Origin of the sequence: Eubacterium sp. MSJ-33 (assembly GCF_022174665.1) — a bacterium.
Lineage (GTDB): Bacteria > Bacillota > Clostridia > Lachnospirales > Lachnospiraceae > Coprococcus_C.
In genome coordinates, this window is sequence record NZ_CP076562.1 from 2,605,416 (window position 1) to 2,836,101 (window position 230,686).

200 protein-coding genes, 3 pseudogenes, 1 riboswitch and 2 other annotated features (2 of these 206 only partly in view) are annotated in these 230,686 nt (G+C 44.0%); of the genes and pseudogenes, 174 read left to right on the forward strand and 29 right to left on the reverse strand.

The window, feature by feature from the left end:
- Positions 1–1,815, forward strand: the 3' portion of a protein-coding gene (locus KP625_RS12160) for a hypothetical protein (protein WP_238298098.1). The gene continues 207 nt to the left of window position 1, outside the view; the window shows 1,815 of its 2,022 coding nt (coding positions 208–2,022); the start codon falls outside the window, past its left edge; it ends in the stop codon at positions 1,813–1,815.
- Between the two features lie 21 nt (positions 1,816–1,836).
- A complete protein-coding gene (locus KP625_RS12165) occupies positions 1,837–2,139 on the forward strand; it encodes a hypothetical protein (RefSeq protein ID WP_177971006.1) in 303 nt (100 codons plus the stop codon).
- A 59-nt stretch (positions 2,140–2,198) separates the two neighbouring features.
- Here the strand turns inward: KP625_RS12165 and KP625_RS12170 are convergent, their stop codons facing one another.
- Both KP625_RS12170 and KP625_RS12175 read right to left on the reverse strand, forming a co-directional pair.
- Positions 2,199–3,092, reverse strand: a complete 894-nt coding sequence (locus tag KP625_RS12170; protein ID WP_238298099.1) for an aldose 1-epimerase family protein — start codon at positions 3,090–3,092, stop codon at positions 2,199–2,201.
- 118 nt (positions 3,093–3,210) lie between these two features.
- Positions 3,211–4,182, reverse strand: coding sequence for a DUF3137 domain-containing protein (locus KP625_RS12175; protein WP_238298100.1), 972 nt, complete (start codon positions 4,180–4,182; stop codon positions 3,211–3,213).
- 156 nt (positions 4,183–4,338) lie between these two features.
- A riboswitch (purine riboswitch) is annotated at positions 4,339–4,436 on the forward strand.
- A gap of 28 nt (positions 4,437–4,464) precedes the next feature.
- On the opposite strand from KP625_RS12175, the gene KP625_RS12180 reads away from it, so the two are divergent.
- From KP625_RS12180 to KP625_RS12240, 13 genes and pseudogenes are all read left to right on the forward strand, one after another.
- Complete coding sequence (locus tag KP625_RS12180; protein ID WP_238298101.1) at positions 4,465–5,838, forward strand: NAD(P)/FAD-dependent oxidoreductase; 1,374 nt, start codon at positions 4,465–4,467, stop codon at positions 5,836–5,838.
- Between the two features lie 85 nt (positions 5,839–5,923).
- Positions 5,924–8,308: a ferrous iron transport protein B gene (gene feoB, locus KP625_RS12185; protein ID WP_238298102.1), complete on the forward strand. Its 2,385-nt coding sequence runs from the start codon at positions 5,924–5,926 to the stop codon at positions 8,306–8,308.
- A 148-nt stretch (positions 8,309–8,456) separates the two neighbouring features.
- Positions 8,457–8,755: a binding site (T-box leader), on the forward strand.
- Positions 8,756–8,868: 113 nt separating this feature from the next.
- Positions 8,869–10,557 (forward strand): carbon starvation CstA family protein, encoded by a 1,689-nt coding sequence (locus tag KP625_RS12190; protein ID WP_238298103.1) that lies wholly within the window; start codon positions 8,869–8,871, stop codon positions 10,555–10,557.
- Positions 10,558–11,052: 495 nt separating this feature from the next.
- Entirely contained in the window at positions 11,053–12,027 is a 975-nt protein-coding gene (gene bsh, locus KP625_RS12195) for a choloylglycine hydrolase (RefSeq protein WP_238298105.1), read from the forward strand.
- 246 nt (positions 12,028–12,273) lie between these two features.
- On the forward strand, positions 12,274–12,888 hold the full coding sequence (locus tag KP625_RS12200; RefSeq protein WP_178018339.1) for a TetR/AcrR family transcriptional regulator: 615 nt from the start codon (positions 12,274–12,276) through the stop codon (positions 12,886–12,888).
- A 319-nt stretch (positions 12,889–13,207) separates the two neighbouring features.
- Entirely contained in the window at positions 13,208–13,909 is a 702-nt protein-coding gene (locus KP625_RS12205; protein WP_238298107.1) for an ABC transporter ATP-binding protein, read from the forward strand.
- A 1-nt stretch (position 13,910) separates the two neighbouring features.
- Complete coding sequence (locus tag KP625_RS12210) at positions 13,911–16,640, forward strand: FtsX-like permease family protein (protein WP_238298109.1); 2,730 nt, start codon at positions 13,911–13,913, stop codon at positions 16,638–16,640.
- 94 nt (positions 16,641–16,734) lie between these two features.
- Positions 16,735–17,535 carry an SDR family NAD(P)-dependent oxidoreductase gene (locus KP625_RS12215; protein WP_238298111.1) on the forward strand — a complete coding sequence of 267 codons (801 nt, stop codon included), beginning with the start codon at positions 16,735–16,737 and terminating at the stop codon, positions 17,533–17,535.
- A 92-nt stretch (positions 17,536–17,627) separates the two neighbouring features.
- Positions 17,628–17,879 carry a hypothetical protein gene (locus KP625_RS12220; RefSeq protein WP_238298113.1) on the forward strand — a complete coding sequence of 84 codons (252 nt, stop codon included), beginning with the start codon at positions 17,628–17,630 and terminating at the stop codon, positions 17,877–17,879.
- Positions 17,812–18,186, forward strand: a complete 375-nt coding sequence (locus KP625_RS12225) for a sodium ion-translocating decarboxylase subunit beta (RefSeq protein ID WP_238298115.1) — start codon at positions 17,812–17,814, stop codon at positions 18,184–18,186. The genes KP625_RS12220 and KP625_RS12225 overlap by 68 nt, the downstream gene beginning before the upstream one ends.
- A gap of 167 nt (positions 18,187–18,353) precedes the next feature.
- On the forward strand, positions 18,354–18,683 hold the full coding sequence (locus tag KP625_RS12230) for a hypothetical protein (protein WP_238298116.1): 330 nt from the start codon (positions 18,354–18,356) through the stop codon (positions 18,681–18,683).
- 112 nt (positions 18,684–18,795) lie between these two features.
- A pseudogene (gene rhuM / locus KP625_RS12235) lies at positions 18,796–19,640 on the forward strand (RhuM family protein).
- Between the two features lie 40 nt (positions 19,641–19,680).
- Complete coding sequence (locus KP625_RS12240) at positions 19,681–20,085, forward strand: LptM family lipoprotein (protein WP_117781533.1); 405 nt, start codon at positions 19,681–19,683, stop codon at positions 20,083–20,085.
- Here KP625_RS12240 and KP625_RS12245 read toward each other — a convergent pair.
- Positions 20,082–20,468, reverse strand: a complete 387-nt coding sequence (locus KP625_RS12245) for an adenylate cyclase (protein WP_238298117.1) — start codon at positions 20,466–20,468, stop codon at positions 20,082–20,084. The genes KP625_RS12240 and KP625_RS12245 overlap by 4 nt on opposite strands.
- 272 nt (positions 20,469–20,740) lie before the next feature.
- On the opposite strand from KP625_RS12245, the gene KP625_RS12250 reads away from it, so the two are divergent.
- The 3 genes from KP625_RS12250 (at position 20,741) to KP625_RS12260 (ending at position 22,951) form a co-directional block, all read left to right on the forward strand.
- On the forward strand, positions 20,741–20,953 hold the full coding sequence (locus KP625_RS12250; protein ID WP_238298118.1) for a hypothetical protein: 213 nt from the start codon (positions 20,741–20,743) through the stop codon (positions 20,951–20,953).
- Entirely contained in the window at positions 20,940–21,101 is a 162-nt protein-coding gene (locus KP625_RS12255) for a hypothetical protein (protein WP_238298119.1), read from the forward strand. The genes KP625_RS12250 and KP625_RS12255 overlap by 14 nt, the downstream gene beginning before the upstream one ends.
- Before the next feature lie 164 nt (positions 21,102–21,265).
- Positions 21,266–22,951: an ABC transporter ATP-binding protein gene (locus tag KP625_RS12260; protein ID WP_238298120.1), complete on the forward strand. Its 1,686-nt coding sequence runs from the start codon at positions 21,266–21,268 to the stop codon at positions 22,949–22,951.
- Positions 22,952–23,040: 89 nt separating this feature from the next.
- Here KP625_RS12260 and KP625_RS12265 read toward each other — a convergent pair whose 3' ends face one another.
- Positions 23,041–23,562: a CYTH domain-containing protein gene (locus tag KP625_RS12265; protein WP_238298121.1), complete on the reverse strand. Its 522-nt coding sequence runs from the start codon at positions 23,560–23,562 to the stop codon at positions 23,041–23,043.
- A gap of 247 nt (positions 23,563–23,809) precedes the next feature.
- Between KP625_RS12265 and KP625_RS12270 the strand changes: the two genes are divergently transcribed.
- The 12 genes from KP625_RS12270 to rfbA all read left to right on the forward strand — a co-directional run bounded on the left by KP625_RS12270 (position 23,810) and on the right by rfbA (position 39,027).
- A complete protein-coding gene (locus KP625_RS12270; protein ID WP_021985345.1) occupies positions 23,810–24,355 on the forward strand; it encodes a DJ-1 family glyoxalase III in 546 nt (181 codons plus the stop codon).
- 19 nt (positions 24,356–24,374) lie between these two features.
- A complete protein-coding gene (locus tag KP625_RS12275) occupies positions 24,375–25,739 on the forward strand; it encodes a UDP-N-acetylmuramoyl-tripeptide--D-alanyl-D-alanine ligase (RefSeq protein WP_238298122.1) in 1,365 nt (454 codons plus the stop codon).
- 446 nt (positions 25,740–26,185) lie between these two features.
- Positions 26,186–26,776 carry an NADH peroxidase gene (locus KP625_RS12280; protein WP_117781549.1) on the forward strand — a complete coding sequence of 197 codons (591 nt, stop codon included), beginning with the start codon at positions 26,186–26,188 and terminating at the stop codon, positions 26,774–26,776.
- A 586-nt stretch (positions 26,777–27,362) separates the two neighbouring features.
- On the forward strand, positions 27,363–29,141 hold the full coding sequence (locus KP625_RS12285; protein ID WP_238298123.1) for a diguanylate cyclase domain-containing protein: 1,779 nt from the start codon (positions 27,363–27,365) through the stop codon (positions 29,139–29,141).
- 50 nt (positions 29,142–29,191) lie between these two features.
- Positions 29,192–29,674 (forward strand): Cys-tRNA(Pro) deacylase, encoded by a 483-nt coding sequence (gene ybaK, locus KP625_RS12290; protein ID WP_238298124.1) that lies wholly within the window; start codon positions 29,192–29,194, stop codon positions 29,672–29,674.
- A 378-nt stretch (positions 29,675–30,052) separates the two neighbouring features.
- Positions 30,053–31,801 (forward strand): aspartate--tRNA ligase, encoded by a 1,749-nt coding sequence (gene aspS, locus KP625_RS12295; protein WP_177986012.1) that lies wholly within the window; start codon positions 30,053–30,055, stop codon positions 31,799–31,801.
- 318 nt (positions 31,802–32,119) lie between these two features.
- Entirely contained in the window at positions 32,120–32,407 is a 288-nt protein-coding gene (gene gatC, locus KP625_RS12300) for an Asp-tRNA(Asn)/Glu-tRNA(Gln) amidotransferase subunit GatC (protein ID WP_177970218.1), read from the forward strand.
- 13 nt (positions 32,408–32,420) lie between these two features.
- On the forward strand, positions 32,421–33,914 hold the full coding sequence (gene gatA / locus KP625_RS12305) for an Asp-tRNA(Asn)/Glu-tRNA(Gln) amidotransferase subunit GatA (protein ID WP_238298126.1): 1,494 nt from the start codon (positions 32,421–32,423) through the stop codon (positions 33,912–33,914).
- Entirely contained in the window at positions 33,914–35,350 is a 1,437-nt protein-coding gene (gatB, locus tag KP625_RS12310) for an Asp-tRNA(Asn)/Glu-tRNA(Gln) amidotransferase subunit GatB (RefSeq protein ID WP_238298128.1), read from the forward strand. Before gatA ends, gatB begins: the two co-directional genes overlap by 1 nt.
- A 387-nt stretch (positions 35,351–35,737) precedes the next feature.
- The gene (locus tag KP625_RS12315) at positions 35,738–36,919 is read left to right on the forward strand and encodes a MerR family transcriptional regulator (protein ID WP_238298130.1); all 1,182 of its coding nucleotides are present in this window, start codon (positions 35,738–35,740) and stop codon (positions 36,917–36,919) included.
- A gap of 92 nt (positions 36,920–37,011) precedes the next feature.
- Positions 37,012–38,097 carry a dTDP-glucose 4,6-dehydratase gene (rfbB, locus tag KP625_RS12320; protein ID WP_238298131.1) on the forward strand — a complete coding sequence of 362 codons (1,086 nt, stop codon included), beginning with the start codon at positions 37,012–37,014 and terminating at the stop codon, positions 38,095–38,097.
- Positions 38,098–38,157: 60 nt separating this feature from the next.
- On the forward strand, positions 38,158–39,027 hold the full coding sequence (rfbA, locus tag KP625_RS12325) for a glucose-1-phosphate thymidylyltransferase RfbA (protein ID WP_238298133.1): 870 nt from the start codon (positions 38,158–38,160) through the stop codon (positions 39,025–39,027).
- A 99-nt stretch (positions 39,028–39,126) separates the two neighbouring features.
- Here rfbA and KP625_RS12330 read toward each other — a convergent pair whose 3' ends face one another.
- The gene (locus tag KP625_RS12330) at positions 39,127–40,353 is read right to left on the reverse strand and encodes a UTP--glucose-1-phosphate uridylyltransferase (RefSeq protein WP_238298135.1); all 1,227 of its coding nucleotides are present in this window, start codon (positions 40,351–40,353) and stop codon (positions 39,127–39,129) included.
- A 210-nt stretch (positions 40,354–40,563) separates the two neighbouring features.
- Between KP625_RS12330 and KP625_RS12335 the strand changes: the two genes are divergently transcribed.
- The 3 genes from KP625_RS12335 (at position 40,564) to KP625_RS12345 (ending at position 48,076) form a co-directional block, all read left to right on the forward strand.
- Entirely contained in the window at positions 40,564–41,667 is a 1,104-nt protein-coding gene (locus KP625_RS12335) for an LCP family protein (protein WP_238298137.1), read from the forward strand.
- Positions 41,668–41,936: 269 nt separating this feature from the next.
- Positions 41,937–46,493 carry a glutamate synthase large subunit gene (gene gltB, locus KP625_RS12340; protein WP_238298139.1) on the forward strand — a complete coding sequence of 1,519 codons (4,557 nt, stop codon included), beginning with the start codon at positions 41,937–41,939 and terminating at the stop codon, positions 46,491–46,493.
- A gap of 20 nt (positions 46,494–46,513) precedes the next feature.
- Positions 46,514–48,076: a glutamate synthase subunit beta gene (locus tag KP625_RS12345; protein WP_238298141.1), complete on the forward strand. Its 1,563-nt coding sequence runs from the start codon at positions 46,514–46,516 to the stop codon at positions 48,074–48,076.
- 298 nt (positions 48,077–48,374) lie between these two features.
- Here KP625_RS12345 and KP625_RS12350 read toward each other — a convergent pair whose 3' ends face one another.
- The gene (locus KP625_RS12350; RefSeq protein WP_238298143.1) at positions 48,375–49,604 is read right to left on the reverse strand and encodes a 6-phosphofructokinase; all 1,230 of its coding nucleotides are present in this window, start codon (positions 49,602–49,604) and stop codon (positions 48,375–48,377) included.
- 207 nt (positions 49,605–49,811) lie between these two features.
- Between KP625_RS12350 and KP625_RS12355 the strand changes: the two genes are divergently transcribed.
- The 4 genes from KP625_RS12355 (at position 49,812) to KP625_RS12370 (ending at position 54,397) form a co-directional block, all read left to right on the forward strand.
- The gene (locus KP625_RS12355) at positions 49,812–50,027 is read left to right on the forward strand and encodes a hypothetical protein (protein ID WP_238298145.1); all 216 of its coding nucleotides are present in this window, start codon (positions 49,812–49,814) and stop codon (positions 50,025–50,027) included.
- A gap of 411 nt (positions 50,028–50,438) precedes the next feature.
- Positions 50,439–51,461: a UDP-glucose 4-epimerase GalE gene (gene galE, locus KP625_RS12360; protein ID WP_177982198.1), complete on the forward strand. Its 1,023-nt coding sequence runs from the start codon at positions 50,439–50,441 to the stop codon at positions 51,459–51,461.
- Between the two features lie 158 nt (positions 51,462–51,619).
- Positions 51,620–52,252, forward strand: a complete 633-nt coding sequence (locus KP625_RS12365) for a type II secretion system protein (protein ID WP_238298147.1) — start codon at positions 51,620–51,622, stop codon at positions 52,250–52,252.
- Between the two features lie 381 nt (positions 52,253–52,633).
- Positions 52,634–54,397, forward strand: a complete 1,764-nt coding sequence (locus KP625_RS12370) for an ammonium transporter (RefSeq protein WP_238298149.1) — start codon at positions 52,634–52,636, stop codon at positions 54,395–54,397.
- Between the two features lie 92 nt (positions 54,398–54,489).
- On the opposite strand, the gene KP625_RS12375 is transcribed toward KP625_RS12370, so the two are convergent.
- Positions 54,490–55,512, reverse strand: a complete 1,023-nt coding sequence (locus tag KP625_RS12375; RefSeq protein WP_238298150.1) for an acyltransferase family protein — start codon at positions 55,510–55,512, stop codon at positions 54,490–54,492.
- A gap of 269 nt (positions 55,513–55,781) precedes the next feature.
- Between KP625_RS12375 and KP625_RS12380 the strand changes: the two genes are divergently transcribed.
- A complete protein-coding gene (locus KP625_RS12380) occupies positions 55,782–56,201 on the forward strand; it encodes a DUF6465 family protein (protein ID WP_238298152.1) in 420 nt (139 codons plus the stop codon).
- Between the two features lie 89 nt (positions 56,202–56,290).
- Here KP625_RS12380 and proC read toward each other — a convergent pair whose 3' ends face one another.
- Genes proC through clpX form a run of 4 tightly spaced genes read right to left on the reverse strand, consistent with a single transcriptional unit; the run spans position 56,291 to position 59,558 of the window.
- A complete protein-coding gene (gene proC, locus KP625_RS12385; protein ID WP_238298154.1) occupies positions 56,291–57,088 on the reverse strand; it encodes a pyrroline-5-carboxylate reductase in 798 nt (265 codons plus the stop codon).
- A gap of 29 nt (positions 57,089–57,117) precedes the next feature.
- A complete protein-coding gene (locus tag KP625_RS12390; protein WP_238298156.1) occupies positions 57,118–57,825 on the reverse strand; it encodes a glycerophosphodiester phosphodiesterase in 708 nt (235 codons plus the stop codon).
- Entirely contained in the window at positions 57,822–58,160 is a 339-nt protein-coding gene (locus tag KP625_RS12395; protein ID WP_238298157.1) for a P-II family nitrogen regulator, read from the reverse strand. Before KP625_RS12395 ends, KP625_RS12390 begins: the two co-directional genes overlap by 4 nt.
- A gap of 24 nt (positions 58,161–58,184) precedes the next feature.
- The gene (gene clpX, locus KP625_RS12400; RefSeq protein ID WP_238298159.1) at positions 58,185–59,558 is read right to left on the reverse strand and encodes an ATP-dependent Clp protease ATP-binding subunit ClpX; all 1,374 of its coding nucleotides are present in this window, start codon (positions 59,556–59,558) and stop codon (positions 58,185–58,187) included.
- 191 nt (positions 59,559–59,749) lie between these two features.
- Here clpX and KP625_RS12405 point away from each other — a divergent pair, with 191 nt between their 5' ends.
- A complete protein-coding gene (locus KP625_RS12405) occupies positions 59,750–60,115 on the forward strand; it encodes a hypothetical protein (RefSeq protein WP_238298160.1) in 366 nt (121 codons plus the stop codon).
- A 61-nt stretch (positions 60,116–60,176) separates the two neighbouring features.
- Here the strand turns inward: KP625_RS12405 and KP625_RS12410 are convergent, their stop codons facing one another.
- Both KP625_RS12410 and KP625_RS12415 read right to left on the reverse strand, forming a co-directional pair.
- Positions 60,177–60,509, reverse strand: a complete 333-nt coding sequence (locus tag KP625_RS12410; RefSeq protein WP_238298162.1) for a hypothetical protein — start codon at positions 60,507–60,509, stop codon at positions 60,177–60,179.
- 94 nt (positions 60,510–60,603) lie between these two features.
- Positions 60,604–61,506 (reverse strand): hypothetical protein, encoded by a 903-nt coding sequence (locus tag KP625_RS12415; protein ID WP_238298164.1) that lies wholly within the window; start codon positions 61,504–61,506, stop codon positions 60,604–60,606.
- 101 nt (positions 61,507–61,607) lie between these two features.
- Between KP625_RS12415 and KP625_RS12420 the strand changes: the two genes are divergently transcribed.
- The 32 genes from KP625_RS12420 (at position 61,608) to KP625_RS12575 (ending at position 105,841) form a co-directional block, all read left to right on the forward strand.
- Complete coding sequence (locus KP625_RS12420; protein ID WP_238298166.1) at positions 61,608–62,396, forward strand: hypothetical protein; 789 nt, start codon at positions 61,608–61,610, stop codon at positions 62,394–62,396.
- A gap of 150 nt (positions 62,397–62,546) precedes the next feature.
- Positions 62,547–63,623 carry a polysaccharide deacetylase family protein gene (locus KP625_RS12425; protein WP_238298168.1) on the forward strand — a complete coding sequence of 359 codons (1,077 nt, stop codon included), beginning with the start codon at positions 62,547–62,549 and terminating at the stop codon, positions 63,621–63,623.
- A complete protein-coding gene (locus tag KP625_RS12430) occupies positions 63,624–64,955 on the forward strand; it encodes a bifunctional folylpolyglutamate synthase/dihydrofolate synthase (RefSeq protein WP_238298170.1) in 1,332 nt (443 codons plus the stop codon).
- Positions 64,939–65,418, forward strand: a complete 480-nt coding sequence (locus KP625_RS12435; protein ID WP_238298172.1) for an HD domain-containing protein — start codon at positions 64,939–64,941, stop codon at positions 65,416–65,418. Before KP625_RS12430 ends, KP625_RS12435 begins: the two co-directional genes overlap by 17 nt.
- A gap of 390 nt (positions 65,419–65,808) precedes the next feature.
- Positions 65,809–66,672 carry a transporter substrate-binding domain-containing protein gene (locus KP625_RS12440; RefSeq protein WP_238298174.1) on the forward strand — a complete coding sequence of 288 codons (864 nt, stop codon included), beginning with the start codon at positions 65,809–65,811 and terminating at the stop codon, positions 66,670–66,672.
- A 136-nt stretch (positions 66,673–66,808) separates the two neighbouring features.
- Positions 66,809–67,579 (forward strand): amino acid ABC transporter permease, encoded by a 771-nt coding sequence (locus KP625_RS12445; protein ID WP_238298176.1) that lies wholly within the window; start codon positions 66,809–66,811, stop codon positions 67,577–67,579.
- 12 nt (positions 67,580–67,591) lie between these two features.
- Positions 67,592–68,338 carry an amino acid ABC transporter ATP-binding protein gene (locus KP625_RS12450; RefSeq protein WP_305000014.1) on the forward strand — a complete coding sequence of 249 codons (747 nt, stop codon included), beginning with the start codon at positions 67,592–67,594 and terminating at the stop codon, positions 68,336–68,338.
- Positions 68,339–68,359: 21 nt separating this feature from the next.
- The gene (locus tag KP625_RS12455; protein ID WP_238298178.1) at positions 68,360–68,992 is read left to right on the forward strand and encodes a cytidylate kinase-like family protein; all 633 of its coding nucleotides are present in this window, start codon (positions 68,360–68,362) and stop codon (positions 68,990–68,992) included.
- A 34-nt stretch (positions 68,993–69,026) separates the two neighbouring features.
- Positions 69,027–70,244 carry an aspartate aminotransferase family protein gene (locus KP625_RS12460; RefSeq protein ID WP_238298180.1) on the forward strand — a complete coding sequence of 406 codons (1,218 nt, stop codon included), beginning with the start codon at positions 69,027–69,029 and terminating at the stop codon, positions 70,242–70,244.
- Positions 70,245–70,345: 101 nt separating this feature from the next.
- Positions 70,346–71,473, forward strand: coding sequence for an iron-containing alcohol dehydrogenase (locus tag KP625_RS12465; protein WP_370641373.1), 1,128 nt, complete (start codon positions 70,346–70,348; stop codon positions 71,471–71,473).
- A gap of 260 nt (positions 71,474–71,733) precedes the next feature.
- On the forward strand, positions 71,734–72,540 hold the full coding sequence (gene folP, locus KP625_RS12470) for a dihydropteroate synthase (protein ID WP_238299946.1): 807 nt from the start codon (positions 71,734–71,736) through the stop codon (positions 72,538–72,540).
- A gap of 82 nt (positions 72,541–72,622) precedes the next feature.
- A complete protein-coding gene (gene folK, locus KP625_RS12475; protein ID WP_238298184.1) occupies positions 72,623–73,447 on the forward strand; it encodes a 2-amino-4-hydroxy-6-hydroxymethyldihydropteridine diphosphokinase in 825 nt (274 codons plus the stop codon).
- A 334-nt stretch (positions 73,448–73,781) separates the two neighbouring features.
- Positions 73,782–75,317: a Ppx/GppA phosphatase family protein gene (locus KP625_RS12480; protein ID WP_177971053.1), complete on the forward strand. Its 1,536-nt coding sequence runs from the start codon at positions 73,782–73,784 to the stop codon at positions 75,315–75,317.
- 3 nt (positions 75,318–75,320) lie between these two features.
- Positions 75,321–77,444 (forward strand): RNA degradosome polyphosphate kinase, encoded by a 2,124-nt coding sequence (locus KP625_RS12485; RefSeq protein WP_238298186.1) that lies wholly within the window; start codon positions 75,321–75,323, stop codon positions 77,442–77,444.
- A gap of 28 nt (positions 77,445–77,472) precedes the next feature.
- Positions 77,473–78,951, forward strand: coding sequence for an NCS2 family permease (locus KP625_RS12490; protein WP_177971049.1), 1,479 nt, complete (start codon positions 77,473–77,475; stop codon positions 78,949–78,951).
- A gap of 369 nt (positions 78,952–79,320) precedes the next feature.
- Positions 79,321–81,900, forward strand: a complete 2,580-nt coding sequence (gene clpB, locus KP625_RS12495; protein ID WP_177971047.1) for an ATP-dependent chaperone ClpB — start codon at positions 79,321–79,323, stop codon at positions 81,898–81,900.
- A 634-nt stretch (positions 81,901–82,534) separates the two neighbouring features.
- A complete protein-coding gene (locus KP625_RS12500) occupies positions 82,535–83,845 on the forward strand; it encodes an alpha-amylase family glycosyl hydrolase (RefSeq protein WP_238298188.1) in 1,311 nt (436 codons plus the stop codon).
- A gap of 132 nt (positions 83,846–83,977) precedes the next feature.
- Positions 83,978–84,931 carry an N-acetylmuramoyl-L-alanine amidase gene (locus KP625_RS12505; protein WP_238298189.1) on the forward strand — a complete coding sequence of 318 codons (954 nt, stop codon included), beginning with the start codon at positions 83,978–83,980 and terminating at the stop codon, positions 84,929–84,931.
- A gap of 171 nt (positions 84,932–85,102) precedes the next feature.
- Positions 85,103–85,233, forward strand: a sequence feature (ribosomal protein L10 leader region).
- A 34-nt stretch (positions 85,234–85,267) separates the two neighbouring features.
- Entirely contained in the window at positions 85,268–85,756 is a 489-nt protein-coding gene (gene rplJ, locus KP625_RS12510; protein WP_238298191.1) for a 50S ribosomal protein L10, read from the forward strand.
- A gap of 60 nt (positions 85,757–85,816) precedes the next feature.
- Positions 85,817–86,185 carry a 50S ribosomal protein L7/L12 gene (rplL, locus tag KP625_RS12515; RefSeq protein WP_177982249.1) on the forward strand — a complete coding sequence of 123 codons (369 nt, stop codon included), beginning with the start codon at positions 85,817–85,819 and terminating at the stop codon, positions 86,183–86,185.
- Between the two features lie 228 nt (positions 86,186–86,413).
- On the forward strand, positions 86,414–90,238 hold the full coding sequence (gene rpoB / locus KP625_RS12520) for a DNA-directed RNA polymerase subunit beta (protein ID WP_238298193.1): 3,825 nt from the start codon (positions 86,414–86,416) through the stop codon (positions 90,236–90,238).
- Positions 90,239–90,266: 28 nt separating this feature from the next.
- The gene (rpoC, locus tag KP625_RS12525) at positions 90,267–94,124 is read left to right on the forward strand and encodes a DNA-directed RNA polymerase subunit beta' (protein ID WP_370641446.1); all 3,858 of its coding nucleotides are present in this window, start codon (positions 90,267–90,269) and stop codon (positions 94,122–94,124) included.
- Positions 94,125–94,343: 219 nt separating this feature from the next.
- Positions 94,344–94,763 carry a 30S ribosomal protein S12 gene (gene rpsL / locus KP625_RS12530; RefSeq protein WP_177982255.1) on the forward strand — a complete coding sequence of 140 codons (420 nt, stop codon included), beginning with the start codon at positions 94,344–94,346 and terminating at the stop codon, positions 94,761–94,763.
- 231 nt (positions 94,764–94,994) lie between these two features.
- Positions 94,995–95,465 (forward strand): 30S ribosomal protein S7, encoded by a 471-nt coding sequence (rpsG, locus tag KP625_RS12535; protein WP_021985292.1) that lies wholly within the window; start codon positions 94,995–94,997, stop codon positions 95,463–95,465.
- 40 nt (positions 95,466–95,505) lie between these two features.
- The gene (gene fusA / locus KP625_RS12540; protein ID WP_177982257.1) at positions 95,506–97,623 is read left to right on the forward strand and encodes an elongation factor G; all 2,118 of its coding nucleotides are present in this window, start codon (positions 95,506–95,508) and stop codon (positions 97,621–97,623) included.
- Positions 97,624–97,768: 145 nt separating this feature from the next.
- Entirely contained in the window at positions 97,769–98,956 is a 1,188-nt protein-coding gene (tuf, locus tag KP625_RS12545; RefSeq protein ID WP_238298197.1) for an elongation factor Tu, read from the forward strand.
- A gap of 289 nt (positions 98,957–99,245) precedes the next feature.
- A complete protein-coding gene (locus KP625_RS12550; protein WP_238298199.1) occupies positions 99,246–99,812 on the forward strand; it encodes a TetR/AcrR family transcriptional regulator in 567 nt (188 codons plus the stop codon).
- Between the two features lie 172 nt (positions 99,813–99,984).
- Positions 99,985–101,778, forward strand: a complete 1,794-nt coding sequence (locus KP625_RS12555; RefSeq protein ID WP_238298200.1) for an oleate hydratase — start codon at positions 99,985–99,987, stop codon at positions 101,776–101,778.
- Positions 101,779–101,988: 210 nt separating this feature from the next.
- Complete coding sequence (locus tag KP625_RS12560) at positions 101,989–103,002, forward strand: DUF6892 domain-containing protein (protein WP_238298202.1); 1,014 nt, start codon at positions 101,989–101,991, stop codon at positions 103,000–103,002.
- 272 nt (positions 103,003–103,274) lie between these two features.
- Positions 103,275–104,291, forward strand: coding sequence for a hypothetical protein (locus KP625_RS12565; protein WP_238298204.1), 1,017 nt, complete (start codon positions 103,275–103,277; stop codon positions 104,289–104,291).
- A 63-nt stretch (positions 104,292–104,354) separates the two neighbouring features.
- Positions 104,355–105,227 (forward strand): DUF6033 family protein, encoded by an 873-nt coding sequence (locus KP625_RS12570; protein ID WP_238298206.1) that lies wholly within the window; start codon positions 104,355–104,357, stop codon positions 105,225–105,227.
- 11 nt (positions 105,228–105,238) lie between these two features.
- Positions 105,239–105,841 (forward strand): hypothetical protein, encoded by a 603-nt coding sequence (locus KP625_RS12575; protein ID WP_238298208.1) that lies wholly within the window; start codon positions 105,239–105,241, stop codon positions 105,839–105,841.
- A gap of 9 nt (positions 105,842–105,850) precedes the next feature.
- On the opposite strand, the gene KP625_RS12580 is transcribed toward KP625_RS12575, so the two are convergent.
- On the reverse strand, positions 105,851–106,639 hold the full coding sequence (locus tag KP625_RS12580; RefSeq protein WP_238298209.1) for a helix-turn-helix domain-containing protein: 789 nt from the start codon (positions 106,637–106,639) through the stop codon (positions 105,851–105,853).
- 145 nt (positions 106,640–106,784) lie between these two features.
- Here KP625_RS12580 and KP625_RS12585 point away from each other — a divergent pair, with 145 nt between their 5' ends.
- The 3 genes from KP625_RS12585 (at position 106,785) to KP625_RS12595 (ending at position 112,795) form a co-directional block, all read left to right on the forward strand.
- Positions 106,785–108,143 carry an MATE family efflux transporter gene (locus KP625_RS12585; protein ID WP_238298211.1) on the forward strand — a complete coding sequence of 453 codons (1,359 nt, stop codon included), beginning with the start codon at positions 106,785–106,787 and terminating at the stop codon, positions 108,141–108,143.
- A 155-nt stretch (positions 108,144–108,298) separates the two neighbouring features.
- A complete protein-coding gene (locus KP625_RS12590) occupies positions 108,299–108,745 on the forward strand; it encodes an SF0329 family protein (protein ID WP_238298213.1) in 447 nt (148 codons plus the stop codon).
- 102 nt (positions 108,746–108,847) lie between these two features.
- Entirely contained in the window at positions 108,848–112,795 is a 3,948-nt protein-coding gene (locus KP625_RS12595; RefSeq protein WP_238298215.1) for a carbohydrate binding domain-containing protein, read from the forward strand.
- Between the two features lie 50 nt (positions 112,796–112,845).
- On the opposite strand, the gene KP625_RS12600 is transcribed toward KP625_RS12595, so the two are convergent.
- Positions 112,846–113,598 (reverse strand): helix-turn-helix domain-containing protein, encoded by a 753-nt coding sequence (locus KP625_RS12600; protein ID WP_238298216.1) that lies wholly within the window; start codon positions 113,596–113,598, stop codon positions 112,846–112,848.
- Between the two features lie 121 nt (positions 113,599–113,719).
- On the opposite strand from KP625_RS12600, the gene KP625_RS12605 reads away from it, so the two are divergent.
- The 6 genes from KP625_RS12605 (at position 113,720) to KP625_RS12630 (ending at position 119,047) form a co-directional block, all read left to right on the forward strand.
- A complete protein-coding gene (locus KP625_RS12605) occupies positions 113,720–114,262 on the forward strand; it encodes a GNAT family N-acetyltransferase (protein WP_238298217.1) in 543 nt (180 codons plus the stop codon).
- 124 nt (positions 114,263–114,386) lie between these two features.
- Positions 114,387–114,599: a helix-turn-helix domain-containing protein gene (locus tag KP625_RS12610; protein ID WP_238298218.1), complete on the forward strand. Its 213-nt coding sequence runs from the start codon at positions 114,387–114,389 to the stop codon at positions 114,597–114,599.
- On the forward strand, positions 114,596–115,492 hold the full coding sequence (locus KP625_RS12615) for a HipA domain-containing protein (protein WP_238298219.1): 897 nt from the start codon (positions 114,596–114,598) through the stop codon (positions 115,490–115,492). Before KP625_RS12610 ends, KP625_RS12615 begins: the two co-directional genes overlap by 4 nt.
- Before the next feature lie 105 nt (positions 115,493–115,597).
- Positions 115,598–116,035: a hypothetical protein gene (locus KP625_RS12620; RefSeq protein ID WP_238298220.1), complete on the forward strand. Its 438-nt coding sequence runs from the start codon at positions 115,598–115,600 to the stop codon at positions 116,033–116,035.
- Positions 116,025–116,192, forward strand: coding sequence for a hypothetical protein (locus tag KP625_RS12625; RefSeq protein WP_238298221.1), 168 nt, complete (start codon positions 116,025–116,027; stop codon positions 116,190–116,192). The genes KP625_RS12620 and KP625_RS12625 overlap by 11 nt, the downstream gene beginning before the upstream one ends.
- A 209-nt stretch (positions 116,193–116,401) precedes the next feature.
- Positions 116,402–119,047, forward strand: a complete 2,646-nt coding sequence (locus tag KP625_RS12630; RefSeq protein WP_238298222.1) for a hypothetical protein — start codon at positions 116,402–116,404, stop codon at positions 119,045–119,047.
- 17 nt (positions 119,048–119,064) lie between these two features.
- Here the strand turns inward: KP625_RS12630 and KP625_RS12635 are convergent, their stop codons facing one another.
- Complete coding sequence (locus tag KP625_RS12635; RefSeq protein WP_238298223.1) at positions 119,065–119,775, reverse strand: glycosyltransferase family 2 protein; 711 nt, start codon at positions 119,773–119,775, stop codon at positions 119,065–119,067.
- A gap of 225 nt (positions 119,776–120,000) precedes the next feature.
- Between KP625_RS12635 and KP625_RS12640 the strand changes: the two genes are divergently transcribed.
- From KP625_RS12640 to KP625_RS12675, 8 genes are read left to right on the forward strand one after another with little or no spacing between them, the layout of a single operon-like run.
- Positions 120,001–120,921 carry a FecR family protein gene (locus tag KP625_RS12640; protein ID WP_238298224.1) on the forward strand — a complete coding sequence of 307 codons (921 nt, stop codon included), beginning with the start codon at positions 120,001–120,003 and terminating at the stop codon, positions 120,919–120,921.
- A gap of 15 nt (positions 120,922–120,936) precedes the next feature.
- Positions 120,937–122,115, forward strand: coding sequence for a SpoIIE family protein phosphatase (locus tag KP625_RS12645; RefSeq protein ID WP_238298227.1), 1,179 nt, complete (start codon positions 120,937–120,939; stop codon positions 122,113–122,115).
- 21 nt (positions 122,116–122,136) lie between these two features.
- A complete protein-coding gene (locus KP625_RS12650; protein ID WP_238298228.1) occupies positions 122,137–123,933 on the forward strand; it encodes a CHASE2 domain-containing protein in 1,797 nt (598 codons plus the stop codon).
- Positions 123,930–124,709, forward strand: a complete 780-nt coding sequence (locus KP625_RS12655) for a sugar phosphate isomerase/epimerase family protein (protein WP_238298231.1) — start codon at positions 123,930–123,932, stop codon at positions 124,707–124,709. Before KP625_RS12650 ends, KP625_RS12655 begins: the two co-directional genes overlap by 4 nt.
- A 15-nt stretch (positions 124,710–124,724) precedes the next feature.
- Complete coding sequence (locus KP625_RS12660; RefSeq protein ID WP_238298233.1) at positions 124,725–125,153, forward strand: ATP-binding protein; 429 nt, start codon at positions 124,725–124,727, stop codon at positions 125,151–125,153.
- Positions 125,154–125,176: 23 nt separating this feature from the next.
- Positions 125,177–125,479, forward strand: coding sequence for an STAS domain-containing protein (locus tag KP625_RS12665; RefSeq protein WP_177970456.1), 303 nt, complete (start codon positions 125,177–125,179; stop codon positions 125,477–125,479).
- A gap of 42 nt (positions 125,480–125,521) precedes the next feature.
- Positions 125,522–126,820 carry a GGDEF domain-containing protein gene (locus tag KP625_RS12670; protein WP_238298235.1) on the forward strand — a complete coding sequence of 433 codons (1,299 nt, stop codon included), beginning with the start codon at positions 125,522–125,524 and terminating at the stop codon, positions 126,818–126,820.
- A gap of 36 nt (positions 126,821–126,856) precedes the next feature.
- Positions 126,857–127,909, forward strand: a complete 1,053-nt coding sequence (locus KP625_RS12675; protein ID WP_370641375.1) for a type IV pilus twitching motility protein PilT — start codon at positions 126,857–126,859, stop codon at positions 127,907–127,909.
- A gap of 40 nt (positions 127,910–127,949) precedes the next feature.
- Here the strand turns inward: KP625_RS12675 and KP625_RS12680 are convergent, their stop codons facing one another.
- Both KP625_RS12680 and KP625_RS12685 read right to left on the reverse strand, forming a co-directional pair.
- Complete coding sequence (locus tag KP625_RS12680) at positions 127,950–129,158, reverse strand: hypothetical protein (protein ID WP_238298237.1); 1,209 nt, start codon at positions 129,156–129,158, stop codon at positions 127,950–127,952.
- 218 nt (positions 129,159–129,376) lie between these two features.
- Positions 129,377–130,114, reverse strand: coding sequence for a LytTR family transcriptional regulator DNA-binding domain-containing protein (locus tag KP625_RS12685; RefSeq protein ID WP_238298238.1), 738 nt, complete (start codon positions 130,112–130,114; stop codon positions 129,377–129,379).
- A gap of 172 nt (positions 130,115–130,286) precedes the next feature.
- Between KP625_RS12685 and KP625_RS12690 the strand changes: the two genes are divergently transcribed.
- The 14 genes from KP625_RS12690 (at position 130,287) to KP625_RS12755 (ending at position 148,199) form a co-directional block, all read left to right on the forward strand.
- Positions 130,287–132,212, forward strand: coding sequence for an RNA polymerase sigma factor (locus KP625_RS12690; protein WP_238298239.1), 1,926 nt, complete (start codon positions 130,287–130,289; stop codon positions 132,210–132,212).
- A gap of 274 nt (positions 132,213–132,486) precedes the next feature.
- On the forward strand, positions 132,487–133,815 hold the full coding sequence (locus KP625_RS12695) for an aspartate kinase (RefSeq protein WP_238298240.1): 1,329 nt from the start codon (positions 132,487–132,489) through the stop codon (positions 133,813–133,815).
- 77 nt (positions 133,816–133,892) lie between these two features.
- Positions 133,893–134,567 carry a DNA alkylation repair protein gene (locus KP625_RS12700; protein ID WP_238298241.1) on the forward strand — a complete coding sequence of 225 codons (675 nt, stop codon included), beginning with the start codon at positions 133,893–133,895 and terminating at the stop codon, positions 134,565–134,567.
- Positions 134,568–134,603: 36 nt separating this feature from the next.
- Positions 134,604–135,239, forward strand: coding sequence for a methylated-DNA--[protein]-cysteine S-methyltransferase (locus tag KP625_RS12705; RefSeq protein WP_238298242.1), 636 nt, complete (start codon positions 134,604–134,606; stop codon positions 135,237–135,239).
- Between the two features lie 94 nt (positions 135,240–135,333).
- A complete protein-coding gene (locus KP625_RS12710) occupies positions 135,334–136,311 on the forward strand; it encodes a TAXI family TRAP transporter solute-binding subunit (RefSeq protein WP_238298243.1) in 978 nt (325 codons plus the stop codon).
- Positions 136,312–136,332: 21 nt separating this feature from the next.
- The gene (gene gltS / locus KP625_RS12715) at positions 136,333–137,520 is read left to right on the forward strand and encodes a sodium/glutamate symporter (RefSeq protein WP_238298244.1); all 1,188 of its coding nucleotides are present in this window, start codon (positions 136,333–136,335) and stop codon (positions 137,518–137,520) included.
- 65 nt (positions 137,521–137,585) lie between these two features.
- The gene (locus KP625_RS12720) at positions 137,586–138,878 is read left to right on the forward strand and encodes a M20 metallopeptidase family protein (RefSeq protein ID WP_238298247.1); all 1,293 of its coding nucleotides are present in this window, start codon (positions 137,586–137,588) and stop codon (positions 138,876–138,878) included.
- 103 nt (positions 138,879–138,981) lie between these two features.
- A complete protein-coding gene (locus KP625_RS12725) occupies positions 138,982–139,473 on the forward strand; it encodes a GNAT family N-acetyltransferase (protein ID WP_238298249.1) in 492 nt (163 codons plus the stop codon).
- Between the two features lie 336 nt (positions 139,474–139,809).
- Complete coding sequence (gene mgtE / locus KP625_RS12730) at positions 139,810–141,027, forward strand: magnesium transporter (protein WP_238298251.1); 1,218 nt, start codon at positions 139,810–139,812, stop codon at positions 141,025–141,027.
- Between the two features lie 325 nt (positions 141,028–141,352).
- Entirely contained in the window at positions 141,353–141,823 is a 471-nt protein-coding gene (locus tag KP625_RS12735) for a MarR family winged helix-turn-helix transcriptional regulator (RefSeq protein WP_238298253.1), read from the forward strand.
- Positions 141,824–142,159: 336 nt separating this feature from the next.
- Positions 142,160–143,947, forward strand: coding sequence for an ABC transporter ATP-binding protein (locus KP625_RS12740; RefSeq protein WP_238298255.1), 1,788 nt, complete (start codon positions 142,160–142,162; stop codon positions 143,945–143,947).
- Complete coding sequence (locus KP625_RS12745) at positions 143,940–145,823, forward strand: ABC transporter ATP-binding protein (RefSeq protein WP_238298257.1); 1,884 nt, start codon at positions 143,940–143,942, stop codon at positions 145,821–145,823. The genes KP625_RS12740 and KP625_RS12745 overlap by 8 nt, the downstream gene beginning before the upstream one ends.
- A gap of 342 nt (positions 145,824–146,165) precedes the next feature.
- Positions 146,166–147,317, forward strand: a complete 1,152-nt coding sequence (locus tag KP625_RS12750) for a macro domain-containing protein (RefSeq protein WP_238298259.1) — start codon at positions 146,166–146,168, stop codon at positions 147,315–147,317.
- A 216-nt stretch (positions 147,318–147,533) separates the two neighbouring features.
- Complete coding sequence (locus KP625_RS12755; protein ID WP_238298260.1) at positions 147,534–148,199, forward strand: vWA domain-containing protein; 666 nt, start codon at positions 147,534–147,536, stop codon at positions 148,197–148,199.
- Between the two features lie 215 nt (positions 148,200–148,414).
- Here KP625_RS12755 and KP625_RS12760 read toward each other — a convergent pair whose 3' ends face one another.
- Positions 148,415–149,059: a hypothetical protein gene (locus KP625_RS12760; RefSeq protein WP_238298262.1), complete on the reverse strand. Its 645-nt coding sequence runs from the start codon at positions 149,057–149,059 to the stop codon at positions 148,415–148,417.
- 244 nt (positions 149,060–149,303) lie between these two features.
- On the reverse strand, positions 149,304–150,410 hold the full coding sequence (locus KP625_RS12765; RefSeq protein WP_238298264.1) for an SLC13 family permease: 1,107 nt from the start codon (positions 150,408–150,410) through the stop codon (positions 149,304–149,306).
- A gap of 328 nt (positions 150,411–150,738) precedes the next feature.
- On the opposite strand from KP625_RS12765, the gene KP625_RS12770 reads away from it, so the two are divergent.
- From KP625_RS12770 to KP625_RS12850, 17 genes are all read left to right on the forward strand, one after another.
- Positions 150,739–151,233: a DUF2798 domain-containing protein gene (locus tag KP625_RS12770; protein WP_238298265.1), complete on the forward strand. Its 495-nt coding sequence runs from the start codon at positions 150,739–150,741 to the stop codon at positions 151,231–151,233.
- Positions 151,234–151,395: 162 nt separating this feature from the next.
- Positions 151,396–152,793: a uracil-xanthine permease family protein gene (locus KP625_RS12775; protein ID WP_238298268.1), complete on the forward strand. Its 1,398-nt coding sequence runs from the start codon at positions 151,396–151,398 to the stop codon at positions 152,791–152,793.
- Positions 152,794–152,895: 102 nt separating this feature from the next.
- Positions 152,896–153,540, forward strand: coding sequence for a uracil phosphoribosyltransferase (upp, locus tag KP625_RS12780; RefSeq protein WP_177969278.1), 645 nt, complete (start codon positions 152,896–152,898; stop codon positions 153,538–153,540).
- A 221-nt stretch (positions 153,541–153,761) separates the two neighbouring features.
- A complete protein-coding gene (gene pdxS, locus KP625_RS12785; RefSeq protein ID WP_177969277.1) occupies positions 153,762–154,637 on the forward strand; it encodes a pyridoxal 5'-phosphate synthase lyase subunit PdxS in 876 nt (291 codons plus the stop codon).
- A gap of 1 nt (position 154,638) precedes the next feature.
- Positions 154,639–155,208: a pyridoxal 5'-phosphate synthase glutaminase subunit PdxT gene (pdxT, locus tag KP625_RS12790; RefSeq protein ID WP_238298269.1), complete on the forward strand. Its 570-nt coding sequence runs from the start codon at positions 154,639–154,641 to the stop codon at positions 155,206–155,208.
- A 384-nt stretch (positions 155,209–155,592) separates the two neighbouring features.
- Complete coding sequence (carB, locus tag KP625_RS12795) at positions 155,593–158,811, forward strand: carbamoyl-phosphate synthase large subunit (RefSeq protein WP_238298271.1); 3,219 nt, start codon at positions 155,593–155,595, stop codon at positions 158,809–158,811.
- A 376-nt stretch (positions 158,812–159,187) separates the two neighbouring features.
- The gene (gene nrdD / locus KP625_RS12800) at positions 159,188–161,374 is read left to right on the forward strand and encodes an anaerobic ribonucleoside-triphosphate reductase (protein ID WP_238298273.1); all 2,187 of its coding nucleotides are present in this window, start codon (positions 159,188–159,190) and stop codon (positions 161,372–161,374) included.
- A 229-nt stretch (positions 161,375–161,603) separates the two neighbouring features.
- The gene (locus KP625_RS12805; RefSeq protein WP_238298275.1) at positions 161,604–161,762 is read left to right on the forward strand and encodes a hypothetical protein; all 159 of its coding nucleotides are present in this window, start codon (positions 161,604–161,606) and stop codon (positions 161,760–161,762) included.
- A gap of 325 nt (positions 161,763–162,087) precedes the next feature.
- Complete coding sequence (locus KP625_RS12810; RefSeq protein WP_238298277.1) at positions 162,088–162,948, forward strand: phosphoribosylaminoimidazolesuccinocarboxamide synthase; 861 nt, start codon at positions 162,088–162,090, stop codon at positions 162,946–162,948.
- A gap of 158 nt (positions 162,949–163,106) precedes the next feature.
- The gene (locus tag KP625_RS12815) at positions 163,107–163,676 is read left to right on the forward strand and encodes an RNA polymerase sigma factor (RefSeq protein WP_238298278.1); all 570 of its coding nucleotides are present in this window, start codon (positions 163,107–163,109) and stop codon (positions 163,674–163,676) included.
- A complete protein-coding gene (locus KP625_RS12820) occupies positions 163,660–164,484 on the forward strand; it encodes a hypothetical protein (RefSeq protein ID WP_238298280.1) in 825 nt (274 codons plus the stop codon). The genes KP625_RS12815 and KP625_RS12820 overlap by 17 nt, the downstream gene beginning before the upstream one ends.
- 111 nt (positions 164,485–164,595) lie before the next feature.
- Entirely contained in the window at positions 164,596–166,035 is a 1,440-nt protein-coding gene (locus tag KP625_RS12825) for a hypothetical protein (RefSeq protein ID WP_238298282.1), read from the forward strand.
- Between the two features lie 23 nt (positions 166,036–166,058).
- Positions 166,059–166,538 (forward strand): RNA polymerase sigma factor, encoded by a 480-nt coding sequence (locus KP625_RS12830; RefSeq protein WP_177971122.1) that lies wholly within the window; start codon positions 166,059–166,061, stop codon positions 166,536–166,538.
- The gene (locus KP625_RS12835) at positions 166,531–167,172 is read left to right on the forward strand and encodes a hypothetical protein (protein WP_238298284.1); all 642 of its coding nucleotides are present in this window, start codon (positions 166,531–166,533) and stop codon (positions 167,170–167,172) included. Before KP625_RS12830 ends, KP625_RS12835 begins: the two co-directional genes overlap by 8 nt.
- Positions 167,173–167,261: 89 nt before the next feature.
- On the forward strand, positions 167,262–168,956 hold the full coding sequence (locus KP625_RS12840; protein ID WP_238298286.1) for a vWA domain-containing protein: 1,695 nt from the start codon (positions 167,262–167,264) through the stop codon (positions 168,954–168,956).
- Between the two features lie 307 nt (positions 168,957–169,263).
- Positions 169,264–170,718, forward strand: coding sequence for an alpha-amylase (locus tag KP625_RS12845; protein WP_238298287.1), 1,455 nt, complete (start codon positions 169,264–169,266; stop codon positions 170,716–170,718).
- A gap of 27 nt (positions 170,719–170,745) precedes the next feature.
- Positions 170,746–171,045 carry a YerC/YecD family TrpR-related protein gene (locus KP625_RS12850; protein WP_117780528.1) on the forward strand — a complete coding sequence of 100 codons (300 nt, stop codon included), beginning with the start codon at positions 170,746–170,748 and terminating at the stop codon, positions 171,043–171,045.
- 45 nt (positions 171,046–171,090) lie between these two features.
- Here the strand turns inward: KP625_RS12850 and KP625_RS12855 are convergent, their stop codons facing one another.
- The gene (locus tag KP625_RS12855) at positions 171,091–171,291 is read right to left on the reverse strand and encodes a DUF378 domain-containing protein (protein ID WP_238298289.1); all 201 of its coding nucleotides are present in this window, start codon (positions 171,289–171,291) and stop codon (positions 171,091–171,093) included.
- A gap of 198 nt (positions 171,292–171,489) precedes the next feature.
- Here KP625_RS12855 and KP625_RS12860 point away from each other — a divergent pair, with 198 nt between their 5' ends.
- From KP625_RS12860 to KP625_RS12950, 20 genes are all read left to right on the forward strand, one after another.
- Positions 171,490–172,896, forward strand: coding sequence for an amidophosphoribosyltransferase (locus KP625_RS12860; RefSeq protein WP_117780526.1), 1,407 nt, complete (start codon positions 171,490–171,492; stop codon positions 172,894–172,896).
- 4 nt (positions 172,897–172,900) lie between these two features.
- Entirely contained in the window at positions 172,901–173,179 is a 279-nt protein-coding gene (locus tag KP625_RS12865; protein ID WP_177970445.1) for a hypothetical protein, read from the forward strand.
- Positions 173,179–174,234 (forward strand): A/G-specific adenine glycosylase, encoded by a 1,056-nt coding sequence (gene mutY, locus KP625_RS12870; RefSeq protein ID WP_238298292.1) that lies wholly within the window; start codon positions 173,179–173,181, stop codon positions 174,232–174,234. Before KP625_RS12865 ends, mutY begins: the two co-directional genes overlap by 1 nt.
- 28 nt (positions 174,235–174,262) lie before the next feature.
- On the forward strand, positions 174,263–175,204 hold the full coding sequence (locus KP625_RS12875; RefSeq protein ID WP_238298293.1) for a YitT family protein: 942 nt from the start codon (positions 174,263–174,265) through the stop codon (positions 175,202–175,204).
- Between the two features lie 44 nt (positions 175,205–175,248).
- Positions 175,249–175,515, forward strand: a complete 267-nt coding sequence (locus KP625_RS12880; RefSeq protein WP_118544712.1) for an FYDLN acid domain-containing protein — start codon at positions 175,249–175,251, stop codon at positions 175,513–175,515.
- 81 nt (positions 175,516–175,596) lie between these two features.
- Complete coding sequence (locus tag KP625_RS12885) at positions 175,597–176,523, forward strand: prephenate dehydratase (protein ID WP_238298294.1); 927 nt, start codon at positions 175,597–175,599, stop codon at positions 176,521–176,523.
- Positions 176,524–176,544: 21 nt separating this feature from the next.
- Positions 176,545–176,673: a hypothetical protein gene (locus tag KP625_RS13595; RefSeq protein ID WP_255731602.1), complete on the forward strand. Its 129-nt coding sequence runs from the start codon at positions 176,545–176,547 to the stop codon at positions 176,671–176,673.
- A 147-nt stretch (positions 176,674–176,820) separates the two neighbouring features.
- Positions 176,821–178,203, forward strand: coding sequence for an MATE family efflux transporter (locus tag KP625_RS12890; RefSeq protein WP_177970448.1), 1,383 nt, complete (start codon positions 176,821–176,823; stop codon positions 178,201–178,203).
- Positions 178,200–178,634 (forward strand): Fur family transcriptional regulator, encoded by a 435-nt coding sequence (locus tag KP625_RS12895; RefSeq protein WP_021986379.1) that lies wholly within the window; start codon positions 178,200–178,202, stop codon positions 178,632–178,634. The genes KP625_RS12890 and KP625_RS12895 overlap by 4 nt, the downstream gene beginning before the upstream one ends.
- Positions 178,631–179,548 (forward strand): DMT family transporter, encoded by a 918-nt coding sequence (locus KP625_RS12900; RefSeq protein ID WP_238298295.1) that lies wholly within the window; start codon positions 178,631–178,633, stop codon positions 179,546–179,548. Before KP625_RS12895 ends, KP625_RS12900 begins: the two co-directional genes overlap by 4 nt.
- A gap of 123 nt (positions 179,549–179,671) precedes the next feature.
- On the forward strand, positions 179,672–180,580 hold the full coding sequence (gene pfkB / locus KP625_RS12905; protein ID WP_238298296.1) for a 1-phosphofructokinase: 909 nt from the start codon (positions 179,672–179,674) through the stop codon (positions 180,578–180,580).
- Between the two features lie 51 nt (positions 180,581–180,631).
- Positions 180,632–180,772, forward strand: coding sequence for a hypothetical protein (locus KP625_RS12910; RefSeq protein WP_238298297.1), 141 nt, complete (start codon positions 180,632–180,634; stop codon positions 180,770–180,772).
- 25 nt (positions 180,773–180,797) lie between these two features.
- Positions 180,798–181,829, forward strand: a complete 1,032-nt coding sequence (locus KP625_RS12915; RefSeq protein ID WP_238298298.1) for a GGDEF domain-containing protein — start codon at positions 180,798–180,800, stop codon at positions 181,827–181,829.
- 226 nt (positions 181,830–182,055) lie between these two features.
- On the forward strand, positions 182,056–182,805 hold the full coding sequence (locus KP625_RS12920) for a DeoR/GlpR family DNA-binding transcription regulator (RefSeq protein ID WP_238298299.1): 750 nt from the start codon (positions 182,056–182,058) through the stop codon (positions 182,803–182,805).
- Positions 182,802–183,728, forward strand: coding sequence for a 1-phosphofructokinase (pfkB, locus tag KP625_RS12925; RefSeq protein ID WP_238298301.1), 927 nt, complete (start codon positions 182,802–182,804; stop codon positions 183,726–183,728). Before KP625_RS12920 ends, pfkB (KP625_RS12925) begins: the two co-directional genes overlap by 4 nt.
- A 17-nt stretch (positions 183,729–183,745) precedes the next feature.
- Positions 183,746–185,683, forward strand: coding sequence for a PTS fructose transporter subunit IIABC (locus tag KP625_RS12930; protein ID WP_238298303.1), 1,938 nt, complete (start codon positions 183,746–183,748; stop codon positions 185,681–185,683).
- Between the two features lie 366 nt (positions 185,684–186,049).
- Positions 186,050–186,307 (forward strand): HPr family phosphocarrier protein, encoded by a 258-nt coding sequence (locus KP625_RS12935; protein ID WP_238298305.1) that lies wholly within the window; start codon positions 186,050–186,052, stop codon positions 186,305–186,307.
- A gap of 45 nt (positions 186,308–186,352) precedes the next feature.
- Positions 186,353–187,975: a phosphoenolpyruvate--protein phosphotransferase gene (gene ptsP / locus KP625_RS12940; protein WP_238298306.1), complete on the forward strand. Its 1,623-nt coding sequence runs from the start codon at positions 186,353–186,355 to the stop codon at positions 187,973–187,975.
- 242 nt (positions 187,976–188,217) lie between these two features.
- Positions 188,218–189,027 (forward strand): glutamate racemase, encoded by an 810-nt coding sequence (gene murI / locus KP625_RS12945; protein ID WP_177970614.1) that lies wholly within the window; start codon positions 188,218–188,220, stop codon positions 189,025–189,027.
- Between the two features lie 56 nt (positions 189,028–189,083).
- The gene (locus KP625_RS12950; RefSeq protein WP_238298308.1) at positions 189,084–190,922 is read left to right on the forward strand and encodes an ABC-F family ATP-binding cassette domain-containing protein; all 1,839 of its coding nucleotides are present in this window, start codon (positions 189,084–189,086) and stop codon (positions 190,920–190,922) included.
- Here the strand turns inward: KP625_RS12950 and KP625_RS12955 are convergent.
- Both KP625_RS12955 and KP625_RS12960 read right to left on the reverse strand, forming a co-directional pair.
- Positions 190,919–191,698, reverse strand: coding sequence for an AraC family transcriptional regulator (locus KP625_RS12955; protein ID WP_177970612.1), 780 nt, complete (start codon positions 191,696–191,698; stop codon positions 190,919–190,921). The genes KP625_RS12950 and KP625_RS12955 overlap by 4 nt on opposite strands.
- A gap of 358 nt (positions 191,699–192,056) precedes the next feature.
- A complete protein-coding gene (locus tag KP625_RS12960) occupies positions 192,057–192,590 on the reverse strand; it encodes a TetR/AcrR family transcriptional regulator (protein WP_238298310.1) in 534 nt (177 codons plus the stop codon).
- A 196-nt stretch (positions 192,591–192,786) separates the two neighbouring features.
- Between KP625_RS12960 and KP625_RS12965 the strand changes: the two genes are divergently transcribed.
- The 15 genes from KP625_RS12965 (at position 192,787) to KP625_RS13035 (ending at position 207,834) form a co-directional block, all read left to right on the forward strand.
- The gene (locus KP625_RS12965) at positions 192,787–193,425 is read left to right on the forward strand and encodes an endonuclease III domain-containing protein (RefSeq protein WP_238298312.1); all 639 of its coding nucleotides are present in this window, start codon (positions 192,787–192,789) and stop codon (positions 193,423–193,425) included.
- 14 nt (positions 193,426–193,439) lie between these two features.
- Positions 193,440–194,363, forward strand: coding sequence for an alpha/beta fold hydrolase (locus KP625_RS12970; protein WP_238298314.1), 924 nt, complete (start codon positions 193,440–193,442; stop codon positions 194,361–194,363).
- A 17-nt stretch (positions 194,364–194,380) separates the two neighbouring features.
- Positions 194,381–195,103: a hypothetical protein gene (locus tag KP625_RS12975; protein WP_238298316.1), complete on the forward strand. Its 723-nt coding sequence runs from the start codon at positions 194,381–194,383 to the stop codon at positions 195,101–195,103.
- A 37-nt stretch (positions 195,104–195,140) separates the two neighbouring features.
- Positions 195,141–196,652 (forward strand): glycerol kinase GlpK, encoded by a 1,512-nt coding sequence (gene glpK / locus KP625_RS12980; protein WP_238299948.1) that lies wholly within the window; start codon positions 195,141–195,143, stop codon positions 196,650–196,652.
- 6 nt (positions 196,653–196,658) lie between these two features.
- The gene (locus tag KP625_RS12985) at positions 196,659–196,883 is read left to right on the forward strand and encodes a hypothetical protein (RefSeq protein ID WP_238298318.1); all 225 of its coding nucleotides are present in this window, start codon (positions 196,659–196,661) and stop codon (positions 196,881–196,883) included.
- Between the two features lie 86 nt (positions 196,884–196,969).
- Positions 196,970–198,532 (forward strand): methyl-accepting chemotaxis protein, encoded by a 1,563-nt coding sequence (locus KP625_RS12990; RefSeq protein ID WP_238298320.1) that lies wholly within the window; start codon positions 196,970–196,972, stop codon positions 198,530–198,532.
- A 416-nt stretch (positions 198,533–198,948) separates the two neighbouring features.
- A complete protein-coding gene (gene trpE, locus KP625_RS12995; RefSeq protein WP_238298321.1) occupies positions 198,949–200,424 on the forward strand; it encodes an anthranilate synthase component I in 1,476 nt (491 codons plus the stop codon).
- 16 nt (positions 200,425–200,440) lie between these two features.
- Entirely contained in the window at positions 200,441–201,010 is a 570-nt protein-coding gene (locus tag KP625_RS13000) for an anthranilate synthase component II (RefSeq protein WP_238298322.1), read from the forward strand.
- A gap of 163 nt (positions 201,011–201,173) precedes the next feature.
- Positions 201,174–202,187 carry an anthranilate phosphoribosyltransferase gene (gene trpD / locus KP625_RS13005; RefSeq protein ID WP_238298323.1) on the forward strand — a complete coding sequence of 338 codons (1,014 nt, stop codon included), beginning with the start codon at positions 201,174–201,176 and terminating at the stop codon, positions 202,185–202,187.
- Between the two features lie 12 nt (positions 202,188–202,199).
- Positions 202,200–203,000, forward strand: coding sequence for an indole-3-glycerol phosphate synthase TrpC (trpC, locus tag KP625_RS13010; protein WP_238298324.1), 801 nt, complete (start codon positions 202,200–202,202; stop codon positions 202,998–203,000).
- 68 nt (positions 203,001–203,068) lie between these two features.
- A complete protein-coding gene (locus tag KP625_RS13015; protein WP_238298325.1) occupies positions 203,069–203,716 on the forward strand; it encodes a phosphoribosylanthranilate isomerase in 648 nt (215 codons plus the stop codon).
- 31 nt (positions 203,717–203,747) lie between these two features.
- Positions 203,748–204,932: a tryptophan synthase subunit beta gene (trpB, locus tag KP625_RS13020; protein ID WP_021986356.1), complete on the forward strand. Its 1,185-nt coding sequence runs from the start codon at positions 203,748–203,750 to the stop codon at positions 204,930–204,932.
- A complete protein-coding gene (gene trpA / locus KP625_RS13025; protein WP_238298326.1) occupies positions 204,925–205,701 on the forward strand; it encodes a tryptophan synthase subunit alpha in 777 nt (258 codons plus the stop codon). The genes trpB and trpA overlap by 8 nt, the downstream gene beginning before the upstream one ends.
- A gap of 665 nt (positions 205,702–206,366) precedes the next feature.
- Positions 206,367–207,266: an AraC family transcriptional regulator gene (locus KP625_RS13030; protein WP_118671563.1), complete on the forward strand. Its 900-nt coding sequence runs from the start codon at positions 206,367–206,369 to the stop codon at positions 207,264–207,266.
- A 31-nt stretch (positions 207,267–207,297) separates the two neighbouring features.
- Entirely contained in the window at positions 207,298–207,834 is a 537-nt protein-coding gene (locus tag KP625_RS13035; protein ID WP_021986351.1) for a TIGR00730 family Rossman fold protein, read from the forward strand.
- Positions 207,835–207,994: 160 nt separating this feature from the next.
- Here KP625_RS13035 and KP625_RS13040 read toward each other — a convergent pair whose 3' ends face one another.
- Positions 207,995–208,582 carry a helix-turn-helix domain-containing protein gene (locus KP625_RS13040; protein ID WP_238298327.1) on the reverse strand — a complete coding sequence of 196 codons (588 nt, stop codon included), beginning with the start codon at positions 208,580–208,582 and terminating at the stop codon, positions 207,995–207,997.
- Positions 208,583–208,748: 166 nt separating this feature from the next.
- Positions 208,749–209,600 (reverse strand): annotated as a pseudogene (locus tag KP625_RS13045) (HAD family hydrolase).
- 310 nt (positions 209,601–209,910) lie between these two features.
- Between KP625_RS13045 and fucO the strand changes: the two are divergent.
- On the forward strand, positions 209,911–211,056 hold the full coding sequence (fucO, locus tag KP625_RS13050; protein WP_117781615.1) for a lactaldehyde reductase: 1,146 nt from the start codon (positions 209,911–209,913) through the stop codon (positions 211,054–211,056).
- A gap of 222 nt (positions 211,057–211,278) precedes the next feature.
- Positions 211,279–211,875 carry an N-acetyltransferase gene (locus KP625_RS13055; RefSeq protein ID WP_238298328.1) on the forward strand — a complete coding sequence of 199 codons (597 nt, stop codon included), beginning with the start codon at positions 211,279–211,281 and terminating at the stop codon, positions 211,873–211,875.
- Position 211,876: 1 nt separating this feature from the next.
- Here the strand turns inward: KP625_RS13055 and KP625_RS13060 are convergent, their stop codons facing one another.
- Positions 211,877–212,761, reverse strand: coding sequence for an XRE family transcriptional regulator (locus KP625_RS13060; RefSeq protein WP_177970391.1), 885 nt, complete (start codon positions 212,759–212,761; stop codon positions 211,877–211,879).
- A gap of 116 nt (positions 212,762–212,877) precedes the next feature.
- Between KP625_RS13060 and KP625_RS13065 the strand changes: the two genes are divergently transcribed.
- The 9 genes and pseudogenes from KP625_RS13065 to KP625_RS13105 all read left to right on the forward strand — a co-directional run bounded on the left by KP625_RS13065 (position 212,878) and on the right by KP625_RS13105 (position 219,598).
- Positions 212,878–213,510 carry a TetR/AcrR family transcriptional regulator gene (locus tag KP625_RS13065; protein ID WP_238298329.1) on the forward strand — a complete coding sequence of 211 codons (633 nt, stop codon included), beginning with the start codon at positions 212,878–212,880 and terminating at the stop codon, positions 213,508–213,510.
- A 120-nt stretch (positions 213,511–213,630) separates the two neighbouring features.
- Positions 213,631–214,434: a class I SAM-dependent methyltransferase gene (locus KP625_RS13070; protein WP_238298330.1), complete on the forward strand. Its 804-nt coding sequence runs from the start codon at positions 213,631–213,633 to the stop codon at positions 214,432–214,434.
- An 85-nt stretch (positions 214,435–214,519) separates the two neighbouring features.
- The gene (locus KP625_RS13075; protein ID WP_238298331.1) at positions 214,520–215,107 is read left to right on the forward strand and encodes a TetR/AcrR family transcriptional regulator; all 588 of its coding nucleotides are present in this window, start codon (positions 214,520–214,522) and stop codon (positions 215,105–215,107) included.
- 16 nt (positions 215,108–215,123) lie between these two features.
- Complete coding sequence (locus tag KP625_RS13080; protein ID WP_238298332.1) at positions 215,124–215,747, forward strand: GNAT family N-acetyltransferase; 624 nt, start codon at positions 215,124–215,126, stop codon at positions 215,745–215,747.
- 116 nt (positions 215,748–215,863) lie between these two features.
- Positions 215,864–216,190 (forward strand): TfoX/Sxy family protein, encoded by a 327-nt coding sequence (locus tag KP625_RS13085; protein WP_238298333.1) that lies wholly within the window; start codon positions 215,864–215,866, stop codon positions 216,188–216,190.
- 146 nt (positions 216,191–216,336) lie between these two features.
- Complete coding sequence (locus tag KP625_RS13090; RefSeq protein WP_238298335.1) at positions 216,337–217,212, forward strand: LysR family transcriptional regulator; 876 nt, start codon at positions 216,337–216,339, stop codon at positions 217,210–217,212.
- A gap of 397 nt (positions 217,213–217,609) precedes the next feature.
- Complete coding sequence (locus KP625_RS13095) at positions 217,610–218,080, forward strand: flavodoxin (protein ID WP_238298337.1); 471 nt, start codon at positions 217,610–217,612, stop codon at positions 218,078–218,080.
- Positions 218,081–218,093: 13 nt separating this feature from the next.
- Positions 218,094–218,564, forward strand: a pseudogene (locus tag KP625_RS13100) (cupin domain-containing protein); the annotation flags it as partial.
- 29 nt (positions 218,565–218,593) lie between these two features.
- Positions 218,594–219,598, forward strand: coding sequence for an aldo/keto reductase (locus KP625_RS13105; protein ID WP_238298339.1), 1,005 nt, complete (start codon positions 218,594–218,596; stop codon positions 219,596–219,598).
- On the opposite strand, the gene fliB is transcribed toward KP625_RS13105, so the two are convergent.
- Positions 219,599–220,705 (reverse strand): flagellin lysine-N-methylase, encoded by a 1,107-nt coding sequence (gene fliB / locus KP625_RS13110; protein WP_238298341.1) that lies wholly within the window; start codon positions 220,703–220,705, stop codon positions 219,599–219,601. It lies immediately after the preceding gene.
- A gap of 253 nt (positions 220,706–220,958) precedes the next feature.
- On the opposite strand from fliB, the gene KP625_RS13115 reads away from it, so the two are divergent.
- The gene (locus KP625_RS13115; RefSeq protein WP_238298343.1) at positions 220,959–221,585 is read left to right on the forward strand and encodes a lactate utilization protein; all 627 of its coding nucleotides are present in this window, start codon (positions 220,959–220,961) and stop codon (positions 221,583–221,585) included.
- A gap of 62 nt (positions 221,586–221,647) precedes the next feature.
- Here the strand turns inward: KP625_RS13115 and KP625_RS13120 are convergent, their stop codons facing one another.
- The gene (locus KP625_RS13120; protein WP_238298345.1) at positions 221,648–222,928 is read right to left on the reverse strand and encodes an amidohydrolase family protein; all 1,281 of its coding nucleotides are present in this window, start codon (positions 222,926–222,928) and stop codon (positions 221,648–221,650) included.
- A gap of 190 nt (positions 222,929–223,118) precedes the next feature.
- Here KP625_RS13120 and KP625_RS13125 point away from each other — a divergent pair, with 190 nt between their 5' ends.
- From KP625_RS13125 to KP625_RS13160, 8 genes are all read left to right on the forward strand, one after another.
- Positions 223,119–223,502 carry a VOC family protein gene (locus KP625_RS13125; protein WP_238298347.1) on the forward strand — a complete coding sequence of 128 codons (384 nt, stop codon included), beginning with the start codon at positions 223,119–223,121 and terminating at the stop codon, positions 223,500–223,502.
- A gap of 95 nt (positions 223,503–223,597) precedes the next feature.
- Positions 223,598–224,269: a DUF5680 domain-containing protein gene (locus KP625_RS13130; RefSeq protein ID WP_238298349.1), complete on the forward strand. Its 672-nt coding sequence runs from the start codon at positions 223,598–223,600 to the stop codon at positions 224,267–224,269.
- A 279-nt stretch (positions 224,270–224,548) separates the two neighbouring features.
- Entirely contained in the window at positions 224,549–225,562 is a 1,014-nt protein-coding gene (locus tag KP625_RS13135; RefSeq protein WP_177981740.1) for a hypothetical protein, read from the forward strand.
- Positions 225,555–226,271, forward strand: a complete 717-nt coding sequence (locus KP625_RS13140) for a hypothetical protein (protein ID WP_177981739.1) — start codon at positions 225,555–225,557, stop codon at positions 226,269–226,271. The genes KP625_RS13135 and KP625_RS13140 overlap by 8 nt, the downstream gene beginning before the upstream one ends.
- Before the next feature lie 297 nt (positions 226,272–226,568).
- Complete coding sequence (locus KP625_RS13145; RefSeq protein ID WP_238298351.1) at positions 226,569–227,498, forward strand: calcium/sodium antiporter; 930 nt, start codon at positions 226,569–226,571, stop codon at positions 227,496–227,498.
- A 3-nt stretch (positions 227,499–227,501) separates the two neighbouring features.
- Positions 227,502–228,149: an MATE family efflux transporter gene (locus KP625_RS13150; protein WP_370641376.1), complete on the forward strand. Its 648-nt coding sequence runs from the start codon at positions 227,502–227,504 to the stop codon at positions 228,147–228,149.
- 114 nt (positions 228,150–228,263) lie between these two features.
- A complete protein-coding gene (locus tag KP625_RS13155; protein WP_238298353.1) occupies positions 228,264–228,785 on the forward strand; it encodes a phosphatase PAP2 family protein in 522 nt (173 codons plus the stop codon).
- A 19-nt stretch (positions 228,786–228,804) separates the two neighbouring features.
- Positions 228,805–229,671, forward strand: a complete 867-nt coding sequence (locus KP625_RS13160; protein ID WP_238298355.1) for an EamA family transporter — start codon at positions 228,805–228,807, stop codon at positions 229,669–229,671.
- Between the two features lie 203 nt (positions 229,672–229,874).
- Here the strand turns inward: KP625_RS13160 and KP625_RS13165 are convergent, their stop codons facing one another.
- On the reverse strand, positions 229,875–230,686 hold the 3' portion of the coding sequence (locus KP625_RS13165) for a helix-turn-helix domain-containing protein (RefSeq protein WP_238298357.1). It continues 388 nt past the right edge of the window; the window shows 812 of its 1,200 coding nt (coding positions 389–1,200); the start codon falls outside the window, past its right edge; it ends in the stop codon at positions 229,875–229,877.

The window sequence follows — 230,686 nt, forward strand, 5'->3', positions numbered from 1 at the left end:
GTTACAAAGCTTGTATTGTATCGACATTATACGACGTATCAGGGAGTTTTCTCGATATGGCCGAAAGAAGGCACGACGATGGAGGATTGTTTTTCCAAGGCAATTCTCTATGTGATGAAATGGTTCCGAAGCAGACTTGGAGACGGTGACTTCGAAGCATATGAGGAGTTAAAAGGATTACAGACGGATTACCCGGAACCAAAGGACAGCCGGAAGTTTGATGTTGCGAAGGTTGGAGAACTTCGGGCACAGGTGCTTTTGGATGTACATACACTTTATCGCGATGATTTGAAGGATTGGACGTTCCGATTGCTGGAGCCGGATAATAACAATGATCAAAGCGGGATGCTTGGACGAACCTTTGTTACGAATATATTTGTCAGACAGGAAGAAAAACAGGTTGTGCTTGGTGTGAAGGTTACATGCCGGGAACCGGCCAGCAACGGGGGTGAAGCTTCCGTTTATCGTCCGGGATTTATCAAGAATATGAATGAAGACGGACATCTGGAGATGGGAGAATATGGCATTCCGAGAAAGTATTCTTTCACAACAGGTGTATTCCGATTGAATGGAAAATCCAATCAGGATTGTACAGAGATGTTTGAATCGCTTATTGATAACAAAGAAAGACAGATGCCGATTGTATTCTGTCCGGTAGAGTATTATGAGCAAAATCAGGTACAGATGGAAGGTATCGCGAAAAGTCTTCTTGGATTTGCACATGTTGTTACCGTGGAAAACGGTGTGAACAAATTGTTTGGCACCAATATGAACAGACAGGAATACATTGACACGATTGCGCAGCATCAGGTAATCCTGCATAAGGAAAATCATGTGTTTGCAGAGCAAGTCGAACCGCTTTATTTTGATACGGAAGAAGAGACGATACAGGTACAATTGCAGGAGTTTGTAAAGCAGGAGCCAAAGCGAAAGCAGTTCTCATTTGGAACCTATCAGTTTTATACTGAGGCAAGAAAGGCATACCAGAAAGCAGAACTCGAACGCAGGGACAAGGATTCCATCTATGCCGCACGATATGAGGAAGAAAAAGAAAAACGCGAGAGGTTAGAGTCTGATTATCATGAAGTAAAACAGGATATTGCGGGGCTTGAAAACAAAAATCAGGCATTGCAGCGGGAAGTAAAGAAAAAAGATGAAGCCATCCGTGTTATAAGCAGTGAGAAAGACAAGCAGTGGAAGGATATGGATCAGCTTCGGATGGAACTCGAGCAACTGAAGGAGAAGCATGAAGCTGCAGTTACAGAAGTTCCGGACACAACAGCGATTGAAGAAAATTATAAAAAGATTATCAAGCCATTGATTGATTGTCCGCAATACAGTTCTTCCATTCGATCAGACGTGATTGCATGGATTAAAAAATATTATGATGATACACTGATCGTACATCCAAGGGCAGAAAAAGCGTTGGCAGATGATAACCGGAATCTGGACTGGAAGCGTCTTTGCCTGATTATTCATTATATAGCAGGATATACAGTCCATCTAAATGAGGGTGGAACAACCCGGGATGAAAATATCGCTAGGGAATATGATCCGATGGAATGCGCCATTTCCGTTGATAATACCTCTTCCGGGGATTCCGGAGCAACAGAGATATTTAAAGATAAATATACAATCAATATTTCGGCCTGGGATTCCGGAAAATCAGATGTCATATTAGACAAACATGTAAAATATGGCAAAGGACAGGACAGCAATATGATACGTGTATATTTCTATTATGATGCAGATATCAAGAAGAGTATCATCGGATATATGCCGGATCATCTGCCTACAAGGAAGGACTCACATTAGGAGAATATGGGAGGTAGCAGAATGATTACAGGAGATGTAATATTTGATCTGCCATTTTATAATGCAAAGGGAATATTAACCGGCGGGGATATCTATGGCCCCCGTTACCGGATTGCCAAGATTGCGGTGGAACAGGAGCCGGAGGAAGAAGGTGGCGAGCCATCTTCGCAGGATTTTTTCGAGGTATGTATCTGGAATGCAAGTACCTGCTATGAGAAGACACCGGAAGAAATGATTACCAGAAAGACATTTTCGTTTGACGCAGAGGGCAGAGAAGCCGTGCTTGCATGGTTGAATGAGATGATACCGGAGAAAAAGTTATAAAGGAAATGACATAAGAAAAGCTCAGCCGATGATCGGCTGAGCTTATTTTAGTTATAATGTTATTCGCCATGAAATTCAAGTGTGTAGGTGTGCACGGCTTTTGCATTCGCTTCCAGCTTCTGTTCGCCCGCTTTCTTGGACAAATCATCTTCAAATCCAAGATCATCTGTCCGTCCAATCCAAGGCTCCAGACAGACATACGGACCTTCCGGTTTTGACCAGATTCCGACATATGGGAAGTCTGTGCAGGTGAGCGTAACAAATGGCTTCTTGTCCGCATCGACGAGTCCGACACTCGAAAGCTGTCCGTCCTCGAAGACCAGAGCATCCTTGTCAAACATTGTATCTGTAACAGGAACATAGGCAGAACCATTGTTAAAAGGATAGGTTTTGCTTGTGTCTGCCAATCCGGAACCGTTCGGATCAAGCAGGAGATAGTGCCGCGGATTTGCATCCGGCAGGGCAATGGAGTATTCGCTCCGCGCATGTCCCGGTGCAATCTGGAATCCCGGATGACCACCGATGGAATATAGCATTTCATCGGAACCAAGATTTTTTACTGTCCATGAGACGTGCAGAAGACGTGGATTTTCAGGATCCAGTTTATGTGTGATCAGAAGTTCAAATTTAAATGGATAGATCCGTAACGTTTCATCCGAGTATACAAGCTTATGTGTGATGGAATCTGCGGTTTCTTCGGTACAGGTAAATTCTGCATCACGCGCAAAACCATGCTGTGTCTTCATGGTATAGGAGTTTCCGTTGTAGTGGTATGTATTGCTATTTACTTTTCCGACAAATGGGAATAGAACAGGTGCATGTCGGTTCCAGACTGCCGGATCCGCACACCAGATCCGTTCGAAATCCTGTGCCTTATCATAGACGCTTGTCAGTTCGGCACCATGGTCGGAAACCGTAACCCTCAGATAATTGTTTTCAATCGTATGTAACATGTGGTTATTCCTCCTGCAAAATGGATTGTAATATAATTGTTTACCAGTCGGTTGTCCCGGCTGAAACATTTATTTCGGATATAATGAAGCACGCTATCGCGTGGTGACAGCTGATAAATTAAAATAGATTTTCCTTTGTCAGAATCTCGTCGATGATACTCAGGATATTCTGGAATTCATCGCGGAACCTCAATCTGGTTTCGTCCAGACGGGATTTGCTCCAAAGTGTCTTTGTGAGTTCGAAAGAATTTTTCCCGTTATTCAGTGCCAGCGTGACTTTGCTGTTCTCAAATTCAATCTTTGTGTAGCCGTCGACCTTCTCGTCTGCAGCAACAATATGTTCCATGAATTGTGGCGTGAGAATATAGAAGGCAAGCTCGTCATTGGAAGTGATTACCTTGAACTGCTGGTTGAATGGATCGCTCTCCATCTCAACCTTGTTCTGGTTCATGCCGAGAAATTCTGCTGCACCGCTGACGATACCGGAGAGAAACCCATTTTCTTTGCGTGGATTCTTGCGCTCACAGATACGAACAAAACCATTGATATTGGTATTCGTGTCAAGCGTGATGACATGTCCGAGGAAGTTTGTGCGGTAACGCGTTCTTTTCCGTCCGTTTTTATCCCGGTAGGTATCCTTGTACTGCAGATGCAGATCGCAGAAAGTAAATGGAACACTACGATAAGTGCCGGACACATAATCGGAGCCGGTGATGCGGTCATATCCTGGCAGGAGCGGGCAATTTTTAACGAAATCGTTATTGATATGCTCGTTCGGTGAATATTGGTTGATCTGCACGTGTTCGGCGAGAATATCCCGGATGATGTATTCACCGAGATACTCCTTGAGCTTTTTCAGCAGCTTGTTCACCTGCTTTCCGGTCAGGATAAAGAGCGGAATGCATAAGAACCCAAGCACAACCAGGCAGATACCCTTTGCAGTCTGTTGTTCCCAGCACGTAAAGCCCCAGAAAATCAGTGCTGGAATAGCGATAAAAATAAGTGGATGGATAAAATTCAGGAAGCGGATGGTTCGCTGCTTCCCGGAAATCTTAGATACGATCTGGTGATCATTTGGATTTAAAGTCATGGTGTACCCCCTCTCATCGTGTGTAATGTTTATAATAAAATATTATACAGAGAGACATCCTGTAAATCAATACTGGCGGGTTGAGAATATGCGATTTATTTAATAAAAAAGTGTGACAAAATGATTGCGATTTCGTACTTATTATGATAGGATAAATTAGATTGTGAATTAAACACGAGTATATGTTCATAATATGGTTGAACGTTTCTACCAACTACCGTAAACAGTTGACTACGAAAGAAAGTTTCGTGGTCTTTTTTTATGTTTTTAGGGAGGTTTTATATGACATACAACATAATTATTATTGGTGCCGGTCCGGGCGGTATTTTCTCCGCATATGAGCTGGTGCAGAAGAATCCGGCCTTGAAGATCGCCGTGTTCGAAGCTGGACACGCCCTCGAGAAGCGGCATTGCCCGATCGACGGAGAGAAGATAAAAAGCTGTATCGGCTGCAAAAGCTGCTCGATTATGAGTGGGTTCGGCGGTGCCGGAGCATTTTCCGATGGGAAATATAATATAACAAATGATTTCGGTGGGACACTGTATGAGTATATCGGCAAGAAACAGTCATTGGAACTGATGGAATATGTCGATGAGATCAACATGCGTTACGGCGGCGATGGAACGAAGCTTTACTCGACGGCAGGCACCCGGTTCAAGACAGTGTGCATCCAGAACGATCTGCATCTGCTTGACGCATCGGTACGTCATCTGGGAACGGACATCAATTATGTCGTGCTTAGCAACCTGTACGCCTATCTGAAGGACAAGGTCCAATTCTTCTTCGATACGCCGGTGCAGTCCGTTGTCACAGAAAAGGCAGGCGGCTATACCGTTATCTGTAAGGATGAATCGTATACCTGTGAAAACTGTATCATATCTGTTGGTCGAAGCGGCAGCAAATGGATGGAGAAGATTTGCAGCGAGCTGGAAATTCCGACAAAGTCAAACCGCGTTGATATCGGTGTGCGTGTAGAGCTTCCGGCGGTTGTATTTGCACATTTGACGGATGAGCTTTATGAAAGCAAGATTGTGTACCGAACAGAAAAATATGGCGACCGCGTGCGGACCTTCTGTATGAATCCAAAGGGGGCGGTTGTCACAGAAAATACAAACGGAATCATTACAGTCAATGGTCACAGCTATGAGGATCCTGCGAAGCAGACAGAAAATACAAACTTTGCATTGCTTGTGGCAAAGCATTTCTCCGAACCATTTAAGGATTCAAATGGTTATGGTGAGAGCATTGCCCGGCTTAGCAATATGCTGGGCGGCGGTGTCATTGTACAGCGTTTTGGAGATCTGATCCGGGGACGCCGTTCGACGCAGAGCCGGATTGAGGAGGCATTTATCACGCCGACGTTAAATGCAACGCCGGGAGACTTAAGTCTGGTGCTTCCGAAGCGTATTCTGGACGGTGTCATCGAGATGATCTATGCGCTGGACAAGATTGCACCGGGAACAGCAAACGAAGATACCCTGCTTTATGGAGTGGAAGTCAAATTCTACAACATGGAGGTTGATGTGAACGAGAAACTGGAGACACGACACAAGGGACTTTACATCATTGGAGATGGTAGCGGAATCACCCATTCTCTGTCCCATGCATCTGCAAGTGGTGTTTATGTGGCGCGGAATATCGCAGAGAACCTGTAAAGGGAAAAGCTTAGAATATTGACGCAATGGCACAGGAATTGTATAATCAACGCGAAAAGACCATGTGGAGTGGAGATGATGATAGATGACCATGGATGAATTACAACCGGGACAGAGTGCTTATATTACGGCGGTCGGCGGAGAAGGTGCCTTGCGGCATCATCTTCTGGATATGGGATTGACGCCGGGAACGGAAGTCACTCTGCAGAAGATTGCACCGATGGGTGACCCGGTACAGATGAAGGTGCGCGGATATGAGCTTACGCTGCGATTGAGTGAGGCACAGAAAATAGATGTGGATCATGTGCATGAAAAGGAAGCGGAAGCCCCAAAACAGACTGTGCGTTATGAGTCGATTGAACACCCGGGAGTTGGAGAGTTAGGACAGGCGGATCCTACCCATATACATGATGAAAAGACGGCAGTTCCGAAGGGCAGTAAGCTGACATTTGCGCTAGCCGGCAATCAGAACTGTGGCAAGACGACATTGTTTAACCAGCTGACAGGAGCCAATCAGCATGTCGGGAATTTTCCCGGTGTGACGGTTGACCGGAAGGATGGTACGATTCGGAATCACCCAGAGGCAACGGTGACAGATCTGCCGGGTATTTATTCGCTTTCCCCGTATTCGAGCGAAGAGATTGTGACGCGGGAATTTTTGATCGAGGGCAAACCAAGCGGCATTATTAATATTGTGGATGCGTCGAACTTAGAACGTAACCTGTGTCTGACAATGCAGCTTATGGAACTTGGAATCCCGATGGTGCTTGCACTGAACATGATGGATGAGGTGCGGGCGAACGGCGGTACGATCCGTGTAAATGAGCTTGAGCAGATACTTGGAATTCCGGTGGTGCCAATCTCAGCTGCGAAAAATGAAGGTATCGATGAACTGGTAAGCCATGCCATGCATGTGGCAAGATACCATGAACCGCCTGGAAGAATTGATTTCTGCCCGGACAGTAAGGATGACAAAGATCCGGTTGGATCGGTGCATCGCTGTATCCATGCAGTTGCGCATATGATTGAAAATGATGCGAAGGAAGCCGATCTCCCTGTGCGTTTTGCCGCAACAAAGCTGATTGAGAAGGATACACCGATTGAAGAGGCACTGCAGCTTGCAGAAGATAAGAAGGAAGCATTTGAGCAGATTGTGTCAGTCATGGAGAAGGAAACCGGACTTGACCGGGAAGCTGCAATCGCCGATATGCGGTTTCAGTTTATCGGGAGATTGTGTGAGAAGACGGTTGTGCGTCCGCATGAGAGTAAAGAACACCGGAGAAGCGTAAAGATAGATAAACTTCTGACAGGAAAATATACAGCGATTCCGTGCTTTATCGGGATTATGGCGATTGTTTTTGCCATGACCTTCAGTCTGTTTGGTGCGTGGTTGTCCGATGTGATGGCACTTGGCGTTGATGCGGTCATTGGATGGATCGACAAGGGACTTGTCGCTGCGCAGATTAATCCGGTGGTACGTTCTCTTGTGGTGGATGGTATCTGTCAGGGTGTCGGAAGTGTCATCAGTTTTCTTCCTACGATCGTGATCCTGTTTTTCTTCCTGTCGATTCTGGAAGATACCGGATATATGGCGCGGGTTGCATTTGTCATGGATAAACCGCTTCGTAAGATTGGATTATCGGGCAGAAGCTTCGTGCCGATGCTGATTGGATTTGGATGCTCCGTGCCTGCAATCATGGCGACACGGACACTCTCGAGTGAACGTGACCGGAAGATGACGATCCTGCTGACACCGTTTATGAGCTGTAGTGCGAAGCTGCCGATCTACACACTTATGATCAGTGCATTTGTGCAGCGGCAGTATCGCGTGTTTGCGATGGTTGGACTCTATCTGATCGGGATTGTGTGTGCAGTGATCTATGCACTGATTCTGAAGGTAACGAAATTTAAGGGTGAGCCGGTTCCTTTCGTCATGGAATTGCCGAACTACCGGCTGCCGTCTGCAAAAAGCGTGCTGCATTTAATCTGGGAGAAGGCAAAGGGATTTATCCAGAAAGCATTTACGATTATCTTCCTTGCTTCAATCATCATCTGGTTTTTACAGACCTTCGATCTGCGGTTCAATGTAGCTGCATCGGCAGACCAGAGTATGCTTGCCTTAATTGGAAGCCTGATTGCTCCAATCTTCAAGCCGCTTGGATTCGGGGACTGGAGAGTATCCACGGCGCTGATCACGGGATTTACTGCAAAAGAGAGCGTGGTATCGACGCTTACGGTTCTGCTCGGTGGTGATGTGACGAGCGTAGCAACGTTATTCACTCCATTTACGGCAATGGTATTCCTGATCTTTACGCTGCTTTATACACCATGTGTGGCTGCGATTGCTACAGTGAAGCGGGAAATGGGCGGCACGAAAGCAGCAGTGATCACGGTTATTGTGCAGTGTCTTATCGCATGGGTTGTTGCATTCTTAGTCCATGCAGTTGGACTGGCATTTGGCATTGCGTAATTCGTCCGGGCATTTGTACATACAAAGCGGAAATGCTTCCATGTGGAAAGGCACTGTTAACCGGCTGGGGAAATCATAATTGATAAATAATATCAAAAAAACGCTTGACATTCATTTACGATAGGACTAGTATGTCGGTAAACAAAGAGCAAATGCTGAGAACAGAACAAGGTTTTCGAAAGGAAATACTTCAGAGAGCTGTCGGCTGGTGTGAGACAGTGTAGGATTTCGGAAATTATCCTCTGCGAGCAGTGCACTGAATTCCTTTTTAGGACATTAGGTGTCACCGGTTTTCTACCGTTACATAGAAGCTTATTTCACAGATGACATGTTGAGATGATGCAAAAGTTGCAAATATATCGATATGCGGTCTGTAAGATGAGAATGAGTGGTCGCATATGCGGCAAATAAAGTGGTAACGCGGAAGTTTAAACCTTCGTCTTTATGTAAGACGGAGGTTTTATTTTTTGTGAGCTGATGAGATTTTTCGTCTGGCTGCAGGATGTATTTACTCTTTGTAAATATTTAGAAGGGAGCCGCCGCGTGGCGGGTGAGGAAGTATGAATGGTTTAGTAATTGTTTTAATCGGAATTGTAGTGTTGTTCGCGGGCTATCTTTTCTATGGCAGATGGCTTGCAAAGAAATGGGGACTTGATCCGAAGGCTGAAACTCCGGCAGTGAAGTACGAGGATGGAGAAGACTATGTTCCGTCATCCAAATTCACGGTATTTTCACATCAGTTTTCATCCATCGCAGGTGCAGGCCCTGTAACCGGACCAATCCTTGCATCTGTATTCGGCTGGGTGCCGGTATTGCTCTGGCTGTTGATCGGTGGATTGTTCTTCGGAGCCGTACAGGATTTCGGTGCTTTGTATGCATCTGTAAAGAACGAAGGAAAATCAATGGGTATGATCATCGAGAAGTACATTGGTAAGGCGGGAAGAAAGCTCTTCATGCTGTTTTGCTGGTTGTTCACATTGCTTGTTATCGCAGCATTTACGGATATGGTAGCCGGAACCTTTGTGGGTAAGGGTGTTGCAGATATGGCGAAGGAGACAAGCTATGCAAATGCATCCGCCGCTTCTATCTCTATGTTGTTTATCGTAGCAGCAATCGTATTTGGTGTAATCCAGAAGCATGTAAAGAATATGAACGAAGGCGTCAGAGCGGTCATTGCAATCGCACTTTTGGTAGGTATGTTTGCACTTGGTATGCATCTTCCTTGGTATGCTACAAAGACTGCCTGGATCTACATTGTTATGGCATATCTGTTTCTTGCATCGGTTATGCCAATGTGGTTACTGATGCAGCCGCGTGATTACATGACGACCTTCATGCTGCTTGGCATGATCGTCGGTGCAGTTGTCGGTGTTGTCGTAGCACATCCGACGATGCAGCTTAATGCGTATAACGGATTTAATGTCGGTGGAAATTATCTGTTCCCAACATTGTTTGTCACGATTGCCTGTGGAGCCGTTTCCGGATTCCACAGTCTGGTATCTTCCGGTACATCATCAAAGACAATCCGGAACGAGAAGGATATGCCGATGGTTGGTTATGGCGCTATGGTTGTAGAATCATTGCTTGGTATCATCGCATTGGTTGTTGTTGGTGCTGTTGCAGTCAATGGTACAAAACCGGATGGAACACCATTTGCAATCTTCTCCAGCGGTGTTGCAGGTTTCCTTGAGAAGCTTGGTCTGCCGGTTCAGCTCGCAACTGTATTTATGACAATGTGTGTATCTGCACTTGCACTGACATCGCTTGATTCGGTTGCACGTATCGGACGTATGTCTTTCCAGGAGCTGTTCCTCGGCGATACAACCGATACATCAAAGATGCCTGTGTGGCAGAAAATTTTGACTAACAAATATTTCGCAACTGTGGTAACATTATTCTTTGGATATTTACTGACACTTGGTGGATATACTAATGTATGGCCTTTGTTTGGTTCTGCAAACCAGCTGCTTGCAGCACTTGTATTGATCGCACTTGCGGTATTTTTAAAGACAACCGGAAGAACCGGATGGACACTGTATGCACCAATGTTCATCATGCTTGCTGTAACATTTACTGCATTAGTACAGAAGACAATCGCACTTGTAAAGAACATCGCCGGCGGGAATGCAACGATGCTTGTTGATGGACTGCAGTTTATCGTCGCAATCCTGTTGATGGTACTTGGTGTGCTGGTTGCATTTAGTTGTCTGAAGAAGCTGTTCACGAAGAAAGCAAAGGCTGAAAATTAGGAGAATTGCGAATTAATATAATAAAAATCGTACGTATATTACATATCAGATTTGTATAATATAGGATGTATTGAAACTAAGAAGTACTAAAGATGTTCTGATATAAGTTTTGATAACGGACGCAACCGCCGCACGGGAATCGCCCACTCGCTTTGCTCGTCGGCAGGTTGTCGGGCGCATCCTAAATAGGAATCTGCGATTCCTATGCGCCCTCCGCTCGCCGTCCATGGGAGGGTATCGTCTGCTCGCTTATAGCGAACAGACAGGTCGATGTTTCTCATCCTAAATGCGAATCGGAGATTCGCATGAGAAACATCTCTCAGCGGCGGCTTGTTTGAACATCGTGTTCAAACATTGCTGGATATTTACAGAACATCAAGTACTCCTATGTTCCAAACATATCTATATTCCACAAATCTGATATGTTTATATACGTACGATATTTACAAATAGATTTCGTAATAACAAATTTTTGACTTTGGAAGGAGATACAGGATGTGTACAGCAGCGACGTATAAGACGAAGGATTTTTATTTTGGACGGACGCTTGATTATGAGTTTTCGTATGGTGATGAGGTGACGGTGACACCGCGGAATTTCTGTTTCCGGTTCCGGCACATGGGTGAAGTGAAGACGCACTACGCTATGATCGGTATGGCGTATGTGGCAGATGATTATCCGCTCTACTATGATGCCGTAAATGAGAAGGGACTTGGTATGGCAGGCTTGAATTTTGTTGGGAATGCGAAGTATCAGGACGTGCAGGCAGGCCGTGAGAATGTGGCACAGTTTGAGTTTATTCCATGGATCTTGAGTCAGTGTGCAACGGTGTTCGAGGCACGTAAGGCATTAGAGAAGATGAATCTCGTTGGAACGCCGTATAGTGAGAAGCTGCCATGTGCATCGCTGCATTGGATTATTGCAGATAAGGATGCCACGATCGTGGTAGAATGTGTGGAGGATGGCTTGCATGTCTATGACAATCCGGTCGGAGTGCTGACCAACAATCCGCCATTTCCGGTGCAGATGTTCATGCTGAACAATTATATGCATGTATCACCAAGCCAGCCGGAAAATCACTTTGCGAAGGAGCTTCCGCTTGCAGCGTATAGCCGTGGTATGGGTGGACTTGGACTTCCGGGCGACCTTTCATCGGCGTCACGGTTTGCGAAGGTCGCATTTACAAAGATGCATGCAATCTCCGGAGAGTCAGAAGCGGAGAGCGTGAGCCAGTTCTTCCATATCTTAGGTTCCGTAGAGCAGCAGCGAGGCTGTTGTGAGGTGGAGCCGGGAAAATATGAGATTACGATCTATACGTCCTGTGTCAATGCGGACAAGGGAATCTATTATTATACAACCTATGAGAATCATCAGATTCAGGCGGTGGATATGCACCGGGAAGATCTGGATGGAGATACACTTCACAGGTATCCGCTCATCAATGAGGAGCAGATTCATGTGGTGAATTAGTAGTCAATAGTCATGGTTACAGAAATGATCTAATTTTTGTGGAAGTTGGAGTTTTAGGCAGTCGATGAAAGTCGGCTGCCTTTTTCGGTGGTTTGAGTGGTAAATTGGGGGAAAAGTTGGAAAATCCCCCAAATTAAAAAATAAGGGTTGACAGCAGACAGATTATACGCTAACATAACGGTGTTATGTGAGGAGCCTTCTACAGGCGAAGCCTGTATCAGGATAGAGCGAAAAGGAGCAAGAAAAGTGGAAAAGGAAACAAGGGAGTTGCTGTTGGCGAGTGCCAAGCAGGAATTCTTGGAAAAAGGATATCAGGGAGCTTCGCTTCGATCAATCTGTAAGAATGCAGGGGTGACGACCGGCGCGTTGTATTTCTTCTTTCAGGATAAGGAAGATTTGTTTGCGGCAATAGTGGAGCCGGTTTTGGAGAAGCTAAAACATATGCTGCAACAGCATATGCGTCAGGAACTCATGGAACTGCAACAGCTTCCGGATGCAAGGGAAGATAACATGCAGGATGATATGTTTGCAAGTACGCAGATTATCCATCTTCTATATGCGAACTATGATATGTTTACCTTGATTTTGACGAAGAGCCAGGGCTCGCGGTTTGAAACATGTATCGATCAGTTTGTTGAGATACTGGAACAGGGATATCGCGTATTTGCGGATGAACAGGCAAAGCAGATGGGGGTAGATCCGCCGGATGCCTATACGATCCATTGGGTCTCTCATGTACAGATTAATGCATTTACCCATTTGCTGCTGCATGAGAGAGATGAGCAGAAAGCGCTACAGCACATGGAACACGTCCTGCCGTATCTGGTTGGCGGCTGGTACGCAATGTTCCAAACCAAATAAAGTGAATGAGCTATGCCATGCATAGCTTTTTATAAGCCTAGAACATAACAGCGTTATGCTAGGGCAAGATAATTCAAATACATACAAGGATTATCGAAATAGGCGAATCTGTCGTTGGAAGCGGATGATTATGTAGATGAAGCAGTTCCTATCAACCAATTCGTGCGCAGGCCGTTGGAACACGCCAGCACTTAACGAGCTGCACCGAAAGCATGTAGGTGCAGAGAGTTTAGTGCCTGTTGCGTGAGGAAGTGAGCGAGAGCGTGTCTGCGCAGAATTGAGTAGGAGGAACTGCTTCGAAAAAAGGAGGACAAAGAAGATGTATGTTGCGGTATCAGATGTAAAGAAAAGCTACGGAGAGGGTGGCAGCTATATGCAGGTGTTGAAGGGCGTGTCGGTAGGCATTGAAAAAGGAAAGATGTGTGTGATTCAGGGAACGAGTGGTTCCGGTAAATCGACACTTTTGAACTGTATCGGTGGACTGGATGTGGTAGATTCCGGTTCGATTCAGGTCGACGGACAGGAGATGGTAGGCCTTAAGATGGATGCGCTCTCCGATTATCGTAGAGATTATCTCGGATTCATCTTCCAGTTTTACAATCTGGTTCCGAACCTTACGGTGCGCGAGAACATTCAGGTGTGTGAGTATCTGACCAATCAGCCACTGGATATGGATGAACTTCTGGATGTGCTTGGACTCACCGAGCATCAGAACAAATTTCCATCCCAGTTGTCCGGCGGGCAACAGCAGCGTTGTGCAATAGCCCGTGCACTCATCAAGAATCCGAAGCTTCTGCTCTGCGATGAGCCAACCGGAGCGCTGGATTCGAGAACTTCCCGGGATATCCTCATTTTGTTAGAGAAGATCAATGCGCAGTATGGAACAACGATGATCATCGTCACACACAACAACGCAATCAAGGATATGGTTGATCAGGTGATCGTTCTGAAGGACGGGCAGATTAAGAAGAATTACTACAACGAGACGAAGGTGCCGGCAGCAGAATTGGAGGATTTGTAAGATGCAGAAAGTATTACGCAAACGAATTTTCAGAGATTTCAAAGAGAATTTGCCGCGCTATCTGGCACTCGCATTTTTGCTGATTCTCAGCATGTATATGGTTGTGAGTATTGTTGGAGCAGCAGAGACAGTTATGCGTGGCACAACAACCGAGGCGAAGAAGCAAAACGTCGAAGATGGTCAGTTTTCCCTCTTTGTTCCGATGAAGGAGAGTGAGTGGGACGCATTGACGGATAAGGGAATTACATTGGAGAAAATGTTTTTCTTAGATTATGATGTCGATGGGGATAAGACACTTCGTGTGTTCAAGAATCGTACCAAAATCGACACGATTGCGATTCATGCGGGCAAGCTCGCACAGGCAGACGATGAGCTTGTGCTTGAGCGGCAATATGCGGAGAAAAACGATATACACGTAGGAGATACAATTGTTCTTGGTGACCGTACATATAAAGTAAGCGGTATCGGCACGGTGCCGGATTACGACAGTCCATTGAAATCACTCGGCGACACAGTCTGTGACAGTCTGAACTTCGGTCTGGCATTTGTGACAGATGAGGCGTACACGATACTTCAGAAGGAAGGCAAGAGTGAGAAGTCCGAGGAATATTATTATGCATACAAGTTAAATGATGCGATGACCGATGACGAATTAAAGGCAGAGTTAAAGCAGCTGTCCTTCTCCTCCGACGATGTGGATGATGCGTATTTTCAGGAGTATTGGGACCGGACGCTCGGCAGGGAAGAGGAATTTCGTGATGGAATTAACGAGCTTGCCGATGGGGCAAAGGAGCTTGCGGATGGATTGTCAGAGCTGACAGACAATAATCACGATCTCAAAAAGGCATCCGACCAGATATTTGCAGCCTATCTCGAACAGGCAAACAGTAAGCTCTCTGCCTACGGAGTTGAGATTTTGACCGCAGATAATTTCGAGGAAGTATTAGATAAGCAGATTCGGTCCACAAACAATGCAATGCTGCAGCTTGGGCTTGTGAATGCGAAGAGCGAATTGCAGAAGCTGAAAGCATTTTCGGATGGTATCTATGAATATACAGATGGTACTGCGGACGCAGCTGACGGTGCAGCTGATGTACAAGATGGCGTGCAGGAATTAAAGGATGAGACAGAGAATATGCTCGATGAGATATTCAATGCTGATGCGAATAATCTGCTGTCCTTCGTAACTGCAGAGGACAATGTGCGTATCCATGCAGCCAGTGATGATGTGGAGATGAACAATACAATCGGTATGATTGCTGGCGTTTTGCTCCTGGTGCTGATTGCTTATGTGCTTTCTGTATTCGTGGTACATTCCATCGATCAGGAGAGCGCTGTGATCGGAGCCCTCTATGCACTCGGTGTAAAGCGAAAGGATCTGATGAGGCATTACATCCTGCTTCCGACCTTGATTTCCCTGATCGGAGGTGCAAGTGGAACAGCACTCGCTTACACAAAGATTGGCGTGCGGTACCAGATGCAGGATACATATTATTATTATTCCCTGCCGGATATAGCAGTACAGATACGGCCATATACAATCGTATATGGTGTTGCAATTCCGCCAATCATATGTCTGGTCGTGACAAGTCTTGTTATCCGCAAGCGCCTGTCCCGTCCAGTATTGACATTGCTTAAAAATGAGCAGAAGGCTGCAAAGGGCAAGGATGTGAAGCTTGGCAACATGAAGTTTATGAAACTGTTCCGTATCCGCCAGATCCTGCGTGAGAGACGGACTGCACTTACCGTTGTATTCGGTATGTTTGTCAGTATCCTGCTGCTCGTTATGTCAATGGAAATCTATGTATACTGTCGTGCTGTACAGGATGATTATGTCGCAGATACAAAATTTGAATATATGTATACCTATAAATATCCGGGCGAGGAAGTGCCGGATGGTGGCTATGAAGCTTATGCCAAGACGTTGAAGAAGGAAATCTATGGATATAACTTCGATGTAACGGTGCTTGGCATCAAGGAGAACAATCCGTTCTTTGATGTGACACTTTCCGATTCCGCAGATAAGGTAACAATCAGCTCATCCATTTCTTACAAATATGGATTGAAAAAAGGGGATGTGATCACCCTGAAGGATGAGGAAAATGGAAAAATCTACGCATTTGAGATCGAGGCAGTGACACAGTATGCGCCAAGCTTTATGGTGTTCCTTCCATATGACAAGGCACTTGACTTGTTCGGTGAGCAGGATGATTATTATAATGTCGTATTTGCCGATCATGATCTGGGTGTGGAAAGTGGACGTCTGTATTCGACGATGACACGTGACGATGTGAAGAAAGCAGCCGGAATCTTCTCTGACCAGATGCGTTCGATGATTATTACGATCGGCGCGGTATCTGCCCTGATCTTTGCGATTGTCCTGTATCTGATGATGAAGGTTATGATCGATCGTTCTTCATTCAGCATTGCGTTGATCAAGATCTTCGGTTACCGGAATAAGGAAGTCAAGAAGATGTATTTAGATGGAAACTTCTATATCGTTTTGATCGGTGCACTTGTTTCGGTTCCGCTTGCGAAGGTACTGCTTGATGCGGTGTATGAGCCGCAGTTCGTACCGAATATCGCGTGTGGTGTCGACAAGTCCTTTCCGGCATGGCTGTATCTGGCGATGTTCGTAGGTGTGCTTGTATTGTATTTCATTATCAATCATTTACTTGTGCGGAAAATCAAGCAGATGTTACCGGCTGAAGTGCTGAAGAATCGCGAGTAAAATGAGAAAAAAACGCATGTATCTCCATTGAGAAGCATGCGTTTTTTTGGTACAATATACATATCTGAATTAAGATACGAAAGGGGATTATGACATGGGATTTTTAGAAGGTAAAGTAGCAATTATCACAGGTGGCGGACGCGCGGTTTTAAGCGACGGAAGCTGCGGTTCAATCGGATATGGAATCGCAACTGCCTATGCGAAGGAAGGTGCAAACCTTGTCCTGACCGGACGGAACGTGCAGAAGCTTGACGATGCAAAAGAAGAAATCGAACGCAAATACGGCGTGAAGGTGCTGCCGGTACAGGCAGATGTAAGTGCCGGCTCTGACAATGAAGCAGTCGTTGCAAATGTTGTAAAGCAGGCGATCGATACATTTGGAAGAATTGATGTACTGATCAACAACGCGCAGGCTTCTGCTTCCGGTGTGACGATCGCCGATCATACAACCGCACAGTTTGACCTTGCGATTTATTCCGGATTGTATGCAGCATTTTATTATATGAAAGCATGTTATCCATATCTGAAGGAGACGAAGGGCTCTGTGATTAATTTCGCATCGGGCGCCGGTTTGTTCGGAAATTTCGGACAGTGCGCTTACGCTGCAGCGAAGGAAGGCATCCGTGGACTGACAAGAGTCGCAGCAACCGAGTGGGCTGCCGATGGCATCAATGCGAACGTCGTATGTCCGCTTGCATGGACCGCACAGCTTGAGAACTTCGAGAAAGCATATCCGGACGCATTCAAGGCGAATGTCCACACACCGCCGATGGGACATTTCGGAGATGTAGAAAAGGAAATCGGCCGTGTCTGCGTACAGCTTGCGTCACCGGACTTCAAGTATATGAGCGGTGAGACACTGACACTGGAGGGTGCGCTTGGTCAGAGACCATAATCGGTTCAAAAAAGGAAAATAGAAATTAACAGTTGCCACATAATTCGCTATGATTTGCCATTGAAGAAACGAGTTCCAACGAGGAGATAAGTATGAGACGATGTGCAGATCACAAGCGAATCATTGTGGCAATTTTAATTGCAGCCTTAAGTATTCTGTGCGCATTTCACGGAAATGACAGCATTTCCGAAGTGCATCATACAGAGCAGGCCTGCTTGCAGAAGTCCCAGACGGCAATCTCCGATACGACACTGCGGAAGATCTGCGTACATCAAGATGATCGGAGAAAATTTCCTGTATTTTGCAACGTTCTTCTTAGGATTGATGCTTGGAGTTCTGTGTGATGCAAGCACGCTTTTGGATGCAACGGTTGTGAAGCTTCTAATCCTTGGTATGCTGTCGTTATTGCTGTCCGGAATCGGCGGTATCATTGGCGGCTATGTTGTATATTTCTTCAAGAAAGGAAAGTTCAATCCGACGGTCGGTATCGCAGGTGTGTCGTGTGTGCCATCTACGGCGAAGGTTGCACAGAAGGCTGCTGCAAAGGCAAATCCGGCAGCATTTATTCTGTATTATGCTCTCGGCGCGGATATCTGCAGCGTTATCACAACGGCAATCCTGATCGGTATTTACATTACGTTACTTAGTTAAATCAAAATCCCCTTCTGTGCCGGAGGCAAGCGAAACATGCTCTGGTGCGGAGGGGATTATTTGGTTGAGACAGAGTTTTGTTTGACATAAAATATGATACATAATAGAATTGGTTTAAGAGATAAAAAGAGCATAACAACTTGGAGTTTACGAGACGGAGGGAGATTATGTCCAGAAATATGATAGGGTTTGTTATATGGGCGATTGTTGGTGTTATTATTATCGGTCTTGGCGTAAGAGCATATCTTTCAAAAAAGACGGTTGGCTTTTGGGCAAACATAAGACCAATATCTGTAAATGATGTAACGGGCTACAATCGTGCAGTTGGTAAGCTGTTTGTTATTTATGGAGTGATTTTCATTGCCTTGGGACTGCCGCTCGTTTCAGGACAGAATTCTCCGTTCATTTTACTGTCAGTATTGGGAGTAATGGTGGAAACGATAGTAATCATGGCGATTTATAGTTTGTGCATCGAAAGGAAGTATAAAGAGCAATAGGTGAATTTTAAGCTTGTTACATGGTTGGTCGGAGAAGAAATGGAATTTGTAGCAGTTGGTTAAAGACCTTGATAAAGAATGGTTTATAGATTGAATATGAAAGATGTTTTGTATGGAAAATAATTCGGAAATTATTATATATAACACAGAGGATGGTCTTACAAAGGTCGAGGTATCGTTCATAGATGATAATGTTTGGCTTACGCAAGATCAAATGGCAGCCCTTTTTCAAAAATCAAAATCTACAATTAATGAACACATTAAAAATATTTATGAAGACGGTGAATTACAACAGGTATCCACAATGAAAAAATTCGGAAATTCCGAATTTTCTAAGAAACCGACCAATTATTATAATTTAGATATGATAATTTCTGTTGGATATCGAGTAAGATCGCAGCGAGGAGTTCAGTTTAGAATATGGGCAAGTTCGATTCTTAAGGAATATATGAAAAAAGGCTTTGCAATGGATGATGAACGTCTCAAGAATCTATTTTGTTTTTTAAGAAAGTTCAAAATAAAATTCATTTTGCAATTTCAGGAGAAACGGCAGCAGAAGTAATTTATAACAGAGCAGATGCTGAAAAAGAGTTTATGGGATTGACTTCTTTTGGTGGTGACCAACCCACTCTTAGAGAAGCAAAAATTGCTAAGAATTATCTTGACGAAAAGGAACTACATGCTATGGGACAATTAGTGTCAGGATATCTTGATTTTGCAGAACGTCAAGCAGAGAAAGAAATTCCTATGACAATGGATGATTGGTCAAAGCATTTGGATAAGATTTTGATTGCAACAGGGGAAAATTTACTAGAAGGAAATGGCTCAATTTCTCATATAGAAGCGATGAAAAAGGCTGAAACTGAATATAGAAAATATAAAGCAAGGACAATTAGTCCCGTTGAGAAAGATTTTCTGGATAGTGTAAGTCAGTTGACTAAATTTACGAAGAAATAGTCACTTCAACAAATCGCAATTGATGGAGGTAGTGTGAATTATGAAAAAGATTGTATGTGCAATGCTATGTATTCTGCTTGTATTTAGTTTGAGTGCTTGTGGCGGAAATGTTAATGAAGTAAATACGCATAATGTAGAATCTGAAATATATTCTGAAGAGGACATTGCAACTGCTATTGACACCATAAAAAAAGAGTTTAAGAGCAACTGGAATGGATGTACTCTTACAGAAATTTATTATGCAGGGGATGACAGTTCTAAAGACCATCAAGATTGGGCAGATAGGAACAATGCAGATGAAGTCATTGTTTTGCTATCTTCGTTCGATGTTGATTCATCTGGAGGAGATGGTTCTCTGAATCCAAATAGTACATACAATGATTGGAAGTGGATTTTAGTTAGAACAAATGGCGGACAATGGCAACATGTTGACCATGGATATTAAAATGAATTCCGGATTACCACTTCGCCCATAACAAGCCAATCAAACAATCCTTCAAAGAGATCAAGCTCTAAGGTAAGCCCCTGATTAAGCGGAATCTTATAGCGCGTTTTCGCAATCACATTGCCGTCTGCCTTGGCACAGAGTGTCCGGTAAGCATCTTCATCAATCGGAAGTTCAAATTCCTGTCTGGCTAACATACCACTGCTTTTGACAGTCAGGACATATTGGCAATCGGAGACTGCAGATGCTGCGTCGTATAAGGTTTTCTTGCGTACCCGGATCACCGGATTGGTCGTCACATATGCCTGCTCAATGCCGTAATGTGGGTATGTGTCAAGCTGATCTGGCAGTTTATGAAATAAAAATTTACGTTCGATTTCCATATTTTGTTCCTCCGTGTCTGGAATATCTGTCAAGCGTTTTTGAAAAAGTCCTTGACGGCATAGTTTAAGTATGTTAGCCTACTTTCAAAGCATAAGTTTCATATAGTAGTTGCAAGACAGCTGCTTTCTACGAATAGTCAAATTATTTATTCTTGAACATTCATGCTTTTAAATTCAATTCATTTAATTTAAGATGCAGGGGTATTCAAGGAAGATAGTTTAAGTCTGTGTTTGCAGATGGATTTCTCCTGCGAAAGCCAAAGGAGGACGAAATGTGGCAAACAGAGAGTACAAAAGTGATGTGCACCGTGTATAATATCAATCCGGGGAATAATGAGGATTTGAAGAAGCGGAGCCAGACATTGCGGGAGTATATGATATTTGTTGGATATGTAAATGAGAATCTCGCAAAGGCAAAAAAGGGCGAGAAGGATTATGAGGTTGCAATCAGAGATGCGGTGAACCGCTGTATTGCAGAAGAATAAAACACTTGAACAGATTGCGGATGAACTCGAAGAACCTGTCAAAGATATCCAGCCAATTTACGATATCGTGAAGAAATATGCTCCAGAATATGATGTGGATGTAATTACCACAGAAGTACTGGAAACACGGGAAAATAAAAAAGCATAAAACTTTAAAAAGAGGTGAAGCGGATATGAAATTTATTCGAGGTATCTACTCAGTACAGTTGATGTAAACTGTTGGCAGATTGTGCTGAGGTGAAAATAAACTTGCTAGCAGTCGTTAACTGTACTGTCCAAATGATTGAAATATAATATTAAAGGAGTACAGTTATGCGCTATATAAAAGAAATTCTAAAGAATAACAAATTATGGGTATTGGCTTACATTGGACTAGGTATATTTAATGCATTTATGGCTAATTACAAAACGGACTATTTTCAGAAGGTTATTGACGGATTGGCGGCTGGAACACTTACATTTGCAGGAGTTATAACCTACGGTCTTATTTTGCTGGTAAATTATTGTATGAATTATCTGGATAATTATCCGGAAAAGAAATTGGAGTATGGTATTTATCTGGATTTTAAGCTTTTATCGCTTAGAAAAATAAGTACAATCGATTATACGGAATATCAGAAAATAGGTACTGGAAAACTTGTTCAAAGGATTGAGAATGGTTCATCCGCAGGCAGAAATGTAGTATTCAATTTCTGGTTGCGTTTGATTCGTGATTTACTTCCTACTATTGTTTTTAGTGTATATTTTATTTGGAAGATTGATAAAAAAATTACTTACATTTTGTTTGTAGGCTATATACTTATTTTTATAATAACCAATATTCTGCTAAAGTTTCTATACAAAATAAAAGAAAAGATTTTGAACAGTGAGGAGCTATTCAATCATTTTCTGGTCAGGGGCTTTATGGAAATGCTGGTGTTCCGTATGAGCAAACAGTTTCCGAGTGAAATAAAGAAAACCCATAGTGCAAAAGAGGATATTGTATCATCAAAAGTAAAAATGAATATGATTCATGAAACTTTTTTTACAATATTTGCGCTACTTGTGGCAATGTTAGATATTGGTATTTTATTTTACGCATGGAAAACAAAAAATCTTACAGTGGGATCTATAGTTGCACTCATTGCGCTGATTGAAAATGCTTACACGCCGATAGCTATTTTTAATGTACTTTATGTTCAATATAAATTGGATAAGGCGTCCTATAAGAGATTTGAAGAATTTTTAGATTTAAAAGAGGATAATCAATTAAGAAATGGTAACGCAATTCATACGGACATTGGTGAAATATCGATAAAAAACTTGTCGTTTCAATTTGAAGAACGGAAAATTATTGATGATTTGAGCCTGTTCATAAAACGGGGACAAAAAATAGCTTTTGTAGGTGAAAGTGGCTCTGGGAAATCCACGGTGATTAAGATATTACTGGGATTACTAAAATACAATCAGGGAGAAATCTACTTAGGTGATATGGAGTTAAGTGGAATTTGCCTTAATAATTTGTATGACAGAGTCAGCTACATATCGCAGGATGTTCCTGTTTTTGATGGAACAATAAAGGAAAATCTGGTATTTGAGAAGAATGTGTCAGAAGAACAAATGCTGGACGCATTGAAGGAAGTGCAATTATCTCATTTGGTTGAGAATCTTGCGGAAGGTTTAGATACTGAAATTGGAGAGAAAGGTACTTGCTTATCAGGAGGAGAAAAACAAAGACTTGCATTCGCACGCTTGTGGTTTGAAAACCCTGAACTTGTCGTTTTGGATGAAGCAACATCTGCAATGGATAATTTAACTGAAGAAAATGTAATGAAATCGGTTATGCTAAAAATGAAAGATAAAACGGTCATTGCGATTGCGCATAGATTGAATTCCATTGCCGGTTTTGACAGAATTATTCTCTTTAGAGAAGGGAAGATTGTTGGACAAGGGACTTTTGAAGAACTATTACATACGGATTCTTATTTTAAGGAATTGTATAATGCGAATGTGCAATAATTGAACTTTTTACAGAACAAATAACATCCCCGGAGACATGGTTAACCACCAAAAATCTCCGGGGATGTTTCGTTTGAAAACAACGCTAATTATGCAGAAAGTGACTGTATAAACTGTGCGATTTCTTCTTTGCGCATCACGCTCATCGTACTGTTGTGGAAATGCGTATCATACGTCACTTCTTTTTTCACTGCAAAAGAATCCGGTAAGGTGTAGTTCTTGGCTGTTTCTTCATCCGGGAATTCCACTTCGCCCATAACAAGCCCATCAAACAATCCTTCGAAGATATCAAGCTCTAAGGTAAGCCCCTGATTAAGCGGAATCTTATAGCGCGTTTTCGCAATCACATTGCCGTCTGCCTTGGCGCAGAGTGTCCGGTAAGCAGCTTCGTCAATCGGAAGCTCAAATTCCTGTCGGGCTAACATACCACTGCTTTTGACAGTCAGGACATATTGGTAATCAGAGACTGCAGATGCTGCGTCGTATAAGGTTTTCTTGCGTACCCGGATCACCGGATTGGTCGTCACATATGCCTGCTCGATGCCGTAATGTGGATATGTGTCTAGCTGATCTGGCAGTTTATGAAATAAAAATTTGCGTTCGATTTCCATATTTTGTTCCTCCGTGTCTGGAATATCTTGAAGATTTCCACAAACTATTATATACTACATGTAATTATGGGATGGAATTGTAACATTTGTTAGATACAAATTCGTAAAACCATAACCGGTCAATGATTCCTTGTAAATTATAATGTATTTTATAATAGAAGGAAAGTGGAATTTTAGAAGATGAATATACATGTTTGCGGGTCGGAAATCAACCGGTTTCATGATGCGCAGGGCAAGGAGGATGCATATGAGTAAAGTAAATGTATATCTTGCAGATGGTTTTGAAGAGGTCGAAGGGCTGACCGTCGTAGATCTGCTGCGGCGCGCAGGCATCGAGACAGATATGGTATCCATTATGGGACGGAAAGAAATTACCGGTGCACGGAAGATTCCCGTGCTGGCAGATAAGCTCTTTGAAGAGCAGGACGATCCGGATGTGATCGTGCTTCCGGGCGGTATGCCGGGAACCCTGCACTTAAAGGCGCATGAAGGTCTGGCAGATCTGATCCGGAAAGCAGACAAGGAAGGAAAATTGCTTGCAGCAATCTGTGCAGCACCAACCATCTATGGAGAGATGGGACTTCTCGAAGGAAAGAATGCAACCTGCTATCCGGGCATGGAGGACAAGCTGCTTGGTGCAAACTGGCAGGAGCAGCCGGTCGTTGTCGATGGAAACTTCGTGACAAGCCGGGGCGTTGGGACAGCGATTGCATTTGCACTCACATTGGTTACAATCCTGAAGGATGAAGAAACAGCGAAGTCTTTGGCGAATAGTATAGTTTATAAATGGTAATTCCAATCGGGAGGACGTTATGTACAGATTAACGATAAAGGATATATTGGAAGCAACAGGCGGCGTATTGCTGTGTGGCGATGAAAATACAGAGATCAAAGATGTCTGCATCAATTCCAAGGAGATCAAGCCGGGCGATTTGTTTGTCCCGATCATCGGGGAGCGGGTCGATGCGCATCGTTTTATCGAGAGCGCACTTCACACAGGTGCGGCAACCCTGACATCACAGCATACCGATATTGTTGTATCGGAGAAGCCGTTTGTCTACGTGAGTGATACAGAAAAGGCATTGCAGGATATCGGCGCTTATGTGCGCAGGAAGTTTAAGAAGCCGGTTATCGGTGTGACCGGAAGTGTTGGAAAGACGACAACGAGACAGATGATTGCAACCGTACTTTCGGGATGCTTAAATGTCTATCAGACCGAGGGCAATCTGAATTCCCAGATCGGTGTGCCGCTGACCCTTCGACGGATTGACGAGAACGCAGAGGCAGCCGTGCTTGAAATGGGTATCAGCGAACCGGGACAGATGGAGATTCTGTCTGACATGGTGAAGCCGGATATCTGTGTCGTGACGATGATCGGTGTTGCGCATATCGAATTTATGAAGACGCGTGAGAACATCCGCAAAGAGAAGTTGTCGATTATCAATCATATGAGCCCAGATGGTGTGCTGTTCCTAAATGGCGATGATGCACTGCTTGCAGAAGTGAAAGGTGATACCGGCGTCCGTACATTTACATACGGCACTGGTGCGGACTGCGATTACCGGGCGGAGAATCTGCATATGGAAGATTACCAGTATGTATATGATTTCGTGCATGGAGACACGCGTGTGCATGTGCGGCTCAACGCACTTGGCAAGCACAATGTCGGAAATTCACTGGTCGGTCTTGCGATCGCGGATTATATGGGATTGGATCTGGAGAAGGCAGCAGTCGGACTTTCCGAGTTCAAGGGGCTTCGCCAGAAGCTGATCCGTGTTCCGGGTAAATACACGATCATCGATGATACTTATAATGCAAGTCCGGATTCCATGAAGGCAAGTCTGGATGTGCTGGAGGATCTGGAGACAACGGGTAAGAAAATCGCGGTGCTTGGCGATATGTTCGAGCTTGGCGAAAATGCAGAGCAGTATCATTATGAAGTCGGAAAATACGTGGCGACGAAGAAGCTCGATGAGCTGGTCGTAGTCGGGGATCTGGCACAGCATATCATGCAGGGCGTGAAGGACAGTAATTCTGATATCAACTGTTACAGCTTCAAGGACAACGGCGAGGTTGCTTTGTATCTGCTTTCTGTGATGCAGCCGGAAGATATCGTGCTGATCAAAGGCTCGAATGGTATGCATCTGGATGAAGTTGTAAATAATATGCTTGGATAATAAGATACATGAATTGTGACAGTGGCATGGCGATGAAAAAATTTGTGTATCCGATGAGGTTCTATGGATGCATAGGACCTCATTTTTAATGTGGTAAGCAATGGAAATGCTTGTACATATGTTGATGTGTGAAATCATGGGACTATATATAGATAAGAGCGTGCGTATTGTGCGGCTACACTTGCACGAGCCAGTGGAATGCGAAAACACATATGAAATAATCTGGCGGCATGATAGGATGTAATTGTGAAAAATCCGTAAATTATGAAAATACAGGTTGACAGTCAGAATATGGTGTGCTATATTAACAATAACAAAAATGATAATCATTACTGATTTAGAAAATGTGGATCAATCAGTTCTCGTAAGTATCATTTTGTATAATTGCAGATATTATAGCAAAGTATATCATGTGTATAAACATGTGGAAGAATGAAAGGAGATTTATTATGAAATTTGTATGTACAGTTTGTGGATATGTTTATGAAGGTGACGCAGCTCCGGCAGAGTGCCCAATCTGCCATGCTGGTGCAGATAAGTTCAAGAAAGTAGAAGACGGAGCGATGACACTGGCTGCAGAGCATGAGTTTGGCGTATATGCTTCTACTGTTAAGAACAACCCGGAAATCAGCGACGAGGATAAGAAGTTTATCTTCGATCAGCTTAAAGCAAACTTCAATGGTGAGTGTTCTGAGGTTGGTATGTACCTTTGCATGGCAAGAATCGCGCATCGTGAAGGCTATCCGGAAATCGGTCTCTACTGGGAGAAGGCAGCTTACGAGGAAGCAGAGCATGCAGCAAAGTTTGCTGAGATGTTAGGTGAGGACTTAGAGCCAAACATGACAAGTTCTACAAAGAAGAACCTTGCTTGGAGAGTGGACTGCGAATATGGCGCAACAGCAGGAAAGGTAGATCTTGCAAAATGTGCAAAGAAGAATAATCTGGATGCAATCCATGACACGGTTCATGAGATGGCAAGAGACGAAGCAAGACATGGCAAAGCATTAGAAGGATTACTTAAGAGGTACTTTGGTTAAGCTACAAGCCATGCAATAAAAAGAGAGAAAACATCGATGGGAGCTTGCTCACAGAGAGAGGTTTTCTCTCTTTTTATTATACGGCGCGAGCCGTCCATGAAACAGCCCGAAGGGCTGTGAATGGGGCATGGTATGTAGTCATATATGCCATACTTAACCATATTGGGGGAAATTTTGCTGTTTTGAAAAACCTACCCAATTCCGATCAGAAAAATAAACTGCAATTGGGTAAAAAAGAAAAATAAGAAAAATCTCCCCAAGCATTCAGGCAAATATATGAAAAATGATTGGGTAAAATTTTCAAATAAGAGATTTTTCCCCAACGGCAACCGGAAACGACAAAACTGCTTGGGAAAAAATAATGGATTTGAAAAAATCTCCCAATAGCATAACGAAAAACTGCGTGACGGCAATCATCATGTATGTGATTGAAGAGAAAATAACAGAAGTATTAGAGAGAAATATCGGAAGTTGACGGAGTTGGAGAAAATCATCGGATTGTCAAATGGGAAAAAATGCGATAGAATATAGGACAATTTATTGAACCGAATGAGATCGGGTGCAGATTGAGGAGACAGACGAAACAATGCGATTCCTTCAGAAACAATATAATAAAAAATGGATGCTTCCGTTGCTGACTTTTGTAGTCGGATGTTTGATTTTGACAGCATTTATACATCATTCTTATGATACAAACCGAAAACAGGTGCGGATGATTACGGAGCTGAATGCAAGCACCTATGCGGAACGACTGCGCGACGATATGAACCGCGGAGTTGCTATTGCCGATGCACTGAAAGCGATCATAATCAGCGGGAATGGGACAATTGACAATTTTGAAAAGATATCTGAGAATCTGATGTCAGATTTTGTTCAAAGCATACAAATTGCACCGGATGGGGTTGTCACAGAGATTTACCCGGCGGAAGGAAATGAGGCAGGAAAGATAGACCTGCTTCATGATGAAAACCGTGGGGAAATCTGCCGCTATGGAAGAGATAACAATTGTGTAACGATGCAGGGACCGTTTGATTTAAAGCAGGGAGGCCGTGGAATTGCAGTTCGCTATCCTGTCTATCTTGAGGCGGCGGATGGGAATCCTGTATTCTGGGGATTTACCATAGTGATTATCCGGGTTCCGGAAATTTTTGAAGAGTCGGTGCAGGCTCTTACGGAGTTTGGGTATGATTACTGCCTGACCAAGACGGTTTCTCCGCTTTCGGAAGAACGTGAGAGATTATCCTTCTCGAAAGAAGATTTGACAAATCCGGTTACATATACGTTTGAATTCGGCGGCTGTACATTTAATCTGGCAGTCACGCCAAAAGATGGATGGAAGCAAGGGAGGAAGATACTTCCGAATCTGGTTCTTGGATTCTTCATTGTATTATTTTTGACGGGATTGATGATTGTCATTCTTGTAATCGAATTCCATCGGGAGGTATTAAAGAAGATAGCAATCACGGATCCACTAACCGGACTTTTGAACCGGGATGGGTTTGATGAACAAATCAAAAGTGCAATACAGGATACCCCGGATGCGCATTGCGTGGGAATTCAGACAGACATTGATGACTTCAAATTTATCAATGATATGTATGGACATGAAGCGGGTGATACCGCGCTTCGGATACTTGCGCAGAGTATGCGGAATGCTTTTGAAAAGGATGCGATTCTATGCAGAAATGGTGGCGATGAATTCTCGGCGGTTCTGATAGGAATGACGGGGGCAGAAGCGAAGGAAAAAATCGAGAAATTCACTATGCAGCCTAGATATATCACACAGAATGGAGAGAAACGTCCATTTTATATTTCGCTTGGGTATGCAGAATATCCGAAGGATTGTGATGATGTATCGGAATTAATCTGCTGTGCGGATATGGCACTTTATGCGGTGAAATTACACGGAAAGCATAGCTGCTGTGCGTATGAGGGTAACTACAAAGTGCAGAATAGAAGCCAGTTGGGATTTGCACTTCAGGATGTGTCAAGGAATCTGCCGGGGGCATTTCTGATATACATTGCAGATAAAACGAATGATCGCATTTTATTTGCGAATCAGGAGTTGATAGAATTTGCGGGATGTAAGGATTTTGATGAGTTCCTTGCATATACGGATCAGCGATTCCGGAACCTGATTCATCCGGAGGAGCAGGATGCGGTTGAGACGAGCATCTGGAAGCAGATTGATTCGGAAAAAAGTGGAAACAATGATTATGTCAAATTCCGTTTTGCGAAAAAAGACGGAACGTATCGGCCGGTATTCGATCATGGAAGAATCGTAAAGAACCGGTATTATGGAAATGTATTTTATGTGTTGATTATGGATTGTGCTCTGATTGATTCATATTATGACAAAATGTGATTGGCAGTGCCCATACATCTCAATAAGCAAAATAGAAAAGAGGCAACAACATGGGTAAAAAAGAAGAGAAAACAAATGTGATGCGTCTGCTCGATCAGGCGAAAATCGAATACAAGCATTACTGCTATGCAGGCACGGATGCGGTCGGCGGCATGGAGGTTGTCGAGGTACTGCACCAGGATCCGGATCAGGCATTTAAGACACTGGTCACAGTCGGCAAATCCGGCGAACACTATGTGTTTGTGATTCCGGTCAATCAGGAGCTTGATTTGAAGAAAGCGGCAGAGGCTGCCGGTGAGAAATCCATCGCGATGATCAAGTCAAAAGAATTGCTGCCGTTAACCGGCTATATTCATGGTGGATGTTCGCCACTTGGAATGAAGAAGCAGTTCCGTACGTTCTTCCATCAGACCGCCAATGATTTTGATACGATTATGTTCTCGGCAGGAAAGATCGGCTATCAGGTGGAGGTAAGTCCGGAAGCACTCCGGAAGATTCTGAAATACGAGACCCGTGATCTCGTAAAGGAATAAAAAAATCGCATAAATCCCTTTACATTTGCCGATAATTAGCTTATAATCGAAACGATTATAGGGAAAAAGCGTTGAAGGAGACTACCGACAACAGGACATGACAGGGAATATGGTCACCGACTGAGAGCCATAACATGACACCATGTCTGGTGGAACACTACCGGAGCTGATAAGCTGAAGCCTACGTGGATTTACATCTTAAGAGGTCTAGGTTTATCCGAAGCATTCACGTTACGAATGAAGAGAGGAAATTATCTTATTTATTTTACAGATGGTTTCAATGCGGGTGGTACCGCGGATGTAACTCATGTACATTCGTCCCGAGGTCAAAGCACATTTGACTTCGGGATTTTTTAATGCAGAAAAGGAGATAGGAAAATGCAGGCAAACATTTACAGAGACATGACAATGGCGCAAGTATCAGAAGACCTTGTCGGAAAAGAAATCAGACTCGCCGGATGGGTAGAGAACATCCGTGACCATGGTGGCGTATCCTTCGTGGATTTACGCGATATGTATGGCGTGATGCAGGTCGTTATGCGTGATACAACGCTGCTCGATGGAATCACAAAGGAGCAGTGTATCTCCGTAGCAGGACTGGTACAGCATCGTGACGAGGAGACATACAATCCGAAGATTCCAACCGGAACGATCGAGCTGGAAGCACATGAGGTAGATATCTTAGGAAAGGTGTACAAGCAGCTTCCGTTCGAGGTGACAACCTCCAAGGAAGTCCGTGAGGACGTTCGTCTGAAATATCGTTACTTAGACCTTCGTAACCGTAAGGTAAAGGAGAACATGATCTTCCGTTCCAATGTCATCTCATTCCTTCGTCAGAAGATGACAGAGATGGGATTCATGGAGATTCAGACACCAATCCTTTGCGCATCTTCTCCAGAGGGTGCACGTGATTATATCGTGCCATCCAGAAGATACAAGGGTAAGTTCTATGCACTCCCGCAGGCACCACAGCAGTACAAGCAGCTTTTGATGGTGTCCGGATTTGATAAATATTTCCAGATCGCACCTTGTTTTCGAGATGAGGATGCAAGAGCAGATCGTTCCCCAGGTGAGTTCTATCAGCTAGACTTTGAGATGAGCTTTGCAACACAGGAAGACGTATTCAAGGTTGGCGAGGAAGTGCTTACCGCAGCATTTAAGAAATTCGCTCCGAAGGGATACACCGTCACAGAAGCACCATACCCGATCATCAGTTACAAGGAAGCAATGCTGAAATATGGTACAGATAAGCCGGATCTTCGGAATCCACTTGAGATCATCGATGTGACAGAGTTCTTCCAGAGATGTACATTTGCACCATTCCACGGCAAGACCGTCCGTGCGATTGCAGTACAGAAGAAGCTTTCCAAGGGACAGCATGAGAAGATGCTGAAGTTCGCGCAGTCTATCGGTATGGGCGGACTCGGATATCTCGAAGTATTGGAAGATGGTTCTTACAAGGGACCAATCGACAAGTTTATTCCGGATGATATGAAGCAGGAACTCAAAGATCTTGCAGGTTTGAAGGAACTTGATACGATTTTCTTCATCGCAGATACAGAGAAGCAGGCAGCTCTCTTTGCAGGACAGATTCGTACCGAGCTTGGTAACCGTCTTGATCTGCTTGAGAAGAATGCATATCGTTTCTGCTACATTAACGACTTCCCGATGTTTGAGTACAATGTGGAAGAGAAGAAGATTGGATTTACACACAACCCATTCTCTATGCCACAGGGCGGCTTAGAGGCATTAAATGAAAAAGATCCACTGGACATTCTCGCATACCAGTACGATATCGTATGTAATGGCGTGGAGCTTTCATCCGGTGCCGTTCGTAATCATGACATGCAGATTATGGAGAAGGCATTTGAGATTGCCGGCTATGATAAGAGTGTTCTGGAGGAGAAGTTTGGAGCACTTTACAATGCATTCCAGTTTGGAGCACCACCACATGCAGGTATGGCTCCGGGTGTCGACCGTATGATCATGTTGCTTCGTAACGAGGAGAATATCCGAGAGGTTATTCCATTCCCTATGAGTGGAACCGCACAGGATCTCATGTGTGGCGCACCAAACGAAGTCACAGAGCAGCAGCTCCGTGAAGTTCATATCAAGGTAAGACAGTAGTATTTTTCAGCAAAGAGAAGGCAGTTGTGATTTCATATAAATTGCTTGCTTATTACGAATGATATGTTTGCGGAAATAATCAATAGAAGAGTAGTATATTGAGATGTTCGGATTTATTATTCTTAAGCAGACCGTTGAAGCACGTTGGTACTTAATAAGTGACAATTTATTGGCACGAATTTAGTACCACTACGTGCTGAACCGAGCGGGAGCGCGTCTGCGTAGAAAATAAATCCGAACATCTCAGAACCAGCAGATTTATTGATTATTTTCGCAAACTATAATATGTAGATTCGCAAGCATTATAGGAGGAAAAATATGACGATTACAGACGAAACAATTGATTATGTAGGTATTCTGGCGAAGCTCGAGCTTTCCGATGAAGAAAAGGAGCAGGCGAAGCAGGATATGTCAAATATGCTGGAATATGTCAGCAAATTAAATGAGCTCGACACCGATTCCGTGGAACCGATGAGCCATGCATTCCCGGTCAGTAACGTATTCCGCGAGGATGTTGTGACAAATGCGGATGACAGGGATAATCTTCTGGCAAATGCACCAGAGCAAAAAGATGGCTGCTATAAAGTGCCAAAGACATTTGACTAAGGAGGCGGTATAAATGAGTAAAGATTTATTGAAATTAACCGCCGTTGAACTCGGCAAGAAAATAAAAGACAAAGAAGTGACCGTCGTAGAGGCAACAAAGGCGTGTCTGGAGCGAATCAAAGCATTAGACGAGACATATAACTGTTTCGTCACTGTGGATGAGGCAGGTGCACTGGCACAGGCGGAAACAATTCAGGCAAAGATTGACAATGGAGAGCTTATTGGACCGCTGGCTGGTGTTCCGGTTGCCATCAAGGATAACATGTGTATCAATGGCATGCTTACAAGCTGTTCTTCAAAGATTCTGAGTAATTTCGTTCCGACTTATACAGCAACTGCCGTTGAGAAATTGCAGGAGGCAGGCGCGGTTATCATCGGAAAGACAAACATGGATGAGTTTGCTATGGGAAGTACAACTGAGACTTCTTTCTATGGCGTGACAAGAAATCCGTGGGATACAGACAAGGTACCGGGCGGTTCTTCCGGTGGTTCTGCGGCAGCTGTTGCAGCAGAGGAAGTTCCGTATGCACTTGGTTCTGATACAGGTGGAAGTATCCGTCAGCCGGCCGCATTCTGCGGTGTGACAGGTATCAAGCCGACATACGGAAGAGTGTCCCGTTATGGTTTGATTGCGTATGGTTCATCGCTTGATCAGATTGGACCACTCGCCAAGGATGTAACAGACTGTGCAACGATCCTCGAAGCCATCTGTAAGCATGATGACAAGGATTCCACTTCCTATGCACAGGCAGAGGATGATTTCACATCTGCATTAGTGGACGATGTAAAGGGCATGAAGATCGGTATTCCAAGAGATTATTTTGCAGAGGGTATCGACGAGGATGTCAAGACTGCCGTGCTTGCAGCTGCAAAGAAGCTTGAGGAAAAAGGTGCGATCGTAGAAGAGTTCGACCTTGGTATGGTAGAATATGCGATTCCTGCTTATTATATCATTGCATCCGCAGAGGCATCTTCGAACTTAGAGCGTTTCGATGGTGTCAAATATGGTTATCGTACCGCAGAGTACCGTGATCTTCACAATATGTATAAGAAGACTCGTTCCGAAGGCTTTGGTGCAGAGGTAAAACGTCGTATTATGCTTGGTTCTTTCGTCCTTAGCTCCGGTTATTATGATGCGTATTATGTAAAGGCTCTTAAAACAAAGGCACTGATCAAGAAAGCGTTCGATGAAGCATTTGCAAAATACGATGTAATCTTAGGACCGGTTGCACCGACGACAGCACTGAAGATGGGAGAATCTCTAAGTGATCCGATCAAGATGTACCTGGGAGATATTTATACAGTATCCGTAAATCTTGCCGGTCTGCCGGGTATTTCCCTTCCATGCGGACAGGATAAGGATGGTATGCCGGTCGGCATGCAGCTGCTCGGACAGACATTTGATGAGAAATCAATCATCCGTGCAGCATACGCATTTGAATGTACAAAGACTTATAAGCGTCCGGATGCTCTTGGCACCGTGGAAGCGGAAAGGGGGCTTGCATAATGAGTAAAACATATGAGACAGTCATTGGTCTGGAGGTTCACGTAGAGCTTGCCACGAAGACAAAGATTTTCTGTGGATGTTCGACTGCATTTGGCGGTGCACCGAATACACATACCTGTCCGGTTTGTACCGGCATGCCGGGATCCCTTCCGGTGCTCAATAAGGCGGTTGTTGAGAAGGCAGTCGCTGTTGGTCTTGCAACGAATTGTACGATCACACAGAACTGCAAGTTTGACCGTAAGAATTACTTCTATCCGGATAACCCGCAGAACTACCAGATTTCGCAGCTTTATTATCCAATCTGCAGAAATGGTAAGGTAGAAATCGAGGTTGATGGAAATAAGAAATATGTCCGCATTCATGAGATTCATATGGAGGAGGATGCAGGTAAGCTGGTGCATGATCCGTATACGGACAGCTCACTGGTTGATTACAACCGTTCGGGTGTGCCTCTGATCGAGATCGTATCCGAGCCGGATATGCGTTCCGCAGAGGAAGTCATTGCTTACCTTGAGAAATTGAGACTGATCATCCAGTATCTTGGAGCTTCGGATTGTAAGCTGAACGAAGGTTCCATGCGTGCCGATGTCAACCTGTCTGTCCGCGAAGTGGGTGCAGAAGAGTTCGGTACTAGAACCGAGATGAAGAACCTGAATTCCTTCAAGGCGATTGCAAGAGCAATCGAGAACGAGAAGGAACGTCAGATTGATCTGATCGAGTCCGGTGAGAAGGTTATTCAGGAGACGAGAAGATGGGATGATACAAAGGAGTATTCCTATGCGATGCGTTCAAAAGAGGATGCACAGGATTATCGTTACTTCCCGGATCCGGATCTGGTGCCGGTTATGATCAGCGATGAATGGATGGAAGAGATCCGCAGTCGTCAGCCGGAGTTACGTGATGAGAAGCGTATCCGTTATAAGGAAGAGTATGATATTCCGGATTATGATATTGACATTCTCACCAATTCCAAGAAACTGGCAGATATCTTTGAGGAGGCGATTGCACTTGGCGCAGCACCAAAGAAGGTATCGAACTGGCTGATGGTTGAGACGATGCGTCTGATGAAGGAAGCATCCATCGATGCCGACGACTTAAAATTCTCAGCGAAGAATCTTGCAGCTATCATCAAGATGGTCGATGACAAAGTTATCAATGGTACGGTCGCAAAGGAAGTGTTCGAGAAGGTATTTGCAGAGGATGTCGATCCGGAAGCTTATGTCGAGGAACACGGCTTGAAGACCGTCAACGATGAGGGCGCACTTCGTACCGTCATCTTAGATGTCATCGAGAAGAATCCGAAGTCTGTCGCAGACTTCAAGGGCGGTAAAGAGAAAGCCATCGGTGCACTTGTCGGACAGACGATGAAGGCGATGCAGGGTAAGGCGGATCCATCTGAGGTTAACCGTATTCTGCGCGAAGAATTAAGTAAATAATTTTGGCTTGCGAGTGGCTTTACGGACGAACTCCAGGCTGTAAAAAAGTCCACCTCAAAAAATTCACGTTACAATTTTTGTGAGGTGGACTTTTTGCATCCTGGAGTTCTGGTAAAGGAAAAACGGAAAGTAAAATTATTTATGAAAATATTCTTCACTTAAAACGGTTCGCCTTGTGCAATGTGAGAAATTATAATAAAATCAGAGTATAAAGGTAAGCACTACGGAGAAGTAATATCTATATTTGAATAGATACTATTTTCTTTATTGAGTCAGTATGTGAGGAACACGGCGGGATGAAAAATCAAATTCATAAAAATTGTAACGTGAATTTTTTGAATTTGATTTTTCACCCGTCAGTGTTCCGCGATTTGAAGGAAAAACACTATGAAAAAAGAAGGATATTACTCGACAGGCGAGTTTATGAAACAAGCGAATATTACGAAGAAAACCATACGGTATTATGACGAGAAGGATATCCTGAAACCTTCCTTTGTCAGTGATTCCGGCGCCCGTTACTACACGGAGAAGGATCTCGCAAAGCTCCAGCAGATTCTACTGCTCAAATATCTTGGATTCTCGCTGAGCGATATCAGGGAGATGCAGGTAGATGATGCGGATAAGCATTTTATCGTGAATTCTTTGAATATCCAGCAGAAGCTGGTCGAAGATCGTATTGAGCAATTACAACTGGTGTCTAATACAATCCGTGAGGCAACAGAAGATCTGCAGGCTGACCGGGAAGTGGATTGGACAAAGCTTTTTGAATTGATTCAGGTGACAGATCTGGAGGGGATTTTGAAGAAGCAATATAAGGACGCATCGAATATTATGGCGCGGATTAATCTGCACAAACAGTATTCGGTCAATCCGCAAGGCTGGTTTCCATGGATTTATGAGCAGATGGAAGTGAAAGCCGGGCAGAAGATTCTAGAGCTTGGTTGTGGGGCGGGCGATATCTGGGTCGAAAATACAGACAGACTGCCTCCGGATGTAACCATTACGGTTACAGATATTTCGGAGGGGATGCTGCGTGATGCGAGACGTGAAATCGGCAGGGAAGATGCTGCTTTTTCTTATGAGTTATGTGAATGTGAACAGATCCCGTTTGCGGGTGATACGTTTGATCTGGTTATTGCAAATCACGTATTGTTTTATTGTGAAGATATAGAAAAAGCATGCAGGGAAATCAGACGTGTTTTAAAACCGGGAGGTATGCTTGTTGCAGGAACCTATGGCTCTGACCATATGAAAGAAATCAGTCAGCTTGTATTGGAGTTTGATACGAGAATCATACTTGCGGCGGAGAATCTGTATGACCGTTTTGGAAAAGAAAATGGAGTGGAGATGCTTGAACGCGTATTTAAACATGTAGAATGGAGACAGTATGAAGATGCAATCGAGATTGATGATGCAGAACCTTTGATCTCTTATGTTCTATCATGTCATGGAAATCAGAGTCAGTACATCGCGCATAAATACAAGGAATTTCGTGCATTTATGAAGAAGAAAACTGCTGGTGGATTTCATATTACCAAGGATGCGGGAATATTTATTGCAAAAAAATGAAAAAAACCCTTGACTATGCCCTAAGGGCACCTTGTATAATGGAGAAAATGATATTTGTATAAGTTTTTGTTTTGGATTTAAGGAGGAAAAAGATGAGAACGTATTTGGTAACAGGTGGTGCCGGCTTTATCGGTTCCAATTATATTCACTACATGTTTAAGAAGTATGACAACGAGATTCGCATTATCAATGTTGATGTGTTGACATATGCAGGCAATCTGGAGAATCTGAAAGATATTGAGAACCGCGAGAATTATACCTTTGTGAAAGCAGATATCTGCGACAAGGAAGCAATCGCGAAGATTTTTGCAGAGAATGATATCGACCGTGTCGTACATTTTGCAGCGGAGTCTCATGTAGACAGAAGTATCAAGCATCCGGAAGTGTTTGTACAGACAAATGTACTTGGTACAGCCGTTATGCTGAACTGTGCAAAGGCCGCATGGGAGCTGCCGGATGGTACATTTAAGGAAGGAAAGAAGTTCCTGCACGTATCAACGGACGAGGTGTATGGTTCTCTTCCGGACGATGAGAACGCATTCTTCTATGAGACATCACCATATGAGCCGCACAGCCCATATTCCGCAAGTAAGGCAAGCTCAGATATGCTCGTAAAGGCATATATGGATACGTATAAGTTCCCTGCCAATATTACGAACTGCAGTAATAACTATGGACCTTATCAGTTCCCGGAGAAGCTGATTCCGCTGATTATAAACAATGCATTGCAGGGAAAGAAGCTTCCAGTTTACGGCGATGGCAAGAATGTGCGTGACTGGCTGTTTGTAGAGGATCATGCAAAGGCAATCGATATGGTTCAGGAGCAGGGACGTCTGTTCGAGACATACAATGTTGGCGGACACAACGAGAAGCAGAATATTGAGATTATCAATATTATTATTGACACATTGCAGGAGATGCTTCCGGCGGATGATCCGAGACGTGCACTTGTATCGAAGGATTTGATCACTTATGTGGAAGACCGTAAGGGTCACGACAGAAGATATGCAATTGCACCGGATAAGATTAAAGCAGAAATCGGCTGGTATCCGGAGACAGATTTTGCAACAGGAATCAAGAAGACAATCGCATGGTTCTTCGAGCATGAGGATTGGATGAAGAATGTGACAAGCGGCGATTATCAGAAGTATTACGAGGACATGTACGCAAATAGATAAGATGTGCGAATTATGCGCGCATGTCTTATATAAGAATATAGTCCATGAAAGGAGATTTTTATGAAGGGAATTATTTTAGCGGGTGGTTCAGGAACAAGATTATATCCACTTACCAAAGCAGTATCCAAGCAGATCATGCCGGTGTATGATAAACCGATGATTTATTATCCGTTATCGACATTGATGCTTGCGGGTATTCGGGAAGTGCTGATCATCTCGACACCGCGTGATCTTCCGGTGTTTGAGGAATTATTTGGTACAGGTGAGCAGCTTGGAATGCAGTTTACTTATGCCGTACAGGAACAGCCGAGAGGACTTGCGGATGCATTTATTATCGGTGCAGACTTTATTGGATCGGACAGTGTGGCATTGGTACTTGGCGATAATATCTTCTATGGACAGAGCTTTTCGAAGGTATTAAAGCATGCGGCTGAACGCAAAAAAGGAGCAACTATTTTCGGTTACTACGTAAAAGATCCAAGGGAGTATGGTGTGGTAGAATTCGATGAGAATGGAAAGGCACTTTCCATTGAAGAAAAACCAGAACATCCAAAGTCAAATTATGCTGTGCCGGGACTTTATTTCTATGATAACCGAGTGGTAGACATTGCAAAGAATGTGAAACCGTCAGCGCGAGGCGAAATCGAGATTACTTCCATTAATAATGAATATCTGCGTATGGGAGATTTGATGGTTGAGACGCTGGGACGCGGGTTTGCATGGCTGGATACCGGCAATCATGATATGCTGCTCGATGCGGCAGATTTTGTAGCTGCGTTCCAGAAGCGGCAGGGTATGTATATTTCATGTATCGAGGAGATTGCATACAGACGTGGATTTATTTCACGGGAACAGCTGTTGAAGCTGGCAGAACCATTGATGAAGACTGCATATGGCCAGTATCTGGTAGATGTTGCAAACGGCTTATAAGATACAACAGGATAAATGTTTATAATAATATAAGAGAGTCCATATCAATAATAAGGACTCTCTTGTGTTTTCTATGTCTGTAATTATAGAAAGAAAAAATTATAGCACATATCCGTTTTTCTTCAGAAGTTCTCTTGCGGTGTCGACAGAATCAATGCCTTCTTTATTCTTGATTGGCGCAAATTCCTTTTCACGATCGACTTCGAAGATTAGGCAATCGTCCATTTCATGGATTAAATCCAGAGCCAGTGTTTCAAATTTATATGCGTTTGGTTTGTCTGGCATGACTGAATTTCCCTTTTCATCTATAAAAGGAACCTTCTTTTTCACTACATGCAAAGGCATGGATTGATCGAGCGTTTCTTTCAAACGCTGAATAGGGAACAGATAGTTCAGGATAGCTCCAAATCCATATGCCAGATTGCCATCCGGGAGCCTCTTATTCAGCATCTCGTCTGTCATTTCATAGTATTCGATAATGTGTGGTTTACCATTTTCTTTGCACATAACTCCGACTTTTTCTTCCGGATATGCTTTTTTTACAACCTTTGCACCACTCATCTTACCACTTTGAATGGTTGCCCCAAGGAAGACCGGATCTGCGATGCGCTGTAATACATTGTCAACAGCAAATACATTGATCCATTCCAGATTTGAGTTAAAGATACCTTCAAGTAAACCTGCCTTGTGCATAGAAGAGAACCAGCCGCCGTTTCCGTTTGGAGATAAAGCCAGTTCATATCTGGATTTTAACAAGATGTGTCCGTTAAAATCAGTAGCAGGATTTAACTCCTGTATAAAGAAGTGGATAAACGAAGGGTTATATCCAAAATAGTTATGAGCTTCAAAAAAGTTTACTGTATCCTGATAATTGATATCACTAGTCATGATATAAAGTGGAATCCATGCATCGGCAGCATGTACAACTTCTAATGTGTGCTCAATCAACAATTGGAAAATATATAATTCTTTTGTGAGTCCAACGTTGAAACATCCCTTTGGTTTATCGAATCCCAACCGGGTCCCTTGGCCGCCGGCAAGAAGAAGCAGACATAATTTACCGTCTCGGATTGCCTGCAATCCGGTTGCACGATACTTTTCTGACTCTGGAAGAATCTGATGCAGATGAAGTGCATCAATCTCTTCAATTTTGCACGTACTGGATGTTGCATCTTTATTGCTGAATGCCTGCTCAAATCCCCAGTCAATTGCGTCAATCTGTGATGTTAAAATCAGTTTTTCATCGTCATTTAAGTCGTTATAAAAGCGAAGGAGCTGTAACTGATCTTTCCCCGCAAGCAGATTCTTTCGTTCCTCAAAATTCATAAAATAAAACCTTCCATATATAATAGTTAAAATTATATTCAGTATAGCATAGGCAGATATTGTTTACAAGAATCTAAAAGAAACGAAATATGAAAACTTTTTGAATTTTTTATAAAAGAAAAAAAGAATATTGTAATTTCATGGAGAATCATGTATAGTAAGTAATAGTTTTGATTTTTGAAGTAAAATAAAATGGAAGGATAAAAAAATATGAGCAGAAAAAAGGCAGGGATGAGTGCAAATGCCAAATGGGGAATTGCATTTTTGATCGAGATTGTTGTTATGTTTTTTATGGTAGTTGGCTATATTTTCTTCTATGCAAATCGAAAATTAGACAACATCAACCGTCCGGAAAATTGGGATGATAGTAAAGAAAATCTGGATATAAATGAGGATGCGAATGAAGCCCAGAAAGGCTTCCGTACGATTGCATTATTTGGTATTGATTCCAGAAGCACTAGTTCAATGGCAGAAGGAAATCGAAGCGATTCTATTATCATTGCAAGTATCAACAATGATACAAAGGAAGTAAAGCTTGCTTCTGTATATCGTGATTCTCTGCTTCAAGTTGATTATGAAGGCGGAATTACAACGAAAATCACACATGCCTATGCATATGGCGGACCGGAGATGGCAGTACGAGCATTGAATGCAAATCTGGATCTGGAGGTAACAGATTTTGTAACGGTCAACTTCTCAGCATTGGCACAGGCAATTGATGATCTGGGAGGGATTACTATTGATGTACGGGATGCAGAGCTTGAGATGTTGAATGCATGTATCGGAGAACAAATTAGCATATCGGGCAAATATTCGGATGGTGTATTCTCTTCCGGGTCACAGCTGCTAAACGGTACTCAGGCAACTGCATGGGCACGTATTCGTAGCACGGATCAGGGAGATATCACCCGAACAGAGAGACAGAGAACTGTGATTGCAAAGATGATTCAGAAGGCAAAAAGCTCCAATCTGTCAACGGTTAATGATATCATTGACGATGTGTTCCCGAACATTTATACAAGTTTAACAAAGAAAGAACTGATGAGTCTGGCAAAGGACATGTTTGATTATAACCTCGGAGATACGATAGGATTCCCGATGGCGTATACGCCGGTTACAACAGAAGCAAAGGGAGCAGTGCTTGTTCCGGCAGATTTGACAACGAATGTATCTGCGCTGCATGAGTTCCTGTTTGGAACGACCGATTATGAGCCGTCATCGAATGTACAGAGTATTAGTTCTGCTTTGCAGAGTGAGACAGGCGTTGGGGCGCAGGAGATTGATATGAATATTTTCAATCCGCCATCAGAATAAAATTCCCATATTTAGAATATATTATATATAGAAGAAACGCATTTTTTACAGACTGCTGTAAAGAATGCGTTTTTTTTATGGTCCAAAAAGATATAAATAGTGCGTCAAAATCTGTCTTTGCTTGTTATTTTCCATAAAAATATAAAAAATGGTTTACAATACGAAGAAAGTGTTGTATTATAGGCACGTGAGTTACGAAAACAAAGTAAAAATTAAGAATTGCTTGATTTTCGTTAGCGAAAGAAAAGAACGAGAAAGGAAAGATAAGCATGACGCAGATAAGAAATGAGAGAGCACATATCGCAGAGCAAGGCATGTATGATAGTAGCTTTGAACATGATAACTGCGGTATTGGTGCGGTAGTAAACATTAAGGGAATTAAAACGCATAAAACTGTGAGCGATGCTCTTCGAATCGTGGAAAATCTGGAACATCGTGCAGGAAAGGATGCGGAAGGAAAGACTGGCGATGGCGTCGGTATTCTCTTGCAGATTTCGCATAAGTTTTTTAAGAAGGCAGCAAAGGAGCTTGGTGTAGAGATTGGAGAGGAACGTGATTATAGTATTGGTATGTTCTTCTTTCCACAGAATGAACTTCAGCGTAAACAGGCGATGAAGATGTTCGAGATTATCGTGGAGAAGGAAGGTTTGGAGTTCCTGTGTTGGAGAAAGGTTCCGACGAATCCGGGTATCCTCGGACATAAAGCTGTCGCTGTTATGCCATATATTATGCAGGCATTTGTAAAACGCCCAAAGAATGTGGAACGAGGACTTGATTTTGACCGAAAACTGTTCGTTGTAAGACGTGTATTTGAGCAGTCAAACGAAGACACATATGTGCCATCTCTTTCAAGTCGTACGATCGTATACAAAGGAATGTTTCTGGTAGGAGAACTTCGGTTATTCTATCAGGATCTGCAGGATGAGGATTATGAGTCAGCCATCGGTTTGGTGCATTCCAGATTCTCAACGAACACAACACCAAGCTGGCTGCGGGCACATCCATATCGTTTCTTAGTTCACAATGGTGAGATCAACACAATCCGTGGTAACGAAGACCGAATGATCGCCCGAGAAGAGACGATGGATTCCGAGTATTTCAAGGGAGAGTTTCATAAGATTACACCGGTGCTTGATCCGGATGGTTCTGATTCTGCAAGACTTGACAATGCGTTAGAGTTTTTTGTTATGAACGGTATGCCACTTCCGCTGGCAGTTATGATTCTGATTCCGGAGCCATGGGATTCCAATAAATATATGCCGAAGGCAAAACGTGATTTCTATCAGTATTATGCAACGATGATGGAGCCTTGGGATGGACCGGCATCTATGCTTTTTACGGATGGTGATTACATGGGCGCGGTTCTTGACCGTAACGGACTCCGTCCTTCCCGTTATTATATTACCGATGATGATTATCTGATTCTTTCATCTGAGGTCGGTGTCTTAGATATCGCACCGGAGCATGTTGTGATGAAGGATCGTTTACGTCCGGGTAAGATGCTTCTTGTTGATACGAAGGCAGGAAAGCTGATTTCCGATGACGAGCTGAAAAACCAGTATGCAAATGCACAGCCATATGGTGAATGGCTTGACAGTAACCTGACATATCTGACGGATATCCCAATCCCAAATGAGCGTGTGCCAGAGCTTTCCAACGAGGAGCGAAGCCGTCTGCAGAAAGCGTTTGGTTACACCTATGAGGAATTTAAGACAGCGATTCTTCCGATGGCGCAAAATGGAGCTGAGGCAATTGCTGCAATGGGCGATGATACACCATTGGCAGTGCTCTCTCATCAGAAATTGCCATTGTTTAATTATTTCCATCAGTTGTTTGCACAGGTAACGAACCCTCCAATCGATGCAATCCGTGAGGAAATCGTCACCTCAACGACCGTGTACCTTGGACGTGATGGTAATATTCTCGAAGAAAAGCCGGAGAACTGTCGAGTACTTCGCATCAACAATCCAATTCTGACGAATACGGATATGTTGAAGATCAAGAACCTGAATACAGAGAATTTGAAGGCCGCCGTTGTGCCGATTACTTATTATAAGAATACATCCTTAGAGAAGGCAATTGACCGAATCTTTGTTGAGGCAGATAAATTCTTCCGAGATGGTGCGAATATCCTGATCTTATCGGATCGTGGTGTCGATGAGAACCACGTAGCAATTCCGTCTCTGCTTGCTGTATCTGCAATGCAGCAGCATCTGGTCCGGACAAAGAAGCGTACTTCCGTTGCGTTGGTTATCGAGAGTGCAGAGCCTCGCGAGGTACACCATTTTGCAACATTGCTTGGCTATGGTGCTTGTGCAATCAACCCATATCTGGCAATCGATACGATCAAAGATATGGTTGATACGCATTTCCTGAACAAGGATTTCTATGCAGCAGTCAATGATTACAACAGTGCGGTCCTGCATGGTATCGTTAAGATTGCATCCAAGATGGGTATTTCTACGGTGCAGTCATATCAGGGATCACAGATTTTCGAGGCGGTCGGACTGTCCGAGGAGTTTGTAAAGAAATATTTCACAAACACGGTAAGTCGTGTCGGTGGTATCGGAATCAAAGATATCCAGCGACATGTGGAGGAGCTGCATAACTCCGCATTTGATCCACTTGGATTGTATACGAACCTAAGTCTGGAGAGTATCGGAAGTCACAAGATGCGGAGCGGAAAAGAAGAACATCTGTACAATCCGAATACGATTCATCTTTTACAGCAGGCAACATGGACGGACAACTATGATCTGTTCAAGGAGTATTCTGCAGCGATAGATGATGAAGAAAAAGCGTTCCATTTAAGAGGACTGATGGAGTTTAATTATCCGGAAAATGGTGGAATCCCGGTTGATCAGGTAGAACCGGTTGATTCTATTGTAAAAAGATTTAAGACAGGCGCAATGTCTTATGGATCTATCTCACAGGAAGCGCATGAGTGTATGGCAATCGCTATGAACCGCCTTGGTGGTAAGTCAAACTCCGGTGAAGGTGGCGAGAGCTTAGAGCGTATGCGTGGAAGCAAGGATGGTGTAAACCGCTGTTCGGCCATCAAGCAGGTTGCCTCCGGACGTTTCGGTGTTACTTCCGAATATCTGACAAGCGCGAAAGAGATTCAGATTAAGATGGCACAAGGCGCAAAACCTGGTGAGGGTGGACATCTGCCGGGTGGAAAGGTGTATCCTTGGATTGCCAAGACCAGACATTCAACACCGGGCGTAGGCCTGATCTCGCCACCGCCACATCATGATATCTATTCGATTGAGGATCTGGCGCAGTTGATCTATGATTGTAAAAATGCAAATACGGATGCGCGTATCTCAGTAAAGCTTGTATCGGAAGCAGGGGTCGGCACGATTGCGGCAGGTGTTGCAAAAGCAGGCGCACAGGTTATCCTGATCTCCGGTTATGATGGTGGTACGGGAGCTGCTCCTGCAAACTCCATCCATCATGCAGGACTTCCTTGGGAACTTGGTCTGGCCGAGACACATCAGACTTTGATCATGAATGATCTTCGTAACAAGGTAATTCTTGAGACCGATGGTAAGCTGATGACTGGTCGTGATATTGCAATCGCGGCAATCCTTGGCGCTGAGGAGTTCGGATTTGCAACAGCACCGCTTGTAACAATGGGCTGTGTCATGATGCGTGTATGTAATCTGGATACATGTCCGGTCGGCGTGGCTACACAGAACCCGGAGCTTCGTAAGCGGTTCAAGGGTAAGCCGGAATATGTCATGAATTTCATGCGGTTTGCAGCACAGGAGCTTCGTGAATATATGGCAAAGCTTGGCGTGCGTACGGTGGATGAGCTGGTAGGAAGAACAGACCTGATCAAGGCCGGCAAGCTGGCAGAGGAATACAATGTTGATTTGTCCCGTATCATAGACAATCCGTTTGCGAATGATGCACAGAATAAGATCAGTTATGCGAATAAGAATCCTTATAACTTCGAACTTGAGAAGACTGTCGATGAGACGGTTCTTATGAAGAAACTTGGAGTGGCACTCGAGAAGAAGCAGAAGAAGACCATTGAGATTGATGTATCGAATATCAATCGTTCACTCGGTACGATCTTCGGTTCTGAGATTACGAAGAAATATGGAACGACTCTGGATGAGGATACATTTGTTGTCAAATGCCACGGTAGCGGGGGACAGAGCTTCGGTGCATTTATCCCGAAGGGACTCACGCTGGAACTGGTTGGCGACAGCAACGATTATATCGGTAAGGGGCTTTCCGGTGGTAAGATTATCGTCTACCCACAGGATGGCATTCGTTATGATGCATCCGAAAATATCATCGTCGGCAATGTAGCACTCTATGGTGCAACTTCCGGCAAGGCATTCATCAACGGTGTTGCCGGTGAGCGTTTTGCCGTTCGTAACTCCGGTGCAACGGCAGTTGTCGAGGGTGTCGGCGAGCATGGCTGCGAGTACATGACAGGTGGTCGCGTGGTTATCCTTGGACCAACCGGTAAGAACTTCGCAGCTGGTATGAGCGGCGGTATCGCATATGTACTTGATATGGACAGCGATCTTTACATGAAGCTCAACAAGCAGATGGTTGAAGTAGAGTCTGTCGTTGATAAATACGATGTTATGGAATTGAAGGACATGATCGTGGAGCATGTTCAGTGTACGAATTCCAAGCGCGGCAAGGAAGTACTTGAGCATTTCGAGGAGTACCTGCCAAAATTTAAGAAGATTATCCCACATGATTACAAGAAGATGATGTCGACAATCGGTCAGATGGAGGTCAAGGGACTTTCCAGCGAGCAGGCGTTGATCGAAGCATTTTATGCGATCAAGAATCACTAAGAGAGAGGAGCGTATGACTTATGGGAAAAAGTACAGGATTTATGGAGTATGAAAGACAGACCAGCAAGGAAGTACCGCCTCTTGAGCGTATAAAGAATTTCAACGAGTTTCACGAGCCGCTTTCGATGGAAGAACAGCGCAAACAGGCGGCACGGTGTATGGACTGTGGTGTGCCGTTCTGCCAGTATGGCAAGATGATTGCAGGTATGGCATCCGGCTGTCCGCTGAATAACCTCGTACCGGAGTGGAATGATAACGTATATACAGGAAATATGGAGATGGCGTATAAGCGCCTCTCCAAGACGAATAACTTCCCGGAATTTACAAGCCGTGTCTGCCCGGCACTCTGTGAGGCAGCATGTACCTGTAATATCAACGGAGATCCGGTCTGCACGAAGGAAAATGAGCGCAGCATCATCGAAAATGCTTACGAGAAGGGCTATGTGAACTGCGAGCCGCCGAAGGTACGAAGCGGGAAACGCGTTGCCATCGTTGGTTCCGGTCCATCCGGACTTGCAGCCGCTGATCAGTTAAACCGCAGAGGACATCAGGTAACGGTATTCGAGCGTAGTGACCGTCTCGGTGGACTTCTGATGTATGGCATTCCGAATATGAAGCTTGAAAAGCAGATTATTGACCGCAAGATCGAGTGTTTGAAGAAGACAGGCATTGAGTTCGTGACCGGAACAGAAATCGCAAATGGAAAGAATAACCAGAACCCGGCAGTTGCAAAGGGCGATGAGATGGCGGTGTATCTGACTGATGCCAAAGTGAAGAACATAAAGGCGGAGAAGCTGTTAGAGGAATACGATGCAGTTGTCCTTGCGTGTGGCGCATCGAATCCCCGTGATATCAAGGTAACCGGGCGTGACGCGAAAGGTATTTATTTTGCAGTGGATTTCCTAAAGACAACAACGAGAAGCCTGCTCAACTCGAATTTTGCAGATGGTAAATATGTCAGTGCTAAGGGTAAGAAGGTACTTGTCATCGGTGGTGGTGATACCGGAAACGACTGTGTCGGAACATCCATCCGTCAGGGCGCGGCTGCTGTGACACAGCTTGAGATGATGCCAAAGCTTCCGGAGACACGTGCGGCAAATAATCCATGGCCGGAGTGGCCGAAAGTCCTGAAGACCGATTACGGTCAGCAGGAGGCAATCGCAAAGTTCGGACACGATCCACGTATCTACGAGACAACAGTGAAAGAAATCGTGAAGAACAAGGATGGTCAGGTCTGTGCGGCAAAATGTGTGAAGCTTGCATGGGAGAAAGACCCGGAGACAGGCCGTATGAATATGAAGGAGATTCCGGACAGCGAGTACACGATTGAGTGTGATCTGATTCTGATTGCAGCCGGATTCCTCGGTACTCAGAAATATGTAGCGGATGCGTTTGGTGTGAAGCTGAATGCACGTACGAATGTGGAGACAGCTCCAGGTGCGCACAAGACAAACGTAGACAAGGTGTACACGTGCGGAGATATGCACCGTGGACAGTCGCTTGTCGTATGGGCGATCCGCGAAGGCCGTGACGCAGCGAAAGAGGTTGACACATTCCTCAATGGCTACTCAAATGATTTCTAGAGGCATGTTTGCATCTTTCGAAGCGACCTTATTGTAGATAAAACCCGGAGGACAATGCAGAAAAAAATGGAATTCACTCAGATATAATATGTTTGCAGTTTTAGAATTACTTGGGACTCCTTCTATATAGTAGCAATGCTTGAACACGATGTTCAAGCAAGTTGCCACTGAGCCATGGATGGCGAATTGGCAACGGTTGCGCATATTGTCATTATATAGATTAGGAGTGCCTAGTAATTCTTAACTGCAATACAGTATATCTGAGCGAATTCCATTTTAATGTATTGAACTTCGGGTTTTACTTACAACCAACCTTCGTCAGATGCGAAACATCCAAGTAGTCCGCGATGCCATCCGCGTAGTCTGTTGGAACTTCCCCGGCGACGAGCGGTTTCAGATACGCAATCATTTCTTCGGTCACGTCGTGGTGGTCAGGCGTAATCCAGGAGACAGGCACTTCCTTCGCCTGATTGGCAACTTCGCTGACCGGTGTATTGGAAAGCTCGTATGTATATGGTGCATCGGACAGACGATGCAGACTTACCATCTGTGCGCTTTCTCCGTTCTTGGCAAGGACAACCGCGTGTTTGCCGGAGAGGAACGATTCCGTTAAGTCTGTCATGCTTGCCATGTGTCCGGCGCAACGCTGTAAGACGTTGACCTCGACCGAACGAACCTTGATGCCGAGCTTTTCCTTCACGAGGTATTCCAGCGTCTTTCCGGCACCGCTCAACTGCGCATGTCCGAACTTGTCAGCGGCAGCATCGGTAGCGGAGATGTAATTGCCATCCTTGTCGCGGATACCCTCAGAGACAGCGACGATAACATTCTTATATTTCTTCACCATTTCCTTTAAGTCTGTGATGAACTGTTCCTTGTCGAAGGCAACCTCCGGCAGGTAGATCAGATGTGGCGCAAGGCTGAATTCATTTCTTGCAAGTACGGAAGCTGCAGTCAGCCAGCCGGCATCCCGTCCCATAATCTCGATGATATTGACACTCTCCAAGTCGTAGATATAGGTGTCGTAGGCAATCTCGCGGATGGAGCTTGCGATGTATTTGGCAGCAGAACCAAAACCAGGTGTGTGATCCGTTATGATCAGATCGTTGTCGATGGTCTTCGGCACGCCGATGATACGGATGTCATTGCCGATGGAAGCGGCGTAAGCGGACAGCTTAGCGACGGTGTCCATTGAATCATTTCCACCGATATAGAAGAATGCCCCGATATTCATCTCCTTGAAGATCGAGAAGATTTCCTCGTACATCGAAACGTCCTCGCTCATATCCGGCAGCTTGAACCGGCAGGACCCAAGGTACATAGCTGGCGTGCGGGCAAGTCTGTGGATGAACGCGTCATCCTTATCGGACAGATCCAGAAAATGTTTCTTCAACACACCCTGAATTCCGTGGATCGCACCATAGATTTTATCATATATTCCGAAGTCTCTGGCAGCGGCTACAACGCCTGCGAGAGATGCATTGATAGCGGCTGTCGGTCCGCCGGACTGTGCAACGATACAGTTCATAATTCGTAATCTCCTTGTTTTTCATTAATCTGAATTCGCAATCAAAAATGCTTTCATTTACATTTTTCTATATGAGCATAATAAAATCCTATACAAAATGATAGTAACATATTCGAGGCAGGATAGCAAACAGAAAAGTGGGCGTACAGCCTGCAAACAGCGAATGGAAGAAATGGAATATTATCGATTATGAGGAGGACCACATACGTGAATTGTACGCGAGGAGATGCATTTCAGCTTTATTATCCGATAGGGTTAGAACTCCGCGACTTGCCGGATAGCAAGATTAAGGCGTTCTATTGCCTGGAGCAGGAAAAGATTATTGTGAATGAGAAATATTTGAATCAGGAAAGCGTGATCAGGGCGGTGTATCTGGCAATGAAACATGCGTCGCTTTATCATTCGAATCTCCATGATCTATAAAATATTTTAAAAACATCTAAAAATCTCTAAGAAACATCAAAAAATTTTTAATTTTATTCTTGTAAAAAGTCATGTATTATAATAACAACAAAAGAGAAAACTACAAATCTCAAAGAGATTCATAGTTAGATAAATCCCCTCTCCCCTCTTTTTATGTGAAAGCTGCGAGTCCATCCCCTCCCCCCCCCCTCAAAAATGGATTCGCAGCTTTATATGTATAATCACATGGGCGAAACGGGAGAAAACATAGAAACAAAAGGAAGAATGTTTGCCTGCGAGAGGCAGATATGATAGAATGAGGGGAGCATATGAATGCCGGAGTGTTTGTGAGGCAACTGTATTTCAAAGAATAAAAACAGAAAGATATATAGAAACATTACATATATAAAGAAGAAAGGTGGTACACAGGTTATGAAGATTTTAGTTACAGGTGGTGCAGGTTATATCGGAAGCCATACATGTGTGGAGCTGCTCGAGGCAGGCTATGATGTTGTAATCGTGGATAACCTCTACAATGCAAGTGAGAAGGCGGTTGACCGGATAGGACAGATTACAGGTAAGACACCGGTATTCTATGAGGCAGATATCCGAGATTATGAGAAGATGACAGAGATATTTGCGAAGGAACAGCCGGATACAGTGATTCATTTCGCGGGACTCAAGGCTGTTGGTGAGTCTGTACGCAAGCCTCTGGAATATTATGAGAACAATATTGCGGGAACCTTGAATCTGTGCAAGGTTATGCGGGAAAACGGATGTAAGAATATTATCTTCTCTTCTTCTGCAACCGTGTATGGAAACCCTGCGTTTATTCCGATTACAGAGGAATGTCCGAAGGGTGTCTGTACAAACCCATATGGCTGGACAAAGCATATGTTAGAGCAGATTCTGACAGATATTCAGTTTGCAGATCCGGAGTGGAATGTGATTCTGCTTCGTTACTTCAACCCAATCGGTGCACATAAGAGCGGTCTGATCGGCGAGGATCCAAAGGGTATTCCGAACAATCTGCTTCCGTATGTGGCACAGGTGGCAATCGGCAAGCTTCCATGTGTAGGTGTATTTGGCGATGATTACGACACACCGGATGGCACAGGTGTCCGTGATTATATCCATGTTGTGGACCTTGCGAAGGGCCATGTGGCAGCAATCAATAAGATCAAGGAGAATCCGGGTGTGAAGGTATACAACCTTGGAACCGGAAAGGGATACAGCGTTCTTGATGTGATTCATGCGTTCAGTAAGGCTTGTGGTAAGGAGCTTCCATATGAGATTAAGCCTCGCCGTGCAGGCGATATTGCAACCTGTTATTCCGATGCAAGCCTTGCGAAGAAAGAGCTTGGATGGGAGGCACAGTATGATATTGACGAGATGTGCGCAGATTCGTGGAAGTGGCAGTCGATGAATCCGGACGGCTACAATACACCGGAGTAAAAACACTTAAAAAAATAATGATAAAAAGAATCGGGCAGGAGTCAGTCTGCCCGATTCTTTTTTTGACATATCACAACTTTATTCTGTAAATAAGTAAATAAATATGATAAAATACCGATATCACAGATAGAAACATCTTCTATAACAGGGGGGATTGCATGAGAAAAAGTATGAAAAATAAAGGATTTACATTAGTAGAGTTAATCGTGGTGATTGTGATATTGGCAATCCTTGCGGCGATTCTGGTACCGGCGCTGCTTGGTTATATCGATAAAGCGAAGAAACAGCAGGATATATTGAGGGCGAAAAATTGTCTTACAGCTGCACAGACAGAGTTAGTAAGTCTCTATGCGAAGGGAACACCTTTACAGAGCTATATAAAAAACTTAAATACAGAAACAAATAGAGAAAAGAACAAAGTAGTAGATATGATATTTAAAAAGGATTCGCCAATCCGCCAGCATATTTTGACGGCTGCGGATGACGACCCGTATATGTTGTTGATTGGTACGGGAAGCTTTGAAGAGTATCATAATACTCCACAGGAACATTATGCATATACGGTTTACTTTGTTGCATATTGGCCAACCAAAGAGAGTGATATTATATTTTTTGATGGAACCGGATGGACAAATGAATATCCATGGAAGTCAGATGGGGGAGATAATAACATATTTGAGGTAAATGGTCAGAAGATAAAAATGCAGTTTTCGTTTATAAAACCTGCATATGAAAATAATTTGAATGATAATTGGAATAAAGGTCTGAAGGAAAAACTTGGAATAAAATAATGCAATGTATTATATACATGGCAACAGTTACGCGAAAACTATTTCGGAAACAAAGACAAAAACTTGATAAAAACAAGTAAAAATGAATATGTGATAGAAAAAGAGAAGTGAAAATACGTTTTTGCTTCTCTTTTTCTATCACAACTTAAAAACATGTGCGATTTTCTGGATTTCACATAAAATAATTAAGCAAAATACGTATATACGCCTGACATAAACAAGTAAAATATAAAAAACGATTGATAATATTCAAAAAAATAGAGATTTCACTTGCGAAACCTGTTTGACAAATTAATTTTCTTAAGTATAATAACACCATGTTGAGTGAAAGAAGCTAGCAGACTTAACAAAAGAATTTGACGAGATGAGGAGGAAATGATTATGACAGAAGAAATTATGAATGCAATTTCAAGTGAAGTCTACGGCGTCTGGTTCCTAATCGGAGCAGCATTGGTGTTCTGGATGCAGGCAGGTTTCGCGATGGTGGAGGCTGGATTTACCAGAGCAAAAAATACCGGAAACATCATCATGAAGAACCTGATGGACTTCTGTATCGGTACCGTGATGTTTATTCTGATCGGTTTCGGTTTGTTCTTAGGTGAGGATGTGGCAGGTATCGTTGGTAAGCCAGGGTTTGACATCTTCACAAACTATGCAAATTTTGATTGGTCAAACTTCGTATTTAACTTAGTGTTCTGTGCTACGACCGCAACAATCGTATCTGGAGCGATGGCAGAGAGAACAAAGTTCTTATCTTATTGTGTATATTCCGCAGTCATTTCTGCGGTCATCTATCCGATTGAAGCACACTGGACATGGGGCGGCGGCTGGTTGTCTAAGATGGGATTCCACGATTTTGCCGGTTCAAACTGTATCCACATGGTTGGTGGTATCTGTGCTCTGATTGGTGCAGCCATTCTTGGACCACGTATTGGTAAGTTTAAGAAGCAGAAGGACGGAAGCATCAAGGTTGGTGCGTTCCCTGGACATAACTTGGCGCTTGGCGCACTTGGTGTATTTATCCTGTGGCTTGGCTGGTACGGCTTCAACGGTGCAGCCGCAACATCCGTTCCACAGCTTGGTGCGATCTTCACAACAACAACGATTGCTCCTTCCGTTGCAACAGTCGTATGTATGATCTTTACATGGATCCGTTATGGTAAGCCGGATGTATCTATGTGTCTGAATGCATCTCTGGCAGGTCTGGTAGCAATCACAGCACCGTGTGATGTCGCAGATGCGACCGGCGCTATTGTAATCGGTGCGGTATCCGGTGTACTCGTAGTATTTGGTGTATGGCTGCTTGATAACAAGCTCCGTGTGGATGATCCGGTTGGTGCAGTAGCCGTTCACATGATGAATGGTATCTGGGGTACTATCGCAGTTGGACTTTTTGCTACTGACAGTACACCTACCTATTCTCTTGCAGATGCAAATGGTGAAAAATTACTTGGCCTCTTCTATGGTGGCGGATTCAAGCTCCTTGGCATTCAGTTGACAGGTATGCTTGCAACAGCCGCATGGACAGCTGTTACAATCACAATCACATTCCTTTTAATCAAGAAGATCTTCGGCCTGCGTGTATCCGCAGAGGAGGAAATCACAGGTCTCGATGCAACCGAGCATGGCTTGGAGACAGCTTACGCCGGATTCATGACATATGGCGATCACATCAGCAGCGATGGTACAACAACGGTATCAACTCCTGCGATTCCGGAGAATGCAGTCCCTGAGGATGAGGCTGTTCCGGTACAGGTTATGAGTGGCGGCACAGGCGTTGCTTCGGATGTCAAGCTTACAAAGATTTCTATCATATGTAAGCAGAATAAGTTTGAGGATCTGAAGAATGCTTTGAACGATGCAGGAGTAACCGGTATCACAGTCACTCAGGTACTTGGATGTGGTGCACAGAAGGGACAGACAAAGTACTATCGTGGTGTTAAGCTGGATATGACATTGCTTCCGAAGGTAAAGGTGGAAGTCGTTGTCAGCAAGGTTCCGGTTGCTACAGTTGTAAAGGCAGCAAAGAAGGCGCTTTATACAGGAAGCATCGGCGATGGCAAGATCTTTGTCTATGGTGTTGAGAATGTAATCAAGGTTCGTACCGGTGAAGAAGGTTACGACGCTTTGCAGGGAGAAAACTAAATCATTTCCTTACATATAAAGAAAGGCGGTCTGCATGTTATGTGCAGACCGTCTTTTGCTCGTGCATGAACAGAGATGTTAAGAGAGAGGATTCAGGAAGCGTGGATCCTTCGTTTAATCCAAGCATTATAGATCTTGAATGGTTTCTCGAACAGGGGCTGTGCCAGTATGATTACGAGTATCACCGCGATGATAAGCCATAAAATATTTGCCCATTCGTGAAAACGTGAATATAAAAATGGATACGTCTCTGCATATTCCAGATAGAAGAGAACCGGACGATGGAAAAAGTAAATCGACATCGATTCTTTTCCGAGAACATCTAAATGCAGGATCTTTCTCTGAGGGATACTGCTTAAAATACAAACACCAATGATAAATGTAATCATATAAGCGGACAGCCGGAACAAAATTCCGATTTCCCCTGCATCATCCAGTAAAGTTTCATATGAGCTTCGGCCGGTGAAGAAACGGCGGAAGATATAGAAACTGTCAATGTTTATACGGCACACAATAAAAAATACAAGCACAATCGCTGGTGCAAGAATCCGCATAGCAGGACGGTGAAGCTGGAATTCTAATTTATCTACGTCACACATCCACCCGAGAACGAACCACGGAAAGAACACGAGGCAGCGTGAAAAAGCAAATACATCACCAATTCCGTTGTCATAGCCGGCTATTAGAGCAACTGCAACGGCGAAAACCAAAATCTTGCGTTTATCAATGTTTTGAAGCAGAAAGGCACATGAATAGAATACGCACATCGCGAAAAGATACCAGGGAACGCCATCGGTTTTCACGAGTGAAAATGTCAGATCCGGATTGGTCAGCCGTTGAAATGGGAAAATCAGTAATTTCAACAGAACATACAGACCTGCAAAATTCGCAAGTTTTTTGCAGAAACATTCCTTTGTTCTGATGGCATGTTCACACATCAGTCCGCTTGCAAACACAAATAATGGCATGTGAAAGCTATAGATGAACAAAAATAAAGATTTGCACATGTTGGAATGATAGTCAATTCCGCTTTCTAAAAAATGACCGGTAACAACACAAATAATCAAAAATCCTTTTACATTGTCCAGCCAGATGTTCCTTTTTTGCACAGACATAGAAAGAACTCCTTTTCCGTATAATAAAATAAATAATATAAAAACCGTCGTTTATAGTAGTCTTGTAAGGATAAAAAGTCAATAGAAATTCATTGTGCAAAATGTCCTCTTTTTTTCTATAAAGTGCAAATCCATTGGTAAATACTTAAGAAAATGCCAAAAAGCCTTGCAAAATAAAGGAAAGTAGCGTAATATCATGTCAACAAAAGAAATTAAAGACAACATGGTAACGCTGAAAAATATACATATTAATTACGGAGGAATGGATCATGGCAGTTAAGAAAGCAACAGTTGATGCAACTATGGCAAAGGTAGAAGCAGCTAAGGCAGCAGCCCCGGCTAAGGAAGAAGTAAAGAAAGCAGCACCTGCAAAGAAGGCAGCACCTGCAAAGGCAGCAGCTCCGGCTAAGGAAGAAGTAAAGAAGGCAGCACCTGCAAAGAAAGCAGCAGCACCTGCAAAGAAGGCTGCACCAGCAAAGAAAGCAACTCCTGCAAAGGCAGCAGCTCCTAAGGCAGTAAAGCTTTTTGTTGAGTATCAGGGTGGTCAGATTGCTACAGATGACATTGCAGCTAAGGCAGCAGAAGCTTGCGGAAAGAAAGCAATCAAGGAGTTGAATGTATACTATCAGCCAGAGACAAATATGGTATACTACACAGCAGATGGAACAGAAGGTTCTTTCTCCTTATAATTTGTATTCTCAAAACCTTTCATAAAAAGAAGCACTCGGCGAATTTTCATCGGGTGCTTCTTTTTATGTGATATTCCCGTTACGAAATATCAGATTCCTTTTGCCTTTGCGGTGCAAGCTTTCATGGCATCCATGACTGCTCCACGGAATCCTTTCTCTTCCAGAACACGAACGGCTTCAATTGTTGTTCCGGCAGGAGAACAGACCATATCTTTCAATTCTGCTGGATGCTTACCGGTTTCTAAGACCATTTTTGCGCTGCCAAGTACTGCCTGTGCAGCAAATCGATATGCCTGTGTACGTGGCATGCCATCAGCAACTGCAGCGTCTGCCATGGCTTCAATGAATAAGAATACATATGCAGGAGAACTTCCGCTGACAGAGACAACTGCATCCATCAGTGATTCCGGAACTGCTTCTGCTAAACCAAAGCTGCTGAGTAGTTTTAGTACATATGCAAATTCCTCATCTGTGACAAGCTCGTTTTTACAGACACCTGTAATCCCTTCTCCGACAAGCGCGGGTGTATTCGGCATTGTACGGACAACTTTCACAGCCCCCAAACGCTCTCCAAGCCAGGCCAGAGTCTTGCCGGGAGCAATCGTAACGATAATCTGTCCGGATGGGAGTGTCGGTTGAATCTCAGCGATAACCGTCTCGTAATATTGCGGTTTTACGGATAAGAATAAAACATCTGCCTGTGTAGAAACTTCTGTATTCGATGAAGTTGTGTGTATGCCAAGTACTTCAGCAGCTTTTGTGCGAGCTGCTTCGGAAGCGTCTGCTGCAATAATTTCAGAAGCAGCAATACCGGCGTGTGATTTTAGTCCGCCAATAATTGCGCTAGCCATATTTCCACAACCAATAAATCCAACTTTGTATTTCATGTTTGTTCGTCCTTTCTGTTTTGTTTATTTTACTCAAATGCCATCCGTGCCTGTAAGCCGAAATCGGGTCGATCGGTAATGATTCCATCCACACCTTTTCGAATCAGTTTGCTCATTTTCGCAATATCATTCACTGTCCATGCATAGACTTCCTTATGGTGCAGGTGCATACGCAGGATAAAATCGCGTGTCACAAATTGGTAATGCGGGGAGATAAAATCCGCTTTGCATACATGCAGCCGATGCATAGGGAAATATTCATTTAGCCGGTGAACAATATTGTTTCTGGGTGTGCCAATGAGAAGCCCGGCTTTTATATTTGGATCGAGTTTCTTGATCCGTAGCACAGAACGGTCAATAAATGATTTCATCATATAATCAGAATAATCATAAAATCGTTCTACCATATCGATGATTTCATGTTCATAACCGGTTTCTTTCAGCTCGATATCCAACTTGATTTTCCCACGGCACAGTTTTAGTACTTCTAATAAAAGAGGTACTCGGTAGCCTTCTTGACCGGTTGCGCTGCAGATCTCTTCATATGTAAGGGTTCGGATATCCACACCGTTTAAGGCCGGGTTGTGAAATACAATCAATTGGTGATCCTTGGTTTTGCGAATATCAAATTCTGCAAAATCTGCCTGAAGATCAATTGCAATCTGGAAAGCTTCCAGTGTATTTTCGTGCGTGGCAAGTGCCGAAGCACCTCGGTGTGCAATAATCGAAGAAATCATAGAGCATCATCTCCGCGCTCGCCTGTACGTATACGTACAGCGTCTTCTATATTATATACGAAAATCTTGCCATCACCATAACTTCCGGTAGGAATGCGTTCTGTAATCATGGCAATCAGCTTCTCGCATACATCATCCGATACAACTGTTTCAACTTTTAGCTTCGGAAGAAGATTTACAAAATAATCTCCGTTGTGATGCTGGGATTTGTATCCTTTTTGATTGCCATAGCCCATGATATTGCTGACCATGGCTCCGGTTGTGCTGCATTCGTCTAAAATCTCTTTCATGTCATCCAGTTTTTCAGGCCGGATGATCACTTCCACTTTTTTCATATTGACACCTCCTGATTCAATCGTTTAAATATTTGTACCGCGCAGTTCAATAATCGGGGCACCTTTGCCGTTGATATAATCACCGGTGATGGTCACACGTCCGATATTATCGTCACGCGGAATTTCGTACATAATATCCATCATGAATTTCTCGATGATAGCACGGAGTGCACGTGCCCCTGTTTTTTTCTCCATAGCCTTTTCGGCAATTGCCTCATAGGCGCTGTCATCAAATTCCAGATCCACTTCGTCTAAGGCCAACAGCTTTTTATATTGTTTTAAAATTGCGTTCTTTGGCTCTTTTAAGATCTTGATATACATATCTTTATCCAATGCATCCAAAGTGAAAAGTACCGGGAGACGACCAAGAAACTCCGGAATCATGCCGAATTCGCGCAAATCTTCGGTTGTTACTTCTTTAATTAAGTTATCGTTTTTATCATATTTATCTTTCAAATCTGCTGCAAACCCCATAGAAGATTGCTTATTCAGACGTTGCTTGATGATATCCTCGATATCCGGGAATGCACCGCCGCAGATAAATAAGATATTCCGTGTATTCATCGTTGTCATTGGCGTCATTGCGTTCTTGCTGCCTGAACCAACAGGTACTTCTACTTCGGCGCCTTCTAAGATCTTCAAAAGCCCCTGTTGTACAGATTCACCGCTGACATCTCGGCTGCGGGTTTCTTTCTTCTTCGCAATTTTATCGATCTCATCGATAAAGACGATTCCGCGTTCTGCTTTTTCAACATCGTTATCTGCTACTGCAAGAAGCTTGGAGAGAATGCTCTCTACGTCGTCACCGATATAACCGGCTTCTGTCAGGGTGGTTGCATCTGTAATCGCAAGCGGAACCTGTAAAATTTTGGCGATAGTCTGAACCAGATATGTCTTACCACATCCGGTTGGACCAAGCATAAGCATGTTGGATTTCTCGATTTCAATGTCATCCATTGTGTCTGTAATCACACGCTTGTAATGGTTGTATACGGCAACGGACATCGCTCGCTTGGCATATTCCTGTCCAACGACATATTCGTCAAGCATCGCCTTAATCTTATGTGGGGCTGGAACATCTGCCATCGTGAGAGGTTCTTGTTCTTTTTCTTCCTTCTTTTTTTTCTTCTTTTTTACCTTCTGGGAAGTCGGAATGTCATCAAATGGCATGAACTGGGACATGTTGATATTCGGCATCTTGGAAAGGTCTAAGAACTGCATCGCTCCGTTGTTGAAGGAGTCGAAGCTTTTCTGCATACAGTCGTTGCAGATATACATATTTCCCGGCATCCGGATAAATGGACCGGCTTCAGATTCCGGTCTGCGACAGAGATAACAATACTTTTCGTATTCGTCATCATCGTTGTTATTTTGATTATTTCCGTTGTTGTCTGGCATAATTTCCTCCTTATGTATACGCATAAAAATGCATCCTTATTATAGCACGGAAATGTACATATGACTATGGAATATTTATGCAGACGGAGATATAATGAATGAAAAGTAATATCTGTTATACATAGATAAAAACATGTAAGAAAATTTGATAAATCAGAAAATGAAAGAGTCTTATACAGGAGGAATGGAAGATGAAAAAGAGAATTACAGAATATTTGACGTATATTGATGCGCTGTTAGAAAAAGAGGATGTGGACTGGGAAAGGGAGAAGGAAAAACATCTTGTTCAGATTGCTTTTTTCGCACATGAGCGGCAGGTGCACCTGATTGTGATGGCACTGTTTGCGCTGGCAACCGTAATTTCAATTTTGTATTTGAATTTTAGTGGTTCGCTGATTATCGTAGCACTTGTGATAGCACTTCTGGTTTTACTGATTCCATATGTGATGCATTACTATTTATTAGAGAATAGTGTGCAGAAGATGTACGTACAATATGACGCTATGATGAATAAAATCGAGCCGTCATTTCATGGCTCACCTGCAGATAAAAAATAAGTAAGAGATAAAAAGGTTCCGTTTGTGGCGTAGAATCTGCACCACAGGCGGAACCCTTTTTTTATTGTTTGCTCTGATTACCGTCCACGGCATCTTCAACGCCATCTACAGCATCTTTAACGCCATTGCCGACGCCATCTGCGGCATCCTTGATACCTTCGCCAACACCTTCTGCAGCGTCTTTGACACCTTCACCGACACCGTCTGCGGCGTCTTTGACACCGTTCCCGACGCCGTTTGAATTTGTGGCATTGTTGTTTTCTGTGGTCATCTGCGTTTGTTCGGAAGTTGTTGCAGGGTCCTTACTTGTCTCGTCCGTACCACATCCACACATACAGATGGAAAGCATCATAGCGGTTGCCGCAATGGCAGCAGTTGTCTTAAATTTTTTCATAATAAAAACACTCCTTATCTAGTTTTCATTCTATAAAAATAGTATGAACCTAAATAAGGAGATTATTTTACCAATTTCCGGTAATTTTTATAAATCAATCCGATGGTGTCAGACCGGTGCAGTTGTCGGGATTGGTACAGCTTTCGCAGTTTCGCTTCTGGTCAAGCGGGTTGCAAAGCTCCAATGGTTTGATGTTTCGGTCTAAGAGACTTCCACTTACAAAATTCATGCAGACAGAATCCTCCGGACTTGCCAGTGTGCCTTTGGATACGATTGCCTTTCCATTGTGAGGAATCCGGTATTGGTTGTAATAGATAGATTTCACGATCAAGGTAAGCCCTACCGTCATTTCCGCATTTGCAATATCGAAGTTTAATACTTTAGACATCGCCATGAGATTAAGTCCCTGTGAGACCGTTCCGTTAGTGGAGAGGAAGCCAATAAAATTCAGGTTTGGTGTTGCTAAAGTCGTATCAGTATAAGTGACACCGTATGGTGCGAACAACTGTATTGTTACAGTGGATGGGTTGGTATCTTCATCGTATTCCGGATCGGTTGTTGAAGAAGGAAGATAGACAACGCCGGTGACAGGAAGTGTTGCAAGCAATCGTTTGCAGCAATCGTAGATATAGATAACAAAATCTACAGTCAGATTTGTGAGTGTCAGCTCGTAGCAGTTTGGACGTCCGGCAATCGGCTTGATTGTTACAGAAGGTGCCGCTCCTGTTGCAAAGGTAATGTTTGTAACCTCTGCTCGGATATATGCCGTTGTTGGATAATCTGCAAGCAGGGTGGCAAGTGGAATTGTCCGGCATACATTGATCCCGATTTCATCGTAGATAACAGGAACCAATACCGTGAGCAGCTTTGGATCGCCGCATTGTGGTGTTACACATACGTCAGTACAGATATCTGTCAGGCTGCATGTGCAGGAATCGATATTGTTTGCAACTGCATTGCTTAAGACCTTTTTGTTACAGCCACAGCATTTAGACATGTTCGTTTCCTTTCAAATATGCTTACAATAATATATTCAAATTATGCATTTTTGTTCGGTTGCAACAATATATTTGTAAAAGAAAGGACTGGGAGGCTGTTGTGGAAGCGGTTTATAGAAGGAAAGGGGATAAGCGGATTTTACTTTATGAGGAAGGAAATCAGATATTGGCACAGGTGATTGGGGCGGGCAGAGCAATACAATGGGGAAGTCTGTGTCGTGATTATCATTCCTGCGGAGTGAGCCGGTTATGGGAAGAAGAAATCTATGTTGCATACGTCAATACGGAAAATGTATTAATGTGGGATAAGCTTTTTACGGAGGGACGGTTGATGCTTGTAAAAGGGGAAACGTGGGGAAGTCTTTCAGATGTGAAAATTGCACCACTTGCCGGAGACCGCACACAGCTTTATGTCTGGTATCGTATGGCAGAAGCAGAAAACGGTACAGATAGTTTGTATGCGATAAATCCACTGGGAGAGAGGAAGGTTCAGAGATTGGTACATGGCACAGGGCGGATTGAACGATATGAGATATTGCAGCATGGGGAAGTCAGTTATCTTCTATATAAATTGGCAACGGAAGCAAAACCACGGATCTATGCTGTGGATGTTTCCAGATTAGGTGACATAAGTCTGTCAGAATATATATTATGTAAAGAACAGACAATGCAAGAACTTGAAAAACGATGTAAAGAGAATGATAAGAGTTATAATGAGGCAATTCGGAAAATGCAGGAAGATTATGAGTCAAGATTGAAATCTACGGTCAAAAATATGGAGCAACGCTATAAACAGCAGTATGATGAGTTGACAAAGCTGACACAGGGGATGCAGGAGGAAGGCCGTAAGTGGAGAGAATTATATTACAAAAGTGTTACAAAAGATTAAGAAAAAATAAAATTTACTTGACATAACTCATAGAATTTTATAATATAAAAATTGCAACCTTTTTTTCGGGAATGTCCCAAGGCTACAAATGGTAATTTGTATTACATAGGTAATGTACCACAATATATAGAGAAAGTAAAGGAAAATTTTATGGAAGACAAGAAAAAAACTTTAACTGAATATGAAAAAGAAATTTCCGAAGCACAAGAAATCGAAGAAGAGAACACACATAAGCGAAAAGTACGAAGTTTTAAACGAATGTTGATGGTGACATTTCTGGTTGTATGTGCGATTCCGATTACGCTATGCCTGTTTATGATGGTGAAGATGAACCGGCTGGACCACCGGATTGAGAATCTGGTTGACAAGGTAGAGGAAGGGAAAAATCTGGTCAGCACAAATATTGGATTGATTGATGAATCAACGGAGACGCTGACAAGTGAGCAGATGGCATATGGAGATCTTGGAAAAGGATCGGAAGGTGTGCATGTGGCTCTGACGGACAATGGTGATGGAAAGAATACTGTAAAGGAAGATGCGGAAGCAACAACAGAGGCAATGAATGATGTGCCTGAGCAGACATATTACAATGGGCAGAAGGTATATCTGACGTTTGATGATGGCCCGAGTACCTATACGGGTGAACTTTTGGATGTGCTGAAGGAAAACAATGTGAAGGCAACCTTCTTTGTTGTCTATAACGATAATAAGGAGGCACAGCAATACTACAAACGGATTGTGGACGAAGGACATTCAATCGGAATGCATTCTTACAGTCATGTGTATGATCAGGTGTATGCAAGCCAGGAAAGTTTTGAAGAAGATGTGACGAAAATTCATGATTACATACAGGAACAGACTGGTGTGGATACGCACCTGTACCGATTCCCGGGTGGAAGCTCCAATCAGGTTAGTAAAGTTGATATTCAGGATTTGATTGCTTACCTGAATGAAGAGGGAATTGTTTATTTTGACTGGAATTCCCTGTCCGGTGATGCAGTCGATGCATCTTTGACACCAAGCGAGTTAAATGATAATATACTTGGGTATGTACATGCAAATGCGGGTGATTCTGTAATCCTGATGCATGACCTGCAGAATAATCATGCAACGATCGAAGCCCTTCCGGCATTGATCCAGACTTTGAAGGATGAGGGATATGAGATTTGTCCAATCGATGATTCTACAAAGCCGGTGCAGCATGTAGAATATAAGGGAGACAAATAATTGAATTATTTAGAAGCGCGGAATTATATGGAAGAAAAAAACAGGCTGGGGATTGTGCCCGGCCTGACACAGGTAAAGGAGCTCTTACGGAGACTCGGCAATCCACAGGATGCATGCAGAACACTGCATATCGCCGGGACGAACGGAAAGGGCTCTATTTTTGCGTTTGTACAGGAAAGCCTGCTTGTGGCGGGATATCATGTGGGAAGATATATATCCCCGACGATCCTTACGTATCTGGAACGGTATCAGATTGACAGACGCTATATGTCAGAGACGGAATTTGCTGCTTTGCTCACAGAGGCTGCGGCAGTGATTGAGACGATGGAAAAGGAAGGGTTTGCCAGCCCGACTGCATTTGAGATCGAAACGGCGGTTGCGTTTCTGTATTTTGCGAGAAATCATGTGGACTATGTATTGCTCGAATGTGGTATGGGTGGAAGAGAAGATGCAACAAATGTGCTCGCAAAACCGGAAGTTTGCGTATTTGCACAGATCAGTATGGATCATATGCAGTTTTTAGGAAGTACTCTGACGAAGATTGCGACAGAGAAAGCCGGAATTATTAAGCCTTATACGACTGTGATTTCCGCTCCGCAGGTGCCGGAGGTATCAAAGGTGCTGCGTGAGGTGTGTGAAGCACAATACGCTTCTTATATAGAAGTGAATCCTTCGGACTGGAAAGTTATGCGGATGGATCTGAATGGTACAGAACTGATCGATTGCGAAACAGAATCCGGGGGTAATGGTATGGAAGTGGACATTCCGGAATGGAGACGATCATATCATATTCCTCTATTAGGGGAGCATCAGATTGCGAACGCGCAGACGGCGATTACCACGCTTCGTACACTATATATAGAAGAAACAGCGATTCATGCAGGTATTGCGCAGACGACATGGCTTGGACGTATGACGAAGGTGGCTGAACATCCGTATATCTATGTGGATGGGGCACATAACGTAGCAGCCTGGGAATATTTGCGTACATCGGTGGAAAAATATTTTACAAACCGCAGGGTAATCTATATAATAGGAGTACTGAAAGATAAAGAATACGAGAAGATGGTTGAGATTCTGGCACCAACAATGGCAGCAGCTGTTGTGATTACGCCGGATACACCACGCGGATTGCAAAAGGAGATTCTGGCACAGTTATTACAGGCAAAAGGTGTGCCTGTACAACTTGCGGATACAGGTGCAGAAGCCCTTCAAAAGGCGAGAGAACAAGCGGGCGAAACAGATGTCGTTCTTGTGAGTGGTTCCTTATCTTTTCTGGCAGAGTATCTGCAATTAGAAGGCGGAGATGAAAGACATGGAGCGAGTAGATAGAATTCTCGCACATCCGGAATTTCAGAAGTATATGCAAAGTATTGCGGAACAAGAACGCACGCGCATGTTCTGTCTGCATGGAATCGAGCATAGCTTGGATGTGGCTAGAATCGGATATATAAAGAATTTGGAACAGAAACTTATGTTCCCACAGGACGTCATCTATGCGATGGCATTGTTGCATGATATTGGAAGGTGTGAGGAATATGCAACCGGAAAATCTCATCACGAGGCGGGGGCAGAACTGGCACGTTCCATTCTTTTGATGTGTGGATATACGGAAGCAGAATGTACGGAAATCTGTGAAGCAATCAGCCGGCATAAGGCACCGAGTAATCAGACAAGGTCGCTTGCAACACTGTTGTACGATGCGGATAAACAGTCGAGAAATTGCTTTGCCTGTCCGGTACAAGCGCAGTGTTACTGGTCAGAGGAAAAAAAGAATCACACGATTCGATATTAAATTATATAGGGGCAGGAATGCAGCCGGAAAATTTCCGGCTGTTTTTTGTGTGGTCAGATGAGTGCCGTCCAAATAGGACCGGTAAAGAAAGTGACAAAAATCAGAAAGAAATTAAACTTTGTAAAAACAACTATAAATCGATTTATACGAAGGAAACAAAAGCAAATAAACAATATCACTAGATAAACCTTTGTACAAGCGTAAAAATAATAAGAAAATCTTTCTTTTTTTCTAAAAATTATAACTCAATTGTCAAAAACTTTAAATAAATTAGGAAATCCCGGAACTGTGTTGACAAAGTAATGGTACAGGAACATAATACACCCAAGTCAAAGGTGAACGACTTAAGAAAATTAAGAAAAATGCGAGATGAAAGAGAGGATGATGTTTATGAAGAAAAGAAAATTAATCAGCATGGCGCTTGCAGCAACATTGGCATTGACATCTCTTGCCGGTTGTGGAAAGAAAGATTCAACCGGAGATGACAACGTATTAAGAGTCGGAATGGAATGTGCATATGCTCCGTTTAACTGGTCACAGGAAACAGATGAGCTTGCCAATGGAGAGAAAGCAGTTCCAATCTATGGAACGAACATGTATGCATATGGCTATGATGTCATGGTAGCAGAAAAACTTGCGAAGCAGATGGGCAAGACGTTGGAAGTACATAAAGTTGAATGGGATTCCATCGGAATGTCACTCGATGCAGGCGATTATGATGTGATTATCGCAGGTATGGGACGTACAAAGGAAAGAGAAGCTTCCTATTCATTTACAGATCCGTATTATTACAGAGATAACTGTCTGGTTGTGAAGAAGGGATCCGGACTGGAGAATATCAAAGGTCTTTCTGAATTGGCCGGTAAGAACGTAACACTTACAACACAGCTTGGTACCGGATGGGTAAATCTGCTTGATCAGGTGCCGGATGCAAAGCTTGGTGCAAATTATGAGACAACAGCAGAGTGCTTCATGGCAATTTCAAACGGAACCGCAGATGTATGTGTCATCGATGTACCAACAGCGGAATCGGCAGCCATGACAAACGATGATCTGGCAATCATCTATCTTGATCCGAATGATAAGTTCCAGGGCGATGAGGAAATGACAAATGTATGTATCGCAACAAGAAAAGATGATACAGAGCTTCGTGATAAGGTTCAGGAAGCAATGAATGCAATCGGCTGGAATGATAAGGATACTATGGATAAGACAATGGAAGATGCAATCAGTTTGCAGCCAGCAGCTAACTAAATATCGTCGCCCAAAGGGCGATGATCAGTAAGCAGCTCGCTGCTTACATAATAATTATCGTCACCACCCCCGCAGCCTTTCGTGATTTCAGGCTGCGGAGGAATTATAAAAAACGTGTATGACAGGAGGAAATCATATGGGAACTATTCTAAGTTTATCGTCCCCGACCAATATCTTTGAATGGATGGCATTTCTTGCCAAGAAGTATTCGAACATGTTCCTGCAGGGAACATGGATTACCTTGTATGTATCTGTAATTGGTACAATCGTAGGTTTCATACTTGGTTATATTGTGGGTATTGTCGGAGATATCAAAATTCATAAAGAAGATAATCCGATTAAGAAGGGTATTATCAAATTTTTCAAATTTATTTGTTTCTTATATGTGGAGCTGTTCCGAGGAACACCAATGATCGTACAGGCGATGATCGTATATTTTGGTCTCCGCCAGGGTGGTGTGGATATTAACCCGATTATTGCAGGTATTCTCGTAACTGTTTTAAACACAGGTGCTTATATGTCAGAGACGGTGCGTGCAGGTATCAAATCTATTGATGTTGGACAGCGTGAAGGTGCTCTGGCAATGGGAATGTCACCGATGCAGGCGATGTTTTACATCATATTGCCGCAGGCATTCAAGAATATTATTCCGGAGATGGCGAATACATTTCTGACAAATTTGAAGATGACATCTGTGTTAAATGTAATCGGTATTCAGGAGCTTTTCATGCAGGCAAAGACGGTTGGTGGTACGTATTACAAGTATTTTGAATCGTATCTTGTAATTGCCCTGATCTATCTGGTGCTTTGTGTGGTATTTAACAGGTTGTTCTTATTTATTGAAAAGAAGATGGCAGGCAAAAAGGATTATGTGCTTGCTGTGGAATATATGGAAGATAAACAGTAGGAGGGTGAGCTTATGGGTAACAAGGAAGAAAGTATTATAGAAGTAAAAGACTTAAGCAAATCCTTCGGTGATCATGAGGTTTTGCGAAAGATTGATTTTGAAGTGAAAAAAGGGGAAGTGATTTGTATCCTCGGTTCGTCCGGCTCCGGCAAATCCACATTGCTTCGATGTGTGAACAAGCTGGAGACGCAGACAAGCGGACAGGTGTTGTATCACGGTAAGGAAATCCGAAATGTCCAGAAGGAGATTAACGAGTTTCGTTCTAAAGTCGGTATGGTATTCCAGTCCTTCAACTTATTTAACAATATGACGGTGCTGGAAAACTGCATGGAGGGTGCAAGAAAGGTTCTGCATGTATCCAAGGAGGAAGCATTCGACCGCGCGATTAAGCATTTGAAAGCGGTTGGCATGGCACCGTATATCAATGCCAGACCGGAGCAGTTATCCGGTGGACAGAAGCAGCGTGTGGCGATTGCCAGAGGCCTCTGCATGAATCCGGAGGTGCTGCTGTTTGATGAGCCGACATCCGCACTCGATCCGGAGATGGTCGGTGAAGTATTGAATGTTATGAAGGAGCTTGCAAGCTCCGGACTTACAATGCTGATCGTGACACATGAGATGGATTTCGCGAAGAATGTATCGTCCCGTGTGCTGTTCATGGATAAAGGCTATGTGGTGGAGGATGCACCACCAGAGGAGTTCTTCACGAATCCGAAGAACGATCGAAGCAGAGAGTTCTTAAGCAGATTTATAGCATAATAAGATTGTGAGGGAAAAAATATGGAAAATTATGTTGTTACTTTTGCAAGAGGCTTTGGTACCGGCGGAAAGGAAATTGCATCGAAGCTTGCGAAGGAGCTTGGCATCCATTGCTACGAAAACCGAATCCTGACACTGGCATCCCAGATGAGCGGACTCGATGAGAAGTTATTTCAGGAGGTCAATGAGAAGGTACGTTCGAATGGCGGTTTCTCCAGCTTCTTGAAAGGTCTGCCGCGTGCGAAAAGCTATATCAGCCGGAATGAGAAATTCGTGTCCGATGATAAGCTGTTTGAGTATCAGAAGCAGATCATCGAGAACTTGGCGGATACCGAATCGTGTGTCATCGTTGGAAAATGTGCAGATTATATTCTGCGGGGAAGACCGAATATTGTAAGCATCTATATAGAAGCGCCGCGTGATTTCTGTGTGAAGAGGACGATGGAGCATATGGGCGTGACCGAGGATGTTGCGACGGCAACGATTGTGCATACGGATAAGTTCCGTGCGGATTATTATAAGTATTATACACATGGAAATTACTGGACGAATCCGGTCAACTACGATCTGACGATCAACAGTGAGAAGGTCGGAATCGAGGACAGCGTGAAGCTAATCAAGGATTACATGAAGATCAAAGGAATGATAAAGTAACGAAAACATTTTATATATTTAGGAGGCGTTTATTATGAAATTAAAGGATCTTGGATTAACAAAGCAGGACATCAAGGATAAGGTAAGCAAGTACATGATCGATACATACGAGCGTTTTGATTTCTTGGCAGAGACAGCCGAGGGCATGTACATGTACGATGAAAAAGGAACTCCATATCTGGATTTCTATGCAGGTATCGCGGTAAATAATGCAGGAAGCAGAAACCCGAAGGTTGTTGCAGCCGTCAAGGATCAGGTCGATGATATCATGCATACATTCAACTATCCGTACACGATTCCGCAGGCTCTGCTTGCTGAGAAGGTCTGTACAACCATCGGCATGGATAAGATTTTCTACCAGAACTCTGGTACAGAAGCAAATGAAGCCATGATCAAGATGGCAAGAAAATACGGTATCGAGCATTACGGACCGAACCGTTACCATATCGTAACTGCGAAGATGGGCTTCCACGGTAGAACATTCGGTGCGATGTCTGCGACAGGTCAGCCGGGCAATGGCTGCCAGGTAGGATTTGGACCGATGACATATGGTTTCTCTTACGCGCCATACAATGATCTGCAGGCATTTAAGGATGCTTGTACTGAGAATACAATCGCAATCATGATCGAGCCAATCCAGGGTGAAGGCGGCGTTAACCCTGCAACGTATGAATTTATGACAGGACTTCGTAAGTTCTGCGATGAGAATAACATGCTGCTCCTGATCGATGAGGTACAGACCGGATGGTGCAGAACCGGCCAGCCGATGTGTTATATGAATTATGGCATTAAGCCGGATATTGTCTCTATGGCGAAGGGTCTCGGTGGCGGTATGCCGATTGGCGCTATCTGTGCAACCGCTGAAGTTGCAACCGCATTTACACCGGGTTCCCACGGTACAACCTTTGGCGGACATCCGGTCAGCTGTGCAGCTGCTTATGCGGAAGTAAATGAGCTTCTTGACCGTGATCTTGCAGGTAATGCGAAGGAGGTTGGTGCGTACTTCATGGATAAGCTGAAGAATCTTCCTCATGTGAAGGAAGTCCGTGGTATGGGTCTGATGATCGGCGTTGAGTTTGATGATACGATTGATGCTGTCGATGTGAAGCACGGTGCTTTCGATAGAAAGCTTCTAATTACAGCGATTGGTGCGCATATCATTCGTATGGTTCCACCACTGATCGCAAGCAGAGAAGATTGTGACAAGGCATATGCAATTTTGGAAGAGACAGTGAAGGCACTTTCAAAATAAAAAATATTTGTGAAGTATCGGTCCGGCTGCGGTAAATGCAACCGGACGGTATTTCGTCTTGGAAAGTAAGGTGAATTAGATTGCAGGATTTTTGTTTTTCTGTGCCACAGGAGATTATCGTTGGCGCAGGTTCTATCAAGAAATTGGGTGAATGTGCAACTAAACTTGGCGGTACACATGCCCTTATTATTTCCGGTCCTCATCTGAACAAGATGGGACTGGTGGATGTATGTAAGCAGTCTCTGGCAGATGTTGGAATCCCGGCGGATGCATTTACGGAGACCGAGGGAAACCCTTCAGTTGAGACAGTAGAAAAGGCAACGAAACTGTATCAAGAATGTGGTGCGGATTTTATTGTGGCTTTTGGCGGCGGATCTCCGATGGATGTGGCGAAAGCGGTTGGAGTCATCGCAAAATATGGCGGGAACATCACAGAATACGAAGGTGGCGGCAAGGTTCCGGGACCAATCGTTCCGCAGATTGCGATTCCAACGACTGCGGGTACTGGTTCCGAGGTAACTGCATTTTCAATTATCACCGATCACAGCCGGAATTATAAGCTGACAGTATTCAGTTATGAACTGATTCCGAAATATGCAATTTTGGATCCGGATCTGATTGCGACAGCACCTGTGTCTGTGGCAGCAGCATGCGGTATGGATGCATTTATCCATGCGTGTGAATCGTATGTTTCGTCTGCGGCATCTCCGTTTTCTGAGGCAATGTCAGAAAAAGCGATGGAGTTGATCGGCCGTTCGATTCGGGCTTATGTGGCAAATCGCACGGATGTGGATGCGGCAAGTGATATGTTGGTTGGATCTTTGTTTGCGGGCATTGCAATGTCATGGGCAAGGCTCGGGAATGTGCATGCGATGAGCCATCCGGTCAGTGCGTTCTTTGATGTGCCGCACGGCGTGGCAAATGCGATTTTGCTTCCGATAATCCTTGATTACAACAAGCTTGCGGATAAAGGGAAATACAAGAAAATCTATGAATATGTAAGTGAGACACACAGAAGCGATGAGAACTTCACGCCGGATATGCTGGTGGATGCAATCAAAGCTTTAAATAACAGTCTTTCAATTCCTGCGAAACTTACAGAAGTAGGAGTCACGGAAGACAAGATAGATATCATGGCAGACGATGCCATGAAGAGCGGAAATATCATGGTGAACCCACGCCGCTCTACGAAGAAGGATATTATAGCCCTTTACAAAAAGGCTATGTAATATCAAACCTGTCTACACGGGAAAAGGTTGTCGCGAAGCGGCAGCCTTTTTCTATTGAAGGCGTCATTTGCAAAACAACCCGCAGAGATAGTGGTTTGATGGGAAATATACTATGCGTTGTATGGAATCTAAGAATTTCTAAATGTTAAAATAAAAAAATAAATATAAAGCGGTGGTAGTTTTATAATAAAAATGTTAAAATGATAATAATTATGGACAAGAATGGAAATGAGGACTTATAAATTATGAAAAATCAGATAATAACGATTGGAAACCGTAACTTTGAGATTGGGAAACGCCCTTATGTGATGGGGATTTTGAATGTAACACCGGATTCCTTTTCAGACGGTGGAAGATACGGGAATCTGGATGCGGCTTTGAGACATACGGAAGAAATGATCAGGGATGGGGCAGATATTATTGATGTCGGAGGAGAATCCACCCGGCCGGGACATGTGAAGATTTCGGTTGCGGAAGAAATCGAGCGTACCTGCTTTGTAATTGAGGCGATCAAGGAACGGTTTGAGATTCCGGTTTCGTTAGATACGTACAAATATCAGGTGGCTCAGGCGGGGATTCTGGCTGGTGCCGATCTGATCAATGATATATGGGGTTTCAAATGGGACGATGAGATGGCACCGCTCTGTGCAAAATACCAGGTTCCGGTCTGCCTGATGCACAACCGGAAGGAAGCGGTATACAAGGATTTTATTGCGGATGTGATTGCAGACATGAAGGAGTGCGTACAGATTGCGCACGCGTCAGGGCTTGCGGATGATAAGATCATCTTAGATCCGGGCATTGGATTTGCGAAGAATACCGAAGAGAACTTAAAGTTTATGAACCATCTGGAGGATCTGGTTGCGCTCGGATATCCGGTACTGCTTGGAACTTCAAGAAAATCCATGATTGGCAACACACTGAATCTGCCGGTTGATGAGCGGGAAGAAGGTACGATGGCAACCTCCGTCTTAGGACTTGTGAAGGGATGCAGCTTCTTCCGGGTACATGACGTGAAGAAGAATGTACGTGCCCTGGCAATGACGGATGCGATGCTCAAGGCGTAATGAAATGCTCTCGAAAGTGTAGAGACAAGGATGATGTCATGGCATTAATTGAGGATATAAGACAGAGAAGGACAGAAACTATATGGATAAAATATGGATTAAAGATTTAGAGATATTTGCATATCATGGTGTCCTTGCGGAAGAAAAAAAGAATGGACAGAAGTTTTTTGTTACCATATCAATGGATGTGGATCTGCATGCGGCAGGCATGACGGATAATCTGGATAAGACCGTGAATTATGCAGAGGTGTGTGAACTGATCGGGCGGACGATGCAGGAGGAAAGCTATGATTTGATTGAGGCAGCAGCAGAGAATGTTGCGGATGCGATTTTGCTTGCATACTCACAGGTAAAAATGGTTCATGTGATTTTGAGTAAGCCGAGTGCTCCAATTCCAATGGACTTTGATACTGTTTGCGTGGATATCACAAGAGGCAGACATACTGCGTATCTGGGTATCGGTTCCAACCTCGGAGACAAGGAGGCATACCTTGACTATGCGGTCGATCAGCTGAACAAAGATGAGTATATTCAGGTGACAAAGGTTTCTTCCTATATAATAACAGAACCATACGGCGATGTGGAACAGGATGATTTCTTAAATGGCTGTCTGGAGATTGAGACAATCTACTCACCGCAGGATCTGCTGGCTGTTGTCAATGACATTGAACAGGGCGCCGGAAGAAAGCGGCTGATCCACTGGGGGCCAAGAACCTTAGATATTGATATCCTGCTCTACGATCGGGAGATGATCATGGAAGAGAACCTAAAGGTGCCGCATGTGGAGATGGCAAAGCGTGCGTTCGTGCTTGAACCACTTGCCGAAATCGCGCCATATGCCTACCATCCGGGCTACCACAAGACCATCATCGAACTACTGGAAGCATTAAATCATAAGGAAGAATGAAATATTGAAAACTATTCAAGGGAGCGGCAGATGACATGCGTATGCCATTTGCATTGTAACCGGAAGTATATAAATGAGCAGATAATTATCCGATACAATCGATGTGTAGAAATCATGCGGGACACTGGTATTTATCCTAACGCAGACCATTGGAGCACATCAGCACTTAGCGAGTAACGCATTCATTCGCAGAATGATGTGTTAGGAGCTTAGTGTCTGCTATGTGCGGAAGTGAGCGAGAGCGCGTCTGCGTATGGATAATAGCAGTGTTCTGCATGAGACATACAGGAAATGTCGGATAATTATCTGCGGATGAAATAGGGAGGTAAAAACTATGGCATACAAAATGTTTGCCGCCATCTACGTGGGAAGCAGCGAGATATCCATGAAGATCTTTCAGGTAAATGGCAGAAAATCATTTCGACAGATCGACAGTGTCAGCCGTATACTGGAACTTGGGCGGGACACCTACCGCGATGGAAAACTGAGTCAGGAATCTATCCGGATGATCTGCGAAGAACTTAACGGCTTAAAGAATAAGATGGACGAATATAAAATCACGGAGTATCGGGCCTATGCAACGAGCGCTGTGCGTGAGGCGAAGAATATGGATCTGGTACTTGACGTGATTAAACATACAACAGGCATCCGTGTGCAGGTACTGAGTAATTCCGAGCAGCGTTATATCAGCTTCAAGGGGCTGGTTGCAAAATACGAGGATTTTCATCAGGTTGTAAGCAAGAACACTGCATTTGTGGATGTCGGTGCCGGAAGCGTGCAGATTTCTCTGTTTGACAAGAATAATCTGGTTGTGACAGAGAATATCCAGATCGGTGCCGTGCGTGTCCGTGATTATCTGGCACTCATCGGACACAAATCCGGTCGGCTCGATGAGATTATGGCAGATTATGTGGATAACGATATCGTATCGTTCCGGAATATCTATCTGAAGGATAAAGAGATTAAGAATATTATTGCGGTCGGGGAGGTCGTAAGCTCCCTGAAGAAGATCGTGCCGGAGCTTTCTATCAAGGATGTGATCACGCGGGCGCAGTTCGATGCGATGTACCAGCGTGTGATCAGTATGCCGGCACAGGAGCTTGCGGAGAAATATGGCATTCCGTACGAACGTGCAACATTGATGCTGCCGAACATTACGATCTACCAGTCTTTCCTGAACAACTGTAAGGCGGAGGAAATGTATGTGCCGGATGTGGATTTCTGTGAGTGCATCGTGGCAAATTACATGGATGAAGGGAGCCGGGTCGTATTCAACCATAACTTTGAAGAGGATATCGTGGCAACGGCGAATAATATTGCAAAACGGTATCGCTGCAATTGGAATCATGTGAACCAGACTGCATATTTTGCACTGAAAATATTTGATGTGATCCGAAAACCGTTTGGCCTCGATAAGATGCAGCGGCTTCAGCTTCAGATCGCATCGATTCTGCATGAGTGTGGGAATTTCATCAATCTGCATGACGGAGCAAAGAACTCATATTATATAGTAGCAAACACTGAGATACTCGGACTCTCGCACAAGGAACGTATGGAGGTCGCAAACGTGGTGCGGTATAACCCTCTGTATCTTCCGTCCAAGGATAAGATATCGGCAGAGCTCGATGGATGTGATTATATCGTGATAGCAAAGCTGGCAGCAATCCTTCGAATTGCAAATATCCTTGACAAGAGCCACATGCAGAAGATTGAGGATATTTCGGTGACATTGAAGGAAGATAAGCTGATTATTCTGGCAAAGACATACGAAGATATCTCGTTGGAGGCAGGGCTTTTTGAGGCACGTGCGGATTTCTTCGAGCAGATCTATGGTATCAGACCGGTACTTCGGGTGAAAAGGAGTGTGTAAGACATGGATAAAAAATTATTGGAAAAACCGGAAAATTATTATAACCGGGAAATGAGCTGGCTGCAGTTCAATTACAGAATCTTGAATGAGGCGAAGGATAAGACAATCCCACTGTTTGAACGTCTGAATTTCCTTAGTATCACGGAATCAAATCTGTCGGAGTTTTTCATGGTACGTGTGGCATCTCTGATTGATCTTGTACACGCCGATGTGAAGAAAAAGGATATTGCAGGACTGACACCGCAGGGACAGCTTGATTTAATCATTCCGGAGACGAAGAATATGATTGCGAGCCAGTACAGTACACTCAATCGTCAGATTCTGCCGGCGATGGAAGAAAACGGTTTGAAATTAGTCAAGCATTACGAGGATTTAAACGAGAAGCAGAGTAAGTTTGTAGATAAATATTTTGAGAAGGAAGTCTACCCGGTACTTACGCCGATGGCAGTTGACTCTTCGAGACCGTTTCCGCTGATCAGCAATAAGACACTGAATATCGGTGCGTTGATTCGTGATAAGAAGAAGGATGTAATTGATATTGCAACGGTTCAGGTGCCATCTGTATTGCCGCGCGTGGTTGAGATTCCGGGCGAGGGCGGATGCAGAGAGATTATTTTACTCGAGCAGATCATCGAGAAGAACTTAAATCAACTCTTCTTAAATTATGAGATTATCTGTGCATATCCATACAGAATTATGCGAAATGCAGATCTTGCAATCGATGAGGACGATGCATCTGATTTGTTGAAGGAGATTGAAAAGCAGATCAAGAAGCGTGCGTGGGGCGAGGTTATCCGTCTCGATGTGGAAGCAGAGATGGACAAGCGCCTGTTGAAAGAGCTGAAGAAGCAGTTGAATGTCAACAGTGATTATATCTATTCGGTTAACGGACCGCTTGATCTTACGTTCCTTGGAAAGGTACGCGGACTCGATGGTTTTGATCATTTGAAGAATAAGAAATACATTCCGCAGCCGGTGAAGGGCTTGGATCTTGATGCGAATATCTTTGATCAGATTAAGAAGAAGGACATTCTGTTACATCATCCATATGATGAGTTTACACCGGTCATCGAGTTTATTAAGCAGGCAGCGATTGATCCGGATGTGCTTGCAATCAAGCAGACACTTTATCGTGTCAGCGGCAATTCTCCGATTATTGCGGCTCTTGCACTCGCGGCGGAAAATGGTAAGCAGGTAACGGTATTAGTTGAACTAAAAGCCCGGTTTGATGAAGAAAATAATATAAATTGGGCAAAAAAACTGGAAAAAGCGGGTTGCCATGTTATTTATGGTCTGGTAGGATTAAAGACGCATTCCAAAATTGCGCTTGTCGTAAGACGTGAAGAAGATGGCATCAAGCGGTATGTTCATCTTGGAACCGGAAACTATAATGATGTTACAGCAAAGCTGTATACAGATATGGGTATGCTGACTGCATCGGATGCGATAGGGGAGGATGCAACCGCAGTCTTCAATATGTTGTCCGGTTATTCCGAGCCGCCGGCATGGAACAAGCTGCTTGTGGCACCAATCTGGATGAAGGATCGTTTCCTTGCTTTGATAGAGAGGGAAGCGGAGAATGCACGTATGGGCAAGAATGCCAGAATCATCGCCAAGATGAATTCCCTGTGTGATCCGGTGATCATCCGTGCTTTGTATGAGGCTAGCAACGCAGGGGTAAAGATTGAGTTGATCGTGCGTGGTATCTGTTGTCTGAAGACGGGAATCCCGGGACTTTCCGAGAATATCACGGTGCGTTCAATCGTAGGAAATTTCCTGGAGCATGCGAGAATCTTCTATTTCTATAATGATGGATTCGAGGATGTATATATGGGCAGTGCCGACTGGATGCCTAGAAATCTGGACAAACGTGTGGAGATCACATTCCCGGTTGAGGATGAGGATTTAAAGAAACGTGTTATCGAGATTTTGGAGATACAGCTTTCCGATACATTGAAGGCACACATTATGCAGCCGGATGGTTCGTATGCAAAGCAGGATCTGAGGGGGCGTGAAAAACTGGAGGCGCAGAATTATTTCTGCAAACAGGCGATGGGTTCCTTGAGAGAGGACGACAAAAAGAAAGTATCCCGTATCTTCATTCCGCGCATGAAGATCGGTGATTAATAAAAACAAAAGAGAGGAGACTTAAAAAGTGGAAAAGTTTTTTAAGATCAAAGAGAGAGGATCGACGCTTAAAACAGAGATCTTCGCGGGTATCACAACCTTCTTCGCGATGGCTTACATTATCTTTGTAAATCCGAACCAGGTTGCAGCAGAGGGCGCAAATGGATGGCTTGTCGGATTAGGAGCGGATCCGGGAACGATGGGACAGATCTGGAATTCTGTATACATTGCATCTATCATCGTGGCGGTCATTGGTACGTTGCTGATGGCACTTGTCGCAGATATGCCGTTTGCACAGGCATGTGGAATGGGACTCAATTCCTTCTTCTGTACAATTTTCGTAGCAGGATCTTTCTTCGCTGGCGAGGATGTTAAGACCGGTTATCAGGCAGGTCTTGTTATCGTATTTTTGTCAGGTATTGTATTCCTGATTCTTTCTGTAACCGGACTTCGTAAGTACATTGCGGTATCTATGCCGGAGTGCCTGAAGAAGGCAATTCCTGCAGGTATCGGTTTGTTCATCGCAATGATCGGTTTCAAGAATGCAGGTATCATCGAAGACAACCAGTACACATTTGTACAGTTCTACGATTTCCATGGCAGAATCAAGCAGATCGGTACAGAGGTTGATGGTGTGATGGTAACAGGTCTGGATGTATGGCATCAGATTGTTCCGGTTGTCGTAGCTTTGCTTGGTGTGCTTATCATTGCAATTCTTGCGAAGAAGGGCATTAAGTCAAACGTGATTATTGGAATCCTTGCATCAGCAGTACTTTATTATCTGTTTATGTGGGAAGTGCCTTCTTTTGATATGAGCAATATTTCTCAGTCCTTCAAGGATTTTGCAAATGTAGGTTTCTTAGGCGTATTTAATGGTGATGCATGGGATGCAGCTTTTAACAGTTCTTATGTCGGCGGTGTATTCTCCGGAATCATGCTGATCGTAGCATTCTGTCTTGTAGATATGTTCGATACGATCGGAACCATATATGGTACAGCCGCATCTGCAAACATGATGGATGAGAATGGTGATCCGATCAGCATGAATGAGTGTATGCTCTGTGATTCAATCGGTACAGTATCCGGTGCACTTCTTGGTACATCTACATGTACAACATTCGTAGAGTCCGCATCCGGTGTTGGTGCCGGTGGTAGAACAGGATTTACAAGTATTGTAACAGCAATTTGCTTCGCATTCTGCCTGTTCTTAAGCCCGCTTGCAAGTGTGATTCCAAGCTGTGCAACTGCACCGGCTCTGATCTATGTAGGTGTTCTTATGGCCAGAAACTTTGCAAAGGTAGATATGGACGATATGCTTTCTGCGGTTCCTGCATTCCTTGCATTAATCATGATGCCTTTAACCTACTCTATCTCAAACGGTATCGGTATCGGTGCAATCGCTTATGTTGTAATTGCCCTGTTCACAGGTAACTTCAAGAAGAAGGATATCGTGATTACGGTTATCGCTGCATTGTTCGTATGTAAGTTTATCTTCGTTACGATGTAGTAATAATTATGCAGACTTGATGATGTTTGAAACTGATGTGGAGAGTACTGCTGTACATGCATTGGTTTGTTTCGTTAGTCATAGAATGATAAAAAGGATCGTACTTGCGGGGTACGGTCCTTTTTTGTGCAGTTAATCATTATGTAGAATTGTGTGCGTACATATATTTATTGGATGATTCTCACACGTCATCCGGTAGATGAGATGGTATTATGCAATGTTCACAATCAAAATTGTGCAATTTGACGAATAATGAAAAGGAAACGGATGAAAATATTGGATAGTATTTCTTGTTGACTAATTTGCTATATGTGTTATACTTCAAATAGAACAGAAAAGAGATACAGATCCGGAAGGGAGTTGAGAAGTATGGATGCTGAAAAGTTTACAAAGAAATCATTGGAAGTAATAGAGAGTTGTGAGAAGCTTGCATATGAGTATAACAATCAGGAACTGACACAGGCACATCTGATGTATGCGCTTGTGACAGTGGAAGACAGTCTGATTGCGAAGCTGCTTACGAATATGGGAATTAATATGGATGCGTTTACCGGCGAATGTGAGAAACTGGTTGCAAACCGGCCGAAGGTATCGGGCGGACAGTTGTTTACAAGTCCGGAATTTTCCAAAGCATTGATTCAGGCAGAAAAAGAAGCAAAACAGATGGGTGATGACTACATTTCTGTCGAGCACATTTTCTTAGGCCTGCTTGAGAAGGCAGATAAGGATATCAAGCGAGTGATAAATGCGTATGGTATCACAAGAGGTAAATTCCTTGAGGTGCTGGCAAATATCCGTGGTAACCGGAAGGTGGAGAGCGATAATCCGGAAGATACTTACGATGCACTGAACAAATACGGATACAATCTGGTACAACGTGCCAGAGAACAGAAACTTGATCCGGTCATCGGACGTGACAATGAAATCCGGAATATCATCCGAATCCTGTCCCGTAAGACGAAGAACAATCCAGTTTTGATCGGTGAACCTGGTGTAGGTAAGACTGCCGCTATCGAAGGATTGGCACAGCGTATCGTGCGTGGAGATGTCCCGGATTCACTCAAAGATAAAGATATTTTTGCCTTGGATATGGGTGCGCTGTTGGCAGGCGCCAAGTATCGTGGCGAGTTCGAGGAGCGTCTGAAGGCAGTCCTTGATGAAGTGAAGAATTCCGAAGGCCACCTGATTTTGTTTATTGATGAGATTCATACAATCGTCGGAGCCGGTAAGACCGAGGGCTCTATGGATGCGGGTAATATGTTGAAGCCTATGCTTGCGCGAGGCGAACTGCATTGCATCGGTGCGACAACGCTGGATGAATACCGGAAATACATCGAGAAGGATGCGGCATTGGAGCGTCGTTTCCAGCCGGTTATGGTGAATGAGCCGACTGTGGAAGATACAATTTCCATCCTGCGTGGTATCAAGAACCGGTATGAAGTGTTCCACGGTGTCAAGATCAGTGATGGCGCATTGGTTAGTGCCGCAACACTTTCGAACCGTTATATCACCGATCGTTTCCTGCCGGATAAGGCAATTGACTTGGTTGATGAAGCGTGTGCGATGATTAAGACGGAGCTTGATTCCATGCCTGCTGAATTGGATGAGATATCCAGAAAGATCATGCAACGGGAGATTGAGGAAGCAGCTCTTAAGAATGAGACCGATCATCTGAGTCAGGACCGTCTGCAGGTACTTCGGAAAGAGCTGGAGGATCTGCGTGAACAATCCAAGCAGATGAAGGCAACGTGGGAGCACGAGAAGCAGGATGTTGAACGTGTACGAAAACTTAGAGAAGAGTTAGAAGATGTGAATAATCAGATTCAGGTCGCACAGCGGGAATACAATCTGGAGAAGGCAGCAGAACTTCAATATGGTAAACTGCCGCAGATCAAGCAGGAGTTGGAACGTCTGGAGGCACAGGTCAGTGAGAAGGACAGAAGTCTGGTACATGAGTGTGTTACAGAGGAAGAGATTGCGAAGATTGTTGCAAAGTGGACAGGAATTCCGGTTGCAAAGCTGACCGAGAGTGAACGTAACAAGACCTTGCATCTGGGGGATGAACTGCATAAGCGTGTCGTCGGACAGGATGAAGCAGTCCGTCTGGTCAGTGATTCCATCATCCGTTCTAAGGCAGGCATCAAGGATCCGACAAAACCGATTGGATCGTTCCTGTTCCTTGGACCGACCGGCGTAGGTAAGACAGAACTTGCGAAGTCACTTGCTGCTGCGCTGTTTGATAATGAAGCAAACATGGTGCGTATCGATATGAGTGAATACATGGAGAAGCACAGTGTGGCACGTCTGATCGGAGCGCCTCCGGGATATGTCGGATACGATGAAGGTGGACAGCTCACAGAAGCAGTCAGACGGAAGCCGTATTCCGTTGTCCTCTTTGATGAGGTAGAAAAGGCACATCCGGATGTATTCAATGTACTGCTGCAGGTACTTGATGATGGACGTATCACAGACTCGAAGGGTAAGACGGTCGATTTCAAGAATACGATCCTGATCATGACATCAAACATTGGCTCTGAGTATCTGCTTGAAGGTATCGATGAGAATGGCGAGATTAAGCCGGAGGCGTCGGCACAGGTTATGGCAGGCTTGAAGAATCATTTCCGGCCGGAGTTTTTGAACCGTCTGGATGAGATTATCATGTTCAAGCCACTTGACAAGGCGTCTATCAGTGGTATTGTCAATCTGCTGCTTACAGATCTTAATAAGCGGATTGCAGATAAGGAACTGACACTGAAACTCACCGATGCAGCGATGGATCATGTTATCGAAGCCGGTTACGATCCGCATTATGGGGCGCGGCCACTCAAGCGTTATCTGCAGAAGAATGTGGAGACACTGGTTGCGAAGAGCATCCTGTCGAATGAGCTTCGTGCAGGCGATACGATTACGCTTGATTATGATGGCAATGCTCTGTATATCAAGAAGTAAGCGTAATGTGTGCGGGATAGTAACTTGAGATGTTGAATGCACATAGCATAAGTCGGTTGCGAGGCAGAAAGTAAAACGATGCCGGAGAGACATATATAATTATAATATAATGATACCGTCAATATGGGAGCAATCCTGTATTGACGGTATTTTTTCGCCCGATTACGTGGGAGCATGATTTTGTACAGCAATTCTTCCTAAGTATCAGACTGTGCGCATAGCTGTTCGGTGTCAATATTGGAGCAAATGTCAGTATTTGAAGATGACTACTCAAAAATGAAAAAATGTTATGAAGCTTGTTTGGAGTAAAGAACAAATAATATTATAGTTTGTTCCAATGCTTTTTTATGATTTTTTGAATAAGTTGGAGCAACTGCGCAAGAAAACCATATCTGCACCAAGATACATGGAATGACAAGGAAAAACATTAGGAGTAATTTATCTATAATCACAAAAAGACTCCAAAGCAAGCAGACGGCAAGGGTCGGTGTTGGAGTATAATTTATTGTATTTGACATATTGCTCCTAAAAGGTTGTTCAGCCTACAAAAAAATGGTAAAATAAGCAAGGCAAAAGTGATGGGAGTTGCACATGAACGATGTTTGTGGAAAACTCTGCGAAAGGAGACAAAACTATGTGGGCAAACGAAAGTGTATTTTATCAGATTTATCCGCTTGGCTTTTGTGGCGCACCATTTGAAAACGATGGGAAACTTGTGTCACGAATCAAGAAGGTAGAGGACTGGATTCCTCACATTCAAAAGCTTGGCGCCAACGCAATATATTTCTCACCGGTGTTCGAGAGTGATACACACGGCTACAACACGAGAGATTACACGAAGATCGACTGCCGCCTTGGCACGAATGAGGATTTCAAGGAAGTGGTTGACAAACTGCATGCAGCAGGAATCAAGGTTGTATTAGATGGAGTATTCAACCATGTGGGACGAGGCTTCTGGGCATTCCAGGATGTACTGAAAAACCGCTGGGATTCCCCGTACAAAGACTGGTTTCATATCAGCTTTGATGGAAATTCCAATTATAACGATGGTCTCTGGTACGAAGGATGGGAAGGAAACTTCGACCTTGTCAAATTAAACCTTCGTAACGAAGAAGTAATCCAGCATATTTTATCCTGCGTCAAGGGATGGATTGATGAGTTCGATATTGACGGACTCCGTCTGGATGTGGCATATTGCTTAGATCACGATTTCATCCGCAGACTGCGTGCGCATTGTGACGGACTGAAGCAGGATTTCTTCTTATTGGGAGAACTACTGCATGGCGATTACAATGTATTTGTAAATGATGGTATGCTGCACAGTGCGACAAACTATATGTGCTATAAGGGCCTTTACTCAAGCTTCAACTGCATGAACATGTTCGAGATCATTCATAGTCTGCTGCAGCAGTTTGGACCGGAAGAATGGACTCGCTATAAAGGAAAACATTTCCTGTCCTTCGTGGATAATCACGATGTGACAAGAGTGGCAAGCATCCTGACGAACAAGAATCATCTCCCGCTCATCTACGCACTGGCATTTGGTATGCCGGGTATTCCTTGTGTGTACTATGGCAGCGAGTGGGGGGCAGAAGGCAGAAAAGAAGAGGGAGATCCGTCTTTGCGTCTCAGCTATGAGAAGCCGGAATGGAACGAACTGACAGACTGGATCAGCAAGCTGGCAGAGGCAAAGAAGCATAGCGAGGCATTGAATTACGGTGGTTTCCGTTCGGTTGTACTCACGAATCATCAGTGCATCTTCGAAAGAAAATCCGAGCATGAACGCGTGCTTGTGGCAATCAATGCAAGTGACCAGCCATATATGGCGCATTTTGATGCCGGATGTGGAATGGCACAGGATCTGATTACCGGACAGCCGCATGATTTCGGAGGCGGCTCTGAACTTCCTCCATATTCTGCAGCATTCTGGAAGATGGAGCATTAATGACTGTGAAATTATATAAACACCATAGATAAGAAACTTCTGCACATCCGGCAAGGGTGCAGGCTGATTCCTTCAACAAATAAAAAGTCTCGCATAAACTATACAGAAGGTGTATGTTTGCGAGGCTTTTTTATGGCAGTAAAAATCGTGATTGACGCCGGACATGGTGGATATGATGCCGGCGCTACGTATAATGGAAGAAGAGAGAAGGATGATACGCTGGCACTGGCACTTGCGGTCGGTGAGATATTGGAGGCACAGGGATACGATGTCATCTATACGAGAACGGATGATGTCTATGACTCCCCGGTGCAGAAGGCACGGATCGGAAATGAGAGTGGGGCGGATTTCTTTGTATCTATTCACCGGAATTCTTCTCCGTCACCGAACCAGTATAATGGTGTACAGACGTTAATCTATAATAATGCCGGACTGAAGGCAGTGATGGCGGAAAATGTGAACAACGAACTCGAACAGGTCGGTTACCGGAACATCAATGTCGTGGAACGACCGGACCTTGCGGTACTCCGGCGTACGAAGATGCCGGCAATTTTGGTAGAAGCCGGATTTATCAACAGCGATGAGGACAATAATCTCTTTGATACAAAGTTTTCGGAGACAGCGGAGGCAATCGCACGCGGTATCGACGAGACAATCCGGGATGCGGGCTATGCAGTGTCACAGACTGGAAATCGGGAAGGTGCGGTAAAGACTGCCATACAGAACGAAAAACGGGGAACTGCAACGAGTGCCAGTGCAGATGAAAACCGGAAAAATAAAGTATATGCCGGTACACAGGTGGTAAATGAGTATTACGGGATTTCGCGAACGGTTCCTGCATTTGCGGAAGAGGAACCGCAGACATCGACGGGTTACCAGATTCTGGTTGGAATCTACCGGGCATTCGGTACTGCATCATATCAGGCAAACCGGTTTATCAATGCTGGATATGATGCGATGGTGTATGAGGATGATGGATTGTATCAGGTGCGCATCGGGGATTATGAAACAATCGAAGATGCAATCATCGCACAGCGGGAACTGCGCGACCGCGGATACGATACGCTGATTGTGCATAAGGCATAAGCTTAGAAAAACAGCACTTAAAAGAAATGCTGCAATGTATATAAATAAAATAATGGCAAATAAATCTTGGTACGATATCAGTTTTTGCATATATAAAAATATTGAAAACTTTTCAAAATTTTCGATAAAACTGAAAAATAGGTATTGACAACCATAGGTTTACATGATAAAGTATCAAACGATGAACTGCCGTAGACAGTAGGTGCCACAAGGCATAAGCAGGTAAACGCCTACCGAGGAAGAATCGTGATGAACGAATTTTAACTCTCATACTGCGGTATGGGAGTTTTTCTTTTAAGTGCAGTTTCCGTTAATATTATAAGGAGGTGCAAGACTTTGGCTAAGATCGAGTTAAAACAGCCTGTCGTTGAGGAAATCAAAGAGAATATTAAGGACGCAAAGTCAGTAGTATTGGTTGATTACCGTGGACTTACAGTTGAGCAGGATACACAGCTTCGTAAGTCAATGAGAGAGGCAGATGTCATTTACAAGGTATACAAGAATACCATGGTAAAGATTGCTATCGCTGGTACAGAGTTCGAGTCATTAAAGGACGAGCTCGAAGGACCTACAGCCGTTGTTATCTCTAAGACAGATGCAACAGCTCCTGCAAGACTGGCAGCTAATTTCGCTAAGGTGAACCCGGCACTTGAGCTTAAGAGCGGTGTTGTTGAGGGTACTCACTACGACACAGACGGCATTAAGACAATCGCTACAATTCCTTCCAGAGACGAACTTATCTCTAAGTTCCTTGGAAGCATCCAGTCACCAATTACAAACTTTGCCCGTGTTATTAAGCAGATTGCTGAGAGCAAGGAAGCATAATTGGAATTATTAAGATTGGAATCTACAAACAAATTTAAATTATAATGGAGGATTATTATTATGACAACTCAGGAAATTATTGAAGTTATCAAAGGTTTATCAGTATTAGAGTTAAATGACCTTGTAAAGGCATGTGAGGAAGAATTCGGCGTATCTGCAGCAGCAGGTGTTGTAGTTGCAGCAGCAGGCGGAGACGGTGCTGGCGCAGCTGAGGAGAAGGATTCCTTCGACGTAGAGCTTACAGAAGTAGGTCCTAACAAGGTTAAGGTTATCAAGGTTGTTCGTGACTGTACAGGTCTTGGACTTAAGGAAGCTAAGGACGTTGTTGATGGCGCTCCTAAGGTTCTTAAGGAAGGTGCTTCTAAGGAAGAGGCTAACGAGATCAAGGAGAAGCTTGAGGCTGAGGGCGCTAAGGTTACTCTTAAGTAATTTTGACACAAATAATAATGTCCGGTTTGGCAGATGCCAAGCCGGATTTTTTATCTAAGAATAAATACAAAAAAAATTCTGATTTATTTTTCTTATTTTTTTCAAAAAGTGTGTTGACACAAAATTCCAACCATGTTAGTATAGTAAAATGTCATTACTATGGATATGTGTGCTATAAATTCGGATAGTAAAGAAAAAACCAAATAAATTCAAGGGGTGAATGCGTCGATGAAAAAGTACAGAATGCGTCCTGTGAAATCGGGAAGAGGTATGCGAATGAGTTTTTCAACTGAGAAGAGAGTTTTGGACATGCCAAATCTCATCGAAGTGCAGAAAAATTCATATCAGTGGTTCCTTGACGAAGGTTTGAGAGAAGTGTTTAAAGACATCTCTCCAATCGTTGATTACACAGGCAATTTGAGTTTGGAACTGGTTGATTATCAGTTGTGTAAGGAAGACATCAAGTATTCTATCGAGGAATGCAAGGAACGTGATGCAACTTATGCAGCTCCAATCAAGGTCAATGTGCATCTTCGTAATGAAGAGACAGGTGAAATTGCACAGCATGATATCTTCATGGGTGATCTTCCACTTATGACAGAGACGGGTACATTTGTAATCAATGGTGCAGAGCGAGTAATCGTCAGCCAGTTGGTTCGTTCTCCGGGTATCTACTATGCAATCGATCATGATAAGTTTGGCAAGACCTTGTACTCATCTACAGTTATTCCAAACCGTGGTGCATGGCTGGAGTATGAGACGGATTCCAATGATGTATTTTACGTACATGTAGATAGAAATAGAAAAGTGCCAATCACGGTTTTGATTCGTGCACTTGGCTTCGGTACCAACCAGGAAATCATTGACCTGTTTGGTGAAGAACCGAAGATTATGGCGAGCTTGGAGAAGGATGTTTCAAACAGTTTTGAGACAGGTGTCATCGAGCTTTATAAGCGACTTCGTCCGGGTGAGCCGGAGGAAGTAGAAAATGCGACAAACCTCTTCATGGGCATGTTCTTCGATGCAAGAAGATATGATCTGGCAAAGGTTGGCCGTTATAAGTATAATAAGAAGCTTGCATTGAAGAATCGTATTGCAGGTCATGTTTTGGCAGAAGATGTTATTGATCCAAGTACTGGTGAAGTTCTGTTCGCAGCAGGCACCACTCTTACAAGAGAGGATGCAACTGCTATTCAGAATGCAGCAGTTCCTTTTGTGTACATTCAGACAGAGGAGAAAAATGTAAAAGTTCTGTCAAACCTGATGGTAGATCTTTCTGAATATGTAGGTTTTGATCCGAAAGAAGTTGGCATACATGAAGCGGTTTATTATCCGGTATTAGAGAAGCTCTTACAGGAATATGATGATGAAGACGAGTTAAAGGCGGCCATCGAAGCAAATGTAAGTGAGCTTGTACCTAAGCATATTACAAAGGAAGATATCATTGCTTCCATTAACTATAACATTCATTTGGAGTACGGTATCGGTAACGATGATGATATTGACCATTTGGGCAACCGTCGTATCCGTGCAGTTGGTGAATTGCTCCAGAACCAGTACAGAATTGGTCTTTCGAGAATGGAGAGAGTGGTTCGTGAGAGAATGACAACACAGGATAAGGATACTGTTACCCCGCAGTCTCTGATCAATATCAAGCCTGTAACAGCAGCAGTCAAGGAGTTTTTCGGAAGTTCTCAGTTGTCACAGTTCATGGATCAGAACAATCCGCTTTCTGAACTGACACATAAGAGACGTCTGTCAGCTCTCGGCCCTGGTGGTTTGTCAAGAGATCGTGCAGGATTCGAGGTTCGAGATGTACACTATACACATTATGGTAGAATGTGTCCAATCGAGACACCTGAAGGTCCGAATATCGGTCTGATCAACTCACTTGCTACGTATGCAAGAATCAACGAGTATGGCTTCGTTGAGGCACCATACAGAAAATTGGATAAATCAGATCCTGCAAATCCGGTTGTCACAGATGAAGTTGTATATCTGACAGCGGACGAGGAGGATAATTATATTGTTGCACAGGCGAACGAGCCATTGGATGAGGACGGACACTTCAAGAAGAATAATGTATCTGGCCGTTTTAGAGAAGAGACATCCGAATTCCCGAAGGCAAACGTTGACTTGATGGATGTATCACCAAAGATGGTGTTCTCTGTTGCTACATCTATGATTCCTTTCCTGGAGAATGATGATGCAAACCGTGCCCTCATGGGATCTAACATGCAGCGTCAGGCAGTGCCGCTTCTTCGTACAGAAGCTCCGGTTGTCGGAACGGGTATGGAAGGTAAGGCAGCTGTTGACTCCGGCGTATGTATCGTTGCAAAGCATGATGGCGTTGTTGAGATGTCATCCAGCGAGAAGATTATTGTCAAGTGTGATGATGGCACATTGGATGAGTACCATGTAATCAAGTTTGCTCGAAGCAACCAGGGTAACTGTATGAACCAGCGCCCAATCGTGAAGAAGGGTGACCGTGTAACAAAGGGAATGGTAATCGCAGATGGTGCATCTACATCAAACGGTGAGATCGCGCTTGGTAAGAACCCATTGATTGGATTCATGACATGGGAAGGTTACAACTACGAGGATGCCGTCCTTCTGAGTGAGAGACTGGTAAAGGAAGATGTTTATACATCTGTTCATATTGAAGAGTACGAGACAGAAGCAAGAGATACAAAGCTCGGACCGGAAGAGATTACAAAGGAAGTTTCCGGAAACGGCGACAATGCACTGAAGGATCTCGATGAGAATGGTGTTATCCGTATCGGTGCTGAGGTTCGTGCCGGAGATATCTTAGTTGGTAAGGTTACTCCAAAGGGAGAGACTGAGGCAACAGCTGAAGAGAGACTGCTTCGTGCAATCTTCGGCGAGAAGGCAAAAGAAACAAGAGATACATCACTGAAAGTGCCACATGGTGCTTACGGTGTTGTTATGGATACAAAGATCTTTACAAGAGAAAATGGTGATGAGCTTCCACCGGGAGTAAACAAGTCTGTTCGTGTATACATTGCACAGAAGAGAAAAATCTCTGTTGGTGATAAGATGGCTGGTCGTCATGGTAACAAGGGTGTTATCTCACGTATCCTTCCGGTTGAGGATATGCCATTCCTGCCAAATGGACGTCCGCTTGATATCGTGTTGAACCCATTGGGCGTACCTTCCCGTATGAATATCGGACAGGTGCTTGAGATTCACTTGAGTCTTGCGGCAAAAGTACTTGGATTTAACGTATCTACACCGGTCTTTGATGGTGCAAACGAGCATGATATCATGGATGCTCTGGAGATGGCAAACGATTATGCAAACTCCGACTGGGAGACATTCTATGAGAAATATAAGGATGATACAGAGAAGGAAGTTATGGATTATCTGTATGAACATCGCGATCACCGTGAAGAGTGGAAGGGCGTTCCAATCAATCGTACAGGTAAGGTAAAGGTACGTGACGGTAGAACTGGTGAGGAATTTGATTCGCCGGTTACAATCGGATTCATGCATTACTTGAAGCTGCATCACCTGGTTGATGATAAGATTCACGCACGTTCTACAGGCCCTTATGGAATGGTTACACAGCAGCCGCTTGGTGGTAAGGCACAGTTCGGTGGACAGCGTTTTGGTGAGATGGAGGTTTGGGCTCTTGAGGCTTACGGCGCATCTCATACATTGCAGGAGATCTTAACTGTGAAGTCCGATGATGTAACAGGACGTCTGAAGACTTACGAAGCAATTATCAAGGGTGACAATATCCCGGCTCCGGGTATTCCGGAATCTTTCAAGGTATTGCTTAAGGAGTTCCAGTCACTTGGTCTGGATGTTGGAGTTCTCGATGAGAACGGCGAAGAGGTAGAACTTGGCGAGTCCATGGATACCGGAAATGAGAACGTAAAGAAGTTTATGGGTGAGAATCCGGACGACTTTAACGAGGACCTTGGAGAGAACGGATACAGCGGAATTAACGAAGATAACGAATTGGAATCCTTAAATGATGATTATCTGGATGACGATGCGTTTGACGATAATTTCGATGATGAATTTTAAGGAAGGAGATTTGTAAGAGATGTTAGCGATGAATAACGAGAAAAATCAAGAGCAGCCTATTAATTTTGATGCCATCAAAATTGGACTTGCATCTCCTGAAAAGATAAGAGAATGGTCTCACGGCGAAGTTACAAAGCCGGAGACAATCAATTATAGAACTTTGAAGCCGGAAAAAGACGGCCTTTTCTGCGAGAGAATCTTTGGACCAAGCAAGGACTGGGAATGTCATTGTGGTAAGTACAAGAAGATTCGTTTTAAGGGCGTTGTCTGTGACCGTTGTGGAGTAGAAGTAACAAAGGCTTCTGTGCGTCGTGAGCGTATGGGACATATCGAACTTGCTGCACCGGTATCACATATCTGGTACTTCAAGGGTATCCCAAGCCGTATTGGCTTGATGCTCGATATTTCTCCAAAACTTTTGGAGAAGGTGCTTTACTTTGCATCTTATATTGTAATTGATCCGGGAGAGACAAATCTGGAATACAGACAGGTACTCTCTGAGGCAGAATACAGAAAAGCAGAAGAGGACTTTGGTGGAAAATTCCGTGTAGGAATGGGCGCCGAGGCAATTAAGGAGCTTCTGCAGGCTGTTGATCTGGATAAGGAAGCAGAAGAACTGACAGAGGAATTACAGACAGCAACCGGACAGAAACGTGCACGTGTGATCAAGCGTCTGGAAGTTGTAGAAGCATTCCGTAATTCACATAATAAGCCTGAGTGGATGATTCTGGATGCAATTCCGGTTATCCCACCGGATATCCGTCCAATGGTACAGTTGGATGGCGGTAGATTCGCAACTTCTGATCTGAACGATCTGTATCGTCGAATCATCAACCGTAACAACCGTCTGAAGAGATTGCTGGATCTGAAGGCACCGGATATCATCGTTCGTAACGAGAAGCGTATGTTGCAGGAAGCTGTTGATGCGCTCATCGATAATGGTAGAAGAGGACGTGCGGTAACCGGTCCTGGTAACCGTGCATTGAAGTCTCTTTCTGATATGTTAAAGGGTAAGCAGGGACGTTTCCGTCAGAACCTTCTTGGTAAGCGTGTTGACTACTCCGGACGTTCCGTTATCGTAGTAGGACCGGAACTGAAGATTTATCAGTGTGGTCTTCCTAAGGAAATGGCAATCGAGCTGTTTAAGCCTTTCGTAATGAAAGAACTGACAGCACGTGGAATTTGCACAAACGTAAAGGCAGCAAAGAAGAAAGTTGAGTCTTTGGAGTCGGAAGTATGGGATGTATTGGAAGATGTAATCAAAGAGCATCCGGTTATGCTGAACCGTGCCCCGACGCTTCACAGACTTGGTATTCAGGCATTTGAGCCGATTCTGGTAGAAGGTAAGGCAATCAAGCTTCATCCATTGGTATGTACAGCGTTCAACGCCGATTTCGATGGAGACCAGATGGCTGTTCACCTTCCGCTTTCTGTAGAGGCACAGTCAGAGTGTAGATTCCTGCTTCTGTCACCAAATAACTTGCTGAAGCCTTCTGATGGTGGTCCGGTAGCCGTTCCTTCTCAGGATATGGTACTTGGTATCTACTATCTGACAATGGAACGTTATGCAAGTATTTCTGATGCTGAAGCTGCAAATGTAGAGATCAAGAAAGAATATCTTGCAGATGATGAGAAGGGCAATCTCGAGCAGCTGCACACAGATTGTTACGCAGGCGAGTTAGATGCAGATGATTATATCAGAGTTCGTGTCGTTGCAAAGAAGACAAAGACAGAGACATTCTATAAGAACATTGTAGGAACAGTCAGAAACTTCATGAAGCCGAAGTTTAGCAGCGAGAATCTTGCAATGCTTGCATATGAGAACAAAGAGATTACATTACATCAGAAGATAGAAGTTGTTCGTACCGTTACAACTCCGGACGGTGAGGAGCATACAGGATTTGTAGAGTGTACACTGGGACGTTTGATTTTCAATGAGATCATTCCACAGGATCTTGGTTTTGTAGATCGTAGTAAGCCGGAAAATGTACTGGAGCCGGAAATCAACTTCCATGTAGACAAGAAGCAGTTGAAGAAGATCCTTGACAAGTGTATCAATACACATGGCGTTACAAAGACAGCCGAAGTATTGGATGATATCAAGGCAATGGGTTATAAGTACTCAACAAGAGGTGCGATTTCAGTATCTATTTCCGATATGACGGTACCTGCATCCAAGAAGGATATTCTGGAGCATGCACAGGAGATTGTAGATAAAGAGAACATGCTTTATGGACGTGGATATCTGACGGATGAGGAGCGGTATCATGCGGTTGTTAAGACGTGGCAGGATGCCGATGACAAGCTGACAAAGGCTCTGTTGGATGGCCTTGACAAGTATAACAATATCTACATGATGGCAGACTCCGGTGCCCGTGGTAGTGATAAGCAGATCAAACAGCTGGCTGGTATGCGTGGATTGATGGCAGATACATCCGGCCGTACCATCGAGCTTCCAATCAAGTCAAACTTCCGTGAAGGTCTTGATGTATTGGAGTACTTTATCTCTGCGCATGGTGCTCGTAAGGGACTTTCAGATACAGCTCTTCGTACAGCCGATTCCGGATATCTGACACGTCGTCTGGTAGATGTATCACAGGATCTGATCATCCGTGATGTGGATTGTAGTGTGGATCGTGATGAGAAACCTGGCATGTATGTTGAAGTATTTATGGAAGGTGATCGAGTAGTCGAGAGTCTGAAGGATCGTATCACAGGTCGTTATGCAGCAGAAAGTATTTACGATAAAGATGGTAACATGCTTGTAAAGGTTAATCATATGATTACACCGAAACGTGCTGAGAATGTACTGAAGAATGGTGTAGATAAAGACGGTGTTCCGTTTACACTTGAAGGTGAATCAGAACCAAGAAGAGATGCGAAGATCAAGATTCGTACGATTCTCACCTGTCGTTCACACCTTGGCGTATGTTCGAAGTGTTATGGTTCAAACATGGCAACCGGACAGGCAGTTCAGGTTGGTGAGGCAGTCGGAATTATCGCTGCTCAGTCAATCGGTGAGCCTGGTACACAGCTTACAATGAGAACATTCCATACAGGTGGTGTGGCCGGTGGAGATATTACACAGGGTCTTCCTAGAGTTGAGGAGTTGTTCGAGGCAAGAAAGCCAAAGGGACTTGCAATTATCACCGAGCTTGGTGGTGTTGTTGAGATTCGTGAGACAAAGAGAAAACGTGAAGTAGTCATTACAAATCAGGAGACGGGCGAAGCAAAGGCTTACCTGATTCCTTATGGTTCACGTCTGAAGGTACAGGATGGACAGGTGCTTGAAGCCGGTGATGAGCTGACAGAAGGTTCTGTAAATCCACATGATATCCTAAAAATTAAGGGTGTACGTGCTGTACAGGATTACATGATCCAGGAAGTACAGAAGGTATATCGTCTGCAGGGTGTTGAAATCAACGATAAGCATATCGAGGTTATTGTACGTCAGATGTTGAAGAAAATTCGTATTGAGGAAAGCGGAGACAGCGATTATCTGCCGGGAATTAACGTGGATGCACTTGAGTTTGCTGAACTCAACGAGAAGCTGGAAGCAGAAGGTAAGGAGCCTGCAAAGGGAACACAGATTATGCTTGGTATTACCAAAGCATCCCTTGCTACAAATTCCTTCTTATCAGCAGCGTCCTTCCAGGAGACAACAAAGGTATTGACCGATGCCGCTATCAAGGGTAAGGTTGATCCGTTGATTGGTCTGAAGGAGAACGTTCTGATCGGTAAGTTGATTCCTGCCGGTACAGGTATGAAGCGTTATCGTTCTGTAAAGCTTGATACAGGTGATGGAAACATCGATATGTCTGAAGTAACTGGTGAAAATGCAGATGTGACAGACGATGCAGAAGTAACTGTGAATACGGAAGAGTAATAAATTATAAAACGCACATGATTCAACATAATCATGTGCGTTTTTCTTTGAAAGGCTTTATTTTCTAAAAAAATGAAATTTTTTCTTATATTTTGCGGGTTTCCCTGTTGACATCCAGCGGATTCGATAATATAATAGTCAAGCATGCGTTTAGGACGTGTGTTTTTTGTGCATACTTCTGTATGCATGGTGTAAAATATTTTGAATGGAGGTGAAAACATGCCAACTTTTAACCAGTTAGTTAGAAAGGGAAGACAGACTGTAGAGAAGAAGTCTACTGCACCAGCACTCTTGAGAAGCTATAACTCTCTTAAGAAGAAGCCTACTGAGACAGCATCACCACAGAAGAGAGGTGTTTGTACAGCAGTTAAGACAGCTACTCCTAAGAAGCCTAACTCAGCTCTTAGAAAGATCGCCAGAGTTCGTTTGTCAAACGGAATCGAGGTTACATCTTACATCCCGGGTGAAGGTCACAACCTTCAGGAGCACAGCGTTGTTCTGATCCGTGGTGGTAGAGTAAAGGACTTACCTGGTACAAGATACCACATTATCAGAGGTACTCTTGATACAGCAGGTGTTGCTAAGAGACGTCAGGCACGTTCTAAGTACGGTGCTAAGAGACCGAAGGATGCAAAATAAATCGGTAGATTAGTATTGTAACAGTTCGTATTTCAAGAACTAAAAAGTGCGAAAGTGGGTTATGTTTTCCATTATTTATAGAAGGAAAGATAGCAATTTCCGCACGAACACATTTCCACAATACTCAAGTATGGCAGGTAACGGTTTGCTGTATCTCTATTGAGGGGAATGTGAGTACCGTTGAATTAATTCGGATTGAATAATCCAAAAATAATTAAGGAGGGAAGAACCGTGCCACGTAAAGGACATATTGCAAAAAGAGACGTATTAGCGGATCCAATTTACAACAATAAGATCGTTACAAAGCTTATCAACAACATCATGCTTGATGGTAAGAAGGGTGTTGCTCAGAAGATCGTTTACGGTGCTTTTGATCGTATCGCAAACGAGACTGGTAAGGAGGCTTTAGAGGTTTTTGATGCTGCTATGAATAACATCATGCCATCACTCGAGGTTAAGGCCAGACGTATCGGTGGTGCAACATACCAGGTTCCAATCGAAGTAAGACCTGACAGAAGACAGGCTTTAGCACTTCGTTGGCTGACAACTTACTCACGTGCAAGAAGTGAGAAGACTATGGAAGAAAGACTTGCAAAAGAGCTTATGGATGCAGCAAACAATACAGGCGCATCTGTTAAGAGAAAAGAAGACATGCACAAGATGGCAGAGGCAAACAAGGCATTTGCTCATTACAGATTCTAGTTTTCGGGTGCATATATACTAAAATAAGGAGGAAAAAACCTTGGCTGGAAGAGAATATCCACTTGATAGAACAAGAAACATCGGTATCATGGCACATATTGATGCTGGTAAGACAACTCTTACAGAGAGAATTCTTTACTATACCGGTGTAAACTATAAGATTGGTGAGACTCATGATGGCGCTTCTACCATGGACTGGATGGAGCAGGAGAAAGAGCGTGGTATCACAATCACATCTGCTGCTACAACATGTCACTGGACATTAGAGGATCATCATAAGAAGAAGCCAGGTGCTTTAGAGCACCGTATCAACATCATCGATACTCCGGGACACGTAGACTTTACTGTTGAGGTAGAGCGTTCACTTCGTGTATTGGACGGAGCGGTTGGTGTATTTGATGCAAAGGCTGGTGTTGAGCCACAGTCAGAGAACGTATGGCGTCAGGCTGACACATACAATGTTCCACGTATGGCATTTATCAATAAGATGGATAAGATGGGTGCAGACTTCTTCATGTCTGTACAGACAATCATTGACCGTCTTGGCAAGAATGCAATTCCTGTACAGATTCCAATCGGACAGGAAGATGACTTCATCGGACTGATCGATCTGTTCGAGATGGATGCATACTATTATAAGAACGATGAGGGTACAGATATCGAGATCACAGAGGTGCCTGCAGATTTGAAGGAGCTTGCTGATAAGTGGCATGAGAATCTGGTAGAGAAGTGTTGTGAGCTTGATGATGATCTTATGATGCAGTATCTTGAGGGTGAGGAGCCATCTGTCGCTGATATGAAGGCTGCACTCCGTAAGGGTACAATCGCAAACGAGGCAGTTCCTGTATTCTGTGGTTCTGCTTACAAGAACAAGGGTGTTCAGAAGATGCTCGATGGCGTTATCGAGTACATGCCTGCTCCTACAGATATCCCTGATATCACAGGTACAGACGAAGATGGTAACGAGGTAACTCGTCCTTCATCTGATGAGGCTCCATTTGCAGCACTTGCATTTAAGATTATGACAGATCCTTTCGTAGGAAAGTTAGCATTCTTCAGAGTATATTCCGGTACATTGAACTCAGGTTCTTATGTACTGAACGCAACAAAGGGTAAGAAGGAGCGTGTAGGACGTATCGTTCAGATGCATGCAAATTCCCGTACAGAGATCGACAAGGTTTACTCTGGTGATATCGCTGCAGCAGTTGGATTCAAGGTTACAACAACCGGTGATACAATCTGTGACGAGCAGCATCCGGTAATCCTTGAGTCTATGGAATTCCCTGAGCCAGTTATTGAGCTTGCTATCGAGCCAAAGACAAAGAATGATCAGGGTAAGATGGGTGAAGCTTTGGCAAAGCTTGCTGAAGAAGATCCTACATTCCGTGCACATACAGACAAAGAGACAGGTCAGACAATCATCGCAGGTATGGGCGAGCTTCACTTGGAAGTTATCGTTGATCGTCTTCTCCGTGAGTTCAAGGTTGAGGCAAACGTTGGTGCACCTCAGGTTGCTTACAAGGAGACATTTACAAAGGCTGTTGATGTAGATAGCAAGTATGCTAAGCAGTCTGGTGGTCGTGGTCAGTATGGTCACTGTAAGGTTAAGTTCGAGCCTATGGATCCAAACGGCGAAGAGCAGTTTATTTTCGAGTCAACTGTTGTCGGTGGTGCTATTCCTAAGGAATACATCCCAGCTGTTGGTGAAGGTATCGAGGAAGCAGCAAAGGCTGGTATTCTTGGCGGATATCCGGTACTTGGTGTTAAGGCAAACGTTTATGATGGTTCTTACCATGAAGTCGATTCTTCAGAGATGGCATTCCACATCGCTGGTTCTATGGCATTCAAGGATGCTATGGCAAAGGGTGGAGCAGTGCTTCTTGAGCCTATCATGAAGGTTGAGGTTACAATGCCTGAGGAATATCTCGGTGATGTAATCGGTAGCCTGAATGCAAAGCGTGGACAGATTCAGAGCATGGACGATATCGGTGGTGGAAAGATTGTTAAGGCATTGGTTCCACTTGCAGAGATGTTCGGTTACTCTACAGAGCTTCGTTCTTCTACACAGGGACGTGGTAACTACTCTATGTTCTTCGAGAAGTATGAGCAGTGTCCAAAGAACATTCAGGAGAAGGTTCTTGCAAACAAGAACGCATAATTTATCTGCAAACTGTATTTGTAGTATAAAATAAAAAAATTGCTTGAAAATATCGCTATATTTTAATATAATGATTTTTAGCCGAGTAAACGCCCGGAAAGGGCAATAAAATGCCCGGAGGGGCTATATTAAGGAGGAAATTATAATGGCAAAGGAAAAGTTTAACAGATCAAAGCCACATTGTAACATTGGTACAATCGGACACGTTGACCACGGTAAAACTACTTTAACAGCTGCAATTACAAAGGTATTGGCTGCTAGAGTTGCTGGTAACACAGCTACAGATTTCGAGAACATCGATAAGGCTCCAGAAGAGAGAGAAAGAGGTATCACTATCTCTACAGCTCACGTTGAGTACGAGACAGAGAAGAGACATTACGCACACGTTGACTGTCCGGGCCATGCTGACTATGTAAAGAACATGATCACTGGTGCTGCACAGATGGATGGTGCTATCCTCGTTGTTGCTGCAACTGATGGTGTTATGGCTCAGACAAAGGAGCACATCCTTCTTTCTCGTCAGGTAGGTGTACCTTATATCGTAGTATTCTTGAACAAGTGTGATATGGTTGACGATGAGGAACTTCTTGAACTCGTTGAGATGGAAGTTACAGAGCAGCTTGAAGAGTATGACTTCACAGATTGCCCAATCGTTAAGGGTTCTGCTCTTAAGGCTCTTGAAGATCCAATGGGTCCTTGGGGTGACAAGATCATGGAACTTATGGATACAGTAGATTCTTACATTCCAGATCCTCAGAGAGATACAGATAAGGACTTCATCATGCCTGTTGAGGACGTATTCACAATCACAGGTCGTGGTACTGTTGCAACTGGTAGAGTTGAGTCTGGTGTTATCCATATTAACGATGAAGTTGAAATCGTTGGTATCAAGCCAGAGAAGCAGAAGACAACTGTAACAGGTATCGAGATGTTCCGTAAGCTCCTTGACGAAGGTCAGGCTGGTGATAACATCGGTGCTCTTCTTCGTGGTATCAAGAGAGAGGATATCGTACGTGGACAGGTTCTTTGTAAGCCAGGTTCAATCACATGTCATACAAAGTTCACAGCTCAGGTTTACGTTCTGACAAAGGACGAGGGTGGTCGTCATACACCATTCTTCAACAACTATCGTCCACAGTTCTACTTCAGAACAACTGATGTAACTGGTGTATGTAACCTTCCAGCTGGTACAGAGATGTGCATGCCTGGTGATAACGTAGAGATGACAATCGAGCTCATCCACCCAATCGCTATGAGCCAGGGTCTTACATTCGCTATCCGTGAGGGTGGTAGAACTGTAGGTTCAGGAAGAGTTGCTTCTATCATCGAGTAATACTGCAACGACTTTGAGTCGAGCGTATATTTGATAAAATAATAAAGCCGAGAGTATGCTTGCATACTCTCGGTTTTTGTATTTTATCTGCATAGACATTCGAAGAATATCTATGCGCTTGTGATTGTGCAGCAATCGCAAGATGTATACGTAATATAGGGCGTGAGCCCGCGAGACAAACACGCGAAGCGTGGTTGTCATAGGCGGCTGAGTGTATTATAATTTTATATTAGTCAAAGCTATGTTTGGCAGGTGAAAACAGCGGAACACATAGGAGGTGTCAGGCAGCATGAGCAAGGCAACGACAAAGTTTGCAATCGCATTTGCGTTTAAGGAGTTATTATTAGAAAAATCAATTGATAAAATAACAATCAATGACATTACGGAAAAATGTGGGATAAACCGTCAGACTTTTTATTATCATTTTCATGATATATATGAGTTGATTGAATGGATTTGCGAAACAGATGCAGAGCATGTCCTGAAACAGAATAAAACATATGATACGTGGCAGGAAGGATTTCTGGCAATATTTCATCTGCTGAAAAAGGACGAACCTTTTGTTGTCAACATCTATCATAATGCTCCGCGAGGATATATTTACCGCTATTTGTATAAAGTAACATATCAGCTGATATATGATGTACTCGAAGAAAAAGCGGAAGGTATGGTCGTGCGGGAAGAGGATAAAACATTCATTGCGGATTTTTACAAATATGGGTTTGTTGGACTGGTGTTAGAATGGATTGACAAGGGAATGAAGGAGGATCCGAAACAGATCATAGAAAGATTGAATGCATTGATTCAGGGATCTTTCGCGCATGCATTGAATAATGCAAAACTGAACAAGAACTGATTGCGACAAACCCCGTAGTTTGTCGTATATGGATGCAATGTAAGAGGATTGTCGCTTTCTATGACAGTTCTCTTTTTTTGTGCATAGTAGGAAGAAGATTTTATGGATATACTGTGTATATGGAAACAAAGAAAAATGTCACAGTTTAAACAAAAAAAGGAGTGTGTTTATTATGTATTATTCAGCAGGAACTTATGAAGCATTTGCAAGACCAGAAAAACCGGAGGGGGCTGACCGGAAATCAGCATATATCATTGGAACAGGATTAGCGGGGCTTTCTGCCGCCTTTTATCTGGTGAGGGATGGGCAGGTAAAGGGAGAGCGTATTCATCTCCTTGAGAAGCTGGATCTTGCCGGAGGCAGCTGTGATGGAAGAAAAGATGTCCGAAAAGGCTTCTACATGCGTGGCGGAAGAGAAATGGACAACCATTTTGAATGTATGTGGGATATGTTCCGGGATGTTCCTTCGATAGAGACACCAGGCGTCTCTGTCCTGGATGAGTATTATTGGTTAAACAAGCATGATCCGAATTACTCCCTTTGCAGAGCTTCTGAGAAATGCGGACAGGATGCACATACAGATAAGAAATTTACACTTGATAAGGATTCAGCCCTGGCACTGTCAAAGCTGTTTATGACACCGGAAAAAGATTTGGAGGATAAAAAAATCAGTGAGGTATTGCCGGATTCCTTCTGGGACACGAATTTCTGGCTGTACTGGCAGACCATGTTTGCATTCCAGAGATGGTCATCTGCATTGGAAATGAAACGGTATTTATGCAGATACTGCCATCATATTGATGGACTTCCGGATTTTTCTGCACTCCGTTTTACGAAATACAATCAATACGAGAGCATGATTCTTCCGCTTATAAAATATCTCGAAAGCCATGGCGTGTCGGTCGAGTATGGCATGGATGTCAAAAATGTTGTCATCAAAGATGAAAATGGTAAAAAAACTGCCACACAGATTGTATATGAGAAGGATGGAAAACCTGGTACAATTGATTTGATTGAGGATGATCTGGTTTTTATAACAAATGGATGCTGTACAGATACTTCCTGCTATGGAGATCAGAATACAGCGCCGGATTTGAGCCGGATTAAAAACGGTGCAGGTGAATCGTGGGATTTGTGGAAGAATATTGCTGCGCAGGCAAAGAATGGTGAGTATGGTAATCCGGATAAATTCTGTGATGATTTTGAAGCAACAAACTGGATGAGTGCAACTGTGGAAACCTCGGATGAAGAGATTATCCAGAAGATTATCAGCATTTGCAAGCGGGATCCGAGAGAAGGAAAGGTAACAACCGGTGGAATTGTGACAGTGAAGGATAGTACCGACAACTGGTATCTTTCATGGACAATCAATCGTCAGCCGCAGTTTAAAGCGCAGGATAAAAATACAGTTTTGATCTGGGTATATGCACTTACAACGAATAAAGAAGGAAATTACGTAAAGAAGGCAATGCGGGATTGTACAGGTGAGGAAGTTTGCCGGGAGTGGCTGTATCACATTGGCGTGCCGACAGATCAGATTGACGATTGGGCAAAAAATCGCTGCAATACAACAACCTGCTTTATGCCATACATCAATGCGTTCTTTCAGCCAAGAAAAGAAATCGATCGTCCGCTTGTTGTTCCGGAAGGCGCTGTTAATTTTGCATTCCTGGGACAGTTTGCGGAGACACCGAGAGATACTATTTTTACGACAGAATACTCCATCCGTACGGGTATGGAAGCAGTTTACACACTTATGAACGTAGATCGTGGTGTTCCGGAAGTGTGGGGTTCTAAGTACGATGTGCGGGAATTGCTGCGGGCCGCATATTATGCAGTTGATAAAAAGTCGATTGATGAACTTCCGCTTTCTCTCAAGGAAAAGGTTATCTTAAAGAAAGTAATAAAAACTGTGGAAGGAACCGATCTGGAGATTTTGCTAAAGGAAAGTGGATTACTCCGGTAAGAGAGGTTATTCATTGATATGGATTTAAGCAAAATGTCTTAGACGACAATATAAGTAAGAGCAAGGAAAGAGGAAGCATGTGCAATGTTTCCTCTTTTTTGTGCAATTTGCCCTTGATTCTGATTATTGTTTGAAGATTATAATTGTTATGGTACAATAAATGTATTCGTAAATTCCTATTTAACATTGAAAGAGGGGGTGCAATAAGCAATGAATCAGGTAGAGGTTTTGGATAATGGTGTAGTATTGAATGGCAATTTGCTGACATTCCCACTTTCCTATGAAGATATACGTGCATTATTCGGTGAGGCTCGGATAAATGTTCAAAGTGATAATCATTTTGAATATTTCTATGATGAGCTGGGAATATCGTTTGAGGGGGCAACTGCATATCTTCGGAACTTAAAAAAACAGAAAGCTTATATAGATGAGACGCATAATATTACATCTATGACGATGTATGTTACAGGGAAAAAGGTATTCGCAGAATCAAAGACAGAAAAATGTTATATTGGTGGACTAAAAGTCTTAAATCAAAATATGTCACGCGACAGATTATATCCATATATTCTAGGCTACGGCTATAATTCAGAAATTAAGGATGAGCAGGGGAATATGGTTCGGCAGATTCATATGGATATTGTTCTGAAGGTAGAGGATGAATTAAAGAGAAAAGATATTCCGGTCTATAATGGTGATCAAGTTCTATTAGATGTATATATCGGATTCAAACCAGAACGTCCAAAGAGTGATGAAAATTACAATATCATGGTTCCGGATGAACCTTGCCTGATATTTGATACATTTAATTTTAAGCTCGCCGTAATACAGGAGCTCATGTACAATCAGGAAGTCTTGAAGCCGTATTTTGATATATACGATTATATGATTTTCAAAAAAGCACATTGGAATCTTGGAACAGATAAAAATGTACGCGCCGCGGTAAGCTTCTTTAAGGAATTACCGATTCCGGCAAGTCTTGCAGGGCTGGTCAAGGAAATTAATATGGATGGTTCCGACGAAATCTATATGCAGATAGCACCAGAGTGGGACGGAAGAGACGAAAGATTTGATTTCAGAAAAGTAACAAAAGCGGAGATGGAGCAGTTCCCAAATCTGAAGAAAATGCTCATTTTTGGAAATGAACGTGACGCAGAAAGTCTTAGAAAAGTATGTGATCCGTTGGGGATTGAAGTGGAACCTATGGCTTGTACGTCTGTTTAGATTAGACGAGATATATTTATATATTCTTGGCTTTTATTTATATTACTTGAATTAAAAGGTTAACCAATCCCCTTCCCAATCCGATAACATACATATAAAAGCTCAAAAGGAATTGAGTTCAAAAAACTTCAAGGATGAAGTAATAAGGTTTTCAGAGGTATAGGGGATTACTATACCTATTTCTGTATTATTTCTTTACCCTTGTAGTGGGCTTATTTCCTATGTGAAAATGCGTAATTTATAGTTGTGATAAAAAGATCGGAGCCTGTATCATGGAAACGCAGGTGAAACAGTATAAATCGGGAGGTGAGACGATGTATACAGGAACGATTCAAAGTCAGGTCAGTCTGCAAATGCTGGATCTGAAATGGCAGAAAAAGAAACAGGATATCAACAGTAAGAAGGATACAGAGGGTATGACGCAGGATGAGATCCTGTTGGACAATCTGGAACGACAGGCGCAGACGGAGAGGGAGCGTTCTGCGACCAGTGAGCTGTATACGAAGTTGAAAACCGGCGGAACCTTGACGGAAGAGGAAATCGCATATCTGAAAGAACATGATCCGGAAGCACTTGCGGAATATGAGAAAGCGCAGACGGAGAAGAAAGCGTATGAAAACGCACTGAAAAATTGCCGGACAAAGGAAGATGTACAACGACTCAAATTGAACCGCATGGGAAGCTTTGCGGCACAGGCGAAGGAAATCGCAAGCAATCCGTATATTCCGGAGGACAAGAAGGTAGTGCTTATGCAGCGGCTGAATAATGAGGTGTGCATGATCCGTGATGCACATCAGGCGTTTGAGAAGAGCCGGGCATATGAGGAGCTTCCGGAGGAACAAGAGCTGCGCAGGGAGGCGGCGGAAGAACAGGCGGATGAGACGAAGGCACGTATGGATGCGGAGAATACAGATATAGAAGGACAAGAGGATGTAAAGCCTGAAGATAGTGAGAAACAGATGAAGGTGGAACTAGCAGAAAAAGACGGACAAATGAATGAGATACAGTCGGACACAGAACATATAGGTAAACAGAATTTGACTAAGGAAACAAACGACAATTCTATTTCTAATATAGAACCAACATACACAGAAGAAGCAGTAACATCAAAAACACAGCACAAAACAACTACATCCAAATACACGAATACACAAGTTTCTGCAAGAAACAGAAATATAGAAACGAAACCACAAACATCCCCACAATCATTCACGGAGATATCCGAGGATATAGAACGATTCCTGCGGCGCAATCACAGTGGCCGGGGAAGCTTTACAGCACGAGCATAGAAGAAGCAGGTATGAATGAAGTTCATACCCGGAATTGATTATTATACGAAGGGAGAGAAACAAATGGCAAATTTATATGGAGTATCTGCATATCAGCAGACGAACAGCACGTGGAACAACACCCGCACGAATAACACGAAGACAGACCGGAAGAATGCGGAGAAAACAGATGCACAGAAAACAGAGACAGACAGCGTGAAGACAACGACCTTCAACCCAGCCGATACGACAGGTTCGCTCGTCCCGACAACGAAGAGTGGATATGGGACGGTGATTGGAAATGTGGAACTGTCTGACAAAGCGAAGGACTATTACAACAAACTGAAAGCCAAGTTTGGAAATATGGATTTTATACTTGTAAGCAAGGACATGAAATCGCAGGTGCAGGCAAATGCGGCGGCATATGGCAATGCAATCAAGCAGGTTGTACTGATTGACGATGAGAAAATCGAGAAGATGGCAACGGATGAGTCTTTCCGGAGAAAATATGAAGGAATTATTGCGATGTCACAGGCAAAGCTGCAGGAGGCAAAAAACAGTCTGACAAGCAGTGGTGCAAGCGTAAATAACTTTGGTATGTCGGTTGACGCAAATGGAAAGGCGACATTCTTTGCAACTGTGGAAAAGGCGGCGAAAAAGAAGGCGGAAAAGAAAGCAGCAGAGAAGAAGGCTGCACAGAAGAAAGCGGAAAAGGCGAAAGATCAGAAGCTTGCTGAGAAAAAAACAGCAGAAAAGAAGGCCGATGAGAAGCGCGCGGAAGAATCCAAAAATGAAAAAACAACAACTGTAGATGAGAAGGAATACGTGCAGATCACAGTCGGTTCAATGGAAGAGCTGATTGACAAAGTTTCTTCTTATGCATATGGTAACTCTGAGCAAAATGTACTCACAGAAAGCGAAAAGAGTGTTGGACAGAAATTTGATTTCCGGGGATAGAGGTGACCGGTATGAAGATTGAAGATGCGAGAGTGCGGTACAACGTACAGATCAAAACCTACTACTCGAAGCAGAAGGAATTGTATGCGCGGAAACAGAAACTCGAAGAGAAGATAAAGACGACCGAGAATGGCGCGGAAGTTTACAAGGATGAGTCGGCGATTCTGGAGTTGCAATACAACGCTGTCGATGAGAAGAGACAGGAATATCAGGATTATATGGACAAACTGATGGAACAGTGGCGCATGATTTCAGACAAGATAGCAAGCAAACAGCAGTCGGACGCTATGGCAGATCAGGCAAAAGAAATGAACAAGATCATGCTTGTTGCAAGGCGGATTATGCATGGGGACAAGGTTCCGGCGAAAGATGAGAAAAAGCTGATGGAATATGATCCGAAGCTTTATATGATGGCAAAAAATGCAGCGGCAATGCTAGAGATGCGAAAACGCAAAGAACACAAATCACTGTGGGAGGATGAAGAAGAAAAGGAGCAGGTAAGCGCAACCGAAGAAGCAAATAATACGGAAGCATTTGCGGATGGACCAGAGGTTGTAGATGTGGAAACAACAATCAGCAATGCCACTGGGGAGCTTGATGCATCCGGAGAATAGGAAGGCTATTCAGGAGGTCGGTGAGTCGGACGGTAATGGAGAGATGAAATTATTATCGTATATATGCAGTTTGTATTGGCGTGGTGTCTGTCCCATAATGGATTTGAACGTTTTAATAAAATGGCTGGTCGAACTGAAGGCAAGGATATTGCCAATGTCGGTAAGGCTGTATTCAGAATAGAGGAGCATATTTGATGCTACCTCTATTTTTTTATTGGTAATATATTGCTGGATGGAGCATCCGGTTTCTTTCTTGAACAGACTGCTTAAGTAGTTTGGCGTTAAGTCGACTTCATTTGCCAGTTCTTCAACCCGGATTTTTTCGTGTAGGTGCAGGTAGATATAATCTTCGAGTTGTTTGACATATAAATTGTTCGAAGAAAGTTGATTTTTCTTTGTCTTTATAGAGGCGACCTGCTCAGTAAAATTCTGGATCATTTCTGTCTGTAACGAACAGACTTCATCGATTGACATACACAGATCCACACGCTGGATAAAAAGGTCGCTTAAATTATAGGCATCCTGAGGTTCCATTCCTCCACGGATAGCGTAGCGGGTTGTCAGGGTTGTAGAAGCAACAAAAAGATATTTGAATTGACGTATCGGATCATTTGAGAGCTTTCCGTTTCTGTTGCCACGAAACATTTTTTTACTTATCTCGATAACACGAGGGTCACCATTCATAACATAGATATATTGTAGAAGCTCCTCGTCATAGCCATGGTGGATGCGGTTGTCCTCACGTTGCAGGTAGGAGGCAATCGTAAGTTTTTTTTGAAAAGATGAATATTCACTCATAATTATAACTCCCCTAAAATATCGTAGATTTATGCTATTTATCATAGAAATATGATATATTTGCTTGATATCATAGTATAGAATTGCTGAAAAGACAAGCAAAAGAAAAATCATATAGATTAAAATAGGAGGTAGAAGCAGAATAATGAAGGCGAAATCAGTTTCTTTAATAGAAGGAAAAATCTTGAAATCCCTCGTGATGTTTGCGATTCCGATTCTGATCGGAAACATATTTCAACAGTTATACAATGTGGCAGATACCGCAATCATAGGAAATGTGCTGGGCGATCAGGCATTGGCAGCAGTTGGTGCAACATCGGCACTCTATTCGCTTGTAATTGGATTTGCAAATGGTATTACAAATGGATTTTCAGTCGTACTGGCTCGTGTGTTTGGCGAGAAGGACGAAGAAAAACTGAAACAGACGTCGGCATTGATTTACTTCCTGACTGTTATAATCTCCATCATATTGACTTTGGCAAGCGTGATTTCGCTGCATTCAATCTTAGTAATGCTGAAGACACCGGAAAATATATTGCCAAAGACAGAATCGTATTTGCACATCATACTCACATTTGCGATTGTTACGATGCTATATAATATGTTTTCCGGAATCCTTCGGGCGATTGGTGACAGTAAAACACCGTTGTATTTTCTGCTGCTATCATCTGCGCTGAATGTTGGATTGGATTTTCTGTTTGTGAAAGGACTGAACCGTGGGATTGGTGGTGCGGCTGAGGCAACCGTGATCGCTCAGATTGTTTCAGTATCGCTCTGTATCGTATACATATGGAAGAAATGTCCGGTGTTAAAGTTCTCTATGCGATATCTGAAATGGGATAAGGCGTTAGTAAAGGAATTGCTTTTAACCGGATTTTCGATGGGACTTATGCTGGTAGTTGTTTCCATTGGTTCCGTTGCATTGCAGAGTGCTGTGAACTCTCTTGGTGAGCAGATAATTGCGGCACATACTGCGGCAAGAAAAATTGATGAGATTTTTATGATGCCGCTTGGAACACTTGCCACGGCAGCAGCAACCTTTGCAAGTCAGAATTTCGGCGCAGGAAAATATGACCGGGTTTATAAGGGAATCAAAGACGCGGTGCTGATTGCCATTGGTTGGAGTGCCTGTGCGATCCTGATTGTGTTCGCCATCGGAAAATATATGGTGAAATGGCTGACGGGAACGTCCGATGCGGAAATAATAAGCAATGCACTTATGTACATGAAGATCAATATTGTATTCTTCCTTGTGCTGAGCATATTGCTTGTATTACGAAGCAGCCTGCAGGGAGTAGGCAGAAAAATTGTGCCGGTACTTGGAAGTGGCGTTGAGCTGATTTTGAAATTCGGTGCCGTGAACATTATAACGAATCGACTTGGGTATTTTGGTGTCTGTATTCTGGAGCCGATTATCTGGGGAATCTGTGCAATCATGGTATTGGTAGATTTTGTTGTATATCAGAAAACATATAAGAAGGTGCAGGCTGTGCAACCAGTGTAGAGCTACATAGATGCAGGAAAAAACAGGGCTTCCCATGAACGTGGGAAGTCTTTTTTTGTTGACAAAAATATATGGCTATCGTAGTGTATAGTTAATCGGGGACGGAGTTTTTGTCACGATACTGGGTCAAAAGAAGCGTCCGAAGGAGGAGTACAATGGGAAAACGATGGAGCAAATTGCAGAGCAGACTCTATAATCTGATGGATGAAAAAGCGGAATTTCAGATTCATTGCGCTTTGTATGAGATGAATTCAAATGATGGGTATCATGGAAATAAATTGCCGCGGTATTTTATAACGATAGGCAAGGATGTGGTGTTCGATTATCCGAAACAGTTTGATACGACGTTAAAATATGGGTGGAATTCATATCCGTGGGATTGCGATATTTCAGATATCTCAGATGTGATCGAAGCGTATATTGAGTGTCCGGAAAATGAATTAATGCAGCCATTTACAGATGATAAATGGGGGATAACAGATATCTTACGGGCGTGTGACCGTAGAATCGGGAAGCGGCGGCTTATCCAGATGCATGATGAGACAGAAAATGCGGTTGTAAGAGAGATTATTGAGAAGCGATTGAATCTGAAAAGAACATGATTTTGACATTTATTCTGTATTGCTAATATATTTTTAATATTTAATTCCTTTATAATCCTATGTAGATAGTAAAATTCATGTAAAAATATAGGAGGGAAGAATATGTTAAAGAAATGCAGAATTTTGTTATGTGTTCTGGTAGCGTTTGTATGCTGCTGGCAGTTAAGTGTTCCAGCAACAGCGGCAGAGAGCGCAAGAGAACCGGAAGTTTCGGTGCAAACTGAAAAATCTAAGTATTCAGATGGAGAGGAAATCAAAGGAACTATCACAGTTAATAACATTACAGAGAATAATCTTCAGAATGTAACTTTGAAATTTAATGTTCCTGCAGGTTACACTTCAAAGGATGGAAAAATCGAGGATGGAAAATGGTGCAGTACGATTTCGGAAGTAGCAGCAGGTGCGAAAACAGAGATTGCGTTTGACTTTGTGAAGCTGGATACTTCGGTTGTTCCGGGAAATAAGGATGACGTTGAAAAAAAGACGGATGTAAAAGTAGATACAAAGGTTGAAGTTGATGTGAAGCAGGGACCGAAGACCGGTGATTCGTTTCCGATTGTAAAAGTAATTGTTGTACTTGCAATTTGCGCGGGCGCGTTATTCTTTCTTATAAAGTATGGGAAGAAAAAGAATATTCTCTCAGCTTTTCTTGCTTTGGCAGTGGTTATGTCCTTCTTGCCGGTAAGAAATGTATTTGCAGCGCAAAATCAAGAAACTAAGCTTGAGAAAAAGACGATAGAATATAGCAAAGATATTGTGGTTGCCGGAAATAAGACAGTTTTGAAGCTGCAACTCACTTATTATCTGGAGAAAACAGAGAGTAAGAACACCCTGTCTTATGAAGGATATAATATAAAATGGCAGGATGAGTTTAATGGTACAGAATTAAACCGTGATGACTGGAATGTGGAGCTTCATGATCCGAAGTGGGTAAATGATGAATGGCAGGCGTACGTGGATTCGACAGAGAATATCTATCTTAAGGACGGAAAGCTTGTGATCAAGCCAATTAAGACAGTAGCAGAAGATGGATCTGTCAGCTATACATCAGGAAGAATTAATACACAGAGAAAACACGATTTTACATATGGCTTATTTGAAACGAGAGTAAGAGTTCCAGAGGGAAAGGGATATCTTCCGGCATTCTGGCTTATGTCATCGGATGAAAATCTGTATGGTCAGTGGCCAAGATGTGGCGAGATTGATGCAATGGAAGTTCATGGAAGTGATACGAAAACAACGTATGGGACGATTCATTATGGAAATCCACACAAGCAGACACAGGGAACCTATACATTGGAGAGTGGTAGTTTCTCTGATGAATTTCATACATTTGCTGTGGAGTGGATGCCGGGAAGAATTAACTGGTACATGGATGGTATTTTGTATCATACAGCAAATGATTGGTATTCGGCCACAGAAGGACAGGGTGAAATATCATATCCAGCTCCATTTGATCAACCGTTTTATATGATTCTCAATCTTGCAGTTGGTGGAAGCTGGGTAGGATATCCGGATGAGACAACAGATTTTGCAAATCAGAGCTATGAAGTAGATTATGTTCGTGTATATCAGAAAGACAGCTATGATGAGAATGTGGAAAAGCCGGAGAAGAATATTGTATTTAAGGAGCCGGATGCAAACGGAAACTATATCACAAATGGTGATTTTGCAGTGGCAGAAGATCTTGCAGATGATAAGGACTGGACATTCCTCACGGCAAATGGTGGTGCCGGTTTAGCAGAGATTGCCAATAATCAGATTGCAATTACAACAAGCAACGCAGGCAAACAGGATTACAGTATCCAGCTTGTTCAGCCGAATCTGCCAATGAAGAAAGGCGCTAAATACGAGCTTAGTTTCAAAGCGTGGGCAGATGAAAACCGGACGATGAAAGTGGATATTTCCGGTCCGGATGTGAATTATGTAAGATATTTCAATGATACAGAGGTTGCATTAACAACAGAGCCACAGACATTCAAATATGAATTTACGATGGAAAAAGCGGATGATGCAAATGGCCGTGTAGAATTTAACATGGGTAATACAACATCTACAGCAGGAATTAAGATTACAGATGTAACTCTTAAGAAGGTGAAAGAAGAATCCGTAGAAGAGAACAATAAAAAGCAGATGCTGACAGATGGTAACTTTGTCTATAATGGTAAGTTCCAGGAAGGTGCAGGACGTATGCTTTACTGGGATATCGACAACAAGGCAGATGCAGATGTATCTGTAACCGGTTTATCGGATAACAGACGATTGAAGATTGTTGTACCGGAGAGCGCAACCGGTACTGTAACAGTTTCACAGAGTGATATGGCTATGGTTACGGGTGCAGAATATGCACTTACCTATGACATTCAGGGTGATGCGGGAAAATCTATGGCGGTGACTGTGAATGGAAAAACTACAACAGCAGCATTAGACGGAAGTAATCAGAAGGGAAATACGATTAAATTTACATCTGAAAGTAATAAGAATTTAAGCTTTGTGTTCTCACAGCCGGGAACGTATTATCTAGATAATGTAAGAATTGATGAAGACAGTCTGATTAAGAACGGAAGCTTTAATGCCGGTTTTGCAGGTTATGAGCCGTATGCGGATAGTTCTGCATCGGCTACATGGGTAGTAGATTCCTTAACGGAGAAGTCAGCCGCGGATATTACCATCAAGAATACAGGTGCGCAGGATTGGATGATTCAGTTAAAGCAGAATAATGTTGAACTAATCAAAGATCAGAGTTATCGCTTAAGTTTCAAGGCAAAATCGAATATGGCTAGAAAAATCATGTTTGCAATTCAAAAAGATGGTTCTGCAGATGGTGATTGGACACCATATTCCGGACAGAAGACTGTGGATCTTACAAGGGATTACCAGACGTTTGAACTGGAATTTACAATGAAGAATGAGACAGATTTGAAATCCATCTTAAGTATATCTATGGGTGCTGTAGGTGGAAAGCAGATAACAACACAGCATCGAATCTGTATTGACGATATCAAGCTTGAAAAGATAGAAAAACCTACAGTGGCGGAAAAACCGGTTGGAGAAGAGTTGATTAATAATACAGATAATGTTGGAAATGATGGAATCTCCGATGAAAACAAAAAATGGGAGCATTTTACAAATGGCAATCAGGTAACATTTAACGGCGGTACAAGTACCTGGGATATCAAGAACTTAGGAGATTATGAGTACTCCGTTCAGTTGTTAAAGAAGGGAATTCAACTGGAGAAGGGATGCTGTTATGAACTCAAATTTACAGCAGAATCTACGGAAACAAGAAAGATTAAGTATGATTTTATGAACACATCATATGTTTCTTGGTATGCGGGTGATACGATTGAACTGTCAAAGGATACGCCAAAGAATATAACATACCAGTTCAAGATGGATAAAGATACAGACGTGAATACTTTGATGACAATTTCCATGGGCAAAATGGCTGACGGAGAGACTGCATTATCAAAAATAACCCTGTCTGGTTTCAGCTTAAAGAAGATTGATGCACTGACTCCTACAGAACCACCAGTTCCGAGCAATCCAACGGATCCAGAACAACCGGACGACCAGAAGCAGAATCTACTAAAAAATGGCGATTTCAAAGAGAATACTACGGGTTGGATCTGTTATATTAATCCAGAGGCAAGTCTTGCTGGTGCTGCAACAAATCCAATTATCATTGATGGAAAAGCTGTCTATTATATAACATCTGTAGGAACTGCGGATTGGCATATACATCTCAAGCAGGAAGGCATAACACTGGAACAGGGCGAAACATATACGCTGACATTTAAGGTAAAATCAGACGTAGACCGTACTATTAAGGTCGCGAGCATGGATTCTGCGAATGAAAAGTGGTATGTAGACGGAGTTTCGGATATAGAATTAACTGCAGGAGAGGAAAAAACTGTAAGTATACAATTATCCACGAAAACAAATCCGACAGATACCAATGCATATATTCAGGTCGCAATGGGATATATTGACAAAGAACTTGGATCACACACAATTGAACTATCGAATTTTGTATTAACTAAGAATTAATAAAAAGTAAACAGCCTGCATATCACATTTTATAATGGGGATGCAGGCTGTTATTTGTCTTTTACTATCCAACTTGAACAGTAATTTAAGTCGCGGTATTTCTTCGGAGTCATGCCGACAAGCTGTTTGAAGCTCTGGATAAAGTGGCTTTGAGAAGAAAATGAAAGATAGTTTGCAATATCGACGAGACTGTAATCACAGAATTTCAGGAGATTCTGTGATTTTTCTATTTTCTTTTCACGGATATAGTCACTGATAGAGATACCAAGCTCTTTTTTAAAAAGTTTTGACAAGTAGCTCGGAGAAAGATTCGTGTATGCTGCCAGTGCTTCGATGGTAATCCGTTCTTTGATATGGGCATAGATATAGTCCAGACATTCAGTCACAGGTTTTGAAGTTGTGCCATTTCGCATGAGCAGCATTTTGCCGGTAAAATCGAGAACCATCTTTTCATGAAGTGATGCTACTGTAGAAATGTTATTTGCAAAATCCAGCTTCATAATATAGAAGTCACTCAGACGGTAAGCAAGCTCCATCTCCATACCTTCATCGACACAAAAACGAGTGATCATCGCGACAGTGATTACAAAATGATATTTGATGTTTGTAAGAGCATCCCGGGATAACTTTCCGGTTCCGCGTAAATCGGTAAAACGTTTAGATTCACAGTTCTGTCTTACGGTTTCCAAATCACCACGGCTGACGGCAGTATAAAACGCATATTCTTCGTTTGTCGGCCGATGCAGTATATCATCATTATTAAATTTATCTTCATGAGTCTGCCATTCATTTTCTAAAGCCATGGATTGCCTCCGATTTATAATATATAAAATTATAGCATGATAATGGTGGATGAACAAGCTATCTTTTGCGTTGACAAATGTACCGGGGTAGCGTAGTGTAATGTGTATTGGAGGAAAAACAATGATTGAAATACGCGAAGCAAAAGAGGCAGATGCAGCCGCGCTGCTTGCCATCTATACGCCATATGTGGAACATACAGCCATTACATTTGAATATGAAGTACCGACGCTGGAGGAATTCGCCGAGCGAATCCGGCAGACGAAAACAAAGTATCCATATCTTGTTGCCAAGCAGGATGGAAAAGTCCTTGGGTATGCGTATGCCGGGCAGTTTCATGCCAGAGAAGCGTATGCATGGGCGGTTGAGACATCCATCTATGTAGATGAAAGTTGCAAGCATATGGGAATCGGTGGAATGCTGCATGCGGCACTGGAAGAAGCATTGATGGAACAGGGATTTTTGAACATGAACGCCTGTATCGCCTATGCGCCGAAGGAGGACGAATACCTGACGAACAACAGCGTGGAGTTCCATGCGCATCTTGGCTATCGCATGGTCGGACAGTTCTATCAGTGCGGGTACAAGTTTGGACGCTGGTATGATATGGTCTGGATGGAGAAGCTGATTGGAGAGCATGGAGCGAATCCGAAAAGACCATTTTAATAAAATGTGAATTGACATAGCCGTACGGCTTATATTATACTAACAACAGTAAAAATAAGTCGAACGGCTTATTTTTGTAGAAAAAAATTTAAATTATGCCGTACGGCTAAGAGGAATGGTAAATATGAAGATAAAAAGTGTAGAAGAATTAGGCGAAGCGATTCGTACGCGAAGAAAAGAACTGCATTATACACAGGCGTTTCTTGCAGAATTTACGGGGTTCAGTGTCAGCTTTATTTCAGATGTTGAACGTGGGAAAGCGACGGCGGAGATAGGAAAGACATTACAGCTTCTGATGATATTGGGATTGGATCTGTCGGTGGAAAGGAGAGCATGAGTTGCGGGGCTTCAAAATCAGCCCAGTTTCTGGCAAAGGCACATCTATCATTGACTGGTGCGTCCGGAAAAACAGGTTTATATTATGATAATAAAGGTGGATGGTATATGCCGTTTGGGATGGCACCAAGTACACATATTGTAAAGCAAAGCCATGTTCGGCTGAGCGGAATCGTTGCAAATGAACAACTATGTCTGCGTACAGCAAAGATATTGGGAATAGATGTACCGGAAAGTTTCATTATATCAGTTGGAACAGGAGAGCATATATTGTTTGCGACAAAACGTTTTGACCGGCTGATGCAGGAAGATAGCCGGGTGATAGATGGTAAAAAAGTTCCGTTCCGGTTGCAACAGGAGGATTTTGCGCAGGCACTCGGTGTTCCGGCTTCTCAGAAATATGAGAAGATAGGGGACTCGTATTTAAAGCGTGTGTTTACATTATTAAGGCAGTATTCAGACAATCCGGTGGAAGATCAATTGAAATTATGGGATATATGTATCTTTAATTATTTAATCGGAAACACGGACAATCATATTAAGAATATCGGATTGCTGTATGGTAAGGATCGAAGGACAATCCGGCTTGCTCCGGCATATGACATTGTCTCAACGATGATTTACGAGGAGAGTACAGAACAAATGGCAATGGCAATTGATGGAGAGCTGGATATTCGCAAGATTACAAAAGAATCATTTCGCGCAGAGGCAAGGCATATTGGACTCGGAGAGAGAATCGCAATGCGGAGGTTTGAGCAAATGCAGAACTCTTTTGAACGTGCACTTGCACAGGCGAAGGAAGAAATACAGGATGAGGGATATCCGGACGTTGCGGGTATCTATGAGAAGATTTTGAGGAAAACCCAACCAAATCACCACTTAAATCGTCTATAAGATGAAGGGCTATACAAAACTTATAAGCGAGAAAGGAAACATACATATGGAAAACATTCAAGATTTAGTAGCGCGGGTGATAAGCGGGGACATGCAGGCGTCGCGATGCACAACAAACCGGATACCGGGAAACATTACAAGGACTATGACATCGTTATATGTGACAATGAGTATATGACGCTCACAATCGACCGCGTGTATGAGCAGGGCTATATTCCGGATCAGGAGGAAGTCGAATATCCGATCAAAGAAGATCTCTGGAACACGGAGAGCAATGTTGTACGCTACACAGTGAAAAATAATCTACATAAGCAGATTTTTTATGAGTTCCGTTTCTTAAGCGCAAATGGAGAATGGATGGATGATGACCGGGAGACGGAGACGACATGGTATCTGGATGCTGACGATGAAATGACGATATGCATGAACAATCCCAATCGCTTTATTGGGAGCACGGGAAGGGATTCGCTCACATGGGCGAAGACAGAGCTGTATGTGTGGATGATGAATGACGCGGGTGTTGCAGAACAGCTTGACATTTGACGTGACATTCAAGGTATATGATTACACGGAAAGCTATGGGGAATATATCAATGATAATGTGTATGGCGTCGCCCATAATAATTCAATAAAAGAGATTTTAGATCCAACCATGAAGCAGTACGACGCGCAGATTGTGATGAGAGATATAAATGATTAGAAAGGCGGTTCCAGCAACGTCTGACGGTAAGAAAAATTGTGTATTATTTCAAATCAATAATCTATTAAAGAACAAAAAAATGAATTTAATACAATGCCAAGATGAAATGCATCAATTTAACCTTGAATTTGTTTGACATACATTTGATAATTATGGTAAAGTTTACCATAAGAAACTAGAGTTTGTTGTATGCGGGAGAGGTACAATCTATGGAGAGACGAATTCGGGCGTTAAAAGCGATTATATTAGTAATAATAATGGTAATGGAGTTGTTCGGTACGGATGCTTTAAGGGCGGTTGCGGAAGAGATTGTGGAGATTGATACAATTGATGAAACACAAGAGTATTCTATTGATTTTAGAACGATATATGTTACTGAAAATGGAAAAATGACCGGTAAAATTGTCGGTTCCGGTGGAAAAATAATAAATGACGGAGAAATCAATAGTGTTACATCTGATGGAACAGCTATAACGAACAATAAAAAAATTAGTTCTGTCACTGTTCCTTCTCCGGTCGAAATCGTTAATGATAACAATGGAACAATTGGTGAGTTATCTGTGTTTAATGGCTCTACTGATAAATCTTCAACCATCAATATGAAAAGCGGAACAATAACCACGGTAAATGAGACGGGGAATGGAAATACAACTTATAATCTGGAAGGAGGAACGATAGGAACATTCACAGCAAGTGGCACACAGGCATCGAAGGTAGCCATCAAAGGGGCTATGGTGATTGGTTCTTTCAACGGAAATATAGCGCTGTCCGGTGAAGGGAAAGGGATTTTGACAATTACACAGAATTTGAGTATTTCAGACAGCTATTCCGGGGAATTAATAACAGTAAATAAAGACACAAATATTACTGTACCAGCGGGGAAGACTGTGCAAGTGACGTGCGATGAAACAGATTTCACCTTATCCGGTGTTACGGGAAAGACATTGACGGAGGCAAAGGGAAATGCAGTTACTGCAGAGCTGGCGGCTGCAACTGCAAATACAATGACGGTAAAGACTCCATTTCCGGCGGAGAAACAGTTGAGAAGTAAAACACCTGTAATCACAACATATCAAGCCAAAAAGGGGTATTATTTCCCGGAAAATTATAGTGTCAGTGTATCGGATACTACGGCGGCAACTGCTGGCGTTGTAAGGTCGGAAGATGCAGCGACAATTACAGTTAAAGTTACAATTAAATCAGACGGCAATAATATAGTTGTTACACTTCCTGCGGCAACAGAGAAGGAAACGCCGGCTGCTCCTACCGGATTAAGCGGTGGAGTAGGAAAGATATCGGGTGTTACAAATGCAATGGAATATAGCAAGGATCCAAATGCAAAAGAGTGGAATGCAATTGGGGGTATCTCGGATTTCGGAACCGGTGAGATCAATGACTTAGAGGCAGGAGACTGGTATGTGCGATACAAAGAGACCGCAACGACAAATGCGAGTGTTGCACAAACAGTTAAGGTAAAAGGGATTGGAAAAGCAACTGTTGCAGTTAAAAACGTAAGTTATGGTATGGAGCCGGAACCGAACGCGGTTTCGGAAACAAATACAGGGGAAAAAGCGAAAATAGAGTACAAAAAAGCATCAGAGGATGATACGACATATAGCCAGACAGTTCCAACCGCAGTCGGAAACTATACAGTCCGGGCGACCTTTGCAGAGACAGAGGCGTATGGGGAGGCTGTTGCCACAACAGATTTTTCAATCAAGTATCTGGAAACACCGGAACCGCCATATACTCTGATTGGAACAAAAGGAGAAAATGCATATTACACTTCTGAAGTGACAGTTACTCCGGCAGACGGATACCAGATATCAAAAACTCTGGATGGTACATATCAGGATACACTTGTTATAAAAGAAACTATGGCAGCATCGGATATTTACCTTGTGAAAAAAAGTACTGGGGAGAAGACGGATGCAGTTGTACTTCAAGCAATCAATATTGATACAGCAGATCCGATATTGAATGTGACGAACGGCGAGACATACAAAGTAAAATCCAAGGAATTAGAAGTTACAGATGCGAACCTGTCCTCTGTGACAATCAATGGAGCTGCTCAGTCTGTAAGCGGACAGAGTTTCAAGATGAACCTCGAAGAGTCTGTCAATCCATATGTGATTGTTGCGCAAGATGCAGCCGGAAGAAGTGTGAAGGTAACAATCTCTGTAAAAACGGAAGAAAAAACAATGAAAAAAGAAATTCCGGCGCCATCACCGGCGTATACATTATCGGGCACAAAGGGCGAAAATGGATATTATACTTCGAATGTAGTGGTAAAACCGGCGAAAGGATATATGATATCTACGGAGTTAAATGGTACTTATGTGGAGTCTCTGACGATTCAGAATTCCCAGTCAGGTACAAGCTTTTATCTGAAAAATGCATCCGGCGAGCGCACAGGAGCACTTCGATTAGAGACAATCAAAATAAAAAAGCAGACTCCAAAGCTGAGTCTGGAGAACGGGAAGACGTATTATGGAGATTCCGTGGAGCTTGTAATTAAGGATGCATGTCTGGAACAGGTATATTTAAATGGCGTGTTGCAGAATTTGAATGGAACAGAACTAATTCTGCAGCTTGGTTCCAATAATGGAAAGAAAAAATATGAGATTACAGCAGTTGATGTAGCTGGAAATAAAAAGACAATTCTTGTAACGGTCGCAGCAGCCTGGATGAAAACAGGGATAATCCCAGAGGGAGTTCCGGTTAATCTGGAAACAGGAAGCGGGTACAAGCTTGGAACCGGAAACTGGAAAGTACAAGGAGACAGCACATCTTATAGCGGAGGAACAGACTTCTATGTGAAAAAAGATGGTTCCTATACGTTTGGAAAGCAATAAGAATAATCAGCGGAAATTTAATTTAAAGGTTTTTTGCAGACAATAAAGTAAAGGTGCCGAACGCCATCGGAGAATGTCCTAAGGTGTGAGGCACCTTTTCTTTTATCACGGCGGAAGTTGATTGGAAGTTCTTTGATTTCGTGATTCCCATTTGCAAAACCGGCAATCATTTCCGTTGCAAATTCCATTCCGGTACACTGCAGATGCAGACTACGAATAGCATTTGTGGAAAAACCGCGTAGACCACAATGAAAATCGTAAATAAATGTATGAAATCGTTTCCTGCCCAGATAAGAGAGAACAGGAATCCCCAGATATCGATGCAAAAAAGGCATGGCATGTTTCTCCATTGTCCCGGAAAAACGATTGCCGACGACGAAATCGTATCCTTCCCGGAGGGTATCGACAAACGGCTGCAGTCCCGAAAAATCATAGCTGTAATCACAATCTCCCATGATAATGTATCTGCCTCTCGCGGCGTTGATCCCTCCTGTCAGGGCGTTCCCATAACCTTGTCTGGCAACAGAAATAACACGGGCTCCCATTTTTCTCGCAATTGCCGGAGAGCCATCTGTGCTTCCGTTATCTGCAACCAGGATTTCTGCAGATAGATCTGCATCCGAAAGAAAATTCTGGATTTCCCGTATGCAGAGAGGCAGTGTCCGACGCTCATTTAAGCAGGGCATTAAAATTGTGAATTCCGGATTATAATTAGATACTTGATTCATATATTCTCCATATTTTTCGTAGTCTATGAGCAAAAATTATCATATACAATCAGAAAAGTCAAACAGTATAATAAAGAACATGAAAAATGAGCTTTAATTGATAAAATCGATTTAAAATATAAATAAAGATGAGTTGCAATTGACATATATTTGGTGTTTTGTTAAAATTTTATCAGTTAATTTATGTTTTTTTCACTTATTTTAAGTAGAATGTGGGAGAAGAGGATGGAGAAAAAGAAAAGCAGACGTTGGATTATAATTGCTGTTGCAATCCTGGTGATCGCAGCGGTTGTTGCAATTATATTGCTGATTACAAAGAAGAAGGATTCTTATCGTGTGATTAAGATTTATGAGGTCGAAGGAGCGGCATTTGTACAGAGGGATGGCGTGGATGATCTCGAACCATATGCAAATATGCTTTTGAAATCAGGCGATACCGTGCGTGTGGATGACGGAAGCATGACGCTGAAGCTGGATGAAGATAAGTACGTATATGTGGAAGAAAATACGGAATTTAAGCTGATTGCACAGGGAACGGATGAAAACAGTAAGACAACAATCGAACTTACGAAGGGAGCAATCACGAATGAAATCCAGAATAAGCTTAGTACAGAATCTTCGTACGAGGTAAATACACCGAATGCAACGATGGCGGTGCGTGGAACCGTATTCCGGGTAGAAGTTACGTATGACGAAGCGGGTGTCTGCTATACAAAGGTTTCTACGCTGGAAGGTAAAGTAGCTTCCCGGCTTGTATATGCGGATGGTTCGGTCGGCGAACAGGAAGTGCTGATTGAACATGGATACGAGGTAATCATCTATCAGGATGATAAGAACACGGATTATATGGGAGATGTGGAACCGATTGATTTTTCCAAGTTACCGCAGGCAGTCAGTGAGCGGTTTGGTGCGTTAATCGAAGAATTAAAGGAAGAACTGGGGTTGAAAGAAGAAACAACCGAAACAACGAATCAGAAGAGCGAATATACGGTAACCTTTTTGTATAACGGTGCAGTGTTCGGAACCCAGACCGTGAAGGCGGGCGCCTGTGCACAGGAACCATCTCTTATGCCGGAGGCAGGCGGAAGCTGGGATTACGACTTCTCAAAGCCTGTGATGGAAGATATTACGATCGAGTGGAAATAATACAGGGGGATACATATGGATATTGAACGGTTAAAAAAGGTTACAACGATACAGGAATTTTTCCAGATCACAAACAAGGAAACTATCAGTGATGGCACGAAGGCATTTTTGGAAGCGATGAAAGAGGTACGGATTCCTTCCGGACAGGATATTGTGACCTATGGGCAGGAAAGCGATGATGGAATGTATATCATATTAGAAGGAATTGCGGATGTGTACAGTTCATCGAATGCCCTGATCAATACACTCTCAATCGGAGATTTCATAGGGGAACTTGGGTTAATCAACGATGATATCCGTGCAGCGACCGTGCGTGCACGTGGTGAAGTTGTCTGTGCCAATATCTCAAAAAAACTGTTTGATGAAATCGCATTTGAGAATCGCAAGGTCTATGGCACATTTATGAACATGCTCTACACCAAAACGACAAAGCTTGTTTCCGAACGGGAGCGTATCAAGTCAGAACTTGCGATTGCCACGCAGATACAGACCGGCTGTCTGGAGAATGATTTTTCATGCTTTAACCGGTTAGAATCTGTAAAGCTGACGGCCAGAATGCGTCCGGCGAAAGAAGTGGGTGGAGATTTCTATGATATGTTTATGATTGATGAGACACATATGTGTTTCCTGATTGCAGATGTATCGGGAAAGGGCGTTCCGGCGGCGATGTTCATGAGTATGGCGAAGACCCATATCAAGAACTACGCCACACTGGGACTTCCGCTTGCGGAGGTTGCAAGCCGGGCCAATAACCAGTTGTGTTATAAGAATGAAGCAATGATGTTTGTAACCGCGTTTATCTGTGTGCTGGATCTTGAAACGAACCGGGTTACATTTATCAATGCAGGACATAATCTTCCGTTTGTACAGAAGGCAGATGGAGATTTTCAGATGATAACGGCGAAGGCGAATATGGTGCTTGGGATGATGGAGGATGTTCCATACCGGGAGCAGTATCTGGACCTTTCAAAGGGGGATTGCATTTATCTGTATACGGATGGTGTGACAGAGGCATTAAACCCGAAACAGGAGTTGCTTGGAGATGCAAATCTTACAAGCATGTTAAACCGTCACAGAGAAATGGCCGGCGATGCAGATGCATTTGTCGATGCCATGTATGACGAAGTGGATGCATTTGCGGACGGGGAGATGCAGGCGGACGATATTACGATGGTGTATTTAAGCAGGAAATAAGATAGTACATAAGAGGGGTTTATGAAGAATATTATTCGGGATTTACTGGAAGCGGTGATTGTGTGGCTGCTTGTGTTTCTGATGACAATCGGCAATTTGATTTCACCACTTGATTATATTGTGAAAGATGCACTATACCAGAGACCGCGGGGCGTGTCAGGAGATATCAAGATTATCGGAATCGATGAGCGCACATTAGAGGAACTTGGGCCAATCGGAACATGGTCCAGACAGTACTATGCAGATTTGCTGGAACTATTGAATGCAGACGAAGCTTCAAAGCCGGCAGTTGTCGGATTCGATATCATTTTCTCCGGAAATGTAGATGAAGCAGGGGATGAAGCGTTTGTAAATGCAGCAAAAAAGAGTGGAAATGTAGTTGTGGCATCCCAGCTGATCTACAAGGAAAAGCCTGAGTTTGATGCAGATGGTGTGAAGTATTATCCGATCGATGCGATTATCTATCCATACGAAGCACTCCGGTCGGAAGTGACATGCGCTTATACAAATGTATCGCAGGATTCGGATCGTACAGTCCGGCGTGTATTGATGAAAGAAAGCTATGCAGGACAGGAACAGACGATGTTCCCACAGGCAATCTATGAACGTTACTGTGAGAAGACAGGACAGACAATCAATACAATTGCATCGGACAAGACCGGACGTACCTTGATTAATTATTCCGGCAAGCCGGGTGATTATGAGTGTATCTCTCTTGTAGATGTGTTACAGGGAAAGATTGATACCCGCGTATTCAAAGACAGCATCGTTTTAGTCGGTGCGTATGCGGCAGGTATGCAGGATAACTTCAACGTGCCAAACGGTGGCAATCAGCAGATGTACGGAGTAGAAATCCATGCGAATATCCTGCAGGCGTTTATGCAGAACCGGTTTTCCGTGAATGGAAATCCGTTCCTGTTCGGCTTGTTAACCGGATTTGTCTGCGCGATTCTGCATTTTGTGTTCAAACGGACGAAGATCTGGCTATCGGCAATATTGCTGATAGCAGGTGTGGCAGCAAACCTGATTGCAGGAGTAATACTTAATAACAATGGAATTGCCATCAGTCTGATTTATGCGCCGCTTGTGCTGATTGTCTCCTACATATATTGTCTGGCAATCGGTTATATTCTGGAGAAGTTGAAGCAGAAGAAGGTATTAAAAGCATTCAAGAAATATGTGGCACCTGAGATTGTGGATGAAATCTCGAAGAAGGGGGATTTTCATATCAAGCTTGGCGGTGAGAACCGGGATATTGCAGTGCTGTTCGTGGACATCCGGGGATTTACAACGATGTCGGAGGTGTTGGAGCCGGAGCAGGTTGTTGAGATACTGAACAGTTATCTGGCACTTACGACAGAAGCTATCTTCAAAAACAAAGGTACGCTTGATAAGTTTGTCGGCGACGCAACGATGGCGGTGTTTAATTCTCCGTTTGATCTGGATGACTATGAGTTCCGTGCAGTATGCGCGGCATGGGATATTGTTCAGGGTGGAATTGCATTAGAGGGAGAGTTGATGGAACGGTTTGGCAGAAGTGTCGGATTTGGAGTCGGCGTCAATTGCGGTCCTGCAGTTGTTGGTAATATCGGATGTGATTTCCGTATGGATTTTACGGCAATCGGAGATACCGTAAATACAGCAGCACGGTTAGAGGCGAACGCAAAGAAAGGGCAGGTTTTGATCAGTGATGTTCTGTATGAGAGAGTGAAAGACCGTGTGGAAGTGGAAGAAGTCGGAGCGATTCCTTTGAAGGGCAAGTCGAACGAAGTATTTGTCTATGCAGTGACCGGAATAAAGGGGGAGCGTGCAACATGAGATGTAAGAAAATACTGATCATCCCGGATAGAGCGGAGCTTTCTTCGTATACAAAGCTTGCAGACCGGCTGGATCTTGGATTTGAATACAATGATTTTTTTATCCCGAAGCTGCTGGATGATACAGAACAACTGGACACAGTGATAGGGGGGTATGAACAGACGACCGGAATGCCCGGCTATTGTACCTTGCATGGTGCTTTTCTGGATGTGACGGTGTTTTCCGATGATTCGCTGATTGCACGGGCATCGGACTATCGCGTGGAACAGAGTCTGACGATAGCGAAGCGTCTTGGTGTAAAAGGGGTTGTATTTCATACGAATTATATTGCCAATTTTAAGACAGACAGTTATCGGGACAGTTTTGTGAAGAAGAATGCCGCATATTGGAGCGGGAAGCTGTTAAAATATCCGGACATACAGATTTACATGGAAAATATGTTTGATGATACACCGGAACTGCTTGCGGGACTCGCGGAGGAACTAAAAGGATATAAGAATTTCGGTGTCTGCTTTGATTATGCCCATGCCCATGTGTTTGGAAATTCAGACGAGATTGGATTGTGGGTGCAGACATTGGCACCATATGTGAAGCATCTTCATATCAACGACAATGATTTCAGACAGGATCTGCATCTGGCTGTGGGAGATGGGAAGATCGACTGGGTGAAGTTTAAGAATTATTATGAAAACTATTTTCCGGAAGCAACCGTATTAATTGAAGTAAACGGCATGGAAAAGATCCGGAAATCGCTGAATTTTCTGGAAAGTCTGTGATGGAGGGCGTGACGATTGGAAAATAAAAAAGCAATTACCGTAGAAGCGTCAATGGAATATCTGGATAAGGTCACTTCTTTTGTTGAAGCATTCCTGGAAGATTATGCGTGTCCGATGAAGATTGCAATGAAGATCCTATTGTGTGTGGAAGAACTGTACGCCAATGTTGTAAATTACGCATATGGCTCAAGGGTTGGAAACTGTACAATTGAACTGGAAGGAAAAGCATATGAAACAGAAAATGAAGTCTGTATCTGTATGCGGGATCAGGGCGTGCCGTTTGATCCTTTTGCGAAAGAAGACCCGGATATCACGTTATCTGTGGATGAAAGAGAAATCGGCGGACTGGGTATTTACATGGTGAAAAACATCATGGATACCGTGTCCTATGAATATAAGCAACAAGAAAATATAGTTACAATGATTAAAAAATGGCAGATATAAGCTGCCGGAGCAGGAGGGATATTATGGAACTGAAAAAAGAACAAGAAGGTAATAAGCTTATCGTCAGTGTATCCGGACGTCTGGATACGAATGCTGCACCAATCATGATGAAGGAGCTTGAGGAGCTGCTCGTAGATCCAGTGAAGGAATTTGAACTTGATATGGATGCCTGCGATTATGTGGCAAGTTCCGGACTTCGTGCGATTCTATGGGCGCAGAAGAAGATGAATGGATTAGGCGGATCCATGGTCGTAAAGAATGTGATTGGCGATGTGATGGAAGTATTTGAGATGACAGGATTTGCGGATATTCTGACATTTGCATAGCAGAATCTGCAACATATATGTATGGCAAAAAGGGAGGTTACTATGGATTTCAAAGAAGAAATTGTACAGTTTATGGCTGACAAGGTAGGAGGAATCACAATTGTTGCAGAGGGGTCTGCGGAGATTGTCTATGCGGATTCGTATTTCCGGAAGAAATACGGGGATGCTGTTGTCGGCATGGATGCGGAAGAGATTTTTGTATGGAATGACGAGTGCCCGGCATTGGAGATTGGCGGGGATGCTGTTGAATGGGAATATATTGATACAAACACGAAAAAATATTTCAAATTCAATTCCGGACTTTTTGAAAAAGAAGGAAAAAAGTATAAGATTCATCAGATTACCGACATCACGGAATATATGGGACTGAACCGTGATATCACGAAATACATGGGATTTTTCCGAAAGCTCTCTAAGTTCCAGACTGCGGTTTTGGAGAAGCTGTCAGAGACATATTATGAACTGCTTCCGATGCTTGCGGATTACTTTAATACAAGCAAAGCTTATTTTATGATACAAAGAGATGAGGTCATGGATATCATCACTTACAATAAGATGGGAAATTTGTATAGTAATGACCGGATCAGTTATGATGCGGGCGTGGCAGAGTTGTTTGAGAGTGGCTGCGAGGATGATGTACTGTTCGGAAGCTTTGATGAAAAAGTGCAGGAGGTTCTCCGCTTAAACGGGGCGAAGGATGACAGTACATATCGGATGCTCGTAAGTGGTGAGATTTCCGGACAGCGATATGCGCTTTACCTTGGGGTATGGCCGAATATGGATTGGGAGTCCATGAATGAATCAACATTAAAAAGTGTAATCAGCCTGTATATTGAAAATGGAGTTATGCGTGAGAAACTGGTATATGCAAGCGAACATGATGGTTTGACCGGACTTTATAACAAGGCAAAATATCTGGAGATGGCAGAAAAAGAGTTCCTGTCTTTAGATTCTATCGCAATTTTCAACTTCGATGTCAATAATTTAAAGAAGATGAATGACCAGTTCGGTCATGAGGCAGGAGATAAGCTGATTATCAAGGCGGCAAACAGTTTCCGCAAGGTGACAAGCAACCGTGTGCATGCATTCCGTATGGGTGGTGATGAATTCCTGCTTGTTGCGGAGAATGTATCTGAGACTGAGGTGGATACAATCCGGCAACGCTGGGAGGATGAACTGGCAAGACTGAATACGGCAGAAGACGGTATTGACTGTGTCGTTGCAGTTGGTGTCGCATATGGTGAAAAAGAGTATGATTATGCAGCACTTTTGAAGCTCGCAGATGAGAGAATGTACGAGGACAAGAAGGCAAAGAAAAAACCGGGAGAAGAAATCCGGTAAGGGTATTTGAAAAACACTAAAAATGGAGGGTGAAAAATGGGAATGACATTTCGTGAACTGATTGATTATGCAAAAAAAGAAGAGGCGTCGGACGTACATGTGACAGTTGGTACAAATATTGCGCTTCGCCGGTTTGGAAATCTGGAGATTATGGAGCCGGCACCATCGGCGGAGGAAGCAACGGAACTTATCTTCAGTGAACTTAGCGAGGAACAGATTGCACAGGTAAAGGCGGGCGAGGATCTGGATTTTGCTTTGATGACAAAAGATGGTACAAGACTGCGTGCCAATATTTATCACCAGAGAAATAATATCGCAGCGACTTATCGTATTCTTCGTTCAAAGATTCCGACATTTCAGGAATTACATGTCCCGGATGCAATCCGGAAGCTGATTTTGGAACCGCGTGGACTGGTACTCATCACAGGACCAACCGGAAGCGGTAAGACAACCACGCTTGCATCTATGATTGACTATGTAAATCAGAAACAGGCAAAACATGTTATGACGATTGAAGATCCGATTGAGTATGTGTATTATCATGCAAAATCCATGATACATCAAAGAGAAGTCGGAAGAGATGTAGATTCGTTCGCAAAGGCACTCCGTTCATCTTTGCGCGAGGATCCGGATATTATCCTGGTAGGCGAGATGCGTGATTATGAGACAATCAGTGCGGCAATTACGGCTGCAGAAACCGGACATCTTGTACTTTCTACATTACATACAACGAGTGCGGCACAGACGATTGAGCGTATTATTGATGCATATCCGGCACATGGACAGTCACAGGCACGTACCCAGCTTGCGAATGTTCTCCGGGGAATCGTAACGCAACAGCTTGTCCCGATGGAGGATGGAACCGGAATGGCAATGGCAACGGAGATTCTGATCAATACAGATGCGATTGCAAACCAGATTCGTGAGAATAAGACACATCAGATTATATCTTCTATGCAGGGTGGTGCGGCTCTTGGCATGCACACACTGAATGCAGATCTGAAACGTCTGGTTCGTGAACAGAAGATTACAGAAGAAATGGCAAGAAAATATAGCACGAATGTGAAGGACTTTGAGACACAGAGATAGAGCAGGCTCAGACATGAAGCTATATGAATATTCGGGTTTGTTATGATTTTCTTGTGTTGGTACGATGGCGTTTGTGGGAATTTAAGAATTCCTTAGATACAAGCTTCCAGTCCACTCCGTAATAGAAGATCATGCAGAGACAGAAGATACTTGCAAATTGCGCCCGGTAAGTAAAGAAATAATGCAAAAAGGTGTGGTTTGCAAGTGTCAGAAACCGGATATACGGAATACAGTATAAAACTGTGAATAACCATGGCATATAATTCTTTTTTTCGTTCTTTCGGAACAGATAATACACCATTAACAATAATACAAAAACGCCGATTGCGGCGATATATCCGAATCCTTTCATGAAATTAAACGGGAATATACATGCGATATTCCGTAGAAATGCATTTATAGAAAGCACCGGCCCATGCAGGTTGCCGGCATCTCCATTTACCCGTGTGGAGGCGGATGATAAAGCCTGTGCAAAGATATTTCTTTTTAGCGCAATCGATGTAATGCTCCATTTGGCAATCCAGGAAGCCAGATAGCCGATGCCCCAGCAGCCAGAACGCGACAGAATGATTTTAAAACCGGTTTTTGCATTGGATAACCGGTTATTTTCCTGCATCAGGACAAGCAACAATGCAAGAGGAAAAAGGAGTGTAATTGTCTCTGTTGACAAGAAATCAAAATATGCGGTGATATTGCCGACAAGCAGGAAGAATAGTCCAGATACCTCCTGTTTCTTCTGATAGAGCAATATCGTAAGGATGCCTGCAATGAGCATAATCAGAAAGCACCAGATGTATTCGAGACTCATAGGAATGAACCAGAACGATACTGACAAAAGCGCAACGGACATAGCCAAAGCACAGATTGTGTGTCCGGATTTCGTCAGCTGCGTAAATAAAACGACAAATAGTAATGCCAGTATAATGGCAAAAAAGACATAAATCTGCCTGATGTTTAATATCGTTAGCAATGGACGTATGAAAATAGTTGAACCATGCCAATACCGGAAATAATCGTAGGTAGGTGTTACGTCGGAGGTTACTGCTGTATAGAGATTTTCATTTTCATTATGCGTTTCTGTATAATAATAAGAAGAAGTAAGCGGCGAGGTAACCGGATGAGCCGAATCAAAGTGATATAGGATATTCAGAAGGATCGCATCCGCATAGTGGTCGATGTTAGAGGCAGGATCCTGTTTTACCACACGATAAAATACCGGCTTTTCCAGAAAATATTCCGCTGACTCCATTGTATGTTTTCGGATGGCAGAACGCGGAATCAGGGAAACAGCGGAAAGTAAAAAAACTTCCAGAAACGTGAAAACAAGAAAAGAAACGATTCCGATGAGAATCGTTCTGCATAGGTTCCTGTGTGATTTCAAACTGTTGTTTTGCTTGAAAGAATGTTTCATATCGCCTCTCCGTGAACTTTGGTCAGTACGTGTTGAACGGTTGTAACAGGTGCCGGTTAACGGTTGGGAAGATGTGTGGCAGGAAGCGCCTTGTTCAGGTCATCCACCGGCGTCAGAAGACAGGCGCAAAAACCTTCGAGTGGCTGAAAACAGCGCACAAAAATCTCTTTGTTTATTTCCGGACTATAATCGCGGATGTAACGGCTACTACCATTGACAGCAACATCTGTATATGCAACCAGCCATTTTTTGTCAGCATTCGGAAATACTGAGAAGAAAGAATGATTCATCATTTCTTCAATCGTTTTTCCTTCGATAACTGCCATCTCATTGTTGCAATAACGGAATACAAAATCAATCCCATGTCCGTCATTGTTGAATATAAGCTCAATAACACAGAAGGCAATCGGCATATTGTCCAGAATCGAAAAACGGTTTCGGATATCGACCACTGTCTCGATGCTGTCCGCAATGCTTTGGTGTAAGGTCGCATTCAGCTTTTTGTGGGCGGCTGCCGTACGTTTCCTCCCCTGAAATTCGGCACCATCGAGCATATGATAGATGCCATCTTCAATATAATTAATCTGATTTTTGGCAACGACAATCCCTTTGTTTACACAGATAAAATCATGCAGTTCCAATGATTCAAAAAAGTCTTTGATTGTTATATAAGTAAGGAATGTCTGATTATCCATCGTGTGAATACACGTTTTACCATCAACACGTGTCAGATATTTGATATCTTCAATCTGAATATGGTTTTTCTTGAAATATTTTAATATTTTGCTGTCCATTGCAAAACTCCTAAAATTACTTTAATATCTATGATGTGAGTTTAGCAAAGAAAAATGTAGAAGTCAACGAAAGACCCATAAAACGATGGATTTCAAGAAATTTTGAAAAAACCCAACCAAAGGTGCGCATATAACGTCTATATAACGTAATAAGGAAGAAAGGAATAAGCATATGGAACAAATTCAGAAATTGATAACCCGTGTTATAAACGGAGACACGCAGGCGTTTGAGGAGATTTATCAGGCAACATACCGGCAGGTGTATTATACGGCGTTCAGCTTTTTAAAGAACGAACAAAATACGCTGGATGTGATGCAGGATACATACATCACGGCACTCACGCATCTGCAACAGCTTGAAAACCCGGAGCGGATTGTGGCATGGTTAAACCGGATTGCCGTGAACAAATGCAAGGATTTTCTGATGAAGAAGATCCCGGAGCCGTTAGAAGAAAACAGCATCGATACAGAATTGCTGGAGGAAAATGACAATTTCCTGCCGGAAAGCTATGTACTGAATGCTGAAAAACGAAAGATCATTTTGACGATCATGCAGGAAGAGCTGTCAGCAGTGCAGTACCAGACGATTATTTTATATTATTTTGACGGGATGAGCGTACCGGAGATTGCAGCCTGCATGGAATGCCCGGAGGGGACAGTCAAATACCGGCTGTCAACCGCGCGGGGGAAAATTCGGAACGGTGTGCAGGATTATGAGGATACAAGCGGAATCAAGCTGTATTCCTCCGGCAGTGTTGCACTGCTTACTGCGATTTTTATAGCAGAGTCACAATCTTTGAATATTCCGAATGTAATAAGCAATATTTTTGCGGGAGCAGCGGGCATTGCTGGAACTGCAGCAGGAGCGAAAGCAGCGGGCATTGCTGGAACTGCAGCAGGAGCGAAAGCGGCGGGCATTGCTGGAACTGCAGCAGGAGCGAAAGCAGCGGGCATTGCCGGAACTGCAGCAGGAGCGAAGGCAGCGGGTGTAGCAGGAAAAGCAGGAATAAAAGGCCTCTTTCAGACGTTAAAGGCAAAGGTGATTGCAGGTGTGACAGCGGCTGCACTTGTTGCCGGAGGTGTGACAGCCGGTATCCTTACACACAACAAAAAACCGGATACAGGCAACCATTACCGTCCGGTAGAGATAACCGTCTGCGATGATGAGTATATAACATTGACAATCAAACGTGTATATGAACAGGGCTATGTTCCAAGCGAGGAAGAAATGCCGATGTATCAGTTGGATCCGGAAGCATGGACGGGGGAAGACTGTCTTATTTATTATACGGTGACAAATAAGACGGATAAACTGGTTTATTATGACCTGCAAATCCGGAGTGTAAACGATGAATGTATGGATTATGACTGGGAAGCAACAAACTGGTGGTACTTAGATCCGGGACGGGAAAATATGGAAATCTGTGCAAATAACTGCAATGGAATCATGCCATACAAGGCAGGCAGAGATCCGATGACCCGGGCAAAAATCGAGCTCGCGGTCTATACAGAAGGAGAACTGGCAGAGCCGGTCCTGCAGGATCATAGCGTGCAGGAGATTGATTTTACAGAGGATAAAGAGACGCAGGCGAAGGCTTATACACGGACACCGGCGGAAACGGATCAGGTACTTGTTGACAACGACGAATTGCGTATTACTTATATAGGAGCCGAAGTGCATAATGCACCGGAGAGAAGCTCATTTAATGCTTATCCAATCTTTTATGTTGAAAATAAGACTGATCATGATCTGCTTGTGACAATGAATGGGACATATGCACATTATACAGGACAATTTGCTTTGTTTGCGGGATGCAGCGGCTATATGACAAGAACGAATATAAATGATTGGGATATATCGGATTCGGATGATACAGGAGCGGAGTATCAGGAATTTGCGCAAATGTATCAGGACAAGGCATCATTTGATGTAACGTTTGAAGTATATGATTATACGGCAAGTGGCATGGATTATATTGCTGGTGATATGTATTCGGCAAAGACCGGGCATACAGCCAATCTGCAGGATGCCTTGGCAGCATCGAAAAAAGAATATCCGGCGAGCTTTGTGCTTGTGGATTATTCAACGCAGCAATAAAGCTACCGGAATAATGAAATAGGTGTAAAATGTCAATATGGTGGTTTAAAACTGAGACGATAAACAAAATAAAACATTTTTTGAAAATTAAAGACAAAAATGAGAGAGAAAATATGGACAAAAATCAAAAATAAGTGAACGGAAGAGTCTGCAGGAGAAAAAAACAGAAGGAAAATAAAAGAGAAGATGTATAATTATCTCTTGCTATATTGTTGAAAAGTGTATAAAATACAAAATATCAAAATACTAAACCAAAAAGGATATATGGAAGATTATGAAGAAAGTTGTAAAATTCGGTGGTAGTTCATTGGCAAGTGCGGAACAGTTCAAGAAGGTTGGAGCAATCATTTCAGCCGATGAGAGTCGCGTCTATGTTGTTCCATCTGCACCGGGAAAGAGATTTCCGGAAGATACGAAGGTAACAGATATGCTTCTCCATGTGTATGAGACAGCAAAAGCAGGGGAAGATATTGCGGAAGAGATGAAAGCAATCAAGGCAAGATATGACGAGATTATTACAGGGCTTGCACTGAAAGATTTCTCGCTGGATAAGGATTTTGAAGAAATCGCAAAGAAACTGGTTGAGAATCCGCAGGTTGATTATGCAGCGTCCAGAGGAGAATTTCTGAATGGCAAGATTATGGCGGCATATCTTGGCGTTGAATTTATTGATGCCGCAGAGGTTATCTTCTTCAATGCAGAGGGGAATCTCAACAACTATAAGACAGAGAAGGTTCTTAGTGAGAGACTGTCAAAGGCACCACGTGCAGTTGTTCCCGGATTTTACGGACTTGGCAAAGATGGGAATGTCAAGACATTTTCCCGTGGCGGTTCAGATGTGACAGGATCTATCGTTGCACAGGCAAGTCAGGCAGATGTGTACGAGAACTGGACAGATGTGTCCGGTTTCCTTGTAGCTGATCCACGTATCGTTCCGAATCCAAAGCCGATTAAATATATTACTTACAGAGAGCTTCGTGAGCTTTCTTATATGGGAGCATCCGTTCTGCATGAAGATGCGATTTTCCCTGTCCGTAACTGTGGTATACCGATCAATATCCGTAATACAAATGCACCGGAAGATCCGGGTACATGGATTGTTGAGAGCACATGCCAGAAGCAGGATTATGTTGTGACAGGTATCGCAGGTAAGAAGGATTTCTGTACGATTTTTATCTCCAAGGCAATGATGAATTCCGAGATAGGATTTGGAAGAAAAGTACTTCAGGCTTTTGAAGAAAACGAGATTTCATTTGAGCATATGCCATCCGGTATTGACACCATGACGATTGTTGTGCATGAGGATGAATTCATGCACAAGGAGCAGCGGGTGGTATCGGCAATCCATCGCCTCGCGAAACCGGATTCGGTTGAGATCGAGTCAGGACTTGCACTGATCGCAGTCGTTGGACGTGGCATGAAATCTGCAAGTGGTACTGCCGGTAAGTTATTCAGTGCGCTTGCAAAGGATGGAATCAACATCAAGATGATTGATCAGGGATCTTCTGAGCTGAATATTATTATCGGTGTTAAAAACAAAGACTTCGAGCCTGCAATCAGGGCAATTTATGATACATTTATTGTAGATAAAAAGAAGAACTAATTCTAAAGATATCTGATTTTAACGAGCAGGCTGGGAATGCCTGCTCGTTGTTGTATATAACTTGGGAGACAAAAGATATGACGGAGCTACAGCGAAGATTGTTTGAATTGCAGGATAAAAAGTATCAGGCATTTCACTCAAAATTGATACCGAATATTGAACCAGCACATGTGATTGGAATCCGGACACCGGTGTTGCGGAACTTTGCGAAGGCGTTTGCAAGAGAAGATGGCGTGGAAGCATTTTTGCGGGAGCTGCCACATACCTACTATGAAGAAAATAATCTGCACATGATGCTGATCGGTGGCATCAAGGACTATGTGCAGTGTTTATATGAGGTAAAGCGCATGCTGCCATACGTTGACAACTGGGCGACATGCGATTTCCCGGTTCCGAAATGTTTTGCGAAACATAAGGAAAAACTGCTTCCGGAGATCCGCACATTTCTTGCATCCGGGGAGACCTACACGATCCGCTATGGCATAGGACTTTTGATGCGGTTATACTTAGATGCGGATTTTAAGCCGGAATATCCGGCGATGGTTGCGGCGGTCACATCGGAAGAATATTATGTGAATATGATGATCGCGTGGTATTTTGCTACCGCACTTGCCAAGCAGTGGGAGACGTGCATCCCATATATCAAAGAGCGGAGACTATCGCCGTGGGTGCACAGAAAGACGATTCAGAAGGCGGTGGAGAGCTACCGGATCACGGATGAGCAGAAGGCGTATTTAAAGACATTCCGGTAAGCGTGTACTATAATAAAAAGTATGGAGGCAGGGAAGATGCAGACAAGAGAAGAAGCCTTAGCGTTTGCGCTGTCCTTTCCGGACACATATCAGGATGCACCGTTTCATGATGATAACTGGCAGCTGGTACGTGTGAAGGGAAGTAGGAAAGTGTTTTTGTGGACATATGAACGGAATGGTTATATGAATTTGAATGTCAAGGTAGACCCGGAGTGGCGTGATTATTGGCGGGATGCCTTCGAGTCGGTTCTACCGGGGTGGCATCAGAACCGGGAGCATTGGAACACGATAATCTTAGATGGAAGTGTGCCGGACGATGCGGTGCGGGAAATGATTGCGGAGAGCTATCGGCTTGTCACCGACAGTCCATCGAAGCGTATCTATGAGGCAGTGAAGAAGATTCCGCGTGGAAAGGTGGCAACATACGGACAGGTCGCAGAACTTGCCGGAGATAAGAAGATGGCGCGTGCGGTAGGAAATGCACTGCACAGGAATCCGGATCCGGAGCATATCCCATGTTATCGCGTGGTGAATGCGAAGGGCGAGCTTGCCGGAGCGTTCGCGTTTGGCGGTGCGAATGTACAGGAGCAACTGCTTGCGGCAGATGGAATTATGGTCGTGGATGGACGCGTGGATCTTGAAACGTATGGAATGAAACTATCGGAGAATTAAAGAAACGGGTAAGCGTTCAGTGGGATGGCAATTATAGCAGTGCGTTGAAGAATGGACGGAATATTTACAGAGAAATATAAAGGAGTGGAACAGTTTGAAGAATAAGATAAAGAAGATAGCAGTGGTGCTGTTGGCATTTACCGTCGGTTGCGTAAGTCTGACCGGCTGTAATGTGCGGCAGGATACCATCCGGTTTGGTGCGGCAGGTGTTGGTGGCGGATATTATGCATTTGCGACTGCATATACGCAACTTGCAAATGCAGAGGATGCGGAAATGAAATTCAACATAAAATCAACGGCCGGGTCGATGGCGAACCTGCGGCTGCTGTCCGAGGGATATGTAGATGTGGCAATTGCACAGGCCGATCTTGCCACAGCCGCGTATTATGGAACGGATGAAAAAGGGGAATCCTATCAGGGATACCGCGTACTGGCAGGGCTTTATACCGAGGCGTGCCAGATTGTTGTGCGCAAGGATTCCGGAATCAAAAGCTTAGATAATCTGCAGGGAAAGACGGTGAGTGTTGGAGAATCGGAGTCTGGAACTGAGCGGAATGCATTGCAGATTTTACAGGTGAGTGGGCTTGCTTCGCCGATTACAGAGACGGTCAATCTGACGTATATTGAGGCAGCAGAGAAGTTAAAAACCGGCGAGATTGATGCGATGTTTTACACAGGCGGTGTGCAGACCAATGTGATTGCGGAGCTTGCAGATAGCTGTGAGATTGCGCTTGTTCCGATCGATGCGAAGACCGTGGATAAGCTGAAGCTTGCATATTCATCGTATGAAACGTGTGAGATTCCGGCGAACACTTACAATGGACAGACGGAGCAGATAGCAACGGTCGGTGTCAAGGCACTGTTGCTTGCGAGTGAGAAGATGTCCGATGAGACAGCCGAAAAACTTACAAGGCAGCTTTTTGCGCATGCAACAGAAATCGAGTATGCAACTTCGTTAAAGGAAATAGCGGATGTAAATGCGGCTGTGGATGGTGTGCAGCTTCCATTTCATCCGGGCGCAAAAGCATATTATACGTCACAGGGCATCACGGTAGATGCACAAGAAAATTAACAGATAGGAGAACCATTTTACATGGAAATACAAATTGATATGTATCAGACATTGGCACTTTCGGTCGTGGTGCTGATGCTTGGACAATTCTTGAAACAGAAAATAAATTTCCTGGAAAAGTTCTGTATCCCATCTCCGGTGGTCGGCGGATTGATCTTTTCGGTACTGACTTGTGTTTTATATAGCACAGGGGTGGTGGAATTTACATTTGATGATACGCTACGGGAAGTCTGTATGGTATTCTTCTTTACATCGGTGGGATTTCAGGCGAATCTGAAGGTGCTAAAGAGTGGAGGAAAGGCACTTGCGATCTTCCTTGGATTAGTCATTGCCCTGATTTTTATGCAGAACTTACTGGCAGTCGGCGTGTCACATCTGATCGGACTTGACTCGCTAGTCGGACTTTGTACCGGTTCGATTCCGATGGTCGGCGGACACGGAACAGCAGGCGCATTTGGACCGGTGCTTGAGGATTTTAATGTACAGGGTGCAACGACAATCTGTACGGCAGCGGCAACCTTCGGCCTGGTGGCAGGAAGTCTGATTGGTGGGCCGATCGGAAAACGTCTGATTGAGAAGAAGCATTTGCTCGATACAATCGTGACGGAGGATGACAGCCTGTTGGTCGAGGAAGAAAAGAAGCATGAGAGACATTCGAATATGTATGCCGCAGCTGTGTTTCAGCTGATTCTGGCAGTCGGACTTGGTACGATCATCTCAGAACTTCTGACGAAGACGGGACTTACATTTCCTATCTATATCGGAGCCATGATCGTCGCGGCGATTGTTCGAAATGTCGGCGAGTATTCCGGAAAATTTGACATCTATATGGGTGAGATCAACAACCTTGGTGGGATCTGTCTGTCGCTTTTCCTTGGAATTGCGATGATCACATTGAAGCTGTGGCAGCTCGCGGAGCTTGCATTACCGCTTATGATATTGCTCGGGGCACAGCTTCTGCTTATATTCCTGTACACATATTTTGTAGTATTCCGTGTGATGGGTAAGGATTACGACGCGGCAGTGCTTGCGGCCGGAACATGCGGATTCGGTATGGGCGCGACACCGAATGCAATGGCGAACATGCAGGTGCTGTGTGACCGCTATGCGCCATCGGTCAAAGCGTATCTGCTTGTACCGTTGATCGGAAGTTTGTTTGCGGACTTCATTAACAGTCTGGTGATTACGTTGTTCATCAATATTATATAGTGCAGTGAGACAAATATTTGGAAGGAAACCTTATCTTGAAATGGGGATAAGGGTGGAGGAATCGCATGAAGGACAAGAAAGAGAAGAAGGAAAAATCAAAGTTCAATCTAGCATTTGATAATCTGGCAATCCCGGAAGTGCATATTGGAGGAACTGCACATGGTCAAGGAAATGTGGAATGTAAGCATCCGGATGCGGACGGAGAGATGGAGGAAGAGGTTGTAACATTTGCGGATGTTGCAATTCCGGAGGTCCATATCACAAGATATAAAGAGCTTTCTGATATGATTCACAGTCTGCGCAAGAAGCTCCACGAGAATCCGGAGCCTTCCATGCAGGAAGAAAAGACACGGCATATATTGCAGGAATTTATAAAACGCCATACAACGTTCGAGATTGTGGATAAAGACGTGTGGTTTTATGCCGTGAAGAAAGCGGAGAAAGAAAGCGGAAAAGCACCGATTGCGTTCCGGGCGGATATGGATGCGGTATGTGGAAAGGATGGGAAACCGGGACATTACTGCGGACATGATGGGCATAGCAGTATTCTGTGTGGCGTAGCGTTGTATCTTTCAAAGCGGGAAGAATTGCCGGACCGTGATGTGTATCTGATCTTTCAGCCGGGCGAGGAGATTGGCGCGGGCGCGAAGATCTGCAAGGAACTGCTGGCGGAAAAGCAGATCGGAGAGATCTATGGTTTGCACAATATTCCCGGCTATCCGAAGAATCAGGTATTGCTTCGCAAGGGAACATTTGCGTGTGCATCGACCGGGCTTTCGATTCGTATGACCGGAACACCAAGCCACGCGGCATATCCGGAAGCTGGAAGGAATCCGGCTATTCCGATGGCGAAGCTTCTGCTTGAAATCGAGCGGATCACGAAGGAGATGCAGGCGCGGGGTAATTTCGTTCGTATGACTGTGATTGGGGCGGATGTTGGCAGTGCAAATTATGGCGTATCAGCGTTTGAAGGTACGTTGCGGCTTACGGTGCGCGCAGAAAAGGAAGATGCATTTGACACATATGTGAATGAGATTAAAGCTCTGGCTGCGACACTTGCAGAAGAAAATCAGCTTACTATAGCCATAGAGGAGATCGAGCGGTTCCCGGCAACGGAGAATCACGATACAAATGTAGATAAGCTTTTTGCGTGTGCAGAGAAATTACAATTCCCTGTGACAGAGCTTGCACAGCCGATGCGCTGGTCGGAGGATTTTGGATATTATCTGCAGGAAGTGCCGGGGGCATTCTTCGGTGTGGGCGATGGCGAAGATCATGCACAGCTTCATACTGCCGAGTATGAATTCCCGGATGAGATTATGAAGACTGCGGTTGCAATGCTTGTGGGACTGATATAGCGGGCAGTAAAAAAGAAGGTATAAAATAAAGAAATTTACTTTGTATGACATAGCAGGCCAAGTGATTGTCGAAGATAAATTTTAATGAAAGAAGAATAAAACCATGAATATCGAAGTAAGAGCATATACAGACAATGACATCGAGGCGATGGTGACGATCTGGAACCAGGTTGTCGAAGATGGCGTGGCATTTCCGCAGGAGGAATGTCTGACACCGGAGTCAGGAACCGCATTTTTCGCAGAGCAGACATATTGCGGAGTCGCGGAGGATATGGACACAGGCAGAATCTACGGCATGTACATCCTGCATCCAAACAATGTAGGACGATGCGGACACATCTGCAATGCAAGTTATGCGGTCGACCGGGAATCGAGAGGATTGCATATCGGCGAGAAGCTGGTGTCTGACTGTCTGGCGCAGGGTAAGGCACATGGTTACCGCGTCTTACAGTTCAATGCGGTTGTTGCAAGTAATGTGCATGCACGACACCTGTATGAGCGGCTTGGGTTTAAACAGCTTGGCACGATACCGGGTGGCTTCCGCATGATTAATGGGAGTTATGAAGATATCTGCCCATATTACCATGAGCTGTAAAATTGGTAAAAACTTGTAAACTTGGTTGACGAACCAGGGGAAATGGGGTAGACTACATCTTAGGTCGAGGAAGAACCATGGCGAGATCTGGTTCGGATAGATCTGGCAGTGATAAAGCTGCGAATAGAATAAAAAATTATGGAGGTGAGACTATGGACGGTTGCGATAGTACGAGTCGAGCGATACGCGGTGGAAGACATATGGATATACGAACGCAGTTGGGATATAGTCTCATTTTATTTATGACGATATAACTGCGTTTAGTTTTCTGTTGTCTGAACCACCGTATGAAAGACGGTGGTATTTTTATGCCCCGGAATAAGGAGGTAGAAGACAATGAAGAAATGGATGAAAAGAAAGAATTACACAGCGCAGTCAAAGAAGCATTTGCGGGATAAGAATCTGCGGGAGGCAGCAAAGGTACTCTCCCTGATGGAAGTCGACGATGCGGTCGATGTCCTAGACGAGGTCGATGATGCAACGAAAAAGCAGGTTGTGGATATGCTCCCGAAGGATGCCGGAAATGATATCCAGATGATCCTCTCCTACGAGGAAGACGAGATGGGTAGTCGTATGACGACGAACTATATCGTCATCCGCAGGGGCATAGATATCCGGCAGGCAATGCGCGAGCTGGTTTCACAGGCAGGTGAAAATGATAATATCGGAACCGTCTATGTATTAGACGAATCCGATAAATACTATGGCGCGATTGACCTGAAGGATCTGATCGTTGCCAGAGAAAATGATACACTGGAATCTATCATCAATACGACGTATCCATTCGTGACCGATCATGAGAAAATCGAGGATTGTATTGACGAACTGGTGGATTACGCAGAGGATTCCATTCCGGTTTTATCTGAGACAAAGGAATTGCTCGGTGTTATCACCGCACAGGATGTCGTAGAGGCTGTCGATGATGAGATGGGCGAGGATTACGCAAAACTCGCTGGTTTGACAGACGAGGAGGATTTGAGAGAAACTACAAAGGAAAGCATGAAGAAACGATTGCCATGGTTGATTATCTTATTGTTCCTTGGCATGGGTGTGTCTTCCGTTGTAGGAGCTTTTGAAGCGGTTGTCGCTGTGCTTCCGATTGTGATGTGCTTCCAGTCGTTGATTCTGGACATGGCAGGGAATGTAGGAACACAGTCGCTGGCGGTTACGATTCGTGTATTGATGGATGAGAACCTGACTGGTAAGCAGAAGCTGCATCTCGTATGGAAGGAGATGAAAGTCGGTTTTGTAAATGGCTTGTTGCTCGGCTCTCTGGCATTTGTATTTATCGGCATCTACATCGCCTGCTTCAAGCACAATGCATGGCTGCATGCATTCCTGATTTCCGGTTGCGTAGGTGTATCACTGATGGTTGCCATGGTGATTTCAAGTCTGGTTGGAACCTTGATTCCGATTTTCTTCCACAAGATCAAGATTGATCCGGCAGTTGCATCCGGTCCACTGATCACAACGGTCAACGACCTTGTAGCAGTCGTAACGTACTATGGACTGGCATGGCTGTTCTTGATCCGGATCATGCAGATTGTTTCGTAGGGAAGCTGTGAGAAAACTGGATTCGGGAGTTTATATGCTTTTATTACAAGACGTCAAATAGTCAAATAAATGAAAAAAATAAAAAGCGAATTGCTTGAAAAATATTTTATGCATGTTAAAATATAGTTCGGTTGTGAATTGTTTGATTACGAACAATCCATAACCGAACTTTTTTATCTAATAAAATGAGGATGATAGGGATATCATTTGAAAATGAAATTAGAGACTATATAGATCTGTTATATGTAGATGAAACAGGCTGTATGGCGCAGACAATCTGTTGCAATACAGAACGTTGGGAAGATACTACTAAAGGAGGGAATTCATGGACGATTGGAAACACGATCATCTGGGAAATCAGATCATCATATTATCAAACCAGGTAAAACATTATCTGCATCAGGCAGCGGAAGTGGAAGGCATCAGCGGTTCTCAGAGCCGGATCCTGCATTACATTTCCGAATTCAGTAAGAAGACAGAAGTATATCAGAAGGATGTGGAAGAATTCTTCTATCTGCGCCGGTCTACCGTCACCCAGACGTTACAGGCGATGGAGAAGAACGGACTTATCAGGCGTTCCAGCGTTGCCAGAGATGCACGTCTGAAGAAACTGGAACTGACCGGAGCGGGGCAGGCACTCGAAGAAAAAATCCATACACGCGTGATGCAGATGGAACAGCGCCTGAGAGACTGCTTATCCGAGGAAGAAATCACACAGTTTTTATCAATTACAGATAAGCTTGGAGCTGAATTGACAAGCCTTGGAGCACCGGAAATCAAGCAAGCCTGTAAGTAACCACAAGGTCACTTGGCTTGCTTTCCTATGATTAAGAGAGTGAGCGACATGATGCAATTTGTAAATGTTTATATTCAATTCTGGAAATATAGATATGTTTGGAACTTAGAAGTACTTGATGTTCTGTAAGTAATCAGCAATGTTTGAACACGATGTTCAAACAAGCCGCCATTGAGCCACGGATGGCGAATTGGCGGCGGTTGCGTGCAGGCGTACTGTGTGAATCAGAACATCTAGCACTTCTTAGTTTCAATACATCATATATTACCAGAATTGAATATAGACATATATACAAATGCATCATGGACAAAATTGAAGCATAAGAAAGGAGACAACATGTTAAAGACGTTAGGAAAACAAATCAAAGAATTCAAAGCCGCGTCCATCGCAACCCCACTGTTCATGCTGCTGGAAGTTCTGATGGAAACGCTCGTCCCATTCCTGATGGCATCCATCATTGACGATGGTGTCAACGTGCCGGGTGGCGACATCCATCATATCTGCGTAGTCGGTGCATGGATGATCGTGGCAGCGGCAGTCGGACTATTTGCGGGACTTATGGGAGGCCGTTACGGTGCATATGCATCTGCCGGTTTTGCGAAGAATCTGCGGCAGGCGATGTATTATAATATCCAGACATTTTCATTTACAAACATTGACAAGTACAGTACCGCCGGACTGGTGACTCGTATGACGACCGATGTGACGAATGTGCAGAACTCCTACATGATGCTCCTGCGTATGGGTATGCGCGCTCCGGCGAGCATGATCTGCGCGATGGTAGCCGCATTTTTGATCAATGCAAGAATCGCAAGCATTTACCTGGTTGCAGTTATTTTGCTTGGCATAGTATTGCAGTTCATTATCCGCAAGGCAAATAAATATTTCAATATCGTATTTGAAAAGTACGACGACTTAAATGCGAGCGTGCAGGAGAATGTATCGGCAATCCGTGTAGTTAAGGCATATGTCCGCGAGGAGTATGAGACAAATAAATTCGCACAAGCAAGCGCGAAGCTTTACAACATGTTTGTGCGGGCAGAGAGCATCATCGCCTGCAATATGCCGGTCATGATGTTCACGGTATATAGCTGCATCCTGTTAATCAGCTGGGTCGGTGCGCATATGATCGTGAGTGATATGCTTACCACAGGCAACCTGATGAGTCTGCTTGCATACTGCATGAATATCCTGATGAGCCTGATGATGCTTTCGATGGTATTCGTCATGATCAGTATGAGTATGGCGAGCGCGAGACGTATCGCAGAGGTTATCAACGAGGATACGACCTTGAACAATCCGGAGCAGCCGGATATGGAAGTGACAGATGGAAGCGTGGAGTTCGATCACGTATATTTCCGTTACAAGGAGACGGCGAAGGATTTCGTATTGAAGGATATCAATGTAGCGATTAAATCGGGTGAGACGATCGGCATCATCGGTGGAACCGGTAGCGCGAAGACGAGCCTTGTCAGCCTGATCAGCCGTCTGTATGATGTGTCGAAGGGCAGCGTCAGAGTTGGCGGCAAAGATGTCCGGGAATACGACATGGAGACACTTCGAAATGAAGTTGCCGTTGTATTGCAGAAGAATACATTGTTTAGTGGAACAATCTACGAGAATCTCCGCTGGGGTGACAAGGATGCTACCGACGAGATGTGCAGACGTGCGTGTGAGCTTGCCTGCGCCGATGAATTCATCGAGAAGATGCCGGATGGCTACAACACATATATCGAGCAGGGTGGTTCGAATGTGTCCGGTGGACAAAAGCAGCGTCTGTGTATTGCGCGTGCATTATTGAAGAATCCGAAGATCCTAATCTTAGATGATTCGACAAGTGCGGTTGATACGGCAACGGATGCGAAGATCCGTGCGGCATTCGCAACCGAGATTCCAAACACAACGAAGATTATCATTGCGCAGCGTATCTCCAGTGTGGAGCATGCTGACCGGATCATCGTAATGAACGAGGGTGAAATCAACGGTATTGGAACGCATGAAGAGCTGCTTGCCGAAAATGATATTTACCGCGAGGTATATGAGTCACAAAACGGTGGCGGCGCCAATGCTGATTTTGATGATGAGGCGCCTGTTGCGACGAAGGAGGTGAATCAGCATGCGTAATCAAAGAGGAAAAGGACCGGAGAATCCGGGCAAGCTTCTGAAGCGGTTGATGGGAATGCTGATGAAGCATTATGGCGCAGCGATTATTATCGTTGCAATCTGTATCATCATCAACGTTCTTGCAAATGTACAGGGAACGATGTTCATGCAGCGGTTAATCGACGACTATATCACACCGCTGTTAAAGAGTGAGACGAAGAATTACACACCATTGCTCCATGCAATCGGACGTGTCGCATGCTTCTATGGGATCGGAATTATTGCTTCGTATTCCTATAACCGAATCATGGTTAATGTCACACAGGGAATGCTGAAAACATTCCGTGATTCGATGTTCACGAAGATGGAGCAGCTTCCAATCAAATATTTCGACACCCATGCGCACGGCGATATCATGTCCATGTATACAAATGATACGGATACGCTGCGCCAGATGATCAGCCAGTCGATGCCACAGCTTTTCAATAGTGCGATTACGATTATCAGTACGACCGTCTGTATGTTTATGCTGAACATTCCGCTTACGGCGCTGACATTTTTCATGGTCGGAATTATGCTGGTACTGACAAGAAAGATCGGCGGACTTTCCGCGAAGCATTTCATTGCGCAGCAGAAGGATATCGGTACGGTCAATGGCTACATCGAAGAGATGATGCAGGGACAGCGTGTGGTCAAGGTATTCTGCCACGAGGAAGAGAGTAAGGAAGCATTTGACAAGCTGAACGATGCTTTGTGCGAGAGCTCCTACAAGGCAAATAACTATTCGAATATTTTAGGACCGATCAATGCACAGCTTGGAAATATCAGCTATGTGCTCTGTGCGATCGTCGGTGGTATGCTGGCGATTGGAAATGTCGGCGGATTCACGCTGGGCGGACTGGCAAGCTTCCTGACATTTAACAAGAACTTCAACATGCCGATCAACCAGATCAGTATGCAGATCAATGCGATCGTGATGGCACTTGCCGGAGCGGAACGAATCTTCAATCTGTTGGACGAAGAGCCGGAAGTGGACGAGGGTTATGTCGAGCTTGTGAATGCAAAACGTGAAAATGGACAGCTTGTGCCAAGTGAGAAGCGTACCGGACTCTGGGCGTGGGCGCACAAGCATACAAATGGCGATCCGACAACCTATGTGGAACTGAAAGGTGACGTTGTGTTTGACGACGTGGACTTCGGGTATAACGATGATAAGATTGTGCTGCACAATGTTTCGATGTTTGCACAGCCGGGACAAAAGCTTGCGTTCGTCGGTTCGACCGGAGCTGGAAAGACGACGATCACGAATCTGATCAATCGGTTCTACGATATTCAGGATGGAAAAATCCGGTACGATGGAATCAATATCAACAAGATCAAGAAAGCAGATCTGCGAAGATCACTCGGCATCGTATTGCAGGATACGCATCTGTTCAGCATGAGCGTGCGGGAGAATATCCGCTATGGACGGCTTGATGCGACAGACGAAGAAGTCGAGGCAGCCGCAAAGCTTGCGAATGCCGACGGATTCATCCGCCGTCTGCCGCAGGGCTATGATACCGTTCTGACCGGGGATGGCGCAAACTTGAGTCAGGGACAGCGGCAGCTTCTCGCCATTGCGCGGGCGGCGATCGCCGATCCACCGGCGCTTATCTTGGATGAAGCGACAAGCTCGATCGATACACGAACCGAGCGTCTTGTACAGGATGGTATGGACAAGCTGATGCACGGAAGAACGACATTTGTAATTGCGCATCGACTCTCCACAATTCGCAACAGCGACTGTATTATGGTACTCGAACAGGGACGTATCATTGAGCGTGGAACGCACGAAGAACTGCTCGAAAAGAAGGGCAGATATTACCAGTTGTATACTGGAAATGCAGTGCTGGCGTAGGAATATTAACAGTCATGGGCTTTGGGCTCGTGGCTGTTTTTGTGTTTGGGAGTAGAAGTAGGAGCAAAGCAAGTAAAAAAGGGAAGGTTGCTCCAAATGGGAAATTTAGTGGTAAGTGGAAGTAGGAGCAAAGTAAGTGGAAAAGGGAAGGTTGCTCCAAGAGGGGAATTTATTGGTAAGTGGAAGTAGGAGCAAAGCAAGTGGAAAAGGAAAGGTTGCTCCAAAGAGGAAATTTACAGGAATGAAAAGATAGTAGAAAACTTTACCAAGGAAGACGGAAGTAGTAAAATAAAAAAATAATCTTAGAAAATATACAAAAGTTCCCTTGATTGGAGATAGAAGATGCCATTTAAGATAGTCAGAAATGATATAACGAAGATGCGGTGCGATGCGATCGTGAATACTGCGAATACAAAGCCAATTATAGGAAGTGGCTGCGATTATGCGGTCTATAAGGCAGCGGGAAAGCGGCGGTTGTCAGAATACCGGGAGAAAAATATCGGTGAGGTCCCGGAGGGAGACGTATTCCTGACACCGGGATTCCGGTTGCCGGCGCGTTATATCATCCATGCGGTCAGTCCGCTTTATATTGATGGGGCGCATGGAGAGGAAGAAAAGCTGAGGGTCTGCTATCGGAAGAGTCTGTCGCTGGCGTGGGAACAGCGATGCCGGTCCATTGCATTTCCAGTGATTTCAACCGGAAGCTTTGGTTATCCGAAGGAAGAAGGTATCCGCATTGCTGCGGATGAGATTCAGGCATTTTTGCAGGATCATGAGATGCTTATCTACCTGGTTGTATTTGATGCGCAGTCAGCACGATACGGAAAACGATTCGACAAAGACCTGCAGGCATATATTGACGAGAACTATGTCGATGCAAAACATCATGAAGAATATAGCGTGCAGACGATGGCGTTGCGGCGTGACCTGGACGATGCAATCTGTCAGCCTGGTGAGACGGAACTAGACGATGCACTCCGCCAGCCTGATGGGACGGACTTGGACGATGAATCGTTCTCGCCTTATGGAGACGATCTGTATAAGGACAATCTATACGAGGACGATCTGTATGAGGAGGATTCCGACGAAGATTCCGAGGAAGAAAATGAGTTCACAGAACTGGATGAGAGCAAATTAGAAGAACGCATGAAGCATCTGACGGATTCCTTTTCGGAATATCTGCTCTATCTGATCGAAGAGAAAGGCATGACGAATGCGGATGTCTACAAGCGGGCGCTCGTGGATAAGAAGACATTTTCGAAGATAAAAAATCATACAGATTATCATCCGCAGAAGATGACTGCAATGTGTCTGTGCATGGGTGCAAAGCTTAATTTGGATGAGACGAGAGATCTGCTTGCGCGTGCAGGATATGCATTAAGCCCGTGCGATAAGACGGACATTATCTTCTCTTATTTCATAGAAAATCAAATCTACGATATGATTGAGTTAGATATCCAGTTAGAGGAGCATGGACTTTCATGCCTGATCTGATATATAGACAGAGGAGCATGAACTTCTGTGTCTGATCAAATATATTATATAGGGTCGCTTGTGTGGCGACCTTATTTTTTATGCTTTGTGATATGATTCCTTCAACAACAAACAAGGTAACTGATAAAAACGATTGGCGGATATATGCATATAGGATTGAATGCATGAATGCTACATATCAAAAATATCAGAAGGATGAAAATGGAGGTAATCATTATGAAGAAGAATTTGACAGAATTGGTATTTATCTTAGACAGAAGTGGATCGATGAGCGGGCTTGAGGCGGACACGATAGGGGGATTCAACAGCATGATTGAGAAGCAGAAGAAGGAAGCTGGTGAAGTACTTGTATCGGTCGTATTGTTTGACGATCAGACAGAGGTGATCTATGACCGGGTGGACATCAGGCAGATTCAGTCGATGACAGACGAGCAGTATTTTGTGCGGGGTTGTACGGCATTGTTAGATGCATTAGGTGGTGCAATCAGTCATATCAAGAATGTACGAAAACGTATGCCGGAGTCGGAACGCCCCGAGAAGACGATTTTTATTATTACAACAGATGGTATGGAAAACGCGAGCCATAGATATAATTATGCGAAGGTAAAGAGAATGATTGAGAAGCAGCAGGCGAAAAACTGGGAATTTATCTTCCTTGGAGCAAACATCGATGCAGTCGCAGAAGCAGGACGCATGGGAATCAGAGCCGGTCGTGCCGTCAACTACCATTGTGATGCTGCCGGGACAGCACTCAATTACAAGGTCTTAAGTCAGACCGTAGCCATGATGCGCAGCTGCGAATCCGCCCAGGATATGACAGATTTTCTAGATGAAGAGGATTGCTTCGAGGAGATTGAGGAGGATTATGCAAGGAGGAAATAGTTTGAAATGTCTATGAAAACACTTTCCGTTTTTATGTTTTCACATGTTCACTTAAAACGCCTGATTTACGAACATTTTAAAATATGAAACAGCTAAAATTGCAAGAACTAATTTGAATTTTCTACAAGAAACATACTTTTACATATGAATCAGACAGTGTCATACAGACACGAAAAAAGCACCCACTGTAACCGTGGATGCTGTACTGCACATGTTTAGTTCCATTTCTCAGCATCAGTAAGGTCAAGATGTTTGCCATGCAATTCATAATGAATATACTCATATCTAACTGTCATATAATCAGTACCAATTTCAAACGAATTAAGAAAATTCTCATCACGCATCAATAGCTGTACCATTACTGGAAAATTAAATAAAATAAACGTCAACATATATTTATGCGAAGCTGTCATGTTTGATGCTTTTTCATCAACCCACTCTGAAAGACTGTTCAAATAAGCAATACGTGTCTTAATCAAATCAAGCCACTGCATGTAAATGTTTTGACTGAAATTCTGAAATGTTACCGTATACACACGGTCAGACATCACATCATTTACAGACTGTGCATTCAACACTTCAAATGCATGTTCTTTTCCCGTAGCTACAAAATTATACATAACTTCATATACATTTTTTACAAAATCTTCTCTCGATAAGAAAACACCATAAATATACGGTAATTGTTTCTGTAACCAACGTTCAAAACCTTTGGAACAGATATAATTTCCATCTTCTTCTACTGACGCAAAACTAGCATCTAAAAGCACAAATGTATCTTCATCCATTGTCAAAATATCACCAAAAAGTGCACGCAAACACACCATATAAGCATCTTTATAATCTTTATAATTTGACATAATTCCTTTCTCCTTTTCCGATATAATCTTTTTATAACACATGATTATGTTGATTTCAATATAATCATCAACGTGATTAAGAAAAGTCGAAATTATCATCTGTACTTGGCATTGATACACCACAACGTAACAAAGTTTCTTCCAAACGTCTAAATCTAGGTTGAATAACCTTAAATAATTTCTACTATGTAGATAAGATGACAATTGATTGAATACCCTTAATAATTTTAATAGAAATATCCATCTACAGAATCGCATACATCCCCATCAACCCAGCCAGAAACACCACATTGACAACCGTAAACCATAGAAAATATTTCCCCTTTTTGCCAGGATATTCCCGGGCAATTTGCTTATAGGAGATCAGGCTTGCCATCGAAGCGATGAGTGTACCGAGTCCTCCGAGGTTGGTGCCGATGATAAGTGCCTTGTAATTCGTTGTAAATCCGGACAGCAAAAGGGCGGTTGGCACGTTGCTGATAATCTGGCTGGCACCGATTGCAATGTATGTTTCCCGTCCGGTAATGATGCTTTCAAGGAAAGACTGGAAAGCTGGCAGGCGCTCCATATTTCCGATGAATACGAAAAATCCGATAAATGTGCCGAGCAGTGCGTAGTCCACGTGAAGCAGAGTTTTTCGTGACACAAGCAGGAACAGTACAAGAATAATCGCGAACAGGATGCGGATGTCCAGAAGCTTTGCAACATTCAACAGGCACAGCATGAATGCGATGCTGTAAAGGATAATCTGTTTTTTCGGAAGTTTAACTGCATTGTCGTTCCGATCGATTACGATCGCGTGCTGTTTGATAAAGAACATGGAAATCAGGATTCCAAGCAGCGAAGCAATCGTGTAAGGAAGCATAATTTCCACGAATGTACCGAGGGACATGCCGGATTTCGCATATAGATACAAGTTCTGTGGATTCCCCATCGGCATAAGCATACTTCCGAGGTTTGCAGCGATTGTCTGCATCACAACGACCGGGATGATCAGATGTTCCTTCTCCGATATGGAAAGCACAATGATTGCAAACGGCACAAAGGTGATCAGTGAGACATCATTTGTGATAAACATGCTGAATACAAATGGAAGCAACACCAGCACAAGAAACAATTGTCTCGTTGTATGAACGTGTGCAAGCAGTGCATTTCCGATTGTGCGGAACAGACCGGTTTCCTTGAATCCAGCCATAACAGCCATTAGGCAGAACAGGAGTGTGATGGAATGCCAGTCGATGTAGGAGATGTATTTCCTGTCCGGATGGACGAGGAACATGGAGAGGATGGCGAGCACGAGGCTTACCATCAGGATGGTTTCTCTTTTTATAAATGCAAGTATTTTCTTCATAATATATCTCGATTCTGTAAAATTTTTTCCATTATATCACATGTCACCACGCGGAAGCGTGATGACATGCGCACGCATCGGTGTGCTTCATTATAACATAGAAAAAACACCTTGACACCACAAAATCCATTTGATAAAATGAGCAATGCGGCGGCTGTGCTTGCATAAGCCGGCATATTGCGAAAACACACATGGAGCCGTTAGGCGACATGATATAATCCATACTCGGAAAAGAAAATAGAAGGTTACTATTGGAAACGCACATTCTCTTTGGAATGATAACGAACAACACAGTCTGTTAAGAATTATCATTTTAAGGAGGTTTTTTATGCCAAAAACAAAGTTTCAAGAGGTTATTTTCACGATTATGATGGTGTTCGCCATGGTGTATGCGATGATCTGCTACAACATTGCACTGAATATCGGAGGGATGAGCAACGAAGTGTTCCTGTCCGCATTCCATGAGCTTGTCATCATGGGACCGATTGCATTTGTGATCGATTTCTTTTTTGTCGGTACAATTGCGAAGAAGAAAGCGTTGAAGATCGTCAACCCGGAGAAGGAAAATCCGTTCCATCTCGTTCTTGCAATTTCATTTATCTCAGTCGCATTTATGTGTCCGCTTATGAGTCTGGCAGCAACCATTTTATTTAAGCATGCGGGAAATCAGTTTATTGCCGTCTGGTTACAGACATGTGCATTTAATTTCCCGATGGCACTGTGCTGGCAGATATTTTATGCGGGTCCACTTGTACGTTTCCTGTTCCGTCTAATCTTCCGAGAGAAGCAAAAACAGGGAAATATGCAGAAAGCATTTGAATAACGAATGATAGAAGACAGAAAAGGCTGCGTCAGGCAGCCTTTTTTTCGCTTATGATTCCACAAAAATCCCTATGATTTCTTGTTGCAAAATCTCCCCTGCTCGTGCATAATAGAATACAAATAAATTCTCTTACAAGTCAAGAGAGGGAAAGAGGTAAAAACTATGGGTGACACAAATGATGGAGCAGTCAGAGACGCGAAAAAGCTTGGATTACCGAAGGTTTTGATTTTGGGATTACAGCATATGTTTGCAATGTTCGGTGCAACGATTCTGGTCCCAATTTTAGTGTCCGGGTATTTTGTGGAAGCGTGTGGAGAACCATTGACGAAAGGTCTGACCGTATCGGTCACACTTTTCTGTGCGGGCTTTGGTACATTGCTTTTTCATGTCTGTTCCAAGTTTAAAGTACCGGCGTTCTTGGGATCTTCGTTTGCATTCTTAAGCGGATTTTCAACTGTAGCCAATCTGGATACCGGCAAATTTGCAGGCATGGCAGCAAATGACAAGGTGGCTTATGCTTGCGGTGGTGTAGTAGTTGCCGGTGCATTGTATTTGGTTATGGCATTGATTATCAAGCTGGTTGGCGTAAACCGTGTTATGAGATTTCTTCCACCGGTTGTAACCGGGCCGATCATTATCTGTATCGGACTTTCACTTGCATCGTCTGCAATTACAAACGCCAGTACAAACTGGTGGCTTGCAATCATCGCGTTAGCGGTTATCATCATCTTCAATATCTGGGGTAAAGGCATGTTCAAGATTATCCCGATTCTGATGGGGGTTATAATTTCTTATGTAGCAGCAGTGATTATGAATGCAGCAGGACTTACGAATCCGGATGGAAGCGCAATCATCGCATTCGAGTCGGTGAAATCCGCAAGCTTCTTTGGTGTACCACAGTTCCAGTTTGCAAAATTTGATCTCACATCGATTCTGGTTATGGCACCAATCGCAATTGCTGCGATGATGGAACACGTAGGTGATATGTCAGCCATCTCCGCAACGGTTGGTAAGAACTTCATTCAGGATCCGGGCTTACATCGTACATTAGTTGGTGATGGTCTTGCAACTGCATTTGCAGGAGCAATCGGTGGACCGGCAAACACAACGTACGGTGAGAATACAGGTGTATTGGAACTTTCTAAGGTATATGATCCACTGGTTGTCCGTCTGGCAGCTGTATTTGCAATTGTGTTGTCCTTCATTCCGAAGTTTGCAGCCGTAATCTCTACGATGCCAGCTGCTATTATCGGTGGTGTGTCATTCATGTTATATGGTATGATTTCAGCCATTGGTGTGCGGAATGTCGTTGAGAATAAGGTGGACCTGACACGTTCCAGAAACTTGATTATCGCGGGTATTATCTTCGTCTGTGGTCTTGGTTTCCCAAAGGGTATCACATTTAAGATTGGAGAGACATCTATTACATTGACAGCACTTGCCATCGCGGCCATCGCGGGAATCTTATTAAATGCAATCCTGCCTGGAAATGATTACCAGTTTGGTGTAAATCCCGATGGAGACCAGAGCCGTGGTGTATTTGTGAAGTCTAAGGAATAATAGAATATAAAAAGTCATAAGTCAGAATTGCGGAAGTTGCGTAGCAACGGAGCAATTCGTATATTAAGTAAGATATTCGATAAGAAAAAAGGAGATTACAAAATGGATTTTAAGAATGAGAAAAACATTACGATTTTTGAGCATCCGTTGATTCAGCACAAGATTTCGATTCTGCGTGATAAGAATACGGGAACCAATGAGTTCCGGAAGCTCGTAGAGGAGATTGCGATGCTTGAAGGATTTGAAGCACTTGGTGACCTGCCATTGCAGGATGTGGAGATTGAGACTCCAATCGAGAAATGCATGACTCCGATGATTTCCGGACGTAAGCTCGCTATTGTTCCGATTCTTCGTGCCGGACTTGGCATGGTGCCGGGCGTGCTTGCCCTCGTACCATCTGCAAAGGTTGGACACATCGGTATGTACCGGGATGAGGAGACGCACATTCCACATGAGTATTACTGCAAGCTTCCGAATCCGATTGATGAGAGAATTATCGTGGTAACCGATCCGATGCTTGCAACCGGTGGTTCTGCCGTGGATGCGATTACGCAGATTAAGGAACATGGTGGGAAGAAGATTAAGTTCATGTGTATCATTGCAGCACCGGAAGGTGTACAGAAGCTGCATGAGGCACATCCGGATGTGCAGATCTATGTGGGTCATCTGGATCGCGAGTTGAATGAGAATGCCTACATCTGTCCTGGACTTGGCGATGCGGGCGACCGTATCTTCGGTACAAAATAACGGAAAAAACTGACTATAAGGTCACATAAGGTCAGATGTGTAAAATCAATTAAAAACAGTTCAAACTGACATTGTTAAAAGCATAGAGACTGGGTATTTCAATATATCCAGTTTCTGTGCTTTAATTATATCCGTAGTTTTCTTGTATGTATAATTTCAGATGTATATCTGCAAGAATATCAGGAAATTATGAAATAAAAGAGCAATCAGGAGGAACAATGATGAGCGAGAACAGATATGAATTGAATAAGAACCTTGCACAGATGTTAAAGGGTGGCGTTATCATGGACGTTACAACACCGGAGCAGGCAAGAATTGCACAGGAGGCAGGTGCGTGTGCGGTTATGGCATTGGAGAGAATCCCGGCAGATATCCGTGCAGCCGGTGGTGTATCCCGTATGAGCGATCCGAAGATGATCAAGGGAATTCAGGAAGCCGTTTCCATTCCCGTTATGGCAAAATGCCGTATCGGACATTTCGTAGAGGCACAGATCCTCGAAGCAATCGAGATTGATTATATCGATGAGAGTGAAGTTTTATCACCGGCCGATGATATCTACCATATTGATAAGACTAAGTTCAAGGTTCCATTTGTGTGTGGTGCACGTGATCTTGGCGAGGCACTTCGTCGTATCGAGGAAGGTGCGTCTATGATTCGTACAAAGGGTGAGCCGGGAACCGGTGATGTTGTACAGGCGGTTCGTCATATGCGTGCCATGAATTCAGAGATTCGTCGTATCGTGGGTATGGCAGAGGATGAAATCTACGAAGCAGCAAAGCAGCTTCAGGTACCTGTTGAGCTTGTTCGTTACGTCCATGAGAACGGCAAGCTTCCGGTTGTAAACTTCGCAGCCGGTGGTGTTGCGACACCTGCCGATGCAGCACTCATGATGCAGCTTGGTGCAGAAGGTGTATTCGTTGGATCCGGTATCTTCAAGTCCGGAAATCCTGCAAAGCGTGCAGCCGCTATCGTTAAGGCTGTTACAAACTATCAGGATGCAAAGCTTATTGCAGAGCTCTCAGAAGATCTTGGTGAGGCTATGGTCGGAATCAATGAGTCCGAGATCGAGATTCTTATGGCAGAAAGAGGAAAGTAAGATGAAGATAGGAATATTGGCATTGCAGGGTGCATTCGCAGAGCATGAAGCATCCCTTGATAAATTACATATTCCACACTTTGAAATCCGTCAGGCAGACGACCTGCAGGACGATATGGATGGACTAATCATTCCTGGAGGAGAAAGTACAGTTATGGGAAAACTTCTGAAGGAGCTTTCCCTGTACGAGCCGCTCAAGGCGAAGATCGAGGCAGGCCTGCCGGTCTTCGGTACCTGCGCAGGCTTGCTGCTTCTGGCAAAGGATATTAACGGGGAGGATGCACTTGGCTTCCGGACGATGAATATCGTAGCACGCAGAAATGCTTACGGCAGACAGCTTGGCAGTTTCTTCGCAGAAGAAGAGTTCAAGGGAATCGGAACCGTCGGCATGACATTTATCCGTGCACCGTATATCGAGAGCACTGGGGATAGTGTTGATGTTCTGGCGGCTTGTGATGGTAAGATTGTCGCTGCCCGACAGGGAAACCAGCTTGTGACCGCATTCCATCCGGAACTGACTGAAGAAGTAAAGATTCATCAATATTTTGTGGATATGATTTCGGAAAACTAAGCAAAATCACGAAAGAACCCTTTTTTCAAGGGTTCTTTTTTTATGCCATTTCTCTGATTGTATTTGCCCATCACATCTAGTATAATTAAGTGATTTTGGATAAAAATTAGGATTTGCTACATATAAAGATTCAATTTATCCAATGAGATTTTGAAACAAAACAATACAGTATATAGAGTTGGACGTGTTTATTGATTCTAAAGCAGACCATCGGAACACGTCGGCACTTAATGAACGGCAAACTTGTTTGTCGTGAATTTAGTGTCCGCTACGTGTGGAGCTGAGCGAGAGCGCGTCTGCGTAGAATAATAAACACGTCCAACTCTTATCATAGTGTAAATGTTTCAAAATCGGATTAAATACACTACATACAAGGGGGCAAATATGAGCAAAAGAGAAGACATTAAAAAAGTTCTGATTATCGGTTCCGGTCCAATCATCATCGGTCAGGCATGTGAGTTTGACTATTCCGGCACGCAGGCATGTAAAGCTTTAAGACAGCTCGGTTACGAGATTATTCTGGTGAATTCCAATCCTGCAACAATTATGACAGATCCGGGTATTGCGGATGTGACATATATTGAGCCGTTAAATGTGACAAGACTGGAGCAGATTATTGCCAAGGAACGTCCGGACGCGATATTACCGAACCTCGGTGGTCAGTCGGGTCTTAATTTGTGTTCCGAGCTTGCAGCCGCAGGTGTACTTGACAAATATAATGTAAAGGTTATCGGCGTTCAGGTAGATGCAATCGAACGTGGCGAGGATCGAATTGAATTTAAGAAAACTATGAATAAACTGGGAATTGAGATGGCACGCAGTGAGGTTGCCTATTCTGTGGAAGAGGCACTTGCAATTGCAGATAAGCTTGGTTACCCAGTTGTTTTGCGTCCGGCCTATACAATGGGCGGTGCCGGTGGCGGACTTGTCTACAATGTAGAAGAATTAAAGACCGTCTGTGCGAGAGGCTTGCAGGCAAGTCTGGTAGGACAGGTACTGGTTGAAGAGTCAATTCTCGGTTGGGAAGAGCTGGAACTCGAGGTTGTCCGTGATGCAAAGGGTAACATGATTACGGTCTGCTTCATCGAGAACATTGATCCGCTTGGTGTGCACACCGGAGATTCCTTCTGTTCGGCACCAATGCTTACAATCTCTGAGGAATGTCAGAAGCGTCTGCAGGAGCAGGCATATAAGATTGTAGATGAAGTACAGGTCATCGGTGGTACAAACGTACAGTTTGCACATGACCCTGTGACAGACCGTATCATTGTAATCGAGATCAACCCTAGAACATCCCGTTCCTCTGCGCTTGCTTCCAAGGCAACAGGTTTCCCGATTGCACTTGTATCAGCGATGCTTGCAGCAGGACTTACGCTGGATGAGATTCCTTGTGGTGTACACGGAACGCTCGACAAATATGTTCCGGGTGGCGATTATGTCGTAATCAAGTTCGCAAGATGGGCATTTGAGAAGTTCAAGGATGCACAGGATAAGCTTGGTACCCAGATGCGTGCTGTGGGCGAAGTTATGAGTATCGGTAAGACTTATAAGGAAGCATTCCAGAAGGCAATCCGAAGCTTGGAGATCGGCCGTTACGGACTCGGCTTTGCGAAGGATTTCCATGATAAGACAAAGGAAGAATTGCTTGTGATGCTGCGTGAGCCAACAAGCGAGAGACAGTTTATCATGTACGAGGCACTTCGGAAGGGTGCTACGGTTGAGGAATTATACAACCTGACGAAGATCAAACATTATTTCATCGAGCAGATGAAAGAGCTTGTGGAAGAGGAAGAAGCCCTGCTTGCAAAGAAGGGTGAGACACTCGACAAGGAGACTATGGAGCAGGCGAAGAAGGATGGTTTCTCAGACCGTTACTTAAGCAAGCTGCTCGAAGTTCCGGAGGATGATATCCGTAATACGCGTCTTGGCTATGGTATCACCGAGAGCTGGGAACCGGTACATGTAAGCGGAACCGAAGACCGTGCATATTATTATTCTACTTACAATGCACCGGATCATACGACGATTTCAAACAACAAGAAGATTATGATTCTTGGCGGTGGTCCAAACCGGATCGGACAGGGTATCGAATTTGATTATTGTTGCGTGCATGCGGCACTTGCACTAAAAGAACTTGGATTTGAGACAATCATTGTAAACTGTAACCCGGAGACGGTTTCTACGGATTACGATACTTCCGATAAATTGTATTTCGAGCCATTGACACTCGAAGATGTACTTTCTATCTATGAGAAGGAACAGCCGGTGGGCGTGATCGCACAGTTTGGCGGACAGACACCATTGAATCTGGCAGCAGACTTGAAGAAGAACGGTGTGCGTATCCTTGGTACATCGCCGGAAGTTATTGATATGGCAGAGGATCGTGACCTGTTCCGTGCAATGATGGAGAAGCTTGATATCCCGATGCCGGAAGCCGGTATGGCTACGAATGTTGAGGAAGCACTGGCAGTTGCGGAGAAGATCGGTTATCCGGTTATGGTTCGTCCTTCTTATGTCCTTGGCGGACGTGGCATGGAGGTTGTCAGCGAGCCGGAATCTCTGAAGAAATATATGGCAGCTGCTGTTGGCGTGACACCGGATCGGCCAATCCTGATCGACCGTTTCCTGCGTCATGCAACCGAGTGTGAGGCAGATGCGATTGCAGATGGCAAACATGCATTTGTACCAGCCGTTATGGAGCATATCGAGCTTGCAGGTGTTCATTCCGGTGATTCCGCATGTATTCTTCCATCCAGAGGAATTCCGGAAAAACTCGTGGAGACGATTAAAGATTACACAAGAAAGATCGCAGAGGAAATGGGTGTCTGCGGTTTGATGAATATGCAGTATGCAATCGAAAACGACAAGGTATATGTACTCGAGGCAAATCCGCGTGCATCCCGTACCGTTCCATTGGTATCCAAGGTATGTGGCGTATCTATGGTGAAGATTGCAACACAGATCATGACAAGTGAGTTAACCGGCAAGCCATCTCCACTTCCGCAGATGAAGGAAGTAAAGCCGAAGTATTACGGCGTGAAGGAAGCCGTATTCCCATTCAACATGTTCCAGGAGGTTGACCCGGTATTAGGACCTGAGATGCGTTCGACCGGCGAGGTACTTGGACTTTCAACGAATGTCGGCGAGGCATTCTACAAGGCACAGGAAGCAACCCAGACAAGACTTCCGAAGGAAGGCACGGTGCTTTTCTCTGTCAGCCGCAAGGATAAGCCGGAAGTTGTAGATATTGCGAAGACATTTGAAAAATGCGGATTCCATATCGTGGCTACAGGTACTACTTATGAGCTTTTGATCGCAAATGGCATCAAGGCAGACCGTATCAACAAGATGCAGGAGGGCAGACCGAACATTGTGGATGCGGTGATGAATGGCAAGATCCAGCTCATCATCAATACACCGGCTGCACAGGAAGAGAAGCTGTTTGACGACAGCTATATCCGTAAGACCGCAATCCGTGCAAAGGTTCCATATATGACCACGATGGCAGCCGCACGTGCAACCGCAGAGGGTATCGAGGCAGTCTTGAAATATGGTGAGATCGGTGTTATGTCATTGCAGGAGATCCATAAGGCAATCCAATAATCGACAAAAAAATGCGGTAAAATTCAAATAAAAAATGTATACGTGTATACATGCAAAAAGGAGGGTGTAAATTTATATTTACATCTTCCTTTTTTAGTAAGTGTGTATTATAATAGCACTTGGTTACTAAATATAGTGTATAAATCAGATTAAATACACTATATTTAGTACAATAAAAATGTAATATACATTCTGGATATATCTATAGTATTCACGTTATACATTGTAAATAATTTAGAAATTGCTGCGTATGGTAGGAAATATTATGTCTGAGAAACATCATTCGCATTGTTTGGATGCAATGGAGATAAATGATTTACAATGCATCATGCGAGTACGGAGTATATTGTATAGAAACATAAAAGAGGGAGTTATTATGGATGCAGTACACACAAATGTAATTAAGAGAAATGGCGAGGAAGTAAATTTTGACCTGGACAAAATCGTCAATGCAATCACTGCCGCGAACAAAGAGGTAGACCGGTTGCACCAGTTGAACGATTATCAGGTGCAGGCAATCGCCGATAATATTGCAAAGCAGATTGAGATCATGACACATGCGATTCACGTGGAAGATATTCAGGATATGGTGGAGACCGGAATTATGGAGATGCGTGGATACGAGGTGGCACAGAAATATGTGCGTTATCGGTATAAACGTGAACTTGCAAGAAAATCAAACACGACCGATAACGGAATTTTAGCATTGATCGATCATCTGAATGAGGAAGTTAATCAGGAGAATTCGAATAAGAATCCGGTTATTAATTCGACCCAGCGTGATTATATGGCAGGTGAGGTCAGCAAGGATCTGACGAAGCGTATGCTGCTTCCGGAAGAGATTGTGGAAGCACATGAACAGGGAATTATCCATTTCCATGATTCGGATTATTTCGCACAGCGGGAACATAACTGCGACCTCGTGAATCTGGAGGATATGCTGCAGAACGGAACCGTTATCAGCGAGACAATGATTGAGAAGCCGCACAGCTTCTTCACTGCATGTAATGTCACAACACAGATCGTGGCGCAGGTAGCAAGTAACCAGTATGGCGGACAGTCCTTTACACTTTCCCATATCGCACCGTTTGTCGATGTAAGCCGGAAGAAGATCCGCGAGCAGGTAATCGAGGAGCGGAAGATGTGTGGCGAAGCACTTGACGAGGAAGTGATCAGCAAGATTACAGAGAGTCGTCTGCATGCAGAGGTAAAGAGCGGAATCCAGACGATCCAGTACCAGCTTATTACCCTTATGACCTGTAACGGGCAGGCACCGTTCGTCACGATGTTCATGTATCTTGATGAGGTACCGGAAGGTCAGACACGGGATGATCTTGCAATGATTATCGAGGAAGTGTTGCAGCAGAGAATCCAGGGTGTCAAGAACGAGAAGGGTATCTGGATTACACCTGCATTTCCGAAGCTTATTTATGTGCTTGACAAAGATAATATCACCGAGGATTCCAAGTATTGGTATCTGACCGAACTTGCTGCGAAATGTACCGCAAAGCGCATGGTGCCGGATTATATTTCCGCGAAGGTGATGCGCGAACTGAAAAATGGTGATGTGTATCCGTGCATGGGCTGCCGGTCATTCCCGACATCTGAGGATGGTCAGAGAAATCCGGATGGAACAAGAAAATATTACGGGCGATTCAATCAGGGTGTTGTCACGATTAACTTAGTCGATGTTGCATGTTCCGCAGAGGGACATATGGACCGGTTCTGGGAGATTCTCGAATCCCGTCTGGAACTGTGTCACCGGGCACTTCGATGCAGACATGAGCGTCTGCTTGGAACGGTATCCGATGTGGCACCAATTCTGTGGCAGCATGGTGCGCTTGCGAGACTCAAGAAGGGTGAGACCATCGATAAATTACTGTTCAATGGATATTCAACGATCTCGCTTGGGTATGCAGGACTTTGTGAGATGTGCGTGCGCATGACAGGCAAGACACATACTTCCCCAGAAGGCAAGAAGCTTGCACTCGAAGTGATGCAGAAATTAAATGATAAGTGTAAAGAGTGGAAAGAAGCAGAGAACATCAGCTATTCCGTCTATGGTACGCCGATGGAATCTACGACATACAAATTCGCCAAGTGCTTACAGAAGCGGTTTGGTATTATCAAGGGTGTTACTGATAAGAACTACATTACGAACAGCTACCATATCCATGTTACGGAGCCGGTCAATGCATTCGATAAGCTGAAATTCGAATCTGAGTTCCAGAAGCTTTCACCGGGTGGCGCAATCAGCTACGTGGAAGTACCGAATCTGCAGGATAATGTGGAGGCGGTTATCTCCGTGATGAAATTCATTTATGATAACATTTTATATGCGGAGTTAAATACGAAGAGCGACTACTGCGAGATCTGCGGCTATGATGGCGAGATTAAGATCGTGACCGACGAGAATGGCAAGCTTATCTGGGAGTGCCCGAACTGTGGCAACCGTGACCAGAACAACCTGTTCGTTGCCCGTAGAACCTGTGGCTACATCGGAACACAGTTCTGGAATCAGGGCCGGACGCAGGAGATTAAAGACCGCGTACTTCATTTGTAAAGTTGTAAGGGGCTCAAAAAAGCATTTTTTCGGTCTGAAAGCCGAAAATGTACAAACCCCTTTATACATGTTGTAATAGAGACAAGTAAGGAACAGATGAAATATCTGTTTTCAGACTGTAGACAAAGCCCGTGGCAGATGCCACGGGCTTTTGTCTTTTTTGTGCGATATGGGGCATGGGGAATTGGAGCAAAGCCGGTGGATTTGGAGAAGATACTCCAAACCGGAAATGTTACTTAGAGCTGGAATTGGAGCAAAGCCGGTAGATATGGAGAAGATGCCCCAAACCGGAAAAGTTTGCTTAGCTTTGGAATTGGAGCAAAGTAAGCGAATAAGAAAAATTGCTCCAATTTTGGAAGGCAAGCAAAAAATAGACATGGAGCAATAAAGGAAAAAAGATAAAAATGCTCCAAGACAGAAGAAATATAAGAAAAATGCACTTGCTTAAGTATCGCCAAGGTGCTAGTATGTATGAGTAATTTTGTTTTACGAATAAAATGTATATAAGTTTGTGCATAACTACTAATTCTAAAGCAGACCATTGAAGCACGCTGGCACTTAATGAGCGACAGCTTCATCGTCGCGAATTTAGTACCACTGCGTGATGAAGTGAGCGAGAGCGCGTCTGCGTAGAAATAGTAGTTATGTGCAAACTTTAGAAAAACTATATGTAAAACAATATGACTCATTAAAAAGACAAAGGAGATAAGAACATGAAGCCGATCAAAGAAGGAAAAGTTCGTGAGATCTACGACAACGGAGACAGCCTGATCATGGTTGCAACAGACCGTATCAGCTGCTTTGATGTAATCCTGAACAATCAGGTAACAAAGAAGGGTACTGTATTGACACAGATGTCAAAATTCTGGTTCGATATGACAGAGGACATCCTTCCAAACCATATGATTTCCGTAGATGTAAAGGATATGCCGGAGTTCTTCCAGCAGCCACAGTTTGATGGAAACAGCATGCTCTGCCGGAAATTGAATATGCTTCCAATCGAGTGTATCGTAAGAGGTTATATCACAGGTAGTGGCTGGGCAAGCTACAAGGAAAATGGAACCGTCTGTGGCATCAAACTTCCTGATGGTTTGAAGGAGAGCGACAAGCTGCCTGAGCCAATTTACACACCATCCACCAAGGCTGAGATCGGTGATCATGACGAGAACATCTCTTATGAGCAGAGCGTAGCGCATCTTGAGAAGTATTTCCCAGGCAAGGGAGAAGAATATGCGGCAAAGCTTCGCGATTATACAATTGCCCTGTACAAGAAATGTGCAGAGTACGCACTTTCACGAGGTATCATCATTGCAGATACAAAGTTTGAGTTCGGTCTGGACGAGGACGGCAATATCGTACTTGGCGATGAGATGCTGACACCGGACAGCTCCAGATTCTGGCCGGCAGAAGGCTATGAGCCGGGACATGGCCAGCCATCCTTCGACAAGCAGTTTGCACGTGACTGGTTAAAGGCAAACGAAGGTCATAACTGGACATTGCCACAGGATATTGTAGATAAGACCATCGACAAATATCTGCAGGCATACAAGCTGTTGACAGGAAAAGATTTATAAGACCAAATAATGAGGCGGCAGGATGAAGAGTCTTGCCGCTTTTTTCAGTAGAATACATAGACATATGGATGGTGAATTCATGCAATCGAAAAAACATCCATAAAAAATAAAACCAGAAACGTATAATATATAGCAGGGGCTATGAGGGGACAGGTTATATGACAGAACATGAATTTTATACTGCCATAAAAGGTCTTGCAAAAGGAAATAAGGACATGCTTCATGCCATCTACGACGCATATGGACGGCTGATCTATACGATCGTTTATGACATCTTAAAGAATCGGGAGGACGCGGAGGATGTGACATCGGAATTCTTCATCAAGCTGATCCGGGCAGCAGGAACTTATCAGAAGAAGACATCACACCGGGCATGGCTGATTCGGATTGCAAGAAATATGGCGATTGATCTGCTGAGGAAGCGAGGACATGAATATCTGTTGTACGAGACAGAAGATGCGCCGCAGGATAAATTAGAAGAAGGTGGGATGGCTGAGACAGCGTCCACCGTAGAAGAACATGTGATACTGGCAGAGGATATGCGGCAGGCGATGCAGATGCTTTCCGACCGCGAGCGGGAAGTGCTGGATCTGAAGCTTGCAGGGGAATTGAAATTTCGGGATATCGCGGAAGTCTTGGGGCAGCCGCTTGGCACGGTGACGTGGCTGTACAATCAGGGAATCAAGAAATTAAGGAGGTGTCTGAAAGACTATGGAACAGAAGAATAGATTAACTGAAGAAGAAAAAGTATATCAGGCACTTCGTACACAGGATATGCAGGACATGCCGGATCTGTGGAGCCGGATCGATGCGGGTTTTGCGGAGGAAATAACAAATCAGAAAACAGTTCGGAAAAGGGGAAGAACCAGACAGCTTATACTGGTGGCAGCAGCAATTCTGATCGTGATCATTGCGGTACCGGTAGGTATCAGTTCGATGCGTAAATCGAATATGAAGGAAATGAAAACAGAAACGGCAGCAGATATGCATGTGACAGAGGCTGGCATGGATGAAATGGCAGATGAGGCAGTGGCAGCAGATAGTGCACTGCCGAACATTGCAGATCAGACAGTGCAGGCAGACAGTGAAATTCAGGAAAGTGCAGATGCGAGCGTGAACCATATGGACAGCAATGGAATAACGGAGGCACAGACGGATGCGGCGATAGCTGCAAACCAATCCGCAAACCAAGATTCCGAAGAAAGTAATGATGGAAATAATCAGCTGAGCTATCAGGCAATCACACAGGTGATTCTCACGCAGTATGATGCACAGGGAAAAATCGTTCAGCGGTTTGACAGCGCAGACATAGATGAAACAATTGATAAGGTGCAGTTCCTGTTAGAAGCGTATCAGGTACTGGACTGGAAACCGGTGGATATGATAAAATCTGACATGCCATATTACCTGATGGAACTGAAACTGCAGGATGGATCGAGTGTTGCAAATGTTTATTATGAAGCAGAAAATACGGAAGGAAAGACCGTTGCAGATCTTATGACTGAATTACAGAAAATGAATGAAATAAAAAAATGATGAATTTCATGCAACCTTTTTACCGGATATAGAGTGTTATATATGGAGCAAAAGAGTTCCCACCGGGTAAAACTATGTCCGGTGCCGGGAGATAATTAAGGAGGACAGAGAATGGACAACAATCAGAACCAACAACCAAATGGCTATGGAATGCCACAGCCGAATATGCAGGCAGGAATGCCGGGACAGACACCACAGCCTGGCTATGGTACACCAGGCCAGACTCCACAGCAGGGTTATGGAATGCCGGGGCAGGGAGTGCAGCCGGGCATGCAGGCAGGAATGCCGGGACAGACACCACAGCCTAGCTATGGAATGCCGGGACAGAACGTGCAGCCGGGATACGGCATGCCACAGCAGCCAGCCGGTGGGAATCAGCCGCCAAAGAAAAAGAAAACCGGCCTGATCGTCGGCTTGATCATTTTAGCGGTAGTATTGATCGGTGGCGGCATCTTCGCATTTATGAAGTTTGGCAAGAAGGATGGAAGCAAAGGCAGCAGCAAGGATGCAGAAGCAGCAAAGCAGACCGTTGTAGATTTCTGTGAAGGTATGAAGAACCGGGATATGGATGCAATCGTAGATGCATATTATCCGGATCTCCAGTCCAGCGTGGAGAACAACTTCTATACAGCCAATGGTGTATCATCCGAAGATGAATTCTGGGATCACTATGATACCGTATTTGGCGGATACTCATTTGCATACACAGCATCTGACGCAGAGAAAGTATCAGATTCCAAGAAACAGAGTACACTGGATATCGTCAATGCAGCATATAGTTTATCCCTGGATGCCGACACCATGTATGAGGTAGATACAGAGGAGACATACTCTGGTTCCAACGGTAAGATGGTACTGGCTGAGCAGATTTACTTGATTGAAGAAGATGGTAAGTGGTATGTGATCTACGCAGAGTCTACACAGAAGGAAAACACACTTGTAGCGGCTGCACCGGAAGATACAGAGGAAGATACGGAAGAGACAACTGAGGCAGAGGAAGAGACGACCGAAGCAACAACCGAGAGCGCTGCAAGCACAACACCGGTAAATGCAGATGGCTTTGACTGGGCGAATATGCAGTTTACAATGCTTGGAAAACCTTATAACCTTGCGACACTTACCTATGATGATATCTTAGCAATGGGTTATTCCATTGATGACGAATATCTCGAGGAGGAACTCGAAGACAATCAGTATTCGATGAGTGCCCGTGCAGAGGCTGCCGATGAGTCAGACATGTATATCCGTTTCAAGAACTTTACCGGTGAAGGAACAAAGAAAGTTCCGGATTGTGAGATTCTTGGAATCGAGCTTAGCCGTGATGATTTTGATAACAAGTATGATGCAGCACTTGGAAATGGCATCACATTTGGCATGACACCGGATGAGGTAAAGGCGGTCATGGGCGAACCGACTGATAGTTATACGAGCGATACGAGTGATTACATGACACTGACATACGAAGAAAATGATGATGCATACGCAAGCAGCGTGGAATTTACATTCCAGGAAGGTGTGCTTACAAAGTTCGATATGGAGAATTACAATTAAAATCATTTCATGGAGGAATCAAGTTGGAAGACCATGCAGGGATTGCACAACTTGTTGAGATGTATGCATCGATGATCTACCGCATCGCATATACGCGGATGCAGAATGTCACCGATGCAGAGGATATCACCCAGGAGGTTTTGCTTAAATATCTGAAAGCGGGCAAAACCTTCAGGGATGAAGAACATCGAAAGATGTGGCTGATCAGAGTGACAGTAAATACAATTAAATCAAGTTTGACAAGTGCGTGGCGAAGACATACGGTTGCCTTAGATGATGTAACAGAACCTTCGTATCAACAGCCGGATCTGCCTGTATTAAAAGAGAAGGTAGAGAAGCTTCCGGAGCGCTATCGACTGCCAATGTATCTTTATTATTATGAAGAGCTATCGGTAAAGGAGATTGCGCATGTGATAAAAAGTACGGAGGGAACAGTGAAATCGCTTTTGAGCAGGGGGAGAAAGATGCTCAGGGACGAATTGAAGGAGGATGGCTATGTCTGAGAACATGAAGAAGATATATCAAGCGTATGCGGATTCGATTGCACCCGCACCGGACATGCAGGCACGCCTGAAAAGGCAGCTGTATGTGCAGATGCAGGAGGAACATCCCGGAAAACGAAGAAACGGAATGATACATTTCAACCGGTGGCTGGTTGTAGCATGTATGCTGTTCCTTATGAGCAGCGGTTATCTTACCTATGCGGTAATGCGAACTTCCGGACAGACCGGGAGGGCAGACAGCAGTTGGATCATCGGAGCTGACACAGGTGGAACGCGTCTGCTGGGAGAAAAGAATGTTGCGGCTGCCGATATCGAACGGTACCCGGAAGAAGAAAAACCATGGATTCTGCAGGAGATGCTGGAACTCGATTCCGTCATAGTACTCTGTACCACGGAAGATGAAAGTGGCGTAGGAAAACAGATGCGCATGTCGGAGGATGCTCTCCGTTCATTATGTGAATCACTGCAAGGTGTAACAATCTGTGAGGATGTAACGTCCGGCACGATAGCAGTAGAATCAGCAGTCCGCTATCAGGTACTGATACAGTATAAGCCATTTATCAGTTTTACGGTTTATGACGGCACATATTTACAAATCGGGAACGGAACTACGATTTATAAAATAAAAAATTAAAAAGTACCATAAAAAAGGAATCCTCCTTCGTATCTTATATAGAGGCTTTTGAAAACAAAGATGTATATAAGATCGAAGGAGGATTTTTTATGAGAAAACGAATTTTAGCAATGGCGTTAAGCATCTGTATGGCGGTGGCTGTATGTGGATGCGGAAACAAAAAAGAAGCAGATGAAACGCAGACAGGAAGGACAGATGCAACGGTTCCTTCCGGTGATGTGGCAGAGGAAGATAATGAAATGCAGGTGGACGGAATTATGCAGGAATCTGCAGCCAGTATGGCGTCAGCAGATTGCGAATCTGGTTTTTATGATGACTATCTGCAATGTCCGGATACGGAAGAATGGAATACAAACGAATATTCCTACACAGAGGAAAATCCATGGATGAATGTGCAGACGTCACCGCTATCAACCTTCGCTGCAGATGTGGATACAGCAAGCTATACACAGATCCGAAGTGCAATCGAAAATGGATATGATATTGATCCGTCGATGGTGCGTATTGAGGAAATGCTTAATTATTTCCATTACGATTATCCGCTCCCGAAAGATGATGAGAAGTTTGCTGTGTACACAGAGTATATGGACTGCCCTTGGAACGAGGACACGAAGCTGGCACTTGTCTCTATGAATACACAGGCAATTGATTTTAAAAGTGCGCCTGCATCTAACCTTGTGTTCCTGATTGATGTGTCCGGGTCCATGTTTGACGATAACAAGCTTCCTCTTGTGCAGCAGTCGCTTACGATGCTGGCAGAAAATCTGACCGAGAAAGATCGCGTGTCGATTGTTACATATGCGGGTTCGGACGAAGTGGTTTTACAGGGCGTAAGTGGTGACAACTATCATGAAATCTCCGCAGCGATTGAAGGGCTTGAAGCCTATGGAAGCACGAATGGAAGTGCCGGAATCGAGACGGCGTATAATCTTGCACAGAAATACTTCATCAAGGGTGGAAATAACCGTGTGATTCTCTGCACCGATGGGGATCTGAACGTCGGACTGACCAGTGAAGGACAATTAGAGAAGCTGATCACGGAGAAGAAGGAAAGTGGAGTATTCTTAAGTACCTTCGGTGTCGGCTATGGCAATTACAAGGACAACAAGCTGGAGCTGCTGGCGGACAAAGGAAACGGAAACTACGCGTATATCGACTCGATGTTTGAGGCGAAGAAAGCATTGGTCGATGAGCTCGGTGCCAATATGGTGACTGTGGCAAAGGATGTCAAATTACAGGTGGAATTCAACCCGGAGCAGGTGAAGGGCTACCGGTTGATCGGATATGAAAACCGTGTGATGGCGGCTGAGGATTTCGCGGATGACACAAAGGATGGCGGAGAGATGGGAGCCGGACACAGTGTGACCGCACTTTACGAGATCATCCCGATTGATTCGGAGATGAAACTGCCGGAAACAGACTTGAAATACGGTGAAACTGCACAGGTTCTAATCTGTGGAACCGAAGATTACACCGATGAATTATTTAACGTCAATATCCGCTATAAAGAGCCGGATGGCGATGAGAGCAAGCTGGAATCCTATCCGTGTAAGACAGAAAACTACAACAAGGATGGCTCCGACAATCTGCGTTTTGCAGCCAGCGTCGCCGCCTTCGGAATGCTATTAAAAGACAGCGAATATTCCGGCAGTGCCGACCTTGGCATGGTGTACACGCTTGCCAGTTATGCAGCCGGGACGGATGAGTACAAGAAGGAATATCTTAGTTTGGTGAGAAACTATGGAGAGAAGCAACCTGGATTCTCCGAGGATATAGTAGAATAATTGACAGTTTCAAATCATATAGAGAAAGATATTACAAACATAATTATATCAACACCCAGCAGGCATATTGGACAAATGGATTCCAAGAAGGGGCATTTGCGACCGCCGGTACTTAATGAGCACGAAGTGCGAATTTAGTACCGATGCGCGGAGCAACTAAGCGGAAGCGGCCCCTGATTGGAACCATTGTCCGATATGCCTGCGTCCGTTGGAAGAGTCTGTTAGAAATAGGAAAATAAACTTTACGTAACCCAAACCATTTGTTATAATACTTTAAAATGTTAAAGTATTGCGGAGGTAGAAACTCATGGGTATGAATGGAACTATGATGCAGTATTTTCAGTGGGATCTTCCTGCAGATGTATCCCTTTGGAAAGCACTGGCAGAAGATGCGGCAAAATTAAAGACCGCAGGGGTGACGGCAGTCTGGTTACCGCCGGCATATAAAGGCGCACAGGGAAAAGAAGATGTCGGATACGGCGTCTATGATCTGTATGACCTGGGTGAGTTTAATCAGAAGGGCTCTGTCCCGACGAAGTATGGTACGAAAGCTGAATACTTGGCAGCGATCAAAGCACTGCATGAAAAGAAAATTCAGGTATATGCAGATATTGTACTGAATCATAGAATTGGTGCAGATGAGGTGGAGCAGGTGTCTGCGGAAGAGTTCAATGCGAACAGCCGGAATCAGATGGTAGGCGATTCCAAGACGATTGGGGCGTGGACGAAGTTTACATTTCCGGGAAGAAAAGGAAAATATTCTGATTTTACATGGAACTGGACACATTTTGATGGCATCGACTGGGATCAGGACAGAGCAGTCAAATCCATCTTCAAGTTTGCGGGAAAAGACTGGGATAAGGAAGTGGATTCCGAGTTTGGAAACTACGATTATCTGATGGGTGCGGATCTGGATTTTAACAATCCGGAGGTAACGGAGGAGCTTACCCGTTGGGGCAAGTGGTATACCGAGCAGACCGGCATTGACGGATACCGGCTTGATGCGGTGAAACATATCAACAAATATTTCTATAAGGACTGGCTGCGTGCCATGAAAGAAGATGTCGAAAAGGATTTGTTTGCAGTCGGCGAGTATTGGCACTGGGATGTCAATGTATTACAGGATTACATAAATGCGAACGAGAGTGAGTTAAGTCTCTTCGATGTGCCGCTCCATTTTAACTTCCATAATTGCTCGAAGGCACATGGCAATTACGATCTGCGCACGATTTTAGATGGTACGCTTGCTAAGGTGAATCCGATGAAGGCAGTAACCTTTGTCGATAACCATGACAGCCAGCCGGGACAGTCACTGGAGTCGTGGGTAGAGGATTGGTTCAAGCCGATGGCATATGCGATTATCCTGCTTCGTCAAGAAGGCTATCCATGTGTATTCTATGGCGATTACAAGGGAATCCCAACGGCGAAAATCAAGTCGAAGAAGCGGGAGCTTGACAAGCTGATGAAGCTTCGTAAGAATCAGGCATATGGCGCACAGCACGATTATTTCGATGATCCAAACTGCATTGGCTGGACACGCGAAGGTGATGAGGAACATAAGAATTCCGGTATGGCAGTTGTGATCTCTGATGGAACCGGCGGCACAAAGCATATGTATATTGGAAAGCAGTTTGCGGGATGTCATTTCGCGGATGCGATGGGAAATGCAAAATATAACATCAAGATTGACGAGGAAGGTTTCGGTGATTTCTATGTAAACCGTGATGCCGTGGCAGTCTGGGTGCACAAAGAGAATAAATAGGATGGCACAAGATGAGTAGGTGATGACATGGAAAAGACAATACGGACACAATTTGTAAAAGAATTTCTCGAAGCTGTACTCACGCTGGAATCGGTAGATGAATGTATGGATTTTTTTGAGGATGTCTGTACGGTGAAGGAAGTACAGTCGATTGCGCAGCGGTTTGCGGTTGCGAAGCTTTTGAAGGAAGGAAAGACTTATGCGGAGGTTGCGAACGAAACAGGTGCTTCGACCGCGACGATCAGCCGTGTAAACCGGTCCTTAAATTACGGAAATGCAAGCTACGATAAAGTATTTGCAAGACTCGAAGAAAAAAATAAGGCATAAAAAATTGCTGTCTGGACACATAGCGGTTCAGACAGCATTTCTTTTTTAGGCGTCTGCACAAGCTCTTCCGTACAGACTGATCATGTAGAGTCCGGAAAGACCGACCAAAGCATAGATGACACGTGTAAATGCGGTTGCATCGCCGAAAATTCCGGATACGAGATTGAAATCAAAGAAGCCAATCAGTCCCCAGTTGATAGCACCGATGATGGCGATTGTAAGAGCCACACAGTTTAATATTTTCATAACAAACCTCCATATACGTTAAAAATACAGAAATGTACTTTCTTACATCTATCATTTCCCACTCCTGCAAAAATATACATTCGATTTTAAAAAAGTGTTTCAAAACAAGCATATTATTGTTATAATGTTATGTGGTAAAAATATGTTCAAAAATAAAAAGCATATAGGGAAAGGCCACGAAAGTGGAAAGGTACAGTCATGGGCGGTTTTTTTGGAGTTGCGTCAAAAGAGGATTGTGTATTTGATTTGTTTTTTGGAACAGATTATCATTCCCATCTTGGAACAAGACGTGCAGGTATGGCAGTGTATAGTGAGGAACATGGATTTGAAAAAGCAATCCATAAGATTGACAATGCACCATTTCGGACAAAGTTTGATAAAGAAGCAAATACCATGAAAGGTAACTTCGGAATCGGATGTATCTCAGACTATGAGGCACAGCCGATTTTAGTGCGTTCACATCATGGTACGTTTGCAATTACAACCGTTGGCAAGATTAACAATGCACAGGAAATCATTGATACAATTTTGCAGGGAAGGACACATTTCTTTGAGATGAGCAATGGTGAGATCAATGCGACAGAACTTGTGGCTGCAATTATCGATCAGAAGGATAATTTTATTGATGGTATCCGCTATGCGCAGGAGATTATCGAGGGATCCATGTCCATGCTGATCCTGACACCGAAGGGAGTTTACCTTGCAAGAGATAAATACGGAAGAACACCGATTATCGTCGGTAAGAAGGATGGCGCATTCTGTGCGACTTTTGAGAGTTTTGCTTTCTTGAATCTCGGTTATTCGACTTACCGGGAACTTGGTCCCGGCGAGGTAGCTGTTATGACGAGTGATGCGTTAAAGACACTGGTTCTGCCGGGCAAAGAGATGAAGATTTGTACCTTCCTTTGGATCTACTATGGTTATCCGTCTTCCACTTATGAAGGTGTGAATGTTGAGGAGATGCGGTATCGTTGCGGACAGCTTCTTGCAAGACGGGATAATGTCAAGCCGGATATCGTTGCGGGTGTTCCGGATTCCGGTACGGCGCATGCGGTTGGATATGCAAATGAGTCAGGGATTCCATTTTCCAGACCATTTATCAAATATACACCGACATGGCCACGGTCATTTATGCCGACGATTCAGAGTAAACGTAACCTGATTGCGAAGATGAAGCTGATCCCGATTGAAGAGCTGATCCGGGATAAGAGCCTGCTGCTGATTGATGATTCCATCGTGCGTGGTACACAGCTTCGTGAGACGACAGAATATTTGTTTGAGAGTGGGGCAAAGGAAGTGCATATTCGTCCTGCGTGTCCACCGCTTGTATATGGATGTAAATACTTAAACTTCTCCCGTTCAAACTCTGAGATGGAGCTGATTACAAGAAATGTTATCGCAGAGTTAGAGGGTGGGGATGTCAGCGATGAAGTATTGCAGGAGTACGCAGATTACACGTCTGAGAAATACCAGAAGATGGTTGACAAGATTTGTGAAAAACTGAAATTCACATCACTCCGGTTCCACCGCTTAGATGATATGCTTGAGGCTGTTGGAATCGAGCCGGAGAAGCTTTGTACATATTGTTGGAATGGAAAGGAATAAAACGATGTTAGGTGATATCGAATCAAAACCATGGGATTATAGAACGCTACCGAACAAGATGCTGGAGCTTGTCAAGAATGTGGGCGATATGCAGCAGGAGGGTACCGGGTATTTTACAGATAGTGAATCCGAGATGTTGACAATCCTGAATTACCTGAATTACGGGGAGAAAACGAATATCACGGATTCGATGATTGAACAGATTGAGTTGGCAATCAAGACAATGGAAGGACGCAAGCTTGCAAATCGAGACGAAGATAGTTTCATCAAGCTTGATTTCTGATGAGGACAGAAGAACAGGTGCTTAATGCCATGTTTGAGGCACTCATTCCGTGGTATGAAGCACATAAACGTGAACTTCCGTGGAGAAAGGATAAGGAGCCGTATCATGTGTGGCTGTCAGAGATCATGCTGCAGCAGACGCGTGTGGAGGCGGTCAAGGAATATTACCGGCGATTTCTTACGGCACTTCCGACGATTGCGGATCTGGCGGAGGCACCGGAGGAACAGATCTTAAAGCTCTGGGAAGGACTTGGATATTATAACCGTGTGCGCAATCTGCAAAAGGCGGCACAGACAATCTGTGCGGATTATACAGGCGTATTTCCGTCGGAATATGCGCAGATCCGGAGTTTATCCGGTATCGGTGATTACACGGCAGGGGCAATCGCATCGATCTGCTTTGATGCACCGACACCGGCGGTGGATGGAAATGTATTGCGTGTGTATAGCAGGCTTCTGGCGGATGATGCAAACATTGATCTGCAGATGACAAAGAAACGCATCGCGAAGAAACTGCAGGAGACGTATCCGCGGAAAAATCCGGGAATCGCGACGCAGGCACTGATGGAGCTTGGCGCAACCGTCTGTGTGCCAAATGGTGCACCGCGGTGTGACGTATGCCCGGTAGCGGAGATCTGTCAGGCACGGGAGCAGGACACCTGGAGAAATCTGCCCGTCCGCAGTGAGAAGAAGAAACGAAAGATTGTGGAAAAGACTGTATTTATCCTGCTTACGGAGGATACCGTGGCATTGCATAAGCGAAGTGCAAGCGGACTTCTGGCAGGAATGTGGGAATTCCCGAATGTGGATGCAAAGCTTGACAAGCAGGAGGCGGTAACTCAGGTAACCGGCTGGCAGGCAGATCCGGTTGATCTTCTGATGCAGACAAGCTACACACATATATTCAGCCATGTGGAATGGCATATGACAGCGTATTATATCCGATGTCGGAAAACAAATAAAAAATGGAAGTGGGTAACAAAGGAGAGCCTGGACGAGACGTATGCATTACCATCTGCGTTTCGCCCGTTTCGGGAACAGATTGAGAATTTGTAGGTAAAATTAAAAATTAGGAGGATTGCGAATGGAAAAAATCAGGAAAGTATGTGGCATGCTCAGTATCAAGAACTTTTTGCTCCTGACGGTTGCGGGAATTGTCAATGCGTTTGGCGTTGTTATATTTTTAGCTCCGGTCAAACTGTATGATAGCGGTATCTCGGGAACTGCTATGCTGGTGTCCCAGCTCACACCGAAATGGATCAGTCTTTCTCTGGTTTTGATTCTCTTAAATATTCCAATCTTCTTACTTGGATTAAAGCGCGAGGGCGTGGTATTTACAATCTATGCGATTTATGCGGTTTTGATCTATTCCATTGTTGCATGGATCATCACAGATATTCTGCCGGTCGATGTGACGATCGTATCCCCGCTTGCCGGAAGTGATTTGTTTCTGTGTGCAATCTTCGGAGGTATTATCTCCGGGTGCGGAAGTGGTCTTGCGGTACGGTTTGGCGGTGCGATGGACGGTATTGACATCATCGGTGTTATGTTCGCGAAGAAGCTTGGGTTAAGTCTTGGCTCGTTTGTAATGGCATACAATGTAATCTTATACATCATATGTGGAATCGTGCTTGACAGCTGGATTCTGCCGCTTTACTCGGTTGTGACCTATGCGGCAGCATCCAAAACGATTGATTTCTTCGTGGAGGGCTTCGATCGTTCCAAGGCAGCCTTTATCGTGACAGAACATCCGAAGCATGTATGCGAGGCACTTTCCACGGCATTTGAAAACGGTATCACAACGATTGACGCGAAAGGATATTATTCGAATACCGACCGCACGCTGGTGTATTTCATTGTGAACCGGTTCCAGGTCGGCAAGATGCGGAATCTGGTACATAGCATTGATCCGTATGCGTATATCGCAATCAATGATGTAGCAGATATCTTCCCGGCGACAAACCTGAATGACCTGAAGGGTGAAAATAAATTGGATGATACAGGAGATTCCGATGATGCAGAATAAGGGATCCCGTGAAAGAGATAGATGTAAAGGAGTAAAGTCAGCATATGTATTATGTACCGGAAGGAACAACCCGTTGTGGGTATTATGAATGTGAAAGCTGTGGAGAGAAATTCCTGTCTCTGCAGACGATGGAGCATATCAACTGTCCATACTGTGAGGCGGAATTTGATCCGGAGATCGGACCGGATGAGACTATGCAGGTGGCTGAAGACACCGCAAAGCTGATACAGGTATTGGAAGGTGAGGATGTCGAGAAGATGGACGCATTACTCAGTCTTGCCATTACCGGTGGAAATTTCGAGTGGATATAATGCGTGCACAGATGAAGCACTAAGCTGGATTCGCAAGTGAATCAGCGGATAGAAAATGCACGTTTGGGAGGAGACATCTACATGATAGCAGTATTAGGACCGAAAGGGACATTTTGCGATAAGTCCTATGAAGAATATAATAAGAAATATGAGGCAGCACACGGGAAATCATTAGAACCGCTTTATTGTCCGACGATTGACGATGTGTTCGAGCAGCTCTGTACGAACGAAGCGTGTGAGTATGCGGTCGTTCCGGTAGAAAATATGCTGGATGGTTATGTGCAGCGGACACTTGACCTGTTGCTGGAGAAAAACGTCTATATCGTCGATGAAAATCAGGTGGCAGTCCAGTTTTCACTGCTTGCCAATGCGGACAAGATTGAAGATATCAGGAAGATTTACGTGCAGTTCAAGACGAACGGGCAGTGCAGACAGTTCCTGCATACTCTGCATGACGCAGAGATTGTAACGACGAACAGCAACATGGAATCTTATTATAAGATACAGGATGAACGGGGTGCAGCGGCAATCGTACCACATCATGTGATACAGGCGGACGATGCGCGCGTGCTTGCAGAAGATGTGACAGATGCAAAGGGTAATCATACCCGTTTTATCATTCTGCGCAAGGGCGTGTTAGACGTGGAAAATCCGGATCTTGAAAAGCAGCTTGAAGAGCTTGTAAGTAACGAGAAAGGGTTGGATGCAGGTGCAGATGGCACAGAGAAAGCCACGGAGCTTACACGGGAGAAAGTACGAATCCCGGTCTATATCATGCCTGCAACCGACCGGCCCGGAATCTTGTTCGATATCCTGCGCCGGTTCTATGACAAACGCATTAACTTGATCTCAATCATGTCCCGTCCGACAAAACAATCGATGGGAACCTACAACTTCTACATTGAGATCGACTGCCTGACCGAGCGGCTCGAAGTTGTCGTGGAAACACTGCGGCAGATACAGGTATATAACGATATTAAGATACTTGGAGCATACAAGGAACATTAGATAAGCCAGGCATCATATAAGATGAGTGTTTATGGAATCATGGCAACCCTGATGAAATATGGCAGAGCTGCATCCACAGAACAGATTGTAAAGCAGACCGTTGAAGCACGCTGGTACTTAATGAGCGACTGTTTTTTGTCGCGAATTTAGTATCCACTGCGTGCTGAACCGAGCGAGAGCGCGTCTGCGTACAATTGTTCTGCGGATGTAGCTTCTCAGAAGAATAATCAGGGTTGCCATGATTCGGAAACAGAGTAAAAAGGAGGCGAGGCGTACCGGACATACGGTGCGGCAACGATGAATAAGGATTTAACAGTAGGGAAACCGGAGCGTGTATTGTGGAGGTATTGCATTCCGTTACTTGGAAGCGTCATTTTCCAGCAGCTATATAATATTGCAGACAGTCTGGTCGCAGGAAAATATGTTGGTAAAAATGCACTTGCAGCCGTGGGAAATTCTTATGAGATTACATTGATTTATATGGCGTTTGCGTTTGGCTGTAACATGGGGTGTTCCGTTATTGCGGCGCAGTTTTTCGGGGCGAAGAATTACCGGAAGATGAAGACGACCGTCTATACGACATTTATATATTCGGCGGTGCTGTGTCTGATTTTGACACTGACCGGACTTTTTGCGGGCGGCGCATTGCTGCATCTGATACATACGCCGGCAGATATATTTGCAGATTCCAAGCTGTATTTGGACGTGTATACTGGCGGACTTGTATTTTTGTTCTTCTATAACATTGCAACCGGTATATTCTCGGCACTCGGAGATTCGAAAACACCGTTTATATTCTTGGCTTTTTCATCGGTATCCAATGTGTTTGTAGATATCCTGTTTGTAAAGAGCTTTCATATGGGCGTGGCAGGTGTCGCGTGGGCGACATTTATCTGTCAGGGCGTAAGCTGTATCCTGTCTGTGATCGTTGTGTTGCTTCGGCTGCGGAAGATCAAGGATGAACACGAAGGACATCAGAAGGTGCCGGTATTTTCCGGAGAGATCTTCGGTAAGATGCTGAAAATCGCGATACCGAGTACCCTGCAGCAGGGCTTCGTGTCGATCGGAAATATCATCATCCAGAGTATTATCAACAGCTTCGGCTCAGATGTGATCGCAGGATATGCGGCAGCCGTGAAGCTCAATAACATGGTTATCACGACATTTACAATGCTTGGAAACGGCGTCTCGAATTTTGCGGCACAGAATCTTGGCGCACAGAAGATTGAACGAATCAGTCAGGGATGCAAGGCAGCACTGAAGTTAATCTTTCTTACCTGCGTGCCGGTTGTAATATTGTATCTTTTGTGCAGCGGCAGTCTGGTGCAGCTTTTCATGGATGAAAACAGTATTGAGGCGAAGAAGGTCGGCATTGAATTCCTGCATATATTAGCACCATTTTATTTTGTGGTGTCGGTCAAGCTGATTACGGACGGTGTCCTGCGGGGTGTTGGAGCAATGAAACAGTTTATGGTTACAACATTTCTGGATCTGTTCCTGCGTGTGATCCTAGCCGCACTTTTCTCAAGGGAATGGGGCAGCACCGGAATCTGGCTCGCGTGGCCGGTCGGGTGGACGATCGGAACGACATTATCTGTGATCTTGTACCGGAGTACCGTTAAAAAACTAAAGAGCGCAAATATAAAGAATGAAATAGAAGCGAAAGAGGTGACAGAATGAACGATCAGGAACCAATCGGACAGGTAGCAAGCAGTAAGGAAGAGATTCTGGCTTCACTCAAGGAACATGGATATCGTCTGACAGAGCAGCGCAAGCTGATCGTCGATATTATTGCGAACGAAGAATATACCTGTTGTAAGGAAGTTTATTTTCTGGCGCATAAGCGGGACAACAGCATTGGAATTGCGACCGTGTACCGCATGATTAATACGCTCGAGGAGATCGGCGCGATCAGCCGGAAAAATATACAGAAGAATAATTGCAGTGGCAGATGTTGTGATATGAAGGGCGGCTGTACGGTCGTCACAGAGGAGAGCAAGCAGATTATTCTGACAGAGGAGGATATACAGGAGGCTTTGAAGTATATCATGGAGAAAAACGGATATGCGAATGTGGATGAGATCAAAGCCGTTCTGGTAAATCAGCAATGAGTAAACGAAGAAATTATGATGAGGGTACACATGGAAATCAGCTGCGTGGTGTGTTGTGTGTATTGGTTGGCGCAATCTCGTGGGGATTTTCAGGTGCCTGCGGACAGTTTTTGTTTTCGCACTACAACATCAACACGGCATGGCTTTCGTGCATGCGCATGCTTGTGACAGGTGTAATCCTTACAATTGCATATATTATCCGCGAACGGAAAGCGGCATTTGATATATTCAAGTCCACCCGGGATTTCTTTGGGATTATCCTGTTTGCAATATTCGGTGTGGGCTTGTGCCAGTATGCATATCTCGAAGCCATTCATCATACGAATGCCGGGATTGCAACGGCGTTGCAGTATCTGGCACCTGTGATGGTACTGATCATATCCTGTGTGCGCAGACTGCGTCCACCGAAGTTTCGGGAGATTGTGGCGGTGCTTCTGGCAGTCGGCGGTACATTTCTCATCGCAACGCATGGGAATATCCATCAGATGAGTATCTCGAAAGAGGGACTGAAGTGGGGATTGCTTGCGGCGTTTGGGTTCTGCATGTATACCCTGCTTCCGGAGCGGATGCTCAAAAAATGGGGCAGCCAGCCGGTTGTCGGCTACGGTATGCTAATCTGTGGAGTGGCATATAGCTGTATCGTCAAGGTATGGACGATTCCGGTGCATCTTGATTTTCATGGAGTATTAGCAGTTGCGGCGATGGTTCTGATCGGAACGATGATGTCGTTTTTATTATTCCTGCAGGGAGTACATGACATCGGCCCGGTACGTGCCAGCATGATCTCGAGTGTGGAGCCGGTTTCGGCAACACTTTTTTCCGTGTTGTGGCTTGGATCGGTCATGACGACGATGGATCTGGTGGGTATGGCATGTATTTTAGTGATGGTAATTATATTGTCTGTAAAGGAGTAACAAAAAAGTATATGAATTCCGGGAATGTATAGATAAAAAAACATTTACAATCACGCGGGGAATAGGGTATTATAAAATTAATGTATTGGTTCGGGATCTACTCATAGAGAGAAAGGGAAAAATATGATATATACAGTAACATTTAACCCGTCGCTGGATTATATTCTGGATTTGACGGAATTCGAACGCAACCAGGTGAATCGTACGACAGGTGAGAAGATTCTGCCGGGCGGCAAGGGCATCAACGTATCAATCGTACTGCAGAATCTCGGTATCGACAACCGTGCAATCTGTTTTACATCAGGATTTACCGGGGAAGCTTTGAAAGCGTTGTTGATGCAGCGGAATATGAATGCGGATTTTATTGATATTGCAAATGGACTGACGCGTATCAATGTCAAGATGCGCTGTGGCGATGAGACAGAGGTAAACGGACAGGGACCGGAGATCAAGAGCGAGGATATCGCAGAGCTCTATGAGAAGCTTGGCTATCTGGATCAGGATGATTATCTGGTACTTGCGGGAAGCCTGCCGGCCTGCATGTCCAAGACAACATATATGGATATCATGCAGATGCTGCAATACAATAATAACAAGATTATCGTGGATGCAACCGGAGAACTGCTCACGAATGTTCTTCCGTATCACCCATTTTTAATCAAGCCAAACCGTACCGAGCTTGGAAACCTGTTCGGTGTGGAAGTAACGACGATGGATCAGGCAGAGATGTATGCGAAGCAGCTGCAGGAGCGTGGCGCGAGAAATGTGCTCGTCTCCATGTCGTATCAGGGTGCAGTCCTTGTGACAGAGGATGGCAGAGTGATCCGCGCAGCCGCACCGAAGGGACAGGTGAAGAACTCTGTAGGTGCCGGTGATTCAATGCTTGCCGGATTCCTGGCAGGTTATATCGAGCGCGATGATTACGAGTATGCGTTGAAGCTTGGTATCTGTGCCGGAAGTGCCAGTGCATTTTCCGAGGAGCTTGCAACGAAAGAAGAGATCGATACGCTGTTTCAGACACAGATGGCGTAATTATAATAAAAAGCACAGTCCAGTTTGGATTGTGCTTTTTTATGGAGAGTTGTGAGAAATATAGAAAATGCTTTGCAAACCGTGAGTATAATGGTCGGGGGGAAAGGATATAAAATAAATGATAAATATAGAAGAAATATTGGTGGCAAATGGAATAACTATACTGATGATGAGCTTTCTTCTGATTTGTAGACGAAAAAACAGAGAGATTCTTCATATGGAAGATAAGATATATGATGGAATGGCAATTGTAAATTTGCTTGGAGCATTGGCTGAGACGGTTTCCTTTATGGTAGATGGAAAGGATTTAACAGGTGGCAGAGTAGTTAATTATATTTCTAGCAGTTTGTGTTTTGTTGGAACGGTAAGTATCGGTTTGTTGTGGTGTATATATGTACAACTCCGTATTTACAGGAACTATAAAAGGATATTCCATAAAGTTGGAGTCATAATGATTCCGTGGATTGTGGAAGTTATAGCTGTTTTATATAATCTTTTTGGTACGGAGTTCATTTTTAAAATATCAGCAAACAATGAATATCAGAGATGCGAAGGCGCGATTCTTGGATATATTTCACTTATGATTTATCTTGCGTATAGTATATATTCGGTATATCATTCCAAAAAGCAGGGGGTTAATTTGAACTTTTTCCCGATACTGTTTTTCGTTGGTCCCTGTGTGGTAGGCGTGCTGATTCAGTTTTTCTGTTATGGCATAACAACATCATGGGTGCTGGTTGCAGTAGCATTGACATTTGTACAAATGCAGTCTTATGCGGAAAATTTATATATGGATGAACTGTCTGGACTGTTTAATCGCAGATATTTTAATGCGGTGCTTGCAGAAAGAGAAAATACGAACCGAAGACCATTACATGGAATTATGATGGATATTAATAATTTTAAACATATAAATGATAATTGTGGACACAATATAGGTGATCGTGCTATCTGTGTAATGGGAAATATTTTATTTAAATCTATATTGGATACAGGAATGGCAATTCGATATGCAGGTGATGAATTTATCGTTTTGTTGTCAGATGTTGATAAAGAGCGCGTTTTCTCTACGATGAATGAGATAAATAGTAATCTTGCCAAATTTAACAAGTGTAAGGATGAACCGTTTACATTAAGCGTGGCTATGGGGTGCACAGAATTTGGAGAAGGGGATAATGCGGAAACATTTCTGATGCGTATGGATGAAAAAATGTATGAGGAAAAACGTAAGTTTCATACAGGAAAATAATCGGAGGAGTGAAAAAAAAGCAAGAGGCGTAAAGTCTCTTTTTTTTTTGCTATAGTTTATGCACATTATTTTTATGACTGCATTTTGACGGAATTTGATTGGAAATTGACTAAAAAAGGTAGAAAAATGAAAGAAAATGATTGACAATGACTGAAAATGACGTTATTATATAGAAAAGTTGAACGAAACTGGAACAAAATGAACGATTTTGACGGAAAGGAGAAACATGTTAGGAGAAGAAAGACAGCAGGCGATACTTGCAGCGGTAGAACAAAGACACAGCGTTTCCGTACAGGAACTGATGCAGCTTCTTGATATTTCCGAGTCCACCATCAGACGGGATTTGAACGCACTGGATAAGGAAGGCAGACTGGTGAAGGTACATGGAGGTGCGATGGCAATCGGTGGAAGCTTCCATGTGAAGGATGATGCGGTGGAATACCGGAAGGAGATCAACCGGGAAGAAAAGATTGAGATTGCCAGATATGCGGCAGCATTGATCGAGGATCAGGATGTGGTGTATATGGATGCCGGAACGACAACCGAGTTGATGATCGACTATATCACAGCGAAGAATGTGATATTCGTCACAAACTCATTTGCACATGCAAAGCATTTGTCACAGAAGGGCTATACGACATATATCCTTGGCGGTGAGTTTAAGCCGGTCACAGAAGCAATCGTTGGAGAAGAAGCAATTATTTCTCTGGATAAATACAACTTCACGAAAGGATTCTGGGGTGCGAACGGCGTGACAAAGGGCAATGGATTCACTACACCGGATGTCAAAGAAGCAATGGTGAAGAAGAAATCCATGCAGAAGACGAAGGAACGCTATGTGTTGTGCGACAGCAGTAAATTCGGTGAGATTTGTTCGATAAGTTTTGCGGAATTCAAGTCTGCAAGGATAATTACAACGAAGATTGAAAATAATGAGTACAGAGGAATGAAGAATATCACGGAGGTGAGAGTATGATTTACACTGTTTCATTTAATCCATCTCTCGACTATGTGCAGGATCTGGATTGCGTGAATCTTGGATATGTCAACCGTACCAGTGGGGAGAAGATTCTGCCGGGTGGAAAAGGAATCAATGTATCCATGGTATTGAAGAATCTTGGATTTGAGAATCAGGCACTTGGATTTACGGCCGGATTTACCGGAGAGGTTTTGAAATCCATGCTGAGGGCAAAAGGCGTGGAAAGTGATTTTATTGAGTTGGATGCAGGCATGACACGGATCAATGTCAAGATCCGCGCGAAGGAGGAAACCGAGATCAACGGACAGGGACCGAAGATTTCCGCAGATGCATTGGAGTTGTTATATCAGAAGTTAGAGACCTTGCAGGAGGGCGATATACTTGTTCTGGCAGGCTCGATTCCGGAGAGCATGCCGCAGTCCGCGTATATGGATATCATGAAGCGTCTGCAGGACAAGAAGTTGAAAATCGTCGTAGATGCGACAAGAGATCTTCTGGTAAATGTGCTTCCATATAAGCCGTTTATGATCAAACCGAATAATTTCGAACTCGGCGAGATTTTCGGTGTGGAGATCAAAGACAAAGACGATGTATGCAAATATGCGAAGAAGCTGCAGGAGCAGGGCGCGCGGAATGTGCTCGTATCCATGGCAGGTGATGGCGCGGTTTTGCTTGCCGAGGACGGAAGTGAGTACCGGGCGGAGGCACCACAAGGAACGGTAAAAAATTCCGTAGGTGCCGGAGATTCGATGGTAGCCGGATTTATTGCCGGATATCTGATTACAGATGGCAGAGCAGATGCGTATAAAAACGCATTTGAAATGGGCGTATGTACCGGAAGTGCGAGTGCATTTTCGGAAGAGCTTGCAACAAAACAAGAAGTCGAGGGTTTGTATATAAAAACTTTCGGCAATAGATGATGAAGGAGGGGTTGCATATGCGAATTACAGATTTGTTAGACAGGAAGAGCATTTACCTTGGAGCTAAGGTAAACTCAAAGGAAGAAACACTGGATCGTGCAGTTGCTTTGATGGCAGAAAGCGGCAAGATTGCCGACGTGGAAACATACAAGAAAGGTGTGTATGCACGAGAGGAAGAAGGAACAACCGGAATCGGAGAAGGAATCGCGATTCCACATTGTAAGTCAGCAGCCGTGAAGCAGGCAGGGCTTGCAGCGATGGTAATCCCGGATGGCGTGGATTTCGACTCGTTAGACGGCGAACCGGTACATCTGCTGTTCCTGATTGCGGCACCGGATACCGCTGACAATGTCCATCTCGATGTACTGAGCAAGTTATCCGTGCTTCTTATGGACGAGGATTTCACGAACGCATTGAAATCTGCAAAGACGGTAGACGAATTTTTAAGTATCATTGACAAGGCAGAAAATGGTGATGCGAAGCAAAAGGATGAGATTCCGACCATCACCGAGGCAAAAAAGAAGATTTTAGCAGTGACAGGATGCCCGACCGGAATCGCACATACGTACATGGCAGCCGAGGCATTGGAGAAGAAGGCAAAGGAACTCGGTTATGCGATTAAGGTGGAGACCAGAGGCTCCGGCGGTGCCAAGAACGTATTGACTGCAGAGGAAATCAAGGAAGCTGATGCAATCATCGTTGCCGCTGATACACAGGTGCCGATGGATCGTTTCCATGGTAAGAAGGTGATTATCTGCAAGGTGGCAGATGGTATCAATAAGGCAGAACAATTACTGACCCGTGCAGCCGAAGGCAAAGCAGCTGTCTACGAAGCAGGCGGTGATGCAGTAGAAAGCAGAGAGACCGATGGAAAAGAAAGTATCGGACATCAGATTTATAAGCATCTGATGAATGGTGTATCGCATATGTTACCATTTGTCGTTGGCGGAGGTATTCTGATCGCACTTGCATTTCTGATTGATGGATTGCTTGTTGACTTAAATCATGTTCCACAGTATCTGATTGACAAGTATGGTTCTGTTGCGGATGTAAAGAGTAACTTCGGTACATTGACACCAGTTGCTTATTTCTTAAAGGCTCAGGTTGGTGGAGTGGCATTTAGTTTTATGCTGCCGATCCTCGCTGGATTTATCGCGATGAGTATTGCGGATCGTCCGGGACTTGCACTTGGTTTCTTAGGTGGTGCCATTGCAGCAAATGGAAAGTCCGGATTCCTCGGCGCACTGGCTGCCGGATTTATAGCAGGCTATGTTGTATTATTGCTGAAGAAGATTTTCTCGAAGCTTCCTTCTGCACTGGAAGGAATGGTGCCAATCCTGCTGATCCCGGTGTTTGGATTACTGATTACCGGAGCAGGTATGGTGTTTGTGATTGAACCGGTTGTCGGATTTATCAATACAGCATTGAATAATGGTTTGAAGAACATGAGTGGTGCCAATATTATCCTGCTTGGTGCATTGCTCGGTGCGATGATGGCAGTCGATATGGGAGGCCCGGTCAACAAGGCAGCGTATGTATTCGGTACAGCGCAGATTGCAGCCGGAAATTATGATATCATGGCAGCGGTTATGATCGGAGGTATGGTTCCGCCAATCGCAATTGCAATCGCATCCTTATTGTTCAAGAACAAGTTCACAGAGCAGGAACGCAAGGCAGGCCCTACAAACTTTATTATGGGACTTTCCTTCATCACAGAGGGCGCAATCCCATTCGCCGCAGCGGATCCGTTACATGTCATCCCGGCATGTGTAGTCGGTGCTGGTGTTGCAGGTGGACTTTCCGCAGCATTTAACTGTACACTGATGGCTCCTCACGGTGGAATCTTCGTATTCCCGGTTGTCGGACACGCTGCAATGTATCTTGTCGCACTGGTAGTCGGAAGTATCATCTCCGCACTCCTGCTCGGAGTATTAAAGAAGAAAGTAGCCGCATAATAGAAGGTCACACGACCGAAGAATTTTATATAAGAGAAAAATTAGAATTGGAAAAGGTACAATCCAATATGCTTATCACATATATTCAAATACAGATTCGCAGCATATAGATATGTTTGGAACTTAGAAATACTTAATGTTCTGAACAATATCAGAAATACCTGAACACGATGTTCAGGTAAGCTGCCACTGAGCCATGGATGGCGAATTGGCAGCGGTTTCGTACGGATAGAACAGGCGTAGCAGAACATTTAGTATTTCTTAGTTTCAATACATTTATATGCGTGAACTGTATTTAGGATATATGTGGAGAGAGAATGAGGTGTACCTTTTACAATTCTCAAAAAAGAAAAGGAGAATAAAATTATGAGAGAGTTTAGTTATGTAATCACAGATGCACAGGGAATTCACGCAAGACCGGCCGGACAGCTTGTAAAGCTTGCAGCCGCTTATCCATGCAAGGTAACAATCGCAAAGGACGGAAGAAGCGTTGACGCAAAGCGTATCATGGGCGTTATGAGCCTTGGTGCTAAGCAGGGACAGGAAGTAATCCTGCAGGCAGACGGTGAGCAGGAGGATGCAGCAATCGCAGCACTCTCAGCATTTATGAACGAGAATCTGTAATTGATTTAAGAAGAAAGGGAAGGTCTTATACAGCCGGGTGAGAGTATGCAGGAATTAAAAGGAAAAAGTGTATTTGGCGGAATTGCAATCGGTCGAATCTCCGTATATAACAAGGATGAAAGTACTGTCAAACGTGTAAAGATCGAGGACACTGCCGCAGAAGTAAAACGATTCGAAGAGGCAAAGGAAACAGCAAAGGAACAGCTGCAGGCACTCTACGAAAAAGCACTGGTGGAAGTCGGAGAAGTCAATGCGATGATATTTGATGTACATCAGATGATGTTGGATGACCTTGATTATGTGGAAGCAATCACGCACATGATTGAGAATCAGGGAATCAATGCCGAGTATGCTGTTGCGGCGACAGGAGATAATTTCTCGAACATGTTCGCAGCGATGGACGATGATTATATGAAGGCACGCGCCGCGGATGTAAAAGATATTTCCAACCGCGTTGTGAAGATTCTGCAGGGAAAGAAAGACAGTGTATTAGATGGTGATGAACCGGTGATTCTCTTAGCAGACGATCTGGCACCGAGTGAGACGGTACAGCTTGACAAATCGAAGGTGCTTGCGTTTGTGACAAGACATGGTTCAACGAATTCCCATACAGCGATTTTGGCGCGGACGATGAATATTCCGGCGCTGATTAGTGTCAGATTCGAAGAAGCGGTTGATGGAAAATTCGCAATTGTCGATGGCTACAATGGCAGTGTCTATGTAGAGCCAACCGATGATGTTGTGAAAGAATACGAGAGTAAAAAGCAGGAGGCCGAAGAGAAGAAACGGCTGTTGCAGGAACTGAAAGGTAAGGAAAACATCACACTCGATGGAAAGAAGATTAAGCTGTACGCGAACATCGGCGGTGTTGCGGATGTGGCATCTGCCCTGCAGAATGATGCAGAGGGCATCGGACTTTTCCGAAGCGAGTTCCTGTATTTAGAGAGCGATACATTTCCAACAGAGGAAGAACAGTTTCAGGCATATAAAACAGTTGCGGAGAATATGGCAGGCAAGAAGGTCATTATCCGTACATTGGATATCGGTGCCGACAAACAGGTGGATTATTTCAATCTGGATAAGGAAGATAATCCGGCGATGGGCTACCGTGCAATCCGTATCTGCCTGACACAGCCGGAGATATTCAAGACACAGCTTCGCGCAATCTTCCGTGCAAGCTATTACGGAAATATCGGCATCATGTATCCGATGATTATTTCCGTATCAGAGGTGCAGAGGATTCATGCAATCGTCGACGAAGTGAAAGCAGAGTTAGATGCGCAGGGACTTCCGTACGGAGATGTCGAGCAGGGTATCATGATTGAGACGCCGGCCGCTGTGATGATGAGTGCAGAGCTTGCGAAAGAAGTTGATTTCTTCAGTATCGGAACGAACGATCTGACACAGTATACGCTTGCAATCGACCGTCAGAATCCGAAGCTGGATGATTTCTACGATTCCCACCATCCTGCAATCTTACGCATGATTCAGATGGTGATCGACAATGGACATAAAGAAAACTGCTGGGTTGGAATCTGTGGCGAGCTTGGTGCCGATACAACACTTACAGAAACCTTCCTGAAGATGGGAATTGATGAGCTTTCGGTATCACCATCTATGATATTCCCGGTAAGGGATAAGGTTCGTAGCACAGATACAACCAAATAAAAAGCAATTATACATTTTAGGGCAATCGGCGTTGGCTATATCTTTTGACTCAGAAGTTCATTGCCTGCAAATATTGATAAAATCGCAAGGTGTAAGGACTGTTCCATATATGCCTTGCGATTTTTCGTTTGTATAAGTATAGGTATCTGTGGTAAAATGGGCATGGCAATGCAAATGAATAAAGCGTGTGTAATCAGTCACGCTTCGTGTGGCAGCATTAAATATGACAAGAAGGTTATAACATGTCAGAAACAGACAAATTACAGGAAAAACAAAGACTTCCAATCGGATTTATGGATTCGGGGCTTGGCGGATTAAGCGTATTGCGCGAAGCCGTAAAATTGATGCCGAAGGAAGATTTTATATATTATGGGGATTCCCTGCATGCACCCTATGGTGTAAAACCGCAGGCGGAAATCCGGGATTTGACATTTGCAGTAGTGGAAAAACTGCTGGATATGGGAATCAAAGGACTGGCAGTTGCCTGCAACACAGCGACAAGTGCAGCCGTCCGTCTGCTGCGAAATACATATCCGGAACTTCCGATCGTGGGAATCGAACCGGCTGTGAAACCGGCAGTAACAGAAAGCCATGGCGGAAGAATCCTGGTGATGGCAACTCCGATGACACTCAAACAGGAAAAATTCCAGAACCTCTTAGCAAAGTACCGGGAACAGGCAGACATCGTTCCCGTCCAGTGTGATGGGCTGATGGAATTTGTCGAGCATGGAGATCTGGATGGACAGGAATTAGATGACTATTTCGCAGAGAAGCTTTCCCCTGTCTTGACCGATGACACAGAATCCATCGTTCTTGGCTGTACGCACTATCCGTTCCTGAAAAAAGAACTCCGCCATTTCCTTGGGGACCGTGACATTCATCTGATCGATGGCAGCCTTGGCACCTCCCGTGAACTCATGCGCCGCTTGAAAGTACAGGGCCTGCTACGCACAGACGAACACAAAGGAAACGTAACAATAATAAACTCATCTGGCAGACAGGAACTTATAGATCTAAGTCAAAAGTTATTAAATCTGCCGGATTATGAATGATAGAAATAGTAAATCAATACAGTATATGGATTTGGAATAGAAATAGGAGCAATCACATGAATATCGTAACTGTTGATGGAATTACAAAAGCATATGGCGAGCGTAAACTTTTTGATAAAGCCTCTTTTTATTTGCAGGAGGGCGAAAAGGCAGGAATTATCGGAATCAACGGAACCGGAAAGTCAACCCTTCTGAAGATAATTGCAGGTATGGAACATCCGGATTCTGGCAAAGTTATTCTCGCTAATCATTATACAGTACAATATTTACCGCAGACACCGGAGTTTGAAGCAACCGACACCGTGTTGCAGGCAGTTGTGAAAGGCTACGCGACGGCGGAGAATCACTGGATAATCGAGAGTGAAGCAAAGACGATGATGACGAAACTTGGCATCACAGATTTTGACGAAACATGCGGACACTTATCCGGTGGACAGCGCAAACGTCTGGCACTCGTATCTGCATTGCTTGCGAAAGCGGATATATTACTTTTGGACGAGCCGACAAACCATCTGGACAGTGAGATGTCGACATGGTTAGAGAGTGAACTGCGTGCTTACAAAGGCTCAATCATTATGGTAACCCATGACCGTTATTTTCTGGACAGTGTGGCAAACCGGATTATTGAGGTGGATAAAGGACAGATTTATTCGTATGCAACAAATTATTCAGGATTTCTGGAGGGAAAGACGCTCCGCGAAGACATCTTGGATGCACAGGAACGTAAGCGGCAGTCCATTCTCCGTGTGGAACTTGAATGGGTAAAGCGGGGCGCCAGAGCACGTTCAACCAAGCAGAAGGCGAGACTGGAACGCTACGAGGAGATGAAGGGCAAATCAGCTCCGGTGAAGGATGCGCAGGTAGAAATCGGTTCTGTCTCTTCAAGACTCGGACGGACAACGGTAGAGCTTGATCATATCGAAAAATGCTTTGGAAACCAGACAATCATCCATGATTTTACATACCATTTTCTAAAAGACGACCGGATTGGAATCATCGGTCGGAATGGCTGCGGCAAAAGTACATTGCTTAAGATCATGCAGGGAATGTTAGAACCGGACAGCGGAAGCGTTGTGATTGGTCCGACAGTGAAGATTGGTTATTTTGCACAGGAGATTCAGCTTGGTAAGGACATGGATCCGAATCAGCGTGTGATTGATTATATCCGCGATGTGGCAGAATATGTTGAGACAGATGAGGGCAGGATTACTGCGGCAAGATTGTTAGAACGTTTTTTGTTTCGCGGAGAAGATCAGTATGGCCTGATAGGTAAATTATCGGGTGGAGAACGCAGACGATTGTATCTGTGCAAGGTTTTGATGTCGGCACCAAATGTTCTGATCTTGGATGAGCCAACGAATGATTTGGATATCACGACACTTACAATATTGGAAGATTATCTGGATTCTTTTCAGGGAATTGTTGTTGCAGTCAGTCATGACCGCTATTTTTTGGATCGTGTGGTACGTCGTATTTTCGCATTCCGACCGGATGGAACACTCTGGCAGAGTGAGGGCGGTTATACCGATTATGAGACACGTGTTCTGTATGAACAGCAGACAGTGGAGAAAACGACTGTAGCTCAAATAGAGACTGCGGAGACGAAAACAGGTAAATCAGACAACTGGAAGGAAAAACCAAGAACAAAAAAAATAAAGTTTTCCTATCAGGAACAGAGGGAATACGATACGATAGAGAAAGATATTGCGGAATTAGAGCAGAAGATAGAAGCAAATAGGACAGCGATGGGAAAAAATGCCAGCAATTCCATCGAACTGCAACGGCTCTATGAAGAGCAGGAACAGCTCGAAGGAACACTGGCTGATAAAATGGATCGATGGATGTATCTGGAAGATCTGGCTGCACAGATTGCAGCACAGTCATCGGAACATTAATTGCCGTCTTTATCCAGATCCGGTGATTCACAACTGGTGTGCAAATCACGATATTTCTTCGGGGTCAGACCATATAAATCTTGAAAAGAACTTGTGAAGTGGCTCTGAGAGGAGAAGTTCAAATATTCCGAAATCTCAGAGATGGAGTAGTTGCTGTATTGTAACAGATGTGCAGCTGTTTTTAACCGTTCTGTTTTTATGTAGGAAGAGATGGAGACATTCATTTCCTTTTTAAACAGTCTTGAAAGATAGGTTGGGTTCATATTCAAATATTCGGCGATTGTTTCCAGCCGAAGTTCCTGTTGCAGATTCGCGTGGATGTAGTCGACACATTTCACAATCTGTTTGGAGTAAATACCTTTGCTTCGGTTTTCCTGCATTGCTTTTGTATAACTCATAATCATCTCGGTCTGCAGCTTGTCAACTTCTTCCTTCTTTTTTAGGACATCAACCCGCTGAATGAAGATGTCACTCATGCTGTAGGCGATTTCACGAGGAAGACCATACTGTGCACAGAAGCGGCTCACCATCGCTGCCAGAATTACAAAATGGTACTTTGCATTCTGCAATGGATCGGAGGATAGAACCCCGTTTTTATCGTCGCCGGTTGTATACCCCTTGTGCTCCTCATACTCTCTGTGTCGGGCTTTGACTTCTTCCATATTTCCGTTCGCAATTGCTTTATAGATGCCGAATTCTTTTTCGTAGTCAAGATGCCGGCTCTGCTCCTGCTGTTGCTGAAATAATTTCAGGTTTACTTCTTTATCGATGTTCATAAAATCTCCTTTAAAATCTTGTTTATAATATGTATATAAATTTTTTTATAGTATATCATAATAGTGCAAAAAAAGACATATATTTGATATAAAAAAACAAAAAAAATCTGTATTATACAACCATAGACTTCATGAGATACATTTCTACAAAAGAGAACTCGTGTAGAGACGAATCGACAAAAGAGAAAAGAAGTCTTATAAAATTGGTATAAAGCATGAGAATGCTTTATATATATAGAATCCCCCCAAGATTCATATTAGTGTCACAAGACACACATTTCTCCTTCGCGTTATTTGATAACGCAGCTGGCGGTCAACTATCCCCAAGTTGACCGCTTTTGCTTTTCGGATTTTTTCTTTATTTGCATTCGTTTGAAATTTCATCCGCAATTTTACTGATGATAGAAACAACACGATCCTGATCAATCGTTGAGTATTGTTCATATGCATGGTAGCAACCTTGTACCAGGATGGTTATTAATATGTTGGCGCGTAAATCTGTACGGTAATTTGGACATTTGGTATACAAGGCGTTTTTTAAAGATGTTTCCAGCCCTTCTGTTAATGCACTTACGCGGGAACCGGAAAAAACAACCCGGAAGTTATGCCCCTGATCGATTGCTTTCTGAAATAATTGTTTTGTGACTTCACCGGTATGGGTCAGTATGTTTTCCGGATACGGAAGTTCTTTTAACATCTCCTGAATCATAGACTGCTCAATACGTTCAGATAGATCGAACATATCCCGGTAGTGAAGGTAAAAAGTCTGTTTGCTGATCTGCGCACGTTCAGTCAGTTCTTTTACTGTAATCTTTTCTAATGGATATTTTTCCCGAAGCTCAATAAATGCCTGAAAAATGTTCTGTCTCGTTTTTTGTATGCGTAAATCCATATCTGCTTCCTCCAATTGTATAATTTGACGATACACAAAAATGTGTCAATTACTTTACCTGATTATAATATTATACATAGGTAAAATAGAATACGTCAAGATACAAAAACAAAGGATGAAACGCAAGAGAAAAAGGTTTTCATTTTCTGGGAAATTTGGTATGATAAAAAAGATAAAATAATGGAGAAACTATGCAATGACGAAGAAACAACGAGCAGCTATAATTATAGAACGTTTGCGGGAAGAATACCCGGATGCCGCTTGTACGTTGGAGTATGATGAAGCGTGGAAGCTACTGGTGGAAGTGCGCCTGGCGGCACAATGTACGGATGCCAGAGTGAATATTGTGGTACAGGATTTATATGCAAAATATCCAACCGTGGCAGCACTGGCAGAAGCGAAGCCGGAAGACATAGAGGCAATTGTGCGACCGTGTGGACTTGGGAAAAGTAAGGCGAAGGATATCTGTGCCTGCATGAAAGTGTTGCATGAGCAATATCAGGACAATGTACCGGATGATTTTGATGCATTGCTGGCACTTCCGGGCGTTGGGAGAAAAAGTGCAAACCTGATCATGGGTGATGTGTTTGGCAAGCCGGCAATTGTGACCGATACACATTGCATTCGACTGGTGAACCGGATGGGGCTTGTCGATGGTGAGAAGGATCCGAAGAAGGTTGAGATGGCGTTGTGGAAGATTATTCCACCCGAAGAGGGCAGTGATTTGTGTCATCGACTGGTATATCATGGCAGAGATGTGTGTAGTGCGCGTACAAAGCCGCATTGTGATGTGTGCTGTCTGCAGGATATTTGTAAGAAATGTGGTGTTAAATAGACAGGAGGCTATAAATGGCAGTCAAGTATAGAGAGTTTAAATTTCATTCACATGCAGATAAGCTTGAAATTCATGCGATGACGGTTGCACCGGAAGGAAGAATCATCGGTGTGGTACAGATTCTGCATGGGATGTGTGAACACAAGGAACGATATTATGATTTTATGAAGTTTCTGGCAGAGAAAGGGTATCTGTGTGTGATTCACGATCATCGCGGACATGGCAGCAGTGTCGTGAGTGATGCAGATCTTGGATATTTCTATGATGCCGGATACGACGGTTTGATCGAAGATGCACATCAGGTGACAGAGCTGATCAAGGAGAGTGTCGGTGATGTGCCATATGTTCTGCTTGGACATAGTATGGGGTCTCTTGTAGCCCGTTGCTATCTGAAACGGTATGATGATGAGATTGACAAGGCGGTAATTGTCGGAAGTCCTTCGATGCGGCATGGCATTGTACCGGGACTACGGTTATTGAAGATACTGCGTGCCTGCAAGGGCAGACGGAAGCATTCGAAGCTTATGGATCATATTATGATGAATTCGAGCTATGAGAGACGGTTTAAGAAGGAGAAACTGCAACATGCCTGGATTAATTCCGACCGGGATGCGGTAGAAAAATACAACAACGACCGGTATTGTAATTTTACGTTTACACTCGATGGCTATGAGAATCTGGTCTACCTTCTGCAGGAGACATACAGCAAGGATGGCTGGCAGATGAAGCATAAGGATCTGCCAATCAAGTTCTTCTCCGGAAAGGATGACCCATGTGCGATCAGTCCGAGTGATTTTGGCAAAGCGATTCATTTTATGAAGGATCTTGGCTATATGGATGTCCGGGGCGCGATGTATAAGGGGATGCGTCATGAAATTCTGAATGAAAAAGGCAGAAAACGGGTATATCAAGACATATATGATTTTATAAAAAAATAAATGGTAAGAGTGGAACTATGAAAGTCAGAATGGCAGTGGAACAATCAAATAAGGATGCATTTGTCGAGCAGGTGATGCGCAAATATCATTTTTCCACAGAAGAAAAGGAACCGTTGCAGCAAGTGTATGAGAAGGTTCGAACTTACATGGCACCGTATGCAATTTATCGGATCAACACACGTATGCGAGGGGTCCCGCTTCTGGATGCGGAACAGTCCGCACTTGTGGCGATGACGCTCGGGGAAGGTGTGGATCGTCTGCAGGAATATTACGAGCGGGAACATGCACTATCAGAAAGCTATATGGTGGAGTGCGTGGCAAATGAGCTGCTTCTGCAGATGTATGCGGATTTCAATCAGAGCTATCCGAAATTCCATCGCCGCTATGTAAAACGATATGTGTTTGTCGGAGAGGAAATTCCTCTCGATAGCATGCAGAAGCTGCTTGCAGAGGTATATGGCAGACAGCCGGCAGAGATTGGACAGGAAAATGATATCACGGCAAATGAATATGGCGTGTTACAGCCATCGAAAAGTGTGGTGTTTTTCGCATTACTTTCTGAAAATCCCGGGCAGCAGTGTCAGGGAATCTGCATGAACTGCGGAAATATGGAATGTGAGAACCGCATGCAGGAAGCGCGGCAGATACAGGTACGAATGGATACGCAGGAGATGGCGGCTGCCATGGAACCGGAGCAGAAGTTAAACTACGGATATCAGAGAATATTTGGACAAAAGTGAGGAATGGGTATTGGAGAGACAGGAGAAACGTTATATTATGGCGCTTGATGCCGGTACAACGAGCAACCGCTGTATCTTATTCGATAAGAGCGGTACGATTGTGAGTATGGCGCAGAAAGAATTTACGCAGATATTCCCGAGACCTGGCTGGGTAGAGCATGACGCAAACGAGATCTGGTCGACACAGCTTGGAGTGGCAGTGGAAGCAATGTCCAAGATCAATGTGACGGCAGAGGATATCGCTGCAATCGGAATTACAAACCAGCGCGAGACAACGATTATCTGGGATAAGAATACCGGACAACCGGTTTGCAATGCTATCGTCTGGCAGTGCCGGAGAACCGCAGAATATTGTGAGAAATTGCTTGGTCAGACGATGACGGATATAGAAGGAAATGTGATTCCGATTAAGAATGTGATCCGGCAAAAAACAGGTTTGATCGTAGATCCGTATTTCTCTGCAACAAAAGTAAAATGGGTGTTAGATCATGTGCCACAGGCAAGAAAACGGGCAGAAGCCGGGGAATTGTTATTTGGAACCGTTGAGACATGGCTCATTTGGAAGCTGACCGGAGGTGCGGTACATGTGACGGATTATTCTAATGCATCGCGTACGATGATGTTCAATATCCATACACTTCAGTGGGATGCAGATATCTTAAAGCTGCTTGATATTCCGGAATGCATGCTGCCCAAGGTGCGCTCGAACAGTGAAATCTATGGATATACATGTACGAATCTGTTAGGCGGGGAAATCCCGATTGCGGGTGCCGCAGGCGATCAGCAGGCAGCACTGTTTGGACAGAATTGTTTTCAGGCAGGCGATGCGAAGAATACATATGGAACCGGATGTTTCCTTCTGATGAATACCGGTGAGACGCCGATTCTTTCTAAGCACGGACTTGTTACGACGATCGGCTGGGGAAGAGAAGGAAAGATCAATTATGCACTCGAAGGTTCGATCTTCGTTGCAGGCGCAGCGATACAGTGGCTGCGAGACGAGATGGAATTTATCCGGGATGCGGCACAGAGTGAGGAACTTGCCACACAGGTGGATGATACGGCAGGGTGTTATGTTGTTCCGGCATTTACCGGGCTTGGCGCTCCGTATTGGGACAGTTATGCGCGTGGTACGATCGTGGGATTGACACGCGGTGTGAATAAAAAACATATCGTGCGTGCAACGCTTGATTCCATTGCCTATCAGGTGGCGGATGTGCTTGCGGCGATGAACCGGGATTCCGGGATTTATCTGCAGTCACTGAATGTGGATGGCGGTGCAAGTGCGAATAACTATCTGATGCAGACACAGGCAGATATCATACAGGTTCCGGTCAGACGTCCGGTATGTGTGGAGTCGACAGCACTCGGAGCGGCATATCTCGCCGGATTGGCTGTTTCCTATTGGATGGATATGGATGAGATCCGGAACAACGCACAGACCGAGCGGACATTTGAACCACAGATTACAGAAGAAGAGAAGAATGTGCGTGTGCGCGGCTGGGAAAAGGCCGTGCGGACATCATTTGATTGGGCTAAAGGAGAGTAGACAGACATGAATCCAATGAATTTAATGAAAGCAAAAGGACTGTTATCACAGTTTACGATGAATCATCCGAAGATTCCGGCATTTTTCAAGGCGGCCTCGACACAGATTGGAGAAGGCTCGATTATCGAGATCAGTGTGACAACGGCAGAAGGGAAGAATCTCTGTACGAATATGAAGGTGAAACCGGAAGATATGCAGCTTGTTGAAGAGTTGAAGAATCTTTCAAAGTAATTGGCTTTTGCTTTGTGAATATATGCGAATGTGATAGAATCGCAGGAAGAATAAGATATAAATAAACGATAGGAGGAACGCGCTATATGGAAGAAAACATAAGAGAAGCAATGACTGCGGCACATGATAATATGCAGGAGAAGATGCAGGAAAAGGTCGCAGAGGTAAAAAACACGTTGAATAGTCTGGAGGGAACGAGCCGGGCAAACCGGTTCACGGTAACCGGGTATACGATTTACAATGTTACTTTGCTGGCATGTTATCTTGTGGAGGTAATCAAGGGCAGCCGGACAGGCGGGTATTTCGCAATCTTCGCAGTACTTTCCATCCTGCCGCTCGCTGCAATCTGGATCGAATATAAGCGGAATCCGGCGAGTGAAAATCTGAAACGGATTTTGATTTATTCATATGCAGTATTTTACACCTTTACGATATTTACAACCGTGTCTCCGGTTGCGTTTGTGTATGGTGCACTTGTTAGTTTGTTCGTCATTGTATATGGACAGAAACGATTGAGCTTTGGCGCAGCGGGAGGAATCTTCCTCCTTAACCTGATTCATGTGATTTATATGGCAGCAAATGGCATGATAGCGCCTCAGGATCTTCCGAATGTTGAGATTCGGATCGGGTTTACATTGCTGTTCGCGTTGTTTATGGTGATGGCGACAAATGTTATCATCTCGAACAATGAAGCGAAGATGAAGGCTATCACACAGGAGAAGGAGTCTGTATCTGCAATGTTAGAGCAGATACTGGAAATCTCTGAGAATATGATCGGAGATATTCTGACAGTTTCTGAGAAGATGACAACGCTGGAGGATTCGGTTACAAAGACAAAGGCATCCATGGAAGAAGTAACAAATGGAACGAACGATACCGCAGATTCGGTACAGTCCCAGCTTCTTAAGACAGAAGAAATCCAGCAGGTAATCGAGCGTGTGGAACATGTATCCGATACGATCGAGAGCGACATGGATGAGGCGAGCGAGGAGGTTGCACAGGGTAAGAACAAGATTGACGAACTGATCTCTCAGGTGGAGACAAGCGATGAGGCGAGCAAGAAGGTGGCAACGGAGCTTGACAAGCTGACAGCGTATGCAAGCCAGATGCAGGGAATCGTCGATATCATCGGGAACATCACCGATCAGACAAGCCTTCTTTCCTTGAATGCAAGTATCGAGGCAGCAAGAGTCGGCGAAGCAGGTAAGGGCTTTGCAGTCGTTGCATCTGAGATTTCTGCTCTTGCAGACCAGACCCAGGAAGCGACGGTCAACATCGCTGAACTGATTGGAAATATTTCAGAGGAACTGACAGAGGTTGTAAATGTTGTCAGCTACATGATTGATAACAATAAATTGCAGAGCATCGCAGCGACTGAGACTGCATCCAGCTTCGAGACGATTGCAAGCCGGACACAGGATATCCATCAGTTGACAGAGGAGCTGACCGGGTTGGTATCTTCTCTGGCACAGTCGAATGAGGCAATCGTGGATAGTATCCAGACAATCTCGGCAGCGACTGAGGAAGTGACAGCACATTCGAGCGTAACACTTGAGAGCAGCGAGGAAAACAGCTCGATCGTTGTAGAGGTTGGTGATATCGTCGGAGAATTGCAGGCACTTGCAGAACGTCTGAGTGCATTAAGCTAACATGGTTTTGACAAAGGAAAAATAACTGAAAAAAGGTTATTGACATTTTTTCTGAAGTAGAGTAGTATGAGCCTATCAAAAATGAATAGTGACACGAAACCAATGATGTGGAGATAACGTTACATCGTGCACGTACAGAGAATCCGGGAAGCTGAGAACCGGGTCGGACGCAGGGTAGCAAATGGACCACGGAGGGCATAGTCAAAGGAGCATCCGCTCTGAGTATTCTATGACGTTCGCATACGTTAGTTGCAGGGAATATGATAGTATTCTGAAAGAGCATGGGAGGAAACTCTCATGAAACAAGGTGGCACCGCGGGAATTCCGTCCTTGACAAAAGTATATTTTGTCAAGGACTTTTTTATTGTCAATAAATGAAATTATTGGAACCATGTCACGAAGAAAGGAGTTTGTAGATGATCAGACCAACATTAGAAGAAGCAATGCAGTATCAGAAGGATTACAAGGTTGTTCCGGTGTTAAAGGAAATCTATTCCGATATCCGCACACCGATGCAGGTGCTGAAGATACTGAAAAAAGCAAGCAAGCATTGTTATATGTTAGAGAGTGTGGAGAATCAGGAAAATTGGGGACGCTATACATTCCTTGGTTATAAGCCAAAGCTTTGTGTGACATGCATGAACGGAAAACTGAAAGTTACCGATGTGAACGGAACGGTTATCCGCGAGGAACTGGTACAGCGTCCGAAAGCCTGTATCAATGAAATCCTGGCAGATTACAAGAGTCCGAAGATCGAAGGATTTCCGACATTCACCGGCGGACTGGTTGGGTATTTCGCATATGATTACATCAAATACAGTGAACCAAAGCTGAATCTGGATGCGGAAGATGAGGAAGGGTTTAATGATGTAGATCTGATGCTGTTTGATAAGGTCATCGCATTTGACAATGTGAAGCAGAAGCTGCTCATCATCGCGAATGCGAAGACGGATAACCTGACGGAGAATTACATCCATGCGGTGGAAGAAATATCAGAGATCATTGAGCTGATCAAACATGGCGAGGAAGCAGAGGTAGAGCCGGCAAAGATGACATCCGAATACCGGAAGCTGTTCGATAAGGAAGCATTCTGCAACATGGTGGAGAAAGCGAAGAATTACATCTACGAAGGAGATATCTTCCAGGTTGTATTATCGAACCGACTGGAAGCGGATTTCTCCGGAAGCCTGCTGAATACTTACCGGGTACTTCGTACCATTAACCCATCGCCGTATATGTTCTATTTCAGCGGCGACGACATCGAGGTAGCGGGTGCTTCTCCGGAGACCTTGGTGAAGTTGGAAAATGGCGTGTTACATACCTTCCCATTGGCGGGAACCAGACCGAGAGGAAAGACGAAGGAAGAAGATCTTCGAAATGAAGAGGAACTTTTAGCAGATGAGAAAGAGCGTTCCGAACATAACATGCTCGTCGATCTCGGAAGAAATGATATCGGCAAGATCAGCAGGTTCGGAAGCGTGGAAGTGGAGAAATACATGAGTATCGAGCGGTATTCGCATGTGATGCATATCGGTTCTACCGTACGCGGGGAACTGCGGGACGACTGCTCCGTGACAGATGCGGTCGATGCGATCCTCCCGGCAGGAACCTTGTCCGGCGCACCGAAGATTCGTGCCTGTGAGATTATCAATGAACTTGAGAACAACAAACGTGGCATCTACGGTGGAGCAATCGGTTATATTGATTTTACCGGAAACTTAGATACCTGTATTGCGATTCGGATTGCATATAAGAAAAACGGAAAGGTATTTGTACGAAGCGGAGCCGGAATCGTGGCAGACAGTGTACCGGAGAACGAATATCAGGAATGTATTAACAAGGCAAAGGCTGTGATGAAAGCAATCGAGATCTCACAGGAAATGACAGACTAAGAAAGGAGATGGCAGCATGATATTACTGATTGATAATTACGATAGTTTTTCTTACAACTTATATCAGCTTATCGGGATGATCCGGCCGGACATTAGGGTTATAAGAAATGATGAGATGACGATCGCGGAGATCGAAGCACTGGCACCGGATCACATCATCGTATCACCGGGACCGGGCAGACCAAAGGATGCCGGAATCTGTGAGGAAGTCATTGATTACTTCAAAGGGAAGATTCCAATCTTCGGGGTGTGTCTCGGACATCAGGCAATCTGCGAGACATTCGGCGGCGAAATCGGATATGCGAAGAAGTTGATGCACGGAAAGATGTCTATCGTTGATCTCGACACCGACAGTGCCATCTTCAAGGGGATGGAGCCCAAATTACAGGCGGCCAGATATCATTCCCTCGCCGCAGAGGAAAACAAGCTTCCAGCGGAGCTGAAGGTAATCGCGCGTACGGAGGATGGCGAGATCATGGCAGTGGAGCACCGGGAATACCCGGTATATGGCGTACAGTTCCACCCGGAGTCAATACTTACACCGGATGGAAGAAAAATTATGGAGCGGTTTTTGAAGGTAAGTTAGAAGGAATTACATTATGCCAAGGCTATGATTAATGATTCTACAGCAGACCGTTGAAGCACGCCGGCACTTAATGAGTGCGGAGCACGAATTTAGTACCGCTGCGTGCTGAATCGAGCAATTGGTAAATCATTACTGAGAGTATAGAATTAAGGAGGACAAAGCGATGATAAAAGAAGCGATCAGCAAAGCAATGAATAAAGAGAATCTGACAAGAGAGGAAGCCCTTCAGGTTATGAAGGAGATCATGAGCGGTGAGGCAGAACAGTCACAGGTCGCAGCATTTCTGGTAGCTCTGCATATGAAGGGGGAGACAGCCGAGGAAATTTCCGCCTGTGCCGAAGGTATGCGCAGCTTCGCAACGAAGCTTGACCGTGGCGATATGGATGTGATCGATATCGTCGGAACCGGTGGAGACCGTTCGAATACATTTAATATTTCGACTACTGCAGCAATCGTAACTGCAGCGGCAGGTGTGGCAGTTGCCAAGCACGGAAACCGAGCCGCTTCGAGCAAATGCGGAACCGCCGATTGTCTTGAGACACTCGGGGTCAATCTGATGCTTGAGCCGGAGAAGAATGCGAAGGTGCTGAAGGATACAAACCTGTGCTTCCTGTTCGCACAGAAATATCATCCGGCGATGCGCTATGTCGGACCGGTAAGAAAGGCAATCGGTGTTCCGACCGTGTTTAATATCCTGGGCCCTCTGACAAATCCTGCTTATAATACATACCAGCTGCTCGGTGTGTACAGCGAGCAGCTGCTTGATACGGTTGCGAATGCGCTGAAGGAGCTTGGTTTAAAACATGCAATGGTTGTCTATGGCAAAGATTGCTTAGATGAGATTTCCATGAGTGCGGATACTGAGGTTTGCGAGCTTGCCGATGGTAAAGTCACGAAGTACACGATCACGCCGGAACAGTTCGGATTCACACGATGCAGGAAGGAAGACTTGGTTGGAGGTACACCGGAAGAAAATGCAGCACTGGTGAAGGAAATCCTCGAAGGAAAGGTAACGGGTGCAAAGCTTGATGCCGTGTTGATCAACGCGGGTGCAGCCATCCATGTTGCGAAAAATGTGAGTATGGAGGAAGGTATCAAAGAGGCACGTGAGATGATCACAAGTGGCAAGGCACTTGCAACTATGGAACAGTTTATCGCCGAAACAAATGCGGCATAAGGGAGTTTGAGTATGATATTAGATGAGATTGCAGAAAAGACACGGGCACGTGTGGAAGAAGACAAGAAGAACATACCGTTTGTGGATATGCGGAATGAAGCAGAGCGGCTGGCTGCGGAATTATCGAAGGAAAACTGTCCGAAGTTATTTCCATTCTACCAGGCTCTGAAGAGTCCGGGAATCTCTTTTATCTGTGAGGTGAAGAAGGCGTCTCCGTCGAAGGGTGTGATCGCAGAGGAATTTCCGTATCTGGAGATTGCAAAGGAATATGAGATGGCGGGCGCATCCGCAATCTCGTGCCTGACGGAACCGTATTATTTTCAGGGAAAGGACTTGTACTTAAAGGAAATCACCCAGCATGTGAAGATTCCGGTGTTGCGAAAAGATTTTACGGTTGATCCGTATATGATTTATCAGGCACGGACGCTTGGCGCATCGGCAATCCTGCTGATCTGTTCTCTTCTTTCCCAGTCGGAGTTAGAAGAGTATCAGGCGATTGCAACGGAACTTGGTATGTCTGCGTTAGTTGAGGCACATGATGAGCGGGAAGTGGAGATGGCACTTCGCGCAGGGGCATCCATCATCGGTGTGAACAACCGGGATCTGAAGACATTTACGGTGGATATCAACAATTCCGCCAGGTATCGGAAGATGGTGCCGAAGGAAGTCGCATTTGTCTCCGAGAGCGGAATCAAGACGGCAGAGGATATTGCGAAGCTTCTGGAAAATGGTACCGATGCGGTGCTGATCGGCGAGACACTGATGCGCAGTGAGAACAAGAAGCAGGCATTAGATGAACTGCGGGGAATGTAGGCACATGTCATGGAATCGAATTGGTGTGTAAAGCAGGATAAAGATGAACAGGCTGGAAGGAAAGTAAAATGCAGAAGATAAAATTATGCGGCATGATGAAGCCGCGCGATATCGAATATGCAAATCGGGTCAAACCGGATTTGGTCGGATTCATATTTGCGAATACGAGACGGAAGATCAGTCCCGCGCAGGCAAAGCAATTCCGGGAAGCATTGGATGCAGAGATTTCGGCAGTCGGTGTGTTTGTGAATGAAGATATTCCCGTGATCGCATCGCTCGTGCAGGATGGATGTATCGACATGATCCAGTTGCATGGTGAGGAAGATGCGGATTATATCAGACGTCTGCGTAAGATATGTGATGTGCCGGTTATAAAGGCGGTCAAGGTGCAGACAGTCGAACAGATACGACAGGCGGCGTCACTTCCGGTTGATTACCTGCTGTTAGATACCTACCGGAAGGGTGTACTTGGCGGAACCGGAGAGGCGTTTGACTGGGAACTGCTGCGGGAGGCCAAGGTAGCAGCCGGAGATACCGTAGAAGGAGAGTTATTCGGAAAACCGTATTTCTTAGCAGGCGGGCTTCACGCGGGGAACCTGCGGGAGGCAGCAGCACTTGGAAGCTACGGACTGGATGTAAGCTCCGGAATCGAGACAGAAGGAAGCAAGGACTTCGACAAGATGGTGGAAGTCGTGAACATAGTAAGAACGTGTTAGATGAGATAGTGATATACAAGGAGGACAAGAGATGTCGAAAGGAAGATTTGGAATTCATGGCGGTCAGTATGTACCGGAAACAATCATGAACGCCGTCAATGAATTGGAAGCAACCTATAATAAATACAAGGATGATCCGGAATTCAACCGGGAGCTGACCGAGCTGTACAATGAGTACGCAGGCAGACCGAGCAGACTTTATTATGCGGAGCGTATGAGTAAGGACTTGGGTGGAGCTAAGATCTACCTGAAACGTGAGGACTTAAACCACACCGGTTCCCACAAGATCAACAATGTACTCGGGCAGATGCTTCTGGCAAAGCGCATGGGTAAGACACGTGTGATTGCAGAGACCGGTGCCGGTCAGCATGGTGTTGCAACGGCAACGGTTGCAGCCATGATGGGCATGGAGTGTGAAATCTTCATGGGTAAGGAAGACACGATCCGTCAGGCATTGAATGTATACCGGATGCGTCTGCTTGGCGCAAAGGTACATGCGGTGGAAAGCGGAACCGGTACTCTGAAAGATGCAGTTTCGGAGACGTTCCGTGAGTGGACTAGCCGGATTGACGATACGCATTATGTGCTTGGTTCGGTTATGGGACCATATCCATTTCCAACGATCGTGCGTGATTTCCAGTCAGTAATCAGCCGTGAGATCAAGCAGCAGATCATGGAGAAGGAGGGCAGACTTCCGGATGCCGTGCTTGCCTGTGTCGGAGGTGGTTCCAACGCGATTGGTGCATTTTACCATTTTATTGAGGATAAGAGCGTGCGTCTGATCGGTTGTGAGGCAGCCGGACGAGGCATAGATACATTCGAGACAGCAGCAACCTTAAATACCGGACGTCTTGGAATCTTCCACGGCATGAAATCTTATTTTTGTCAGGATGAATACGGACAGATTGCCCCAGTTTATTCGATTTCCGCAGGTCTTGACTATCCGGGTATCGGACCGGAGCATGCATACCTGCATGACATTGGTAGAGCGGAATATGTGGCAATCACGGACGATGAGGCGGTTGATGCATTTGAATATCTTTCGAAAATCGAGGGAATTATCCCAGCCATTGAGAGTGCACATGCGGTTGCTTACGCAATGAAGCTGGCACCACAGATGGACAAGGATCAGATTATGGTTATCAATATTTCCGGACGCGGCGATAAGGATGTAGCAGCGATCGCCCGTTACAGAGGGGAGGATCTTCATGAGTAATATAGCAAAAGCATTTGAACATGGAAAAGCGTTTATTCCGTTTATCACATGTGGATACCCGGACTTAGAAACAACAGAGAAAATCGTTTATGCAATGGTTGACGCAGGAGCAGACCTGATTGAGCTTGGAATCCCATTTTCAGACCCGACGGCAGAAGGCTCGGTTATTCAGGAGGCAAATATCCGTGCGTTGGCCGGCGTGGATAAGGTGACGACAGACAAGGTGTTTGATCTGGTTCGTAAGCTGCGCCAGAAGGTCACGATTCCGATGGTATTTATGACTTACGCGAATGTTGTATTCTCTTATGGTTCAGAGCGATTTATCTCAACTTGTAAGGAAATCGGCATCGATGGACTGATCCTGCCGGATATCCCATATGAGGAAAAAGAAGAGTTTGACCCGATCTGCAAGCAGTACGGATTAGATCTCGTATCCTTGATCGCACCGACTTCACACGAGAGGATCAGCATGATTGCGAAGGAAGCAAATGGATTCGTCTACTGTGTTTCTTCCCTCGGTGTAACCGGAACAAGGACCGAGATTACAACCAATGTCGGCGAGATGGTAGCGCTTGTGAAGAAAGCGAGGGACATTCCTTGTGCAATTGGATTCGGAATCTCAACGCCGGAGCAGGCAAAGAAGATGGCGGCATCCGCGGACGGCGTAATCGTTGGAAGTGCGATCGTGAAGATCATCGCGAAATATGGACGCGAAGCCGCACAGCCGGTGTTTGAGTATGTAAAGAGCATGAAGGATGCGATTTCGTAGAAGGGATTGTTGATGTATTTGGAAGAAAATATTGATAGTCTCCGGGATGGCTGATACATTTGGAGAAATATTGATAGTTTCCGGGATGGCTGATACATTTGGAGAAATATTGATAGTTTCCGGGATGGTTGATACATTTGGAAGAAATTATTGATTTGGGTGTGAATCCTGAAATTGAATCGTAAAAACCCACAAGATGGGCGTAATCTACTAAATGAAGAGGATTGCGTCCATTTTTGCATGTTGAAAATGAATTCATGAGCCAGATATGGGCGTAAGGAGGAGAAATCTGGATGCTACGCCCATGTGGTGGGTTTTCGGACGAAAATGTGGTTGAAAAAGCCCAGGTTAAAAATCTGATAACAAATGGGAATCTGGTAACAACATATAAGAATTTATGGAAATAGCTGTTGGAACTGGATGGAATTATGGTGATTTATGTGCAAATTACAAGTTATGTGCAATCCGCCTATAATACATAAAATATGAATGTAATTTTATATGTATGCGTGATAAAATAGAGAGCGAGAACTTTAATTTTCTGTTACTTATAAAGATGTGAGAAATTTAGTTTTAGCAGACGGACAAAATTGAATTCTAAATGGCAAGAAATATTCCTTTAAGAGGCGTATCATTTAACCATACAGAAGAAAGGAAGTGAATGCATGGAATGGCTGACTGCAATCAGAAAATCTATTGATTATATAGAGGAACATTTGAATGATAACATCAGTGCGCAGGATGTGGCAGAGCAAGTGTATGTATCCCCTCTGCATTTTCAAAGAGGTTTTTTGATTATGACCGGATATTCTATATCAGAGTATATTCGTAATCGTAAGCTATACATGGCGGCGCTTGAGCTGAAAAAGGCGAATAGGAAAGTAATAGACGTGGCATTTGATTATGGATATGACACACCGGACAGCTTTACGAAAGCGTTTACCAGATTTCATGGGATTTCCCCTGTGCAGGTAAAACAGGGCGGCGATATAAGAACCTTTCTTCCGTTGAGTGTAAAAATTACAGTTCAAGGAGGAGATAAAATGGACTACAAGATTACAAAAATGTTTGGATTTAAGGTGATAGGCTTTGCGAAAGAGTTTTCCTTTGATACGGCATATGAGGAAATTCCGAAATATTGGGATGAAATCTGTGAAAAATATGCGGCTAATGTATATGCAGGTAATCCACCTGCAAATCCATATGAAAAAGCATTCGTGGAAAATTGTATAGGAGAATATGGCATTTGTATTGATGACGGAAAAGCAGCTGATAAGGGAAAATTTACATATCTGGTTGCAGGTAAATATGCCGGTGGAGAAGTTCCGGAAGGAATGATGCTATATGAGTTTGAACAGGGGGAATGGGCGGTGTTTGACTGCGTAGGAGCAATCCCGGAGGCACTTCAATCACTAAATACCAGAATATTTAAGGAATGGTTACCGGGTAACGCTGATTATGAGATAAGCGGAAATGCGAATGTGGAATGGTATGACTGTGTAAATGGAGAAAACACAGATGCTGATTACCACAGTGCTATCTGGATTCCGGTAAAAAGAAAATAATTCAGAATCTAACACAAAAGCGAGGAAAAACATGAACATCACAGTATATTTAGGAGCCTTTGAAGGAAAGGATGCGAGCCTGAAGCAGGCAGTGCGGGAGCTTGGAACGTGGATTGGTGCGAGCGGAAATGCGCTGGTATATGGCGGATCAAAATCCGGATTGATGGGGGAAATTGCAGAGAGCGTCCTACAGGCTGGCGGCACGGTGACAGGCGTGGAACCGAAATTTTTCATGGATGCGGAACTGCAATATGACAACTTGACGGAACTTATAGTCACAAAGGATATGACGGAGCGGAAAACGAAGATGATCGAACTGGGGGATGCATTTATCGCATTTCCGGGCGGCACAGGAACGCTTGAAGAGATTTCGGAAGTGATGTCGAAGGTGTCGCTGAAGCAGTTGGACGCGCCATGCATCTTGTATAATCTGAATGGATATTATGACAGCTTGAAAGCACTGCTTGCGCATATGATCGAGATGGGACTCTCGACACCAGAGCGGCAGCAGGGTATCTATTTTGCGGATTCCCTGGAGGAAATCAAGCAGATAATAAACAGATATTGAGATGTTGGGTCAGGTAATAAAGATGCCATAGGATGTTTTGTATCATGGCTGCTGTAAGATAAATCACTAAGCTAAAAAAGTACTCCCACGGGTGGATAAAACCTGCTCGTGGGAGTGTGATATACAAAGGCTCAAACTGAAAACAAGCAGTCAAACACTATTAGTTCAAAAAGACATGCATCAGAAGCCCGATTAATACACAAACAGTAAATGTTATCAGTCCACTACCTATAACTAAAAGAATCTTCTGATATGGACGTTTACCTATTTCTCTCTGTTTTTGTATATCATCCAATAGTTGCCCCTCAGAAAATGCAACAATTTCTTTATACGTTTGAACATCATTGTCTTTTTTTATTTTTTCAAGCATAATAGCGAAATACATTGAGATTCCCCAGATAATACCCCAAGGAATGAGTGCCCAAACACCAAGTAACATGAATAACGGAACCGCTGAAACAGCAGTGGCGATCAACATTATAGTGTAGATTTTCCCATAGCGGTTCATTTTTTCAATTTCTTCTTTTTGAATTACATCTTTCATAACTTCAATATCTCCTTTGATTAAATTGTCAAGAGAAATTTGAAAGGTTTCACTCAGTAATACCAAACTGTTCACATCTGGATAGCTTTTATCATTTTCCCAATTTGATATTGTTTGCCTGGAAACATAAACTCGTTCGGCTAACTCCTCTTGAGATAATTGTACTTCCTGACGATGTTTTTTAATTTGTTTTCCGAGTTCCATTTCTTCACCTCCTAGCATACTCATACTAATCAAAAAGTTATATTTTCGCTATCAAAGAGCTTTGACATCAAGATTTTCAGCGTGTCAAAAGTCTTTTACATTTCGTGAAATTCCCAATAATCATATGTTATCAATCTCTCTGCTAAACTGAAATTTTTACCCGCTTCTATTGCTTATAGTTTGCTTCAAGCCATCTAGCAACACCATCTTTGTCATTCGACAAAATCACCTCTGTGGCATATTGCTTTAAATCATTGTGTGCATTTGCAACAGCATAACTTTTATCAGCCATTTGAAACATGTCTATATCATTTTTTCCATCACCAAACACAATTAGCTTTTCACAATTCAACATGCTTTGTAATTGCCTTATAGCATTTGATTTTGAAGCCTCTAACGGCATAATTTCTAACCACTGTTCATTTGTATAAATATCCGTCTGATATACACAATGATATTTATTCTTATATTTATCATACAAAGGCATAAGTTTTTTCGGCGAATCAATACAGGTAATATAAAAAATATTACCCTCTTTCAACTCAGGCAATGAATTCACCTCATTTGTTCAAACATCGCCTTTACGACTTTCGAGAAACATATTCATACCCTCTGTACACATTTTTCGCACAAACGAATATTTTTCCACCCCATTAATGTATGCGTAAACAATGGGATACACGTTATTGCTAAACAAATCTTCTAGCACTGAATGTACTGAATCATCAAAATAATTAGCAATTAATATTTTTTCTGTAATATTATCAATCACAAAGGCTCCATTGTATACAATTAACGGAATTTTTGCATTTATTCCTTTGGTCACTTTTTTAGCTGTAACTAAAGAACGAGCTGTAGCATAGGAAAAAATCATCCCTTCTTCAACCAATGAATTGATTACTTGATTTGTGTAGTTAGAGGTTACTTCGTTACTTCTCAATAATGTCCCATCTAAATCTGAAACATATAAATCACTCATGCATTTTCCTCCGTCAACTTCAAATTTTTCATTTCCCATTGTACCATGCGCAATTCCCACATTCCACTTATATTTTCTCGAAGATTCTTAAAAAAGGTGGGTTGCCATACATAGCGATCCACTCATAACCTTTAGAAAGGGAAACACATGTATATCTGCTTGTTAATACTCGAATATATATAGGATTTTGTAGGGTTTCCTGTGGGATATCCAATATTCTTAGGTTTGCTATAATTTGTTAAATATGTTACAATTATTCATGTAATTAAGCAATTTGTTGTACAAATTTCACATAATATATGAATTTTGTATACGAGCAGGAATTGTGTGATTGAAAGGAGAATGAATTATGGCAGTGAATCGTTTTGTATTGAATGGAATTTCTTATCATGGACACGGCGCGATTAATGAGATTCCGGGTATTGTGAAGTCAAAGGGATTTAAGAAGGCGTTTGTAGCGTCTGATCCGGATCTGGTGAAGTTTGGCGTGACGGCGAAGGTGACCGATCTGCTGAAGGAAAATGGCATAGAATATGAGTTATATTCTGATATCAAGCCGAACCCGACGATTGAGAATGTATTGCATGGTGTCGATGCGTATAAGGCTTCGGAAGCTGATTTTATGATCACCATTGGCGGTGGTTCATCCATGGATACAGGAAAAGCAATCGGTATTATTATCAACAATCCGGAATTCGCGGATGTTCGTTCTCTGGAGGGCGTTGCACCGACGAAGAAGCGGACGGTATTTACGATTGCGGTACCTACAACCGGTGGTACGGGTGCAGAGTCAACGATCAATTACGTAATTACGGATGTGGAGAAGAAGCGTAAGTTTGTATGTGTCGATCCAAACGATATCCCGGATGTGGCAGTGGTTGACCCGGATATGATGGCATCGATGCCGAAGGGGCTGACTGCATCAACCGGAATGGATGCACTTACACATGCGATTGAAGGTTATACAACCGCAGGTGCATGGGAGTTGTCAGATTGTCTGGATTTAGAGGCAATCAAACTGATTGCAGCGAACCTGAGAAAAGCCGTAGAGAACGATCCAGACGGACGTGAGGGCATGGCGCTTGCACAGTATGTAACAGCGATGGCATATTCGAATGTAGGACTTGGAATCGCACATTCCATGGCACATACACTTGGTGCGGTATATGACACACCACATGGTGTAGCCTGTGCGATGATGCTTCCAATCGTAATGGAGTTCAACAAAGAATATACAGGAGAAAAGTACAAATCCATAGCAGAAGCATTTGGAATTGATACGACAGGCATGGATCAGGCAACCTACAGACAGGCTGCAATCGATGCGGTTCAGCAGTTGTCTATCGATGTTGGAATTCCGACAAAACTGGAGAAGCTGAAGGAAGAAGATCTTCCGTTCCTGTGTGAATCTGCTGCAGCGGATGCATGTGCACCGGGCAACCCTAGACCGGCAAGTTTAGAGCAGTTTGAGGAGATGTTCCGTAAGCTGATGTAAGTAGAGCAGAAAAAAATAAATAAGTAAACCATAAGAGGAGTCTTCATCATAGGATGCGGGCTCCTTTTTGCGCAATAAGTATTCCCTTTTCTACAATGCTGTGATAAAATAAGTTAGATAAAACTAACTCATAAAACAAACCTATAATACAACAAAATTACAACCACCAGACGGGCACAAATAAAAGTAGTCTATGAAGTAGAATAGAAGGGGAGAGAAACCATGAAGGTAACAATGTTAGATACGCAGGTGGCAGAGCAGATCGGGCACGCGTTTGGATATTATGATTATGGAGAGGAAGTCGGAATGGGCGCATTTTACCGCAGCAAGGATGCGGTCGCAACGTATATTTCTGGGTATGTGAGGATGGCATTTGAAGGCGGTATGCTCTATGCGACAAGCGAGCGGGGCGAGGGTTATATTGCTTACAAGGTGCCGGGACAGAAATTGAAGCTTAGAGCAGGCATGCAGCTTGTAAAAGCACTGTTTCGCTCGATGAGCATGAAAGAATTAATCCGGATGGGACAGGCAGTTTCCAAGGGAGGAACGTCGCTGCAGGATCGGATGAAAAAGGAAAAGAAACCCTATATATTCGTCGGCATGGTCTGTGTGCCGGAACAATATCAGGGACAGGGTTACATGCGGAAGGTGATGGAGCTTGCCTACGCAGAAGGCAACCGGCTGCAAGTTCCGGTGCTTCTGGAGACAGATGCGAAGTCGAAATGCGACAAATACATGCACCTTGGCATGCAGCTTGATGGCATACGTGATTTAGGAAAATATGGAAAATTATATGATCTGGTCAAATATCCGGATTGATTTATCCAAGATGACCGTGGTATTTCCTGAGATAGTATACGCCGGAAATACCACCCGGAATCCCGATCCAGAGTATCATAGCACCAGATGTCACAAGCCCAAAATCCGAAACTGTCAACGTGCAGGCGACATACAGCAGGACAATGGGAAGTGAGATATGCCCCAAAATGTTATGTGCAATTTTCCATGTCTCTTCGTCCCGTATGGTCCATGGCAGTCGCAACCCTGTGTACCGGTTGTATGGAATTCTTGGACATAGAATACCGGATGCAAGCATGATACAGCTTATAAAAGACATTGCAAATATTTTCTCGCCATTTTCAGAAAACGTTATAACATCAAGTGCTGTCAGACAGGCAACAAGAATCCCGATTATCAAAAATCCAATATTGATAAGTGTGGTCACGCGAAGGGTGCCAATACGCAGATCATCTGTAGTTTCATTTGTCAATAGAGCAAGATTACGATACAAAATGATGGCTGCGCTGATCATGCACATACCGGTTAACAGGAGAGACACCAGTTCGTTTTTTACAATCAATGCAACCAGCATGGTTAAGAATGTAAGAAATAAAATAGTACCTCTTTTTCTGCCTGCTTGAAGACACTTTCTTTCCTGCTGATTTTTCAGAGCCAGTTGTTCATTCAGGTCGGCTAATTGATCGGCAAGTGCCTGATGATTGTTTGGTTCTGTTTCTATACCGAGCAGCTGGCTGACCGATACGTCAAGCACATTTGCGAGACGAATCAGCACATCGGCATCCGGAACGGATAAACCGTTTTCCCATTTGGACACAGTCTGGCGGACAACATGTAGCTTCACAGCCAGCTCTTCCTGATTGAGCCCTTTTTCTTTTCGGAAATGTTTGATATTCTCGTTGATCATAGTTTTACGTCCTTTCCTATGTGGTAAGCATAGCATCATTATACGAAGCGTTTATGGCGGATGCAAGCAATGAAAATTAACATTGGAAAAAAGACGGTGAAAACCAAAAAACAGACTTGACAAGTGAGTTAGAAGAGACTAACATAACAAGTGTTATGGTAGATGAAAAACAACAGACAATCGAAAAGATCAAGCAGACGGCACTGGAGGAATTCTATGAGAATGGTTACGCGAAAGCGAGCCTTCGGACGATATGCCGACGTGCGGGCGTCACGACAGGAGCGATGTATTTTCATTTTGAGAATAAGGAAGCATTGCTTCGGGCAATCTTAGAGCCGCTGATGAAACAGTATGAGCTGCTGCAGAAGACTTTGATGCAGCAGGAATTACAGGAACCGGAGAATGGGGCACAGTTGGATGTGCAGATGATGCGGTTTGTGCTCGAACATCGGCGCGAAGCGATTCTTGTGATGGAGAAGGTGCAGGGAAGCTGCTATGAGCAGTATCGCTCGGTGATCGAGTCGATGATGGAGCAGGCAATCGAGCTGTTCTATAAGAGCAGGATGCTGGAAACGCCAGATCCGGCACTCATTTCGATACTGGCGAAGATTCGATTGGATGGATGTCTGGAGATATTGAAGGGAAATTATGATATGGAATATAGTTTATATTTGACCGAGAAGATCGGCATTTATGCCGCCGGTGGAACTGAAAAATTAATACAGGACTTAAATGAGCTTCACGGCTGACCGCTGTGGAGCTCATTTTTTATAACATAACAAATAGTAACAACTGTTATGTCGAAAAACAATAAAAGTTTACCAGAATCAGGTAGAAGCAAGACTAATAAAAGGAAGCGAGGCAATCACATGAACGAAAAAACAAAAGTACAGGTACAGGGAGTTCCGGAGACAATGCTGCAGACATTATATGCGAGAGCGCAGGAGTCAAAGAAGCCGAACCATCATATCTACGACGAGCGGGCAATCGAGGTCGTATCCCGTCTGGATTATGATTTCTCCAAGGCGGAAAGCGACAAGGCGATGAGCTTGGGCGTAATCGCGCGGACGATCGTGCTTGATAAGCTGGTCGGAGATTTTCTGTCTCATTATCCACACGCGGTTGTCCTGAATATCGCATGCGGTATGGATACACGCTGTTATCGGATGGAAGGAACATACGACCGCTGGTATAACATTGATTTGCCGGAGACGATGGAAGTTCGGAGTCGTTTCTTCGAGGAGCAGGGGCCGATCTTCCAGATTGCAAAATCTGCTATGGACGCAAGCTATATGGAAGACATCGAGTATCATGGCGAGCCGGTGCTGGTGATCATTGAGGGCTTGACGATGTATCTGTCCGAGGCGGATGTCAAGCAGATATTTGATATTCTGGACAAGCGGTTCCCGAAAGCAGTCGTGCTTGTAGAGACGATGTCACCGTTTGTAGTAAAACATATCAAGGAAAAATCCATCGAGAAGAGTGAGGCGAAGTTTGCATGGGGCGTGAAAAATGGTGCGGCATTGGAACAGGTAATTCCTCATTTTAAGAATAAGCGTGATGTAAGTCTCGTTGAGGGGATGAAAGTATTGATGCCGATTTACAAGGTGATCGGGAAGATTCCGGTTGCACGGAATATATCAAATAAAATCTGTGTGATGGAGAAAAAGTAATTTGAATTAAATACTTGACAAATAAACGACCGTTTACTAAAATAAAAATGTAAACGGTCGTTTGTTTTGCGTGGAGGATATAGGGATGAATAATAGAAAAGAAGAAATATTAATTGTGGCATTGCATCTGTTTGCCAGAGATGGTTATGAGGCTGTCTCGGTCAGCCAGATCGCAGGAGAACTTGCGATGACGAAAGGTGCATTATACCGCCATTATAAGAGCAAAAGAGATATTTTTGACTGTATTGTAAAGCGGATGGAACAGCAGGATCGTGATCAGGCATCGGAGTATGACATGCCGGAGGATGAGAGAGAAGAGATGCCTGAACAGTATGAGACTGTGTCTCTGGATGATTTCGTGAAATATAGTATGTCCATGTTTGAATACTGGACAGAGGATGATTTCGCATCATCATTTCGGAAGATGCTGACAATCGAGCAGTTCCGCAGTGAAGAGATGCAGAAATTATATCAGCAGTATCTGGCAGCGGGACCGGCTTCTTATGTGAAAGATTTGTTTGACAGCATGGGAATTGCAGATTCCGCAGAGAGAGCAATCCGGTTTTATGCAATGATGCATTTCTATTACAGTGTTTATGATGGCGCAGAGAATAAGGAACAAGTAAAAGAGGAATTTGAAACAGCACTAAATCGTATGGTGCGGGAATTTTGAGAAGGAGAATCCGATCATGAAGAATCATATAGTAATTCGTTTGGAAGAAAAAAGTGAATATCGCGAAGTGGAAAACCTAGTCAGAGACAGCTTCTGGAATGTATATCGTCCGGGATGCCTGGAACATTATGTTCTTAACCAGCTCCGAAATGATCCGGCGTTTGTACCGGAGCTTGATTTTGTGATGTATCAGGATGGAGAACTTATCGGACAGAATGTATTTGTGAGGACAGCAATCACAGCAGATGACGGAAGAAGCATTCCGATTATGACGATGGGACCAATCTGTATCAGGAACGAATATAAGCGGAAAGGATATGGAAAAATCTTGCTTGATTATTCATTAGAGAAAGCGGCAGAACTTGGCTGTGGAGCATTGTGCTTTGAGGGGAATATTGATTTCTATGGGAAGAGTGGTTTCCGGCAGGCAAGCGAGTACGGTATCCGTTATCATGGATTGCCGGAGGGGGAAGACGCATCCTTCTTTCTGTGCAAGGAGCTGATACCGGGGTATCTGGATGGTATTACCGGAGAGTATGCAACACCGGAAGGGTATCTGGTGGATGCGCAGCAAGCCGAAGCATTTGACAAGCAGTTTCCATATAAAGAGAAAAAGAAATTGCTGGGGCAGATTTTTTAATATGAAATGTCAGCAGTTGGATTCAGTGTGTTTCCGTTGAGTGATAGCGTGTATGTAGGTACATTTCAGGATAAGATGCATATTTTCTCAACATCGGTATTTGAAAGGACAAAAACATGGCTTCAAGCAAAGAATATTTACAATTTATATTAGGGCAGTTATCTGATTTAGAAGAAATCAATTATCGTGCAATGATGGGAGAATATATTATATATTATCGTGGCAGGATTGTCGGAGGCATATATGATGACAGGTTACTTGTGAAACCGACAAAATCGGCAGTTTCTTATTTGGCAACTGTGACTTATGAATTACCATATAAAGGAGCAAAAGAGATGCTTTTAGTAGAAGATGTTGACAGTAAAGAATATCTGGCAGGGCTTTTTCGAGCAATGTATGACGAATTGCCGGTTCATAAATCAAACAACAAAAGAAATTCTTGAATAATCAGTAATGGTGAGGTATTTATTTGTTTTAGACAATAGGCAGTTTGCTGTGCTATATTAGAAAACACAAGCATGTTAATTTGTTAGCAGATGATGATATGGAATAATATTATTTCATTGAATAGCAAGGAGAATAAACATAAATGGAACTTCGGGTATTACGCTATTTTTTGACCGTGGCGAAGGAACAGAGCTTCACGAAAGCGGCGGAACAATTACATATCACACAGCCAACGCTGTCAAGACAGCTTGCAGCATTGGAGGAAGAGCTTGGAACCGTGCTGTTCAACCGTGGCGGACGAAATGTTACGCTGACTGACGAAGGAATCTTGCTCAAGCGGCGTGCCCTTGAAATCATCGATCTCGAAGATAAGATCCGGGAGGAATTCAAGGAAAGTCAGGTTGTCGATGGAACGATCACGATTGGATGCGGTGAGTTCGCAGCAGTGGAGCTGCTGGCACAGATCTGCGAGCGGTACCGGGCGAAATATCCGATGGTTCAGATCCGGGTGCATACCGGAACGGCAGATACAATCTATGAGATGATGAATAAAGGACTGGTAGACATCGGACTCTACATGGAGCCGGTGAATCTGGAAGGACTGGATTATATCCGTTTTCCGGAGAGCGACCACTGGGTTGTAGGCATGCGACCGGATGACCCGCTGGCAGAAAAAACATATATTACGAAAGAGGACTTACTGCCGTTGCCGCTGATATTGCCGGAACGGTCAGGCGTACAAAGTGAGCTTGCAAATTGGTTTGGCAAGGACTTTGCGAAGCTGAACATAGCATTTACAAGCAATCTCGGTACAAATGCAGCAATCCTGGCGATGCAGGGGCTTGGTTATCCGATTTCCATTGAGGGTGCCGGCAGATACTGGCGATCCGATTTGCTTATGCAGAACAAGCTGTATCCGGAGATCACGGCAAGTACTGTGATCGCATGGCGCAGAAACATTCCGTACGCACAAGCTGTTCTCAAATTCATTGACGAGATCAATGCCTTTCAGGCATAATAAAACATTCAATGTAAGTATTAGACATAATACAATACAATAATTATAATCAAGGTGTAGGAAGAAAGAGACTACACCTTTTTTAGTAAGTGTTAGTAGTATTGCGGAGCATATAGTGATTAGTGTATGTGTCTGTATTTCATTTCAGAAATATGAATATGTTTGGAACTTAGAAGAACTTGATGTTCTGTAATTATCCAGCAATGTTTGAACACGATGTTCAAACAAGCCGCCACTGAGCCACGGATGGCGAATTGGCGGCGGTTGCGTTCGGTATCTATTTGTATATCAGAACATTTAGTTCTTCTTAGTTACAATACATCTGATATTTCTGAAATGAAATATAGGCAGTACATAATCACTATATGCCCGCCCAATAGAATTAGGAGGACAAAAAATGAGTAAGAAATTAGTCGCATATTTTAGTGCAAGTGGAATTACAAGAAATGTCGCAGAGATGGTAGCAGAGGCAGCAGGCGCGGACCTGTACGAGATCACCCCGAAGGAAGCCTACACAAAGGCAGACTTAAACTGGATGGATAAGAAATCAAGAAGCAGCGTGGAGATGGCAGACAAGAAGATCCGTCCGGAAATCTCAGACACTGACGCAAAGATTGCAGAGTACGACGAGATTTTCCTTGGATTCCCAATCTGGTGGTATGTAGCACCGACGATTATCAACACATTTCTGGAGAAATATGATTTTACAGGCAAGAAGATCGTGCTGTTCGCAACATCCGGCGGAAGCGGATTTGGAAATACCGTAAAGGAATTGCAGCCATCCGCACAGGGTGCACAGTTTGTGGAGGGCAAGCTGCTCAATCATGCAAATAAGAAGGAAATCGATGAACTGGTAAAAGAATTTTAGGAAGGATAAGAACATGGCAAAGGAAGTCTGGGAGGTGGATGAAGGCGACCTGCCTTACGAAGATCCGACGATGCGTGCACATGCAAAGGAAATGGTATTCCCAATTGGACAGCCAAACGATGCATTTGCACAGTATTTCATCGGTCAGAGCTATCTGGCACCGGTATCTACCAGTCAGGTTGGAATCTTCAATGTCACATTTGAGCCGGGCTGCAGGAACAACTGGCATATCCACCATGCAAAGAGCGGTGGCGGACAGATTCTTGTATGCGTAGCCGGACGTGGATATTATCAGGAGGAAGGCAAAGAAGCCATCGAGCTGAAACCGGGCGACTGCATCAACATTCCGGCAGAGGTTAAGCATTGGCATGGCGCTGCACCGGATAGCTGGTTCAGCCATCTGGCAGTGGAAGTACCGGGTGAGGAGACATCCAATGAGTGGTGCGAGCCGGTAACAGATGAGGAATATGGTATGTTAAAATAAAACATTTAGGATTGCAGGAGGGGTTATACATGGAGTACGCAAAACTTGGAAATACCGATATTGAAGTATCGAAGCTTTGCATCGGATGCATGAGCTTCGGAAAAGCAGGTACAATGCATGACTGGACACTGGATGCGCAGGAAAGCGAGAAGGTGATCAAGCATGCGTTAGACCTTGGTATCAATTTCTTTGATACTGCAAACTGTTATTCCGCAGGAACCAGTGAAGAATATCTGGGACAGGCACTGAAAAAGAATGTGGCACGTGATAAGGTTGTGATCGCATCGAAGGTGTATTTCAATGAGGGTAGACTGTCAAAGGCAGCGATTGAGCGGGAAATCGACGGTTCCCTCAAACGGCTTGGAACCGACTATCTGGATTTGTATATCATTCACCGGTTTGATTTTGATACGCCGATCGAGGAGACGATGGAAGCGCTGGATGATCTTGTAAAGGCTGGAAAGGTGCGTGCAATTGGTGCATCTGCGATGTATGGATATCAGTTTTATAATATGCAGCTTGCGGCGAAAGAGCGGGGACTGACATCGTTTGCTACAATGGAGAACCATTACAATCTTCTGTACCGGGAGGATGAGCGCGAGCTGATTCCAATCTGTAAGCAGATGAATGTTGCGCTGATGCCGTACAGTCCGCTTGCTGCCGGGCATCTGTCAAGACCTGTGTGGAATACAGATTCTCTGCGGAGTCAGACCGACCGTGTTGCACGTGGAAAGTATGACCGGATGGAAGAACAGGATATGAAGGTGGTTGCCAGAGTGCATGAGCTCTCAGAAAAACACAACTGTAAGATGTCACAGATTGCTCTTGCATGGCAGTGGGCAAAGGGCGTGACAGCACCAATCGTCGGAGCAACGAAGACTGCATACTTGGATGATGCAGCAGGTGCGCTCGATGTGAAGCTTTCCGCAGAGGACGTGGTTTACCTGGAAGAGATGTATGTGCCACATCCGGTTGTTGGGGCCATTAAGGAGAACCCGGCACAGGGCGTTGTGCTGTTGGATGAGAAAAAGTAATTATTTCCCAACCACCAGCGCAAAATATCCCCAGTCCCAGATCGGGGATGCAAAACTATTTTCCAGATATTCGCGGATATCCGCATCTTCATAACCGGTCATGCGTGACAGGATCACGATGTAGTCACGGACGGTTTCATAAGAAAGATGATTTGCTCCTTCGGCAGAGTAAAGAAGAAAAAGGCTCTGCCGGATGGATGCATATTCCATGGCAATCCATTCGAGATGTAACAACATATCGTCAATCGTATCCTCCGGCATAAGCAGGTCGGAGAATATTTCGTTTGCAACATAGTTCCGAAACAGGATATCGTAGGTATGTAACTGTCGTTGAAAGGCAGCGAGTATTACATCGTCTGGTACAGTAAATTGTTCTGCGAGCGTAATAAGCGGATTTAAGTACGGCGCGTACAAGCCTTCTACGATATAATTTACAGATAAATCCTGTAACAGCTCATTGCATTCCATCCATGTGTCCGCAGCCGGAAGTTCTACATCGCGGATAGCTGCACGAAGCTCTGCAAGTGAAGCAGGGGAGAAATATTCAGTTACCTTTGCTATGGTAATCGGTGCGTTTTTTGCCAGTTCAGATAGTATATAAAAACTTTCTAACAAAGCCTCTTCGATAGAAATATTCGTATCCTGAATCAGATCCATGATCGAAGCACGGATCAAAAAGAGTGCGTCCGGATCAGACACCTGTGGGAAATCCAGCAGCGTATCTCTCCACAAATCAATCACTGCCGGACAGCATGGCATGAGCATCCCTTCCTTGTGGTCGTGGAAGGTATGATATTCCCGCGGGAAGGTTGCACACGTTTCTGAGAGCACAGAATCTCCGTAGGCAGACACCAAGCGGCACAGCTTGGCGTCATCTAAGAAAGGACAGCGATGCATCGCGTCTAAGCCGATTACGCGCTGCCCGTCTTTCTTCGCCGTGTAGGCACTTAAATTCTTGCGGCACTCCGGTACGGTATCCGGCGGAAGAAGCTTCTTCCAGCGGCGGTTCGTGTCTGCATCGACTGCGATTTTCCACTCTTTACAACAGGTGATCGGACATTTGTCCGCAATACAGGTAAATTTATCATAATAATCCGGCGTTAACATGTGTGATTTTAATTCTCCGTTTCTGTATTTAAAGCCAATATCGGCTGACTGTCTAACATAGCGAAATCATTATAAATGAAAAATGGATATAGAACAATATGCGGTTGACAATTCCGGAAAGCAGCCATATATTATAATCGATTTTGTATATGTCTTATATGCATTTGCAAGAAAAATCTGGTGGTATGCATGATTCTATATGTGTAAAATTGTGCTAAAATAAAAGACACGCATAGAGAATGGAGGAAATAGCATGAACGAGAATATGAAAAAAAGAAATGAGATTCTGGCACAGACCGTTATCAAAGGACTGGAGTCCCGGAACATGACCGGTTACTATGCAGCAGATAAGGGAGAAGCTTTGAAGCTGGCACTGGAAGTAATCGGCGAGGGCAGCTCCGTTGCGATGGGTGGTTGTCAGAGTGCACATGAGATTGGTCTGGTGGATGCGTTGCAGGCAGGAAATTATAATTACATAGATCGTTCGCAGATGACGCCGCGTGAGGGATTGCTGGCAGCATATGATGCAGATGTATTCTTATCGAGTGCCAATGCGATGACGAACGATGGCATCATTGTAAATATCGATGGAAATTCCAACCGTGTATCCTGTATTGCACAGGGACCGAAGCGGGTGTTATTCATCGTGGGAATGAACAAGGTCTGTTCCGATCTTGATGCGGCGATGAAGCGTGCCAGAAATGTGGCAGCTCCGGTGAACGCCCAGCGGTTTGATGTGAAGACACCGTGCAAGGTCACAGGCAGATGTTCCGATTGTAAATCTCCGGATACACTCTGTTGCCAGTTCCTGATTACAAGGTTCTCGCGTCATGAGGGAAGAATCCATGTGATTATGGTTAATGACACACTTGGATATTAGAAGTTTGTATATAAAAAACTGGGAGTTTTTTGATATTGATATGCTCCCGGTTTTTGTTTTGGTTACAGGAATTTATCCAGTTCTGTTTCCACCTGTTTTTTCTTTTTAACCTTCGGATGGTCGATGATCGTGCCTCTGGCAACCACCATATCTACGTTGCGGAGCGCACGCAGATCATCTAAAGGATTCTTCGAAGTGACAATCAGATCGGCTGCTTTCCCCTTTTCAATCGAACCCGTGATATCGCTGATTCCGGCAAGCTCGGCGCTTCGCCCGGTCGCCGTGTAGAGTGCAAATGCATTCGAGACACCCACGTATTTGTGGAAGTAATAAAGCTCACGCCAGAAATCGTACTGCGTGATCCATGGGCAGCCGACATCATTGCCAAGTACAACCGGGATATCGTTTGCCAGTGCCTTCTTGGAGCAATCCACGATTCCTTCGAATACGACATTGCCGTTAAATTGCTCGACTTCGGTCGCATTTGTGATAGAGCGGTCAAAGAGCGCATATGGCAGAGCCGGTGAGATTGTCGTGCAGAGAAATGCACCGCGTTCCTTGAATAATTCGATCATAGCATCATCCATCTTCGCACCGTGCTCGATCGAGTCGACACCATTTTCCAGAGCCACGCGGACACCCTCCGGAGATTCCACATGGGCGGAAACAATATAGCCGTCGGCATGTGCTTTGTCGCAGACGGCACGCACCATATCCGGCGACATCTTCAGCTCGCCCGGGACACCCTTTTCTTTGGCATCTAACACACCGCCGGTAATCATGAGCTTCACTAAGTCAACCTTTTCCTTCTTTGACTGTTCGAGATGCGCAAGTGCTTCCGGGATGGAGGCAGCGGCGATTGCAACCGAACCTGCCATGTGTCCACCCGGAACCGAGATGCCCTCGTTGGCAGCGAGGATACGCGGACCGACCTTTGTTCCGGCAGCGATTTCATCCCGCAGGCGGGTGTCGAAGCTTCCGAGTCCGCCGACTGTCCGGATTGTCGTGACACCACTTAGCAGTTCATCCTTTGCAAAGTCGGAAACCATCTTGTAAGCGACGGCACGTGTCAGGGAAGAACGCATTATCTTTTTTACGAGCTTTTCATTGTCGCGTTGCTTTTTCTGCGGCTTTCCATTTCCAGCAAGATGCACATGCATGTTGATGAGTCCGGGCATGATATAACGTCCTTGTAAATCTATGGTTTTGTAGCCGGCTAGGTCGGCTGTATCCGGTACGATATCGGTGATCGTGCCATCCTGTACGAGGATGCAAAGACCGGTCTGCACCTGCATGTTTTTGGTTCCATCCAGTATCTTTCCATTTGTAAATGCGTAATTCATAAGCGGCCCTCCGTTCTTAATTCTATGTCCACTATACAATAGTTGGAGATGATCTGGCAATATTCGGAATCGCAGGAATGTCATGTTATTATCAAATATGTTCTTGCAGGTTCATAATTTTTTGATAGAATAAAAAATAATAAATGGTTTTTCATGAGAAAAGGGCGGGAAAGTGTGGAAAGGAGTCAAAATGAGCTTAATTAAAGGGATTCATCATGTATGTCTGAAATGTGCTAACGAAGAGGAATATAAGGAAGTCGTACATTTTTATCACGAGATTTTAGAATTAGAGATTGCCAGAACATGGAGCGAAGGAATCATGTTCCAGTTTGGAAATGCGGTATTGGAAGTATTCGCAAAAGGCGGAGAAAAAGCGGAGACAGGGATTATCCGGCATTTTGCCCTTGCAACCGAGGATGTAGATGCCTGCGTGGAAAAGCTGAAGGCAGCAGGGTATGAGGTGTTTGTGGAACCAAAGGAGATTGTGATTCCATCCGATCCCGAATACAAGGCAAGGATTGCATTCGGCAGAGGACCGCTTGGAGAAGAAATCGAGTTTTTTCAGGAGCGATAGGAAGGATATGTATAATATTAGTAGCAAAATAGCAATTATCGGTTTATGTAATAAATGATTAAAGTATAGTACGATGATTGTGGAGGTGATATGAAATGATTTTTTCACAAAAACTACAATTAATTCGTAAGAATAAAGGTTTGACCCAAGAGGAACTGGCAGGAAAACTGGATGTATCCAGACAGGCTGTAGCGAAGTGGGAGTCTGGGCAGGTATATCCTGATATTAGTAACCTTATTCAAATCAGTAAGTTGTTCAATGTTACAGTCGATTATTTAGTGAAAGACCAAGAATGTACTGTTGGCTGTTTCGATCATAGTGGAACAGACGTTGATCGACTTATTGAATTTCGCTTAGAAGCAAATGTTAATACATATGCTGCTTATATGAATGAGACGGATTCAACGCGATTGGATTCTCATGATTTTTCATATAGCAATGGTTCTTATACATATCATGATACATACGTTGGTGGGGAACAGTTTGCTGGTGAGGAAGCTATATGGTATGAAGGTAAATCACAGTATGCAATGAATTACATAGGACGCGTTTTGAATCAGAATTTCAGTGGTAATTTTTTAAAGGAAGCTCTTCGCAAAGCCGATAAAAAAATGCCATTTAGAGGACCAGAGTATTATCAATCGGGACAATATACCTATAAGTGTAATGTAGTCGGAGATTTTTCCTGGTTTCAAGGTTATGAAGAAATTTACTGTGAGGATGTTAAGATATATGAATGCTATTTTCACGGTGGAATAATGAAGTGATTCCAGAAACTAACGTTAAAAGAAATAAAATACATATATGAATATAAGAAAAATGCTTGACGGCATAGTTTAATTATGTTAGCCTACGATCAAAGCATAAGTTTCATATAGTAGCTGCAAGACAGTTGCTTTCTACGAATAGTCAAATTATTGATTCTTGAACATTCATGCTTTTAAATTCAATTCATTTAATTTAAGATGCAGGGGTATTCAAGGAAGGTAGTTTAAGTCTATGTTTGCAGATGGATTTCTCCTGCGAAAGCCAAAGGAGGACGAAATATGGCAAACAGAGAGTACAAAAGTGATGTGTTTAGTATGTTGTTGGAGGACAGGGCGAGAGCGTTGGATGTTTACAATGCGATGGCGGGGACGGCATACACCAATCCGGAGATTATCGAGATTCATACGCTGGAAAGTGGTGTATCGCTTACGGTGCACAACGATGCATCGTTTGTGGTAAGCATGGATTCGGTTCTGAATATCTACGAACATCAGTCAACGTACAACCCGAACATGCCACTTCGGGAACTGATTTATTTTGTGACGATCATCAAGAAACTGATAGAAAACAGATATTTACTTAGTCACAAGCTGGTGAAGATACCGACACCGAAATTCGCAGTGTTCTACAATGGAGACAAGAACAGACCAGAGCGAGAAGTGCTGAAATTGTCCGATGCATATGAAAACCAGTCGGATGAGCCGCAGTTAGAGCTGATGTGTACCGTGTACAACATCAATCCGGGAAATAATGAGGATTTGAAGAAGCGGAGTCAGACGCTGCGGGAGTATATGATATTTGTCGGATATGTAAATGAGAATCTTGCAAAGGCAGAAAAGGGTGGGAAGGATTATGAGACTGCAATCAGAGATGCGGTGAATCGTTGCATTGCAGAGGATATCCTGAAGAAATTTTTGCTGGAACGCGGAGAGGATGTGCAGAAAATTATGATGTTTGATCTGACATACGAAAAGCAGATGGAGAATGCAAAGCGGGAATGGTTTAACGATGGTGTGGAAGAAGGACGTGCAGAGGGATATTCATCTGGAATTGCGGAAGGACGTGCATCTGGAATTGCAGAAGGACGTGCAGAAGGTGCAGTTCATCATTTAGTTGCTTCCGTTGTAAAAAAGGTGCAGAAGAACAAAACACTTGAACAGATTGCGGATGAACTTGAAGAATCGGTCGAAGATATCCAGTTGATTTATGATATCGTAAACAAGCATGCACCAGAATATGATGTGGATGCAATTACCGCAGAAGTGTTAGAGGTACAGGAAAAATATGAGTGATAATCAGAACAACAATCCTAAGGGAATTATAATTGGAATGCTTTGCCTGATCTGGGGACTGGGATCGATTGCAGCGATGCTGTTTTGTTCCAAGCTGGAGAATCATACGGGAATTCTTCTTGTGTTGCTTGGACAGTTTTTTCTTGTGATCGGCTTGATCGCTGTAATCTGCAACAGAAAAGCCAAACCATATCCATTTATTGTATTGGTATTTCCGCTTGCCGGGATTGCATTGCTTGTATGTGGAATTTATATCTTGACAAAAGGAGAGATTGCTTTGTCGATGCTGGATCAATATGCACCATACATATTGATCTGGATATTCCCGCTTGCCGGGATAATGATGATAGCAGGTACGCTTGGGAAAATCCGGTACCTGAAGCAGGTATGTACGCAGGAGGTTCAGGCAAAATGCGTCGATATTGAAAGTGCGTCTGCCGCAGGCACACATAGAAGAAAGCATGTAACGATGCCGGTTTATAGTATCTCCTATAACGGAGAAGAGAAGCTTCTTAGAAAAGGCATGTACACCAATCTGAATCATTTTGAGATCGGAGCATATTATAACATCCGGATAAATCCGACGAATCCGGATGAATATCTCGATGAGAATAACAGAAAAGGAAATAACTTGATTTTGATACTTGGTGTTGTACTGCTTGTCGTGACGCTGCCGGCGATCGTATATATGTATATCAATGGGATTTGAGATAAATAAAATAAGATGGAAACCGGTTGTAAGAAATGTTTTATTCAGATGAAATTTACCACCAATAATTAGGATAAAAAATCTATTTTGGTACTTGATTCATAAAAATCAATCTGTTAGAATACACATATAAAAAGGGAGTAGCTTGCCGGTCGCGGTTCACTTCTTCGTCAAGACAGTTATTGAAACATATAACTCGGAAAGTGATGAAATAGCGAGACTTTTACTGTTTACGCAGTAGGAGTCTCTTTTTTTATACCTACTGCAAAATAAAACAAAGAAAGAGAGGTAGAAAGGATGTTCTTGAAGGTTGTTATTTTGTTGGTAGGTTTTTTGTTTCTCGTGAAGGGGGCAGACTGGTTTGTGGAGGGGGCGGCGAGTATCGCGAAGAAGCTCGGGATTCCGCAGCTCATCATCGGTCTGACGATTGTAGCGATGGGAACAAGTATGCCGGAGGCGGCGGTCAGTATCACGGCGGCGCTGCAGAAGAATGCGGGAATCACGATCGGAAATATCGTGGGAAGTAATATCCTCAACATTCTGATCATTCTTGGTGTGACAGCGGTGATCACGAATGTAGCGATCCAGACGTCAACGTTTCGCTATGAGATACCATTTATGATGGTAGTTACGATCATACTGCTGGTATTTGGAATAACCGGTGGGGAAGTGACATTCGTAGAAGGTATTATTTTCTGGGTTTTGTTCCTGTTATATCTTGGCTATCTGTTTGTGATGGCGAAGAAAGGAACCAATGAGGAAGAAGGCGAAACAAAGGATTACCCGGTATGGAAATGTGTTCTTTTCATGGTGATCGGTGGTGTGCTCGTTGTAAAAGGAAGCGATTTCGCGGTCAGCGGAGCATCTGCAATCGCGCGGTATTTCGGTATGAGCGAGCGGTTTATCGGACTTACGATTGTAGCACTCGGTACCTCACTTCCGGAGCTTGTGACATCTGTCACAGCAGCACGGAAAGGAAATGCGGGAATCGCAATCGGAAATATCGTGGGCAGCAATATTTTCAATATCCTGTTCGTAGTCGGTACAGCTGCACTCATCTGTACAGTGCCATTTGAGAGTAAATTCATCATAGATACGATCATTGCGGTTGTGGTTGGCGCGATCTTGTGGATTGGAACATATAAGCATAAGGAGCTGCGGCGTCCATGCGGCATCTTCATGTTGCTTTGTTATGTGGCGTATTTTGTGTATCTGTGTATGATGTAAAGGATGTTTATTGGGAAAATTCCTTATGCAACGGTGATCGGACAGATTGCATCGGTAGTGCTATTATTCATCTTCCATAAGAAATTCAACAAGGAATTTGAACAAGGACTTTTCTATAAAGTACAGCAGTTTGTGCTTTTCTTAGCGTTTGGACTGCGTGATGCAATTACACCGATCATTGCGTTTGTCTATGGAAGGGGGAGCAAGAAGCGGATCAACGATGGAATCAGATATGACCTGATGTATACAATTGTTTTGATGGCTGTCGGAAATTTGATTACGGAGCTTTTCCCGGAATCATTTGCCGGATTATTCAATGCAGGGCAGTCGAGAGAATATTTTATAGATGCGATGCGGATTATCTCGATCAGCTTCCTTTTTGCAGGCATCAACGTCGCGTATCAGGGAATCTATCAGGCGTTAAACGGTGGTATCGAGTCGCTCGTGATTTCGATGCTTCGGCAGCTTGTAATCATCCTTCCGCTCGCGGGTGTATTCTCCATCTTCGTTCGTAACGGGCAGATGGGCGTGTCACTCATCTGGTGGGCATTTCCGATTACAGAGTTTCTTTCGTGTCTGGTCGGCTATGTGCTTTTGAAGAGAATTAAGAAATACAGGGTTGGAGAGATAACGGACGAGAAAAAAGGGTAAAATTCTGGAAAAATAAAAAGTTACTCTCTTAACTTGATGTAAACGTAATTACATAGTATAGTTATGTCCAAATACCAATGACAGCTATCATAATTGGAGATATTTTTGGTCGCGATGGAAGCAGATATTTTATTATGGATTCAAAATAATATACGGAATGATGTGTTGACACCAATATTCAGGTTTATTACGACACTTGGAAATGCGGGTGTGATCTGGATTGTCCTCTCTGTGGGATTGCTGATTCCGAGGAAGACGAGGCGCGTTGGCGTGCTGGCGTTAGTTTCTCTTCTCTTCTCAGCATTGATCGACAATGTGATCTTAAAGAATGTAGTCGCGCGGACAAGACCATACGACGTGATCGAAGGACTCACCAGTCTGGTCGGTGCGCAGAAGGATTATTCATTCCCATCCGGACATACCGGAAGTGCCTTTGCAGCGGCGGTTGTGATGTTCCGGGAACTGCCGAAGAAGCTTGGAATTCCGATTTTAGTCTTTGCCTGTCTGATGGGCTTATCCCGGTTGTATGTCGGCGTGCATTATCCATCGGATGTGCTGGGCGGAGCATTGATTGGGACTGGCATCGCGCTGTTCACATATTGGTTCGGCACAGTCCGGATAGAACAAAAGGCATAAAACGAAAGAAGGAATAACGATGTGGGTTGCATTTGCATTTGGCTCTGCGCTGTTCGCAGGACTGACCGCAATCTTGGCAAAATGTGGAATTAAAAACACTGATTCCAACGTTGCAACGGCACTCCGGACAATTGTAGTCCTGATTTTTTCATGGATTATGGTATTCGTTGTAGGAGCACAAAAAGGGCTTGCAGATATATCCGGGAAGACGTTACTTTTCCTGATCTTCTCCGGTCTGTCGACGGGCGCTTCGTGGCTTTGCTATTTTAAGGCACTGCAGCTTGGTGATGTGAATAAGGTAACACCGATTGATAAATCGAGCACGATTCTTACGATGCTTCTGGCATTTATCCTGTTACGGGAAGCATTGTCTCCACTCAAGGTGGCTGCGATGATTGCGATTGGCGTGGGAACGTATCTTATGATTCAGAAGAAGGAAACCGAAGAAAAAAAACAGGATGGCAAATGGCTGATCTATGCGATTGGTTCCGCGGTATTCGCCAGTCTGACTTCGATCCTTGGAAAGGTTGGAATCCAGGATGTCAACTCGAATCTTGGAACGGCGATCCGGACGATTGTGGTACTCATCATGGCATGGGTGGTTGTGTTTGTGACCGGAAAGCAGCATACCGTAAAGCAGATCGACAAATCAAGCTGGATATTCTTAGTATTATCCGGAATTGCAACCGGTGCTTCGTGGCTTTGTTATTACCGGGCATTACAGACCGGACCGGCAAGCGTGGTTGTACCAATCGATAAGCTTAGTATCTTAGTTACGATTGCATTTTCCTATGTCGTATTGCATGAGAAATTAACGGCAAAGGCAGGTATCGGTCTAGTGTTGATTGTTGCCGGAACGCTGCTGTTGTTGCTCTGGCGAGCTTAATCTTCAGGATATGAAGAAGGCTGCCGAGTTCAGGGGAGGAACCTGCGATTCTGAAGCTATGGACAAAGGAGACTGGAACACACCATTAGAGTTTACATGTCAGTTTGGACATAAGTTTAAGGGGAGTCCAAGACTTATTCTTGATAAAAAGGTAGAATCTGTTTCCATGCGGGGTGAATAATCTGCCGGTTGCAGGTAGTTTGTCAGTTTAAATATTTTTTGCGATAGTCACTCGGTGACATGGAGACGTATTTCCGGAAAACACGGGAAAAATGCCCCGGGGAAGAAAAACCGAGATCCAGACTGATGGCAGTCAAAGGTTTATCTGTGTAGCGGAGGAGGTGTTTTGCCTCCTCTGTTTTCCGGTTAAGTATAAAATCTGTGAGCGTGATATTACTTTCTGCCTTAAAACGTTTTGAGAGATATGATCTGCTCATATAAAATTCTTTTGCCATGGCTTCCACCGTAATCGTTTCTGACATATGATGGTCAATATAGTTTGTTACATCTGAAGCAAGCTGTGATTTTGCCCCTGCTTTCTGTAACTGGTTTACATGCCTGGCAAAGTCTATGAGCATACGATAACGAAGATTGATAATCCTTGAATAATCATTTGATGATTCGCATTTCTGTATGTAGCTGTCACTCAGTGTGAATGCATCATCGGGATTCATGCCACCGTGGATAGCCGAACGTGAAACAAGCGTAGTTGTAGCGATAAAGGTATCCTTTAATTGACGAAGCTGATTGTCGGACATCGTACCAATCTTCAGAGCTGTAGATTTCTCAATCACTCCTGTTAAGGCCATATAATCGCCTTTTCGAACCATATTCATCACATTCTGTTCGAGATCATAAGTGTTATGGAGCACTATGCTTTGATTTGTGTCATTGGAGAAAAACATTTCAGCTTCATGTTTGTTCATTGATTCTATAAACTGCTTTTGTATGGCATTGTCAATGAAAACATCATGAAGGAAGCATTTTTCATCGTTCAGTATATAATTTAAAAGAC

Bases quoted from the DNA above. Each gene is read 5' to 3' on its own strand.
- KP625_RS13105 (WP_238298339.1), top strand. From the start codon at position 218,594: ATGGAGTACGCAAAACTTGGAAATACCGATATTGAAGTATCGAAGCTT.
- KP625_RS12900 (WP_238298295.1), top strand. From the start codon at position 178,631: ATGAGTAAACGAAGAAATTATGATGAGGGTACACATGGAAATCAGCTG.
- clpB (WP_177971047.1), top strand. From the start codon at position 79,321: ATGGATGCTGAAAAGTTTACAAAGAAATCATTGGAAGTAATAGAGAGT.
- pdxT (WP_238298269.1), top strand. From the start codon at position 154,639: ATGAAGATAGGAATATTGGCATTGCAGGGTGCATTCGCAGAGCATGAA.
- bsh (WP_238298105.1), top strand. From the start codon at position 11,053: ATGTGTACAGCAGCGACGTATAAGACGAAGGATTTTTATTTTGGACGG.
- KP625_RS12270 (WP_021985345.1), top strand. From the start codon at position 23,810: ATGAGTAAAGTAAATGTATATCTTGCAGATGGTTTTGAAGAGGTCGAA.
- KP625_RS12840 (WP_238298286.1), top strand. From the start codon at position 167,262: ATGAGAAAACGAATTTTAGCAATGGCGTTAAGCATCTGTATGGCGGTG.
- KP625_RS12880 (WP_118544712.1), top strand. From the start codon at position 175,249: ATGTATTATGTACCGGAAGGAACAACCCGTTGTGGGTATTATGAATGT.
- KP625_RS12585 (WP_238298211.1), top strand. From the start codon at position 106,785: ATGAAGGCGAAATCAGTTTCTTTAATAGAAGGAAAAATCTTGAAATCC.
- KP625_RS12165 (WP_177971006.1), top strand. From the start codon at position 1,837: ATGATTACAGGAGATGTAATATTTGATCTGCCATTTTATAATGCAAAG.
- KP625_RS13030 (WP_118671563.1), top strand. From the start codon at position 206,367: ATGGAATGGCTGACTGCAATCAGAAAATCTATTGATTATATAGAGGAA.
- KP625_RS13130 (WP_238298349.1), top strand. From the start codon at position 223,598: ATGATTTTTTCACAAAAACTACAATTAATTCGTAAGAATAAAGGTTTG.
- rfbB (WP_238298131.1), top strand. From the start codon at position 37,012: ATGAGAACGTATTTGGTAACAGGTGGTGCCGGCTTTATCGGTTCCAAT.
- KP625_RS13120 (WP_238298345.1), bottom strand. From the start codon at position 222,928: ATGAATTACGCATTTACAAATGGAAAGATACTGGATGGAACCAAAAAC.
- KP625_RS12765 (WP_238298264.1), bottom strand. From the start codon at position 150,410: ATGAAGAAAATACTTGCATTTATAAAAAGAGAAACCATCCTGATGGTA.
- proC (WP_238298154.1), bottom strand. From the start codon at position 57,088: ATGAAATACAAAGTTGGATTTATTGGTTGTGGAAATATGGCTAGCGCA.
- KP625_RS13125 (WP_238298347.1), top strand. From the start codon at position 223,119: ATGAGCTTAATTAAAGGGATTCATCATGTATGTCTGAAATGTGCTAAC.
- KP625_RS12675 (WP_370641375.1), top strand. From the start codon at position 126,857: ATGGGAATGACATTTCGTGAACTGATTGATTATGCAAAAAAAGAAGAG.
- KP625_RS13035 (WP_021986351.1), top strand. From the start codon at position 207,298: ATGAACATCACAGTATATTTAGGAGCCTTTGAAGGAAAGGATGCGAGC.
- KP625_RS13070 (WP_238298330.1), top strand. From the start codon at position 213,631: ATGAACGAAAAAACAAAAGTACAGGTACAGGGAGTTCCGGAGACAATG.
- KP625_RS12415 (WP_238298164.1), bottom strand. From the start codon at position 61,506: ATGTCTAAATGCTGTGGCTGTAACAAAAAGGTCTTAAGCAATGCAGTT.
- KP625_RS12680 (WP_238298237.1), bottom strand. From the start codon at position 129,158: ATGGAGTCAGCGGAATATTTTCTGGAAAAGCCGGTATTTTATCGTGTG.
- KP625_RS12695 (WP_238298240.1), top strand. From the start codon at position 132,487: ATGAAGAAAGTTGTAAAATTCGGTGGTAGTTCATTGGCAAGTGCGGAA.
- KP625_RS12835 (WP_238298284.1), top strand. From the start codon at position 166,531: ATGTCTGAGAACATGAAGAAGATATATCAAGCGTATGCGGATTCGATT.
- rpoB (WP_238298193.1), top strand. From the start codon at position 86,414: ATGAAAAAGTACAGAATGCGTCCTGTGAAATCGGGAAGAGGTATGCGA.
- feoB (WP_238298102.1), top strand. From the start codon at position 5,924: ATGACCATGGATGAATTACAACCGGGACAGAGTGCTTATATTACGGCG.
- rpsL (WP_177982255.1), top strand. From the start codon at position 94,344: ATGCCAACTTTTAACCAGTTAGTTAGAAAGGGAAGACAGACTGTAGAG.
- KP625_RS13140 (WP_177981739.1), top strand. From the start codon at position 225,555: ATGAGTGATAATCAGAACAACAATCCTAAGGGAATTATAATTGGAATG.
- KP625_RS12425 (WP_238298168.1), top strand. From the start codon at position 62,547: ATGGAAGACAAGAAAAAAACTTTAACTGAATATGAAAAAGAAATTTCC.
- KP625_RS12555 (WP_238298200.1), top strand. From the start codon at position 99,985: ATGTATTATTCAGCAGGAACTTATGAAGCATTTGCAAGACCAGAAAAA.
- KP625_RS12930 (WP_238298303.1), top strand. From the start codon at position 183,746: ATGCGAATTACAGATTTGTTAGACAGGAAGAGCATTTACCTTGGAGCT.
- KP625_RS12250 (WP_238298118.1), top strand. From the start codon at position 20,741: ATGTGGCAAACAGAGAGTACAAAAGTGATGTGCACCGTGTATAATATC.
- KP625_RS13160 (WP_238298355.1), top strand. From the start codon at position 228,805: ATGTGGGTTGCATTTGCATTTGGCTCTGCGCTGTTCGCAGGACTGACC.
- KP625_RS12975 (WP_238298316.1), top strand. From the start codon at position 194,381: ATGAAAGTCAGAATGGCAGTGGAACAATCAAATAAGGATGCATTTGTC.
- KP625_RS12685 (WP_238298238.1), bottom strand. From the start codon at position 130,114: ATGGACAGCAAAATATTAAAATATTTCAAGAAAAACCATATTCAGATT.
- rfbA (WP_238298133.1), top strand. From the start codon at position 38,158: ATGAAGGGAATTATTTTAGCGGGTGGTTCAGGAACAAGATTATATCCA.
- KP625_RS12970 (WP_238298314.1), top strand. From the start codon at position 193,440: ATGGCAGTCAAGTATAGAGAGTTTAAATTTCATTCACATGCAGATAAG.
- KP625_RS12190 (WP_238298103.1), top strand. From the start codon at position 8,869: ATGAATGGTTTAGTAATTGTTTTAATCGGAATTGTAGTGTTGTTCGCG.
- KP625_RS12605 (WP_238298217.1), top strand. From the start codon at position 113,720: ATGATTGAAATACGCGAAGCAAAAGAGGCAGATGCAGCCGCGCTGCTT.
- KP625_RS12985 (WP_238298318.1), top strand. From the start codon at position 196,659: ATGAATCCAATGAATTTAATGAAAGCAAAAGGACTGTTATCACAGTTT.
- gatA (WP_238298126.1), top strand. From the start codon at position 32,421: ATGAGTAAAGATTTATTGAAATTAACCGCCGTTGAACTCGGCAAGAAA.
- KP625_RS12395 (WP_238298157.1), bottom strand. From the start codon at position 58,160: ATGAAAAAAGTGGAAGTGATCATCCGGCCTGAAAAACTGGATGACATG.
- KP625_RS13055 (WP_238298328.1), top strand. From the start codon at position 211,279: ATGAAGGTAACAATGTTAGATACGCAGGTGGCAGAGCAGATCGGGCAC.
- KP625_RS12610 (WP_238298218.1), top strand. From the start codon at position 114,387: ATGAAGATAAAAAGTGTAGAAGAATTAGGCGAAGCGATTCGTACGCGA.
- trpB (WP_021986356.1), top strand. From the start codon at position 203,748: ATGTCGAAAGGAAGATTTGGAATTCATGGCGGTCAGTATGTACCGGAA.
- KP625_RS13000 (WP_238298322.1), top strand. From the start codon at position 200,441: ATGATATTACTGATTGATAATTACGATAGTTTTTCTTACAACTTATAT.
- KP625_RS12210 (WP_238298109.1), top strand. From the start codon at position 13,911: ATGCAGAAAGTATTACGCAAACGAATTTTCAGAGATTTCAAAGAGAAT.
- KP625_RS12450 (WP_305000014.1), top strand. From the start codon at position 67,592: ATGGGTAACAAGGAAGAAAGTATTATAGAAGTAAAAGACTTAAGCAAA.
- KP625_RS12575 (WP_238298208.1), top strand. From the start codon at position 105,239: ATGAAGATTGAAGATGCGAGAGTGCGGTACAACGTACAGATCAAAACC.
- KP625_RS12705 (WP_238298242.1), top strand. From the start codon at position 134,604: ATGCAGACAAGAGAAGAAGCCTTAGCGTTTGCGCTGTCCTTTCCGGAC.
- KP625_RS12645 (WP_238298227.1), top strand. From the start codon at position 120,937: ATGGATATTGAACGGTTAAAAAAGGTTACAACGATACAGGAATTTTTC.
- KP625_RS12990 (WP_238298320.1), top strand. From the start codon at position 196,970: ATGGAAGAAAACATAAGAGAAGCAATGACTGCGGCACATGATAATATG.
- rpoC (WP_370641446.1), top strand. From the start codon at position 90,267: ATGAATAACGAGAAAAATCAAGAGCAGCCTATTAATTTTGATGCCATC.
- pfkB (WP_238298296.1), top strand. From the start codon at position 179,672: ATGATATATACAGTAACATTTAACCCGTCGCTGGATTATATTCTGGAT.
- KP625_RS12960 (WP_238298310.1), bottom strand. From the start codon at position 192,590: ATGGATTTACGCATACAAAAAACGAGACAGAACATTTTTCAGGCATTT.
- KP625_RS12480 (WP_177971053.1), top strand. From the start codon at position 73,782: ATGGCATACAAAATGTTTGCCGCCATCTACGTGGGAAGCAGCGAGATA.
- KP625_RS12345 (WP_238298141.1), top strand. From the start codon at position 46,514: ATGGGAAAAAGTACAGGATTTATGGAGTATGAAAGACAGACCAGCAAG.
- KP625_RS12265 (WP_238298121.1), bottom strand. From the start codon at position 23,562: ATGGAAATCGAACGCAAATTTTTATTTCATAAACTGCCAGATCAGCTA.
- KP625_RS12285 (WP_238298123.1), top strand. From the start codon at position 27,363: ATGCGATTCCTTCAGAAACAATATAATAAAAAATGGATGCTTCCGTTG.
- gltB (WP_238298139.1), top strand. From the start codon at position 41,937: ATGACGCAGATAAGAAATGAGAGAGCACATATCGCAGAGCAAGGCATG.
- pdxS (WP_177969277.1), top strand. From the start codon at position 153,762: ATGAGCGAGAACAGATATGAATTGAATAAGAACCTTGCACAGATGTTA.
- trpC (WP_238298324.1), top strand. From the start codon at position 202,200: ATGATATTAGATGAGATTGCAGAAAAGACACGGGCACGTGTGGAAGAA.
- KP625_RS12550 (WP_238298199.1), top strand. From the start codon at position 99,246: ATGAGCAAGGCAACGACAAAGTTTGCAATCGCATTTGCGTTTAAGGAG.
- KP625_RS12650 (WP_238298228.1), top strand. From the start codon at position 122,137: ATGAAGAATATTATTCGGGATTTACTGGAAGCGGTGATTGTGTGGCTG.
- KP625_RS12955 (WP_177970612.1), bottom strand. From the start codon at position 191,698: ATGAACATCGATAAAGAAGTAAACCTGAAATTATTTCAGCAACAGCAG.
- KP625_RS12865 (WP_177970445.1), top strand. From the start codon at position 172,901: ATGTTAGGTGATATCGAATCAAAACCATGGGATTATAGAACGCTACCG.
- KP625_RS12635 (WP_238298223.1), bottom strand. From the start codon at position 119,775: ATGAATCAAGTATCTAATTATAATCCGGAATTCACAATTTTAATGCCC.
- KP625_RS12725 (WP_238298249.1), top strand. From the start codon at position 138,982: ATGAATATCGAAGTAAGAGCATATACAGACAATGACATCGAGGCGATG.
- KP625_RS12775 (WP_238298268.1), top strand. From the start codon at position 151,396: ATGGGTGACACAAATGATGGAGCAGTCAGAGACGCGAAAAAGCTTGGA.
- KP625_RS12260 (WP_238298120.1), top strand. From the start codon at position 21,266: ATGCGCTATATAAAAGAAATTCTAAAGAATAACAAATTATGGGTATTG.
- KP625_RS13080 (WP_238298332.1), top strand. From the start codon at position 215,124: ATGAAGAATCATATAGTAATTCGTTTGGAAGAAAAAAGTGAATATCGC.
- trpE (WP_238298321.1), top strand. From the start codon at position 198,949: ATGATCAGACCAACATTAGAAGAAGCAATGCAGTATCAGAAGGATTAC.
- KP625_RS12855 (WP_238298289.1), bottom strand. From the start codon at position 171,291: ATGAAAATATTAAACTGTGTGGCTCTTACAATCGCCATCATCGGTGCT.
- KP625_RS12590 (WP_238298213.1), top strand. From the start codon at position 108,299: ATGGGAAAACGATGGAGCAAATTGCAGAGCAGACTCTATAATCTGATG.
- KP625_RS12745 (WP_238298257.1), top strand. From the start codon at position 143,940: ATGCGTAATCAAAGAGGAAAAGGACCGGAGAATCCGGGCAAGCTTCTG.
- KP625_RS13060 (WP_177970391.1), bottom strand. From the start codon at position 212,761: ATGATCAACGAGAATATCAAACATTTCCGAAAAGAAAAAGGGCTCAAT.
- KP625_RS12455 (WP_238298178.1), top strand. From the start codon at position 68,360: ATGGAAAATTATGTTGTTACTTTTGCAAGAGGCTTTGGTACCGGCGGA.
- KP625_RS12760 (WP_238298262.1), bottom strand. From the start codon at position 149,059: ATGTCAAATTATAAAGATTATAAAGATGCTTATATGGTGTGTTTGCGT.
- KP625_RS12500 (WP_238298188.1), top strand. From the start codon at position 82,535: ATGTGGGCAAACGAAAGTGTATTTTATCAGATTTATCCGCTTGGCTTT.
- KP625_RS12205 (WP_238298107.1), top strand. From the start codon at position 13,208: ATGTATGTTGCGGTATCAGATGTAAAGAAAAGCTACGGAGAGGGTGGC.
- KP625_RS13135 (WP_177981740.1), top strand. From the start codon at position 224,549: ATGGCAAACAGAGAGTACAAAAGTGATGTGTTTAGTATGTTGTTGGAG.
- mgtE (WP_238298251.1), top strand. From the start codon at position 139,810: ATGAAGAAATGGATGAAAAGAAAGAATTACACAGCGCAGTCAAAGAAG.
- KP625_RS12505 (WP_238298189.1), top strand. From the start codon at position 83,978: ATGGCAGTAAAAATCGTGATTGACGCCGGACATGGTGGATATGATGCC.
- KP625_RS12565 (WP_238298204.1), top strand. From the start codon at position 103,275: ATGGAAACGCAGGTGAAACAGTATAAATCGGGAGGTGAGACGATGTAT.
- KP625_RS12665 (WP_177970456.1), top strand. From the start codon at position 125,177: ATGGAACTGAAAAAAGAACAAGAAGGTAATAAGCTTATCGTCAGTGTA.
- gatC (WP_177970218.1), top strand. From the start codon at position 32,120: ATGACGATTACAGACGAAACAATTGATTATGTAGGTATTCTGGCGAAG.
- KP625_RS12950 (WP_238298308.1), top strand. From the start codon at position 189,084: ATGAATATCGTAACTGTTGATGGAATTACAAAAGCATATGGCGAGCGT.
- KP625_RS12690 (WP_238298239.1), top strand. From the start codon at position 130,287: ATGGAACAAATTCAGAAATTGATAACCCGTGTTATAAACGGAGACACG.
- trpD (WP_238298323.1), top strand. From the start codon at position 201,174: ATGATAAAAGAAGCGATCAGCAAAGCAATGAATAAAGAGAATCTGACA.
- KP625_RS12860 (WP_117780526.1), top strand. From the start codon at position 171,490: ATGGGCGGTTTTTTTGGAGTTGCGTCAAAAGAGGATTGTGTATTTGAT.
- KP625_RS12330 (WP_238298135.1), bottom strand. From the start codon at position 40,353: ATGAATTTTGAGGAACGAAAGAATCTGCTTGCGGGGAAAGATCAGTTA.
- carB (WP_238298271.1), top strand. From the start codon at position 155,593: ATGAGCAAAAGAGAAGACATTAAAAAAGTTCTGATTATCGGTTCCGGT.
- KP625_RS12275 (WP_238298122.1), top strand. From the start codon at position 24,375: ATGTACAGATTAACGATAAAGGATATATTGGAAGCAACAGGCGGCGTA.
- KP625_RS12435 (WP_238298172.1), top strand. From the start codon at position 64,939: ATGGAGCGAGTAGATAGAATTCTCGCACATCCGGAATTTCAGAAGTAT.
- KP625_RS12805 (WP_238298275.1), top strand. From the start codon at position 161,604: ATGTTACTTAGAGCTGGAATTGGAGCAAAGCCGGTAGATATGGAGAAG.
- rplL (WP_177982249.1), top strand. From the start codon at position 85,817: ATGACAACTCAGGAAATTATTGAAGTTATCAAAGGTTTATCAGTATTA.
- KP625_RS13015 (WP_238298325.1), top strand. From the start codon at position 203,069: ATGCAGAAGATAAAATTATGCGGCATGATGAAGCCGCGCGATATCGAA.
- KP625_RS13075 (WP_238298331.1), top strand. From the start codon at position 214,520: ATGAATAATAGAAAAGAAGAAATATTAATTGTGGCATTGCATCTGTTT.
- KP625_RS12895 (WP_021986379.1), top strand. From the start codon at position 178,200: ATGAACGATCAGGAACCAATCGGACAGGTAGCAAGCAGTAAGGAAGAG.
- KP625_RS13595 (WP_255731602.1), top strand. From the start codon at position 176,545: ATGAGTGTTTATGGAATCATGGCAACCCTGATGAAATATGGCAGAGCT.
- KP625_RS12215 (WP_238298111.1), top strand. From the start codon at position 16,735: ATGGGATTTTTAGAAGGTAAAGTAGCAATTATCACAGGTGGCGGACGC.
- KP625_RS13115 (WP_238298343.1), top strand. From the start codon at position 220,959: ATGAACGAGAATATGAAAAAAAGAAATGAGATTCTGGCACAGACCGTT.
- KP625_RS12825 (WP_238298282.1), top strand. From the start codon at position 164,596: ATGGACAACAATCAGAACCAACAACCAAATGGCTATGGAATGCCACAG.
- KP625_RS12560 (WP_238298202.1), top strand. From the start codon at position 101,989: ATGAATCAGGTAGAGGTTTTGGATAATGGTGTAGTATTGAATGGCAAT.
- ybaK (WP_238298124.1), top strand. From the start codon at position 29,192: ATGGGTAAAAAAGAAGAGAAAACAAATGTGATGCGTCTGCTCGATCAG.
- mutY (WP_238298292.1), top strand. From the start codon at position 173,179: ATGAGGACAGAAGAACAGGTGCTTAATGCCATGTTTGAGGCACTCATT.
- KP625_RS12570 (WP_238298206.1), top strand. From the start codon at position 104,355: ATGGCAAATTTATATGGAGTATCTGCATATCAGCAGACGAACAGCACG.
- KP625_RS13090 (WP_238298335.1), top strand. From the start codon at position 216,337: ATGGAACTTCGGGTATTACGCTATTTTTTGACCGTGGCGAAGGAACAG.
- KP625_RS12485 (WP_238298186.1), top strand. From the start codon at position 75,321: ATGGATAAAAAATTATTGGAAAAACCGGAAAATTATTATAACCGGGAA.
- folK (WP_238298184.1), top strand. From the start codon at position 72,623: ATGGATAAAATATGGATTAAAGATTTAGAGATATTTGCATATCATGGT.
- fliB (WP_238298341.1), bottom strand. From the start codon at position 220,705: ATGTTAACGCCGGATTATTATGATAAATTTACCTGTATTGCGGACAAA.
- KP625_RS12630 (WP_238298222.1), top strand. From the start codon at position 116,402: ATGGAGAGACGAATTCGGGCGTTAAAAGCGATTATATTAGTAATAATA.
- KP625_RS12700 (WP_238298241.1), top strand. From the start codon at position 133,893: ATGACGGAGCTACAGCGAAGATTGTTTGAATTGCAGGATAAAAAGTAT.
- KP625_RS12720 (WP_238298247.1), top strand. From the start codon at position 137,586: ATGAAGGACAAGAAAGAGAAGAAGGAAAAATCAAAGTTCAATCTAGCA.
- KP625_RS12810 (WP_238298277.1), top strand. From the start codon at position 162,088: ATGAAGCCGATCAAAGAAGGAAAAGTTCGTGAGATCTACGACAACGGA.
- gatB (WP_238298128.1), top strand. From the start codon at position 33,914: ATGAGTAAAACATATGAGACAGTCATTGGTCTGGAGGTTCACGTAGAG.
- KP625_RS12445 (WP_238298176.1), top strand. From the start codon at position 66,809: ATGGGAACTATTCTAAGTTTATCGTCCCCGACCAATATCTTTGAATGG.
- KP625_RS13095 (WP_238298337.1), top strand. From the start codon at position 217,610: ATGAGTAAGAAATTAGTCGCATATTTTAGTGCAAGTGGAATTACAAGA.
- tuf (WP_238298197.1), top strand. From the start codon at position 97,769: ATGGCAAAGGAAAAGTTTAACAGATCAAAGCCACATTGTAACATTGGT.
- KP625_RS12820 (WP_238298280.1), top strand. From the start codon at position 163,660: ATGGAACAGAAGAATAGATTAACTGAAGAAGAAAAAGTATATCAGGCA.
- KP625_RS12850 (WP_117780528.1), top strand. From the start codon at position 170,746: ATGGAAAAGACAATACGGACACAATTTGTAAAAGAATTTCTCGAAGCT.
- KP625_RS12885 (WP_238298294.1), top strand. From the start codon at position 175,597: ATGATAGCAGTATTAGGACCGAAAGGGACATTTTGCGATAAGTCCTAT.
- upp (WP_177969278.1), top strand. From the start codon at position 152,896: ATGGATTTTAAGAATGAGAAAAACATTACGATTTTTGAGCATCCGTTG.
- fucO (WP_117781615.1), top strand. From the start codon at position 209,911: ATGGCAGTGAATCGTTTTGTATTGAATGGAATTTCTTATCATGGACAC.
- murI (WP_177970614.1), top strand. From the start codon at position 188,218: ATGTCAGAAACAGACAAATTACAGGAAAAACAAAGACTTCCAATCGGA.
- glpK (WP_238299948.1), top strand. From the start codon at position 195,141: ATGGCGCTTGATGCCGGTACAACGAGCAACCGCTGTATCTTATTCGAT.
- KP625_RS13155 (WP_238298353.1), top strand. From the start codon at position 228,264: ATGGAAGCAGATATTTTATTATGGATTCAAAATAATATACGGAATGAT.
- gltS (WP_238298244.1), top strand. From the start codon at position 136,333: ATGGAAATACAAATTGATATGTATCAGACATTGGCACTTTCGGTCGTG.
- KP625_RS12220 (WP_238298113.1), top strand. From the start codon at position 17,628: ATGAGACGATGTGCAGATCACAAGCGAATCATTGTGGCAATTTTAATT.
- galE (WP_177982198.1), top strand. From the start codon at position 50,439: ATGAAGATTTTAGTTACAGGTGGTGCAGGTTATATCGGAAGCCATACA.
- clpX (WP_238298159.1), bottom strand. From the start codon at position 59,558: ATGCCAGACAACAACGGAAATAATCAAAATAACAACGATGATGACGAA.
- KP625_RS12315 (WP_238298130.1), top strand. From the start codon at position 35,738: ATGAAAAAAGAAGGATATTACTCGACAGGCGAGTTTATGAAACAAGCG.
- KP625_RS12615 (WP_238298219.1), top strand. From the start codon at position 114,596: ATGAGTTGCGGGGCTTCAAAATCAGCCCAGTTTCTGGCAAAGGCACAT.
- KP625_RS12935 (WP_238298305.1), top strand. From the start codon at position 186,050: ATGAGAGAGTTTAGTTATGTAATCACAGATGCACAGGGAATTCACGCA.
- KP625_RS12335 (WP_238298137.1), top strand. From the start codon at position 40,564: ATGAGCAGAAAAAAGGCAGGGATGAGTGCAAATGCCAAATGGGGAATT.
- KP625_RS13040 (WP_238298327.1), bottom strand. From the start codon at position 208,582: ATGGAACTCGGAAAACAAATTAAAAAACATCGTCAGGAAGTACAATTA.
- KP625_RS12875 (WP_238298293.1), top strand. From the start codon at position 174,263: ATGGAAAAAATCAGGAAAGTATGTGGCATGCTCAGTATCAAGAACTTT.
- KP625_RS12640 (WP_238298224.1), top strand. From the start codon at position 120,001: ATGGAGAAAAAGAAAAGCAGACGTTGGATTATAATTGCTGTTGCAATC.
- trpA (WP_238298326.1), top strand. From the start codon at position 204,925: ATGAGTAATATAGCAAAAGCATTTGAACATGGAAAAGCGTTTATTCCG.
- KP625_RS12595 (WP_238298215.1), top strand. From the start codon at position 108,848: ATGTTAAAGAAATGCAGAATTTTGTTATGTGTTCTGGTAGCGTTTGTA.
- pfkB (WP_238298301.1), top strand. From the start codon at position 182,802: ATGATTTACACTGTTTCATTTAATCCATCTCTCGACTATGTGCAGGAT.
- KP625_RS12755 (WP_238298260.1), top strand. From the start codon at position 147,534: ATGAAGAAGAATTTGACAGAATTGGTATTTATCTTAGACAGAAGTGGA.
- KP625_RS12230 (WP_238298116.1), top strand. From the start codon at position 18,354: ATGTCCAGAAATATGATAGGGTTTGTTATATGGGCGATTGTTGGTGTT.
- KP625_RS12170 (WP_238298099.1), bottom strand. From the start codon at position 3,092: ATGTTACATACGATTGAAAACAATTATCTGAGGGTTACGGTTTCCGAC.
- KP625_RS12405 (WP_238298160.1), top strand. From the start codon at position 59,750: ATGAAAAAGAGAATTACAGAATATTTGACGTATATTGATGCGCTGTTA.
- KP625_RS12770 (WP_238298265.1), top strand. From the start codon at position 150,739: ATGCCAAAAACAAAGTTTCAAGAGGTTATTTTCACGATTATGATGGTG.
- ptsP (WP_238298306.1), top strand. From the start codon at position 186,353: ATGCAGGAATTAAAAGGAAAAAGTGTATTTGGCGGAATTGCAATCGGT.
- KP625_RS12655 (WP_238298231.1), top strand. From the start codon at position 123,930: ATGAGATGTAAGAAAATACTGATCATCCCGGATAGAGCGGAGCTTTCT.
- aspS (WP_177986012.1), top strand. From the start codon at position 30,053: ATGCAGGCAAACATTTACAGAGACATGACAATGGCGCAAGTATCAGAA.
- KP625_RS12240 (WP_117781533.1), top strand. From the start codon at position 19,681: ATGAAAAAGATTGTATGTGCAATGCTATGTATTCTGCTTGTATTTAGT.
- KP625_RS12670 (WP_238298235.1), top strand. From the start codon at position 125,522: ATGGATTTCAAAGAAGAAATTGTACAGTTTATGGCTGACAAGGTAGGA.
- KP625_RS12620 (WP_238298220.1), top strand. From the start codon at position 115,598: ATGCACAACAAACCGGATACCGGGAAACATTACAAGGACTATGACATC.
- KP625_RS12920 (WP_238298299.1), top strand. From the start codon at position 182,056: ATGTTAGGAGAAGAAAGACAGCAGGCGATACTTGCAGCGGTAGAACAA.
- KP625_RS12580 (WP_238298209.1), bottom strand. From the start codon at position 106,639: ATGAGTGAATATTCATCTTTTCAAAAAAAACTTACGATTGCCTCCTAC.
- KP625_RS12225 (WP_238298115.1), top strand. From the start codon at position 17,812: ATGATCGGAGAAAATTTCCTGTATTTTGCAACGTTCTTCTTAGGATTG.
- KP625_RS12845 (WP_238298287.1), top strand. From the start codon at position 169,264: ATGGGTATGAATGGAACTATGATGCAGTATTTTCAGTGGGATCTTCCT.
- KP625_RS12375 (WP_238298150.1), bottom strand. From the start codon at position 55,512: ATGTCTGTGCAAAAAAGGAACATCTGGCTGGACAATGTAAAAGGATTT.
- KP625_RS12390 (WP_238298156.1), bottom strand. From the start codon at position 57,825: ATGATTTCTTCGATTATTGCACACCGAGGTGCTTCGGCACTTGCCACG.
- KP625_RS12815 (WP_238298278.1), top strand. From the start codon at position 163,107: ATGACAGAACATGAATTTTATACTGCCATAAAAGGTCTTGCAAAAGGA.
- KP625_RS12600 (WP_238298216.1), bottom strand. From the start codon at position 113,598: ATGGCTTTAGAAAATGAATGGCAGACTCATGAAGATAAATTTAATAAT.
- KP625_RS12735 (WP_238298253.1), top strand. From the start codon at position 141,353: ATGGACGATTGGAAACACGATCATCTGGGAAATCAGATCATCATATTA.
- KP625_RS13085 (WP_238298333.1), top strand. From the start codon at position 215,864: ATGGCTTCAAGCAAAGAATATTTACAATTTATATTAGGGCAGTTATCT.
- KP625_RS12245 (WP_238298117.1), bottom strand. From the start codon at position 20,468: ATGGAAATCGAACGTAAATTTTTATTTCATAAACTGCCAGATCAGCTT.
- KP625_RS12460 (WP_238298180.1), top strand. From the start codon at position 69,027: ATGAAATTAAAGGATCTTGGATTAACAAAGCAGGACATCAAGGATAAG.
- KP625_RS12440 (WP_238298174.1), top strand. From the start codon at position 65,809: ATGAAGAAAAGAAAATTAATCAGCATGGCGCTTGCAGCAACATTGGCA.
- nrdD (WP_238298273.1), top strand. From the start codon at position 159,188: ATGGATGCAGTACACACAAATGTAATTAAGAGAAATGGCGAGGAAGTA.
- KP625_RS12410 (WP_238298162.1), bottom strand. From the start codon at position 60,509: ATGAAAAAATTTAAGACAACTGCTGCCATTGCGGCAACCGCTATGATG.
- KP625_RS12750 (WP_238298259.1), top strand. From the start codon at position 146,166: ATGCCATTTAAGATAGTCAGAAATGATATAACGAAGATGCGGTGCGAT.
- KP625_RS12365 (WP_238298147.1), top strand. From the start codon at position 51,620: ATGAGAAAAAGTATGAAAAATAAAGGATTTACATTAGTAGAGTTAATC.
- KP625_RS12175 (WP_238298100.1), bottom strand. From the start codon at position 4,182: ATGACTTTAAATCCAAATGATCACCAGATCGTATCTAAGATTTCCGGG.
- KP625_RS12965 (WP_238298312.1), top strand. From the start codon at position 192,787: ATGACGAAGAAACAACGAGCAGCTATAATTATAGAACGTTTGCGGGAA.
- KP625_RS13145 (WP_238298351.1), top strand. From the start codon at position 226,569: ATGTTCTTGAAGGTTGTTATTTTGTTGGTAGGTTTTTTGTTTCTCGTG.
- KP625_RS12350 (WP_238298143.1), bottom strand. From the start codon at position 49,604: ATGAACTGTATCGTTGCACAGTCCGGCGGACCGACAGCCGCTATCAAT.
- KP625_RS12740 (WP_238298255.1), top strand. From the start codon at position 142,160: ATGTTAAAGACGTTAGGAAAACAAATCAAAGAATTCAAAGCCGCGTCC.
- KP625_RS12370 (WP_238298149.1), top strand. From the start codon at position 52,634: ATGACAGAAGAAATTATGAATGCAATTTCAAGTGAAGTCTACGGCGTC.
- KP625_RS13150 (WP_370641376.1), top strand. From the start codon at position 227,502: ATGTTTATTGGGAAAATTCCTTATGCAACGGTGATCGGACAGATTGCA.
- KP625_RS12890 (WP_177970448.1), top strand. From the start codon at position 176,821: ATGAATAAGGATTTAACAGTAGGGAAACCGGAGCGTGTATTGTGGAGG.
- KP625_RS12180 (WP_238298101.1), top strand. From the start codon at position 4,465: ATGACATACAACATAATTATTATTGGTGCCGGTCCGGGCGGTATTTTC.
- KP625_RS12380 (WP_238298152.1), top strand. From the start codon at position 55,782: ATGGCAGTTAAGAAAGCAACAGTTGATGCAACTATGGCAAAGGTAGAA.
- KP625_RS12915 (WP_238298298.1), top strand. From the start codon at position 180,798: ATGGAAGATAAGATATATGATGGAATGGCAATTGTAAATTTGCTTGGA.